The sequence below is a fragment of the Cupriavidus sp. H39 genome (genome assembly GCF_050271075.1).
In the GTDB taxonomy this organism is placed as follows: domain Bacteria; phylum Pseudomonadota; class Gammaproteobacteria; order Burkholderiales; family Burkholderiaceae; genus Cupriavidus; species Cupriavidus necator_B.
Genome location: NZ_CP189848.1, coordinates 1,009,401 through 1,234,576 on the forward strand (window position 1 = coordinate 1,009,401; position 225,176 = coordinate 1,234,576).

Annotated in this window: 204 protein-coding genes, 5 tRNA genes and 1 other RNA gene (2 of these 210 cut by a window edge); 109 read left to right on the forward strand and 101 right to left on the reverse strand. The window is 67.3% G+C overall.

Annotation, left to right across the window (positions count from 1 at the left end; translation table 11 throughout):
* Positions 1-698, forward strand: partial view of a chaperonin GroEL gene (groL, locus tag ACOCMH_RS20125; RefSeq protein ID WP_427312704.1) — the 3' portion only. The gene continues 946 nt to the left of window position 1, outside the view; the window shows 698 of its 1,644 coding nt (coding positions 947-1,644); its start codon lies beyond the left edge, outside the window; the stop codon is at positions 696-698.
* A gap of 118 nt (positions 699-816) precedes the next feature.
* Here groL and ACOCMH_RS20130 read toward each other — a convergent pair whose 3' ends face one another.
* A complete protein-coding gene (locus ACOCMH_RS20130; RefSeq protein ID WP_427313328.1) occupies positions 817-2,955 on the reverse strand; it encodes a TonB-dependent receptor in 2,139 nt (712 codons plus the stop codon).
* A gap of 329 nt (positions 2,956-3,284) precedes the next feature.
* Between ACOCMH_RS20130 and ACOCMH_RS20135 the strand changes: the two genes are divergently transcribed.
* Positions 3,285-3,479 carry a hypothetical protein gene (locus ACOCMH_RS20135; protein ID WP_427312705.1) on the forward strand — a complete coding sequence of 65 codons (195 nt, stop codon included), beginning with the start codon at positions 3,285-3,287 and terminating at the stop codon, positions 3,477-3,479.
* 85 nt (positions 3,480-3,564) lie between these two features.
* Here ACOCMH_RS20135 and ACOCMH_RS20140 read toward each other — a convergent pair whose 3' ends face one another.
* The 15 genes from ACOCMH_RS20140 to ACOCMH_RS20210 all read right to left on the reverse strand — a co-directional run bounded on the left by ACOCMH_RS20140 (position 3,565) and on the right by ACOCMH_RS20210 (position 17,219).
* Positions 3,565-4,338: a metallophosphoesterase gene (locus ACOCMH_RS20140; protein WP_427312706.1), complete on the reverse strand. Its 774-nt coding sequence runs from the start codon at positions 4,336-4,338 to the stop codon at positions 3,565-3,567.
* A 191-nt stretch (positions 4,339-4,529) separates the two neighbouring features.
* Entirely contained in the window at positions 4,530-5,504 is a 975-nt protein-coding gene (locus ACOCMH_RS20145; protein WP_427312707.1) for a type II secretion system F family protein, read from the reverse strand.
* 75 nt (positions 5,505-5,579) lie between these two features.
* Positions 5,580-6,557 carry a type II secretion system F family protein gene (locus ACOCMH_RS20150; protein ID WP_427312708.1) on the reverse strand — a complete coding sequence of 326 codons (978 nt, stop codon included), beginning with the start codon at positions 6,555-6,557 and terminating at the stop codon, positions 5,580-5,582.
* Between the two features lie 47 nt (positions 6,558-6,604).
* Positions 6,605-7,975 (reverse strand): CpaF family protein, encoded by a 1,371-nt coding sequence (locus ACOCMH_RS20155; protein ID WP_427312709.1) that lies wholly within the window; start codon positions 7,973-7,975, stop codon positions 6,605-6,607.
* Between the two features lie 59 nt (positions 7,976-8,034).
* Positions 8,035-9,228 carry an AAA family ATPase gene (locus tag ACOCMH_RS20160; protein ID WP_427312710.1) on the reverse strand — a complete coding sequence of 398 codons (1,194 nt, stop codon included), beginning with the start codon at positions 9,226-9,228 and terminating at the stop codon, positions 8,035-8,037.
* Positions 9,229-9,251: 23 nt separating this feature from the next.
* Positions 9,252-9,710 carry a TadE/TadG family type IV pilus assembly protein gene (locus ACOCMH_RS20165; RefSeq protein WP_427312711.1) on the reverse strand — a complete coding sequence of 153 codons (459 nt, stop codon included), beginning with the start codon at positions 9,708-9,710 and terminating at the stop codon, positions 9,252-9,254.
* On the reverse strand, positions 9,707-10,216 hold the full coding sequence (locus tag ACOCMH_RS20170) for a TadE/TadG family type IV pilus assembly protein (protein WP_427312712.1): 510 nt from the start codon (positions 10,214-10,216) through the stop codon (positions 9,707-9,709). Before ACOCMH_RS20170 ends, ACOCMH_RS20165 begins: the two co-directional genes overlap by 4 nt.
* Positions 10,217-10,225: 9 nt before the next feature.
* Positions 10,226-11,482 carry a pilus assembly protein TadG-related protein gene (locus ACOCMH_RS20175; protein WP_427312713.1) on the reverse strand — a complete coding sequence of 419 codons (1,257 nt, stop codon included), beginning with the start codon at positions 11,480-11,482 and terminating at the stop codon, positions 10,226-10,228.
* 22 nt (positions 11,483-11,504) lie between these two features.
* Positions 11,505-11,843, reverse strand: a complete 339-nt coding sequence (locus tag ACOCMH_RS20180; protein ID WP_427312714.1) for a hypothetical protein — start codon at positions 11,841-11,843, stop codon at positions 11,505-11,507.
* 34 nt (positions 11,844-11,877) lie between these two features.
* Entirely contained in the window at positions 11,878-13,749 is a 1,872-nt protein-coding gene (locus ACOCMH_RS20185; RefSeq protein WP_427312715.1) for a type II and III secretion system protein family protein, read from the reverse strand.
* A gap of 66 nt (positions 13,750-13,815) precedes the next feature.
* A complete protein-coding gene (gene cpaB / locus ACOCMH_RS20190; protein WP_427312716.1) occupies positions 13,816-14,655 on the reverse strand; it encodes a Flp pilus assembly protein CpaB in 840 nt (279 codons plus the stop codon).
* Positions 14,656-14,699: 44 nt separating this feature from the next.
* Positions 14,700-16,112: an ATP-binding protein gene (locus tag ACOCMH_RS20195; protein ID WP_427313329.1), complete on the reverse strand. Its 1,413-nt coding sequence runs from the start codon at positions 16,110-16,112 to the stop codon at positions 14,700-14,702.
* Between the two features lie 75 nt (positions 16,113-16,187).
* The gene (locus ACOCMH_RS20200; RefSeq protein WP_427312717.1) at positions 16,188-16,721 is read right to left on the reverse strand and encodes an A24 family peptidase; all 534 of its coding nucleotides are present in this window, start codon (positions 16,719-16,721) and stop codon (positions 16,188-16,190) included.
* A 51-nt stretch (positions 16,722-16,772) separates the two neighbouring features.
* A complete protein-coding gene (locus tag ACOCMH_RS20205) occupies positions 16,773-16,946 on the reverse strand; it encodes a Flp family type IVb pilin (RefSeq protein ID WP_427312718.1) in 174 nt (57 codons plus the stop codon).
* 87 nt (positions 16,947-17,033) lie between these two features.
* Complete coding sequence (locus ACOCMH_RS20210) at positions 17,034-17,219, reverse strand: Flp family type IVb pilin (RefSeq protein ID WP_115662843.1); 186 nt, start codon at positions 17,217-17,219, stop codon at positions 17,034-17,036.
* 1,178 nt (positions 17,220-18,397) lie between these two features.
* On the opposite strand from ACOCMH_RS20210, the gene ACOCMH_RS20215 reads away from it, so the two are divergent.
* Together ACOCMH_RS20215 and ACOCMH_RS20220 are read left to right on the forward strand one after the other, a co-directional pair.
* Complete coding sequence (locus ACOCMH_RS20215; protein WP_427312719.1) at positions 18,398-19,639, forward strand: glycosyltransferase family 87 protein; 1,242 nt, start codon at positions 18,398-18,400, stop codon at positions 19,637-19,639.
* Between the two features lie 106 nt (positions 19,640-19,745).
* Complete coding sequence (locus ACOCMH_RS20220; protein ID WP_427312720.1) at positions 19,746-20,768, forward strand: glycosyltransferase family 2 protein; 1,023 nt, start codon at positions 19,746-19,748, stop codon at positions 20,766-20,768.
* Positions 20,769-20,794: 26 nt separating this feature from the next.
* On the opposite strand, the gene ACOCMH_RS20225 is transcribed toward ACOCMH_RS20220, so the two are convergent.
* The 4 genes from ACOCMH_RS20225 to ACOCMH_RS20240 all read right to left on the reverse strand — a co-directional run bounded on the left by ACOCMH_RS20225 (position 20,795) and on the right by ACOCMH_RS20240 (position 25,428).
* Positions 20,795-21,184 (reverse strand): GtrA family protein, encoded by a 390-nt coding sequence (locus ACOCMH_RS20225; RefSeq protein WP_427312721.1) that lies wholly within the window; start codon positions 21,182-21,184, stop codon positions 20,795-20,797.
* Positions 21,181-21,915 (reverse strand): class I SAM-dependent methyltransferase, encoded by a 735-nt coding sequence (locus ACOCMH_RS20230; RefSeq protein ID WP_427312722.1) that lies wholly within the window; start codon positions 21,913-21,915, stop codon positions 21,181-21,183. The genes ACOCMH_RS20225 and ACOCMH_RS20230 overlap by 4 nt, the downstream gene beginning before the upstream one ends.
* Before the next feature lie 30 nt (positions 21,916-21,945).
* The gene (locus ACOCMH_RS20235) at positions 21,946-23,322 is read right to left on the reverse strand and encodes a sigma 54-interacting transcriptional regulator (RefSeq protein ID WP_427312723.1); all 1,377 of its coding nucleotides are present in this window, start codon (positions 23,320-23,322) and stop codon (positions 21,946-21,948) included.
* 1,137 nt (positions 23,323-24,459) lie between these two features.
* A complete protein-coding gene (locus tag ACOCMH_RS20240; RefSeq protein ID WP_427312724.1) occupies positions 24,460-25,428 on the reverse strand; it encodes a LysR substrate-binding domain-containing protein in 969 nt (322 codons plus the stop codon).
* A gap of 569 nt (positions 25,429-25,997) precedes the next feature.
* On the opposite strand from ACOCMH_RS20240, the gene ACOCMH_RS20245 reads away from it, so the two are divergent.
* From ACOCMH_RS20245 to ACOCMH_RS20255, 3 genes are all read left to right on the forward strand, one after another.
* Complete coding sequence (locus ACOCMH_RS20245) at positions 25,998-26,807, forward strand: phosphatase PAP2 family protein (protein WP_427312725.1); 810 nt, start codon at positions 25,998-26,000, stop codon at positions 26,805-26,807.
* Positions 26,808-26,949: 142 nt separating this feature from the next.
* The gene (locus ACOCMH_RS20250; protein WP_427312726.1) at positions 26,950-29,175 is read left to right on the forward strand and encodes a spermidine synthase; all 2,226 of its coding nucleotides are present in this window, start codon (positions 26,950-26,952) and stop codon (positions 29,173-29,175) included.
* 170 nt (positions 29,176-29,345) lie between these two features.
* Positions 29,346-30,608 carry an MFS transporter gene (locus ACOCMH_RS20255; protein ID WP_427312727.1) on the forward strand — a complete coding sequence of 421 codons (1,263 nt, stop codon included), beginning with the start codon at positions 29,346-29,348 and terminating at the stop codon, positions 30,606-30,608.
* Between the two features lie 70 nt (positions 30,609-30,678).
* Here the strand turns inward: ACOCMH_RS20255 and ACOCMH_RS20260 are convergent, their stop codons facing one another.
* From ACOCMH_RS20260 to hemL, 5 genes are all read right to left on the reverse strand, one after another.
* On the reverse strand, positions 30,679-31,350 hold the full coding sequence (locus ACOCMH_RS20260; RefSeq protein WP_427312728.1) for a methyltransferase family protein: 672 nt from the start codon (positions 31,348-31,350) through the stop codon (positions 30,679-30,681).
* 214 nt (positions 31,351-31,564) lie between these two features.
* A complete protein-coding gene (locus ACOCMH_RS20265; protein ID WP_427312729.1) occupies positions 31,565-32,068 on the reverse strand; it encodes a TPM domain-containing protein in 504 nt (167 codons plus the stop codon).
* A 20-nt stretch (positions 32,069-32,088) separates the two neighbouring features.
* Positions 32,089-32,946 carry a TPM domain-containing protein gene (locus ACOCMH_RS20270; protein ID WP_427312730.1) on the reverse strand — a complete coding sequence of 286 codons (858 nt, stop codon included), beginning with the start codon at positions 32,944-32,946 and terminating at the stop codon, positions 32,089-32,091.
* A gap of 13 nt (positions 32,947-32,959) precedes the next feature.
* Complete coding sequence (locus tag ACOCMH_RS20275; RefSeq protein ID WP_427312731.1) at positions 32,960-33,586, reverse strand: LemA family protein; 627 nt, start codon at positions 33,584-33,586, stop codon at positions 32,960-32,962.
* 100 nt (positions 33,587-33,686) lie between these two features.
* On the reverse strand, positions 33,687-34,979 hold the full coding sequence (hemL, locus tag ACOCMH_RS20280) for a glutamate-1-semialdehyde 2,1-aminomutase (protein ID WP_427312732.1): 1,293 nt from the start codon (positions 34,977-34,979) through the stop codon (positions 33,687-33,689).
* A 241-nt stretch (positions 34,980-35,220) separates the two neighbouring features.
* Here hemL and ACOCMH_RS20285 point away from each other — a divergent pair, with 241 nt between their 5' ends.
* The 6 genes from ACOCMH_RS20285 (at position 35,221) to ACOCMH_RS20310 (ending at position 45,644) form a co-directional block, all read left to right on the forward strand.
* Entirely contained in the window at positions 35,221-35,391 is a 171-nt protein-coding gene (locus ACOCMH_RS20285; protein WP_010813017.1) for a rubredoxin, read from the forward strand.
* Between the two features lie 339 nt (positions 35,392-35,730).
* Positions 35,731-36,246: a response regulator gene (locus tag ACOCMH_RS20290; protein ID WP_427312733.1), complete on the forward strand. Its 516-nt coding sequence runs from the start codon at positions 35,731-35,733 to the stop codon at positions 36,244-36,246.
* Between the two features lie 38 nt (positions 36,247-36,284).
* A complete protein-coding gene (locus tag ACOCMH_RS20295; RefSeq protein WP_012352035.1) occupies positions 36,285-36,656 on the forward strand; it encodes a response regulator in 372 nt (123 codons plus the stop codon).
* Positions 36,657-36,709: 53 nt separating this feature from the next.
* Complete coding sequence (locus tag ACOCMH_RS20300; protein WP_427312734.1) at positions 36,710-37,273, forward strand: chemotaxis protein CheW; 564 nt, start codon at positions 36,710-36,712, stop codon at positions 37,271-37,273.
* 111 nt (positions 37,274-37,384) lie between these two features.
* The gene (locus ACOCMH_RS20305; RefSeq protein WP_427312735.1) at positions 37,385-39,598 is read left to right on the forward strand and encodes a methyl-accepting chemotaxis protein; all 2,214 of its coding nucleotides are present in this window, start codon (positions 37,385-37,387) and stop codon (positions 39,596-39,598) included.
* Between the two features lie 127 nt (positions 39,599-39,725).
* Entirely contained in the window at positions 39,726-45,644 is a 5,919-nt protein-coding gene (locus tag ACOCMH_RS20310; protein ID WP_427312736.1) for an Hpt domain-containing protein, read from the forward strand.
* A gap of 111 nt (positions 45,645-45,755) precedes the next feature.
* Here the strand turns inward: ACOCMH_RS20310 and ACOCMH_RS20315 are convergent, their stop codons facing one another.
* The 5 genes from ACOCMH_RS20315 to ACOCMH_RS20335 form a co-directional block, all read right to left on the reverse strand.
* Positions 45,756-46,574 (reverse strand): hypothetical protein, encoded by an 819-nt coding sequence (locus ACOCMH_RS20315; protein WP_427312737.1) that lies wholly within the window; start codon positions 46,572-46,574, stop codon positions 45,756-45,758.
* Positions 46,575-46,747: 173 nt separating this feature from the next.
* Positions 46,748-48,055 (reverse strand): MFS transporter, encoded by a 1,308-nt coding sequence (locus ACOCMH_RS20320; protein WP_427312738.1) that lies wholly within the window; start codon positions 48,053-48,055, stop codon positions 46,748-46,750.
* 84 nt (positions 48,056-48,139) lie between these two features.
* Positions 48,140-48,898: an SDR family oxidoreductase gene (locus tag ACOCMH_RS20325; protein ID WP_427312739.1), complete on the reverse strand. Its 759-nt coding sequence runs from the start codon at positions 48,896-48,898 to the stop codon at positions 48,140-48,142.
* A gap of 151 nt (positions 48,899-49,049) precedes the next feature.
* Positions 49,050-49,292, reverse strand: coding sequence for a hypothetical protein (locus ACOCMH_RS20330; protein WP_010813008.1), 243 nt, complete (start codon positions 49,290-49,292; stop codon positions 49,050-49,052).
* The gene (locus ACOCMH_RS20335) at positions 49,285-50,721 is read right to left on the reverse strand and encodes an aldehyde dehydrogenase family protein (RefSeq protein ID WP_427312740.1); all 1,437 of its coding nucleotides are present in this window, start codon (positions 50,719-50,721) and stop codon (positions 49,285-49,287) included. The genes ACOCMH_RS20330 and ACOCMH_RS20335 overlap by 8 nt, the downstream gene beginning before the upstream one ends.
* Before the next feature lie 210 nt (positions 50,722-50,931).
* On the opposite strand from ACOCMH_RS20335, the gene ppa reads away from it, so the two are divergent.
* Positions 50,932-51,459: an inorganic diphosphatase gene (ppa, locus tag ACOCMH_RS20340; RefSeq protein WP_013955799.1), complete on the forward strand. Its 528-nt coding sequence runs from the start codon at positions 50,932-50,934 to the stop codon at positions 51,457-51,459.
* Between the two features lie 123 nt (positions 51,460-51,582).
* Complete coding sequence (locus tag ACOCMH_RS20345; protein ID WP_427312741.1) at positions 51,583-52,155, forward strand: cytochrome b; 573 nt, start codon at positions 51,583-51,585, stop codon at positions 52,153-52,155.
* A 16-nt stretch (positions 52,156-52,171) separates the two neighbouring features.
* Here the strand turns inward: ACOCMH_RS20345 and ACOCMH_RS20350 are convergent, their stop codons facing one another.
* A complete protein-coding gene (locus ACOCMH_RS20350; protein WP_427312742.1) occupies positions 52,172-53,413 on the reverse strand; it encodes a GNAT family N-acetyltransferase in 1,242 nt (413 codons plus the stop codon).
* 196 nt (positions 53,414-53,609) lie between these two features.
* Here ACOCMH_RS20350 and ACOCMH_RS20355 point away from each other — a divergent pair, with 196 nt between their 5' ends.
* Positions 53,610-55,658: an NAD(+) synthase gene (locus ACOCMH_RS20355; protein WP_427312743.1), complete on the forward strand. Its 2,049-nt coding sequence runs from the start codon at positions 53,610-53,612 to the stop codon at positions 55,656-55,658.
* A gap of 64 nt (positions 55,659-55,722) precedes the next feature.
* On the opposite strand, the gene ACOCMH_RS20360 is transcribed toward ACOCMH_RS20355, so the two are convergent.
* Positions 55,723-56,049: a DMT family transporter gene (locus ACOCMH_RS20360; RefSeq protein ID WP_427312744.1), complete on the reverse strand. Its 327-nt coding sequence runs from the start codon at positions 56,047-56,049 to the stop codon at positions 55,723-55,725.
* Positions 56,050-56,052: 3 nt separating this feature from the next.
* Positions 56,053-57,042, reverse strand: a complete 990-nt coding sequence (locus ACOCMH_RS20365; RefSeq protein WP_427312745.1) for an SLAC1 anion channel family protein — start codon at positions 57,040-57,042, stop codon at positions 56,053-56,055.
* Positions 57,043-57,381: 339 nt separating this feature from the next.
* Here ACOCMH_RS20365 and ACOCMH_RS20370 point away from each other — a divergent pair, with 339 nt between their 5' ends.
* Complete coding sequence (locus tag ACOCMH_RS20370) at positions 57,382-58,341, forward strand: GlxA family transcriptional regulator (RefSeq protein ID WP_427312746.1); 960 nt, start codon at positions 57,382-57,384, stop codon at positions 58,339-58,341.
* Positions 58,342-58,602: 261 nt separating this feature from the next.
* Positions 58,603-58,941, forward strand: coding sequence for a P-II family nitrogen regulator (gene glnK / locus ACOCMH_RS20375; RefSeq protein WP_006162803.1), 339 nt, complete (start codon positions 58,603-58,605; stop codon positions 58,939-58,941).
* 74 nt (positions 58,942-59,015) lie between these two features.
* Here the strand turns inward: glnK and ACOCMH_RS20380 are convergent, their stop codons facing one another.
* From ACOCMH_RS20380 to trxB, 3 genes are all read right to left on the reverse strand, one after another.
* The gene (locus ACOCMH_RS20380; protein ID WP_171513960.1) at positions 59,016-59,657 is read right to left on the reverse strand and encodes a trimeric intracellular cation channel family protein; all 642 of its coding nucleotides are present in this window, start codon (positions 59,655-59,657) and stop codon (positions 59,016-59,018) included.
* Positions 59,658-59,669: 12 nt separating this feature from the next.
* The gene (locus ACOCMH_RS20385; protein ID WP_427312747.1) at positions 59,670-60,344 is read right to left on the reverse strand and encodes a Smr/MutS family protein; all 675 of its coding nucleotides are present in this window, start codon (positions 60,342-60,344) and stop codon (positions 59,670-59,672) included.
* A 114-nt stretch (positions 60,345-60,458) separates the two neighbouring features.
* The gene (gene trxB / locus ACOCMH_RS20390) at positions 60,459-61,424 is read right to left on the reverse strand and encodes a thioredoxin-disulfide reductase (RefSeq protein WP_427312748.1); all 966 of its coding nucleotides are present in this window, start codon (positions 61,422-61,424) and stop codon (positions 60,459-60,461) included.
* Positions 61,425-61,657: 233 nt separating this feature from the next.
* On the opposite strand from trxB, the gene ACOCMH_RS20395 reads away from it, so the two are divergent.
* The 3 genes from ACOCMH_RS20395 to ACOCMH_RS20405 all read left to right on the forward strand — a co-directional run bounded on the left by ACOCMH_RS20395 (position 61,658) and on the right by ACOCMH_RS20405 (position 65,223).
* Positions 61,658-63,994 (forward strand): DNA translocase FtsK, encoded by a 2,337-nt coding sequence (locus ACOCMH_RS20395; RefSeq protein WP_427312749.1) that lies wholly within the window; start codon positions 61,658-61,660, stop codon positions 63,992-63,994.
* 147 nt (positions 63,995-64,141) lie between these two features.
* On the forward strand, positions 64,142-64,777 hold the full coding sequence (lolA, locus tag ACOCMH_RS20400; protein ID WP_427312750.1) for an outer membrane lipoprotein chaperone LolA: 636 nt from the start codon (positions 64,142-64,144) through the stop codon (positions 64,775-64,777).
* 8 nt (positions 64,778-64,785) lie between these two features.
* Positions 64,786-65,223: a hypothetical protein gene (locus tag ACOCMH_RS20405; protein ID WP_427312751.1), complete on the forward strand. Its 438-nt coding sequence runs from the start codon at positions 64,786-64,788 to the stop codon at positions 65,221-65,223.
* 24 nt (positions 65,224-65,247) lie between these two features.
* Here the strand turns inward: ACOCMH_RS20405 and ACOCMH_RS20410 are convergent, their stop codons facing one another.
* On the reverse strand, positions 65,248-66,348 hold the full coding sequence (locus tag ACOCMH_RS20410; RefSeq protein ID WP_427312752.1) for an NAD(P)-dependent alcohol dehydrogenase: 1,101 nt from the start codon (positions 66,346-66,348) through the stop codon (positions 65,248-65,250).
* 244 nt (positions 66,349-66,592) lie between these two features.
* On the opposite strand from ACOCMH_RS20410, the gene ACOCMH_RS20415 reads away from it, so the two are divergent.
* Both ACOCMH_RS20415 and ACOCMH_RS20420 read left to right on the forward strand, forming a co-directional pair.
* The gene (locus tag ACOCMH_RS20415) at positions 66,593-66,952 is read left to right on the forward strand and encodes a hypothetical protein (RefSeq protein WP_427312753.1); all 360 of its coding nucleotides are present in this window, start codon (positions 66,593-66,595) and stop codon (positions 66,950-66,952) included.
* Between the two features lie 183 nt (positions 66,953-67,135).
* Positions 67,136-68,173, forward strand: a complete 1,038-nt coding sequence (locus ACOCMH_RS20420; protein ID WP_427312754.1) for a Fe(3+) ABC transporter substrate-binding protein — start codon at positions 67,136-67,138, stop codon at positions 68,171-68,173.
* Between the two features lie 266 nt (positions 68,174-68,439).
* Here the strand turns inward: ACOCMH_RS20420 and ACOCMH_RS20425 are convergent, their stop codons facing one another.
* Positions 68,440-69,111, reverse strand: coding sequence for a hypothetical protein (locus ACOCMH_RS20425; protein ID WP_427312755.1), 672 nt, complete (start codon positions 69,109-69,111; stop codon positions 68,440-68,442).
* A 108-nt stretch (positions 69,112-69,219) separates the two neighbouring features.
* Positions 69,220-70,863, reverse strand: a complete 1,644-nt coding sequence (locus ACOCMH_RS20430) for an ABC transporter permease (protein ID WP_427312756.1) — start codon at positions 70,861-70,863, stop codon at positions 69,220-69,222.
* Positions 70,864-71,015: 152 nt separating this feature from the next.
* Here ACOCMH_RS20430 and ACOCMH_RS20435 point away from each other — a divergent pair, with 152 nt between their 5' ends.
* The 6 genes from ACOCMH_RS20435 (at position 71,016) to ACOCMH_RS20460 (ending at position 77,394) form a co-directional block, all read left to right on the forward strand.
* Entirely contained in the window at positions 71,016-72,149 is a 1,134-nt protein-coding gene (locus ACOCMH_RS20435; protein ID WP_427312757.1) for an ABC transporter ATP-binding protein, read from the forward strand.
* Positions 72,150-72,227: 78 nt separating this feature from the next.
* Entirely contained in the window at positions 72,228-73,610 is a 1,383-nt protein-coding gene (locus tag ACOCMH_RS20440) for a replication-associated recombination protein A (protein ID WP_427312758.1), read from the forward strand.
* A gap of 74 nt (positions 73,611-73,684) precedes the next feature.
* Positions 73,685-74,989 carry a serine--tRNA ligase gene (gene serS, locus ACOCMH_RS20445; protein ID WP_427312759.1) on the forward strand — a complete coding sequence of 435 codons (1,305 nt, stop codon included), beginning with the start codon at positions 73,685-73,687 and terminating at the stop codon, positions 74,987-74,989.
* An 80-nt stretch (positions 74,990-75,069) separates the two neighbouring features.
* Positions 75,070-75,159, forward strand: a tRNA-Ser gene (locus tag ACOCMH_RS20450).
* A gap of 185 nt (positions 75,160-75,344) precedes the next feature.
* Positions 75,345-76,271 carry a DUF1653 domain-containing protein gene (locus ACOCMH_RS20455; protein ID WP_427312760.1) on the forward strand — a complete coding sequence of 309 codons (927 nt, stop codon included), beginning with the start codon at positions 75,345-75,347 and terminating at the stop codon, positions 76,269-76,271.
* Complete coding sequence (locus ACOCMH_RS20460) at positions 76,264-77,394, forward strand: phosphatase PAP2 family protein (RefSeq protein ID WP_427312761.1); 1,131 nt, start codon at positions 76,264-76,266, stop codon at positions 77,392-77,394. Before ACOCMH_RS20455 ends, ACOCMH_RS20460 begins: the two co-directional genes overlap by 8 nt.
* Here ACOCMH_RS20460 and ACOCMH_RS20465 read toward each other — a convergent pair.
* Together ACOCMH_RS20465 and ACOCMH_RS20470 are read right to left on the reverse strand one after the other, a co-directional pair.
* Positions 77,276-78,595 carry a hemolysin family protein gene (locus ACOCMH_RS20465; RefSeq protein WP_427312762.1) on the reverse strand — a complete coding sequence of 440 codons (1,320 nt, stop codon included), beginning with the start codon at positions 78,593-78,595 and terminating at the stop codon, positions 77,276-77,278. The genes ACOCMH_RS20460 and ACOCMH_RS20465 overlap by 119 nt on opposite strands.
* Before the next feature lie 83 nt (positions 78,596-78,678).
* Positions 78,679-79,644, reverse strand: coding sequence for a LysR family transcriptional regulator (locus ACOCMH_RS20470; protein ID WP_427312763.1), 966 nt, complete (start codon positions 79,642-79,644; stop codon positions 78,679-78,681).
* A gap of 132 nt (positions 79,645-79,776) precedes the next feature.
* On the opposite strand from ACOCMH_RS20470, the gene ACOCMH_RS20475 reads away from it, so the two are divergent.
* The 4 genes from ACOCMH_RS20475 to ACOCMH_RS20490 all read left to right on the forward strand — a co-directional run bounded on the left by ACOCMH_RS20475 (position 79,777) and on the right by ACOCMH_RS20490 (position 83,867).
* Complete coding sequence (locus tag ACOCMH_RS20475) at positions 79,777-81,060, forward strand: D-amino acid dehydrogenase (RefSeq protein ID WP_427313330.1); 1,284 nt, start codon at positions 79,777-79,779, stop codon at positions 81,058-81,060.
* Positions 81,061-81,165: 105 nt separating this feature from the next.
* Entirely contained in the window at positions 81,166-82,077 is a 912-nt protein-coding gene (locus ACOCMH_RS20480) for a glutamate/aspartate ABC transporter substrate-binding protein (protein ID WP_427313331.1), read from the forward strand.
* Positions 82,078-82,269: 192 nt separating this feature from the next.
* Positions 82,270-83,091, forward strand: coding sequence for a transporter substrate-binding domain-containing protein (locus ACOCMH_RS20485; protein WP_427312764.1), 822 nt, complete (start codon positions 82,270-82,272; stop codon positions 83,089-83,091).
* 116 nt (positions 83,092-83,207) lie between these two features.
* Complete coding sequence (locus ACOCMH_RS20490) at positions 83,208-83,867, forward strand: amino acid ABC transporter permease (protein WP_427312765.1); 660 nt, start codon at positions 83,208-83,210, stop codon at positions 83,865-83,867.
* Positions 83,868-84,116: 249 nt separating this feature from the next.
* Here ACOCMH_RS20490 and cphA (ACOCMH_RS20495) read toward each other — a convergent pair whose 3' ends face one another.
* Together cphA (ACOCMH_RS20495) and cphA (ACOCMH_RS20500) are read right to left on the reverse strand one after the other, a co-directional pair.
* Entirely contained in the window at positions 84,117-86,687 is a 2,571-nt protein-coding gene (gene cphA / locus ACOCMH_RS20495; protein ID WP_427312766.1) for a cyanophycin synthetase, read from the reverse strand.
* 43 nt (positions 86,688-86,730) lie between these two features.
* A complete protein-coding gene (gene cphA, locus ACOCMH_RS20500; RefSeq protein WP_427312767.1) occupies positions 86,731-89,364 on the reverse strand; it encodes a cyanophycin synthetase in 2,634 nt (877 codons plus the stop codon).
* 235 nt (positions 89,365-89,599) lie between these two features.
* On the opposite strand from cphA (ACOCMH_RS20500), the gene ACOCMH_RS20505 reads away from it, so the two are divergent.
* Positions 89,600-91,894, forward strand: coding sequence for an ABC transporter ATP-binding protein (locus tag ACOCMH_RS20505; protein ID WP_427312768.1), 2,295 nt, complete (start codon positions 89,600-89,602; stop codon positions 91,892-91,894).
* Positions 91,884-92,378, forward strand: a complete 495-nt coding sequence (locus ACOCMH_RS20510) for a DUF1854 domain-containing protein (RefSeq protein ID WP_427312769.1) — start codon at positions 91,884-91,886, stop codon at positions 92,376-92,378. Before ACOCMH_RS20505 ends, ACOCMH_RS20510 begins: the two co-directional genes overlap by 11 nt.
* 56 nt (positions 92,379-92,434) lie before the next feature.
* Here ACOCMH_RS20510 and ACOCMH_RS20515 read toward each other — a convergent pair whose 3' ends face one another.
* The 6 genes from ACOCMH_RS20515 to ompA form a co-directional block, all read right to left on the reverse strand.
* The gene (locus tag ACOCMH_RS20515; protein WP_427312770.1) at positions 92,435-92,836 is read right to left on the reverse strand and encodes a hypothetical protein; all 402 of its coding nucleotides are present in this window, start codon (positions 92,834-92,836) and stop codon (positions 92,435-92,437) included.
* 105 nt (positions 92,837-92,941) lie between these two features.
* A complete protein-coding gene (locus tag ACOCMH_RS20520) occupies positions 92,942-93,958 on the reverse strand; it encodes a fimbrial protein (RefSeq protein ID WP_427312771.1) in 1,017 nt (338 codons plus the stop codon).
* Positions 93,959-94,357: 399 nt separating this feature from the next.
* Positions 94,358-94,716, reverse strand: a transfer-messenger RNA (tmRNA) gene (gene ssrA / locus ACOCMH_RS20525).
* Between the two features lie 85 nt (positions 94,717-94,801).
* Positions 94,802-95,476, reverse strand: coding sequence for a phosphoglycolate phosphatase (gene gph, locus ACOCMH_RS20530; protein ID WP_427312772.1), 675 nt, complete (start codon positions 95,474-95,476; stop codon positions 94,802-94,804).
* Positions 95,473-96,231, reverse strand: a complete 759-nt coding sequence (gene ubiG, locus ACOCMH_RS20535) for a bifunctional 2-polyprenyl-6-hydroxyphenol methylase/3-demethylubiquinol 3-O-methyltransferase UbiG (protein ID WP_427312773.1) — start codon at positions 96,229-96,231, stop codon at positions 95,473-95,475. Before ubiG ends, gph begins: the two co-directional genes overlap by 4 nt.
* Before the next feature lie 116 nt (positions 96,232-96,347).
* Positions 96,348-97,001, reverse strand: a complete 654-nt coding sequence (gene ompA / locus ACOCMH_RS20540) for an outer membrane protein OmpA (RefSeq protein WP_010812964.1) — start codon at positions 96,999-97,001, stop codon at positions 96,348-96,350.
* 434 nt (positions 97,002-97,435) lie between these two features.
* On the opposite strand from ompA, the gene gyrA reads away from it, so the two are divergent.
* The 7 genes from gyrA (at position 97,436) to aroA (ending at position 106,846) form a co-directional block, all read left to right on the forward strand.
* A complete protein-coding gene (gyrA, locus tag ACOCMH_RS20545; RefSeq protein WP_427312774.1) occupies positions 97,436-100,105 on the forward strand; it encodes a DNA gyrase subunit A in 2,670 nt (889 codons plus the stop codon).
* A 93-nt stretch (positions 100,106-100,198) separates the two neighbouring features.
* Positions 100,199-100,762, forward strand: a complete 564-nt coding sequence (locus ACOCMH_RS20550) for a DUF2059 domain-containing protein (protein ID WP_171516415.1) — start codon at positions 100,199-100,201, stop codon at positions 100,760-100,762.
* 160 nt (positions 100,763-100,922) lie between these two features.
* Entirely contained in the window at positions 100,923-102,080 is a 1,158-nt protein-coding gene (gene serC / locus ACOCMH_RS20555) for a 3-phosphoserine/phosphohydroxythreonine transaminase (protein ID WP_427312775.1), read from the forward strand.
* 105 nt (positions 102,081-102,185) lie between these two features.
* A complete protein-coding gene (gene pheA, locus ACOCMH_RS20560) occupies positions 102,186-103,349 on the forward strand; it encodes a prephenate dehydratase (RefSeq protein ID WP_427312776.1) in 1,164 nt (387 codons plus the stop codon).
* A gap of 28 nt (positions 103,350-103,377) precedes the next feature.
* The gene (gene hisC, locus ACOCMH_RS20565) at positions 103,378-104,508 is read left to right on the forward strand and encodes a histidinol-phosphate transaminase (protein ID WP_171516412.1); all 1,131 of its coding nucleotides are present in this window, start codon (positions 103,378-103,380) and stop codon (positions 104,506-104,508) included.
* An 87-nt stretch (positions 104,509-104,595) separates the two neighbouring features.
* Positions 104,596-105,492: a prephenate dehydrogenase gene (locus tag ACOCMH_RS20570; RefSeq protein WP_427312777.1), complete on the forward strand. Its 897-nt coding sequence runs from the start codon at positions 104,596-104,598 to the stop codon at positions 105,490-105,492.
* 49 nt (positions 105,493-105,541) lie between these two features.
* Entirely contained in the window at positions 105,542-106,846 is a 1,305-nt protein-coding gene (gene aroA / locus ACOCMH_RS20575) for a 3-phosphoshikimate 1-carboxyvinyltransferase (protein WP_427312778.1), read from the forward strand.
* Here aroA and ACOCMH_RS20580 read toward each other — a convergent pair.
* On the reverse strand, positions 106,836-107,084 hold the full coding sequence (locus tag ACOCMH_RS20580; protein ID WP_427312779.1) for a DUF2061 domain-containing protein: 249 nt from the start codon (positions 107,082-107,084) through the stop codon (positions 106,836-106,838). The genes aroA and ACOCMH_RS20580 overlap by 11 nt on opposite strands.
* A 123-nt stretch (positions 107,085-107,207) precedes the next feature.
* Between ACOCMH_RS20580 and cmk the strand changes: the two genes are divergently transcribed.
* The 11 genes from cmk (at position 107,208) to cysM (ending at position 118,670) form a co-directional block, all read left to right on the forward strand.
* A complete protein-coding gene (gene cmk, locus ACOCMH_RS20585) occupies positions 107,208-107,876 on the forward strand; it encodes a (d)CMP kinase (protein WP_427312780.1) in 669 nt (222 codons plus the stop codon).
* 166 nt (positions 107,877-108,042) lie between these two features.
* On the forward strand, positions 108,043-109,737 hold the full coding sequence (rpsA, locus tag ACOCMH_RS20590; protein ID WP_427312781.1) for a 30S ribosomal protein S1: 1,695 nt from the start codon (positions 108,043-108,045) through the stop codon (positions 109,735-109,737).
* 30 nt (positions 109,738-109,767) lie between these two features.
* Positions 109,768-110,187 (forward strand): integration host factor subunit beta, encoded by a 420-nt coding sequence (locus ACOCMH_RS20595; RefSeq protein WP_171516407.1) that lies wholly within the window; start codon positions 109,768-109,770, stop codon positions 110,185-110,187.
* Positions 110,188-110,469: 282 nt separating this feature from the next.
* Complete coding sequence (locus ACOCMH_RS20600) at positions 110,470-110,811, forward strand: lipopolysaccharide assembly protein LapA domain-containing protein (RefSeq protein ID WP_427312782.1); 342 nt, start codon at positions 110,470-110,472, stop codon at positions 110,809-110,811.
* Positions 110,812-110,814: 3 nt separating this feature from the next.
* A complete protein-coding gene (gene lapB, locus ACOCMH_RS20605) occupies positions 110,815-112,047 on the forward strand; it encodes a lipopolysaccharide assembly protein LapB (protein WP_171516405.1) in 1,233 nt (410 codons plus the stop codon).
* Positions 112,048-112,081: 34 nt separating this feature from the next.
* Positions 112,082-113,473 carry a UDP-glucose dehydrogenase family protein gene (locus ACOCMH_RS20610; RefSeq protein ID WP_427312783.1) on the forward strand — a complete coding sequence of 464 codons (1,392 nt, stop codon included), beginning with the start codon at positions 112,082-112,084 and terminating at the stop codon, positions 113,471-113,473.
* 80 nt (positions 113,474-113,553) lie between these two features.
* Positions 113,554-114,501 (forward strand): D-glycero-beta-D-manno-heptose-7-phosphate kinase, encoded by a 948-nt coding sequence (gene rfaE1 / locus ACOCMH_RS20615; RefSeq protein ID WP_427312784.1) that lies wholly within the window; start codon positions 113,554-113,556, stop codon positions 114,499-114,501.
* 27 nt (positions 114,502-114,528) lie between these two features.
* Positions 114,529-115,524 (forward strand): ADP-glyceromanno-heptose 6-epimerase, encoded by a 996-nt coding sequence (gene rfaD / locus ACOCMH_RS20620; RefSeq protein WP_171516402.1) that lies wholly within the window; start codon positions 114,529-114,531, stop codon positions 115,522-115,524.
* Between the two features lie 170 nt (positions 115,525-115,694).
* Positions 115,695-116,093, forward strand: a complete 399-nt coding sequence (locus tag ACOCMH_RS20625; RefSeq protein WP_427312785.1) for a ComEA family DNA-binding protein — start codon at positions 115,695-115,697, stop codon at positions 116,091-116,093.
* 235 nt (positions 116,094-116,328) lie between these two features.
* Positions 116,329-117,630 carry a solute carrier family 23 protein gene (locus tag ACOCMH_RS20630; RefSeq protein WP_427312786.1) on the forward strand — a complete coding sequence of 434 codons (1,302 nt, stop codon included), beginning with the start codon at positions 116,329-116,331 and terminating at the stop codon, positions 117,628-117,630.
* Positions 117,631-117,767: 137 nt separating this feature from the next.
* Positions 117,768-118,670, forward strand: a complete 903-nt coding sequence (gene cysM, locus ACOCMH_RS20635; protein WP_427312787.1) for a cysteine synthase CysM — start codon at positions 117,768-117,770, stop codon at positions 118,668-118,670.
* A gap of 68 nt (positions 118,671-118,738) precedes the next feature.
* On the opposite strand, the gene mltB is transcribed toward cysM, so the two are convergent.
* Positions 118,739-119,845, reverse strand: a complete 1,107-nt coding sequence (gene mltB, locus ACOCMH_RS20640; protein WP_427312788.1) for a lytic murein transglycosylase B — start codon at positions 119,843-119,845, stop codon at positions 118,739-118,741.
* 170 nt (positions 119,846-120,015) lie between these two features.
* Between mltB and ACOCMH_RS20645 the strand changes: the two genes are divergently transcribed.
* The 8 genes from ACOCMH_RS20645 to ACOCMH_RS20680 all read left to right on the forward strand — a co-directional run bounded on the left by ACOCMH_RS20645 (position 120,016) and on the right by ACOCMH_RS20680 (position 128,244).
* Positions 120,016-120,939, forward strand: a complete 924-nt coding sequence (locus ACOCMH_RS20645) for a histone deacetylase family protein (protein ID WP_427312789.1) — start codon at positions 120,016-120,018, stop codon at positions 120,937-120,939.
* 12 nt (positions 120,940-120,951) lie between these two features.
* Complete coding sequence (locus ACOCMH_RS20650) at positions 120,952-121,755, forward strand: enoyl-CoA hydratase (RefSeq protein ID WP_427312790.1); 804 nt, start codon at positions 120,952-120,954, stop codon at positions 121,753-121,755.
* A 164-nt stretch (positions 121,756-121,919) separates the two neighbouring features.
* On the forward strand, positions 121,920-122,954 hold the full coding sequence (locus ACOCMH_RS20655; RefSeq protein WP_427312791.1) for a methionine ABC transporter ATP-binding protein: 1,035 nt from the start codon (positions 121,920-121,922) through the stop codon (positions 122,952-122,954).
* On the forward strand, positions 122,944-123,597 hold the full coding sequence (locus ACOCMH_RS20660) for a methionine ABC transporter permease (RefSeq protein WP_171516394.1): 654 nt from the start codon (positions 122,944-122,946) through the stop codon (positions 123,595-123,597). The genes ACOCMH_RS20655 and ACOCMH_RS20660 overlap by 11 nt, the downstream gene beginning before the upstream one ends.
* Before the next feature lie 32 nt (positions 123,598-123,629).
* Positions 123,630-124,427 carry a MetQ/NlpA family ABC transporter substrate-binding protein gene (locus ACOCMH_RS20665; RefSeq protein WP_427312792.1) on the forward strand — a complete coding sequence of 266 codons (798 nt, stop codon included), beginning with the start codon at positions 123,630-123,632 and terminating at the stop codon, positions 124,425-124,427.
* 219 nt (positions 124,428-124,646) lie between these two features.
* The gene (locus tag ACOCMH_RS20670; protein ID WP_114132304.1) at positions 124,647-125,396 is read left to right on the forward strand and encodes an electron transfer flavoprotein subunit beta/FixA family protein; all 750 of its coding nucleotides are present in this window, start codon (positions 124,647-124,649) and stop codon (positions 125,394-125,396) included.
* Between the two features lie 18 nt (positions 125,397-125,414).
* Positions 125,415-126,350, forward strand: coding sequence for an electron transfer flavoprotein subunit alpha/FixB family protein (locus ACOCMH_RS20675; protein ID WP_427312793.1), 936 nt, complete (start codon positions 125,415-125,417; stop codon positions 126,348-126,350).
* 109 nt (positions 126,351-126,459) lie between these two features.
* A complete protein-coding gene (locus ACOCMH_RS20680; protein WP_427312794.1) occupies positions 126,460-128,244 on the forward strand; it encodes an acyl-CoA dehydrogenase in 1,785 nt (594 codons plus the stop codon).
* A gap of 76 nt (positions 128,245-128,320) precedes the next feature.
* Here ACOCMH_RS20680 and ACOCMH_RS20685 read toward each other — a convergent pair whose 3' ends face one another.
* A complete protein-coding gene (locus tag ACOCMH_RS20685) occupies positions 128,321-129,625 on the reverse strand; it encodes a D-amino acid dehydrogenase (RefSeq protein ID WP_427312795.1) in 1,305 nt (434 codons plus the stop codon).
* Positions 129,626-129,733: 108 nt separating this feature from the next.
* Here ACOCMH_RS20685 and ACOCMH_RS20690 point away from each other — a divergent pair, with 108 nt between their 5' ends.
* A complete protein-coding gene (locus tag ACOCMH_RS20690; protein WP_012352108.1) occupies positions 129,734-130,237 on the forward strand; it encodes an Lrp/AsnC ligand binding domain-containing protein in 504 nt (167 codons plus the stop codon).
* Between the two features lie 11 nt (positions 130,238-130,248).
* Positions 130,249-131,481 (forward strand): PA0069 family radical SAM protein, encoded by a 1,233-nt coding sequence (locus tag ACOCMH_RS20695; RefSeq protein WP_427313332.1) that lies wholly within the window; start codon positions 130,249-130,251, stop codon positions 131,479-131,481.
* Between the two features lie 319 nt (positions 131,482-131,800).
* On the opposite strand, the gene ACOCMH_RS20700 is transcribed toward ACOCMH_RS20695, so the two are convergent.
* From ACOCMH_RS20700 to ACOCMH_RS20715, 4 genes are all read right to left on the reverse strand, one after another.
* The gene (locus ACOCMH_RS20700; RefSeq protein ID WP_427312796.1) at positions 131,801-132,292 is read right to left on the reverse strand and encodes an NINE protein; all 492 of its coding nucleotides are present in this window, start codon (positions 132,290-132,292) and stop codon (positions 131,801-131,803) included.
* Between the two features lie 146 nt (positions 132,293-132,438).
* Positions 132,439-132,597 (reverse strand): hypothetical protein, encoded by a 159-nt coding sequence (locus tag ACOCMH_RS20705; protein ID WP_427312797.1) that lies wholly within the window; start codon positions 132,595-132,597, stop codon positions 132,439-132,441.
* A 284-nt stretch (positions 132,598-132,881) separates the two neighbouring features.
* Entirely contained in the window at positions 132,882-133,277 is a 396-nt protein-coding gene (locus ACOCMH_RS20710; protein ID WP_427312798.1) for a hypothetical protein, read from the reverse strand.
* 153 nt (positions 133,278-133,430) lie between these two features.
* Positions 133,431-134,552 carry a PQQ-dependent sugar dehydrogenase gene (locus tag ACOCMH_RS20715; RefSeq protein ID WP_427312799.1) on the reverse strand — a complete coding sequence of 374 codons (1,122 nt, stop codon included), beginning with the start codon at positions 134,550-134,552 and terminating at the stop codon, positions 133,431-133,433.
* A gap of 152 nt (positions 134,553-134,704) precedes the next feature.
* Between ACOCMH_RS20715 and rpsP the strand changes: the two genes are divergently transcribed.
* From rpsP to ACOCMH_RS20740, 5 genes are all read left to right on the forward strand, one after another.
* On the forward strand, positions 134,705-134,956 hold the full coding sequence (gene rpsP, locus ACOCMH_RS20720; RefSeq protein ID WP_042884516.1) for a 30S ribosomal protein S16: 252 nt from the start codon (positions 134,705-134,707) through the stop codon (positions 134,954-134,956).
* A gap of 97 nt (positions 134,957-135,053) precedes the next feature.
* Positions 135,054-135,677, forward strand: a complete 624-nt coding sequence (gene rimM, locus ACOCMH_RS20725; protein WP_427313333.1) for a ribosome maturation factor RimM — start codon at positions 135,054-135,056, stop codon at positions 135,675-135,677.
* Positions 135,678-135,718: 41 nt separating this feature from the next.
* Positions 135,719-136,501, forward strand: coding sequence for a tRNA (guanosine(37)-N1)-methyltransferase TrmD (trmD, locus tag ACOCMH_RS20730; RefSeq protein ID WP_427312800.1), 783 nt, complete (start codon positions 135,719-135,721; stop codon positions 136,499-136,501).
* A 74-nt stretch (positions 136,502-136,575) separates the two neighbouring features.
* Positions 136,576-136,968: a 50S ribosomal protein L19 gene (rplS, locus tag ACOCMH_RS20735; RefSeq protein WP_115662753.1), complete on the forward strand. Its 393-nt coding sequence runs from the start codon at positions 136,576-136,578 to the stop codon at positions 136,966-136,968.
* Between the two features lie 144 nt (positions 136,969-137,112).
* Complete coding sequence (locus ACOCMH_RS20740) at positions 137,113-137,793, forward strand: CoA pyrophosphatase (RefSeq protein WP_427312801.1); 681 nt, start codon at positions 137,113-137,115, stop codon at positions 137,791-137,793.
* Positions 137,794-137,810: 17 nt separating this feature from the next.
* Here ACOCMH_RS20740 and ACOCMH_RS20745 read toward each other — a convergent pair whose 3' ends face one another.
* Positions 137,811-138,659, reverse strand: a complete 849-nt coding sequence (locus ACOCMH_RS20745; RefSeq protein WP_427312802.1) for a sulfurtransferase — start codon at positions 138,657-138,659, stop codon at positions 137,811-137,813.
* Positions 138,660-138,866: 207 nt separating this feature from the next.
* Here ACOCMH_RS20745 and dnaE point away from each other — a divergent pair, with 207 nt between their 5' ends.
* Positions 138,867-142,379 (forward strand): DNA polymerase III subunit alpha, encoded by a 3,513-nt coding sequence (gene dnaE, locus ACOCMH_RS20750; protein WP_427312803.1) that lies wholly within the window; start codon positions 138,867-138,869, stop codon positions 142,377-142,379.
* A 30-nt stretch (positions 142,380-142,409) separates the two neighbouring features.
* On the opposite strand, the gene ACOCMH_RS20755 is transcribed toward dnaE, so the two are convergent.
* Positions 142,410-143,483, reverse strand: coding sequence for a glycosyltransferase family 4 protein (locus ACOCMH_RS20755; RefSeq protein WP_427312804.1), 1,074 nt, complete (start codon positions 143,481-143,483; stop codon positions 142,410-142,412).
* A 48-nt stretch (positions 143,484-143,531) separates the two neighbouring features.
* A complete protein-coding gene (locus ACOCMH_RS20760; RefSeq protein ID WP_427312805.1) occupies positions 143,532-144,296 on the reverse strand; it encodes a glycosyltransferase family 2 protein in 765 nt (254 codons plus the stop codon).
* A 293-nt stretch (positions 144,297-144,589) separates the two neighbouring features.
* Between ACOCMH_RS20760 and ACOCMH_RS20765 the strand changes: the two genes are divergently transcribed.
* Both ACOCMH_RS20765 and msbA read left to right on the forward strand, forming a co-directional pair.
* Positions 144,590-145,363, forward strand: coding sequence for a glycosyltransferase family 25 protein (locus ACOCMH_RS20765; protein ID WP_427312806.1), 774 nt, complete (start codon positions 144,590-144,592; stop codon positions 145,361-145,363).
* 99 nt (positions 145,364-145,462) lie between these two features.
* Positions 145,463-147,187 carry a lipid A export permease/ATP-binding protein MsbA gene (gene msbA, locus ACOCMH_RS20770; protein WP_427313334.1) on the forward strand — a complete coding sequence of 575 codons (1,725 nt, stop codon included), beginning with the start codon at positions 145,463-145,465 and terminating at the stop codon, positions 147,185-147,187.
* Between the two features lie 73 nt (positions 147,188-147,260).
* Here msbA and waaC read toward each other — a convergent pair whose 3' ends face one another.
* Entirely contained in the window at positions 147,261-148,238 is a 978-nt protein-coding gene (waaC, locus tag ACOCMH_RS20775) for a lipopolysaccharide heptosyltransferase I (RefSeq protein ID WP_427312807.1), read from the reverse strand.
* Positions 148,239-148,419: 181 nt separating this feature from the next.
* On the opposite strand from waaC, the gene ACOCMH_RS20780 reads away from it, so the two are divergent.
* On the forward strand, positions 148,420-149,010 hold the full coding sequence (locus tag ACOCMH_RS20780; protein WP_427312808.1) for a peroxidase-related enzyme: 591 nt from the start codon (positions 148,420-148,422) through the stop codon (positions 149,008-149,010).
* A 21-nt stretch (positions 149,011-149,031) separates the two neighbouring features.
* Here ACOCMH_RS20780 and ACOCMH_RS20785 read toward each other — a convergent pair whose 3' ends face one another.
* On the reverse strand, positions 149,032-149,538 hold the full coding sequence (locus ACOCMH_RS20785; protein ID WP_427312809.1) for a hypothetical protein: 507 nt from the start codon (positions 149,536-149,538) through the stop codon (positions 149,032-149,034).
* A gap of 279 nt (positions 149,539-149,817) precedes the next feature.
* Here ACOCMH_RS20785 and ACOCMH_RS20790 point away from each other — a divergent pair, with 279 nt between their 5' ends.
* Positions 149,818-150,141, forward strand: a complete 324-nt coding sequence (locus ACOCMH_RS20790) for a hypothetical protein (protein ID WP_427312810.1) — start codon at positions 149,818-149,820, stop codon at positions 150,139-150,141.
* Between the two features lie 51 nt (positions 150,142-150,192).
* Here ACOCMH_RS20790 and rng read toward each other — a convergent pair whose 3' ends face one another.
* From rng to ACOCMH_RS20830, 8 genes are all read right to left on the reverse strand, one after another.
* Positions 150,193-151,659, reverse strand: a complete 1,467-nt coding sequence (gene rng, locus ACOCMH_RS20795; RefSeq protein WP_427312811.1) for a ribonuclease G — start codon at positions 151,657-151,659, stop codon at positions 150,193-150,195.
* A 120-nt stretch (positions 151,660-151,779) separates the two neighbouring features.
* On the reverse strand, positions 151,780-152,394 hold the full coding sequence (locus ACOCMH_RS20800; protein ID WP_427312812.1) for a Maf family protein: 615 nt from the start codon (positions 152,392-152,394) through the stop codon (positions 151,780-151,782).
* Between the two features lie 31 nt (positions 152,395-152,425).
* Positions 152,426-152,905 (reverse strand): 23S rRNA (pseudouridine(1915)-N(3))-methyltransferase RlmH, encoded by a 480-nt coding sequence (rlmH, locus tag ACOCMH_RS20805; protein WP_427312813.1) that lies wholly within the window; start codon positions 152,903-152,905, stop codon positions 152,426-152,428.
* 53 nt (positions 152,906-152,958) lie between these two features.
* A complete protein-coding gene (gene rsfS, locus ACOCMH_RS20810) occupies positions 152,959-153,702 on the reverse strand; it encodes a ribosome silencing factor (protein ID WP_427312814.1) in 744 nt (247 codons plus the stop codon).
* A gap of 63 nt (positions 153,703-153,765) precedes the next feature.
* On the reverse strand, positions 153,766-154,479 hold the full coding sequence (locus tag ACOCMH_RS20815; RefSeq protein WP_427312815.1) for a nicotinate-nucleotide adenylyltransferase: 714 nt from the start codon (positions 154,477-154,479) through the stop codon (positions 153,766-153,768).
* A gap of 34 nt (positions 154,480-154,513) precedes the next feature.
* Complete coding sequence (gene hemF, locus ACOCMH_RS20820; RefSeq protein WP_427312816.1) at positions 154,514-155,425, reverse strand: oxygen-dependent coproporphyrinogen oxidase; 912 nt, start codon at positions 155,423-155,425, stop codon at positions 154,514-154,516.
* A gap of 139 nt (positions 155,426-155,564) precedes the next feature.
* Positions 155,565-156,833 (reverse strand): phosphoribosylamine--glycine ligase, encoded by a 1,269-nt coding sequence (purD, locus tag ACOCMH_RS20825; protein WP_427312817.1) that lies wholly within the window; start codon positions 156,831-156,833, stop codon positions 155,565-155,567.
* 89 nt (positions 156,834-156,922) lie between these two features.
* A complete protein-coding gene (locus ACOCMH_RS20830; protein WP_427312818.1) occupies positions 156,923-157,648 on the reverse strand; it encodes a YebC/PmpR family DNA-binding transcriptional regulator in 726 nt (241 codons plus the stop codon).
* A 208-nt stretch (positions 157,649-157,856) separates the two neighbouring features.
* Between ACOCMH_RS20830 and ACOCMH_RS20835 the strand changes: the two genes are divergently transcribed.
* Positions 157,857-159,377 carry a helicase HerA-like C-terminal domain-containing protein gene (locus ACOCMH_RS20835; RefSeq protein ID WP_427312819.1) on the forward strand — a complete coding sequence of 507 codons (1,521 nt, stop codon included), beginning with the start codon at positions 157,857-157,859 and terminating at the stop codon, positions 159,375-159,377.
* A 27-nt stretch (positions 159,378-159,404) separates the two neighbouring features.
* On the opposite strand, the gene ACOCMH_RS20840 is transcribed toward ACOCMH_RS20835, so the two are convergent.
* The 6 genes from ACOCMH_RS20840 to ACOCMH_RS20865 form a co-directional block, all read right to left on the reverse strand.
* Complete coding sequence (locus ACOCMH_RS20840) at positions 159,405-159,566, reverse strand: DUF3149 domain-containing protein (RefSeq protein WP_171516363.1); 162 nt, start codon at positions 159,564-159,566, stop codon at positions 159,405-159,407.
* Positions 159,567-159,693: 127 nt separating this feature from the next.
* Positions 159,694-160,344: a uracil phosphoribosyltransferase gene (gene upp / locus ACOCMH_RS20845; protein WP_012352165.1), complete on the reverse strand. Its 651-nt coding sequence runs from the start codon at positions 160,342-160,344 to the stop codon at positions 159,694-159,696.
* Between the two features lie 165 nt (positions 160,345-160,509).
* Positions 160,510-161,910 carry an MFS transporter gene (locus ACOCMH_RS20850; protein ID WP_427312820.1) on the reverse strand — a complete coding sequence of 467 codons (1,401 nt, stop codon included), beginning with the start codon at positions 161,908-161,910 and terminating at the stop codon, positions 160,510-160,512.
* Between the two features lie 530 nt (positions 161,911-162,440).
* Positions 162,441-165,380, reverse strand: a complete 2,940-nt coding sequence (locus ACOCMH_RS20855; protein WP_427312821.1) for a c-type cytochrome — start codon at positions 165,378-165,380, stop codon at positions 162,441-162,443.
* Positions 165,377-165,874 (reverse strand): (2Fe-2S)-binding protein, encoded by a 498-nt coding sequence (locus ACOCMH_RS20860; RefSeq protein ID WP_427312822.1) that lies wholly within the window; start codon positions 165,872-165,874, stop codon positions 165,377-165,379. The genes ACOCMH_RS20855 and ACOCMH_RS20860 overlap by 4 nt, the downstream gene beginning before the upstream one ends.
* An 89-nt stretch (positions 165,875-165,963) precedes the next feature.
* Positions 165,964-167,124, reverse strand: a complete 1,161-nt coding sequence (locus tag ACOCMH_RS20865) for an FAD-dependent monooxygenase (protein ID WP_427312823.1) — start codon at positions 167,122-167,124, stop codon at positions 165,964-165,966.
* A gap of 378 nt (positions 167,125-167,502) precedes the next feature.
* Here ACOCMH_RS20865 and ACOCMH_RS20870 point away from each other — a divergent pair, with 378 nt between their 5' ends.
* Genes ACOCMH_RS20870 through ACOCMH_RS20885 form a run of 4 tightly spaced genes read left to right on the forward strand, consistent with a single transcriptional unit; the run spans position 167,503 to position 170,829 of the window.
* A complete protein-coding gene (locus tag ACOCMH_RS20870) occupies positions 167,503-168,255 on the forward strand; it encodes a maleate cis-trans isomerase family protein (RefSeq protein ID WP_092308266.1) in 753 nt (250 codons plus the stop codon).
* A 10-nt stretch (positions 168,256-168,265) separates the two neighbouring features.
* Entirely contained in the window at positions 168,266-169,108 is an 843-nt protein-coding gene (locus ACOCMH_RS20875) for an alpha/beta fold hydrolase (RefSeq protein ID WP_427312824.1), read from the forward strand.
* Positions 169,109-169,121: 13 nt separating this feature from the next.
* Entirely contained in the window at positions 169,122-170,201 is a 1,080-nt protein-coding gene (locus ACOCMH_RS20880; protein WP_427312825.1) for a 2,5-dihydroxypyridine 5,6-dioxygenase, read from the forward strand.
* Positions 170,194-170,829 (forward strand): N-carbamoylsarcosine amidohydrolase, encoded by a 636-nt coding sequence (locus tag ACOCMH_RS20885; protein WP_427312826.1) that lies wholly within the window; start codon positions 170,194-170,196, stop codon positions 170,827-170,829. The genes ACOCMH_RS20880 and ACOCMH_RS20885 overlap by 8 nt, the downstream gene beginning before the upstream one ends.
* A gap of 27 nt (positions 170,830-170,856) precedes the next feature.
* Here ACOCMH_RS20885 and ACOCMH_RS20890 read toward each other — a convergent pair whose 3' ends face one another.
* Entirely contained in the window at positions 170,857-171,612 is a 756-nt protein-coding gene (locus tag ACOCMH_RS20890) for a TetR/AcrR family transcriptional regulator (protein WP_427312827.1), read from the reverse strand.
* A gap of 95 nt (positions 171,613-171,707) precedes the next feature.
* Between ACOCMH_RS20890 and ACOCMH_RS20895 the strand changes: the two genes are divergently transcribed.
* Positions 171,708-173,996, forward strand: coding sequence for a molybdopterin cofactor-binding domain-containing protein (locus ACOCMH_RS20895; RefSeq protein WP_427312828.1), 2,289 nt, complete (start codon positions 171,708-171,710; stop codon positions 173,994-173,996).
* 60 nt (positions 173,997-174,056) lie between these two features.
* On the opposite strand, the gene ACOCMH_RS20900 is transcribed toward ACOCMH_RS20895, so the two are convergent.
* Complete coding sequence (locus ACOCMH_RS20900; RefSeq protein WP_171516353.1) at positions 174,057-174,533, reverse strand: MarR family transcriptional regulator; 477 nt, start codon at positions 174,531-174,533, stop codon at positions 174,057-174,059.
* Positions 174,534-174,742: 209 nt separating this feature from the next.
* Between ACOCMH_RS20900 and ACOCMH_RS20905 the strand changes: the two genes are divergently transcribed.
* From ACOCMH_RS20905 to ACOCMH_RS20920, 4 genes are read left to right on the forward strand one after another with little or no spacing between them, the layout of a single operon-like run.
* Positions 174,743-175,630: a DMT family transporter gene (locus tag ACOCMH_RS20905; protein WP_427313335.1), complete on the forward strand. Its 888-nt coding sequence runs from the start codon at positions 174,743-174,745 to the stop codon at positions 175,628-175,630.
* 55 nt (positions 175,631-175,685) lie between these two features.
* Positions 175,686-176,474 (forward strand): SDR family oxidoreductase, encoded by a 789-nt coding sequence (locus ACOCMH_RS20910; protein WP_427312829.1) that lies wholly within the window; start codon positions 175,686-175,688, stop codon positions 176,472-176,474.
* A gap of 49 nt (positions 176,475-176,523) precedes the next feature.
* Positions 176,524-176,916 (forward strand): methylglyoxal synthase, encoded by a 393-nt coding sequence (locus ACOCMH_RS20915; RefSeq protein WP_427312830.1) that lies wholly within the window; start codon positions 176,524-176,526, stop codon positions 176,914-176,916.
* A 40-nt stretch (positions 176,917-176,956) separates the two neighbouring features.
* Positions 176,957-177,934, forward strand: a complete 978-nt coding sequence (locus tag ACOCMH_RS20920) for a quinone oxidoreductase family protein (RefSeq protein ID WP_427312831.1) — start codon at positions 176,957-176,959, stop codon at positions 177,932-177,934.
* Positions 177,935-178,007: 73 nt separating this feature from the next.
* Here the strand turns inward: ACOCMH_RS20920 and ACOCMH_RS20925 are convergent, their stop codons facing one another.
* The 6 genes from ACOCMH_RS20925 to ACOCMH_RS20950 all read right to left on the reverse strand — a co-directional run bounded on the left by ACOCMH_RS20925 (position 178,008) and on the right by ACOCMH_RS20950 (position 184,711).
* A complete protein-coding gene (locus ACOCMH_RS20925) occupies positions 178,008-178,301 on the reverse strand; it encodes a YkvA family protein (RefSeq protein ID WP_427312832.1) in 294 nt (97 codons plus the stop codon).
* Between the two features lie 320 nt (positions 178,302-178,621).
* A complete protein-coding gene (locus tag ACOCMH_RS20930; protein ID WP_427312833.1) occupies positions 178,622-179,767 on the reverse strand; it encodes a BMP family ABC transporter substrate-binding protein in 1,146 nt (381 codons plus the stop codon).
* A 55-nt stretch (positions 179,768-179,822) separates the two neighbouring features.
* Positions 179,823-180,743: an ABC transporter permease gene (locus ACOCMH_RS20935; protein WP_427312834.1), complete on the reverse strand. Its 921-nt coding sequence runs from the start codon at positions 180,741-180,743 to the stop codon at positions 179,823-179,825.
* Positions 180,744-180,761: 18 nt separating this feature from the next.
* A complete protein-coding gene (locus ACOCMH_RS20940) occupies positions 180,762-181,871 on the reverse strand; it encodes an ABC transporter permease (RefSeq protein WP_427312835.1) in 1,110 nt (369 codons plus the stop codon).
* Positions 181,864-183,426 (reverse strand): ABC transporter ATP-binding protein, encoded by a 1,563-nt coding sequence (locus ACOCMH_RS20945; RefSeq protein ID WP_427312836.1) that lies wholly within the window; start codon positions 183,424-183,426, stop codon positions 181,864-181,866. Before ACOCMH_RS20945 ends, ACOCMH_RS20940 begins: the two co-directional genes overlap by 8 nt.
* A gap of 349 nt (positions 183,427-183,775) precedes the next feature.
* Entirely contained in the window at positions 183,776-184,711 is a 936-nt protein-coding gene (locus ACOCMH_RS20950) for a pirin family protein (protein WP_427312837.1), read from the reverse strand.
* A gap of 673 nt (positions 184,712-185,384) precedes the next feature.
* Between ACOCMH_RS20950 and ACOCMH_RS20955 the strand changes: the two genes are divergently transcribed.
* From ACOCMH_RS20955 to ACOCMH_RS20975, 5 genes are read left to right on the forward strand one after another with little or no spacing between them, the layout of a single operon-like run.
* Positions 185,385-186,101: an ABC transporter permease gene (locus ACOCMH_RS20955; RefSeq protein ID WP_427312838.1), complete on the forward strand. Its 717-nt coding sequence runs from the start codon at positions 185,385-185,387 to the stop codon at positions 186,099-186,101.
* A gap of 28 nt (positions 186,102-186,129) precedes the next feature.
* Positions 186,130-187,065 carry a glycine betaine ABC transporter substrate-binding protein gene (locus ACOCMH_RS20960; protein ID WP_427312839.1) on the forward strand — a complete coding sequence of 312 codons (936 nt, stop codon included), beginning with the start codon at positions 186,130-186,132 and terminating at the stop codon, positions 187,063-187,065.
* Positions 187,066-187,076: 11 nt separating this feature from the next.
* Complete coding sequence (locus tag ACOCMH_RS20965) at positions 187,077-187,727, forward strand: ABC transporter permease (protein ID WP_427312840.1); 651 nt, start codon at positions 187,077-187,079, stop codon at positions 187,725-187,727.
* A complete protein-coding gene (locus ACOCMH_RS20970) occupies positions 187,724-188,896 on the forward strand; it encodes a betaine/proline/choline family ABC transporter ATP-binding protein (protein WP_427312841.1) in 1,173 nt (390 codons plus the stop codon). Before ACOCMH_RS20965 ends, ACOCMH_RS20970 begins: the two co-directional genes overlap by 4 nt.
* Before the next feature lie 52 nt (positions 188,897-188,948).
* Complete coding sequence (locus tag ACOCMH_RS20975) at positions 188,949-189,323, forward strand: hypothetical protein (protein ID WP_427312842.1); 375 nt, start codon at positions 188,949-188,951, stop codon at positions 189,321-189,323.
* Positions 189,324-189,367: 44 nt separating this feature from the next.
* On the opposite strand, the gene ACOCMH_RS20980 is transcribed toward ACOCMH_RS20975, so the two are convergent.
* Positions 189,368-189,457, reverse strand: a tRNA-Ser gene (locus tag ACOCMH_RS20980).
* Between the two features lie 278 nt (positions 189,458-189,735).
* On the opposite strand from ACOCMH_RS20980, the gene ACOCMH_RS20985 reads away from it, so the two are divergent.
* A complete protein-coding gene (locus ACOCMH_RS20985) occupies positions 189,736-190,254 on the forward strand; it encodes a glycine zipper 2TM domain-containing protein (RefSeq protein ID WP_171516337.1) in 519 nt (172 codons plus the stop codon).
* A 74-nt stretch (positions 190,255-190,328) separates the two neighbouring features.
* Here ACOCMH_RS20985 and hemW read toward each other — a convergent pair whose 3' ends face one another.
* From hemW to ACOCMH_RS21010, 5 genes are all read right to left on the reverse strand, one after another.
* Complete coding sequence (gene hemW, locus ACOCMH_RS20990) at positions 190,329-191,561, reverse strand: radical SAM family heme chaperone HemW (protein WP_427312843.1); 1,233 nt, start codon at positions 191,559-191,561, stop codon at positions 190,329-190,331.
* Entirely contained in the window at positions 191,558-192,175 is a 618-nt protein-coding gene (gene rdgB / locus ACOCMH_RS20995) for an RdgB/HAM1 family non-canonical purine NTP pyrophosphatase (RefSeq protein ID WP_427312844.1), read from the reverse strand. The genes hemW and rdgB overlap by 4 nt, the downstream gene beginning before the upstream one ends.
* Positions 192,176-192,190: 15 nt before the next feature.
* Positions 192,191-192,910, reverse strand: coding sequence for a ribonuclease PH (gene rph / locus ACOCMH_RS21000; RefSeq protein ID WP_427312845.1), 720 nt, complete (start codon positions 192,908-192,910; stop codon positions 192,191-192,193).
* Between the two features lie 97 nt (positions 192,911-193,007).
* Positions 193,008-193,922, reverse strand: a complete 915-nt coding sequence (locus ACOCMH_RS21005) for a PP2C family protein-serine/threonine phosphatase (protein ID WP_427312846.1) — start codon at positions 193,920-193,922, stop codon at positions 193,008-193,010.
* A 74-nt stretch (positions 193,923-193,996) separates the two neighbouring features.
* Positions 193,997-195,049, reverse strand: coding sequence for a serine/threonine protein kinase (locus ACOCMH_RS21010; RefSeq protein ID WP_427312847.1), 1,053 nt, complete (start codon positions 195,047-195,049; stop codon positions 193,997-193,999).
* A 215-nt stretch (positions 195,050-195,264) separates the two neighbouring features.
* Between ACOCMH_RS21010 and ACOCMH_RS21015 the strand changes: the two genes are divergently transcribed.
* The 4 genes from ACOCMH_RS21015 to ACOCMH_RS21030 all read left to right on the forward strand — a co-directional run bounded on the left by ACOCMH_RS21015 (position 195,265) and on the right by ACOCMH_RS21030 (position 199,810).
* Positions 195,265-196,200, forward strand: a complete 936-nt coding sequence (locus ACOCMH_RS21015) for a YicC/YloC family endoribonuclease (protein ID WP_427312848.1) — start codon at positions 195,265-195,267, stop codon at positions 196,198-196,200.
* Positions 196,201-196,218: 18 nt separating this feature from the next.
* Entirely contained in the window at positions 196,219-196,881 is a 663-nt protein-coding gene (gene gmk / locus ACOCMH_RS21020; protein WP_427312849.1) for a guanylate kinase, read from the forward strand.
* Positions 196,882-196,986: 105 nt separating this feature from the next.
* Entirely contained in the window at positions 196,987-197,190 is a 204-nt protein-coding gene (rpoZ, locus tag ACOCMH_RS21025) for a DNA-directed RNA polymerase subunit omega (protein ID WP_006578656.1), read from the forward strand.
* A 205-nt stretch (positions 197,191-197,395) separates the two neighbouring features.
* Positions 197,396-199,810 (forward strand): RelA/SpoT family protein, encoded by a 2,415-nt coding sequence (locus ACOCMH_RS21030; RefSeq protein ID WP_427312850.1) that lies wholly within the window; start codon positions 197,396-197,398, stop codon positions 199,808-199,810.
* Positions 199,811-199,828: 18 nt separating this feature from the next.
* On the opposite strand, the gene greB is transcribed toward ACOCMH_RS21030, so the two are convergent.
* Positions 199,829-200,389, reverse strand: a complete 561-nt coding sequence (greB, locus tag ACOCMH_RS21035) for a transcription elongation factor GreB (protein ID WP_427312851.1) — start codon at positions 200,387-200,389, stop codon at positions 199,829-199,831.
* A 156-nt stretch (positions 200,390-200,545) separates the two neighbouring features.
* Between greB and ACOCMH_RS21040 the strand changes: the two genes are divergently transcribed.
* The 3 genes from ACOCMH_RS21040 to ACOCMH_RS21050 all read left to right on the forward strand — a co-directional run bounded on the left by ACOCMH_RS21040 (position 200,546) and on the right by ACOCMH_RS21050 (position 201,264).
* Positions 200,546-200,622, forward strand: a tRNA-Arg gene (locus ACOCMH_RS21040).
* 147 nt (positions 200,623-200,769) lie between these two features.
* Complete coding sequence (locus ACOCMH_RS21045; RefSeq protein ID WP_018006978.1) at positions 200,770-201,030, forward strand: hypothetical protein; 261 nt, start codon at positions 200,770-200,772, stop codon at positions 201,028-201,030.
* A 158-nt stretch (positions 201,031-201,188) separates the two neighbouring features.
* Positions 201,189-201,264 (forward strand) — tRNA-Met (locus ACOCMH_RS21050).
* Between the two features lie 144 nt (positions 201,265-201,408).
* Here ACOCMH_RS21050 and ACOCMH_RS21055 read toward each other — a convergent pair.
* Positions 201,409-201,690, reverse strand: coding sequence for a hypothetical protein (locus ACOCMH_RS21055; RefSeq protein WP_306854501.1), 282 nt, complete (start codon positions 201,688-201,690; stop codon positions 201,409-201,411).
* 149 nt (positions 201,691-201,839) lie between these two features.
* Between ACOCMH_RS21055 and ACOCMH_RS21060 the strand changes: the two genes are divergently transcribed.
* Positions 201,840-202,523 carry a Fe2+-dependent dioxygenase gene (locus ACOCMH_RS21060; protein WP_427312852.1) on the forward strand — a complete coding sequence of 228 codons (684 nt, stop codon included), beginning with the start codon at positions 201,840-201,842 and terminating at the stop codon, positions 202,521-202,523.
* 58 nt (positions 202,524-202,581) lie between these two features.
* Here ACOCMH_RS21060 and ACOCMH_RS21065 read toward each other — a convergent pair whose 3' ends face one another.
* Positions 202,582-202,890 carry a hypothetical protein gene (locus ACOCMH_RS21065; RefSeq protein ID WP_427312853.1) on the reverse strand — a complete coding sequence of 103 codons (309 nt, stop codon included), beginning with the start codon at positions 202,888-202,890 and terminating at the stop codon, positions 202,582-202,584.
* Positions 202,891-203,043: 153 nt separating this feature from the next.
* A complete protein-coding gene (locus ACOCMH_RS21070) occupies positions 203,044-204,492 on the reverse strand; it encodes a PLP-dependent aminotransferase family protein (protein ID WP_427312854.1) in 1,449 nt (482 codons plus the stop codon).
* Positions 204,493-204,642: 150 nt separating this feature from the next.
* Between ACOCMH_RS21070 and ACOCMH_RS21075 the strand changes: the two genes are divergently transcribed.
* The 5 genes from ACOCMH_RS21075 (at position 204,643) to ACOCMH_RS21095 (ending at position 208,376) form a co-directional block, all read left to right on the forward strand.
* A complete protein-coding gene (locus ACOCMH_RS21075) occupies positions 204,643-205,086 on the forward strand; it encodes a carboxymuconolactone decarboxylase family protein (protein ID WP_171516324.1) in 444 nt (147 codons plus the stop codon).
* A gap of 165 nt (positions 205,087-205,251) precedes the next feature.
* Entirely contained in the window at positions 205,252-206,664 is a 1,413-nt protein-coding gene (locus ACOCMH_RS21080; protein WP_427313336.1) for a DUF2252 domain-containing protein, read from the forward strand.
* A gap of 27 nt (positions 206,665-206,691) precedes the next feature.
* A complete protein-coding gene (locus ACOCMH_RS21085) occupies positions 206,692-207,003 on the forward strand; it encodes a hypothetical protein (RefSeq protein WP_116308830.1) in 312 nt (103 codons plus the stop codon).
* A 146-nt stretch (positions 207,004-207,149) separates the two neighbouring features.
* Entirely contained in the window at positions 207,150-208,052 is a 903-nt protein-coding gene (gene lpxO, locus ACOCMH_RS21090; protein ID WP_115706358.1) for a lipid A hydroxylase LpxO, read from the forward strand.
* A gap of 66 nt (positions 208,053-208,118) precedes the next feature.
* A complete protein-coding gene (locus ACOCMH_RS21095) occupies positions 208,119-208,376 on the forward strand; it encodes a putative hemolysin (RefSeq protein WP_427312855.1) in 258 nt (85 codons plus the stop codon).
* Positions 208,377-208,394: 18 nt separating this feature from the next.
* Here ACOCMH_RS21095 and ACOCMH_RS21100 read toward each other — a convergent pair whose 3' ends face one another.
* A complete protein-coding gene (locus ACOCMH_RS21100; protein ID WP_427312856.1) occupies positions 208,395-209,906 on the reverse strand; it encodes a diguanylate cyclase domain-containing protein in 1,512 nt (503 codons plus the stop codon).
* A gap of 168 nt (positions 209,907-210,074) precedes the next feature.
* Positions 210,075-211,514: a PLP-dependent aminotransferase family protein gene (locus ACOCMH_RS21105; RefSeq protein ID WP_427312857.1), complete on the reverse strand. Its 1,440-nt coding sequence runs from the start codon at positions 211,512-211,514 to the stop codon at positions 210,075-210,077.
* Between the two features lie 176 nt (positions 211,515-211,690).
* Between ACOCMH_RS21105 and ACOCMH_RS21110 the strand changes: the two genes are divergently transcribed.
* Positions 211,691-212,062, forward strand: a complete 372-nt coding sequence (locus tag ACOCMH_RS21110) for a hypothetical protein (protein ID WP_427312858.1) — start codon at positions 211,691-211,693, stop codon at positions 212,060-212,062.
* A gap of 67 nt (positions 212,063-212,129) precedes the next feature.
* The gene (locus ACOCMH_RS21115; RefSeq protein WP_427312859.1) at positions 212,130-213,755 is read left to right on the forward strand and encodes an NAD(P)/FAD-dependent oxidoreductase; all 1,626 of its coding nucleotides are present in this window, start codon (positions 212,130-212,132) and stop codon (positions 213,753-213,755) included.
* On the opposite strand, the gene ACOCMH_RS21120 is transcribed toward ACOCMH_RS21115, so the two are convergent.
* Positions 213,752-215,032 carry a TIGR03862 family flavoprotein gene (locus ACOCMH_RS21120; RefSeq protein ID WP_427312860.1) on the reverse strand — a complete coding sequence of 427 codons (1,281 nt, stop codon included), beginning with the start codon at positions 215,030-215,032 and terminating at the stop codon, positions 213,752-213,754. The genes ACOCMH_RS21115 and ACOCMH_RS21120 overlap by 4 nt on opposite strands.
* A gap of 89 nt (positions 215,033-215,121) precedes the next feature.
* Between ACOCMH_RS21120 and ACOCMH_RS21125 the strand changes: the two genes are divergently transcribed.
* Positions 215,122-215,718: a DUF1415 domain-containing protein gene (locus ACOCMH_RS21125; RefSeq protein ID WP_427312861.1), complete on the forward strand. Its 597-nt coding sequence runs from the start codon at positions 215,122-215,124 to the stop codon at positions 215,716-215,718.
* Here ACOCMH_RS21125 and ACOCMH_RS21130 read toward each other — a convergent pair whose 3' ends face one another.
* Complete coding sequence (locus tag ACOCMH_RS21130) at positions 215,719-216,561, reverse strand: class I SAM-dependent methyltransferase (protein ID WP_427312862.1); 843 nt, start codon at positions 216,559-216,561, stop codon at positions 215,719-215,721.
* 187 nt (positions 216,562-216,748) lie between these two features.
* Here ACOCMH_RS21130 and ACOCMH_RS21135 point away from each other — a divergent pair, with 187 nt between their 5' ends.
* Positions 216,749-218,362, forward strand: coding sequence for a DUF342 domain-containing protein (locus ACOCMH_RS21135; RefSeq protein WP_427312863.1), 1,614 nt, complete (start codon positions 216,749-216,751; stop codon positions 218,360-218,362).
* Positions 218,363-218,557: 195 nt separating this feature from the next.
* Here the strand turns inward: ACOCMH_RS21135 and ACOCMH_RS21140 are convergent, their stop codons facing one another.
* On the reverse strand, positions 218,558-219,670 hold the full coding sequence (locus ACOCMH_RS21140) for a CapA family protein (protein ID WP_427312864.1): 1,113 nt from the start codon (positions 219,668-219,670) through the stop codon (positions 218,558-218,560).
* Between the two features lie 214 nt (positions 219,671-219,884).
* Here ACOCMH_RS21140 and ACOCMH_RS21145 point away from each other — a divergent pair, with 214 nt between their 5' ends.
* From ACOCMH_RS21145 to ACOCMH_RS21155, 3 genes are all read left to right on the forward strand, one after another.
* Positions 219,885-221,273 carry an FAD-binding oxidoreductase gene (locus ACOCMH_RS21145; RefSeq protein WP_427312865.1) on the forward strand — a complete coding sequence of 463 codons (1,389 nt, stop codon included), beginning with the start codon at positions 219,885-219,887 and terminating at the stop codon, positions 221,271-221,273.
* A gap of 134 nt (positions 221,274-221,407) precedes the next feature.
* Positions 221,408-222,325, forward strand: a complete 918-nt coding sequence (gene ppk2, locus ACOCMH_RS21150; RefSeq protein ID WP_427312866.1) for a polyphosphate kinase 2 — start codon at positions 221,408-221,410, stop codon at positions 222,323-222,325.
* A gap of 99 nt (positions 222,326-222,424) precedes the next feature.
* Positions 222,425-222,640, forward strand: a complete 216-nt coding sequence (locus ACOCMH_RS21155) for a hypothetical protein (protein WP_336510604.1) — start codon at positions 222,425-222,427, stop codon at positions 222,638-222,640.
* 55 nt (positions 222,641-222,695) lie between these two features.
* Here the strand turns inward: ACOCMH_RS21155 and ACOCMH_RS21160 are convergent.
* The 3 genes from ACOCMH_RS21160 to pepN all read right to left on the reverse strand — a co-directional run.
* Positions 222,696-222,771, reverse strand: a tRNA-Thr gene (locus ACOCMH_RS21160).
* Between the two features lie 145 nt (positions 222,772-222,916).
* On the reverse strand, positions 222,917-223,933 hold the full coding sequence (locus tag ACOCMH_RS21165) for a class 1 fructose-bisphosphatase (RefSeq protein WP_171516310.1): 1,017 nt from the start codon (positions 223,931-223,933) through the stop codon (positions 222,917-222,919).
* Positions 223,934-224,021: 88 nt separating this feature from the next.
* On the reverse strand, positions 224,022-225,176 hold the final stretch of the coding sequence (pepN, locus tag ACOCMH_RS21170) for an aminopeptidase N (protein ID WP_427312867.1). Its footprint extends 1,557 nt past the window's final position; 1,155 of the gene's 2,712 nt are visible here — the last part of the coding sequence; its start codon lies beyond the right edge, outside the window — the gene reads right to left on this strand; its stop codon occupies positions 224,022-224,024.

Below are 225,176 nucleotides of genomic sequence, written 5' to 3' on the forward strand. Positions count from 1 at the left end.
ACCTGGGCCAGGCCAAGCGCATCGAGATCGGCAAGGAAAACACCATCATCATCGACGGCGCCGGCGACGCATCGGCGATCGAAGGCCGCGTCAAGCAAATCCGCGCCCAGATCGAAGAAGCGACCTCGGACTACGACCGTGAAAAGCTGCAAGAACGCGTGGCCAAGCTGGCCGGCGGTGTTGCCGTGATCAAGGTTGGCGCTGCCACCGAAGTCGAAATGAAGGAAAAGAAGGCCCGCGTGGAAGACGCACTGCACGCCACCCGCGCTGCGGTGGAAGAAGGCATCGTCCCCGGCGGTGGTGTGGCCCTGCTGCGCGCCCGCGCTGCGATCTCGGCCCTGCAAGGCGACAACGCCGACCAGAACGCCGGTATCAAGATCGTGCTGCGCGCCATGGAAGAGCCGCTGCGCCAGATCGTGCTGAACGCCGGTGAAGAAGCGTCGGTCGTCGTTGCCAAGGTCATCGAAGGCAAGGGCAACTACGGCTACAACGCCGCTTCGGGCGAGTACGGCGACCTGGTCGAAATGGGCGTGCTGGACCCGACCAAGGTCACCCGCACCGCACTGCAGAACGCCGCTTCGGTGGCTTCGCTGATGCTGACCACCGACTGCGCCGTTGCCGAATCGCCGAAGGAAGAGTCGGCTCCGGCAATGCCGGGCGGCATGGGCGGCATGGGCGGCATGGAAGGCATGATGTAATTTGATGCCGACCGACTGCCGGCAGGGTGTCACAGCCCGGCCGGCAGGCTGTCAAGGCAAAAACCCCCGCGGGTGCGAGCCCGCGGGGGTTTTTGTTTGGAGAATTCTCTATGGCCGTTCAGAAATCCACCGTGGCCGACAGCAGCACCGTGCGCGGCGCTGCCAGCGAGAAGCCTCCCCATGAGGTCACGCCGGCCCAGTAATCGCGGTTGAATACGTTGAGCACGTTGGCGCGGAACGTGGTGGCCTTGCCACCGATCCTGGTGGTGTAACGGGCGCCCACATCAACACGGGTCCAGGCCGGCAGGCTGGCGGTGTTGGCCTGGTTCACGTACTGCCGGCCGGTGTAGAGCATGGCTCCGGTCAGAGTCAGGCCCGGCATCCAGGGCAGGTCCCACTCCGCGCCGAGGTTAGCCTGCAGGTCCGGCACGCCGATCGCAGTCTTGCCGACATTGGCGGCGGTGGGGGACTTGGTAATCTCGCCGTCGATCAGAGTGACGCCGCCAAGCAGCCGCACGCGCGTCAGCACTTCCCCGAACACATTGAGCTCAAGCCCGCGGTTGCGCTGCTCGCCATTGACGGAGAACACGTTGTTGTCGATCTGCCCCGTAGGCTTGGCGATCTGGAAGGCCGCCAGCGTGGTGGTGAAGCGGCCAAAGTCGAACTTGGTGCCGATCTCGTACTGGTCAGCCTTGTACGGCGCAAAGGCTTCGCCAGCGTTGCTGGCGGTGGGCGGCGCCAAGTCGCCGCGGCTCAGGCCCTGGATGTAATTGGCGTAGACCGACCAGCGCTGCGTCGGCTGCACCACCAGGCCCACCATCGGCGTGGTGGCGCTTTGGTCGTAGTACGTCGCCACGGCGCCGGTGGTCTGGTCGTAGTTGCGCGTCCTGACGCGCTGCTGGCGCAGGCCCAGCGTCAGCAGCACGCGTTCGTCGAGCAAGGACATGGTGTCCGACACCGCCACGCCGCTCAGGTCCGTGGCAGTCAGGCGCGGCACCGTCGATGGTGCCGGCAGGTTCTGCGCGGGCTGCGTCACCGGGTTGTAGATGTTCGACGTTACCGGCGTGCCCGAGGTGAAGGCGCGGTCGAAGCGCTCGGTATAGGCATTGGCCTGCAGCGTGACCGCATGCCTGACCGGACCGGTGGCGAAGCGCGCGCGCAGGCCGCCATCGAACGTGCCGCGGTCCACCTTGAATTTGTAGAAGGTCGGCGTGCTGACGGTATCGCCCTGCGCGTCGGTGATCGCCGGCGTCGTGCCGAAGACCCGGTCGAGGCGACTCCAGCCACCGCCTGCGCTGGCAAACGCCGTCAGCGCGTCGCTGATGTCGTACTCGCCATGGAACAGCACCGCTTCCTCGCGGCCCTTGGAATATTCCCATGGCTGCGTGACATTACGCCGGCCATCGGGCGCTGCTGGAACCGCCAGCCCCGGCGAGACCGTGAGTGGCCGCCCAGGCGCAGCGATGCGCTCCTCCTGCGCCAGCACATCCAGCGAAGCGCGCAGCTGACTGCCGCGATAGTCGAGCGCGATCGCGCCCACGGGCGCCTTGCGCGACTGGTGGTCGGCGGTGGTATCGCCGTTGTAGTAGCTGCCGTTGACACGGACGCCCCACTCGCGGTCCTCGCCGAAGCGGCGCGCCACGTCCAGGTGCCCGCCGAACTGCGTGTCGGAAGCATAGCTGGCGGTGAACCGGGTCAGGTCATCGCCGGCGCGCTTTGGCACGATGTTGATCACGCCGCCGACGCCGCTGTTGGGCGACATGCCGTAGAGCAGCGCGGCGGGGCCTTTCAGCACCTCGATGCGCTCGGTGTAGTCGGTGAATACCCGGTAGCTGGGTGCGATGCCATAGAGGCCATTGAAGGCGATTTCCCCCGAGTTGGATTCGTTGATCGGGAAGCCGCGGATGTAGAACGTGTCGATATTGGCGCCGGCCAGTCCCGTGGCGCGCACCGACGGGTCCTTGCTGAGGGCCTCGGCCACGGTGGCGGACTGCTGGTTCTGGATCAGTTCGGCGGTGTAGCTGGTCAGGTTGAATGGCGCCTTCATGATGGCGGTATCGCCCAGCATGCCGAGCCTGCCGCCGCGAGCCACCTGGCCGCCGGCATAGGGTGGGGGCGCCTCGCCTTGCTCGGCGCCGGCGCTGACGGTGACCTGCGGCAAGGTTGGCGTGGCCGCTTCCGTTGTGGCCTGACCGGCGGCGGGGTCAGCCTCCTGCGCGCAAGCCGCTTGCAGGTGAAAGGTGGCGAGCACACCCATCAGCACGTGCGACGGCGCAAACGGGCGGCAGTTGCGTTGTTGGCGAAGCGATGCAAGACAAGCAATGGGAGGGCGCACGCGCCCCCGGTGGTCCGTGACCGGCATGACAAGACCTCTTGGCAGATTGCGTTGGAATTGCGGTGGGGGCACGGCGTGCGGCCTTCTGTATGGACCGCAAAACATGGTATTGCAAATACGAATCGTTATCAAATGAATTAAGTCGAAGCGCCGCCCCGCGCAGTTGGCGCCGGTGCGCATAGCTTCCTACCCGACGCAGGAAGGCTCAATGGGCGCGGCGCGTGCTGGCAGCGGCACGGCCGAGTCACGCGGTGCAGGTAGACGGCAAGATGGTCGACCTGCCGCACTGTGCCGACGCCAGCTACGGCGTTACCGTGCGGACGCTGCCCGCGTTGCGCCAGTCCGAGCAGGTGGACTTTGAAAGTGTGTGGTTGCTGGCCGACCCGATTGCCGCCGATGGCCATTGGCGCAAGCCCATCGTCGTGGAAGGCACGCAGGGCATCTAAGGCGATCCCGCTTGAGCGGCTGATGGGCGAAGGCGCCGCGTGAGCCCGGCGCCGTTGCGATGATGGCGAGCGAGGGTCGAGTCAGTCAGACCTCGACCACGCAGCACCAGTCGAAGGCCTTGTTCTCCAGCTCGCCGGTACGGCGGCTGACGTAGCCGCGCGGGTTGCAGACCACGCGCGTGTTGTCGACGCAGTAGTCGAAGCTGGTGTGGGTATGGCCGTGGATCCACAGGTCCGCCCGTGCCACCAGGTCGGGCCGGCGCGACAGGAAGCCGCCGGAGACCAGGTCGTGCGAAAAGCGCGGGTCCAGGCTGCCCAGATCCGGGCCATGGTGCGTGACCACGACCGTCTTGCCGGCGTAGGGCAGCGCCAGCTGCGCCGACAGCCAGTCAGACGCGGCCCGGTGGCGAGCCAGGGCATCCTGCGGCGTGAATTGCCGCATGCGGCCATCATCGCCCCGGATTTCGATCAGCCGGTGGTCGTACATGGCTTTCGCGCAGGCCTGCATGGCCTCGTCGCGGCGGTCGGTGCCGAACAGCGTGTAGTCGGTCCACCACGTCGTGCCGATGACGCGCACGCCGTCGAATTCGGCCACGCCGCCATTGAGCAGCCGCATCCGCGGATGCGCTGCCGCGGCCTCGGCCATTTGCTGGTCCACGACATCGAAACTGCTCTCGTAGTACTCGTGGTTGCCGGGCACATAGACCACCGGCTGGCTGAACGTGCCGATGGCCCAGTCGATGCCGTCGCGGCCGTTGGCGATGTCGCCGGCCAGTATCACGAGGTCGGCGTCGCAGGCGGGCACGGAGTCCGGGAGATGGTGTTCGATGTGGAGGTCGCTCAGGATGCGTAGCTTCATCGGGACTCCAGGCGAGTAGGGCGCGCGGCAGGGGATTGCCTGCATTTTTCAGAAGCCTGCCAGCCTGGTCAAGTCCTGCGTCTGGCCCGGAAAGCAAAAAAGCCCGGAACCTCGGTTCCGGGCAAGTGACTGTCTTGCCGGCATTGCACCGGGAGACAGCCGGGGGAAACGTTCGCGGTTTCCCGGGCGTATTACCCGCCCTGTCCCGCCATGGTCGGCAACAGGACGCGATAGATCTGGATGAAAGCCGGGCCCAGCAGTACCAGCAGCAGCGACGGGAAGATGGTGAAGATCAGCGGAAACAGCAGCTTCAGCGCGATCTTGGCGGCCTGCTCCTCGGCGCGCATGCGGCGCTTGGTGCGCAGCATGTCGGACAGCACCCGCAGCGACTCGCCCAGGCTGGTGCCGAAGCGGTCGGCCTGGATCAGCATCGACGCAAACTTGTCCACGTCTTCCACGCCGGTGCGCAGCGACAAGTTCGACAGCGCCTTTTCCTTCGAGAAGCCGGAGCGCAGTTCCAGCAGCATCAGTTGCAGCTCATCGGCCAGCACCGGGCAGCGCAGCGCCAGTTCGTCGGCCACGCGCATCAGCGCCGCGTCCAGGCCGAGGCCGGCTTCGACGCAGACGGTCAGCAGGTCGATCACGTCGGGGAATTCTTCGAATACGGTGCGCTGGCGTTGGGAGACCTTGCGGGCAAGGATCACGTTGGGCAGGTAGTAGCCGATGGCGCCCAGCAGCGCTAGCAGCACGAACATGAGTTGCTGGCTTTGCTGCCCGGGCTGGGTGCTGACCGCGAGCAGTCCGAGCGTTGGCAGGGCTACGGCCAGCGCCGTCTTCGCGCCGAAGTACAGCGGCGCCGCGCTGGCACCGCGCCAGCCGGCATTCATGAAGCGCACGCGCAGTTGCGAACTCTCCCAGCCTTCCTTGGGCAGCGACAGCCGCGACACCGGCTGCGCCCACTTCACCAGCTTTTCGATCAGCGCCTTGTGCCGGCCCTGCGCTGCCTCGAATTGGCCAGCCTGGCCGGCGATCTGTTCGGCCCGCCCACGCAGACGGTGGGGCGCGAGCGCATAGAGCACGCCGAACACCGTGCCAAACGCCGCCACGAAGATCAGCGCGAGCACGATCATCTGGTCGACCTGGAACCCCTGGATAATCTCTTGCATGATGGACTCCCGTCAGTATGGCTGTCCAAGCCCTGCTTCTTCTGGCACTGCACTGAGCTGACCGCGGCCGGCGCGTCAGACCCGGATCCGGATGATCTTGCGCATCCACAGCACACCGAAGGTCATCGACACCAGCGCCACGCCGATCATGCGCAGCCCCAGCGGGTCTTCCCACAGCACATTCATGAAGCCCGGATTGACCACCAGGATCAGGCCCGCGGTGCAGAAGGGCAGTAGTCCCAGCACCCATGCCGACATCTTGCCTTCGGCCGACAGCACGCGGATCTTGTCGAACAGTTTCAGGCGCTCGCGCACCATGTTGGCGATCGTGTCGAGGATCTCGGCGAGGTTGCCGCCGCTTTCGCGCTGGATCAGTACCGCGATGACAAAGTAGCGCAGGTCGGCCACCGGCACGCGGATAGCCAGGTTGGTCATGGCTTCATCCAGCGCCACGCCGTAGTTGATCTCATCGAAGGTGGTGCGGAACTCCGGCCCGATGGGCGCCTTCATTTCCTGCCCAACCATGCTGAGCGCCCCGCTGAACGAATGCCCGGCGCGTAGCGCGCGGCTGATCATGTCGACCGCATCCGGCAGCTGCGCCTCGAGTTGCTTGAGCCGTTTGGCGCGCAGGTGCACCACATGCAGCACCGGCAGCATGGCGGTCAGCCCCGCGCCGAGGAGCACCAGTGAAGCCGGCAGGGGCAACAGCGGGATCAGTGCGATCGTGCACAACACCACCATCGCGCAATAGCCCAGTAACTGGGCCACGGACCAGGTGCTGCCGGACTGCTCGAGCCAGCGGTCGACCGCGCCGATGCGCGGCACGCGCATCAGCCACTGCTGCATGCGCGGCGAGTCGGCCAGCATGCGTTTCTTAAGGATGGAGAGCTGCTCGGCACCGACGTGTCCGCCAGCCGACAGCGCCCGCAGCCGCGCTTCGATGCGCTTGGCCGCGGGCCCGTGGGCATGATTCCACCACAGGTAGATGCCCTCGAAGCAGAGCACCACGGCGACGAACAGCAGTATGCCGAAGGCGTAGAAGATCGTGCTCATGTGTAGCTCCCCCGGGATGGATCGTATTGGTATTGGGCCGTGGCTGGTCAGACTTCATAGCGCTTGGCCGGGTCGTACGTATCGTCCGGCAGCCCCACGCCGAACACGCGCAGCCGTTCGGCAAACTTGGGATACACCCCCGTGGCGCGGAAGTTGCCGCGCACGGTTCCGTCCTTGTCGACCCCGGTGCGCTGGAAGGTGAAGATCTCCTGCATGTTGATGATGTCCCCCTCCATGCCGGTGATCTCCTGGATGCTGATGATCTTGCGGCGGCCATCGGTCATGCGCGCGGCCTGTACGATCACCGTGATGGCCGAGGCGATCTGTTGCCGCATGGCCTTGGCCGGCATGGTAAGGCCCGCCATGCTGACCATGTTCTCCAACCGCGTCAGCGCATCGCGCGGGGTGTTGGCGTGGATCGTGGTCAACGAGCCCTCATGACCGGTGTTCATCGCGTTGAGCATGTCCAGCGCCTCGCCGCCGCGCACTTCGCCCAGGATGATGCGGTCCGGACGCATGCGCAGCGCATTGCGCACCAGCGCGCGCTGTGTGATCTCGCCCTTGCCTTCGATATTGGGCGGGCGCGTTTCCAGCCGCAGCACGTGGGGTTGGCGCAACTGCAGTTCCGCAGCGTCCTCGATCGTGACCACGCGCTCGTCTTCCGGGATGAAGCCCGAGAGGATGTTCAGCAGCGTGGTCTTGCCGCTGCCAGTGCCGCCGGACACCAGTACGTTGACCTTGGCCTGCGACAGCGCCTGCAGCAGTTGAGCCATCGGCGGCGTCAGGCTGCGCAGGTTGACCAGGTCGACCACCTGCAGCGGATTCACGGCAAAGCGACGGATCGACAGCAGCGGCCCGTCGATCGCGGAGGGCGGGATGATGGCGTTGACGCGCGAGCCGTCTGGCAGGCGCGCGTCGACCATCGGGCTGGTCTCGTCAATGCGGCGCCCCACGCGCGACACGATCTTCTCGATCACCTTCATCAGGTGCGCGTCGTCGTAGAACAGGACATCGGTCAGCTCCAGCTTGCCACGCCGTTCCACGTAGGTCTGGCGTGCGGTATTGACCAGGATGTCGGACACCGTCGGGTCCTTCAGCAGAGGCTCGAGCGGGCCGAAGCCGAACATTTCGTCGTAGATCTCGACAGTGAGCTGGCGGCGCTCATTGTCGTTGAGCAGCACCTTCTGCTCGTCGATGATCAGGTTGACCAGCGCAGTGATCTCCTGGCGCACCTGTTCCTGCGGATACCGTGCCAGCCGCTCCAGCTCGACGCGGTCGAGCACAGTCTCGTGCACGTCGCGCTTGAGCTGATGGTAGCCGCCCGATACGGAGGCCGCCGAGGTGGCAAACTGGATCGCGGCGTGACCGTTGACGGAGAAGGCGGGCTCGACATTGGCCAGTTGTTCGCGGATCGACATGATGGACTCCTCGTTAGCGGATGCGTGTGACCGTGACCGGCCGGCAGCAATGGGTGATATCAGGTGCTCTTCGCGCGCAGCATCAGCCGGCGCAGTGGCGATGCGGTTTCAGTCTGGCTGCGTCGCTCGGCCTCTGCCGGGGCGCACAGCTGCGTGGCCATTGCCTGGAGCGCGCGTGTCATGGCGCTGCGCCGGCTCAGCTTGGCCACTGGCTCGCCGTGGCTGATGGCCTCTTCCACGGCCGCCGGGTCGTCCGGCAGCGTGAAGGCGGCTTTCGTGCCGAAGATCTCTTCCATGGTCGCGCGCGGCATCTCGTGCTTGCGGCCGGCGCGGTTGAGCACCAGGCGGACCTTGTCGGCGGGGTAATGCAGGGCACTCAGGATATCGAGCAGCCTGCGGCCCGGACGGCCGAACGAAATGGCAGGCTCGGCCACCACGCAGATGCGGTCGCTGTGGTCCAGTACGCCGATCGACAGCGGGTCGATGCTCTGGCCCAGGTCGAAGATCACGAAGTCGTAGGCAGGCTGTACCACCGACAGGATCCACTCCATCTTGTCCTTCTGGATCTGGCTCGCCTTGACCGGGTCCGACGCGCCCGCCAGCATGTCGAAGCCGTTGTCCACGTGCACCAGGCAGGCCTCCAGGAAGGCGCTGTCCATGCGGTCGATCTGGTTGCAGATTTCGGGCAGCGTGGAGGGCGGGATCTTGTCACTGACGATATAGGTCAGGTCGCCGAAGTGCCGGTTGAGGTCGATCACCAGCACGCGCTTGCCAAGATGCCGCGCCAGTGCGTCGCCCAGGTTGGCCGCGATGAAGCTGGTGCCCGCCCCGCCCTTGCAGGAGATCACGGAAATCACCTGCCCGCTATCCTGCGCGCGCGGCACGTGGGTGGCTTCCACGCGCCTGAGCGCGTCAGCCAGCTGGCTCTTGTCAAGCGGCCACGGCAGGACGTCGCGGATGCCGTTGCGTATCGCCCTGATCAGCACGTCCTGGCTCGGCGCCGGCGTGACCAGGATGCACGGCAGTTCCGGATGCTGCTGGCGCAGCATCTCGATCGCCTGCATCTGCTGGGGGCTGATGGCGGGCAACTCCAGGATCACCAGGTCCGCCATGCGCAGGCGGCTGGCATGCAGGGGGAAACGCCCAAGGCCCTCCTGCAGCGTCATGGCCTGGAAGTTGCCAACCGAGGCGCTGATCCGGTGGATCTCGGCGAGCCGGTCGGCGTCTTCGGAAACAATCAGAATTCTGAGCATGGTGTGCTCCTGGGTCATGCGCGCTAGTTGCAGATCTTGCCGCTGGTGGAAGAGTCGAGGCTCTCCCGCGGCAGCGTGGTTGTGAACGGGGGCAGCGACACCGTGATCGGCACCACCGGAATGAAGGTCTTGACCGAGACATTGGCGACGCTGACGGTGACGGAGCGGCACGTATTACGCGCGGTGTCGGCGTCTGCATCACAGCCGCTGGGCTCGTAGGCGACCTGGATATTGCTGGCCGTCAGCAAGGGCATCAGATAAGTCATACGGTCCTTGATGGCGGTATCGGTGACGTTGCAGACCACGGCGATGCGTGCGCCCAGCCGGGTAGCTTCGCCGGCCGTGTTCCAGTAGAACAGCACGCGCGAAAACTCGGCAATGCCAATCAGCAGCATGAAGAAAATGCTGGCGACCAGGGCGAACTCGATGGCGGCCGCGCCGGTCTGGCGCGAACGCAGGCGCGGGGCGCGGATCGGGGTCATAGCACCTGCCTCATTACCGTTGTGATGTCGGAGAACGCCAGAGCCCCCACATTGAGGTAGGTCTGCATGGGCGAGTAGGTAAAGCCCGCGATCTTCACTGCCACCAGGTTGATGGTCCCCGCCGGCGTGCCGGAACTGCCGCCGCCTTCGTAGATGGCGACGTTGGCAAACTGCTTGCCGGCGCAGCCGCTCGAGTCGACCCGGTCGCAGACCACCACCATCGACGTGCTGAGGCCGTCCACCAGTGCCGTGCCGCCGCAGGTGGTCTTGCCATAGACGGCGATGCACTTGGCCTCGTCCACCGGGTAGTTCGGCTCGCTGGGCGCGTATTGCGACAGGAAGCGCGCCGCGTCACGCGTGGCCTTGGCCAGGGCGTTGTACTGGTAGATGGCGCGCCCGAACTCCGCCACGCCGGTCACCAGCATCAGCAAGGGCACCAGGACCAGCGCGAACTCCACGGCGACCGCGCCGCGGCGGTTGCACCTGCGTTGCGTGCATCGCTTCATGATCGGCTCCTATTGCACCAGCACCGGCACGCGCGGACCGTTGCCCGTGCTGGATCCGGGCACGCCTTGGGTCGCGCACGGGCTGGTCGGGTCCTTCGAATCGCCGAGGTACTCGATGTAGGTCACGTCCTTTACGCTGGGATCCTGCATCGGTTGCACCATCAGCATGCAGGCCCAGGATTCCACCGTGGCTTGCTTGGTCGAGGCAAGGTCATTGCAGTTCACCACCGGTACCTGTACCAGCCTGCGGTCGGCGCCAGCCTGGTGCACCGCCGTGGTCGACGCGTTGCCTTTGGTCGACAGCCCGCTGTTTGCGTCGGTCTGGTACGGCTGGTTGGTGGCTCGCTTCTGGATGAAATCCGAGTAGGAGTTACCGCCGTTCGGCGGATTCCAGTTTGTAACGCTGTAGGCATAGCCCGTGAAGTCCGGTGTGCCTTGCTCCGGCCCCTTGTAAGAGCCGGTATAGATGCCGAAGCGGGTGTTCCACGCCGGTATCAGCGATGAGATGCTGCCTGGCTGGCCGACCTTGGAGCCCACCACGGAAAGGTTGCACTGTCCGCTGCCGGCAAGAAGGTCTGCGAGCTCGGAGGCGCCGCCTCCCGGAGGCGTAAGGTCGGCCCAGCCAAAGCTGCCAGGACCGTAGGGGTCTTTCTCGTCCTTGGATTTGATCCAGTCGCCGCGGTTATACGCGGTCCTGACCGGATTCGCTGTTTGCGGCGTGCAGATATAGACCGGGATGGCGCAGGCGGTCTGCGCGCTGGTGGTGGTGGCAACCGCCATGGCATTGACGGTGCTGGGCTGGATATCCACCCCTGGCAGCGCGTTGAGGACGTGGATGAACCAGTGGGCAATACCGGTGCGCTCGGCCGTGCATTTGACGTATTTGATCTTGTCTAGCGAATAGGGGACCTTGTCCTTGGTATAGAAGGTGTTGTCCGGGGTATCGCTGTACGAGACGTTGAGGTTCTCGAACATTTCCACCGCCTTGCCCTGGAACAAGGCAGCGTTGCTTGAGCCGGTGGTGAGGCCGGCGGCCTCGGACACCAGCAGCGGCGTGGCGCCCGTGACGTCGCGCGCAGCCGCCAGCGCACAGGCGTCGACGCTGTTCTGCAGTTCGCTCTTGGTCACATAGAGCTTGCCCAGATCGAGCGCCAGCCCGACGAAGCCGATCAGCACGGCCAGCGACAGCCCCACGATGATGGCTACTGCGCCACGCTGGCGCTTGCGTCGCGTCAGCGTGGGTCGTGCGAAGCGCGGTGTAGACATGATCGCCTCCCGGTCCCGATGCTTAGCGGCCGCCGCCGCCGCCCATGCCCACGCCGCCATAGCCGCCGGCACCGAAATCGATGGTCATGGACTGCGCCCCGCTCGGCTGGCTCTTTGACAGCGAACGGTCGAAGTTCCTCATCGCCGCCACAGCGGTCTTGCCGTCGGTGCCGGTGACGGTGGGAAGGCCGGCCGGCGCGTCGGGATTGATGATCTGCATCTGCGTGACGGTGGCCAGCGCCACGCCGCGCTGGCCGTCCCATACCGGCGTCGAGGTCATGCAGGCCGACAGGCCCAGGCAGGCGAGGCCGCCCAGCACCATGACGGTGGCGCCGCGCGAAAGCTTCAGGATCTTGCTCATGGTGGTTCTCCGGTTCTGCGGTTGGCGCGGCGGCTCAGTTGCCGCCCGCTGCGGTGCGGCCGGCGGTGGCCGTGGCCGCTGCCTTGGCCTGGGCCAGCCGGGCGGCGGTAGCCTCGATGCGCGCGATGCGCGCAGCGGTGTCTTCGGTCGGCGCGGTGGCCGCCGCGCTGCTGCGGGACGGTACCGCCGGCGCGGGCAGGGATGGACGCGGGGTGGCTGCTGCCGCGAGCTGTGGTGCGGCCGGCGCCGGTTCGTCCAGCGGCCTGCCCGTCGGCACGGCCGAAACCGAGGTGGCAGGCGCGGCTTCGCTGCGCGGTGCCGAGGGCAGTGCGGCGGGCGCCGCGGCCGGGGCGGCGGGCTGCGACGGTACCGGGGCGGGTTGCGTCGGACGCTTGCCGTCGCCTTCCATATTGCCCATGAAGTACAACGACAGCGGGTTGGGCGTGGAGAAGCTGTCGGTCGGCAGCGGGTAGTTGTTGGTCTGCATCGGCTTGACCAGGCGCGGCGTGATGATGAACACCAGTTCGGTCAGGTCTTGCTGGTATTGCGTGCTGCGGAACAGCGTGCCAAGCACCGGCACTTCGCCGGCGCCTGGCAGCGCCTTGAGTGAGCCGCGCGCGCTGTCGGTCAGCAGGCCGCCGATAGCGAAGCTCTCGCCGTCGCGCATCTGCACCGTGGTGGAGGCGCGGCGGGTGGTGATCACAGGCAGTATGGTCTGGCCCGCGAGTGTGCCGCCACGGATGGTGGCGCCGGTCGGCGAGAGTTCGGAGACTTCTGGCGCAACCTTCAGGTGGATGCGGCCATTGGCCAGCACCGTGGGCGTGAATTTCAGGCCCACGCCGAATTCTTCTTGCTGCAGCGTGACGGTGCCGGCCCCATTCAGCACGTTGGCCTGCGCCACCGGGATATAGATCTTGCCGCCCGCCAGGAAGCTCGCTTCCTGGCCGCTGATGGTGACCAGGTTCGGCTCGGCCAGGATCTTGACCAGGCTGTCGTTCTTCTGCGCATCGATCGCGAATTCGAACGGCCGGTTGTTGGCCTTGCTGCCGAAGATGGCGGTCGACGCGCCGGTCAGCAGCGATGTCACCAGCCCACCGCTCCATGAGCCGAAGCCGCCCTGCAGGTTCACCGCGGAGCCGAGCTGGTTCAGCAGCGTCTTGGACACTTCTGCCACCTTCACCTCCAGCATTACCTGCTGCGGCGTGTCGACCGACAGCATGTTCAGCACGCTGCCCTTCTTGTTGCCATCGCCGCCCTGGGCCGCATTGGCATAGGCCTGTGCGATCTCCATGGCCTGTTGCGCCGCCTGCGCGTTGGTGACACTGCCGGTCAGCACGAGGTTGTCGGCGGCGGTGGTGACGCGAATACCGGGCTCGCCGGGCAGCAACTGGCCGAGCGAGGTCTGCAGCCCGCCGGCATCGGCGTTGACCACCACGTTGATGATGCTGCAGCTGCCGCTGCGGCCCTGCACGATCATGTTGGTGGTGCCCACGGTGCGGCCCAGGACATAGAGCGTCTGCGGCGACACCATGGTGGCCTGCACTACGCCCGGATTGCCCAGGGTGCGGTTGCGTACCGGCTCCTGCAGCGTGATCAGCTGCGACTTGCCGACCGGCACGATCACGCTCGATTCACTGCGGATGGCGCCGGAGCAGTTGGGGCCGCGCGCTTCCGCGGAAGTCGCGGCCGGAGCCGGCGCGGCTGCCGGCCCGGCGGCGCCGGGCGTCATGCTGATGGTCATCTGCATCGGGCCTTGTGGCGCCCTGGCGGCAGCGGGTGCGGTCGCCTTGGTCAGGTTGCCTGCCTCGACCGCGGCCTGCGCCGCGGCGGCCAGAGGCGTGCACAGGATGGCGGCCAGCACCAGGATGCGGGTGCCGCCAACGGCGTCGGATCGTGTCTGGTTCATTTTGAGTCTCCCCCCGGAGAGGCTGTGTTGCAGCTCAGAATTCGTTCAATGCGATGGTGCCGGCGCTCAGAAGCACTCGACGCCGCCCTGCATGCCTGCCAGCACGCCGATGCAGTTGCCGCGTGCGGGGGCTGCCGCCACCGTGCGCGTCTTGACCACGGTGCGGGTCTCGGTCTTGGTCACGACCTTGGCCGGCGCCTCCGGTGCCTTGCCCAGCAGCGTGCCCTTGGTGGCACCGCCGGTGCTGATGTCGGCCACGTCCATCTGGTTGCGCAGCACCAGCGAGAGCGTGCCCACGCTGCGCGCGACGTCGAGCTTCTCGGCCTGGTCTGGCGTGACTTCGAGCGTCACGGCGTTGACCACCTTCGGTTGGGTTTCATCGCGGCTGACCTGCTGCGCGACCGCCAGCACCAGGATCTTTTCGAGCACGATCTTCGAGATGCTGCTGTTCTGGCTGGTCTTCGCTTCTTCGTTGGTGTTGACGATCACGTCGACGTAGTTGCCCGGCAGCGCGAAGCCGGCCACGCCCACCACGTCGTTGACGCGGACCGTGATGGCGCGCTTGCCGTCGTTGATCACCGCCGACAGCCCGCCCTTGGTGCCGATCGGCGCCAGCTTGGCGTCGAGAATGGGTTCGCCGCGCTGCAGGCTGGTGCGGACCACGCGTCCTTCCAGCGCCTTCAGGTCGGTGAACGCGCCTGGTGGCACGCTGCCCGCCGGCCAGCTGACCATGCGCAGCTGGCCGCCGTTGAGCGGCTGGCCCAGATTGAGGTCGTTGGCCGCCACCACGACTTGCTTGATGGAGCCTGACGACTGCTGGACCAGCCATCGCGACGCCGACACCACCGCCGCCACGCCAGCGACGAGCGCGACCAGCAGCATCAGGATTGCACGTGTGTTCTTCATGATGACTCTCCCCTACAGTTGTCCCGATTCTTCGGTAGTGCAGTTCAGCTGGTGGCGCGGTGATCGTCCGCCCGTCGGTGCGTTGTGTCCGCAGGTGGCGTCGGCTCGGCCGTGGTGCGCAACCCGTAGTAGCGCTGCCACGCCGACCGCAGGCCGGCTTCGGTGACCTGTGCCGCGTGCCCGTGGTACCGCACGCCTGAATCCACCAGGCGCAGCAGGTCTCGGGGGACGCAGGCAAGCAACGGCGTATCGCTGGCGTTGTGCAGGTCGTGCACAAGGAAGTCGAAGACGGTTTCAGTGCTAGTCAGCCCGAATTCGGCGGCGGTGCGGTGATATACGTCGCGGTAGTCGTCCACCGACAACGGCCCCACATAGAGCTTGCTGCCCAGTCGGCGCAGGAAGGCATCGTCGGCGAGCGCCTCAGGATCTAGATTGGTCGAGAACACAGGCCAGACGTCGAACGGCACAGAGAAGCGCACGCCCGTGTTCAGCGTGAACATGTCGACTGACCGGTCCAGCGGCACGATCCACCGGTTGAGCAGTTCGGCGACGCCGACTAGTTGGCGGCCCAGGTCATCGACGATGTAGATGCCGTTGTTGGCCTTCATGTGCGGGGGTGCCTGGTAGAAGCCGGCGGTGCGGTCATAGCGAAGGTCCAGCATGGACAGCGTCAGCTCCCCGCCTGACAGCACCACGGGACGATGGCACAAGACCCAGCGGCGGTCGAGCGAGCGCTGCGCCGGAGAGGCGTCGCCGTTGTCGAAGGGAACATGCACCAGCGGATCGAAGACCTGGACGATTTCTCCGGCCACGGTAATGGCGTGCGGCACCGGCACGGCACCGGGCAGCAGCGTGCCCAGGCGCTGCGCGAGGTAGGTCTTGCCACTGCCGGCGGGACCATAGACCATCAGCGCGCGGCATGTATTGAGTGCCATGCCGATCGCGTCCAGCAGGTGGGCCGGGACCACCAGCTCGCGAAACGCCGCGGCGACGTCCGCCTTGCTCACCTTGGCATGGCCAACGGAGTGGCTCGTGACGGCAGAGATGTAGGCATCCAGCGTGACCGGCGCCGCGCCCAGGTAGCTGCAGCGCGCAGACGCTTCCGCAGCACGCGCGTATCCCGCATCGGTAAGGCGGAAGCGGACGTCCAGGTCGCTGGCGCCACGATGTGCGACTTCCAGCAAGCGTTCGCGCACGGCCACGGCGGCTACTTCATTGACCACCAGTGCCGGCAGCTTGAGCGTGTCAGTCAGCACCGCCAGCGTGACAGTGCGGTGCAGATAGGCGGCCTTCATCAACAGGCCGAGCAACTGGGAGATGTCCAGGCCGGTGTCCGCGACGGTGCGCGGCAGCGCGTACCAGGCTGGCAGCGGCAACATGTCATGTTCGGCATTTCTGCCGCTCGCGACGGGCTCCAGGAGCCGCGTTGCGTGGCGCGATTCGTGATGCTCGATCATTGCCGTCCCCCGTATTCTGATATGCGAATTCACTTCAGCGCGCCCGCCGCGGCCGGCGCGATGGTCCTGGCTGCCTCACGTGCCGGCAAAGAGCATGGCCAGCGTGCCGGCAGCGATGGCAACGCCGTAAGGCAGGGAGCCGGCTGAGGTCCTTGCCTCCGCTTGCGTGGGCGCGGCGCGATGATGAACAGCCAGGCTCAGTAACATGTGGCCGACCCTCGACAGCGTGGTGCGGGCCTGGCCGGTGAACAGAAGCAGTGTCAGTGCCCAGGCGCCACCGATAAGCCAGGTCGCCAGCGCGATCTTTGGCACCATGCCTGCGCCAAGCCAGGCGCCCACGGCTGCCATCAGCTTGACGTCGCCCGCGGCCATGCCGCGCAGGAGATAGAAGGGCAGGAACATCGCCAGGCCGGCCAGCCAGCCATAGAGCCATGCGAGCGATCCCGTGGCAATTCCGTAGATGGCTGCCTGCATGGGCAGCGCCGCGAGCCATGCGCCGAAAGTCAGCCAGTTCGGAATGCGACGCCGGTCCAAGTCGATGGCCGCGGCGGTCGACACGATGCCGATCGTGATGGGGCCGACGAAAGTCGCGAGAGTGGCGGATTGCATGGCGTTAGGTTGGCAAGTTCGGATGGCAGCGCGTCCGTTGGTTTCGATGCTTCAAGGCATCCTGGAGGCGATCAGTTCGTACATGAGCTTCACGCTATCGCCGACGGTCGAGACTGCGCTGACAATGGCGATCGCGATCAGCATTCCGAGCAACGCGTATTCGATGGACGAGACGCCTGCGTCGTCGTGCAACAGATTCGATATGACGGTGAAGATCTTTTTCATCTCGCGTCCCGGTAGCCGCAGTGCTAGGTTGAGCGTCGCGCATCCCGCATGGCCGGCCTGTCGTGGACGGCCATGCGGGCGCGCCGGTCAGGTATTGGCCGACGTGAGCGCGCTGCCAATCTTGCTGAACACGCTGTTCAACTGCGTGCCGACGATCTGGACCGACGCGATAATGACGATTGCAATGAGGGCGGCAATCAGGCCATATTCAATGGCCGTTACCCCGTCTTCGTCGCGCATGAATTGCTGGAACATGGTGGTCAGGGCTTGCATGACAATCTCCTTTTGTCGAGGACAACTACTCGGTACTACAGGACAGCGAAACCGCTGTTTGGGAAAGCTGGCATGACTGTTCAAAGGCGGTGGGCGCGGGAGCAGGGCGGGGCGCAGATGGCACACGCATGGAACGGCCAGCGGCCGGGACCGCGCATGCCAAGAGGGCTGCGCGCCTGCAGCCGACGCTCTGCCGAGGCGTGCACGCATCGCGCAGCATGCTGAGCATGCTGGGCGCGGGCCATGCAACGGAGCGGCGCGCTGCCGCCCAGGCGGGCCGCGGCAGGGTGACGGGCGTGCATGTTCGGTAACGCCGGTTGGTGGACGGCGGGCATGGTGAAGCTCCCCGAATATTTCTTCTGTTGTCGGCCAAATTGCGCTGGCATTGCGGCAACGCGGTGCTGATGGCGATGCAGCGTGCCATGGCATAGGCAAGGCGCGGGCCAGCTAGCGTCAGATCGTTGTCCCACAAGGCTTCCCAGCCATCGGTGCAGAATCGGTGTATGCCCGGTCTGCGCCGCAGAGACGTTCCGGGCATGCTTCGTTGCCATCCGGAAACGCGCGCCACACAAAGTAATTCGGATGACTAAACTGATGCACTAGTGCGCATCCCGGCGCACCGCTCGCAACCGCCGGACATGGTGCGCCGCTCTCAGCCAAAAGCATGAGCCGGCGAGGTCGGCCGCGTGCAGCGCCTCGGGCGCGTGGACGACCCTATTGGCCCTCTTCCCTAGGCGTTGCCGCTTTGGGCCACCTGATGGATGAGTAAGCGCTGCCTGCGGTCGGCGTTTCCGAATAGAAACATCACGGCTGCCCGGTACCCCCTGAGTTGTTTTAAGAAGACGGCGCAGGATCCTCGCCGCCCCTTGTGAAATCGACGGTCCAAGCCAGACCAGGTCCGATGATTCAGGATGGAAACGTTGTGCGCGGATGGGCTGGCCAAGGGCGGTAAGGTGCGCGACCCGGCATCCCCGTTGGCTTGCGCTCCGCCGCCTGAGCGACAACACTGAACCGCGAAGGTTGGCTCTCGGCAGTGCTCCAGCGAAGTCGATCGTGGCAACTACAGGCCGATGAGTCGATGGCGCAGGCGCGTGCTTGCACGTAGGCGAGCACGAAACATGCTGCGATAGACAGGAGGGGCCGCCGAGGCAGCCCAGTGAGTCTCCGGAGCAAACGACATGGCTTTTCAGAACCTGATGGACAGCAAGGAACCGATCGGGGCGCCCGACGGGCACTGGCTCGACGCGGGTCGTCTATGGCTGTATTCGTGTGCGGGGCTGATTTGCTACGTGTCGTTCTTTGGCATCTGGATGTTCCGTGCCTGGGTATTGGCAGTTCCGGGGCTTATCCAGCCGGGAGCAGACTTTGTCGTCTTTTGGAGTGCGGCGAGCGTGGCGCTCGAGCATGGCGCAGCAGCTCCGTACAACTATGACCTGCTGCACGCCAAAGAAATTTCGGCCATGCCTGACCTTGCGGTCGGCGGTGGCATGCTGCCATGGTTTTATCCGCCTACATTCCTGCTGCCTTTGCTGCCGCTTGGCCTGTTGCCCTATTGGGGCGCTGCCCTGGTGTTCCTGTTGGGCGGAATCAGTTGGTACGGGCTGGCAATGCATCGGACATTGCCGTGGCGCGGGGCGTGGATTGCCGCATTGGGATTCCCGGGAGTCGCCATCGGCGTTGCGACCGGGCAGAACTCACTTTGGCTGGGCGGCACCGCGGGCCTGGCTCTTGCCCTCCTGCACCGACGCCCGATGTTGGCCGGGATGTTGCTCGGGCTACTGACGGTCAAGCCTCACCTCGCGATCATGTTCCCGCTCGCCTTGTTCTGCGCCGGCGCGTGGCGCGCGTTGCTCGGGCTGCTCGTGAGCGCGACGGCGCTGGCGCTCCTGTCGCTGGTGTGCTTCGGGGTCGAACCCTTTCTGGCATTCCTGAAAGCAACAGGCGTTGCACGCGTGGCAGTCGAGGACGGTTCGGCAATGCTGGTGCGGATGCCCACGGTGTTTGCAGCCATCAAGCTGTTGCTCGGAGGCGTCGCCGTGCCTTATGCCGTGCACGCGATATTCGCTTGTGCGGCTGTCGCCTCGGTGATCTACGCATGGTCACGTCCCTGCAGCTTTGCCCTGCGTGCAGCGGTGCTATGTACTGCCATGCTGTTGGTCCCTCCCTACTTGTACGACTACGACCTCGCTTTCCTGGGTATCGCCATCGCGTGGCTAGGCATTCATGCACATCGCTACGGCTGGCTCGCTGGCGAGCGCGAGTTGCTGATCCTGTTGTGGCTGCTGCCGCTGTACGGGCTGTTGGCGGGAGAGTGGGTCGGGATACAGGTGATGCCCCTCGGATTGCTGCTGGCGCTGGCGCTTTCCGTCTGGCGCATCCGGCTGGAACGCACAGGCAAGGCATTGCGCGATGCGCGATAACAGAGCTAGGGCAGCTATCCGATAGCTGCGCCGGGCCGAAGACAAGGCGCTTGATAGCGCAAGCATGACGGCGCGCACAGGCTGCGGCGTCTCGGGGAGAGAAATCATGTCGGGTCCATATGATGTCAGGCTGCTTTCTTTGGTGGTGCCTTGCTACAACGAGTCGGACAGCGTCGGCAAGTTTTTCGACTGTGTCATTCCGGTGCTCGAAACCATCGATGCGATCCGCTTTGAAATTGTGCTGGTCAACGACGGCAGCTCGGACGACACGCTGGACCAGCTTATTGCGTACTCGCACCGGGATCCGCGCGTGCGGGTCGTTGACCTGACGCGGAACTTCGGCAAGGAAGCGGCTCTGACTGCGGGCCTGGACGAGGCCCTGGGCGATGCGGTAATCCCGATCGATGCCGACCTGCAGGACCCGCCCTCACTGATTCCCGAGCTGGTCAGGCGCTGGCGCGAGGGCGCAGAGGTAGTGCTGGCCCAGCGCAGCAGCCGGGCGTGTGATTCCTGGCTTAAGCGCATGACGGCAGGGGCTTACTACCGCGTCCATAACAAGCTTTCTGACCAGAAACTGCCGGTCAACGTGGGCGATTTTCGCCTGATGGACCGCGTGGTGGTCAATGCCCTCAAGCAAATGCCGGAGCGGCGCCGCTTCATGAAGGGCCTGTTTGCCTGGGTAGGCTACCGCACCGTGATCGTGTCCTATGAGCGCGAGCCCCGCAGCGCCGGGCAGTCCAAGTTCTCCGGCTGGCGCCTGTGGAACTTTGCGCTCGAGGGCATCACCAGCTTCAGCACCATGCCGCTGCGCAGCTGGACTTACATCGGCGTGGCGATCGCGCTGGGTGCGTTCGGCTACGGCACCTTCATCGTGGCGCGGACGCTGGTGCTGGGCATCGATGTGCCGGGCTATGCGTCGCTGCTGTCGGCGCTGTTGTTTCTCGGCGGCATCCAGCTTATCGGCCTGGGCGTGGTGGGCGAGTATGTCGGCCGCATCTACGACGAGGCCAAGGGGCGGCCGATCTACCTCGTGCGGCGGCGTTACCAGGAAACGGGGCACACCAGGATCGTGGCGTCGGGACGGCGCGTGATCCGGATCGATCGCGGCCAGGCCAGCAATGGCCGCTGAGGGTCGCCGTGGGTGCCTGGCGCGGATCAATCGCGGTAGGTCCAGGCCCGGTGCAACAGGTAGGTGAACACCGGCACGGTGAGCACCACGCCCGCCAGCCCTGTCCAATAGCTGGCCCCAAGCCGCTGCGCGGCCCATGAAATACCGACGGTCAGCGCCAGACCCAGCAGGGAGACGCCGGCGAAGCGCGCCAGCGTGCGCTGGCGCAGCCGCGACGAAAAGCTCCACAAGGTATTGAGCAAGTACGAGCACGCCGTGGCGGAAACGAAGGCGACGCCGTTGGCCGCGACGGGCGAGGCGTCGAGCATGCTCACCAGCGTTGCCGTGATGGCGACATGCACGCCGGTCGAGGTTGCGCCGGAAACCAGGAAGCGCGTGAATTGGCGCAGCCCGTGCGCGCTGCCGCCGGCGTTCACGATGCGCGCAGCACGGCCATCAGTGAAATGCCGAACGGCAGCGAACCGCGTGCGAGCCAGTGGCGCTCTGTGCGGAACACGCGGTGCAGCACGTGGTTGACCGGCGCGGCCGGAAGGCCGGCGCCGGTCGCGTGGCGGCTGCCGCGCAGCCGGTCGCCGATGCGCGCGGCGACCGCCAGCGGGAACAGCATCGTGTTGAAGTACGAGATCCGTTCCGCGCGCAGGCCGCAGCGGCTTGCCAGCGCGTGCAGCGAACGCTGGCTGTAGCGGCGCTGGTGATGCAGGAAGACGTCGTGCGCGCTCCATAGCCACTGGTAGGCGGGCACCGTGACGAAGACTGCGCCGCCCGGTTTCAGCAGCCTGGCGGCGCAGTCGAGCGAGCCGGCATCGTCGGCGATGTGCTCGAGGCAGTCGAGCAGGCAGACCAGGTCAAAGCTGTGCCCGGCGAACGGCATCTGGTCGGGGCACTTGCCGTGGCGCAGGTCGTAGGCGTCGCCGGTTTTCTCGCGTGCCAGGCGCAGCGCGGTGACGTCCATCTCCACCGCGCTGACCTTGCCGAACTGCGACAGCATCGCAAGATTGCCGCCGGTGCCCGCGCCGATCTCGAGGATCGACGCATGGCGCGGCAAGGCCAGGCCGGATAGGACGGTGGCGACGATCTCGCGCCGGCCACGGAACCACCAGTGGCTGGCTTCGGTGTCGGCCATTTCAAGGTAGGCGTCAGGCGACATGGTAAGAATCTGTCATGAGGGGTTGGCGTGCTAGCCCTGCACGCAGATCAATCCCAGATCCCCCTTCTTCGCCTGCAGCTTGTAGTCGCGCATCAGCCTGAACAGCGTCACCCGCGAAATCCCGAGCTCGGCGGCCACGTCGATCAGCCGTTCATGGTGCCGCTGCAGCGCTTCGACGATGGCGTTCTGTTCGGCGGCCTCGCGGATCGCGGCCAGCGTCAGGGGGCGGTCGTCGGCGGGCGCGGCCAGTTCCAGATCCTCGGGCTGGATCACGCCGTCTTCGCACATCGCGGCGGCGTGGCGAATGCGGTTGATCAGCTCCCGCACATTGCCGGGCCAGGTGTGCAGCTGGATCGCGCGCAGCGCCATCGGCGAGAAGCCGCGGATGCGTGCCGGCGACTGCTTGCGCACGGTTTCCAGCACGTGTTCGGCGATCAGCAGGATGTCGCTGCCGCGCTCGCGCAGCGGGGGCTGGCGCACCCGCAGCACGCACAGCCGGTGGTACAGGTCGCCGCGGAAGCGCTCGGCGGCGATCGCGGCTTCCAGGTCGACGTGGGTGGCGGAGATGATCCGTACATCGACCTCGACCGACTCGGTGCCGCCGAGCCGCTCGATGCGCCCGGTCTCGAGGAAGCGCAGCAGGCTGGTCTGGCTTTCGATCGGCATGTCGCCGATTTCATCGAGAAACAGCGTGCCGCCCTGCGCCATCTCGATGCGGCCGGGCTTGCGCTTGGTGGCGCCGGTAAACGCGCCGCGCTCGTAGCCGAACAGTTCGGACATCAGCAGCGTGGGCGGAATCGCCGCGCAGTTGACCGCGATGAAGGGGCGCGAGGCCCGCGCCGAGGCGCGGTGGATAGCCTGCGCCGCGAGTTCCTTGCCGGTGCCGGACTCGCCCGAGATCAGCACCGGCGTATCCCAGCGCGACACCTTTTCGATGCCGCGGAACAGCGATTGCATGGCGGGGCAGCTGCCGATCATGCCATCGGGCCGGGCCGTGCGCGGGACTTCCTGCGGTGCGCCGGGCCGCAGCCGGGCCATGCCCAGCGCATGGCCCAGGGCCTCTGCCAGGCGTGGGTGCTCGAGCGGGGCGGTGTGATAGTCGACGAAATAGAGGCCGAGCAAGCGGCGCGCGGTTTCGCTCAGCATGTGCTGGCCGGCGACGATGCCGATCCAGCCGACATGCGGCTGCGCCAGCCAGGGTTCGAAGGTTTCCAGCTCGGCATCCGTAAAGCCGCCTTGCAGGTCCAGCAGCGCGGCCAGCGGCTGGTTGCCCGATGGCAAGGCCTGCAGGTCCTGCAGGTTCGACGCGAAGCTGATTTTCCAGCCGCGCTGGGCGAACAGCCGGCACAGCGTGGCGTCATGGTGCTGCGACAGGTACAGCAGCGGGCGGTTGGCGTACGCGCTCATGAGATTTCCCCGGATTCTTGTTTTTGCGGAACTGGCGGCCGGCATGGCCGGCCGCTCGCTCCGTTGGCTCTAAGGCTTGCACCGGCCGCATCGTGGCGATGCCGCACGGCGCGCTCCCCAATTTCTGTTGTTTCACCCCGTTCTGCTGCCCGCGGAACGCCGCGTTAACCGGCATGCCGCGGGATTCAGGTGACACGGGCCGCTTGCTTGCGCTCGCGGCCCGTGTGCCTGAATGACCTCCGCTTTATCTTGTCGGCGCCCAATGTCATGGCGGGTGCCGATGCGGGCCAGATCCTGCCGCGTGGCCCTCGCTTACAGCGCCAGTCCAATTCCCGCCCTGGGTTGCGGGGGTCGTCCTGAAACTGATCCTCGGCGAACGCGTGCCAGTGTGCTTGCCGCTGTCGTTTCAGACTTCCCCTTTGTGCCGGGCTTCTGTTCGCGCAGACATATGTGCGACGAATGTGCCAGAGTGGGCTAAGTACTTGAAAAGAAAGATAAAGCAATGTAGCGGGGCGCGTGTCGCCGGCCCCGCGCGACCCAAAACGTTCCGCTCTTGTTACGCGATGCCCTGTTTTTATGTTGCGTTGCAAAAGAAGTTGCGGCGGTAAAGATACGTGTCGAGCACTCGCTCGTCACTTGCGGTGTACGACAAGGCATTTGCTGCGCAGCGAGTCCCCCTGAACGAGGGAGTGAAAAATTCGAAACGCTCACCACCGAGGGCTCCCATACGGCACGTGATCGCCCCTCGAACAGTTTCATTTACGTTACAAGGATTTGAAGTGCATACATCTTCCGCTGACATTTGGCGACACCGCGGGCCTCAGCCTTTTGGTGCCGCGCGCCTGCTGGCAGCGGTGGCAGCATGGGAACACCCGGCGCGTTGACAGGCCTTTGCACGAATCGCGTCCCGGCATCTCAGTCGCTTCTCATCTGTTTGGATGGGGAGAGCAAATTTTTCAGCGCGGCCGGCACGCTGGTCGGATTGGTTGCATCCGTGAAACTCGGCCACCGCGGCGACGAAGTGGCGGTGCCGGGGAATGGTCCGTGGCGGTTGCTTCGGTCCAGCCTCCAAGCCCTTGATTTCGCGGGCCTGGACGAAAATGATTCGTATTGCCAACATCACCGTGCCAAGCGATTTCAAGGATGAAACTGTGCGGCATGGCCGGGGGTGGCGGCATCCGCTTGCGCGCCTTCCTGGCGCACCTGTTCCTGCAGCCAGGCATGGAACTGCTGGATGGCCTTCTCGCGCGGATTGCCTTCGCGCCAGGTTACCCAGTAGTGCAGGCTCGACGGGATGCGGGTGGGACCTATCTGCACCAGTTCGCCGCTCGCCAGGTAGTCGTGCGCCAGCTGTGCGCGCGCGGTCGCCACGCCCAGCCCGGCCACGGCGGACTGCAGCATCAGGCCCGCGTCCTGGAAGATCGGGCCGCGCTCCGGTTCGTCGCCGGGCAGTCCGGCTGCTTCGAGCCAGTCGCGCCAGGGGCGCAGGGCAAAGCGCAGCATCGGCAGGCGCGGCACGTCGGCCAGCGTAAAGCCGTGGTAGCGCGCCAGCAGCGCCGGGCTGGCCACCGCGATCACATGGTCTTCGATCAGGTTGTGGCACTCGAAGCCGGGCAGGTCGATGCGCTGGTGCCAGATCCCGACATCGACGCTGTACGGGTCGGGCGGCGTGATCTCCGCATGCAGCCGAAGGTGCAGGTCAAGCGACGGCACCTGGGCATGCAGGCTGGGCAGGCGCCGGATCAGCCAGGCATTGGCCAGGTCGGCCATCACGCTGACCTGCAGCCGGATCACCGGCGGCTCGGCGCTGTTGCCAGCCTCGCGCAGCGCGCTTTCGATGTCGTCGAGCGCGCCGCGCACCTGTTCGGCCAGTCGCGCGCCCACGCTGGTGGGGGCCATCTGGCTGCCGCTGCGCTGGAACAGCTTGGTGCCGAGGCTGGTTTCCAGCGCGCGGACATGGTGGCTGATGGCGCTGTGGGTCAGGGCCAGCTCCTCGGCCGCGCGCGAGAAGCTGCGGTGGCGCGCGGCGGCCTCCAGTGCACGCAGCGCTTGCAGCGGCGGCAGATGGATCGGACTTGGGGAAGCTCTGGCGGGGGCCTTGGCCATGGTGGACAAATTCTACTCACAATTGCCGCGGAATTTCTGGTGGCGCCTGGACGGAATGACAGCAAGGCCCAAGGGACAGTGGACGACTGAGAATTCAAACTCGCCTTCCAGGGTGCTCGCAAGCGCGTCCGCCAGCATGGATGTTGGGGTCTCCCATGGGGTTGGGCCAGGACGCAGCCTCGTCCTGCGGTGCCGGCGTGTATCCGAACGAAGCGCTATCGGGCTGTGTCGCTCAACTATTGCAGGGCGGGAGCGGCGGTGTGGTAAGGCTTGTGGCGCGCCGCGTTCCTAGGTCTTAAGGTTGATTCGCCTAAAGGACGATGCCTGTTATGCACGCCGCACAGTATCTTGCCCCTATTAGCTTTGCCTGGCGGCGATGCATGCGAATTGCCGCCAGGTCATGCCGGGGGGCGACAAAAATGACAACGGGGACTTGGGTCTTTACCCGTGGGGATGCGCTTAGATGGGGAGTGGTTCTGCTTGTGCTGGCACTCGACGGAGCCTGGCTCGCCATGAGCGGGCGTTCCGTGACTATCGCTAGCCTGGGTGGCAGTTGTCTTGGCGTGGCTATGCTGGCTGCGATCGCCATGGCGCTGGGCCTGATCGCCTCCCATCCACGTATTAGCGCTACGTTGCGTGGATTGCACTATCGGCGCCTGGCGCTGGTAGCGCATAGCGGCGCACTGCTGGTCGCTTTCACCAATGTCATGGGCGTCATGTCATATCTGCTGGTGACACTAGCGCCGCCTCTGGTGGACGGCCGGCTGGCGGCGCTGGATCAGATGCTGGGCTTTGATTGGCCGCGGGCATACGTGTGGGTGCGTGCCCACCCGGGCATTGATTTCGTGCTGAAGCTTGCTTACATGAGCGGACTCGCCCAGCTGGTGCTCATTCCCATGCTGACTGGTTTGCTGGGACAGTCCATTTATCTGCGCGAGTTCATTGCGAACCTGATGTTGTCTTGCGTGCTGCTGTTGCTGATCGCCGCGCCGTGGCCCGCGGCTGGCGCCTATGTCAGCTACGGCCTGGCCAGGCCGGACGAGATTGCCACCGTCGCGCACTTCGCCCAACTTCGCGACGGCACCATGCACGTGTTCGATCTGGGTCATATGCAGGGACTGGTTTCTCTGCCTTCCTACCACACCGCGCTAGCCCTGATCTTCATCCAGGCAATGCGCTGGACTCGGGTGGGCTTCCTCGTTGCTTGCGTATTGAACGGTCTGATGATTCTTTCCACGCCCACAGAGGGAGGCCATTACCTTGTGGATGTGGTCGCAGGTGTTGGGCTATGGGCCTTGACCGCAGGCATGCTGCATGCATTTGCCGCCCGGCGCACGCCGGCGCTGGCCGGGCAAGCGGCGCCGGCACAGCTGGCTTGAGGGAACGGCGGACGCATGAGTGCGCTGGCCAGCAGGCAACAATAACAACAAGCTTCGGGGGAAGGCCATGGAACCAGGCAATCCAGTCAATGCCGCCGTCCCGGCGGGAACCAGAGAGGCATCTGGTCGGCCCAGCGCGGCAATGCAAAGCCAAGAAGTGCGCTGGCGGCGAATCCTCTGCGTGCTCTTTTTTTTCTCCGGGTTCCCGGCGCTAATCTACCAGTTGGTTTGGCAGCGCGCGCTGTTCCGAATTCTTGGCGTCAATATCGAGTCGGTAACGGTTGTGGTTACCGCCTTCATGCTCGGGCTTGGCCTTGGCAGCCTTGCGGGTGGATTGCTATCGAGGCGGCGCGGCTTGGCGCTGCTTCCGCTGCTAGCCGCTATCGAGCTCCTTACCGGTGCTTTCGGTCTGGTGTCACTCGGCATATTCGATCGGGTCGGTACGCTGGCACTTGGCTTGCCCTTAGGTATGACAGCTGCCATGACGCTGGCGTTGGTGCTGTTGCCGACCCTGCTGATGGGCGCTACCCTGCCGGTGCTGGTCGGCCACCTGGCACCGCGGTCCGGCAACGTTGGCAATTCGGTGGGACTGCTTTACTACGTCAACACCTTAGGCGCAGGGGCCGCCTGCCTTTTCTCCGCGGTGGTGCTGTTTCCCTTCCTTGGCATGCAAGGAACGGTATATGTGGCGGTCGCATTGAATATTGTGGTCGCTCTCGCAGCATTGCTGATGCACTGGCGCGAAGGCCAGGGGCTTCATGTCGGCCGGGAACGGGCGGCGGCTTCAGGCACTACCGCGCCAGCGTTGAGGTTCTTGGTAGTCTTGGCGCTAGCCTGTATCGGCGGAGCCATTTCTCTGTCATATGAGATTTTCTTCTTCCGCACAGTCTCCTATGCGTCGGGCGGCAGCGCCTTCGCCTTCGCTGCAATCCTGGGCGCGTTCCTGACAGGCATCGCCTCGGGTTCCCGCCAGGCCAGCGAATGGTGTGACGGCGCGCTAGAGCACGGCATGCGGCGCCTGGCGGGTGCGCTGCTGAAAGCCAACCTGGGCGGCCTGCTGTTCTTGCCCGTGCTGGCGCATTTAGCGCTCCCTGCTGGCGTGCTCCTCGGTACCTTACTCTTGATGGTGTACCTGATGGCACGCAGTTGGGGGTCGCTGCTTCCGTGCCTGGCTCACTGGGGCGTCGCGGCCGACGGTCATGCCGGCATGCGTACCGCGCTGCTTTATCTTGCCAATATCATCGGCGCCGCCGCGGGCAGCATCATCACCGGCTTCGTGCTGATGGAGCAACTCGGCCTGGTCAGCATTGCCGTGGTGCTGGTGGGCGCGGGGGTCGCATGCTCGCTGTTGCTGGACGCTTGCTTGCCTTTGCCACCGCGCCTGAAGCGCTGGCACGGGGGCGCTGCCTGTGTAATGGGCGTGTTAGCCATGGTGGCGCTGCCCCCGCTTAGTGGGCCAGTGCTGGAAACCCTGTTGTGGAAAGGAGCGTCCGATGCCAGGGGCCGCTTTGTGCAAGTGATTGAAAATCGCAGCGGCATCATCACGGTAGACCAGGAGGGCACCGTGTACGGCGGAGGCATGTACGACGGACGCTTCAACGTGGACCTGGTGCATGACACCAACGGTATTCTGCGGCCCTACGCCTTGAACCTGTTCCATCGCCACCCGCGCGATGTGCTGATGATCGGTCTTTCCTCAGGGTCGTGGGCGCAGGTGATCGCCAACAACCCGGAGGTCCGCTCGCTGACCATTGTCGAGATCAATCCGGGCTATGTGGAACTGATTGCGCGCAATCCGGAAGTGGCCTCGGTGCTTCGCAATCCCAAGGTGGCCATCGTCGTCGACGACGGCCGCCGCTGGCTTCGCCTGCACCCGGAGCGTCGCTTCGACGCCATCGTTTCCAATACCACCTGGCATTTTCGGGCCCATGCCACCAATCTGCTGTCAGCAGAATTTCTGCAACTGGCCGATCACCATCTGAAGCCGGGCGGCATTCTCTACTACAACACCACGGACTCGGAACGGGTCCAACGAACGGCATGCCTGGCGTTTCCCTATGGTGCGCGCTTCAGCAATCATATGGTGGTGTCTCGCGCGCCGCTGGCCTGGGACTTTGAGCACTGGCGGCGCACGCTGGAAGCTTATCGTATCGACGGCCGGCCTATCCTGGACCCGAGCCGCCGGCAGGACCGGGTGCTGACCGATAGCTTGAATACCGTGTGGCGATCCATTGAGCAGGGTGGCGGATCGGGGAGCGTCGATGCCATGGAAGCTTGCCCGCGCATTCTGGCGAGGACGGCTGGCCTCGCGTCGATCACTGACGACAATATGGGTACCGAATGGCGTCAGCCGCTCAGGCTTGACTGAACGTCGGTCAGCCAGCCCTCCGGCGCCACGGCCGCTTATCCAGCGCACTTGGGCGAGGACTCGCCCCTCGGCCGAAAAACGCTTCGCCGTGGACGTCAAATTTTACTCACAATGGCGGTGGGTATCTTTCGTTGGCTTTGCCATGTCAGAGAGAAGACAATGCAAGCCATATGACGACTACGACTTCCACCTTGTCTGCCGCATCTCCGCAAGCGCGGCCTGAAGGCAGTGCGCACGCCCGCTGGCGCGTGCTGGCCGTGTTTTCGCTGGGATTTTTGATTTCCTATCTGTTCCGCGGCGTCAACCTGGGCTTTGCCTCTCATCTGACGCATGAACTCGGGCTCAATGCCGGCGACCTGGGCCTGCTCACCAGCTTCTATTTCCTTGGCTTTGCCTGCGCCCAACTGCCGGCGGGCATCCTGCTGGACCGCTACGGTCCGCGCCGCACCGAAGCGGCGATGCTGCTGGTGGCGGTGGCCGGCTCGCTGGTGTTCGCGCTCGCGCCCGGCATGGCGGGCCTGGCCGCCGGCCGGCTGCTGATCGGCGTGGGCGTGTCGGTGTGCCTGGGTGCTGCCATCCAGGCGTTGTCAATGTGGTTCCCGCTGTCGCGCATGCCTTTGCTCAACGGCGTGGTCATGGCCATCGGCGGGCTTGGTGCGGTGCTCGTCGGCACGCCACTGACCTGGCTGCTGTCGTTCACCGACTGGCGCACGATCAGCATCGGCCTCGCCTGCGTGTCGTTGGCGATGGCGGCGCTGCTTTGGTTCACCGCGCCTGACAAGCCCCGCGTCGGCCAGGAAAGCCTGCGCGAGCAGTTGCGCGGCACGCGCCAGATCCTGGGCAGCGAGCGCTTCTGGCGCGTGGTGCCCCTGACGCTGCTCAACCAGGGGGTATTCCTGGCGGTGCAGACGCTATGGGTAGGCGCCTTCCTGCGCGACGTGTCCGGCTACGATGCGGGCAACAGCGCGCGGCTGGTATCGGTGATTGGCTTTGCGATGATGGCCGGCTGCGTCGGCTCGGGCTGGGCCGCGCGCCACCTGGAACGCCTCGGCGTGAGCCTCTATGCCTTTGCCGGTACCGGCATGACCGGCTTTATCGTGATCCAGTTGCTGCTGATGGCCCAAGTGCCGCTGCCACCCGTGCTGATGTGGGCCGCGTATGGGGTGTTCGGCTCCAGTGGCATCTTGACATACGCAGTGCTGGCACGCAGCTTCCCGGATGCACTGATCGGCCGGGCCACGACGGCATTGACCCTGACAGTGTTCCTGTCGACGTTCGCCTGCCAGGTGGGCGTGGGGCTTGTGCTGGATTTTTGGGCCGCGAGCGCCGGACATTACCCGAAGGCTGCGCACCTGACAGCTTGGAGCGGACTCGTGGTATTGCAGATGCTTGCAGCCGTGTGGTATCTGATGGGCGCGCGCCAACCCCGTTGACGACGACCGGGACGGTCCTCGGCGCTTTCGCATCGAACCAGGCATCGCGCTCCAGTGGCTGGGCGAATCCTCAGTAAATGCCCGGCAACACGCGATACCGCACTTTTTGACGATAGCGAAGGTATTCGGAATCGTTGGAGAGCAGGGCTTCCTCCCGAGTGATACGGACATACTGCAACACGTATAGTCCGACATAGACCAGCAGGTTTTGCAAGCCGAAATTCGTGAGCAGGAAGCCAATGTCGGCAATGACGTAGCCCAGGTAGATCGGATGCCGCACGAAGCGGTAAGCCCCGTGCGATACGATGCCGCGATTGGCAGGCAGTATCCCGAACGAGAAGCGGAGTGTGAACTTTGCATAGATCTGCCAGGCGAGCCCTGCGGCTTGCAGGCCAGCGCCAAGTATTTCCGGTACGAGGCGATCCCCCGGCGCCAGCTGAATTGCAAGGAAATAGTAGGAAGCGCCTAGCGAGCAGATGACGGTGACCGGACTCCAGTCTCGCCTTTTGGGAACCCGCACAAACAGGGACAGCCCGAGGGTCAGGCAATGTGCGAGCACCAGCAGCAGCAGCGTGATTCGCGTCGGGTCAGCGAGCCATTGCTGGATTGCCACGTATGCGAACCCCGCAAGCAGTATGGCGGTGGTGCTTCGGAGGCCGGCCTCGACGAGGAATTCCCGAAGATCTATTTTGGTCGCTGGGCCAGGGCTGCACTGATCCTTGTATGCTTGGTATTCTTGCATGGCTTCCCCTTGTCTGCGCGGAACCCTGGCGCTCCGCTTCGCTGGCTTTAGTGCAGCTGTTGACCAAGGGTAGCCCGCGCGCGTCGGACGCCATATCGGGCAGAAGTATGTTTCTCCAATGGAACCTGCTTACGCCTTTGAGCGTGCCGATCGCGGTGCGGATGCCACATCGACCGACATTGCGCATAGACCAGTCTGGGGAAGTGAAGCAACCCTAGAGAAACACCGGACGATCGTCCAGCTCGTTCGGATTGTGCCCGCCGTCCGAAGGGAAGTGCGTGGCGAGCAATGCGTGGATGCGCGCCACCGTGGCCAGCACCGGCCGCACCGACAGATCCTGCCTGAGTCCCTGGGCCAGTTCATCGCACACTTCGCGCCAGATGGCGGGCCCGACGCTGGCGTCGATGCCCCGGTCGGCCAGCAGCTCGACGGCGTGGTCGGCCAGGTTGATGTAGAGCAGCACGCCGGTCTTGTCCGCGGTGTTCCAGACCTCGAGCGCGCCGAACAGGAAGCGCGCGCGTTCGCGCGGCGTGACCCCGGCCCAGGCGTCGCCGACCGGCAGGCTGGCTTCGATCACCACGCGGATCTCGCCGCGGTGGCTGGCTTCGCCGGCATGCACGGCATGGTGCAGCTGCTGCTGCGCTTCCGGCGGAAAGTGCTTGCGCGCGGTGCCGGCCGTGGTGGCGATATGGTGCAGGGCGCGTTTGAGATGCGGCATGGTCGTCGTTCCTCGTGCTGTCACCAGTTGCCGGACGCGCCGCCGCCGTCGAAGCCGCCGCCGCCACCGCCGCCAAAGCCACCGCCGCTGTCACCGCCCCCGCCAAAGCCGCCGCCCCAGCCGCCGCTGCGCCGGCCCCAGTCCTGCCCCATGGTGTAGCCGCCCAGGCCGCCAAGGCCGCCGGCGATCACGTCGCGCCCGCGCCGGGTGGTGACGATCTGTGGCCCGCGCCGGCGCAGGATCGCGCTCAGGAAGAAGAACACGATGATCGCCAGCGGCAGCAGCGCCGGCAGCCATTGGTCCAGCGCCGATGCCTGCTGCGCCTTGCGCTGCGGCGCTGCCAGGCCTTCCTTGTCGATGGTGGCCTGGATCGCCGAGATGCCCGCCGCCAGCCCGCCATAGAAGTCGTTCTGGCGGAAGTGGGGCGCCATCACGTCCTGCAGGATGCGCTTGGACATGGCGTCGGTCAGCGACCCCTGCACGCCGCGGCCCACCTCCAGCCGCATCTTGCGCAGCCCGGGCGGGTTGTCCTTGGCGATCAGCACGATCACGCCGTCGTCGATGCCCTGGCGCCCGGCACGCCAGGCATCGGCCACGCGGATGCTGTAGGCATCGATCGGTTCCGGGTCGGTGGTCGGCACCATCAGCACGAAGATCTGGCTGCCGCGCTGCTGCTCGTATTCGGCCAGCACGTTCTCGAGCGCGCCGCGTTGCTGCGGCGTCAGGGTGCCGGTCAGGTCGGTGACGCGCTGGGTCAGCGGCGGCACCGCGACGAAGCCGTCGGCCGCCAGCGCCGGGCCGCCCAGCAGCGCCGCCAGCCACAGCAGGGCGGCGGCCAGCCAGCCAGGCAGCGCGGACCAGCGGCGGGGGGTGCCCATGGCGGTCATCCCCTCAGAACTTGACCGCGGGCGGCGTGGAGATGGCCTTCTCGTTTTCCACGGTGAAGGAAGGCTTGACCGGGTATTTGAAGATCATCGCCGTCAGGTTGGTCGGGAAGCTGCGCGCCAGCACGTTGTACTGCTGCACCGCGGCGATATAGCGCTGGCGTGCCACGGTGATGCGGTTCTCGGTGCCTTCGAGCTGCGATTGCAGGTCGCGGAACGAGGCATCGGCCTTGAGCTGCGGGTAGTTCTCGGACACCGCCAGCAGGCGCGACAGCGCACCGGACAATTCGCCCTGCGCCTGCTGGAAGCGCTTGAAGGCTTCGGGGTCGTTCAGGGTCTCGGGCGAGACCTGGATGCTGGTGGCGGCGGCGCGCGCCCGGGTCACGGCTTCGAGCGTCTCGCGCTCGTGCGAAGCGTAGCCCTTGACGGTGTTGACCAGGTTGGGGATCAGGTCGGCGCGGCGCTGGTACTGGTTGATGACTTCGCCCCAGGCCGCCTTGACCGCCTCGTCCTTGGTCTGGAAGTCGTTGTAGCCGCAGGCGGACAGCAGGCTGGCCAGGACCGCCAGCACCAGCCAGCGCCACACGGACAGCGGCGAGCGGGTGGGCGACGGGTGGGACGAGGGTGCGCGCATCGGAGGCTCCGGCGGTTGGACGAATCCCAAGTGTAGCGCACCGCCCTTGTGGTCATGCGTGCAGCCGGCGGCGCACCACGCGCCGCTGCCGCAAACCGCCTCAGGCCGCGGCGAAGGCCTTGCGCGCGGCGTCGAGCGTGGCCGCCAGGATGGCGTCGTCGTGCTGTGCGGAGACAAAGCCGGCTTCGAAGGCCGACGGCGCCAGGTAGACGCCGTGGTCGAGCATGGCGTGGAAGAAGCGGTTGAAGCGCGCCGTGTCGCTCGTGGTCACTTCGGCGAAGCTGGCGGGCACGCCGTCGCGGAAGTAGATGCCGAACATGCCGCCGATGGCATCCGCGGCGAACGGCACGCCCGCGGCGCTGGCGGCTTCGGCCAGGCCATCGGCCAGCTTGCGGGTCTGCGCGGCGAGGCGGTCATAGAAGCCGGGGGCCTGGATCAGCTTGAGCGTGGCCAGGCCCGCCGCCACCGCCAGCGGGTTGCCCGACAGCGTGCCGGCCTGGTACACGCCGCCCAGCGGCGCCAGCTTTGCCATGATGTCGCGGCGCCCGCCAAAGGCCGCCGCGGGCATGCCGCCGCCGATGACCTTGCCCAGGCAGGTCATGTCGGGCTGGATGCCGTAGTGCGCCTGGGCGCCGCCCAGCGCCACGCGGAAACCGGTCATGACCTCGTCGAAGATCAGCACCGCGCCATCGCGGCTGCACAGTTCGCGCATGGCCTGCAGGAAGGCATCGCTGGCGCGCACCAGGTTCATGTTGCCGGCCACCGGCTCGACGATCACCGCGGCGATCTCGCCGGCATGCTTGGCGAAGGCCTGTTCCAGCTGCTCGACGTTGTTGTACTCCAGCACCATGGTGTGGCGCGTCACGTCGGCCGGCACGCCGGCCGACGACGGCGCGTTGCGGGTGGTGTCGGCAAAGGTCAGCAGCCCGGAGCCGGCCTTGACCAGCAGGCTGTCGGCATGGCCGTGGTAGCAGCCTTCGAACTTGATGATCAGGTCGCGGCCGGTAAAGCCGCGCGCCAGGCGCAGCGCGCTCATGGTGGCTTCGGTGCCGGAAGACACCAGGCGCACCTGCTCGATCGACGGCACCAGCTTGCAGATTTCCTCGGCCATGGTGATCTCGGCTTCGGTCGGGGCACCGAACGAGAAGCTGTGCGCGGCGGTTTCCTGGACCGCGCGCACCACCTCCGGATGGGCATGGCCGACGATCATCGGCCCCCACGAGCCGATGTAGTCGATATAGCGCTGGCCGTCCGCGTCCCACATATACGGGCCCTCGGCGCGCGTGATGAAGCGCGGCGTGCCACCCACCGAACGGAAGGCGCGCACGGGCGAATTGACGCCGCCGGGGATGGTCTGCTGGGCGCGGTCGAAAAGCTGCTGATTACGGGACATGGCGTTGAGGTGAGGACAGAGCTGCAGGAGATCGTGCTCGGCGGGCCTGGGGCCAGATGTTGATATGAGGCAAAAACAGCGGAAGTTCGCTGCAATTGCCCGCCAATCGGGCGCTAACAAGGCGCTAACGGGTGCGAACACGGCGGAACTGGCACGATTCCGGCCGTCGCTGGCTGGCGCCGGCGGCACGGTTTCGGTACCATCTGCGCTGGATTTTAATGGAGAGTGGCCAGAGCCTGTTATGGAATACAAGACTTGGATGTGCCTGATCTGCGGCTGGATCTACGACGAAGCCGCAGGCGCGCCGGAAGACGGCATCGCCCCCGGCACCCGGTGGGAGGACGTGCCGATCAACTGGACCTGCCCGGAATGCGGCGCGCGCAAGGAAGATTTCGAGATGGTCGCGATCTGAGCGGTCTCTATCTAGAAGAACTGCAACAGCGCAGGCGCTCCCGTCGCGCCGATGCGACAGAACGCCACCGGGGCCTGGCCGCACCGGATTGACGGCCCCCCGGCGTCTTGTCACACTCTGTTGCAAAAATGACTGGCCGTCCCTCCGCCCGCGGTGGGGAGGACGGCGGGCAGATGCGGGGATCACGCATCGCCACTGCCGGGCTCAGCCCGGCCTTGGAAGGGAAATAAGAAGAATTTTCGGGGGTCCGTCGGGGCGCGCATGGGTCGCGCTGCTCCGCACGGGTGTTCTCTGGTGCTTGCCGGCGCTCCTCCAGGAGCCGCTGGTCGCGGGAACAACATGCGGGTCGCTCATAGAGAAGAAAACCAGCGGGTCAATACCGCCGGCGCCCAAGGTGTGGCGCCTGGCGTTCCTGTGCCGGGTGCCGCGCCGGACATCACGCCCGGGACCGCGCCGCAGCCGCGCCGCAAGGTGCTGGTCATCGACGATTCCAGCACCATCCGCCGTACCGCGGAAATCTTCCTGGCGCAGGCCGGGTACCAGGTGGTGCTGGCCGAGGACGGCTTCGAGGCGCTGGCCAAGGTGGGCGAGCTGCACCCCGACCTGGTCTTCTGCGACATCCTGATGCCCCGGCTGGACGGTTACCAGACCTGTTCGCTGATCAAGAAGAGCCCGCGTTTCCACGCCATCCCCGTGATCATGCTGTCCTCGCGCGACGGCGTGTTCGACCGCTCGCGCGGCCGCCTGGTCGGCGCGCACGACCACCTGGCCAAGCCATTCACCCGCGACGCGCTGCTGCAGGCCGTGCAGGCCTGCCTGCCGTGCCAGGCCGCGGGCGCGGCGTTGCCCGCCTGAACGGCACGCACGCCATGTACGAATCGAAGGAAAACCTCATGACCGCCATTCACAAGATCCTGATCGTTGACGACTCCCCGACCGAAGCCCTGTTCATGTCCGACCTGCTCGGCAAGCGCGGCTTCAAGGTCGCGGTGGCCAGCAACAGCGAGCAGGCTTTCGCCCGCCTGCAGGCCGAAGCCTTCGACCTGATCCTGATGGACGTGGTGATGCCCGGCCAGAACGGCTACCAGGCCACCCGCGCGATCAAGCGCGACGACCGCTTCAAGGACATCCCCGTGATTATGTGCACCAGCAAGGGCCTGGACACCGACCGCATCTGGGGCATGCGCCAGGGCGCGTCGGACTACATCGTCAAGCCCGTCGACGGCGAAGAGCTGCTGGGCAAGATCGCCGCGCTGGCGCACTGAGCCGCCCGCGCCGGCCGCACGGCAAGCCACTGCCACCTGTTCCGGGGACCGCCATGAACGCGCCACGCCAAGACCTCCGCGCCCGCCAGACCCGCCTGCAGGACTACCAGGCCATGCTGGCACGCCGCCTGCGCGAGGCGCGCAGCCTGCCGGCCGCGGACAGCTACCTGGCGCTGCAGGTAGGCGCGCGCCACTGGCTGCTGCCACTGGCCGATGCCGGCGAGGTGCTGGACATGCGCCAGCCCAGCCCGGTGCCGCTGACGCAGCCCTGGTACAGCGGGCTGGTCAACGCGCGCGGCAGCCTGCTGGGGGTGATCGATTTCAGCCTGTTCTGCGGCGGCGCGCCAACGCCCTTGCAACCGGGCAGCAAGATCGTGGTGCTGTCGCGCGACGCGGAACGCGCTTGCGCGATCCTGGCCACTCGCGTGGCCGGCCTGCGCCATGCGGCTGACCTGGCTTTGCCGCACGGCACCGCCGCGGCCTCCGGCCCCGGCGCCGCGCCAGCATGGGAAGGGCAGCGCTATCTCGACCGTGAGGGACGCGACTGGCAGGTGCTGGACGTGCGCGCGCTGCTGGACGCGCCCGCCTTCCTGCAAGCGGGCCGGGCCGCCGCCTGACGCGCGCGGGCCGGTTACGCCAGGCACAGATAATGACCGCGCGCAGGCCACCGCCTGCCGCACCCGGCACGAGCCGCCGGGCATGACAACGATAAAACGGAAGAGGGTGCCATGGGTTTCAAGAGATTCAGCCTGGGCCGGCGTACGCCGGCCGCCGACGCTGCCACCAGCCTCGCGCGTGAACCCGGCGTAGCCTATGCCGCGGGCCCCGAACCCGCGCCCGTGCCGCCCGCCGCCGCAGGGCTGGGCGCTACCCCGCTGGAGCACATCGGCCGCTGGCTCGGCCGCATGCCGTTCGCGTCGCAGCAGCGGCTGCTGACCGTGGGCGTGGTGGTGTCGCTGGTGGCACTGCTGGGCTCGGTCTACCTGGATAACCGCATCGCCAACAATGGCGCCGCGCAGATCGAAGTTGCCGGCGACATGCTGATGCACTCACAGCGCCTGGGCAAGGCGGTGCCGGTCGCGCTGCTGGGCAATGCGCAGGCCTTTACGCAGCTGCGCCAATCCAGGGACGCGCTGTCGGGCGACCTGAAAGCGCTGCAGCAAGGCAGCGACGAAAAGCGCGTGCGCGCCACCACCGGCGCGGCCGAATCGCTGCTGCTGGCGGCGATGCAGTCATGGACGCGCTCCGAGAAAAGCGCCGCCGACGTGCTGGCGCAGCAGCCGGTGCTGACCACCATCGGCCAGACCCTGCAGATCTTCAACGCCTCCAACCCCGAGCTGCTCGAAGCCGCCGAACAGGTGGCCGCGATCAAGCTGCAGTCCGGCGCCAATGCGCGCGAGGTGGCGGCCTCCGCGCAGCTGGTGATGCTGACCCAGCGCCTGGGCAAGAACCTGAACGAGTTCCTCGCCGGCGAAGGCGTCAACCCGGAGACGGCGTTCCTGCTCGGCAAGGACACCAACACGTTCCGCGAGATCCTGGACGGCCTGCTCAACGGCAGCGAGGCGCTGCGCCTGTCGGCCGCCGCCGACGAGGAAACGCGCGGCTACCTGCAGCAGCTGTCGCAGCGCTTCGAGGCGGTGCAGAAGACCACCCAGACCATCCTGCAGAACCTGCCCGGCCTGATCGCGGCCAAGCGCGCGCAGCAGCAGATCTTCAACGACAACGAAGCGCTGCGCGCAGAACTGTCGGCGCTGCAGCGCGCCTATGCGCAATCGGCGCGAAGCCGCCCGGTGACGCTGGGCGCGACCGTGGTGTCGGCCGCGCTGACGCTGCTGTGCCTGGTCGGCCTGGCGGCGCTGTACCTGCGCGATTCGCGCATGCGCGCGCTCGAAGCCGAGGCGCGCGAGCGCGAGGCCGAGGCCCGCCGGCTCGACGAGAAGCGCAACAACGACAACACCCAGAAGGCCATTCTGCAGTTGATGAACGAGCTGCAGGACATCGCCGACGGCGACCTGACGCGCCAGGCCACCGTGACCGAGGACATCACCGGCGCGATTGCCGACTCGGTCAACTACACCGTGGAAGAACTGCGCGAGCTGGTCGGCCGGGTGCAGCAGACCGCGGGCGAGGTGACGCAGGCGTCGGGGCAGGTGCAGGCCACCTCGACCCAGCTGGTGTCGACCACCGAAGAGCAGTCGCGCCAGATCCGCCAGACCGGCGAGTCGGTGGTGGAGATGGCCGACCGCATCACGCAGGTATCGCGCGGCGCGGCCGAGTCCGCCAACGTGGCGCGCGCTTCGCTGTCCGCCGCCGAACAGGGCCAGCAGGCGGTGCAGAACGCGATTGCCGGCATGAACGACATCCGCGAGCAGATCCAGGAGACCTCCAAGCGGATCAAGCGGCTGGGCGAGTCGTCGCAGGAGATCGGTGAAATCGTCGAACTGATTTCGGACATTACCGAGCAGACCAACGTGCTGGCGCTGAACGCCGCCATCCAGGCGGCCTCGGCGGGCGAAGCCGGGCGCGGCTTCTCGGTGGTGGCGGAAGAAGTGCAGCGCCTGGCCGAGCGCTCCGGCGAGGCCACCAAGCAGATCGGCGCGCTGATCCGCACCATCCAGACCGATACCCAGGACGCGGTGCACGCCATGGAGCGCAGCACCCAGGGCGTGGTCGAAGGCGCGCGGCTGTCGGACCACGCCGGGGCCGCGCTGCTGGAGATCGGGCGCGTGTCGCGCCAGCTGGCCGAGCTGATCGAGCAGATCTCGCAGTCCACCTCGCACGAGGCTGACCTGGCCACCACCGTCGCGCGCCATATCGAACGCATCCTGCAGGTCACCGAGCAGACCACCACCGGCACGCGCCAGACCGCGCAGTCGGTGCGCCAGCTGACGCTGCTGAGCGAGGAGCTGCGCAACTCGGTGTCGCGCTTCAAGATCGCCTGAGCGGCCGGATGACGCCTGCGACCGCTTCCGCGCACCGCGGCCCCGCCATTTATGCCAACTCCGCGCCCGCCGCCCGTTGCGGCGGGCGGACTGCGGCTGCCGTGCCGGCGCCGCACTGGAAGCCGTCATGTCCCTGAATGTTCCCGTCCCCCGCGACGCTGCCGCAGCCGGTATGCCGGCCGGACCCGACGCCCCGCCTGAACCCGAACCCGCACCGTTGCCGGCCGGCGCGCAGGCGGCGCCCGATGCCGGCGGCGCCGCGCGCGACCTGTCCGGGCTGGCGTGGCTGGCGCCCAGCCTGCGCAGCGCGCTGGAAGAGGCCGCCGCGGAGCTCGGCCACTATGTCGAGGAAGTGCGCCAGGCGCCCGAGGCGCTGGGCGCGCGCGACACCACCTCGCTGCGGCTGGCCGGCCAGCATCTGCACCAGGCTGCCGGCGCCGTGCATATCGTCGGGCTGCGCGGGACCGATCCGTATTGCCAGGCGCTGCGCCGGCTGCTCGACGGCATCGACGCCGGCATCGTTGCCGCCGGCCCCGAGGCGCTGGCAGTCTTCCGTGCCGGCGTGCAGGCGCTGGCCGAGTATGTCGACGACCTGATGGCCGGCGACGACGAGGCCCCGCTGCGACTGTTCCAGCCCTATGCGGCCGTGCTCGCCAGGCTTGGCGAGGAACGCGTGCATCCCGCCGACCTGTGGCTCGACGAACTGCAGATGCTGCCCGGCATGCTGCTGCCGCCGAAGGGGCCCGCCGCGGTCACGCGCGCGCGCCAGCAGTTTGAGTCGGCCCTGCTCAAGGCGCTGCGCCTGCCCACACCGTGCGCCGACGCGGCGCTGCTGCGCGAAGCCTGGCTGCCGCTGCACGCGGCGCTGGATGCACTGCGTGCCAACGAGCAGGACGCGCGCCGCGCCGCCGACCATCCCGACCGCGGCGTCTGGCATGTGCTGGGGCTGGTGTGCCGCGCGCTGGCGCTGGGCCTGCTGCCGTCGGACCTGCTGGCCAAGCGCCTTGCCGGCCGCGTTAACCTGTTGCTGCGCCAGTACCAGCAGGGCCATGTGCGCGTGCCGCAGGCGCTGCTGAACGATGCCGTGTTCCTGCTGGTCTGCATCGCGCAGCCCGATGGCGGCAACGACGACGCAGCGGCGCTGCGCGCCGATATCGCGCGCACGCTGGCGGCGTTCCGCCTCGATGCCGCCCATGCGCAGGCCGATGCCGACTTCCGGCGGCGCTACTACGGCTGGCTCGACCCGATCGATACGCGCAACCTGCAACAGGCCGCGGCCGGGCTGGAGCATGCCGCCGCCGCCGACCAGCCCGCCTGGGAGCGCGCGCTGGCTGCGCTGGCCGAGGCGGCGCAGCCGCTGGCGCAGCCGCCGCTGCAGCGTTGCCTGGCGCAGGCCGCCCTGCCGGGGCGCGAGCGCGGCGCGGGCGATGCGCTGGGCGCCGCCGGCATCGCGCTGTTCCTGTCGCGTGCGCTGGCGCTGCCGTGGCGCGTGCACGGACAGTCCGCCCATGCGGCCGCAACGCGCTTTGCCATGCAGTGCGATGCGCTGGCCGCCAGCCTGGCGGACCCCGCCGCCGCCGCGCCGCCCTGGCTGGCGCGCATGGTCGACGAGGCGCGCGCACAGGCGCTGCGCAGCGAAGCCGTGGCGCAACTGCGCGCCCAGCTGGACAGCGGCGAATCCTGGCTCGACAGCTATGACCGCAATGCGGTACGCGCCGACGGCGCCGCGCACCTGCGCGACGCGCGCCAGGCCTTTGCCGCGCTGGCGGCAACGCTGGCGCAGCTGCAGGCGTCGGCGGCGCTGCCCACCGCGCTGGCCAGCGAGGCCGCGCAGGCCAGCGCTGCCGTGGCGGCCGTCACGACGCGCCTTGCCGATGCGGGCGAGCTTGCCGACGCCAACGCGCGCGCGGCGCTGCTGCGCACGGTGGCGGCGGAACTGGGCGTGGTCCATGCCTTTGCCGATACCCTTGAATTCGGCCGCGCACGCCGCGCCGACGCGTTGCCGGATGCCGAGGCCACCGGCGACGCGCAGGCGTCGCACGATCCGCTGGCCGCGGCCCGTGCTGCCGCCGATGAAGCGCTGCGCGCTGGCGCCGCCCCGGATGCGCCGGCGGTGCAGCGGCTGCGTGCCGCGCTGCAGGCGCTGGCCGACCAGGCCGCCATCGACGACGATGCCGCGCTGCGCCGCCAGGCTGCCGACGCCATCACGCAGTGCAACGCCTGGCTTGCCGGCAGCGACGATGCCGGCGCGCGCATGGTGATGGCGCTGGCCGCCATCCCGGCGGATCCCGCGCCGGTACCGGCCGGCGCCGGCACGGCGGCCGTGCCCGCCGCCGGCGACCACGCCGCCATCGACGCCGAACTGCTCGACATCTTCCTGAACGAGGCCGACGAAGTCCTGGCCGGCATCGCCGGCGACCTGGGCGCTGGCGTCGAGGCGCTGCGCGATGCCGACCTGCTCAGCCGGCTGCGGCGCGCGTTCCACACGCTCAAGGGCTCCAGCCGCATGGTCGGCCTGCATCGCTACGGCGAAGCGGCGTGGGCGGTGGAGCAGGTGATGAACCTGTGGCTTGCCGAAGCGCGCCAGCCCGCGCCGGCGCTGCTGGCGCTGCTGCGCCGCGCGCATGCCGAGCTGTCGGCATGGGTGGCGCGGCTGCATGGCGATGCCGCGGCGTGGCACGACATCGCGCCGCTGGTCGGGGCCGCCGAAGCGGTGCGCGATGCCGGCCCCGCCCATGACATGGCGCCGCCGCCCGCTGCGCCGGAAGTGGCCAGCGACGACGTGCCGCACGACCAGGCAGCGGCCGCCGGACCCACGGACAACGAGGCGCGCGACGGCGCCGAGGACCACGCTCCCACCGGCAACCACGCCGACACCGACACGCCCGACGCCAACGTGATTCCCTTCCGCCTGGCCGGCGGCCTGTCGGACGAGGACGACCATTACAAGGTCATCGGCCCGGTGCGTATCGGCCTGGCGCTGTACAACGTCTACCTGCAGGAGGCCGACGGCCTGCTGCGCCAGTTCGCCACCGATATCTCTGAATGGCGGCATGAAGCCCACCCCTGCCCGAGCGAGCTGGCGCTGCGCGTCGCCCACACGCTGCAGGGCAGCGCGTCGACCGTGGGCCTGGAGCCGGTGCGCGAGATTGCCGAGGCGCTGGAAGCGTTGCTGCTGCAGCTGGGCTCGCATCCGGTGGCGATGCATGCGGGCGATTTCCGCCTGCTGGAGCAGGCGGCCGAGCGCATGCGCGGCATGCTGCACCAGTTTGCGGCCGGCATCTGGCCCCAGGCCGACGGCGCGCTGCGCCGCAGCCTGGTCGAGTTCGGCGAGCGCGCACTGCTGCGCCCGCGCGTGGCGGTGCCCGCACCGCAGCCCCCAGAGGCCGATGACGCGATGGCGCAAGGGTTTGGCCGGTTGCCGCCCGCGGCACCGGCTTCACCCGAGCTGCCGCCAGCGGCCGGAGCCGCGGCGGCGCCGCCGGCCACCGCGCATGACACGGTTGTGATCGCGCTGCGGACGGCGCAGCGTGCGCCCGAGGCGCCTGCGACACAAACACACACCGCCGACGCCGGCAACGCGCCCGATCCGGCGCTGGTGCAGATCTTCCTGGAAGAGGCACAGGGCTCGCTGCCCGAACTGGGCAAGCTGTTGCGCGGCTGGGAAGCCGCGCCCGACGACGGGCGCCATGGCGGACTGGTGCTGCGCGCGTTGCATACGCTCAAGGGCAGCGCGCGCATGGCCGGTGCGATGGCGCTGGGGCAGGCCGCGCACGAGATGGAGACGCTGCTCGATACCAGCCTGCGCGGTCAGGGGCATCAGCCGGTTGCGCCGAAAGTGTTCGAGCGGCTCTACACCTGGTATGACCGCATCCTGGCGCATGCCGAGGCCTTGCAGGCCGGCCGCTTGCTGCCCGCCGACGATCCCGATGTGGTCAACGGGCTGGCCGATCCCCTGCAGGCCGCAGACGCCGCCATGCCGCAGCCTGAAGCCGCCGAAGCTCCCGACGCTTCCGCGGCGCCCGCGCCCGCGGTGCCGGGGCCGGCCGACGTGATGGTGCCGATGCCGCCGGCCGCCCCGCTTGCTCCGCTGGCGCCGGCCGAGGCGCAGCGCGCACTGGTCCGCGTGCAGGCGCGCGCGCTCGACACGCTGATCAACGAGGCCGGCGAAGTGGGCGCCACGCGCGCGCGCCTGGACAGCGAGCTGGACGCAATGCGCGCCTACCTGGGCGAACTGAACGACAACGTCGCGCGCTTGCGTGGCCAGCTGCGCGAGATCGAGATCCAGGCCGAATCGCAGATGGCGTCGCGCATTGCCGATGCGCAACACAAGCAGGAATTCGATCCGCTCGAGTTCGACCGCTTCACGCGCTTCCAGGAGCTGACGCGGATGATGGCCGAGTCGGTCAACGACGTGGCCACGGTCGAGCAGAACCTGCAGCGCGGCTTCGACCGCGCCGCGGGCGACCTGGCCGCGCAGGCGCGGCTGACGCGCGGCCTGCAGCGCGGGCTGATGCAGGCGCGCATGGTGCAGTTCGACGCGCTGGCCGAGCGGCTCTACCGCGTCGCGCGGCAGGCCGCGGCCGAGACCGGCAAGGAGGTGCGGCTGCTGATCAAGGGCGGCACGGTGGAGATCGACCGCTCGGTGCTGGACCGCATGGCCGGCCCGATTGAGCACCTGATCCGCAACGCGGTGGCGCACGGCATCGAGCCCACCGCGCAGCGCCGGGCCGCGGGCAAGCCGGCCACCGGCGCGCTGACGCTGGAGGTGCAGCAGGAAGGCAACGAGGTGGTGCTGCATTTCATCGATGACGGCGGCGGGCTGGATCTGGCGCGCATCCGCGCCCGCGCGGTCGAGCGCCGGCTGCTGGCGCCGGACGACGACGCCAGCGAGGCGCGCCTGACCGAGATGATCTTCACCCCCGGCTTCTCCACCGCGGAGGCGGTGTCCGAACTGGCCGGCCGCGGCGTGGGCATGGACGTGGTGCGCGCCGAGACCGTGGCGCTGGGCGGGCGCATCACGCTGGCGTCGCAGCCTGGACTGGGCACCACCTTTACCGTGCACCTGCCGCTGACCACGGCGATCACGCAGGTGCTGGTGATCGCCCTGGGCGCGCGCCGCTATGCCGTGCCCAGCGGCATGATCGACCAGGTGCAGCAACTGCGGGCGCCGGCGCTGCTGGACGCGTACAACCATGGCCGCCTGGGCGTGGCGGGCGCCGAGGTGCCGTTCTTCTACTTCGGCGCCTTGCTGGAACAAGGCAATGCCGCGACCGCGGGGCGCAAGTACTCGCCGGTGGTGGTGGTGCGCAGCGGCGCCGAGCGCGTGGCCGTGCATGTGGACGACGTGGTCGGCAACCGCGAAGTGGTAGTCAAGCACATCGGCCCGCACCTGGCGCGGCTGGAAGGGATTGCCGGCGCCACCACGCTGGGCGATGGCGAGATCGTGCTTATCTATAACCCGGTAGTGCTGGCGCAGCGTTTCATGCGCGAGCGCGGCCGATCCCTGCCGCTGGATCCGCCGACGCTGCTACCAGCGCCGCAACAGCCCGTGGTGCAGCTGGGCGCGGTTGCGGAACTGGCGGGCGACGGCACGGCCGAGCCCGTACGCGGCCTGGCCGTGCAGCCCACCGTGATGGTGGTGGATGATTCGCTGACCGTGCGCAAGGCCGCCCAGCGCCTGCTGGGGCGCGCCGGCTACCACGTGGTGCTGGCGCGCGACGGCGTCGACGCGCTCAAGCAGCTGCAGGACGTGATGCCGGATGCGATGCTGGTCGATATCGAGATGCCGCACATGGACGGCTTCGACCTGACGCGCAACGTGCGCTCCGACGCGCGCACCGCGCACTTGCCGCTGGTGATGATCACCTCGCGCACTGCCGACAAGCATCGCCGTTACGCCGAGGAAATCGGCGTCAACGTATACCTTGGCAAGCCTTATAACGAGGACGAGCTGCTGGGGACGCTGCACCGGCTGCTGGGTGAGCGGGCGGCGGGAACGGCCGGATCGGTGTCGGAGATGCTGGGGGATGGGCAGGGCGGGTAGGGGCGGGTTATCGCCTCTCACCGTTCCCCCTGCCGCTTGTTTGCGCCCCTCTCCCGCAAGCGGGAGAGGGAGTACCTAAGCGGTCATGCAAGGCCCAGCACTGCAGCGGCACTACCACCGCATCTGCGCGCTCTTGCTATTGGTGCTGACCGTCATGGTCTTGGTCCGGCCCTGGTACGTCGCGCGCACGTTGTAGGTGCCCGACGGCGCCTTCAGCAGGCAGCGCGGGCCGTCGGCGACAAAGCTGGCGACTTCCTTGCCGCCGCGCATCAGCTTGACGTCGACATCCGACAGGTACTCGCCGCGCGCGCCCTGCGTAAACACCAGGCTCATGTTGTACTTGCGCGCCTGCGATTGCAGCGCGACCTGCTCGTCCTCGGCGACGCCGCCGCAGATATAGGCCACCGGGCCGGCGTGGCGCTGCACCATCGCGTCACGTGACGGCGGCGCGGGCGGCACGGCCACAGGCGGCCGGGGCTGCGCCGGAGCTGCCATGGGCGGCGGAGCGGGCATCGCAGGCTGCGTGCCGGCCGGCGCGGGCGTTGGCGAGGCCATCGGCGGCGGAGCCGCCGGGGCTGGTGCCGCTATGCCGGGCGCGGGCTGGGTAGCAGGCGGCATGGTCGCTGCCGGCGGCACGGTGGTGGATGGCGGCACGGTGGCGGCGGGCGGCTCAGTCGGTGCCGGCGGCGTGGTAACGCCCGGGGTTGGAGCGATGGTGCCGGGCGCCGGCGCCGCGGCCGGCGTTGCCGGCGCAGGGTTGGCATCGACCACGGGTGCCTGGGCATGGCTGGCGGCCGGCAGCAGGGCCAGCAGCGCGACCACGCCGGCGCCGAGCGCGAGCACCAGGCGCTTCACGCGCGAGCGGCGTGCCAGGCGCGCTTCGACAACCTCCAGCGAACGGGTAGGGGCAAACGGGGGCAGTTGCGGCATCGTGGCCTCCTTGGCAAGCTTCGGAATCAGATGCCCCGGAGGACCCCCTCGGGATCACTCCGGGCGTCTCTTTTCCATGCTAGGGCCCACGGATGGCCGACACTGCCGGGCGTGGTCCTACAACGGCGTCAGTCGACGGCGCTTTGGGGACGCCAAGCGGCGCCCGGGCGACTTCACTTCTGGCTCACCAGCCGCTTCGGCACCGACAGCGTCAGTGCCGCGCCCACCACCAGGCACGCGGCCAGCAGGTACATGCCGGAATCCGTGCTGTGGGTCAGGTCCTTGAGCCAGCCCACCGCGTACGGGCTGAGAAAGCCTGCAAGGTTGCCCAGCGAGTTGATCAGCGCAATGCCCGCGGCCGCGCCGGTGCCGGCGAGGAATGCCGTGGGCAGGCTCCAGAACAGCGGCAGCGTGGTCAGGATACCGATGGTCGCCAGCGTCAGCGCCACCATTGCCAGCGTAGTATCGCCATGCCATTGCACCGACAGCAGCAGCCCCACCGAACCGGCCAGCGCGGGCAGGGCGATATGCCAGCGGCGTTCTCCGCTGCGGTCGGCGCTATAGGCCACCAGCACCATGCCGATCACCGCGCAGCCATAAGGGATGGCGGTCAGCAGGCCGATATCGAGCGCGCCCTTGACACCGGTCTGCTTGATGATGGTCGGCAGCCAGAAGCTGACGCCGTACAGGCCCATCACGAAGCAGAAATAGATCGCGCTCATCAGCCACACGCGCGGGCTGGACAGCACGGTGCGGATCGGCGGGTCTTCCTTGTGCGCATTCTCGCTGGCGATGTTGCGCTCGAGCAGCGCCTTTTCTTCGGCCGACAGCCACTTGGCGTGGGCGATGCGGTCATCCAGGTAGGCCAGCACCCACAGCCCCACCAGGATCGAGGGAATGCCTTCCAGCAGGAACATCCACTGCCACCCGGCCCAGCCGTTATGCCCGTCGAAGGACTGCATGATCCAGCCCGACAGCGGCCCGCCGATCACGCCCGACAGCGCGATCGCGGTCATGAAGAAGGTGGTGGTGCGGCCGCGCCGGTTGGCCGGGTACCAGTAGGTCAGGTACAGGATGATGCCGGGGAAGAAGCCGGCTTCGGCAATGCCCAGCAGGAAGCGCAGCACGTAGAACATGGTCGGCGTGGTGACGAACATCATCGCCGCCGAGATCGCGCCCCAGGTGATCATGATGCGCGCGATCCAGATGCGCGCGCCCACCTTGTGCAGGATCACGTTGCTCGGCACCTCGAACAGGAAGTAGCCGATGAAGAAGATGCCGGCGCCAAGGCCGTAGACGGTCTCGCTGAACTGCAGGGCATTGAGCATCTGCAGCTTGGCGAAGCCCACGTTGACGCGGTCCAGGTAGGCCACCACGTAGCACAGCAGCAGGAAGGGCACCAGGCGCCAGCTGACCTTGCGGTAGGTGGCGTCTTCAAAGGCGGCGTCGCTGACGCCGGGGTTTACTGCGGTCGTTGTCATGCTGTCTCCTGAGGAAATGGCGTTTCTGTGTGACGCGTTCTTACAGCTACCGTACGACTAAGCAAGCAGGCAGGCGGGGCGGGTTCAGACGCAGCGGCCGCCGTCCACTTCGATGCAGGTGCCCGTGATGAAGGCCGCTTCGTCCGAGGCCAGGTACAGGCAGGCGTTGGCCACGTCCTGCGGCGTCGACATGCGCCCCATCGGGATGGTGGCAAGGAACCGGGCGCGGTTCTCGGGCGTGTCGGGCATGCCCATGAATTCTTCCAGCAGCGCGGTGGCGCCGATCACCGGGTTGACGCAGTTGACGCGGATATTGTCCGGGCCGAGCTCCGCGGCCATGGCCTTGCTCGCCGTGATCACCGCGCCCTTGCTGCCGTTGTACCAGACCAGCCCCGGGCGCGGCCGGATGCCGGCGGTGGAAGCGATATTGACGAACACGCCGCCGCCGCGCTGGCGGAAATGCGGGATAAAGGCGCGCGCCGACCAGTAGATGCTCTTGACGTTGACGGCGTAGACGCGGTCGAACTCGTCTTCGGTGACTTCCAGGATGGGCTTGTTGCGATGGGTAGTGCCGGCGTTGTTGACCACGATATGCACGTCGCCGAAGGTGGCCAGCGCGGCCTCGCGCATGGCTTCGGTATCGGCTTCGCGCGAGACATCGGCGCGGACCGCGCGGGCGCGCCCGCCGGCATCGCGGATCGCCGCGGCGACGCGCTCGGCCGCATCTTCGCGCAGGTCGGCCACCACCACGTTGGCGCCTTCGCGCGCAAAGGTGTGGGCAATGCCTTCGCCGAACCCGGAACCGCCGCCGGTGACGATCGCTACCTTGTTGGCCAGTCTCATGGCTTGTCTCCTTTTTTGGTATGCGTACTGTGTTTGCTAATGAGTGATCAAGTCCTGCGGGTTGCTCCCCTCTCCCACTTCGCGGGAGAGGGGAGCGTGCGCAACGGGCGTTGGCCCTTTCACGCGCCCTCCATGATTGGACCTCGTTCGCTCAATGCGAAAACGGTCCCCGCCCCCTCAGCGCATTCGCCACCATCATCAACGCCAGCAAGAACGGCAGCGCCACGTACAGGCACCAGTGCACGCGGTCGCCCACCACATCGCCCCACTTGCGCTTGAATACCTGCAGCCGCGGCATGCCCGAAGGATTGGTGGCGCGCTTGTTGCGGACATGCCATGCCATCCAGAAGAAGAAGATGGCAAAGGCGACGGACAGGAAGTTGATGTTACCCATGTTGAATGGCGATGGTTTTCAGTGTGGTGAATCCGTACAGGGCCTCGAAGCCCTTCTCGCGGCCGTAGCCGGACTGGCCGCTGCCGCCGAAGGGCAGCTCCACGCCGCCGCCGGCGCCGTAGTTGTTGATAAAGACCTGGCCCGCGCGCAGCTTGTGCGCCAGGCGCAGCTGGCGCCCGCCGTCGCGGGTCCAGACCCCGGCCACCAGCCCGTAGGGCGTGCCGTTGGCCAGCGCGATGGCTTCGGCCTCGGTGTCGAACGGCATCGCGGCCAGCAGCGGGCCGAACACTTCTTCCTGCGCCAGCCGGTGCGCCGGCGGCACGTCGCGGAACAGCATCGGCACCTGGTAGTAGCCGGCCTCTGGCGCCTCGGCCACGATCTGGCCCTGCGCCATCACCGCCACGCCGGCGTGCTGCGCATCCGAGACGAAGTCCCATACGCGCTGCTGCTGCTTGCGGCTGATCAGCGGGCCGCATTCCAGGTCCAGCTCGGCCGGACCCACGCGCAGCGATTCGAACACCGAAGCCAGCCGGTCCAGCAGCAGGTCATAGACCGGGCGCTCGACCAGCAGGCGGCTGCCGGCCGAGCAGGTCTGGCCGGCGTTCTGCACGATGCCGTTGACCACCACCGGCACCAGCGCGTCGAGGTCGGCATCGGCAAACACGATCTGCGGCGACTTGCCGCCCAGTTCCAGCGTGACCGGCACGTGGTTCTCGGCGGCCAGCTGCGACACCTGCTTGCCGGTCTGGGGCGAGCCGGTGAACGAGATATGGTTGATGCCTGGGTGGCGCGCCAGCGCGGCGCCGGCCTCATGGCCGTAGCCGGTGATGAGGTTGAGGGCGCCTTCGGGCAGGCCGGCTTCCGCGGCGATCTCGGCCACGCGCAGCAGCGACAGGCAGGCATCTTCGGCCGGCTTGACCACGCACGCGTTGCCGGCGGCCAGCGCCGCGCCCACGCTGCGTCCGAAGATCTGCAGCGGGTAGTTCCACGGGATGATGTGGCCGGTCACGCCGTGCGGCTCGCGCACGGTCAGCACGGTGTAGCCGGGGGTGTAGGGGATGGTCTGGCCGTGCAGCTTGTCGACCGCGCCGGCGTAGAACTCGAAATAGCGCGCCACCGCGCGCGCGTCGGCGCGGGCCTGGCGCAGCGGCTTGCCGGTGTCGCGGGCCTCGAGCGCGGCCAGTTCCTCCTCGTGGGCGATCAGCGCCACGGCGACGCGGTTGAGCAGGCGCACCCGCTCGGCCGGGGCCATCTGGCCCCAGGCGCCGTCGGCGGCCTGGCGCGCCGCATGGACGGCGACATTGATATCGGTGGCGTTGCCGCGCGCGATCTCGGCAAAAGGTTCGCCGTTGGACGGATCGAACACCTTGATGCGCAGGCCGTTGTCGGGCGCGATCAGGCGGTTGGCGACGAAGTGCTGGGCGTGCATGGATGGCTCCGGGGCAGCAGGGTGCAACAACAGAGGGCAGGGCAGCGGGGGGCGCTGCGCTATTCAGCGACGGCTGAAGAATGCGCCATTATCGCCGACGCCGGCCGGCCTGCAAGGCGCCGCGGGGGGCCGGCCTGTCAGCCTGCGGTCAGGCATGAGCCGCTATAATGCCCGCCATCCAACACACACCGCACGCATCTGGAGAACCGCATGAGCTTCAATCTCGTATCCCCGGGCAAGGACATCCCCAACGATTTCAACGTCATCATCGAGATCTCGGCCCAGAGCGATCCGGTGAAGTACGAGGCCGACAAGGAAACCGGCCTGCTGTTCGTCGACCGCTTTATCGGCACCGGCATGCGCTATCCGGCCAACTACGGCTATATCCCGCAGACGCTGTCGGGCGACGGCGATCCGGTCGACGTGCTGGTGCTGTCGCCGTTCCCCATCCTGGCGGGCGCCGTGGTGCGCTGCCGCGCACTTGGCATGCTGAAGATGACCGATGAATCGGGTGTCGACGCCAAGCTGGTGGCGGTGCCGCTCGATAAGCTGTCGCCGGCGACCGCCTACATGAAGGGCCTGTCGGACGTGCCGCAAAACCAGCTGGACCAGATCAAGCACTTCTTTGAGCACTACAAGGCACTGGAAGCCGGCAAGTGGGTCAAGGTCGAAGGCTGGGCCGGCATCGAGGAAGCCCACAAGGAAATCACCGACGGCGTGGCGAACTACAAGAAGTAAGCTGAACCGCCCCCCGGCAGCCCCGCTTAGGCGGGGTTTTTTATTGCCGCGCGCTTGATGCGCATTAGGACCCGGCCAAATGGCGTGCGCTACGCTATCCGGGTACTGACAACAGGAGTCGCCATGCATCCCGTCACCGAACCCCAGGCATCGCCGCAGACGCTGACGTCGTCGCGCCGCTATGACCGACTCGCGGTGTCTTTCCATTGGATGGTATTCGTACTGGTGGCGCTGGCCTATGCCGCTATCGAACTGAAGGGCAACCTTGCCAAGGGCACGCCGCCGCGCGCGCTGGCCATGGCGGTGCATGAATGGGCCGGCGCGCTGGTGCTGGTGCTGGCCGTGCCGCGCTTGCTGTGGCGCCTGGTGCACGGCGCCCCCGCGCCGGAACCGAGCGCGCGCTGGATGCAGCAGGCCGGCGCGGCCATGCACTGGGTGCTGTACCTGTTCATCCTGGCCCAGCCGCTGCTGGGCCTGCTGGCGATGAATGCCGGCGGCCATCTGCTGGCGCTGCCTTCACTGGGGATCGAAGTGCCCGCGCTGGTCGCGGCCGACCCGGCGCTGAAGGACACCGTCAAGGAGCTCCACGAGACCCTGGGCACCGCGTTCTACCTGGTCATCGGCCTGCACGCGATGGCGGCGCTGTTCCACCACTACATGCTGGGCGACCACACGCTGCGGCGGATGTGGCGCTGAGCGCCGCGTCACCGCATCAGGCGCGCGCGAAGGGGTTGCGCTCGCCCAGTTCGTCCAGGTAGGCGTCGATGCCCTGGCGCTCGCGCGCCAGGAAGCGCTCGACGGCATCGGCAAAGGCCGGATGCGCCAGCCAGTGGGCCGAGCGCGTGGCCACCGGCAGGAAGCCGCGCGCCATCTTGTGTTCGCCCTGCGCGCCGCCCTCGAAGGTGCCGATGCCCTGTTCGATGCAGAACTCGAGCGGCTGGTAGTACGCGGTCTCGAAGTGCAGGCAGGGGTGGTATTCCAGCGCGCCCCAATAGCGGCCGTAGAGGGTGCTGACCGCGGGCGAGTCGTCATAGACCAGCAGCGAGCTGGCGATGGGCTGGCCCCCGCGCTCGGCGATCACCAGCAGCAGGTGCTGCGGCATGGCGGCGCCGATGCGGCGGAAGAAGTCGAGGTTCAGGTAGGGCGTGGAATGGTGCTCGCGGTAGGTCTGGCGATAGCAGCGGTTGAAGAATTTCCACGCCTCGTCGTCGATCTCCGTGCCGCGCAGGCGGCGGAAGGTGATGCCCGCCTGGGCCACCTGCCTGCGCTCGGCGCGGATGTTCTTGCGCTTCTTCTGCGACAGCGTGGCCAGGAAGTCGTCGAAGTTGCCGTAGCCGCCATTGGTCCAGTGAAACTGCACGCCGTGCCGCATCAGCATGCCGGCCTGTTGCATCAGCGCGGCTTCGGCCTCGTCCGGAAACAGGATGTGCAGCGACGACATCTGGCTTTCAGCGGCGAGCGCCAGCGCCATCTGCAGCAGCAGCCGGCGCGCATCGGCGTCTTCGGCCAGCAGCCGCGCGCCGCGCACCGGCGTGAACGGGATCGCGGCCAGCCACTTGGGGTAGTACTCGATGCCGTTGCGGGCATAGGCGTCGGCCCAGGCCCAGTCGAAGACGTACTCGCCATAGGAGTGATCCTTGGCGTAGAGCGGCATGGCGGCCGCCAGCCGTTCCGGGCGGCCCGCCGCCGGCGGTGACCACAAGGTCAGGTAGCGCGGATGCCATCCGGTCGCGGCGCAGGCGCTGCCACTGGCGTGCAGGGCGTGCAGGAAGGCATGCCTGAGGAAGGGCGTGGCGTCGGCGTGGCGTGCCACCAGGGCGTCCCAGGCGGCGGCGTCGATCCGGGCCAGGTCGGAGACGATTTCGGTACGGTATTCCGGGGCAGCATCGCGCGCTTCGTTGTGCGATTGCCGTGCCGGCTGGCCCTGCCCGGTCACGCATGATTCAGACTGCATGGCACCAGTTCTCTCTGTGGACTGGTCGAGTCTACCGGAATCCCCGCGCGCTGGCTGTGCAGCGCGGCTGGCGTCGTAAAATGGAGCTTCCTGGTCAATAGTGCCTTCCCAGGCATCCATCGATGCCTCAGGCGGAGCGCACCCATTGCGGCCTGGTCCAAGGGGCCGCCGCAAGACTCCATCACCAAGGCCCGATATGAAAAACCTGTTTTTCAACCTCTATTCGCACGGCTTCGCGCGCGTCGCGGTGGGCGTGCCGGTCTGCCGGGTGGCCGACCCGGCCTTCAACGCCAACGAGACCATTGTCCTGGCGACGCAGGCGGCGCAGCGCGGCGCGGTGCTGGTGGCGTTCCCGGAACTGGGGCTGTCGGCCTACACCTGCGATGACCTGTTCCACCAGCGCGCGCTGCTGGACGCCTGCCAGGCGGCGCTGGCTACCATCGTCGAGGCCTCGCGCAAGCTGCCGGCGGCGTTGATCGTCGGCATGCCGCTGCGGGTCGAGCACCAGTTGTTCAACTGCGCCGTGGTGGTGGCGCGCGGGCGCATCCTGGGCGTGGTGCCCAAGACCTACCTGCCCAACTACTGGGAATTCTACGAGGCGCGCCAGTTCAGCGCCGCCGACAACGCCGCGGTCGGGTCGATCCAACTGCTGGGCCAGGAGGTGCCGTTCGGCGCCGGCCTGCTGTTCGACCTCGAGGACATCCCCGACTTCCGCTTCCACGCGGAAATCTGCGAGGACGTATGGGTGCCGATCCCGCCGTCGTCGTTCGCGGCGCTGGCCGGCGCCACCGTGCTGGTCAACCTGTCGGCATCGAATATCGTGGTCGGCAAGTCGGGCTACCGCCACCAGCTGGTGTCGCAGCAGTCGGCGCGCTGCCTGGCGGCCTACCTGTACACCTCGGCCGGCAAGGGCGAGTCTTCTACGGACCTGGCGTGGGACGGCCAGGCGCTGATCTGCGAGAACGGCGAACTGCTGGCGGAGTCCGAGCGCTTTGCCGACGACTCGCACCTGCTGTTCGCCGATATCGACGTCGAGCGGCTGTCACGCGAGCGCATGCACCAGGTGACCTTCGGCCACTCGGTGCGACGGCACAAGGCGGAGGTGGACCAGTTCCGCGTGATCCGCTTCCCGCTCGACCTGACGCTGGAAAAATCGCTGCCGCTGCAGCGCAACGTGGCGCGCTTCCCGTACGTGCCGGCCGATCCGCGCCAGCGCGACGAACGCTGCATGGAGGTCTACAACATCCAGGTGCAGGCGCTGGTGCAGCGGCTGTCGGCCAGCAACATCAGCAAGGTAGTGATCGGCGTCTCGGGCGGGCTGGATTCCACCCACGCGCTGCTGGTCTGCGCCAAGGCGATGGACCGGCTGGGCCTGCCGCGCGCCAATATCCTGGCGTACACCATGCCCGGCTTTGCCACCAGCGGCCGCACGCTGCAGCAGGCGCGCCAGCTGATGCAGGTAGTGGGCTGCACCGCGACCGAGATCGATATCCGGCCGTCGTGCCTGGCGATGCTGAAGGACCTGGGCCATCCGTATGCCGCCGGCGAGAAGGTCTACGACGTGACCTTCGAGAACGTGCAGGCGGGCGAGCGCACCAACCACCTGTTCCGGCTGGCCAACTTCCACCATGCCATCGTGATCGGCACCGGCGACCTGAGCGAACTGGCGCTGGGCTGGTGCACCTACGGCGTGGGCGACCACATGTCGCACTACAACGTCAACGCCAGCGTGCCCAAGACGCTGATCTCGCACCTGGTGCGCTGGGTGGCCGAGACCGGGCAAGTGGGCGAGGGCGGCTCGGACGTGCTGCTGGCGGTGCTCGATACCGATATCAGCCCGGAACTGATCCCCGGCGACAGCAACCATGGCCCCGAGCAGAAGACCGAGAGCACCATCGGCCCGTACGAGCTGCAGGACTTCAACCTCTACTACACGCTGCGCTTCGGCTTTACCCCGTCCAAGATCGCCTTCCTGGCGCAGCATGCGTGGGGTGACCGCGAGCGCGGCATCTGGCCCAACGGCCCGCATGTGGTCCGCAACCAGTACGGCCTGGCCGACATCAAGCGCAACCTGGCGATCTTCCTGGACCGCTTCTTCCGTACCAGCCAGTTCAAGCGATCCTGCGTGCCGAATGCGCCCAAGGTGGGCTCGGGCGGCTCGCTGTCGCCGCGCGGCGACTGGCGCGCGCCGAGCGACTCGGAGTCGGTGGTGTGGCTGGCGGACCTGGAGCGGGTGCCGGCCTGATGGCAGCTACTTGCCGATGAAGAATGGCCCGCACCATGCGGGCCATTTTGCTGGCGGTGCGCGGTCATGCCGCCGGGCCGGAGACGAGTTTCAGCCCTGCCACGCCACCCACGATCAGCGCGATGCAGCCCACGCGCGCCATCGATGCGGGCTCGCCCAGCCAGAGCATGCCGAGCGTCGCGGTCCCGGCAGCGCCGATACCAGTCCACACCGCATAGGCCGTGCCTACCGGCAACACGCGCAGCGACAGCGTCAGCAGCACGATGCTGGCCACGCCGGTGGCGACCGCATAGACGCTGGGCCAGAACCGGCTGAAGCCGGCCGACCATTTCATGCCGAAGGCGAAGGCGATCTCAAGCAGGCCAGCAATCGCCAACAGGGTCCAGGACATCGCTCAGCCCGCCAGCAAGCGATGCGTGAACAGGCTGTGCAGCGTGCGCACAAACAGCACCGCGATCGCCGCCGTCAGCATCAGCAGGATCAGCCCGGCCAGCCACGTCAGCACGGCGGACTGGCCCTGTCCGGCATATGCCAGCGCCGCGTTCGACAGCGCGGCCATCGGGAAGCTGATGGCCCACCACGACGGCGCGAAAGGCGCCGGGCGGCGAAACACGCGCCATGACAGCAGCACGAACAGGAACAGGCCCGAGTAGAACAGCATGCCGGCAAACATGTCGACGCGGCCGGTCACATTGACATAGGCAAGGAAGCCCACCTCGAACGGCGCGATCAGGATGATCAGCGAGGGCACCATGCCGGCCGGCAGCGGATCGTGGCGAATCAGCCGCGCGATGATCATGGTGAAGAACACCAGCGCGATCATGGTGCCGACGCCGACGGCGAGCAGGTTGACCTCGCGCGCCCACGCCATCGGCATGGTGCCGCCGGCCACGGCGATGTCCAGCGTGGCCACGCCGGGGATCAGCCACGCCGGCACCACGTTCGCCGCCTCGGTCCGGCCATGCAACAGCCGCCCGGCGATAACGAAGGCCAGCGCCACGGTGATCACGCTGCCGAGGGTCCAGAGCGCCTGGCCCAGGGACTTGTGATGCGCGCCGACCACTGACGACAGCAGCAGGATCGCAATGGCGATCGTGCCAAAGAAGTTGCGCGCTACCGGGTGACTGAACTCAGCCCTGACCGCGTCGGGGTAGCGTAGCCACTTGGCGAGGTAGCCCGCGGCCAGCACCAGGAAGGCGATCACAGCCACCACGCCGACCGCGTCGCCAATGACCGGGCTGACGCCATACGCGGTGCCGGCGCCGCGCCATGCCATCGACAGGCCGGACAAGCCCATGACGGCGGCGAACAGGTTGACCGGAAGGTATTTGACCGAGCTTCGCGGCGCCGGCAAGGTGGCCGCGGGATGGGTTGCAAAAGTCATGAATGGAATCTGCTGTCAGTGGGGGGCTGGGGGCCGCCGCGGCGTGCCACGCCCGTGGAACGATGGCCGGCGCAGCGAGCTGGGTGGAACGCGGCCGGTGGAAGAAATTATCGTTGCCGCTTCCGTTGGCCGAAAGTATGCTGGTACGTCAAATACGGCCAATTCAGACGCGATGCCTGCCAGCATCCGCGCAACCGGGGCGTTCCTTCCTAGACTGCGGCGGGCGGGAATGACGCAATACGCCGTGGGAAATCACACTTTTTCGGTGGCCGGACCTCGCTGGCAGAATCTGCGTAGACTGTCATTTACAGCCACCACCTCCGCGCCTTGCTTGATCCCATGAAGATTGCTGTTGTTGCCTTCCCAGGCTTCCAGATGCTGGACCTTGCCGGCCCGCTCGACGTGTTCCACGAAGGCGCCCGGCAGGTCGGAAAGCCCGATGCTTACCAGTTCGAGATCATCGCGCCGCTCCCGGGCCTGTTGACTGCCTCGAACGGCATGCGCGTCCAGCCGGATGCGACACTGGACACTTGCAGTGACGATATCGACACGCTGCTGGTCGCCGGCGGGCCCACGTTGTGGCTGCAGGAGCAGGACGAATCCATCCACGCCTGGCTTGCCGAGCGGGCCCGGACCGTGCGGCGAATGGGGTCGGTCTGCTCGGGCGCGATGCTGCTGGCGCATGCGGGCCTGCTTGACGGGCGTAGCGTCACCACGCACTGGAACGCCACCGATCGCCTGGCGCGCATGTTCCCGGGCGTTCAGGTCGAGCCCGACCGGATCTATGTCAGGGACGGCAACCTGTACACCTCGGCCGGTGTGACCGCGGGCCTGGACCTGGCGCTGGCGCTGGTGGAGGAGGATTTCGGGCGGGCCGTGGCGCTGCGCGTGGCGCGCGAGCTGGTGATGTTCCTCAAGCGTCCGGGCGGGCAGTCGCAGTTCAGTGCCCACCTGGCCGCGCAGACCGCCGAGCGCAATGCGATCCGCGAAGTACAGGGCTGGGTGGTCGAGAACCTGGCGGGCAACCTGTCGGTGGAGGCACTGGCGGCGCATGCCGGCATGAGTACGCGCAACTTTGCCCGCATCTTCAAGCAGGAATGCCAGGTGACGCCGGCGGATTTCGTCGAAGCCGCGCGCCTCGATGCCGCGCGTCGGCTGCTCGAGGGTTCGCACCATCCGCTCAAGCGCGTCGCGGCGCTGGCCGGGTTCGGCGACGCCAACAACCTGCGGCGGGCCTTCTTGCGCCGCGTCGGGGTGGCGCCGTCGGATTACCGGCGCCGCTTTCGTGGCGAGGCCTGAGCAAGTGCAGTGCACAGCGTTTGCACAGGCTCTGCACAAGCTTTGCACAGGTTTTCCGGTTTGCTGTCCACAGGGTTGTCCACAACTTCGGCGGCCGGCTGGCCGTGGCGCGATGCGCGCTGGCCAACGTTCTGGCCGCGCCAGGCGAGGGCTGGCGGGGAATGCACGGCGCCAATGACTGTTAAAATGCCAGCCGGAGAGCGCCGCGTCCGCGGCGATGCGCCGTCAGGCGCGTGAACAAACGATAAACAGGGGCCCGTCATGAAGCAGATTACCGCCATCATCAAACCGTTCAAGCTCGACGAGGTGCGTGAAGCCCTGGCTGACGTCGGCGTGACCGGGCTGACGGTGACCGAAGTAAAGGGATTTGGCCGCCAGAAAGGGCATACCGAGCTGTACCGTGGCGCCGAGTACGTGGTCGACTTCCTGCCCAAGATCAAGATCGAAGTGGTGGTCGCCGAAAACCAGCTGGACACCGTGCTGGATGCCATCGTCAAGGCCGCCCACACCGGCAAGATCGGCGACGGCAAGATCTTCGTCACCGAGATCGAGCGCGTGATCCGCATCCGCACCGGCGAGCAGGACGAAGCCGCGGTCTGAGCCTCCGGCCAGCTCAGCGACACGCCGCCTTGCAGGGCGGCGTTTTCATTGGTGCGTGCGCATTCGCCGCCAGCTCAGCTGGGCAGCTTCCAGCCGTAGCGCACCGACGCCAGGCGCATGGCGATGATCGCCAGCGCGCCGGTCAGCAGCGCCGCCTCCTGCCGGACCTCGACCCAGGTCAGGCCGATATAGATCCAGCAGCCGATGAACGAGCAGGTGGCATAGGGCGAGCGGTCGCGCAGGATCATCGGCACTTCATTGCACAGCACGTCACGCACCACGCCGCCGAACACGGCCGAGATGATGCCCATCATCACCGCCACGGTGGGCGTCATCTGCGCCACCAGCGCCAGCGAGGCGCCGGTCACCGAGAACAGCCCCAGCCCGATGGCATCCGCCACGATCATGGTCCGGTCCGAGGCCACGCGGCTGACTACGCGCAGCACGAACGACGCGCCGAACGACATCGCGAAGATCAGCAGCACATAGCCTTCGTGGTCGACCCAGTAGAACGGGCGCCGGTCCAGCAGCACGTCGCGCAAGGTGCCGCCGCCAAAGGCGGTGGCAAAGGCCACCACGAAGGTGCCGACCACGTCCAGGCGCTGCTTGCGCGCGTCGACCACGCCCGAGACCGCGAAGGCGAGCACGCCGATCACCTCCATGATGTGGAGGATCAGGGGCAGCCGCCCCATCAGCAACTCGAGCGGAACGTGCATCCGGGCGCTGCGTCAGGTGCGCGGCGGGCGCAGCAGCACCATCAGCGCGCCGGCGCCGCCTTCGGCTTCGCGCGCCTGCACGAAGGCCAGCACTTCCTCTTTCTGCACCAGCCAGCTGCGCACCTTGCCCTTGAGCACCGGCAGCTTGTCGGGCGAGCCCAGGCCCTTGCCGTGGATTACCCGCACGCAGCGCACGCCGTTGCGCACCGAGCGGCGCAGGAACTCGGCCAGCGCCTCGCGCGCCTCGTCGCTGCGAAGGCCGTGCAGGTCGACCTTGTCCTGCGGCACCCATTCGCCGCGGCGCAGCTTGCGCACCACGTCCATGCCGATGCCGGGCCGGCGGAACGACAGCGTCTCGTCGGTTTCCAGCAGGCTTTCGACATCGAATTCATCGGATAGCGACGCCTGCAGCACGGCCTGGTCGTTGCGCTGCGACTGCACCGGCACCGGCGCGGGCTTGCTGGGGGGATGGTGGGCGCGGTTGCGGTCGCGCAGCTGGCTGACCTGGCCGACGCTGGTGCGGAAGACATCGGCCTCCGCGCGGGCGCGCGCGGCCGCCTGCTCGGCGGCAATGCGCTCGGCTTCGCGGCGCTCGGTATCGGCCTTGAGGGTGTCGCGCAGCCGGGCAAGGTCGTTCAGGCCGAGGCGTTGCGGCGGTCGGTCGGGTTTGCGGGCGCCGTGCGTCATTGAAAAAATCTCCGGAGGCTCGGCGCCGATTATATCGACTGGCGGGGCCGCGGAAGGGCGGCGCCCGAGTGACGCACCGGCGGGCGGTGGCGGCCCGGCCGGCGCAGGGGTTGCTTACTTCAAGGCTTCGACAAAGCGCTGCGCGTCGAGCGCCGCCATGCAGCCCGTGCCGGCGCTGGTGATGGCCTGGCGGTACACATGGTCCTGCACGTCGCCCGCGGCGAACACGCCCGGCACGCTGGTGGCGGTGGCGTCGCCCTGCAGGCCGGACTTGGTCACCAGGTAGCCGTTCTCCATGGCCAGCTGGCCGGTGAACAGGTCGGTGTTGGGCTTGTGGCCGATGGCGATGAAGACGCCGGCCAGCTTCAGGTCTTCGGTCTGGCTGGTCTTGGTGCCGCGCACGCGGATGCCGGTCACGCCGGAGTCGTCGCCCAGCACTTCGTCCAGCACGCTGTCGTAGCGGATCACCACGCGGCCTTCCTTTTCCCGCTGCAGCAGGCGGTCGACCAGGATCGGCTCGGCGCGGAAGCTGTCGCGGCGGTGGATCACGGTGACCTTGCTGGCGATATGCGACAGGTACAGCGCTTCTTCCACCGCGGTATTGCCGCCGCCGACCACGGCGACTTCCTGGTTCTTGTAGAAGAAGCCGTCGCAGGTGGCGCAGGCCGACACGCCGCGGCCCATGAAGGACTCTTCGGACGGCAGGCCCAAGTACTGCGCCGACGCGCCGGTGGCGATGATCAGCGCGTCGCAGGTATATTCGCCGGCGTCGCCGATCAGCGTGAACGGACGGGCCGGCTGGCCTTTTTCATCGACCAGCTTCGCGGTATGGATGTGATCGAAGATGATTTCGGTCTTGAATTCCTCGGCGTGCGCCAGCAGGCGCTGCATCAGCTCGGGACCCTGCACGCCCTTGGCATCGCCCGGCCAGTTCTCGACGTCGGTGGTGGTCATCAGCTGGCCGCCCTGCGCCAGGCCGGTGATCAGCACCGGTTCCAGGTTGGCGCGGGCCGCGTAGACCGCGGCGGTGTAGCCGGCGGGACCGGAACCGAGAATCAGCACTTTTGCGTGTTTTGCCATGATGCGTTCCTGTGGCCGGTGCGGCATGGTGCCCACCGGCATTGCTCGAAAGCGACATTATAAGAGGAGCCGCATTTGCTCACTGTTGCAAATTCCAATGGGCGCGATAGTCTCGGGCCACGTTAAAATGGCCGCCACGATGCCTGTCAGTCACCCGGTGAGCGACCACTGGGCAAGGGCGGCATCGGTCCAACACCCACCCGGAATCACCTAACACGCGAGTCTCACCAGGCATGGCCCGAGCTACCACGACCACCCGCACCGATCCCTCAGCCTTGCCATCCCGCATCGGCAAACTGCTGGGCGAAGTCCGCTGGTTTCTGCTGCTGGCCGTCACGCTGGGTTTCCTGTGCGTGCTGGCCAGCTACAGCAAGACCGACCCCGGCTGGTCGCACGCCAACCAGGTCGCCGATATCCACAACCTGGGCGGCCGCGTCGGCGCCTGGGTGGCCGACGTGCTGTTCTTTATCTTCGGCTTCTCCGCCTACTGGCTGGCGGTGCTGCTGGTGCGCCGCTGCTGGCGCGGCTGGCGCACGCTGACCGCCGAGCTGCCCGAGCGCACCGATCACGGCCTGCACCGCCAGGGCGTGACCGTCAGCTGGATCGGCTTTGCGCTGACCCTGTTCTCCAGCATGGGCCTGGAGGCAATCCGCATGTACCCGCTGCGCGCCGCGCTGCCGCGCGCCCCGGGCGGGGTGCTGGGCGACCTGCTCGGCGGCTGGCTGCAAGTGGCGCTGGGCTTTACCGGCGCGACGCTGCTGCTGTTGCTGTTGCTCGCGATCGGGCTGTCGCTGTTCTTCCATTTCTCGTGGCTGACCGTGGCCGAGCAGATCGGCGGCTTTGTCGAAACCCTGTTCCTCGGCTTCAAGGCCCGCCGCGAGAGCAAGCAGGATCGCATCATCGGCGAGGCCGCCAAGACCGAGCGCAAGGAAACCGTCGAGGTGCAGCGCGTGCGCATCGAAGAGGCGGCGCCGGTGCAGATCGTGCGCCCGCAGGCGGTGCCCAAGCATGAGCGCGTCGAGCGCGAGAAGCAGCAGCCGCTGTTCGCCGATATCCAGGACTCGGACCTGCCGCCGCTGTCGCTGCTGGACCCGATCCCGCCGCACCAGGAAACCGTCAGCGCCGAGACCCTGGAATTCACCTCGCGCCTGATCGAGAAAAAGCTCAAGGACTTCGGCGTCGAGGTCAAGGTGGTGGCGGCCTATCCGGGCCCGGTCATCACCCGGTACGAGATCGAACCCGCCACCGGCGTCAAGGGCAGCCAGGTGGTGAACCTGGCGCGCGACCTGGCGCGTTCGCTGTCGCTGGTGTCGATCCGCGTGGTCGAGACCATCCCGGGCAAGAACTACATGGGGCTGGAGCTGCCCAACCCGAAGCGCCAGACCGTGCGCCTGTCGGAAATCCTGGGTTCGCAGGTCTACAACGAGAGCGCGTCCAGCCTGACCATGGCGCTGGGCAAGGACATCGCCGGCAAGCCGATGGTGGCCGACCTGGCGCGCATGCCGCACTGCATGGTGGCCGGCACCACCGGCTCGGGCAAGTCGGTCGGCATCAACGCGATGATCCTGTCGCTGCTGTACAAGGCCAAGGCCGAGAGCGTGCGCCTGATCCTGATCGACCCGAAGATGCTGGAAATGAGCGTCTACGAGGGCATCCCGCATTTGCTGTGCCCGGTGGTGACCGACATGCGCCAGGCCGGCAACGCGCTCAACTGGGCGGTCGGCGAAATGGAGCGCCGCTACAAGCTGATGAGCAAGCTGGGCGTGCGCAACCTGGCCGGCTACAACAAGAAGATCGACGAGGCCGCGGCCCGCGAAGAGAAGATCCCGAACCCGTTCAGCCTGACCCCGGACGCGCCCGAGCCGCTGGACAAGCTGCCCACCATCGTCATCGTCATCGACGAGCTGGCCGACCTGATGATGGTGGTCGGCAAGAAGGTGGAAGAACTGATCGCCCGCATCGCGCAGAAGGCGCGCGCGGCCGGCCTGCACCTGGTGCTGGCGACGCAGCGCCCGTCGGTGGACGTGATCACCGGGCTGATCAAGGCCAACGTGCCGACCCGGATCGCGTTCCAGGTCAGCAGCAAGATCGACTCGCGCACCATCCTCGACCAGCAGGGCGCCGAAGCGCTGCTGGGCATGGGCGACATGCTCTACCTGGCGCCGGGCACCGGCCTGCCGGTGCGCGTGCATGGCGCCTTTGTCTCGGACGAGGAAGTCCACCGCGTGGTGGAAAAGCTCAAGGAATCCGGCGAGGCCAACTACATCGAGGGCATCCTGGAAGGCGGCCTGACCGATGACGCCGGCGGCGGCGACGGGTTTGGCGGCGGGGCCGGCATCGGCGGTGGCGGCGGCGAAGCCGATCCGCTGTACGACCAGGCGGTCGAGGTGGTGCTGAAAAACCGGCGCGCGTCGATCTCGCTGGTGCAGCGCCACCTGCGCATCGGCTATAACCGCGCCGCGCGGCTGCTCGAGGACATGGAGAAGGCCGGGCTGGTGTCGGCGATGTCGGGCAACGGCAACCGCGACATCCTGGTGCAGGGCAGTGGCGCCGCGCGCGAAGATGACTGAGCGCCGCTCGCGCAGCCTTCGTAATATCCCGTTACCCGGCGGCGCGCGTGGTGCGGAATCCCCGCGCAGCCGGCTGCTCTAAAAGGACAGGTTGCCCGTGCGCGACGTGAGCACGGCAACATCCCTACAACTACCAGGACCCGAACCATGCGAAACCGCATCCTCGTGTCGGCTTGCGCCGCGCTGGCGATGTTTGCCCTGCAGGTGCCGGCCCATGCCGCCGCCACCGACCAGCTGCAGAGCTTTGTCACCGGCGTGAAGAGCGCGCGCGGCGAATTCACCCAGCGCCAGGTCAAGGGCCAGGGCGCCAACGTCAAGGTCACCGGCACTTCCAGCGGCACCTTCGTGTTCGCGCGCCCGGGCAAGTTCACCTGGCGCTATACCAAGCCTTACGAGCAGCTGCTGCAGGCCGACGGCCAGACCCTGTACATCTATGACAAGGACCTGAACCAGGTCACCGAGCGCAAGCTCGATGGCGCGCTCGGTTCCAGCCCGGCGGCGATTTTGTTCGGCAGCAATGACCTCGACAAGAACTTCGTGGTCAAGAACGGGCCGACGCGCGACGGCGTGGAATGGCTGGAGCTGACGCCCAAGGCCAAGGACACGCAGTTCGAGCGCATCGGCATCGGCTTCAAGGCCGGCAATCTTGAAGCAATGGAGTTGCGCGACGCGTTCGGCAACACCACGCTGCTGACCTTCACCGGCATGCAGAAGAACCCGCCGCTGGCGGCCGATGCGTTCCGGTTTACGGTGCCCAAGGGTGCCGATGTGATGAAGCAATGAGGGCCGCCATGATGGATGCGCAGCAAGCGTCAGCAGGATCGGGCCAGAGGTATCGCCGCCTTGGCGCGGCGGTGCTGGCTGGCGCTGGGGTGCTCGCGTTGGCGGCATGCGCCAGCAGTGGCGGCGGCGCCAGCAAGTTCGACGTCGATTCCTTCCTGCACGCGTCGGACTCGGCGTTGCCCGAGGTGCTCGGCAACCCGGCCTTCCTCAAGGCCACCCTCGTGCCCGCCGGCGAATGCGCAGTGATGCTGCAATCGGCCAGCACCGGCGTGCTGGAAGATTTGCCGCCGAGCAGCAATGCGCGCGGCCCGGCGTGGTTGCTGCACCCGAAAGACAAGCCGGGCCACGTATGGCTGGTGGTCAGCGAAGCCGGTGGCGAACGCACCTGCCACGGCCCCTTGCCGGCCGATGCGATGAAGAAGCTGGCCGACCGCGCCAAAGGCTGAGGCTGGCGCAGCGCCGGCGCTGGCTCAGTGCGGCTTGATGGCGATCTTCAGCACGCCATCGCGCTGGTTGGCGAACAGGTCGTACGCCGCGACGATATTCTCCAGCTTGTAGTGATGGGTCACCAGCAATCCAAGGTCGACGCGGCCCGATTCAATCACATTGACCAGCCGGCGCATGCGTTCCTTGCCGCCGGGGCAGAGGGCCGTGTTGATCTTGTGGTCGCCGAGTCCGGCGGCAAAGGCAGCCAGCGGGATGGTCAGGTCGCTGGAGTACACCCCCAGGCTGGACAGCGTGCCGCCGGGCTTGAGCACGCGCAAGGCCTGCTCGAAGGTCGCCTGGGTGCCGAGCGCCTCGATCGAGGCATCGACGCCGCGGCCGCCGGTCAGTTTCATGATCTCGTCCACCACGTCGCAGTTGCGGAAATTGAGCGCGACGTCCGCGCCCATCTTGCGCGCGATCTCGAGCCGGTGGTCGTTGCCGTCGATGGCGATGATGGTGGTCGCGCCGCATAGCCGCGCGCCGGCCGTCGCACACAGGCCGATCGGGCCCTGGGCGAAGACCGCGACGGTGTCGCCGATGCGGATGTTGGCATTTTCCGCGCCCTTGAAGCCGGTGGACATGATGTCGGGGCACATCAGCACCTGCTCGTCGGTAAGGCCGTCGGGGATCGGCGCCAGGTTGGCCTGCGCATCGGGCACCAGCACATATTCCGCCTGCGTGCCGTCGATCAGGTTGCCGAAACGCCAGCCCGCGGTGGCCTTGTAGCCATGGCAGCCGCACAGTCCCTGCGGCACCAGGTAGCTGCCGTCCTGCGAGGCCACGCCATCCTGCGCGGCGTAGGAATTGAAGTTGGGGCAGATCGCGCCGGCAATGACCCGCTGGCCTTCGCGGTAGCCCGCCACCGCGCTGCCCAGCTTCTCGATCACGCCGACCGGCTCGTGGCCTACCGTCAGGCCCCTGGCGACCGGGTATTCGCCCTTCAGGATATGCACGTCGGTGCCGCAGATCGTGGTGGTGGTGATGCGCACCAGTGCATCGTTGGGGCCGATATCGGGAATGGGCTTGTCGGCCAGTTCGATCCGGCCGGGCTCGACAAAGACGGCGGCTTTCATCATTGCGGTCATGCGTTTCTCCCATTGGGTATGGGTTGGGCGAATGGGCCCGGCCGTCGCCGGGCCTGCTTGATCCTTGATAGCACGCATGGGTTATAGACCGCTTTATCCAGGTCAAGCGCGGGCCAGACCGCAAAATGCCGCGCCGGCGCCGATCCGGCAAAAGTTTCAGATCTGAGTGAAAGGAAACTGAACCCGGCCCGGCGCCCTGTGTCCCAGAATCTTCTGACTCGCCAACCCTGCCAAGGAGGACCCCATGATTCCGATGCACACCATGATCCGCAGCCGGACCCATCAACTGCTGTGGCTGGCGGTGGGCGGCGCGTTGCTGGCCGGCTGCGCGGCCGCGCCGGCAGAACCGGCGGCCCCGGCTCCGGCTCCGGTCCCCGGCCCGCAAGGCTCGCGCGGCACGCCGGCCGGCTGCGCTGCCGACAAGCTCGCCGACGACGCCTTGGTCGGCAAGCCCGAGGCCGAAGCCATCAGCCTGCTGCAAGGCTGCGCGTGGCGCCTGGGCGAGCGCGACGGCCAGCAGTTTCCCGGCACCATGGACTACAACCCGCAGCGGCGCACGCTCGGGATCCAGGCCGGCAAGGTGGTGTGGGTGCGCCGCGGCTGAGCCCGCCGGCATGCCGGTGTTGAGCGGTCATCTTGACCCTGCGCAAGCGCCGCCCAACATGACAAAAATGTAATTTGACCGCCTGAACAAGAATCAATATTGTTTTCCGCTAACCGGAATCCAATCACCGGGCGGCCTTGGCGGTGCCCGGCGGCTGCCCAAACCATGCTGGGGAGCCACCGCGTGAAAACCACCCTCCGAACCTTGCTGCTGCGCGCCGCGGCACTGGCCCTGCTGACGCTGCCGCTTGCGGCCGCGGCCCAGGAAAAGGTACTCAACCTCTACACCGCGCGGCATTACCAGACTGACGAGGCGCTGTACGCCAATTTCACCAGGCAAACCGGCATCAAGATCAACCGCATCGAAGGCCAGGAAGACCCGCTGCTGGAACGCATCCGCAATGAAGGCGCCAACAGCCCGGCGGACGTGTTCATCACGGTGGATATCGGGCGGCTGTGGCGCGCCCAGCAGGCCGGCGTGTTCGCGCCGGTGAAGTCGAAGGTGCTGGAGTCGCGCATCCCCGCCAACTACCGCGATCCCAATGGCGAGTGGTTCGGCTTCTCGGCCCGCGGCCGCGTGATCGCCTACAACAAGACCGCGGTCAAGGCCGGCGACATCGCCAGCTATGAAGACCTCGCCGATCCCAAGTGGAAGGGCAAGGTCTGCACGCGTTCCAGCGGCCATGTCTACAACCTGTCGCTGGTGTCCAGCCTGATCGCCCACGACGGCGAGGCCCGCACCGAGCAATGGGCGCGCGGCGTGGCCGCCAACCTGGCGCGCGTGCCCAAGGGCGGCGACACCGACCAGCTCAAGGCGGTTGCCGCCGGCGAGTGCGACGTGGCCATCGCCAACACCTACTACATCGCGCGGCTGCTCAAGTCGACCAAGCCCGAAGACAAGGCCGTGGCCGACAAGCTGGGCGTGCTGTGGCCCAACCAGTCGAGCCAGGGCGTGCACATGAACGTCTCCGGCGGCGGCATGCTCAAGCACGCGCCCAACAAGGAAGCGGCGGTCAAGTTCCTTGAGTACCTGGCCAGCGACGAAGCGCAGCGCTATTTTGCCGACGGCAACAACGAATGGCCGGTGGTGAAGGGCGTGAAGGTCAGCAACCCCGTGCTCGAAGCGCTGGGCGAGTTCAAGTCCGACACCATCAACGTGGCCGAGCTGGGCAAGTACCAGCCGCAGGCGCAGAAGCTGGTCGATCGGGCGGGGTTCAAGTAAAGCCAAACTGCGAGTGTTTTCGCTCCTCTCCCGCTTGCGGGAGAGGGGCGGGGGTGAGGGCCGGCGCAGGCAGTATCGAAGGCCTCGACTTCGTCGATGCATCGGCCCTCACCCCAACCCTCTCCCGCACGCGGGAGAGGGAGTACGCAATGCGGGAAGCGGGAGGCTCGAGGCATTGCTGCTGCTGCCGGTTTGCTCCCCTCTCCCGCTTGCGGGAGAGGGAACAAGCAAGCGGTTGCTAGGTTGTCAGCAGCCAGACGTCGCTGTCATAGCAAAAACCGCTTGTTCCCCGTCACCTGCGTCGGTTCAACCTTGCGGAAGGTCAGCTTGACGCTGCTGTGGAGCCGCCGCCCCGCCTGGCGCCGCACGAGCGCCCGCTGCAGCAGGCCCTTGTGGCCGACCGTGCCTTCGGCATAGGGCTGGTCCCCGGCTGCGCCCAGCGCCATTGCCGCGAGCGCCTGGTTGTGCTCCGCCGCGCTCTTTTCCAGCAGCTTGTCCAGCGCCATGCGGGCGCGCACCTGCGCGGCCAGCGCCGTATCGCCGGGGTTGGCGCGGGCGCGCTCGGCGTCCCACGGCAGTTGCACCTTGCCGGCCAGGCGGCGCAGCGCGGCGCGCAGTTCGGCCCCGTCCATGCGGGTTTCCTGCACGATCCAGACGGCGTCGTGGCGCACCGCCGCTTCGGCATCGGCCATGCGGCGCACCAGCGCCGGCTGCAACGCGGGCGCGGAGAATTGCCGTGCGCGCCGGACCGCATTGAGCGCGATGCGGCGAACCTGCGGGTTGGCATGGTCGAACAGGTCGTCGATCACGCGTGCGGCGGTGTCGGCCGAGCCGATCATCTCGGCCAGCTGTCCGGCCAGCGAGACTTCTTCCACGCCGCTCAGCTTGTTGCGGCTGAGCCGGTTCAACTTGAACAGCAGGATGTGATATCGCAGCATAGGCTCTTGCGCGGCGGTCATGCCGCGGGTCGCGCCCGGGCGGGGGCCGGGCCATAAGAGGCTATCGGCGCGCAGGCGGCGCGACTTTAGCGCGGCGCGCGCGCGGCCTCAGCGCTGCGCCTGGCGGCGGATCGTGCGCGACAGCACGATCACCGGCAGCAGCCCGACCGCCACGATCACCAGCGAGGCGGTGGCGGCCTCGGTCAGGCGCTCGTCGGCGGCCAGGTTGTAGGCCTGCACCGCCAGCGTGTCGAAATTGAACGGCCGCATCACGAAGGTCGCCGGCAGTTCCTTCATCACGTCGACAAAGACGATCAGCGCCGCGGTCAGCAGGCTGCCGCGCAGCATCGGCAGATGCACGCGCCGCAGCGTGGCGCCGGGGCCGTGGCCGAGGCTGCGCGCGGCGGCGTCCATGCTGGGCGTGATCTTGCCCAGCCCGGCATTGACGGTCTGCAGCGCCACGCCCAGGAAGCGTACCAGCAGCGCGTAGACCAGCGCGGCGATGCCGCCGGTCAGCAGCAGCCCCGCCGAGACCCCGAACTGCTGCTGCAGCCAGGCCGACAGCGCATTGTCCAGCCGCGCCACCGGCACCAGCACCCCCACCGCGATGACCGAGCCCGGCAGCGCATAGCCCATGCCGCACACCCTTGTCAGGCCGCGCATCAGCCAGCTGCGCTTGCCGTTGACCGCGCGCGCGGCGTAGCCCACCGCCAGCGCGACCGCCACCGCCGCCAGCGCGGTGGCGCTGGCCAGCAGGAAGCTGTTGCGCACCAGCCCGGCAAAGCGCGGGCCGAACTGCGCATCGCCGTCAGTGAAGGCCATGCGGCACAGCATCAGCGCGGGCACCAGGAAGCCCAGCAGCACCGGCACCAGGCATGCCGCCAGCGCCAGCCAGCCGCGTGTGCCGTCCAGGGTCCAGGCCGCGGCGCGGCGCTGGTTGCCGAACACCTGCGCGCGGCCGCGGCTGGCGCGCTCGATCAGCAGGATGGCGGCCACGAACAGCAGCATGCACGCCGACAACTGCGCCGCGGCGTTCTTGTCGCCCAGCGAGAACCAGGCGCGGTAGATGCCGGTGGAGAAAGTCGGGATGGCGAAATAGGCCACGGTGCCGAAGTCGGCCAGCGTTTCCATCAGCGCCAGCGTGGTGCCGGCGACAATGCCCGGGCGTGCCAGCGGCAGCACCACGCGCCAGAGCCGGCTCCAGGTGCCGTGGCCAAGCAGGCGCGCGGCTTCCAGCGTGTTCTGGGTCTGCTGCAGGAAGGCGGCGCGCGCGGTCAGGTAGACGTAGGGGTACAGCACCAGCGAGAACAGCGCGATCGCGCCGCCCAGCGAGCGGATCTCCGGAAACCAGTACTCGCGCGCGCGCCAGCCGGTCACCTCGCGCAGCCAGCCCTGCACCGGCCCGGCGAACTGCAGCGCGTCGGTGTAGGCGTAGGCGATGACATAGGCCGGCATCGCCATCGGCAGCACCAGCGCCCATTCCATCACGGCATGGCCGGGGAAGCGGTAGGTCGATACCAGCCAGGCAGTGCTCACGCCCAGCAGCAGCACGCCCGCGGCGACGCCGCACAGCAGCCAGACGGTGTTAAGCACGTACTCGGCCAGCACCGTGTCGAGCAGATGGCGCCAGGTGTCGCCCGCGGGCAGCAGCACGGCCGAGGCGATCACCAGCACCGGCACGGCGATCAGCAGCGCCATGGCGACGGTGGCCAGGGTCAGGGGATGGAAGCGGCGGCGGCTGGACAGGAGCATGCGGGCGAACAGTGAGCAAAGTGCCGCGCGCCGGATCTTTGCCGGGTGGCGCCGTGTGCGGGCTGACGCATTCTAGCAATGCCGGCGCCGTCGGCAGGCCGGGGCAGGGCGTGGGCGGCCGCAGGACCCTGGCACGTCCCTATAATGCGCAGATGCGAACCGATTCCTATTCACGGCTGCCGGCGGCCCAGGCCCGCAGCCGTCCGGCCACCCGCGCCGATGCCCTGGACCCTGCCGTCCCCGCCCCGGCCGTCATCGAGTTGGATCGAATCCGCCACGCCTTCGGCCGCCATGCCGTGGTCAAGGGCCTGTCGTTCGCCGTGGCGCGCGGCCATATCGCCTGTCTGCTGGGGCCCAGCGGCTGCGGCAAGACCACGGTGCTGCGGGCTATCGCCGGCTTCGAGCCGCTGCAGGACGGCCGCATCGTGCTGGACGGGCGGACCGTGTCGTCATCGGGCACGCTGCTGGCGCCCGAGCATCGTCGCATCGGCATGGTGTTCCAGGACTACGCGCTGTTTCCGCACCTGGACGTGGCGGCCAACGTCGGCTTCGGCCTGACGCGCGCCAGCCGGGCCGAGCGCGCGGCGCGGGTGGGCGAGGTGCTGCAGCTGGTGGGCCTGGACGGCGCTGGCCGCCAGTATCCGCACGAACTGTCCGGCGGCCAGCAGCAGCGCGTCGCGCTCGCCCGTGCGCTGGCGCCGCGCCCGGAACTGCTGCTGCTCGACGAGCCGTTCTCCAACCTCGACGTGGACCTGCGCGAACGCCTGAGCCTGGAGGTGCGCGCAATCCTGAAGGCGCAAGGGACCACCGCCATCCTGGTCACGCACGACCAGCACGAGGCCTTTGCCATGGCCGACGAGATCGGCGTGATGCACGACGGCGTGATCGAGCAATGGGGCAGCGCGCACGACTTGTACCACCGGCCAGCGTCGCGCTTTGTCGCCGGCTTTATCGGCCAGGGCGTGCTGATGGCGGGACGGCTGCGCGCTGGCGGCGAGATCGAACTGGAACTGGGCCTGCTGCGCCCGGCCGTGCCGCTGGACCTGCCGGCCGGCGCCGCGGTCGACGTGCTGGTGCGTCCCGATGACATCATCCACGACGACGCCAGCCCGATGCGCGCCGAGGTGGTGCACAAGGCCTTCCGCGGCGCCGAGATCCTGTACACGCTGCGCCTGGCCAGCGGCGGCCGCGTGCTGGCGCTGGTGCCCTCGCACCACAACCACGCCGTGGGCGAGCGCATCGGCATCCGCGTCGAGATCGAGGACGTGGTGGCGTTTGCCGCCTAGGCGCCCCCGCAAGGGAAATGCGCCAATGGTCTACACTGTGGCGCTCTGCATCTTGCGTATAGACAGGTTCTGACTACCGTGGCGGACTCGCTTTTTTCCGATCCTTCCGACCGTTCCCGGCAACCGCTGGCCGAGCGCCTGCGCCCGCGCACCATCGACGAGGTGATCGGGCAGCAGCATCTGCTCGGCCCGGGCAAGCCGCTGCGCGTGGCGTTCGAGTCAGGCGAGCCGCATTCGATGATCCTGTGGGGCCCGCCCGGCGTGGGCAAGACCACGCTGGCGCGGCTGATGGCGGATGCGTTCGACGCCGAGTTCATCGCGCTGTCGGCGGTGCTGTCGGGCGTCAAGGACATCCGCGAGGCGGTCGAGCGCGCCGAGCAGTTCCGCGCCCATGGCCGCCGCACGCTGGTGTTTGTGGATGAGGTGCACCGCTTCAACAAGAGCCAGCAGGACGCGTTCCTGCCACACGTGGAAAGCGGCCTGTTCACGTTTATCGGCGCCACCACCGAGAACCCTTCGTTCGAGGTCAATGGCGCCTTGCTGTCGCGTGCGGCGGTCTATGTGCTCAAGAGCCTGGACGATGCCGAGCTGACGCAGCTGGCGCTGCGCGCCAGCAAAGAACTCGGCGGCACACAGGGGGAACTGAGCTGGCAGGACGAGGCGCTGCAGCTGATCGTGGCCTCGGCCGACGGCGACGGCCGCAAGCTGCTGAACAACATCGAGATCGTCGCGCGCGCGGCACGCACCGCCGGCGCCGCGCAGATCGACACCGCGCTGCTCGGCAGTGCGCTGTCGGAAAACCTGCGCCGCTTCGACAAGGGCGGCGATGCCTTCTACGACCAGATCAGCGCGCTGCACAAGTCGGTGCGCGGCTCGGACCCGGACGCCGCGCTGTACTGGTTCTGCCGCATGATCGACGGCGGCGCCGACCCGCGCTACCTGGCGCGGCGCATTGTGCGCATGGCGTGGGAGGATATCGGCCTGGCCGATCCGCGCGCCGCGCGCATCACGCTGGACGCGGCCGAGACCTATGAGCGGCTGGGCTCGCCCGAGGGCGAGCTGGCACTGGGCCAGGCGCTGATCTACCTGGCGGTGGCGCCCAAGTCCAACGCCGGCTACAACGCCTACAACGCCGCCCGTGCCTTCGTTGCCAAGGACAAGTCGCGCGCGGTGCCGGTGCACCTGCGCAACGCACCGACCCGGCTGATGAAGGAGCTGGGCTACGGCCACGCCTACCGCTACGCGCACGACGAGCCCGAGGCCTATGCCGCCGGCGAACATTATTTCCCGGATGACCTCAAGGCGCAGGGCTGGTACCAGCCGGTGCCGCGCGGGCTGGAAGGCAAGATCGCCGAGAAACTGCGCCACCTGCGCGAGCTCGACGACGCCTGGCATCGCGAACAGCGCGCCGCCAGGCCCAAGGACGTCGGCAAGGGTGGCAAGTCGGGCGAGCCGGATTGATCGCCGGCTAACGTGTGTGCAGTAAAATGGCGGGTCCGCCGGCATGTCGCTGGCCCTGCCCTTCACTTAGCAACATGCTCGACATCCAGCTGTTCCGCAAAGACATCGACGCCGTGGCGCAACGCCTTGCCACGCGCGGCTTCCAACTCGACGTGGCGGCGTTCCAGGCACTCGAGGCCGAACGCAAGCAACTGCAGACCCAGACCGAGGAACTGCAGGCGCGCCGCAACAGCCTGTCCAAGCAGATCGGCATGCTCAAGGGCAAGGGCGAGGATGCCTCGGCCGTGATGGCCGAAGTGGGCGGCATTGGCGACACGCTCAAGGCCTCGGCCGCGCGGCTGGACGAGATCCAGGCGCACCTGGCCGAATTGATGCTGTCGATTCCCAACCTGCCGCACGACAGCGTGCCGGTGGGCAACGATGAAACCCAGAACGTCGAGGTGCGCCGCGTCGGCGAGCCGCGCCAGTTCGACTTCGAAGTGCGCGACCACGTCGACGTGGGCGAAAAGCTCGGGCTCGATTTCGACACCGCGGTCAAGGTCACCGGCTCGCGCTTCTCGATGCTGCGCGGCGGCATGGCGCGCCTGCATCGCGCGCTGGTGCAGCTGATGCTCGACACCCACACGCAGCAGCACGGCTACACCGAGATGTACGTGCCGTACATCGTCAACGCGGCGTCGATGCGCGGCACCGGCCAGCTGCCCAAGTTCGAGGAAGACCTGTTCAAGGTGCCGCGCAAGGTGGGCAGCGAGGAAGGGGAGCGCATCGAGAACTTCTACCTGATCCCCACCGCCGAGGTGCCGCTGACCAATATCGTGCGCGACGCCATCGTCGCCGGCGAGAAGCTGCCGCTGCGCTTTGTCGCGCATACGCCGTGCTTCCGCTCCGAAGCCGGCTCGTATGGCAAGGACACCCGCGGCATGATCCGCCAGCACCAGTTCGACAAGGTCGAGCTGGTCCAGGTGGTGCCGGCCGACCAGTCCTTCGACGCGCTGGAGCAGCTGACCGGCCACGCCGAGGCGATCCTGAAGAAGCTGGAGCTGCCGTTCCGCACCATCGTGCTGTGCACCGGCGACATGGGCTTCGGCAGCACCAAGACCTATGACCTCGAAGTGTGGATTCCCGCGCAGAAGACCTACCGCGAGATCAGCTCGTGCTCGAACATGGGCGATTTCCAGGCGCGCCGCATGCAGGCCCGCATGCGCACCGGGCAGGGCAAGCCGGAACTGGTGCACACGCTGAACGGCTCGGGCCTGGCCGTGGGCCGCACGCTGGTGGCGATCCTGGAGAACTACCAGAACGCCGACGGTTCGGTCACGGTGCCGGCTGCGCTGCAGCCGTACATGGGCGGCGTCACCCGCCTGGAGCCCGAGCTGTAAAAAATCTGCTGCCGGCCTCTTGCACGGGCCGGTGCCGTGTGGCTATAATCTTGGTTTCGCCACACGGCAAAGCAGTTACCGGAGAGGTGGCAGAGTGGTCGAATGTACCTGACTCGAAATCAGGCGTACCGGCGACGGTACCGTGGGTTCGAATCCCACCCTCTCCGCCAGACAAGAAGCTGCCCGGTCTCGACCACCGGACAGGCAACAACAGTGTAGTAAGACTCAGGCCGACGCCCACGACAGTGCGCGTCGGTTTTGTTTTTTTCGCGGCCGCTCTTGTGTTCGCCCCCTTTGGTACGGTGGCGGGGACCGCGCGACGGACGCCATCGGCCGCGCCGGCTGGTGCACTATCATGGCGATCCGCAACGCAGGATGCCGCACCATGACCCAGCCACCCGACCGCCCGACCGCACCGACCTTTCAGGGCGATCCGTCCGAACTGCCGTCCGATCCCGACCTCGTCGCCGGCATGCCGTACCGGCATTACAAGGGTGGCGCCTACATGGCGGTAGGGATCGGGCGCTTCGAGGCCGACCTGGCGCCGGTGGTGGTCTACCGCGCCATGCGCGACCCCTCGCTGCTGTGGGTGCGCCGCGCCGATGTGTTCAGCGAACCGGTCGCCACGCCGCAGGGCGAGGTGCCCCGCTTCGCGCCCGACTGGCCCGCGGCGCTGGCCTGCCTGGACTTCCTGCCGCGCCAGGCGGTGCTCGAGGTGCTGTCGCTGCACGACACGCCGTACCGCCGCTATCACGACCGCCGCCATATCCTGGAGATGTTCGAGGCCGCCCATGCGCGCGGCGTGGCGCTGGACCGCGCGCAGGCGCTGGCGGTGCTGTGCCACGACGCGGTCTATGTGGCGGGCTGCGAGCACAACGAAGCCGCCTCGGCCGCCCTGATCGAAACGGTCGCGCCGGACGAGGCGCGCGCGGTGCTGGAGCGTGCGGCGCGGATCGTGCTGGATACGCGTGGCCATCGCCCGAGCACCGCGGGCGCCGACACCGTGCTCGATCTCGACCTGCTGCGGCTGGCTGCGCCGCCGGAGGTGTTCGACAGCCACAGCCGGGACGTCTTTGCCGAGAACCGCGCCCTGCTGGCGGCGCGCACCGGCTTGCAGGGCGATGCGCTGCTGGCCGAATTCATGCGCCGGCGCGCGGCATTCCTGAGCTACCTTGCGCAGCGCCCGCAACTGTTCCTGACCGCGCCCTTCGCTGACTGCGAGGCGCCGGCGCGCGCCAATATCGCCCGCATCGTCGGCGCGGCGGAGGCATCCGGTGGCTGACGTGCCGGCTCGCGCCGGCACTTTCGCCCAGGCCTGGCTCACGCCAGGCACGGCGCTGGGGCTGCTCGCGCTGTTTGCGCTGGTGACCTTGCTGCTGCTGGGCCTGGTGCCGGTGCTGGTGGCCCTGTTGCGGCCGCTCGTGCGCTGGCTGGAGCGCTGGCGCGTGTGGGGCGCCGGCGTACTGTCAACGCGCGTGGCCGCGCGGCCGCGGCGGCTGGATGCGATCACGCTGCGCGTGCTCGAGCGCGACGTGGCCGAGCTGCTGCTGGTGCTGCTGGCCGGCGCCGTGCTGCTGGCCTGCGGCAGCGCGCTGTTCTGGCTCGCCGCCGAGGTCGCGGAAAATGCGGAGGTGGTGCGCCTTGACCAGCGCGTGTTCGCGGGGCTGCGCGCCTTGCGCTCCGACTGGCTCGACCTGGCGATGGTGGCGGTGACCGAACTGGGCGGCGGGCGCGTTGCCGTGGCGGTGGGCGTGGCGGTGTTTGCGTGGCTGTGCTGGCGCCGGGCGTGGATCGTGGCGCTGTACTGGGCCGGCGCGCTGCTCGGCGCGCGCGCCTGCGTGGTGGCGCTCAAGCTGGGCATGGCGCGTGTGCGTCCGGCCAGCATCTACAGCGGACTGGAGTCGTATTCCTTCCCCAGCGGCCACGCCACCAGCAGCATGGTCACGTACGGCTTCCTGGCCTTCCTGATGTGCCTGCGCCAGCCATGGCGCGTGCGCATTCCGGTGCTGGCGCTGACCGTGGTGGCGGTGGCGGCGATCGGCGTGTCGCGGCTGTACCTGGGCATGCACTGGCTGTCCGATGTGGCCGCGGGTTATGCGCTCGGGCTGGCGTGGATCGCGCTGCTCGGCGCGGCCTACATCACGCTGCACGGGCCGGCGCCACAGGACTCCGTGGCGCCGTCGCGGCTCGGCACGGTGGCGGCCGTTGCGGTGGTGGCGGCGTTCGGCTATGTAGCGTGGTTCCGGCTGCCGGATACGCTCGAGCGCTATCGCCAGGCCGGCGACGCTACGCTGGCGACGCCGCCGCTTCAGCCTCCGGTGCTTGCGGCAGGCGCGACACCAGCAACTGGTCGATCTTGTGATGGTCGATGTCCAGCACTTCGAAGCGATAGCCCGCCACGGTGATCGACTCCGACTTCTTCGGGATGCGCTTGAGCGCATAGATCACCAGGCCGGCCGCGGTATCGACATAGTCCTCGCCCGGCAGGGTATCCAGCTCCAGCGCTTTCTTCAGGTCCACCAGCGGCGTCAGGCCATCGACTAGCCACGAACTGTCATCGCGCCGCACGATCTGCTCGTCTTCGCTGGAGTAGAGGATGTCGCCCATCAGCGCGCCGACGATATCGTCCAGCGTGACGATGCCCACCACCAGCCCGTACTCGTTCATGACCACGGCAAAGCTCTGGTGCATCTCGCGGAAGCGCGTCAGCGACTCGGACAGGGTCAGCGTGTCGGGAATCACCAGTACGTTCTTGTCGTGGTGGCGGCCGATATTGCCCATCACCGCCGCGCTTTCATCGGCCAGCAGCAGCTGCAGGATGTCCTTGGAATCGATATAGCCCTGCACGTCGTCGAGGTCGTGGCCGCATACCGGGTATTGCGCGTGCGGCTGGTTGACCAGCTTGCGGCGCACGCTGTCGGCGGGCTCGTCCAGGCTCAGGTAGACCACTTCGTCGCGCGGCGTCATGATCGCGGTGATGCCCTTGAAGTCGAGCTCGAACACGTTCTCGATCAGGTGCAGCTCATGCTTGTGCAGCACGCCGGCCTCGGCGCCGGCATCCACCATCGCGGCGATGTCCTCGGTGGTGATCTGGTCGACCGGCTTGGTCGGCAGCCGCATCAGCCGCAGCATGGCATCGGCGGCGGCGTTGAAGATCCAGACCAGCGGCCTGAGCACGCGCAGCAGCGTCAGCATCGGGTCGATCACGGTGAGCGCGCAGGCCTCGGGAAAGGTCATGGCGATGCGCTTGGGGATCAGGTCGGCAAACTGGATGAACAGCAGCGTCACGATCAGGAACGAGCCGATGTTGGCGGTTCGCTGCGCGTGCACCACCTGCATGTAGGGCGACAGCGCTTCCAGCAGCAGGTCGGACACATGCTTCTCGCCCAGGATACCGGCCAGGATGGCGACGCTGTTGACCCCGATCTGCACGATGGTGAAGAAATTCCCCGGCTCTTCCTTGAGCCGCAACACGCGCGTGGCGCGGCCGTCGCCGCGCTCCGACAGGACTTGCAGCTTGGTGCGGCGGGCAGCGGTCAGCGCGATCTCGGAGATCGAGAAAAAGGCGCTGACTAGGACGAGCAGGATCAGGGTCAGGACGAACATAGGCAGGATGGCGCTGGCAGGTTGTGCCTGCAGGCGGCTTGATGATGGTGCACGGCGCGCGCGGCTGTCAATCGGTCCGCCGCTCAGTCGCGGCGCCTGGCGGGCGTGGCGTCGAAGCTTGCCGTGGGCGCTTCGAGGCGCTGCGGCAACGTTGCCGCCAGCAATGCGGCGGCCTGCGCGAACTGGTCGCGCAGGTCGTCGGCCAGGCTCGAGCCGGCGCGGTGGCTGGCGCGCAGCATCTGGATCTCGAATGGCAGCACCGGCGCCACGTCATGCAGCGCGACGCGCTCGGCGCTGGCGCTGAGCGCGGTGTACTGGTCCAGCAGCGTCATGCCCAGCCCCGCGTCGACCAGCGCCAGCGCCAGCGAGTAGGTCTGCACCTCCAGCGTCGAGCGCGGTTCCAGCGCGTGCCGGGCCAGCGTCTGGCGCACCAGCAGGCCGAGCGAGCTGTTGTCGTCATAGCCGATGAAAGGGCGCTCCATCAGCCGCTGCATCGGCACCGCGCGGCGGCGCCTGCTGGTGGGCAGCGGCTGCGCGCGCGGCACCGCCAGCAGCATGCGGCCGCTCGCCACCGGCTCGCTCGAGATCGCTTCGTGGCGGGGCGGGGCGAAAGCGAAGCCCAGGTCGATCTGGTTGGCCAGCAGCGCGCCGACGATCTCGTCGGTATGGTGCGTCAGCACCTGCACCTGGGTGTCGGGGTGGCGCGCGCAGAAGCGCCGCACCGCCGGCACCAGCAGCGGGTTGGCCAGGCTCGGCGTGGCGGCCACGCGCAGCCGGCCGGCGCCCTTGTGGCGCAGGCTTTCCGAGACCCGGCGTACGCGTTCGATCTCGCCATATAGCCTTTCGACATCGCCATACAGCGCATTGGCTTCCGGCGTGGCCTGCAGCCGGCCGCGCACCCGCTCGAACAGGCGGAAGCCGAGTGAGGCCTCGGCATGCTGCAGCACGCGCGTGACCACCGGCTGCGACACGTGCAGCAGGCGCGCGGCCTCGCTGACGGTGCCGGTCAGCATCACGGCGCGGAACACTTCGATCTGGCGCAAGCGCATGGCATCCCTGTCAATCAAAAAGGCGGGGCAGGCACCCATAGCCTGAGGACATATTCTGGCACGTATTCGCATTGGGCAAGCCGGCGCGGTTGCACTACGCTCTGTCTGATGGATGCAGGCAAAGGAATGGCAATGCGGGTGGTGATCGTGGGCGCGGGCGTAGTGGGCATGACGACGGCATGGCGCCTGGCCGAGGATGGCCACCAGGTGACGGTGCTGGAACGCCACGACGGCCCGGGCGAAGAAACCAGCTTTGCCAATGGCGGGCAGCTGAGCTACAGCTACGTGGCGCCGCTGGCGGGCCCGGGCGTGATGGCCAAGGTGCCGGGCTGGTTGCTGCGGCGCGATTCGCCGATGCGCTTCCGGCCCACCGCGGACCCGGCGCAGTGGCGCTGGCTGGCCGCCTTCATGGCCGCCTGCAACGCCGCCACCAGCGAGGCCACCACGCGCAAGCTGCTGCGGCTGGGCTTTTACTCGCGCGACCTGATGCAGGCCTTTGTTGCCCGGCACCAGCATGACGACGGCGGCGCCGGCTTCAATTTTGCGCGGCGCGGCAAGCTGGTGGTGCACCGCGACGCGGCCGCGTTCGATTCGGCCTGCCGGCTGCTGGACTACCAGGCCAGCCTGGGCTGCGAGCAGCAGGCGCTGGACCGCGCTGCCTGCGTGGCGCTGGAGCCGGCGCTGGCCGGCATCCGCGACCAGATTGCCGGCGCCATCCACACCCCCAGCGAAGAGGTGGGCGACTGCCACCGCTTCTGCCTGTCGCTGGCACGGTTGCTGCAAGACGGGGCCCATGCGGGCGTGTCGATGCGCTTTGGCACCGTCGTGCAAGGGCTGGTGCAGCAGGGCGGACGCATCACCGGCGTGCGCACGCAGGCCGAAATCGTGCCCGCCGACGTGGTGATCGTGGCGGGCGGCATCGGCAGCGTGCCGCTGCTGCGTCCGCTGGGCGTGCGGCCGATGCTGTGGCCGCTCAAGGGCTATAGCATCACGGTGCCGCTGGCCAGTGGCGCGCATGCCCCGCATATCAGCGTGACGGATTTTGCCAACAAGATCGTCTACGCACGGATCGGCAATACACTCCGGGTGGCGGGCATGGCCGACCTGGTGCGCGGCGGCACCCGCATCGACCCGGAACGGGTCGGCACGCTGGTGGACCAGACCCGCGCGCTGTTTCCCGGCATCGTCCCGGACCAGCCGCTGGCGCAACTGCAGCCGTGGGCCGGGTTGCGTCCGGCCACGCCGGACGGCTTGCCGCTGGTGGGCCCGTCGCGGGTGTCGGGGCTGTGGCTCAACCTGGGCCACGGCGCACTCGGGTTTACGCTGGCGATGGGCAGTGCCGGCCTGCTGGCCGACCGCCTGGCGGGGCGCCGCCCCGCCATCGACGCAGAAGATTTCGACGCCGCGCGCGCATAGCGCCGCGGGCGAGCATGGGTTGTTGCCGTACCGGTAAGTCCGCAGTACCTGAAGCTGTCCACGAAACATGCCTCGATGACCAAGCCCCACGACAAGGAGCGCCACATGCAAACGCTGCACCCCCACCGATCCACCACCCGCCGCGCACTCGCGGCCGCCACGCTGCTGCTGGCCGCCGGCGCCGCCCAGGCCGCCGACGGCGACACCCTGAAGAAGATCAAGGACAGCGGCGTGATCTCGCTGGGCTACCGCGAATCGTCGATCCCGTTCTCGTACACCGACGGCAAGGAAGTCATGGGCTACTCGCATGAAATCCTGCTGCAGATCGTCGACAAGGTGAAAAGCGAACTGAAGCTGCCCAACCTGCAGGTGCGCCTGACGCCGATCACCTCGCAGAACCGGATCCCGCTGGTGCAGAACGGCACCATCGATATCGAATGCGGCAGCACCACCAATAACCTCGAGCGGCAGAAGCAGGTGGCGTTCTCCAACAGCCTGTTCGTCTACGGCATCAAGATGCTGACCAAGAAGGATTCGGGCGTGAAGGAGTTTGCCGACCTGAAGGACCGCAACGTGGTCACCACCGCCGGCACCACCGGCGAGCGCCTGCTGGTCAAGATGAACGGCGAGAAGGCGATGAACATGAACCTGATCAGCACCAAGGACCACGGCCAGTCCTTCCTGATCCTGGAAACCGGCCGTGCCGCGGCGTTCGTGATGGACGAACCGCTGTTGTATGGCGAGCGCACCAAGGCCAAGAATGCGGCCGACTGGGTGGTGGTGGGTGCGCCGCTGCAAACCGAGAACTACGCCTGCATGTTCCGCAAGGACGACCCCTCGTTCAAGAAGCTGGCCGACGGCGTGATTGCCGACCTGCAGACCAGCGGCCGCGCCGAGAAGCTGTACAACAAGTGGTTCATGTCGCCGATTCCGCCGCGCGGCATCAACATGAACTATCCGCTGTCGGCCGACATGAAGGCGCTGTTCGCGGCGCCCAACGACAAGGCCTACCAGTAGGGCAGGGTGGCGGGCGGGGGGAACCGGGCCTCGCGGTTATTTAGCCATGATGAATCGATATTTTGCCTTCGATAGGGTTTGCGGTAGTGTTGAGCCCGATATAGCCTCATAGCAGCACAACCGGCCGGCGGCCCCCAAAAGAGGCCTGCCGGCGCTGCCCCATATTGCTTATCCGCATCGACTGGAGAACATATGCGATCGCTTCGTACTGGCTGGTTCAAATCCTTTCTGGCCGCTTCCCTGGTGGCTGGCGCCGGCCTGGCGGCCACCGCGGCCCATGCCGCCGACCTGCTCGACACCGTCAAGCAGGCCGGCGTGCTGAAGATCGGGCTGGAGGGCACCTATCCCCCGTTCGGCTTCCGTGGCGCAAAGAACGAGCTGGAAGGCTTCGACGTCGACGTGGCGCGGGCGGTGGCGGGCAAGCTCGGCGTCAAGCCGGAGTTCGTCACCACCGAATGGAGCGGCATCATCGCCGGCCTGCAGGCGGGCAAGTTCGACGTGATCGTCAACCAGGTCAACGTCACGCCGCAGCGCCAGCAGGTGCTCGACTTCTCCACGCCTTACGTCTACTCGGATGCGCAGCTGATCCAGCGCAAGGACGACAAGCGCCAGTTCAAGTCGCTGGAAGACCTGAAGGGCCACAAGCTCGGCGTCAGCCTGGGCAGCAATTACAACGACCTGGCCAAGTCAGTGGCCGGCATCGAAGTCAAGACCTATCCCGGCGCACCTGAGTACCTGCGCGACCTGGCGGCTCAGCGTGTCGACGCCGCGCTCAATGACCGGCTGATGGTCGCCTACCTGGTCAAGACGGCCAACCTGCCGCTGCGGCCGGGCGCGATCGTGGCGGGCGCCACCACGCAGGTGGCGATCCCCTTCCGCAAGGACAACCCCAAGTTTGCGCAGGCCATCAACCATGCGCTGGAAGACCTGAGCAAGGACGGCACGCTCGGCAAGCTGTCGGTGAAGTGGTTCGGCACCGACGTGACCAAGCCCGTCGGCAAGCCGGTCAAGTAAGCCAGGCCGGTCAAGCAAGCCGGCCAGCGAGCCGGGCGGTATCATGTCGCGGCGCGGCGGCCTCCATGGCTGCCGCGCCGCTTTGTTTTCTTACCCTTCGTCCGCCGCCCACGCCCATGTCCGCTCTCCAGCTCGTCATCGATTCCCTGCCCGTGCTGTTGCAGGGCACGCTGCTGACCATCAAGTTTGCATTGTGGTCAATGCTGTTCGGGCTGATGATAGGCACCGTGGTGGCGCTGATGGGCATCAGCCACAGCCGCGCGCTCAAGGCGGTGGCGCGCTCCTATGTCAGCGTCATGCGCGGCACGCCGCTGCTGGTGCAGATCTTCGTGGTGTACTACGGACTCCCGGGCGCAGGCATCGCGCTGGAGCCCACCCCGGCCGGCGTGCTGACGCTGAGCCTGAATGTGGGGGCGTACCTGTCGGAAAGCATGCGCGGCGCCATCCTCGGCGTGGCGCGCGGCCAATGGCTGGCCGCATACAGCCTGGGGCTGACGCCGGCACAGGCGCTGCGCTACGTGGTGGGCCCGCAGGCGCTGCGGCTGGCGGTGCCGAGCCTGTCGAACAGCCTGATCAGCCTGATCAAGGATACGTCGCTGGTGTCGGTGATTACCGTGACGGAGCTGCTGCGCACCGCGCAGGAGGTGATCGCGGCGACGTACCAGCCGTTGCCGCTGTACCTGGCAGTGGCGGTGATCTACTGGGTGTTGAGCACGGGGTTGTCCGGGCTGCAGCATAGGCTGGAGCGGAGGTTGTCGTTGCCGGGGCGGCATTGAAACCCCACCGACAAGGAAGAGGAGCGCGGTGTCGGATGCTCCCAAGCCGCCCGAACTAGCCCAAGCAAGGCGTTCTCCCTCTCCCCTCATGGGGAGAGGGCCGGGGTGAGGGGTGGTCTGGCGAGGCACCACATCAAGCGAAGCCTTCGGTTTTTTCCAGCACGACGGCCGTTGACGCGCCCGCCCTCACCCCCGGCCCCTCTCCCGCAAGCGGGAGAGGGGAGCACCTCCGCGGCACTGCGAAAGGCCTTACCCCTGCGCGATGCGCCCGGCGATATGCCCGAGCGCCTCTTCCACCTGGTCCACCAGGACCAGGCACAGGTCCCCCGGCTGCAGGTGCGACAGCGCGGTATCGATGGCGAGGAACTCGCCGCGGATTTCCTCGACCTGGCTGGCGCGTTGCGCGCCCTGCAGGCCTTCGCGCAGCAGCGCCAGCACTTCGCCGTCGGCGCGGCCGCGCTGGCACTGATCCTGGTACAGCACGACTTCATCGAACACGCCGCCCAGGATCTGGGTCTGGCGGCGGATGTCGTCGTCGCGGCGGTCGCCCGCGCCGCTGATCACCACCACCCGCCGCCTGGCCGGGATGGATTGGATCGCGTTGCACAGCGCCAGGATCGCATCCGGGTTGTGGCCATAGTCGGCGATCAGCGTGGCGCCGCGGTAGTCGAACACGTTGAAGCGTCCGGGCGCGGTCTGCGCATCGTTGACGAAGGTGGCCAGCCCGCGGCGGATCACTGACCAGTCGACGCCCAGCGCCCACGCGGCGGCGATCGACGACATCGCGTTCTCGACCTGGAAGCCGATGGTGCCGTTGCGCGTCAGCGGGATCTCGGCCAGCGCGATGCGCACTTCGGTGTCGCCCTCCGCGGCGACGATGTCGGCGCCGTCGACGAACACCACGCGCTTGCCCTGGGCGCGGTGCGTGGCCATGGCCGGCTGGTCGGGGTCGTGCGCGAAGAAGGTGACGCTGCCCGGACAGGCGTCGGCCATGCGCACCACCATCGGGTCGGCGGCGTTGAGCACCGCCATGCCGTGCGGCGCAACGTTCTGCACGATCACGCTCTTGAGCACTGCCAGGTCTTCCACCGAGTTGATGTAGGACAGGCCGAGGTGGTCGCCTTCGCCGACGTTGGTCACCACCGCCACATCGCAGCGGTCAAAGGCCAGGCCCTCGCGCAGCAGGCCGCCGCGCGCGGTCTCGAACACGGCGGCGTCCACGTCGGGGTGCAGCAGCACGTTGCGCGCACTGCGCGGGCCGCTGCAGTCGCCGGTGTCGATGCGCTCGCCCTGGATATAGACGCCGTCGGTGCCGGTCATGCCCATGCGCAGGCCGCTGCTGGCCATGATATGGGTGATCAGCCGCACCGTGGTGGTCTTGCCGTTGGTGCCCGACACCGCCACCACCGGGATGCGGCCGTCGTCGCCGTCGGCAAACATGGTCGAGACGATGGCCTCGCCGACCGCGCGGCCCTTGCCGTAGGACGGCTGCAGGTGCATGCGCAGGCCCGGCGCGGCGTTGACTTCGACGATGCCGCCGGCCTGTTCCTCGAACGGCTTGAGCATGGTTTCGCAGACCGCGTCGACGCCGGCGATGTCCAGGCCCACCATCTGCGCGGCCGCGACAGCGCGCGCGGCGATGTCGGGGTGGACGTCGTCGGTCACGTCGGTGGCGCTGCCGCCGGTGGACAGGTTGGCGTTGTTGCGCAGCACCACGCGGGTGCCGTTGGCCGGCACGGAATCGGCGGTCAGGTTCTGCTTGGCGAGCGTCGCCAGCGCGATGTCGTCAAAGCGGATCTTGGTCAGCGAGGTGGCATGGCCCTCGCCGCGGCGCGGGTCCCGGTTCACTTCCTCGACCAGCTGGCGCACGGTATGCACGCCGTCGCCGATGACTTGCGGCGGATCGCGGCGCGCGGCCGCGACCAGTTGCTTGCCGACCACCAGCAGGCGGAAATCGTGGCCCGGGATATAGCGCTCGACGATCACGTCCGAGCTGATGTCCGAGGCCACCTCATAGGCGGTCATCACTTCCTCGCGGGTGCGGATGCGCACCGCCACGCCCTTGCCCTGGTTGCCGTCGCGCGGCTTGACCACCACCGGCGCGTCGATTTCCTGCGCCGCGGCCCAGGCCTCTTCGGCACTGCGCACCGAGCGGCCCAGCGGCACCGGCACGCCGGCGGCGTGCAGCAGGGTCTTGGTCAGTTCCTTGTCCTGCGCGATCGACTCGGCCACGGCGCTGGTGCGGTCGGTCTCGGCAGCCTGGATGCGGCGCTGCTTGCTGCCCCAGCCGAACTGCACCATCGAGCCCTGCGTCAGGCGCCGGTACGGGATGCCGCGCGCGACCGCGGCGTAGACGATGGAGCCGGTGCTCGGCCCCAGGCGCACGTCCTCGTCGAGTTCGCGCAGGCGGTGCAGCGCGTCGGCCAGGTCGAACGCGGTGTCGTGGCGGGCTGCGTTGCACAGCGCTTCGGCAAGCTGGAAGGCGAGCCGGCCGACTTCTTCCTCGCTGTATTGCACGATCACCTGGTAGGTGCCGGGCTCGACCGTCTGCGCGGTGCGGCTGAACGTCACCGGGCAGCCGGCGGCCGCCTGCAGGCGCAGCGCCGTGACTTCCAGCACGTGGGCCAGCGACAGCTCGCCCGATTCCTCGTCGGGGCGCAGCGGCCCGATCTCGGGGAAGCGGGCGCGCAGCCGGTCTTCAAAGCCGGGCAGCGCCGACAGCATATTGGCGGTGTCCTGGCAGGCCACGATCGCCTCGATGGCGGTGTGGCGGCACCACAGGTTCGGGCCCCGCAGGGCCCGGATACGGGAGACTTCCATAGAACGGTTTCCGTGTCTTCTATGCGCGGTTGAGCTGGGGGCGTCAGGCGCGGCGGGCGGGCTGGCCCATCCAGTGGTGCACCAGGTCGACGGTGGCGCCGGTGGCAGCCTCGTCGCACTGCAATACCAGCAGGTCGCCCGGTACCAGTTGGCTCAGGGCGGTTTCGATGGCGCTGGCGCGCGTGCCTTCGTCGATGATCTTGGTCACGCGCCGGCCTTCGTACAGGCCCTGCTTGAGCAGCGCGCGCGCCTCGGCATCGGCCAGGGCGCGCTTGACGCTGCGGTCTTCGCACAGGAACACGCGGTCGAAATGCTGGCCCAGGGCCTTGCCCTGGCGCACCAGGTCTTCGTCGCGGCGCTGCACGCCGGCGCCGTAGACCACCATGCGGCGCTCGGCCGGGAAGCGGTCCAGCGCGGTTGCCAGCGCTTCCAGCGCGGGGGCGTTGTGGGCGTCGTCGATCACCACCGTGGCGCCGTTGCGCTCGAACAGCGTGAAGCGGCCCGGCACGTCGACCTGGCCGACATCGAAGGTCACCACGCCGGCGCGAATCAGGTCATTGGAGATGCCCAGCGCCCAGCCGGCGGCCACGGCGGCCAGCACGTTCTCGACCTGGAACGCGACGCGGCCGGCATAGGTCAGCGGCACCGCGGCCACGTCCACCAGCGCGGTCTCGCTGGTTCCGCTGGCCAGCACGATCTTGCCTTCGCGCACGTACACCGCGCGCTTGCCCGCGGCGCGGTGAGACACGATCGCAGGCAGCTCCGGCGTCAGGCCGAAGAAGATGACGTCGCCATCGCACAGTTCGGCCATCTCCACCAGGCGTTCGTCGCGCGCGTTGAGCACGGCCGCGCCGTTCTCCAGCACCACGTCGACCTGCGTGCGCAGCACGTTGTACATGCGGTCGTCGTCTTCGACGTAATAGTCGCCCAGATGGTCCGGCTGGTCGAAGTTGGTGACCACGCCGACCTGGCAGCGGTCATAGGCCAGGCCCTCGGACAGGATGCTGCCGCTGTCGTTCTCGAACACGGCGGCCTCGACCGCGCGGTTCATCAGGATGCGGTGGGCAGCTTCCCAGTTGGACCGGTCGCCGCTTTCCACCTGGCGGCGGTCCAGGAACAGGCCATCGCTGCAGGCCAGGCCGGTATGCTTGCCCGACAGCTGCAGCAGGCGCGCCACCAGGCGTGCCACCACGGTCTTGCCGTTGGTGCCGGTCACGCCGACCACCGGGATGCGGCCCTGGTCGTCTTCGGACTCAGGGAACAGGTGGTTGACGATGGCGCGGCCCACCGGGCGCGGCGTGCCCTCGGCGGGCTTGATATGCATCAGCAGGCCGGGGCCGGCGTTGACTTCGACGATGGCGCCGCGCTGTTCCTGCAGCGGGCGCGAGATGTCTTCGGCCACCAGGTCCACGCCGGCGATATCCAGTCCCACCACGCGCGCGGCCAGCGCGGCATGCGCGGCGACGCTCGGGTGCACGCGGTCGGTGACGTCGAAGGCGACGTTGCCGTTGCGCTGGATCAGCACGGGGCGGCCCTGCGGCGGCACCGAGCTGCCGTCCATGCCCTGGCGCTTCAGTTCCAGCCGCGCGGCGGAGTCGAGCCGCACGCAGTTGAGCGGGTGGTCCTCGGTGCTGCCGCGGCGCGGATCGGAATTGATCTGCAGCTCGATCAGCTCGTCGATGGTGGACTTGCCGTCGCCGACCACGCTGGCGGTCTCGCCCATGGCAGCGGCGACCAGGCGGCCGCCGACCACCAGCAGGCGGTGCTCGTTGCCGGGGATGAAGCGCTCGACGATGACGCCGCTGCCTTCCTCGATGGCCACGCCGTAGGCGGTTTCCACTTCTTCGCGGGTCATCAGGTTGGTGAACACGCCGCGGCCATGGTTGCCGTCATAGGGTTTCACCACCACGGGCACGCCGATGTCCTCGGCGGCATCCCAGGCGTCCTCCGGCGAATCGACCAGGCGGCCTTCCGGCACCGGCACGCCGCAGGATTCCAGCAGGCTCTTGGTCAGGTCCTTGTCGCGCGAGATGCTTTCGGCGATGGCGCTGGTGCGGTCGGTTTCGGCGGTCCAGATGCGGCGCTGGCGCGCGCCGTAGCCCAATTGCACCAGATTGCCGTCCGACAGGCGGATCGCAGGGATGTCGCGGTCATCCGCGGCGTCGACGATGCACGCGGTGCTGGGGCCCAGGCAATGCTTGTCGACCAGGCGGCGCAGGTGGTCCACCGTGGCCGGCACGTCGTACGGCCGGTCCTCGATCGCGGCCATGACCAGGTCACGCGCGGCGAACAGGGCCGCGCGGGTGACTTCCTCGTGCCAGGCGCGCACGATCACCTTGTAGACGCCGCGTACCGGTGTCTCGCGGGCCTTGCCGAAGCCGCCCGGCATGCCCGCCAGGTTTTGCAGCTCAAGCGTCACGTGTTCCAGGATATGGCCCGGCCAGGTGCCTTCCTTCAGGCGCTGCAGGAAGCCGCCGCGCTCGCCGATGCTGCAGCGATGCTCGATCAGCGATGGCAGCCAGGCCGACAGGCGCTCGTAAAACCCCGGAATCGTGTTGGAGGGAAAGTCCTCCAGTTCCCCGATATCGACCCATGCCTCCAAGACGGGCCGATATGTCCACATATTCGGGCCGCGCAGCGACATGACATCGAAAATCTCAATGTCCTTCTTTTTCATTGAATTAGCTTGAGGCAGTGGGCGGAACGCCCGAGAAATGGAAGCCTAACCTTTCAGTAACGTTACAGCACAGAGCGGGTTGACTTTCTTGGTGTAAAAGTGATTGTGCAACGCATCAGGCCACCCGCATGTTCATCGTTATGTATACTGCGGGCGAATTCACGGGCCGCCAGCGCGTGCCCGGCCTAAATTGTTTCAAAATGTCCGCAACTCCCGGACGCACGCCGCGCCATCCATGACCCAGTCCGCCCTGCCTGTCCCTACTGCCCCTGCCGCCGATGACCCCTGGCGGGCTGAAGCCGGATCGTGGCTCCGACCCGGCGAGACTGTCCTGGCCGGACTGGCACTGGACCTCGACGCGAGGCTGCATTTTACCCAAGGGTGGCTGGTTGTGACGGACCAGCGCATCGTTGCCCGCGCCCCCGGTGAAAAAAATGTGCGGGAATGGAACATCTCCCCCACGCTGCGCCTGTCGCACACCGATCACGCAGGGGTGGGCACGCTGGAATTGAGCGGCCCGGCAGGCCGGCTCGCCACCTGGCGATATACGCTTGGTTACAATCCGGCGGCCCTGCGGCTGGCGGACCAGTTCGAGGCCCAACGCGACGCCGCCGCTTCGCGCCCGGCTGCCGCGGCGGGAGAGGTGTTGTGTCCGACCTGCAAGGCGCCGCTGCCGCCCGACGAGGAACAGTGTCCCCAATGCAGCCGCGAACTCGAGACGCCGCCGTCGACCTGGGCGCTGCTGCGGCTGTGGCGCTTTGCCCGGCCCTACCGCTGGCCGCTGCTGGGCGGCTTCTTGCTGACGCTGCTGTCGACCGCCGCCACGCTGGTGCCGCCATACCTGACCATGCCGCTGATGGACAAGGTCCTGATTCCATTCCAGAACGGCGTGCCGATTGACTATGGCCTGGTACGCCTCTACCTGGCCGGGCTGCTCGGGGCGGCGCTGGTGGCCTGGTCGCTGGGATGGGCCCGCACCTATCTGCTGGCGCGGGTTTCAGAGCGTATCGGCGCCGATCTGCGCACGACCACCTACGAACACCTGCTAAAGCTGTCGTTGGAATATTTCGGCGGCAAGCGCACCGGCGACCTGATGGCGCGCATCGGCTCAGAAAGCGATCGCATCTGCGTGTTCCTGTCGTTGCACCTGCTGGATTTCGCCACCGATGTGCTGATGATCGTGATGACAGCGGTGATCCTGGTGTCGATCAACCCCTGGCTCGCCCTGGTGACGCTGGTGCCGTTGCCCTTTATCGCGTGGATGATCCACCTGGTGCGCGATCGCCTGCGTCACGGCTTCGAGAAGATCGACCGGATCTGGTCCGAAATCACTAACGTCCTGGCTGACACCATCCCCGGCATTCGCGTGGTCAAGGCCTTTGCCCAGGAGAAGCGCGAAGTCTCGCGCTTCCGCGAAGCCAACAAGCATAACCTCGCCATCAACGATCGCGTCAACGCCGTCTGGTCGCTGTTCACGCCGACCGTAACGCTGCTGACCGAGATCGGGCTGCTGATCGTGTGGGTGTTCGGCATCTGGCAGGTCTCGCACAGTGCCATCACGGTGGGCGTGCTGGTGGCGTTCCTGACCTATATCAGTCGCTTCTATACGCGGCTGGATTCGATGAGCCGCATCGTCTCGGTGACGCAGAAGGCCGCCGCCGGGGCCAAGCGCATCTTCGACATCCTCGACCATGTGTCGAGCGTGCCGGAGCCGGCGCGGCCGGCCCGGCTGGATCGGGTCGAGGGCGCCATCGACATGAGTGACCTGGGCTTCCGCTACGGCAACCGCGCGGTGATCCGCGGGCTGAACCTGTCGATTGCGCCGGGCGAGATGATCGGGCTGGTCGGCCACAGCGGCTCGGGCAAGAGCACCCTGGTCAACCTGATCTGCCGCTTCTACGATGTGTCAGAGGGCGCGATCCGTGTCGACGGTGTCGATATCCGCTCGCTGCCGGTATCGGAGTACCGCCGCCATATCGGCCTGGTGCTGCAGGAGCCGTTCCTGTTTTTCGGCACGATCGCGGACAACATCGCCTATGGCAAGCCGGACGCCACGCGTGAAGAGATCATTGCCGCTGCGCGGGCCGCGCACGCGCATGAGTTCATCCTGCGGCTGCCGCACGGCTATGACTCGCTGGTCGGTGAACGCGGCCAGGCGCTGTCGGGCGGCGAGCGCCAGCGCATTTCGATTGCGCGCGCGCTGCTGATCAACCCGCGCATCCTGATCATGGATGAGGCCACCTCGTCGGTCGATACCGCCACCGAGAAGGAAATCCAGAAGGCGCTCGACAACCTGGTGCAGGGCCGTACCACCATTGCCATTGCGCACCGCCTGTCGACGCTGCGCAAGGCCGACCGGCTGGTGGTGATGGACCGCGGCCAGATTGTCGAAGTGGGCAGCCACGACGAATTGCTGCTGCGCGAAGGCGCGTACTACAAGCTTTACCAGGCGCAGGCGCGCAATGTCGATACCGAAGACGACGACGCAGAAGAGGCCATCGAAATCCCGGAGACCGCCCATGCCCAATGACAACGCCGCCGCCGCGCCGACCCCTGTGTTTACGCTCGACCGCAATCCTTTCGGCCGCCTGGTGCTGATTGCCGAAGACGGCACCGTTCACGAGGGCGTGGTGCCGGTGCGCGCCTTCCCGATCTCGGCGCCGCAGGGCGGCATTGGCATGATGAGCACCGACGGGCATGAGGTGGTATGGATCCCGCGGCTGGAGGATGTGCCGCGGGCCGAACGCGACATGATCGAAGCGGAACTCGCCGCGCGCGAGTTCATGCCGGAGATCGAGCGTATCGTCAGTGTGTCGACCTACGCCACGCCCAGCGTGTGGACGGTGAAGACCGACCGGGGCCAGACCGACCTGGTGCTGCGCGGCGAAGAGGCGATTCGGCGCCTGGCCGGCAGCACGCTGCTGGTCTCGGACACGCACGGCATCCACTACCTGATCCGCGACCTGATGGCGCTGGACAAGCACAGCCGCAAGATACTCGACCGCTTCCTCTGAGGGTCAGCGGCGCGCGGAGGTTTCGCCTCCGCGTCCGTCTGGGGCGGCGGGGGAGATCAGTGCAGCAGCTCGGACGAATCGTCCTCGTCGTCCCAGTCGTCGTGCATCACCGGCACGTCAGGCGCCATGTCGAACACCATCGAGTGATAGCGCACGCTGAACCACTCGCGAAACATCTGCAGCGATAGTTCCTCGGGCCACGCCGAATCGTCGAACCATTCGCCGAGCATGAATTCGAAGAACGCCTGCCAGCGCTTCTCGACCCAATGTACGGCGTTCTCGTGCGTATCGGCCAGTTCCTCGGGCAGCAGGAACACGCTCTGGTCTTCGCGCACCTGCTCCAGCGTCAGGCCGGCCACGGGCTGGGGATCGACTGCCTGGATCCAGTCGAGGAACGGCTGTTCCGGAACCAGGGCGATCATGGAGCGGTTGATGGTGAAGCGGGGATGGTCGGACATCGCGAAAGCCTTCAATGACTGCAACCGGTTATTGTAGTCTTTCGCCCGCGCTGTAGCGGTGAATCGTGCGCCGGCAATTTTTTGCCGAGGCGCGATTCGTTGCGGCTACTGGTAGTCCATCGTAAAGATCATCGCGCTGGTCACCTGGCCCGGCGAAGGGATGCCGCCGAGGCCGGCATAGCGGGCGCCGAAGCGGTACGTCGCAGGAACCTGGCCCAGGATGTTGCCCATGGCATTGCGCGTCTGCAGCGGTACCGGCCTCGTTCCGCTGGCATCGACGATCCGCACCCCCGCGCCGCTGGCAATGCCCGCAGTGCCGGCATTGGCAATGCCCAGGATGCCGGTCGCGGCCGAAATCACCGGGGTGCCCGCGGCGCCGTCCAGCGTCATGCCGACAATGGCATTGCCGTTGCAGGTCAACTGGATGGCGAACGGGGTGCTGCCACTCACGGCCCGGCCTGCCAGCGTGCCGGCGCTGATGGCGGGCAAGTTGACGGTGGTGGGATAGTTGATATTGCAGGCGATTTCGCGCAGTGCGATCACACCGGAAAAGCCGATGTAATTCTGGCTGGTGGCCCCCAGCGCCCCATCCAGGGAGCCGTTGTAGACGCCAAAACCAAATCGGGTCTGGGAAGGGTTCAGGCTGCCGGTGGAGATCGCACCGGTCTTGACGAATTCGATCGTTACCGCGATGGAATAGGTCAGATCGGGATTGAGGAAGCCAAGGTTTGCCGCACGCGTGTCGCACCAGACGCCCGCAGCATTGGTCATCGGCTGGCCGGCTGCATTGCGCAGGCGAATACCGACGCCCGGCACGCCGGTGGAGTAGACGCCAGGCATGACCTCGGTACCCGAACCGTAATAGCACGAGACAATGGGGGCACCCGGCACCACCCACGGCGGCACGTAGGTGCAGGCGCCGCTGATCTGGTAGCTGCGCACGGTTCCCGGAATCGTGCTGCCCACCGCGAGGTTGGCGGCGACCGCCATCGTGTCGAGCGTCTGCAAATAGGGCATCGCGGGGGTGGAGCTGCACGCGGCGCAGGCATAGTGCGGCGCCGCAATGCACGCCAACACGACGAGCCAGCGACGCAGCGTTCGGAGAAGGTGTGTTCCATTCATAGCAGGGATCCTGGGAAGCGGCCGCAAGCGGACGCTGCGCAACCGCGGCAACGGCCGCTGGCAACGATGTGTATGCCAACGTCTGCCGCTACGATATGAGCAGCACACGCATGAAGCGATAAGGCTCGCCCTATTTTTGGGTCGGAACTTTCCACCGATGGACACCCGGCGCCAAAGAAAAAGCCCTCGGCCAGGGTGGACGAGGGCTTCAAGTGGCAGCGGGCGAGTCGCGGATCGCCCGTATTGCATGATGGGCCTGCCGGGCGCACCCGGCATCCCCAAATATGGGGATGGTGTTTTTTCCCGGCGCCATGGTGGCGCCGCCAGGCAAAGAAAAACCCGCGCAGCCTGGGCTGTCGCGGGTTTGTGGTCCTGCTGGTACTGCATCGGACTGAATACTGGTGGAGCCGGCGGGAATCGAACCCGCGTCCGCAAGCCCTCCACAGAGAGTTCTACATACTTAGTTCTGTCATTTGATTTAACCGGCGCATCGCGGACGAACACGCTCTACGACGGCGAGTCACTAGGTTTTCGTCCCCGGCTTCGTGACCCTTCCGGAGCTTATCTGACGTAAATGACCTCGCGTGGTCTTGCGACCCTAGCCCGTCAGCGAGCCAGTGCGAGGACGGCGGCCCTTAGGCTGCCAGTGCGTAACGTTCGTCGTTAGCAGTTATTGCATTCCCATTGATTAACGAGGTGACGGGTCCTCGGTATGCCCTCCACTGCTTTGTAACCCACGTCGAAACCAGGTCGGCCCCAGTGAGGAAGCTGGATTGTACCCGGTTGGACGCAGGCTGTCTTGCGGAGTTCCAGCTCCGTTCCGTGGATACTTGCGGCGCACTTTCAGGCGATGGCCGCGGGCACCAGCAGCGGGATCAGCTCGGCGGGGTGACGGATCAGGTGGTCCGCGCCCCAGGCCTCGGGCGGGTTGCCGTCGCCGCAGTAACCGTAGGCGGCGGTGACGGTGATCATGCCGGCGGCCTTGCCAGCCTGGATGTCGCGCAGGTCGTCGCCCACGTAGACGCAGCGGCGCGGGTCGACGCCGGCGCTGGCGGCGGCATGCAGCAGCGGCGCGGGGTGGGGCTTGGCGTGCGGCGTGGTGTCGCCGCTCACCACCGCGCTGGCGCGGGGCGCCAGGCCGATCGCTGCGACCAGCGGCGTGGTGAAGCGCGCAATCTTGTTCGTGACGATCCCCCAGGGGATGCCTGCGGCCTCGAGCGTGGCCAGCACCTGCGGCATGCCATCGAACAGGCGGGTGTGGACCGCGATGTCGGCCTCGTAGTAATCGAGGAAGATGTCGCGCAGCGCCGGGAATTCCGCATCTTCGGGGCGCAAGCCAAAGGCGGCGCCCAGCAACCCGCGCGCCCCATGCGAGGCCACGGGACGCAGCTTTTCATAGGCCACGGGCGGGCGCCCGCGTTCCATGACCAGCCGGTTAGCCGCCGCGGCCAGGTCCGGCGCCGTGTCGGCCAGGGTGCCGTCGAGGTCGAAGAAGACGCCTGCGATCCGCGCGCTCATGCTGCCACCCGGCGAAACGCCATCAGGTAATTCACGTCGGTGTCGCGATTCAGCGAATAGATTTGCGATAGCGGGTTGTAGGTCATGCCCCGCATCTCGACCAGGTCCAGGCCTGCCTGGCGCGCGAAGCGGGCCAGTTCGGAGGGCGTGATGAACTTCTCGTAGTCGTGGGTGCCGCGCGGCAGCATGTTGAGCACGTATTCGGCGCCAACGATGGCCAGCAGGTACGCCTTCAGGTTCCGGTTGATGGTCGAGAAGAACACATGGCCGCCAGGCCGGACCAGCGTCGCACACGCCTGCACAATCGAAGCCGGGTCCGGCACGTGTTCCAGCATTTCCATGCAAGTCACCACATCCACGCTGGCCGGCTCGCGTGCGGCGAGGGCTTCGGCGGCGATCTCCTCGTAGGTCACGGCAACGCCGGACTCCAGGCTGTGCAGGTCTGCCACCTTCAGCGCCTTGCTGGACAGATCGATGCCGCGCACGGTCGCGCCGAGGCGCGCCATGCTTTCGGACAGGATGCCGCCGCCGCAGCCCACGTCGACCACCCGCTTGCCCGCCAGCCCGGCAATGCCATCGATCCAGCCCAGGCGCAGCGGGTTCAACTCATGCAGCGGCTTGAACTCGCTCTGCGGGTCCCACCAGCGGTGGGCCAGTTCGCTGAACTTATCGATTTCCTTGGGGTCGGCATTCCGGCGCGACGGGTGCTGGCTGGCAGTGTCGGCTGCGGGGAGGGTTTGCGGTTGCAACGTCATCGTATGCGGGTCCGGCGGCGCTGGCCGCGGCGGGTGATGAAAGGGGACAGTCCAGGCAACTGTACCAAAAAAAAAGCCCAGCTTGCGCTGGGCTTCTTGGATCGGAAGGGTTCCGATTAACGTGCGCTGCGGGTGCCGACCACTTCGACTTCCACGCGGCGGTTCGGCTGCTGGCAGGCGATCTGCGACTTGCGGTTGCCCTTGCACGACTTCGGATCAACCTTCAGCTGGCGCTTGCCCTTGCCTTCGGTGTAGACGCGGTTGGCTTCAACGCCCTTGCTCACCAGGTAAGCCTTGACCGATTCAGCGCGGCGGATCGACAGGCGATCGTTGTACTTGTCCGAGCCGAACGAGTCGGTGTGGCCAACGGCGATGATGACTTCCAGGGTGATGCCTTGCAGCTTCGAAACCAGGTCGTCCAGCTTGGCCTTGCCTTCGGGCTTCAGCACAGCCTTGTCGAAGTCGAACAGGGTGTCAGCAGCGAAAGTGACCTTCTCGCTCGAGACGACCGGCGGAGCCACCGGAGCCGGTGCCGGTGCCGGTGCGGCCGGTGCCAGGGCGCCGTCGCACAGCGCGTTGGCCGTGGCCGGGGTCCAGGAGCTGTCGCGCCAGCAGAGCTCGTTCGTGCCATTCTTCCACACGTACTCGCTCGTACCGTTGCCCCAGTTGTCGTTCACTGCCTTCTTTTCATAAGGGACGGACTGAGCTTGAGCGGATGCAGCCATTACTGCGGTAGCTGCAACGAGCGCGAGCTTGGCAAATTTTTTCATATTTCTCCTCTCAGGATGAGATCACCGCAGGGTTACTGCGAGCAAATGGACGAAAACAAGTCATACATTCTTCGGAGTATAACATTCTCGATGTGGTGGATGCTCCACTTCGAACAATGTCTGGCTCTTCGCTGGGGAATTGTGCCACAAGGGTCGTTTCCTAAGAAGTAAATATATTCGATTCGCCGCATGGGTTTTGGGCCTGTGGTGTTTGTGCAACATGGGTCTTGTGTCGCCCGCAAAGCCTTGTGGCATCAGGGATTCCGGGTTTCAGTGCGGGCCTCCGCGGGCGCCTGCGCGGCCCGTCCGGAGAGCCGCGGGCAGGGGGTGGCGGCATGTTAGAATGGCACGTTGCCCAGCCGTCAGGCGCTCACCGGCGCCGCGTGCCAAAGGGCCTGTCATTCGCTTAAACCTGCCGCATAAACCACGCCGCAATGGATCCATTCGCAAAAGAAACCCTTCCGGTCTCCCTAGAAGAGGAAATGCGCCGCTCCTACCTGGATTACGCCATGAGCGTGATCGTCGGGCGCGCGCTTCCCGATGTCCGGGATGGCCTGAAACCGGTGCACCGGCGCGTGCTGTTTGCGATGCACGAGCTCAACAACGACTGGAACCGCGCCTACAAGAAATCGGCGCGTATCGTCGGCGATGTGATTGGTAAGTACCATCCGCACGGCGATACTGCAGTCTACGACACGATCGTGCGCATGGCGCAGGACTTCTCGCTGCGCTACATGCTGGTCGATGGCCAGGGGAATTTCGGTTCCGTGGACGGTGATAACGCCGCGGCCATGCGTTATACCGAAATCCGCCTGTCGAAAATCGCCCACGAGATGCTGCATGACATCGACAAGGAAACCGTCGATTTCGACAGCAACTACGACGGCTCTGAAAAAGAGCCTTCGATTCTCCCGGCCCGTATTCCCAATCTGCTAATCAATGGGTCATCGGGTATTGCGGTGGGCATGGCCACCAATATCCCGCCGCATAACCTGAATGAAATCGTCGATGGTTGCCTGCACCTGTTGCGCAACCCGCAGGCGACCGTGGATGAGCTGATTGAATTGATTCCGGCTCCGGATTTTCCGACCGCCGGGATTATCTATGGCATTCAGGGCGTCCGCGAAGGCTACCGCACCGGCCGCGGCCGCGTCGTAATGCGCGCCAAGACGCACTTCGAGGATATCGACCGCGGCCAGCGCCAGGCCATCATCGTCGATGAGCTGCCGTACCAGGTCAACAAGCGCACGCTGCTGGAGCGCATCGCCGAGCTGGTCACCGAGAAGAAGGTCGAAGGCATCTCGGATATCCGTGACGAGTCGGACAAGTCCGGCATGCGGGTGGTGATCGAGCTCAAGCGCAACGAGGTACCCGAGGTCGTCCTCAACAACCTATATAAGAACACCCAGCTGCAGGACACGTTCGGCATGAACATGGTGGCGCTGGTCGACCGCCAGCCGCGCCTGCTGAACCTGCGCCAGATGCTGGAGTACTTCCTGGCGCACCGCCGCGAAGTCGTGACGCGCCGGACCGTGTTCGAGCTGCGCAAGGCGCGCGAGCGCGGTCATGTGCTGGAAGGCCTGGCCGTGGCGCTGGCCAACATTGATGAGTTCATTGCCATCATCAAGGCGGCGCCGACGCCTCCGATTGCCAAGCAAGAGCTGATGAGCAAGGCATGGGATTCGGCGCTGGTCCGCGAAATGCTGGCCCGTGCGGAAGGGGAAACCCCGGGCGGGCGAGCGTCGTACCGGCCTGACGGGCTGCCTGCCATTTTTGGCATGCAGGCCGATGGGCTGTACCGGCTGTCCGATGGGCAAGCGCAGGAAATTCTGCAAATGCGCCTGCAACGCCTCACTGGCCTTGAACAGGACAAGATCGTCCAGGAATATCGCGACATCATGGCGGAAATCGCCGACCTGCTCGATATCCTGGCGCGCCCGGAGCGTATTACTTCCATCATCGTCGACGAACTCACGTCGATCCGTGCGGAATTTGGGGATGAGCGGCGTTCGCAGATTGAACTGAATGCGACCGAGCTGGATACCGAAGACCTGATCACCCCGCAGGACATGGTGGTCACGCTGTCGCACAGCGGCTATATGAAGAGCCAGCCGATCTCCGAGTACCGCGCGCAGAAGCGCGGCGGCCGGGGCAAGCAGGCAGCGGCGACCAAAGAAGACGACTGGATCGATACGCTGTTCGTGGCCAATACCCACGACTACATCCTGTGCTTCTCCAACCGCGGCCGGCTGTACTGGCTGAAGGTCTATGAGGTGCCGCAGGGCTCGCGCAACTCGCGGGGCCGGCCGATCGTCAACATGTTCCCGCTGTCGGAAGGCGAGAAGATCAATGTCATCCTGCCGGTGCGGCAGTTCGACGCCGAGCACTTCATCTTCATGGCCACCGCCCGGGGCACGGTCAAGAAAACGGCGCTGACCGAATTCTCCAACCCGCGCAAGGCCGGCATCATTGCGGTCGACCTCGACGAGGGCGATTACCTGATCGGTGCCGCGGTGACTGATGGCCAGCATGACGTGATGCTGTTCTCCGACGCCGGCAAGGCCGTGCGCTTCGACGAGAACGATGTGCGGCCGATGGGCCGCCAGGCCCGTGGCGTGCGCGGCATGAACCTCGAAGACGGCCAGACCGTGATCGCCATGCTGGTGGCACCGGCCGAGACCGCTGAAGAGGCGGCGGACGCGGGCGTGCGGGGCAGCGTGCTGACCGCGACCGAGAACGGCTACGGCAAGCGCACGCCCATCGCCGAGTACACTCGACATGGCCGTGGCACCAAAGGCATGATTGCGATCCAGACGAGCGAGCGCAACGGCCGTGTGGTGGCTGCTGCACTGGTTTCGCCCGAAGACGAAATCATGCTGATCACCACCGGCGGTGTGCTGATCCGGACGCGTGTGGCCGAAATCCGCGAGATGGGCCGCGCCACGCAAGGTGTCACGCTGATCAACGTGGATGAAGGCACCAAGCTGTCCGGGCTGCAGCGCATCGTGGAAAGCGATGCCGACAACGGCGGCAATGGCGAAGAGCCTGACGAAGCCGAGGGCGCCGAAGGTGCTGCCGGTGCGGACGCCGACGCGAAGCCGTAAGACAAAACGTAAATTGTTGCAACAATAGGACGCCAGCCGGAACTCGCCTCGCGGCTGTCCGACTAAAACGGACGTATTTACCAGGGAGTCACAATGCTCAAAACCTATCGACGTATCGCTGTTCTGGCTGCTTTTGTTCCGACCTTCATGATGGCGCAGCATGCCCACGCCCAGGACGCGGAAAAGACGGCAGCCATCAAGGAACTGCTTTCCGTCATGCAGGCAGACCAGGCTGTGAAGGGCCAGGCAGAGAACTGGCAGCAAGGCGCCAAGCAGGAAGCGCCGCTGGTCCTCGAGCAGGTGCTGGTCGAAAACAAGACCCTGAACGACAAGCAGAAGCAGGCCGCCGTTGAAAAGCTGAAGAAGAACGGCGCGGTCCAGCGCATCGTCGATGGCGCCGGCACGGCATTCAACACCGACGGTTTCCGCAAGGACGCCATCCAGGCGCACTACGATGCCTTCGGCAAGTACTACACCACGCAGGAACTGAAGGACCTGACCACCTTCCTGAAGTCGCCGACCGGCCAGAAGTTCATGGCCAACCAGGGCAAGGCGACCCAGGAAATCTGGGGCTCGATGATGCAGAAGTACGGCCCGCAGGTCGGCAAGTCGATGCGCGACGCCGCCGAGAAGGAAATCACTGCCGCTTCGAAGTGATCCTGGCGTGATCCGCAACGGATCCGCCGCCGCCCGTCCGATAGCTGTCTGACGGGCGCCGGCTCCGGGGGGCTGCCCCCCAGGGCCCAACGGGCGCGGGTTTGAGGGATAATGGCTGCTTGGGTAACACCGGCAGCCATTTTTCCATTCCCCCCGTCTCATGAACGATCCCCAGAATCCCGCTCTTGCCGGCATGATGCAGCGTGCATTGGCCGAACGCGTCTACAACTTCTCGCCCGGCCCGGCGGCGCTGCCCCCCGAAGTGCTGCAGCAGGCCGCCGAGGAGATGCTGTCCTGGCGCGGGACCGGGGTTTCGGTGATGGAAATGAGCCACCGCAGCCGCGAGTTTGAAGGCATCCACAACCAGGCCATCGCCGACCTGCGCGAGCTGCTGCATATTCCCGCCAACTACCGCGTGCTGTTCCTGCAGGGCGGCGCCATCGGCGAAAACGGCATCGTGCCGCTGAACCTGATGCGCCTGCGCCATGCCGACGCACCCAAGGCCGACTTTGTCGTCACCGGCACCTGGTCGGTCAAGACCGAGCAGGAGGCTCGCCGCTATGGCGCGGTCAATATCGCGGCCAGCAGCGAGGCACAGAAATACCATCGCATTCCCGACGTGGCGGACTGGAAGCTGTCGGACGACGCCGGCTACGTGCACCTGTGCACCAACGAGACCATCGTCGGCGTGGAGTTCCAGCAGATTCCCGATATCGGCCAGGTCAAGGGCGAGCGCGTCGTGGTGGCGGATGCTTCCAGCCATATCCTGTCGCGGCCCGTCGACTGGTCGCGCGTGCAGGTGGTCTACGCCGGTGCGCAGAAGAACATCGGCCCGGCCGGTGTCACCATCGTGATCGTGCGCGAGGACCTGATCGGCCATGCCCACCCGCTGTGCCCGTCGGCATTCAACTGGCGCCAGGTGGCCGAGCATAACTCGATGTACAACACGCCGCCGACCTATGCGATCTATATCGCCGGCCTGGTGTTCCAGTGGCTCAAGCGCCAGGGTGGCGTGCCCGCGATCGAACAGCGCAATATCGCCAAGGCGTCGGCGCTGTACGACTACCTCGACCAGAGCGATTTCTATCGCAACGAAATCCACCCCAGCTGCCGCTCGCGCATGAACGTACCGTTCTTCCTGGGCGACGAATCGCGCAACGAGGCGTTCCTGCAGCAAGCGCGGGCCAACGGCCTGGTGCAGCTGAAGGGGCACAAGACCGTGGGCGGCATGCGCGCCAGCATCTACAACGCCATGCCGCTGGAAGGCGTGATGGCGCTGATCGAATTCATGCGCGAGTTCGAGCGGACCTCCGCCTGACGCGCATTCCCGCTGGCGGGCCCGCGCATGCCAGGCACGGCATGCCGTCCCGCGTGGGCAGTTTTCCTGGCCGCCACCGCCGGCGGCCCACCGGATTGATACAACATGACAAGCCAAGACCGCACCCCCGCGCGCGAGGAGACGCCGCCCAATGCGCCGCACAACGGCGACAGCCCCCTGAGTGATGCCGAGCGCAAGCTGTCGGTCGAGCTGGGCCCGCTGCGCGAGCAGATCGACACCGTCGACCGCGAGCTGCTGGCGATGCTGAACCGCCGCGCCAAGCTGGCGCTCGAAGTGGGCGAGGTCAAGAAGAAGTACGGCGCGCCGGTGTTCCGTCCGGAGCGCGAGCTGCAGGTCATCCGCAAGGTGCAGGGCGCCAACCCGGGGCCGCTGCTCGGTGAAAGCGTGGCGGCAATCTGGCGCGAGGTGATGTCCGCCTGCCGCGGGCTGGAGAAGCCGTTGGAAGTGGCGTTCCTGGGACCGGCCGGCACGTTCTCGGAGCAGGCGCTGTACGCGCATTTCGGCCACGAGGTGTCGGGCGTGCCTTGTCCCAGCATCGACGAGGTATTCCGCGCGGTCGAGGCGGGCACGGTCGAATACGGCGTGGTGCCGGTCGAGAATTCCACCGAGGGCGCGGTGTCGCGCACGCTTGACCTGTTCCTGCAGACCTCGCTGAAGATCAGCGGCGAGATCGCGCTCAAGGTGCACCACAACCTGATGGCATCGACGCCCGACATGAAGGGCGTCACGGTGGTACGCGCGCATGCGCAGGCGCTGGCGCAGTGCCAGCACTGGCTGACGGCCAACTATCCCCACCTCGAGCGCCAGGCGGTGTCGAGCAATGCCGAAGCGGCGCGCATGGCCAGCGAAGACCCTACCGTGGCCGCGATTGCCGCCGAGTCCGCCGCCAACCGCTATCACCTGCACCTGGTACGCACGCATATCCAGGACGATCCGCACAACCGCACGCGCTTTGCCGTGATCGGCCGCTATGAGACCGAGCCGTCGGGTAGCGACCAGACGTCCATGATCCTGTCGGTGCCGAACAAGGCCGGCGCGGTGTACCAGCTGCTGGCGCCGCTGGCCGAGAACGGCGTGTCGATGTGCCGCTTCGAGTCGCGCCCGGCGCGCAGCGGCGCGTGGGAATACTACTTCTACGTCGACGTGGAAGGGCACCAGCATGAACCAGCGGTGGCGCGCGCGATCGAAGACCTGCGCCGCAACGCCGCCTACCTGAAGGTGCTCGGCTCGTATCCGTCGAGCAAATAAGACAGCCAGGACAGCACAAGGAGACGAGATGGCAGAGCAGGGCAAGCAAGGCGGCGCTACGGTATTCGGGCCGGACTATGTGCGGGCGATTTCGCCATACGTGGCTGGCAAGCCGATTTCCGAAGTGGCGCGCGAGTTCGGCCTGGACGAGGCCGGCATCGTCAAGCTCGCCTCCAACGAGAATCCGCTGGGCATGCCGGAATCGGCCCGCACGGCGGTGGCCGCTGCGGTTGCTGAACTGGGCCGCTATCCCGATGCCAACGGCTTTGCGTTGAAGGGTGCGCTGTCGGCGCGCTTCGGCGTGCCCGCCGACTGGCTGACCCTGGGCAACGGCAGCAACGACATCCTGGAACTGGCCGCGCATGCGCTGGTGGAGCCGGGCCAGTCGATCGTCTATGCCGAGTACTCGTTCGCGGTGTACGCGCTGGCCACGCAGGAGATCGGCGCGCGCGCCATCGAAGTGCCCGCGCGCGACTACGGCCACGACCTGGACGCGATGGCCGCGGCGATGGCGCCGGATACGCGCCTGGTCTTTATCGCCAACCCCAACAACCCGACCGGCACCTTCCTGCCGGCCGCGCAGATCGAAGCGTTCCTGCAGCGGGTGCCGAGCCATGTCGTGGTGGTGCTGGACGAGGCCTACAACGAATATCTCGATGCCGACCAGCAATACGATGCGATTGCCTGGGTGCGCCGCTACCCCAACCTGATGGTGTCGCGCACGTTCTCAAAGGCTTACGGTCTGGCGGGGCTGCGCATCGGCTACGCGGTGGCGCAGCCGGAACTGACCGACCTGCTCAACCGCATCCGCCAGCCGTTCAACGTCAACAGCGTAGCGCAGGCCGCGGCAATCGCCGCGCTGGCCGATGCCGACTTCCTGCGCCGCAGCGCGGAACTGAACCGCAGCGGCAAGCGGCAACTGACGCAGGCCTTCGACCGGCTGGGCCTGGAATACGTGCCGTCCTCCGGAAACTTCGTGCTGGTGCGCGTGGGCGACGATGACGGTGCCGGCGCGCGCGTGAACCTGGCGTTGCTGAAACAGGGCGTGATCGTGCGGCCGGTGGGCAACTACAACCTGCCGCGCTGGCTGCGCGTGACCATCGGCTTGCCGGAAGAAAACGCGGCGTTCATCGCGGCGCTGGAGCGGGCGCTGGCCTGAGCCCGGTCGCTGCAAACGCCGGTGGCTTTGCCGCCCATTGATTGACTTCGGTCTGAACCGAACTACTGCCGCTTGCGGCCTGTGATTGTGAGTGCATTGCATTTTTCCCGTGTTGTCATTGTCGGCGTCGGCCTGATCGGCGGCTCGCTAGCGCTGGCGCTCAAGCGCGCCGGCGTGGTGGGCACGGTGGTTGGGGTCGGGCGCTCGGCCGCTTCGCTGCAGAAGGCGCTGGACCTGGGCGTAATCGACGAGGCCGCGACGCTGGCCGATGCCGCCCGCGGCGCCAGTGTGATCGTGCTGTGCGCGCCGGTGGCGCAGAATTTCGCGCTGCTGCACGCGCTGGAGCCGCACTTGCAGCCGGGCACCATCGTCACCGACGCCGGCAGCACCAAGTCCGACGTGATCATCGCCGCCAAGACCGCGCTGGGCGACAAGGCCGCGCAGTTCGTGCCCGCCCACCCGATCGCCGGGCGCGAACTCAACGGCGTCGAGGCCGCCTTGCCGGACCTGTACGAGGGCAAGAAGACCGTGCTGTGCCCGCTGCAGGAAAACGCGCGCGCCGATGTGGCGGCCGTGCGCGCCATGTGGGAAAGCGCCGGCGCGGATTGCCACGTGATGTCGGCGGTCCAGCACGACGCGGTGTTTGCCGCGGTCAGCCATTTGCCGCATGTGCTGTCGTACGCGCTGGTGGCGCAGGTGGCCAACGCCGAGGATGCGGCGCTGAAGCTGGATTTCGCCGGCGGCGGCTTCCGCGACTTCACGCGCATCGCCGCCTCGTCGCCGGAAATGTGGCGCGACATCTGCGTGGCCAACCGCGAGGCCCTGCTGCGCGAGCTGAATACTTACCAGTCGGTGCTGGCGCACCTGAAGATGCTGATCGAGAAGGGCGACGGCGACGCGCTCGAGCGCATCTTTGCGCGTGCCAGCAAGACCCGGCTGGCCTGGGGCGCCGAGCGTGCCGCGGGCAACCATATCGAACCCTGATTGCTTTCGCCAATCGCCTGACCTCGGCGCCCCGGCGCCCACAAGACCCATGGAACACCTGACGCTAGGCCCCCTGACCCGCGCCCACGGCACCGTCCGGCTGCCGGGCTCGAAGAGCATTTCCAACCGCGTGCTGCTGCTGGCCGCGCTGGCCGACGGCGAGACCCGCGTGCGCGACCTGCTCGACTCCGACGACACGCGCGTGATGCTGCAGGCGCTGCGCACGCTGGGCGTGGCCTGGCGGCAGGAGGGCGCGGACTACATCGTCACCGGCGCCGGCGGCAACTTTCCAAACAAGTCCGCCGAGCTGTTCATGGGCAATGCCGGCACCGCGATCCGTCCGCTGACCGCTGCGCTGGCGCTGCAAGGCGGCAGCTACCAGCTCTCCGGGGTGCCGCGCATGCATGAGCGGCCGATTGGCGATCTCGTCGATGGCCTGCGCCAGATCGGCGCGGTGATCGACTACCTGGGTAACGAAGGCTTCCCGCCGCTGCACATCCAGCCGGCAAGCCTGCGCATCGACGCGCCGATCCGCGTCCGCGGCGATGTCTCGAGCCAGTTCCTGACCGCGCTGCTGATGAGCCTGCCGATGGCGAAAACCGTCAGCGGCCGCATCGAGATCGAAGTGGTGGGCGAGCTGATCTCGAAGCCGTATATCGAGATCACGCTGAACCTGCTGGCGCGCTTCGGCATCGAGGTGGAGCGGCAGGGCTGGGAGCGCTTCATTCTGCCCGCCGGTGCGGCTTACCGCTCGCCGGGCGAAATCTTTGTCGAGGGCGATGCGTCGTCGGCTTCGTATTTCCTGGCCGCCGGCGCGATCGGCGGAGGCCCGGTGCGGGTGGAAGGCGTCGGCATGGCCAGCATCCAGGGCGATGTCCGCTTTGCCGATGCGCTCAACCGCATGGGTGCCAATGTGATGGCCGGCGACAACTGGATCGAAGTGCGTGGCACGGAACGCGACGACGGGCGCCTGCACGGCATCGAGCTGGATTGCAACCATATCCCCGATGCGGCCATGACGCTGGCGGTGGCGGCACTGTTTGCCGAAGGCACCACCACGCTGACCAATATTGCAAGCTGGCGCGTCAAGGAAACCGACCGCATCACGGCGATGGCGACGGAATTGCGCAAGCTGGGTGCCGTCGTCGAAGAGGGCGCGGACTATCTGCGGGTGACGCCGCCGCAGCCGTGGCAGACCCCGGCCGACGGCATTGGCACCTATGATGACCATCGCATGGCGATGTGTTTCTCGCTCGCGGCGTTCGGCCCGTTGCCGGTGCGGATCAATGATCCGGGCTGCGTGGCGAAGACGTTCCCGGATTACTTCAGCGTGTTGGCGGGCGTCACGCGCTGACCAGGGCGGCGCTGTCGCTGGTGTTGGCGGGCGTCGAGGCGCGGTCGCGCGTGGAGGTCCCGGCCTGCCGGCGTTCGCGCTTGTCCCAGTACCGGTCGAAGAAGTAGTGGGCCACGGTATTGATGGCCGGCTCGATAAAGGTGACGGCACCGCTCACGGCCAGATTGCCGGTCAGCGCATAGGTCACGCTGAACGCGATGCCGAGGTGCATGATGCCGAACGTCAGGGTTTTTGCCATGGTAGATTGCCTCGCGACCAATACTGAGAATGCGTTGCGCTTGCCCAGCGCGATGCCATGGATCAAATGATAATGATTCTCAATATAATTAACAATCAATCGTTTCACTGGGTGTCATAAGCAATGACTATTGTCAACGTCATCACCATTGACGGGCCGACTGCCTCCGGCAAGGGCACGGTTGCGCACAAGGTCGCCGACGCGGTGGGCTTCCACCTGCTCGACAGCGGTGCGCTCTACCGCCTGGTGGCGCTGGCCAGCGACCGTGCGGATGTTGACCTGGCCGACATGGACGGCCTGGCGCGGATCGCTTCGCGCCTCGATGTGAAGTTCGGTCCCGATCGGGTCTGGCTGCAAGGCGAGGAGGTGAGCCTCGCCATCCGCGCCGAGGCGATCGGCAACCGCGCCTCCGCCATCGCCGTGCACCAGCCGGTGCGCGACGCGCTGATCCAGCTGCAGCGCAGCTTCCGCAAGCTGCCGGGCCTGGTGGCGGACGGCCGCGACATGGGCACCGTGATCTTCCCGGATGCCCAGCTCAAGGTGTTCCTGACCGCCAGTGTCGAGGCGCGTGCGCGCAGGCGCTATAAACAATTGATTGATAAGGGAATTTCTGCTAATATCGAAGACCTTTTGCGTGACCTCGAGGCGCGCGATGCGCGGGATCGCACCCGTGCCGCCGCGCCGCTGCGTCCCGCCGAGGATGCAAAGCTGCTCGATACCTCCGACATGACGGTGGATCAGGCGGTGGCGCAGGTGCTGGAGTGGTTTGCCGCTGTGCGGCCCGATGCATGAGATGCATGCGGGCGCATCCGTAGAAGCGGCGCGCCCCGACAGCGCCAGATGGTGCCGGCCCGGGCAAGTTCCGGAGCTGGCTTTTGTCAAACCTGACCCCGCTGCACTGGCAGACTGAGCGCGATAGTCGCGCCGGCCAGCGTACTGCGGATTTCACCTTACGTTTATGTCCGACCTGCAAACTAACGAATCCTTTGCCGCACTGTTCGAGGAATCCGTCGCCCGCTCCAATATGAAGGCTGGCGAAGTGATCTCCGCTGAAGTCGTGCGCATCGACCACAATTTCGTGGTCGTCAACGCCGGCCTCAAGTCCGAGGCATTTGTGCCGGTGGAGGAGTTCCTGAACGACCAGGGCGAACTCGAAGTGCAGGCCGGCGACTATGTCTCCGTGGCCATCGACGCACTCGAGAACGGCTATGGCGACACCATCCTCTCGCGCGACAAGGCCAAGCGCCTGGCCTCGTGGCTGAACCTCGAGAAGGCACTGGAAGACGGCGAAATCATCTCGGGTACCGTGACCGGCAAGGTCAAGGGCGGCCTGACGGTGATGGTCAACGGCATCCGCGCGTTCCTGCCGGGCTCGCTGGTTGACGTGCGTCCGATCAAGGACACCACCCCGTACGAAGGCAAGACCCTGGAATTCAAGGTCATCAAGCTGGACCGCAAGCGCAACAACGTTGTGCTGTCGCGCCGCGCCGTGGTGGAAGCCACGCTGGGCGAAGAGCGCCAGAAGCTGATGGAAACCCTGAAGGAAGGCGCCATCGTCAACGGTATCGTCAAGAACATCACCGACTACGGTGCGTTCGTTGACCTGGGCGGCATCGATGGCCTGCTGCACATCACCGACCTGGCCTGGCGCCGTGTCCGCCACCCCAGCGAAGTGCTGTCGGTTGGCCAGGAAATCACCGCCAAGATCCTCAAGTTCGACCAGGAAAAGAACCGCGTCTCGCTGGGCGTGAAGCAGCTGGGCGAAGATCCGTGGGTCGGCATCTCGCGCCGCTACCCGCAAGGCACCCGCCTGTTCGGCAAGGTGACCAACCTGACCGACTACGGCGCGTTCGTCGAGATCGAAGCCGGCATCGAAGGCCTGGTGCACGTGTCGGAAATGGACTGGACCAACAAGAACGTGGCCCCGTCCAAGGTGGTCCAGCTGGGCGACGAAGTCGAAGTCATGGTTCTGGATATCGACGAAGACAAGCGTCGTATCAGCCTGGGCATGAAGCAGTGCAAGGCCAACCCGTGGGACGATTTCTCGCGCAACCAGAAGAAGGGCGACAAGCTGAGCGGACAGATCAAGTCGATCACCGACTTCGGCGTGTTCATCGGCCTGCCTGGCGGCATCGACGGCCTGGTGCACCTGTCCGACCTGTCCTGGCAAGAATCCGGCGAAGAGGCCGTGCGCAAGTACAAGAAGGGCGACGAAGTCGAAGCCGTGGTGCTGGGCATCGACGTCGACAAGGAGCGCATCTCGCTGGGCATCAAGCAGCTGTCGGGCGATCCGTTCAACAACTTCATCTCGGCCAACGACAAGGGTTCGCTGGTTCAGGGCACGATCAAGGCGGTTGACGCCAAGGGTGCCGTGGTCCAGCTGGCCGACGACGTGGAAGGCTACCTGCGTGCATCGGAAATCTCCGCTGACCGCGTGGAAGACGCCCGCAACGTGCTGAAGGAAGGCGAGCAGATCACCGCCCTGGTGGTGAACGTGGACCGCAAGTCGCGCAACATCAACCTGTCGATCAAGGCCAAGGACAGCGCAGAGCAGCAGGAAGCGATGCAAAAGTTCCAGGCCGACACCGGCACGGCTGGCACGACCAACCTCGGCGCCCTGCTGAAGGCCAAGCTCGGCCAGGACAACCAGTAATCGCAGGCCCCCGCGCTTGCGCGTATGCCCATGACCAAGTCGGAGCTTGTCGAAAAACTGGCTGCCCGCTTCCCCCAGCTGCTGCTGCGGGATGCGGACATCTCGGTGAAAACGATACTCGACGCGATGTCCGAAGCGTTGGCCGACGGGCACCGCATCGAGATCCGCGGATTCGGCAGTTTTGGTCTGAACAAGCGTCCGCCTCGCGTGGGGCGCAATCCCAAGTCCGGCGAGAGGGTGCTGGTGCCTGAAAAACGGGTACCGCACTTCAAGGCGGGCAAGGAATTGCGCGAACGGGTTGACCGCAGCCAGCCGGCGCCTGCGGGCGCCAATGGCAACGGCCATTCCGGTGGCACGGCGCAAGCCCTGCCGGGCAAGATAAGCCAGGGCGCGGCACCCGCCGCGCCGACGGGTTTGCATGAGAGCGGACTGGATTTCATTCGCTCCTGACTGCACCAGACTGACTGCCTGTCGCTGTATTGTCAAAAAAAGCGCCCTTTGGGGCGCTTTTTTTTATCCATGCGAACTGCGGCGGCAGGCGGCATCGCCTGCAAGACCGGCCTTCGACGCCTGCGAGGCGAGAGCCGGGACGCCGTTACTGCCACGTTACCGAATCGGTGAAGTGATTCCGTTACAATGCCGGGGTCTTTGCCGGGCCTTGCACAGGGCGTCTATAGCCGCTGTCTCTGTGCTTGCCCGCCCCAACGTCACGCTGCCTCGCCGCCTACCCGCATGAAACTGTTTGCCTGGATCGTCCGCATCGTCGTATTCGTGCTGCTGTTCGTGCTGGCGCTGCGCAATACCGCAGAAGCCTCGCTGCAGCTGTTCTTCAATGCCGTCTGGCATGCGCCGCTGATCCTGATCCTGTTTGCCGCGTTTGCGCTCGGTGCGGTGGCCGCGCTGGCAGCGGTGGCGCCGGGGCTGATGCGCCAGCGCCTGGAACTGGCGAAGCTGCGCCGGGCCGCCGCGGACGCCAGGGCATCAACGGCGGCGCCATCGCCGGCGTCGGCAAGCACCGCCCCGATGCCGCGCGAAGGCAAGTCTCCCTATAACGTAGTCGGCCCGAAAGTCTGATCCATGATGTTCGAAACCTGGTGGCTGCTGGCGCTGCCACTTGTCTTTGGCCTTGGCTGGATGGCGGCGCGCTTCGACGTGCGCCAGCTGATCAGCGAGCAGGGCGCCTTGCCGCGCTCCTACTTCAAGGGACTCAATTTCCTGCTCAACGAGCAGCCCGACCAGGCCATCGACGCCTTTGTCGAAGTCGCCCGGCTGGACCCGGAAACCACCGAACTGCACTTTGCGCTGGGCGCGCTGTTCCGGCGCCGCGGCGAAACCGAGCGCGCCATCCGCGTGCACCAGAACCTGGCCACGCGCCCCGATTTGCCGGAGCCCGAGCGCGAGCATGCGCTGTTTGAACTGGGCGAAGACTACCTGCGGGCGGGCCTGCTGGACCGTGCCGAGGAATCGCTGCGCCGGCTGATGTCGGGCCCCTATGCGGCATCGGCCAAGCGCGTGCTGCTCGAGCTCTATGAAGTGGAAAAGGAGTGGCAGAAGGCGATCGATGCCGCGCGTGAGCTGCAGACGCTCGAGCAGAAGAGCTACAGCCTGCAGATCGCGCAGTTCTGCTGCGAGCTGGCGCAGGACGCGCTGCAGCGCAAGCGCCCGGAAGACGCGGTGAAATGGCTGAACCAGGCCGTCGCCGAGAATCCCGCCAACGTGCGCGCGCCGATCCTGCTGGGCGACGTGGCCGCGGCGGCTGGCGATGCACGCGCGGCGCTGGGACACTGGCTCGGCATCGAGCAGCAGGACGCATCATTCCTGCCGCTGGTGGCCGAGCGTGTGGTCAAGGCCTATGCCGCGCTGGACGAGCAAGGCGCGGCGCTGGAATGGCTGCGGGGCCTGCTCAAGGGCAAGCTCGCGCCCGAGGTGCTCGACACTGCGTACAAGGCCGAGCTGGATGTGAATGGTCCCGAAGCCGCGGCCGGCCTGATGCGCGAACAGCTGCGCCGTCAGCCCACGCTGCTGGCGCTGACCAAGTATTTCGAGGCGCAGGCGGCAGTGGCCGCCGCCGCGCCCGCCACCCAAACCGCGGTGGTCGCCGCTGCGGCTGGCCAGGCCGACGGCGCGGATGACGGCGACGAGGCGAAGGAAACCACCGCCATCCGCGACCTGCTGCAACTGCGCACGCGCAACCTGGCGCGCTATACCTGCCGCGAATGCGGTTTCCGCGCCCGGCTGTTCTACTGGCAGTGCCCCGGTTGCAACCGCTGGGAAACCTATGCCCCGCGGCGTTCCGAAACCCTCGGCTGATCCCGCTGGCCGGTGCAACGTTTGAATTGAAGCTATGAAAGTCACCATTATCGGCAGCGGTTACGTGGGTCTCGTCACCGGCGCCTGCCTCGCCGAGCAGGGCAACGACGTGTTCTGCCTGGACCTGGACGAACAGAAGATCGCGTTGCTCAACGCCGGCGGCGTGCCGATCTACGAGCCGGGCCTGCAGGAACTGATCCAGCGCAACCGCGAGGCCGGCCGCCTGACCTTTTCCACGGATGTGGCCGCCAGCGTCGAGCATGCCGACGTGCAGTTCATCGCCGTGGGCACGCCGCCGGACGAGGACGGCTCGGCCGACCTCAAGTACGTGCTGGCGGCGGCGCGCAATATCGGCCGCTACATGACCGGCTTCAAGGTTGTGGTCGACAAGTCGACCGTGCCGGTCGGCACCGGCGACCGCGTCACCGCCGCCATCCGCGAGGAACTGGCCGCGCGCGGTCTGGAAGACCTGCAGTTCTCGGTGGTGTCGAACCCCGAGTTCCTGAAAGAGGGCGCCGCGGTCGAAGACTTCATGCGCCCCGACCGCATCGTGCTGGGTTGCAATGCCGACGCCGCCGGCCGCCATGCGCAGGCCACCATGCGGCAGCTGTACGCGCCGTTCAACCGCCATCACGAGCGCACTTTCTACATGGACGTGCGTTCGGCCGAGTTCACCAAGTACGCTGCCAATTCGATGCTGGCCACGCGCATCTCGTTCATGAACGAGCTCGCCAACCTGGCCGACGAAGTCGGCGCCGATATCGAACTGGTGCGCATGGGCATCGGCTCGGACCCGCGCATCGGCTACAGTTTCCTGTATGCCGGCGCGGGCTATGGCGGCTCGTGCTTCCCCAAGGACGTGCAGGCGCTGATGCGCACCGCCGCCGACCATGGCAAGCCGATGCGCGTGCTGGAAGCGGTGGAAGCGGTCAACGGCGCGCAGAAGCGCGTGCTTGGCGAAAAGATCGTGCGCCGCTTCGGCGAGGACCTGACCGGCCGCGTCTTTGCGGTCTGGGGCCTGGCGTTCAAGCCCAATACCGACGACATGCGCGAGGCGCCGTCGCGCGTGCTGGCGCGCGAGCTGGTTGCGCGCGGCGCGTCGCTGCGCGTGCATGACCCGGTGTCGATGGCCGAGGCGCGCCGGGTGCTGGACGCCGATCTGGCCGACGTGCCGGGGGGTGCGGCGCGCGTGAGCTTCCACCAGCACCAGATGGATGCGCTCGACGGCGCCGATGCGCTGGCGATCGTGACCGAATGGAAGGTGTTCCGCAGCCCGGATTTCGGGCAGATCAAGCGGCGGCTGAAGTCGCCGGTGATCTTTGATGGACGCAATCTGTATGAGCCCGAGGCGATGCGCGAGAGCGGCGTGGAATACCACGCCATCGGCCGCCCGACCCGCACGGCAGCGCCGGCGGCGAACGAATGAGGCGCTGGCGGGTCAACCGACTCATCAACCGATAAGCTAACGCGGTGGCCGCTGCCGCCGCGATCTTGCCAAGGATCTTCATGAACAAGACCGTCATTCCGCAGGAGCAGATCCGGCAGTCCCATATCCTGGTGGTCGGCGACATGATGCTGGACCGCTATTGGTTCGGCGACGTCGAGCGCATTTCGCCCGAAGCGCCGGTACCGGTGGTGCAGGTCAAGCGCAGCGACGAGCGCCTGGGCGGCGCCGCTAACGTGGCCCGCAACGCCGCGGCGCTGGGCGCGCGCGTCGGCATGCTGGGCGTGGTCGGCGACGACGAGCCGGCGCGCACGCTCGAGGCACTGCTGGCCGAGAGCCACGTGCAGCCCTACCTGCACCGCGATGCCAAGATCAACACCACCATCAAGCTGCGCGTGGTGGCGCACCAGCAGCAGTTGCTGCGCGTGGATTTCGAGAACACGCCGGCGCACGAAGTGCTGCTCGCGGTACAGGACCGGTTCCAGAGCCTGGTCAACGATTACCAGGTGCTGGTGCTGTCCGACTACGGCAAGGGCGGGCTGACCCATGTCACGCGCATGATCGACGCCGGCCGCTCGGCCGGCCGCAAGGTGCTGGTCGATCCCAAGGGCGACGACTACTCGCGCTACCGCGGCGCTACGCTGATCACCCCCAACCGCGCTGAAATGCGCGCCGTGGTCGGGGCCTGGAAGACCGAGGCCGACCTGACCATCCGCGCGCAGAACCTGCGCCGCGCGCTGCAGCTCGAAGCGCTGCTGCTGACGCGCTCGGAAGAGGGCATGACGCTCTATACCGAAGCCGAAGTGCTGCATGTCTCCGCCCAGGCCCGCGAGGTCTATGATGTATCCGGTGCGGGCGACACCGTGATCGCCACGCTCGCCACCATGATGGGTGCCGGCGTGCCGCTCAAGGAAGCCGTGCAGCATGCCAATCGCGCCGGCGGCATCGTGGTCGGCAAGCTGGGCACCGCCGTCGTCACTTATCCTGAATTGTTCGGCGCCGCTACCTGAGGCGCGGCGCCCTCTTTTGATCCGACCATGACCATCATCGTCACCGGTGCCGCGGGTTTTATCGGCAGCAATCTCGTCAAGGGCCTGAACGACCGCGGCGAGACCCATGTCATCGCCGTCGACAACCTGACCCGCGCCGACAAGTTCCACAACCTGGTCGACTGCGAGATCTCCGATTACCTGGACAAGCAGGACTTCCTTGCGCGCTTTGCCCGCGGCGAGTTCGGCAAGGTGCGCGCGGTGTTCCATGAAGGCGCGTGCTCCGACACCATGGAGACCGATGGCCGCTACATGATGGAGAACAACTACCGCTACACGCTGTCGCTGATGGAGAGCTGCCTGGAGCAGGGCGCGCAGTTCCTGTATGCGTCGTCGGCGGCCACCTACGGGGCCTCGCAGGTGTTCCGCGAAGACCGCGAGTTCGAGCGTCCGCTCAACGTGTACGGCTATTCCAAGTTCCTGTTCGACCAGATCGTGCGGCGCCGGCTGCCGTCGGCGCTGTCGCAGATCGTTGGCTTCCGTTACTTCAACGTGTACGGCCCGCGCGAAACGCACAAGGGCCGCATGGCCTCGGTGGCGTTCCACAACTTCAACCAGTTCCGCGCCGACGGCACGGTGAAGCTGTTCGGCGAATACGGCGGCTATGGTCCCGGCATGCAGAGCCGCGACTTCATCTCGGTGGAGGACGTGGTCAAGGTCAACCTGTACTTCTTCGACCATCCCGAGAAGTCCGGCATCTTCAACCTCGGCACCGGCCGCGCCCAGCCGTTCAACGACATCGCCGCCACCGTGGTCAACACGCTGCGCGAAGCCGAAGGCAAGCCTCCCCTGTCGCTGGACGACCTGGTGCAGGAAGGGCTGGTCGAGTACGTCAAGTTTCCCGACGCGTTGCGGGGCAAGTACCAGTGCTTCACGCAGTCGGATGTGTCCAAGCTGCGTGGCGCGGGCTACGGCGAACGCTTCCTGAGCGTCGAGGAAGGCGTGGCGCGCTACTGCCGCTGGCTGCTGGAGCGCAACGGCTGAACGCCCGCGGCATTGCGCCATCCCTGATCCCGGCTGACACGATTTCGTGCGGCCGGTGTCAACTTTTGTTGCCGCATGCGCCGCGCTCGCGACGCGCCCCTATCCTGACCTGACCTCGCCACCCCGGCGGGGGTGGTACCTCAGACCATCCACAGGAAAGGAGAGCCTTCATGGCCATGCACTGGATCCGGCAGCTTGCCCGGCGTTTTTCCCTGATCTCCCTCGCGGCAACCCTCTGCCTGCTTGCCGGCGGCACCGCGCGTGCCGCAGTCGACGTCAACACCGCGGACGAAGCGGCGCTGACCTCGGTCAAGGGGGTGGGGCCGGCCACGGCCCGCCACATCGTCGAGGAGCGAAACAAGCGCGGGCCGTACAAGGACGCCGCCGACCTGGCCGAGCGCGTCAGCGGCATCGGGCCGAAGTCCGTGGCCAAGCTGCAGGATGCCGGCCTGACCATCGCCGGCAAGGGCGCGCCCGCTGCCGCGCCCTCCGCTGCGCCGCCGGCCACGCCAGCGCCCGCAAAAGGCGCAAAGGCGCCCGCGCCCGCACCGGCAAAGCCGGCCCGCTAGCCAGACCGCGCTGCCCTGTGCCCGGTCGTGCTGCGGCCGGGTGCGTGGTTGCTGGTATGCGTTGTGCTAAAAATTGCCGGCTTCGCAGCCCCCGTGGCGGCGGAGTATCATGCGGACGCCGCGCAGGCAGGACCTGCCGCACGGCTGCCCACCGGCATCCACAACCTAACAACCAGGCACAAGCGCGGCGGCCGCCGATCCGGCGGCCAGCCCGGACCACAGGGAGCAAGACAATATGGCGAATGGCGAGGACGCGGGATTCCTGCCGCAATGGCGGCTCAAGACCGGGGGCGTGATCGGCCCGGACGAGCGGCTGCCCGCGGGGCAGACACTGCTGGCCGGGATCCAGCATGTGGTGGCGATGTTCGGCTCGACCGCCATCGCGCCGATCCTGATGGGCTTCAACCCGAATATCGCCATCCTGTTTTCCGGCATCGGCACGCTGATTTTCTTCCTGTGCGTGCGCGGCCGCGTGCCCAGCTACCTGGGTTCCAGCTTCGCCTTCATTGCCGTGGTGATCGCCGCCACCGGCTATGCCGGCAGCGGCCCCAACCTCAATATCCCGGTGGCGCTGGGCGGCATCATTGCCGCGGGAGCGCTGTACACCGTGATCGGCCTGATCGTGCAGGCGGTGGGCTATGCCTGGGTGGAAAAGCTGATGCCGCCGGTAGTGACCGGCGCCATTGTCGCGGCGATCGGGCTGAACCTGGCGCCGGTGGCGGTCAAGGCGGTCAGCGGTGCGGCGCTGGATACCTGGGTGGGGCTGCTGACCGTGGTCGCGGTGGGGCTGGTCGCGGTACGCGCGCCCGGCATGATCGGGCGCCTGCCGGTGCTGATCGGCGGCGTGGCCGGTTATCTCGCCTACTACCTGGGCACCAATGTGATGGGCCTGGGCAAGCCGATCGATTTTTCCGGCGTGGCCGCCGCCAGCTGGTTCGGCCTGCCGGCGTTCACCGCGCCGACCTTCGAACTCAACGCGATGCTGCTGATCGCCCCGGTGGCGATCGTGCTGGTGGCCGAGAACCTCGGCCATATCAAGGCCATCGGCGTGATGACCGGCCGCAACCTGGATCCCTACATCGGCCGCGCCTTTATCGGCGACGGCATCGCCACCATGTTGTCGGCCAGCGGCGGCGGCACCGGCGTGACCACCTATGCCGAAAACATGGGGGTAATGGCGGTCACCCGGATCTATTCGACGCTGATCTTCGTGGTCGCGGCCGCTGTAGCCATCCTACTGGGCTTCTCGCCCAAGTTCGGCGCATTGATCCTCACCATCCCGGGGCCGGTGATCGGCGGGCTGACCATTGTCGTGTTCGGCCTGATCGCAGCCACGGCGGGCCGGATCTGGGTGCAGAACAAGGTGGATTTCTCCAGCTCGCGCAACCTGATTACGGTTGGCGCCACGCTGACGGTGGCGGCCGGCGACCTGACGCTGAAACTGGGCGGCATGACGCTGGGGGGCATCGGCACCGCCACCTTCGGCTGCATCCTGCTGTACCACCTGCTGGGAGAAGGCAACCGCGAAGAAGGTTGAGTCACCGTACATGAGTGCAGGCAGCGGGCGGGCACAGCGCAAATCCCGCCTGCCGGCGCGGGATAGGGGTCTGGATTACAATGGCCGGCAAATTGGAAGCCCCCCGGCATCCCCCGTTTGCGACCTTCCTTCGCCCCATGGCCTACAAGACAATTGAAGACACCATCGGCAATACGCCGCTGGTCAGACTGCAGCGCATCCCCGGCGCCGCCAACGACGCGCGCGGCAATGTGATCCTCGGCAAGCTCGAAGGCAACAACCCCGCCGGGTCCGTCAAGGACCGTCCGGCGGTATCGATGATCGCCCGGGCCGAAGCGCGCGGACGCATCAAGCCGGGCGATACGCTGATCGAAGCGACGTCGGGCAACACCGGCATCGCGCTGGCCATGGCAGCCGCCATCCGCGGCTACAAGATGGTGCTGATCATGCCCGAGGACCTGAGCCTCGAGCGCCGCCAGAGCATGGCGGCCTACGGCGCCGAAATCATCCTGACCCCGGTCAAGGGCGGCATGGAGTATGCCCGTGACCTGGCCGATGCCATGGAGCGCGACGGCAAGGGGGTGATCCTCGACCAGTTCGCCAATCCGGACAACCCGCAGGCGCACTACGAGGGCACCGGCCCCGAGATCTGGCGCGATACCGATGGCCGCATCACCCACTTCGTTTCGGCAATGGGCACCACCGGCACCATCACCGGGGTGTCGCGCTTCCTGAAGGAGCGCAATCCCGAGATCCAGATCGTTGGCGCGCAGCCGGCCGAAGGCTCGCGCATCCCGGGTATCCGCAAGTGGCCGGAAGCCTATCTGCCCAAGATCTACGACCCCAGCTTCATCGACCGCACCGAGCCGGTCAGCCAGAGCGATGCCGAGCACATGGCGCGCCGCATGGCGTCCGAAGAAGGCATCTTCTGCGGCATTTCCGCGGCCGGCGCACTGTGCGTGGCGCTGCGCGTTGCCGAGGAAGTCGAGAACGCCACCATCGTCTTCGTGGTGTGCGACCGCGGCGACCGCTATCTGTCGACCGGCGTGTTTCCGGCCTGATCCGCAGGCGGCCCGGAGAAAACAAAGGCCTCGCGCATGCGAGGCCTTTGTGCTTTGGCCGTGCCGCCTCAGCCCATTGCCGCCTTGACCGCCTCGCCCAGCTGGTACACCGCCAGCGCATAGAAGAAGCTGCGGTTGTACCGCGTCAGCACATAGAAATTGCGCAGGCCCAGCAGGTATTCGGTGGGCTGGTCGGGTGTGGGCAGGTCCACCACCAGCACGCCGGTTTCGCCTTCGCGCGCAAGGTTGATGGGCTCGTCCACGCGCAGCCCGGCGCGGGTCAGCTGATTGACGGTGCGGGCCGGCCACGGCTCGCCATCGGCCGCCGCGGTGGCGACACCGAGACTGCCCGCGTCATCGGCGATGCGCCACACCACCGGGCGGCCCGGCTCCCAGCCATGCAATTGCAGAAAGCGCGCCACGCTGCCGATGGCGTCGGTGGGACTGTTGCGCAGGTCGACGTGGCCGTTGTTGTCGTAATCGATGGCGTATTCGCGCAGGCTGGTCGGCATGAACTGCGGAATGCCGATGGCGCCGGCATACGAGCCCAGCACCGAGTAGACGTCGGTGCGCGTGTCGCGGCACCACACCAGGAAGTCGGCCAGCTGGTTGCGGAACAGCGTGCTGCGGGCTTCGCGGTTGGGCGTAGCCGGGTAGTCGAACGCCAGCGTCGATAGCGAATCGAGCACGCGGAAGGTGCCCATGTCGCGCCCGTAGATGGTTTCCACGCCGATGATGCCGACGATGACCGAGGCCGGCACGCCGAACTCGGTTTCGGCGCGACGCAGCGTGTCGCGATTGTCCTGCCAGAAGCGCACGCCCGCGTTGATGCGGATCGGCTCGATGAAGCGCGAGCGGTAGGTGCGCCAGCTTTTGCGGCCGGTGGTGGCGGGCGGCATGATCAGCCGTACCACGGTGGCCGAGTAGACCGCCTGTGCGAACCAGTCTTGCAGCATGCCGCGGTCAAAGCCGTGGCGCGCCACCATCTCGTCGATAAAGGCACGCGCTTGCGGGTTGTCGCGGTAGCGGCCGGGTTCGATTTCTTCCTCGCGCACGCTGACGCGGCGTTTGCCGGCGGCGAGCAGGCTGGGGGAGAGGCCGCAGAGTCCGAGTGCGGCAGCGGAAAGCGCGGCGCCCAGCAGGGGGCGTCGCAGTGAGCGCTGGGTGTCGGTCATGGTGTCCTTTGCAAGTCGCACCGAGTATAGCGGATGCCACCGCGGCCTCCGCCTCGCGCGCGGTCCCGGCATGGTGCGCTGGCGCCACTGGGTGGCACGGCCTTGCCTGTGCTAACGTAACGTTTGGAGACAACATGGCGACGCATTGCGACCCATTGCGACGATAAGAGATGCCGACCGGCTATTACACGCACCCCGAGTTCCAGCGGCACGAGATGGGGCATTTCCATCCCGAATGTCCGGAGCGCCTGCAGGCGATCGAGGATCACCTGATTTCGCATGGCCTGGACGGGCTGCTGGAGCGCCGCGAGGCGCCGCCCGCGACGCGCGAACAGCTCGAGCGCGTACACCGGCCCGAGCATGTCGACGCGCTCGAAAGCGCCAGCCCGTCCAGCGGCTACCACGCGATCGACCCGGACACCTCGATGAACCCCCACACCCTCGCCGCCGCCACGCTGGCTGCCGGCGCGGCCGTGGCCGCCACCGATGCGGTAATCGCCGGCGAGTTCGAAAACGCGTTCTGCTGCGTGCGCCCGCCCGGCCACCACGCCGAACCCGACCGCGCCATGGGCTTCTGCTTCTACAACAACGTGGCCATTGCCGCGCGCCATGCGCTGCAGGCGCACGGGCTGGAGCGCGTGGCGATCATCGACTTCGACGTGCACCACGGCAACGGCACCGAGGCGGCGTTCCGCGGCGACGAGCGCGTAATGATGTGCAGCATCTTCCAGCACCCGTTCTATCCCTACAGCGGCACCGAGCACCTGGCGCCGAACATGGTCAACATCCCGCTGCCGGCCTATTCCAACGGCATGGCGGTGCGCGAAGTGGTCGAGACCATCTGGCTGCCGCGCCTCAATGAATTCCGCCCGCAGATGCTGTTCATCTCTGCCGGCTTCGACGCGCACCGCGAGGACGACCTGGGCCAGATGGGCCTGGTGGAGCAGGACTACGCCTGGATCACCGGCCAGCTCGTCGACGTGGCGCGCACCCATGCGCAGGGCCGCATCGTCAGCTGCCTGGAGGGCGGCTACAACCTCAGCGCGCTGGGCCGCAGCGTGCTGGCCCACCTGAAGGTGCTGCTGGAGCATTAGGAGACCGCCGCCATGGCCGAGAACGATGCGCGCGTCGACGCGCCGCTGCTGACTGAATCGCGCGACGCCGCCGGCGTGGCGCGCCTGACCATGACCCGGCCGCAGGCGTTCAACGCCTTGTCTGAAGGCCTGCTCGATGCGCTCACCGACGCGCTGCGCCGGTTGGCCGCCGACGACAGCGTGCGCGTGGTGGTGCTGGCAGGCGCCGGCAAGGCCTTCTGCGCCGGGCACGACCTGCGCGAGATGCGCGCCGCGCCGTCGCACGATTACTACCGGGGTCTGTTCGACCGCTGCACGCGCATGATGATGGCGATCCAGCGGATGCCGCAGCCGGTGATCGCACGGGTGCAGGGCATCGCCACCGCAGCCGGCTGCCAGCTGGTGGCGATGTGCGACCTGGCGGTGGCCGCGGACGATGCGCGCTTTGCCGTGTCGGGCGTCAACCTGGGGCTGTTCTGTTCGACGCCGGGCGTGGCGCTGTCGCGCAACCTGCACCGCAAGCAGGCCATGGAGATGCTGCTGACCGGCGACATGATCGATGCCGCCAGTGCCCGCGAGCGCGGCCTGGTCAACCGGGTGGTGCCGGCAGGCGAGCTGGATGCCGAAGTGGCCCGGCTCGCCGCCAGCATCTGCGCCAAGCCGGCCGCGGCCGTCGCCGCCGGCAAGGGGCTGTTCTACCGCCAGCTCGAGATGGGCATCGAGGCGGCCTACCAGCTTGCCGGGCAGACCATGGCCTGCAACATGATGGACGACGCGGCGCTGGAGGGGGTGCAGGCCTTCATCGACAAGCGGCCGCCCACGTGGCGTGCCTCCTGAGCGACTTAGCGGCTCTTTATATGCCGGGAACGCATAAAGACATCGGTAAAAAGTCGTTTATGGTATGAAGCGAATCGCATAAAATACGCGCTTCAGAAAAATAACGAGCGGCAACAGCGCTGGAGATCCCTCGCCTGTTGCCGTTTTCTTTTGGTCACCTTTCCATGATCGAACTGCAAGGACTGTCGCAGCGCTTCCCGGGCGCGTCTGGCGACGTGCATGCATTGCGGGAGGTCAGCCTGTCGATTGCGGCGGGCGAAGTCTTCGGCATCATCGGCCGCAGCGGCGCCGGCAAGAGCACGCTGGTACGCGCCATCAACCTGCTGAACCGGCCCACCAGTGGCCGCGTGGTGGTCGCCGGCCAGGACCTGACGGCGCTGGACAGCAGCGCGCTGCGCCTGGCTCGCCGCGAGATCGGCATGATCTTCCAGCACTTCAACCTGCTGTCGTCGCGCACCGTGTACGAGAACGTGGCACTGCCGCTGGAGCTTGCCGGCAAGCCCAGGGCCGAGATCGCCGCCACCGTGCTGCCGCTGCTGGACCTGGTCGGCCTGTCGGCATTGAAGGACCGCTACCCCGCGCAGATCAGCGGCGGGCAGAAGCAGCGCGTGGGCATTGCGCGCGCGCTGGCGAGCAAGCCCAAGGTGCTGCTGTCGGACGAGGCCACATCCGCGCTGGACCCGGAAACCACCCGCTCCATCCTGGACCTGCTCAAGCAGATCAACCGCGAGCTGGGCCTGACCATCGTGATGATCACGCACCAGATGGAAGTCATCAAGCAGGTCTGTGACCGCGTGGCCGTGCTCGAGGCCGGCGAGGTAGTGGAGACCGGGCGCGTGATCGACGTTTTCCTGCGCCCGCAGCACGAGGTCACGCGCGCCATGATCGGCGATGTCATCTCGCAGGAACTGCCGGCGAGCGTGCTCAAGCGCGTGGAAAGCCGGCTCGGCAACGGCCGCGACCACGTCTACCGCCTGGCGTTCACCGGCGAGGGCGTCGACCAGCCGGTGCTGGCGCAGGCGATTCGCCGCTACGGGCTGGACTTCAATATCCTGCACGGCCATATCGACGAGATCCAGGGCCAGGCCTTCGGCTCGCTGGCGATCATGGCCACCGGTGAACTGGCGGACGTGAAGGCGGCGATGGAATACCTGCAGGCGCAAGGCGTCGTGGTGGAGGAGTTCGAGCATGTGGTCTGAAATGTTTGACCTGTTCCTGACCTCGTTCAACGAGACCCTGCTGATGGTGGCGATCTCGGGCGTGGTCGGCGCGCTGCTGGGCGTGCCGCTGGGCGTGCTGCTGCACCTGACCAACCGCGGCGGCGTGCTGTCGCACCCGCTGTTCAACCGCACCATCGGCGTGGTGGTCAACGCGGTGCGTTCGATCCCGTTCATCATCCTGCTGGTGGTGGTGATCCCGTTCACGCGCTTTATTGTCGGTTCGTCGATCGGCACCACCGCGGCGATCGTGCCGCTGACCATCGCGGCGATCCCGTTTATCGCACGCCTGGTGGAAAGCGCGCTGCGCGAGGTCGACAAGGGCCTGGTCGAGGCCGCCCAGTCGATGGGCGCCACCACCGGCCAGATCGTCTGGAAGGTGCTGCTGCCCGAGGCCATGCCCGGCATCGTCGCCGGCCTGACCATCACCTTCGTCAGCTTGGTCGGCTACTCCGCCATGGCCGGCGCCATCGGCGGCGGCGGGCTGGGCGACCTGGGCATCCGCTACGGCTACCAGCGCTACATCACCGAGGTGATGGTGGCGGTGGTGGTGATCCTGATTGTCTTTGTGCAGGCGGTGCAGAGCTTCGGCGACTGGCTGGTCCGGCGCATCAGCCACCGTTGAACCCAACCTTTTTCGAAAGAGGAACGTACATCATGCAACGTCGCAACCTGCTGCAATGGATGCTCGGCGCCGCGCTCGGCGCCTCGCTGGCCACCGGCGCGATCGCCCAGGAAAAGCCGATCAAGATCGGCGTCACCGGCGGCCCGCACGCCCAGATCATGGAACAGGTGAAGAAGGTCGCCGCCAAGGACGGCCTCAACATCCAGGTGGTCGAGTTCAGCGACTACATCCAGCCCAATGCCGCGCTCGCCGCCGGCGACCTGGATGCCAACAGCTACCAGCACCTGCCGTACCTGGAAGCCCAGATCAAGGATCGCGGCTACAAGTTCACGCATATCGCCTACACGGTCACGTTCCCGATGGGCGTGTATTCGAAGAAGATCAAGTCGCTCGACCAGCTCAAGCAGGGCGCGCGCGTGGGCGTGCCCAACGATCCCACCAACGGCGGCCGCGGGCTGTTGCTGCTGCAGAGCAAGGGCGTGATCAAGCTCAAGCCCAACGCCGGCCTTAAGGCTACGCCGCTGGACATCGTCGAAAATCCGAAGAAGCTCCGCATTGTCGAACTCGACGCCGCCCAGCTGCCGCGCTCGCTGGATGACCTGGACGCCGCCGCCATCAACGGCAACTATGCCGAGTCCGCGGGCCTGTCGCCTACCAAGGACGCGATTGCCATCGAAGGTCCGAAGGGCCCGTACGCCAACCTGATCGCGATCCGCGAGGCGGACAAGAACAAGCCTTGGGTGGCCAAGCTGGTGAAGGCCTACCATTCACCGGAAATCAAGCAATACGTCACATCGACCTTCAAGGACTCGGTCATCACCGCCTGGTAAGCCGCCGTCACTTGAGCCTTTCATCCAATTAGACGATGCCGCCCAACGCGGGTTTGCGGCACAATCGGCGGACGGATAAAGCGATGCCGGGCCTATGCCCGGCATCATTTTGCCGATAAAATAGTACGATCGTTCGAAAAACAGGAGAGCCGCCAACCCGGTGGTTATAATGACGAGCGAACAAAATTTCTGACTATCAGCTATCAGTGGAGTGAGCGCATGAAAGTACTCGTCGCAGTCAAGCGGGTGGTGGATTACAACGTCAAGGTCCGCGTCAAGGCGGACGGCTCGGGCGTCGATCTGGCCAACGTCAAGATGAGCATGAACCCCTTCGACGAAATCGCCGTGGAAGAGGCCGTGCGCCTGAAGGAAGCCGGCGTTGCCACCGAAGTGATCGCCGTCTCGTGCGGCGTCACGCAGTGCCAGGAAACCCTGCGCACCGCGATGGCCATCGGTGCCGACCGCGGCATCCTGGTGGAATCGACCGAAGACCTGCAACCGCTGGCCGTGGCCAAGCTGCTGAAGGCGCTGATCGACAAGGAACAGCCGCAACTGGTGATCCTGGGCAAGCAGGCCATCGACGACGACTCCAACCAGACCGGCCAGATGGTGGCCGCGCTGGCCGGCCTGCCGCAAGCCACGTTCGCCTCGAAGGTGGTGGTGGCCGACGGCAAGGCATCGGTCACGCGTGAAGTCGACGGCGGCCTGGAAACGCTGTCGCTCAAGCTGCCGGCCGTGGTCACGACCGACCTGCGCCTGAACGAGCCGCGCTACGTCACGCTGCCCAACATCATGAAGGCCAAGAAGAAGCAGCTCGATATCGTCAAGCCGGAAGACCTCGGCGTCGACGTCAAGCCGCGCCTGTCGACCCTGAAGGTGGTCGAGCCTGCCAAGCGCAGCGCGGGTGTGATGGTGCCGGACGTTGCGACGCTGGTGCAGAAGCTGAAGAACGAAGCCAAGGTTATCTGAGCGCGGGGGAGAAATAACATGACTGCACTCGTCATTGCTGAACACGACAATCAATCCATCAAGGCCGCCACGCTGAACACCGTGACTGCCGCTGCCGAATGCGGCGGCGACGTGCACGTGCTGGTGGCGGGCGCCAACGCCAAGGCCGCGGCCGATGCCGCCGCCAAGATCGCCGGCGTGACCAAGGTCCTGCTGGCCGACGCCGCCTACTTTGGCGACGGCCTGGCCGAGAACGTGGCCGAGCAGGCGCTGGCCATCGCCAACGACTACTCGCACATCCTGGCACCGGCCACCCCGTACGGCAAGAACATCCTGCCGCGCGTGGCCGCCAAGCTGGACGTGGCCCAGATCTCGGAAATCTCCAAGGTCGACGCCCCGGACACCTTCGAGCGCCCGATCTACGCCGGCAACGCCATCGCCACGGTCAAGTCGGAAGACAAGATCAAGGTCATCACCGTGCGCGGCACCGCCTTTGACGCCGCCGCTGCAGAAGGTGGCTCGGCCGCCGTCGAGACCCTGCCGGCCGTGGCCGACGCGGGCGTTTCGCAATTCGTTTCGCGCGAAGTGGCCAAGAGCGACCGCCCCGAACTGACCGCCGCCAAGATCATCGTTTCCGGTGGCCGTGGCGTGGGTTCGGGCGAAAACTACACCAAGGTGCTGACGCCGCTGGCCGACAAGCTGAACGCCGCGCTGGGCGCTTCGCGCGCCGCCGTGGACGCCGGCTTCGTGCCGAACGACTACCAGGTCGGCCAGACCGGCAAGATCGTCGCGCCGCAGCTGTATATCGCCGTCGGTATCTCGGGCGCGATCCAGCACCTGGCCGGCATGAAGGACTCCAAGGTGATCGTCGCGATCAACAAGGATGCCGAGGCGCCGATCTTCTCCGTGGCCGACTACGGCCTGGTGGGCGACCTGAACACCGTGGTGCCGGAACTCGTGGCAGCACTGGGCTGATGCCTCGCCGGCCGCGACGCGGCCGGCACGGATAGCCGCAGGTAGCAAATAACTAGCCGTTCCGGGGGCAACCCGCGAACGGCTTTTTCATACATGTTGGGAGACATCGATGACCTACCGTGCGCCGATCAACGACATGCTGTTCGTCATGAACGAGCTGGCAGGCCTTGAGGCCGTCAGCCAGCTGCCGGGCTTCGAGGAAGCCACTCCCGAGACGGCCGAGGCCGTGCTCGACGAGGCGGCCAAGTTCAACGAACAGGTGGTGGCGCCGCTGAACCGCGCTGGCGACCTGGACCCGAGCAGCTGGAAGGATGGCGTGGTCACCACCACGCCGGGTTTCAAGGAGGCCTTCCGCCAGTTCGGCGAGGGTGGCTGGCAGGGCGTGCTGCATCCGCAGGAATTTGGCGGCCAGGGACTGCCCAAGCTGGTCGCCACGGCGTGCAACGAGATGCTGAACACCGCGAACCTGTCGTTCGCGCTGTGCCCGCTGCTGACCGACGGTGCCATCGAGGCGCTGCTGACGGCCGGTTCCGACGCACAGAAGGCCACCTTCCTGCCCAAGCTGATTTCCGGCGAGTGGACCGGCACCATGAACCTGACCGAGCCGCAGGCCGGTTCGGACCTGGCCGCGGTGCGCACCCGGGCCGAGCCGCAGGCCGACGGCACCTACAAGGTGTTCGGCACCAAGATCTTCATCACCTACGGTGAGCATGACATGGCACAGAACATCGTCCATCTCGTGCTGGCGCGCACGCCCACTGCGCCCGAGGGCGTGAAGGGCATCTCGCTGTTTATCGTGCCGAAGTTCCTGGTCAATGCCGATGGCAGCACCGGCGAGCGCAACGACGTGCATTGCGTCTCGATCGAGCACAAGCTGGGCATCAAGGCCAGCCCCACGGCGGTGCTGCAGTTCGGCGACCATGGCGGCGCGATCGGCACGCTGGTTGGCGAAGAGAACCGCGGCCTGGAGTACATGTTCATCATGATGAACTCGGCGCGCTTCTCGGTCGGCATGCAGGGCATCGCGGTGTCCGAGCGCGCCTACCAGCAGGCGGTGGCGTTTGCGCGCGAGCGCGTGCAGAGCCGCCCGGTCGATGGCTCGGCGCGCGAGGCGGTGACCATCATCCACCATCCCGACGTCAAGCGCATGCTGATGACCATGCGCGCGCTGACCGAAGGCGCGCGCGCGGTGGCGTACGTGGCCGCGGCCGCCTGCGACGCGGCACACCAGCATCCCGACGAAGCCGTGCGCAGGCAGAGCCAGGCGTTCTACGAGTTCATGGTGCCGGTGGTCAAGGGCTGGAGCACCGAGCTGTCGATCGATGTCACCAGCCTCGGCGTGCAGGTGCATGGCGGCATGGGCTTTATCGAGGAAACCGGCGCGGCGCAGCACTACCGCGACGCACGCATCCTGCCCATCTACGAAGGCACCACGGCGATCCAGGCCAATGACCTGATTGGCCGCAAGACCGTGCGCGATGGCGGCGCGGTGGCGCGCGCGATCTGCGCGCAGATCGCCGAGACCGAGGCCGCGCTGGGCCAGCACGGCGGTGCCGCGTTCACCGCGGTGCAGGCGCAGTTGGCCAGGGGCCGCGCCGCGCTGGAAGCGGTGGTGGAGTTCGTGGTGGCCAATGCCAAATCGGATCCGAACGCGGTCTTTGCCGGCAGCGTGCCTTACCTGAAGCTGTGCGGCATCGTGTTCTCCGGCTGGCAGTTCGGCCGCGCGATGCTGGCTGCGGACGCAAAGCGAGCCGAGGATCCGGCCTTCCACGACGCCAAGATCGCGACCGCGCATTTCTTTGCCGAGCATATCCTGTCGCAGGCATCGGCCTTGCGCGATGCGGTGGTAAGCGGCGGAGCGCCGGCAAATGCGTTGAGCGCCGAGCAGTTCTGAGCGGCACGCGCCTTGCGCATGCAAGAAGGGCGACCCTGCCGGGTCGCCCTTTTTTTCAGGCCGGGATGGTGCTGTCTCAGGCGGCTGCCGGGCGCGGCGCCAGGTGATGGCGCGCCGGCTTCAGGTAGCGGTGGACCGACAGGTCGTCGGCGCGGATCGCCGGCGACTTGCCCGACACCAGGTCCGACAGCAGCTTGCCCGAGCCGCACGCCATGGTCCAGCCGAGCGTGCCGTGGCCGGTGTTCAGCCACAGGCCGCGCACCTGGGTCGGGCCGACGATGGGCGTGCCGTCGGGGGTCATGGGGCGCAGCCCGGTCCAGAAGGTGGCCTGGCTGACATCGCCGGCGCCCGGGAACAGGTCGGTCACCACATGCTCGAGCGTGCGGCGCTTGGCCGCGTCGAGGCTGCGGTCATAGCCGACGATCTGCGCCATGCCGCCCACGCGGATGCGGTCGTCGAAGCGGGTCAGCGCAACCTTGTAGGTCTCGTCCAGCACCGTCGATACCGGGGCACGCGAGGCATCGCTGAGCGGCACGGTGATCGAGAAGCCCTTGAGCGGATACACCGGCAGGTTGGACATGCCGCGCAGGAAGGGTTTGACCAGCTGCGTTGACCAGCTGCCCAGCGCCACGACCACCAGGTCGGCCGCCATCGGCTCGCCGTCGACCACGGCGCCGGTGACGGCGTCACCCTGGCTCATCAGACCGTCGATCGAGCGGTTGTACAGGAACCGGACTCCCAGCGTGCCGGCCATGCCAGCGAGGCGTTGCGTAAACAGCGCGCAGTCGCCGGTTTCGTCATTGGGAAGGCGCAGGCCGCCGGCCAGCTTGTGGCGGACGGCGGCCAGCGCCGGTTCGCTCGCGGCGAGTTCGTCGCGCGAAAGCAACTGGTAGGGCACCCCGGCTTGTTCCAGCACCGCGATGTCCTTGGCCGCGCCTTGCAGCTGCTCGTCGGTGCGGAACACCTGCAGCGTGCCTTGCTGGCGGCCCTCGTAGGCAATGCCGGTTTCCGCGCGCAGCGCGCGGATGCAGTCGCGGCTGTACTCGGCCAGCCGCACCATGCGTTCCTTGTTGACGGCGTAGCGCCCGGCGCTGCAGTTCAGCAGCATCTGCCACATCCATTGGAGCTGGAACAGGGTGCCGTCCGGACGGATGCTGAGCGGCGCGTGTTCCTGGAACATCCACTTGATCGCCTTGAGCGGCACGCCGGGCGCGGCCCAGGGCGACGCATAGCCCGGCGAGATCTGGCCCGCATTGGCAAAGCTGGTGCCGAGCGCGGGACCAGCCTCGCGATCGACCACGGTCACTTCATGACCAGCCTTGGCCAGATACCACGCACTGGTGACGCCAATCACGCCACTGCCAAGTACGAGAACGCGCATGTTCGGGGGCTCCAACTGCGATGACTACGAGATAGAGGATTTGTCTCTATACTATTGAATGCAATCCAGTCATAGTTACCGAATTTATCCGGAAAACAGGAAAAACTCATGAGAACGAGTCGCCAGCCCCAGCGCACGCTTGACCGGCTCGACCGCAAGATCCTGACTGCGCTGCAGAGCGACGGCAGGATGTCGATGAAAGACCTGGCCGAGGCAGTCGGGCTGACCATCACGCCCTGCATCGAGCGCGTCAAGCGCCTGGAGCGCGATGGTGTCATCATGGGCTACTACGCGCGGCTGAACCCGGCGCTGCTGGGCAGCGCACTGCTGGTGTTCGTCGAGATCTCGCTGGGCAACAAGTCGGGCAATATGTTCGAGCAGTTCCGCCGCGAGGTGCTGCGCATCCCGGAAGTGCTGGAATGCCACTTGGTCTCGGGCGATTTCGACTACCTGATCAAGGCGCGCATCCGCGAGATCGGCGAGTACCGGCGGTTGCTGGGCGATATCCTGCTGCAGCTCCCAGGTGCCGCGCAGTCGAAGAGCTATGTCGTGATGGAAGAGATCAAGGAGACACTGGCGATCTCGGTCGAGGAGAAGAGCCAGGCAGCGTGACGAAGGCCAGCATGGAGCGCCCCCCGCCAAAACCCAAGCCCACCGCCCGGCCCGTTGCCAGTGGCACGACGCGGCGCGAGGCCGACCCGGAACTGCAGGCGCCGCCGGCAGGCGCGCGGCCGCCCGTGGCGCGCAAAGGCCGCGGGGCCGTCAGCAACCTGCAGGGGCGTTTCGAGCGCGACCAGCGCGAAGCGTTCGACGATGGCTGGGGTCCGGTCCCGGATGAAACCGCGACGACACCCGAGGCCGTACCGGCCACGGACGACGCGCCGCTGCCGCCGCTGCGCACCGAAGTCCATCTCGAGCGGGCCCGTTCGGTGCTGACGCGCAACGCCTCGCCTGATGTCCCGTTCGACGTTTCGCTCAATCCCTACCGCGGCTGCGAGCACGGCTGCATCTATTGCTTTGCCCGGCCGACGCACGCCTACCTCGACCTGTCGCCGGGGCTGGACTTCGAAACCCAGCTGTATGCCAAGACCAATGCCGCCCAACGCCTGCGCGAAGCGCTGGCGCGGCCGTCATATCGCTGCGAGACCATCGCGCTGGGCGTCAACACCGACGCGTACCAGCCGATCGAGCGCGAGCAGCGCATCACGCGCAGCCTGCTGGAAGTCTTGCATGAATGCGACCACCCGGTGGCGCTGATCACCAAGTCGTCATTGATCGAGCGCGATATCGACCTGCTTGCGCCGATGGCGGCCAAGCGGCTGGCGGTGGCGGCGCTCACCATCACCACGCTCGATGCCGGCATCGCGCGCACGCTGGAGCCGCGCGCGGCAACGCCGTCGCGGCGGCTGCGCACCATTCGCACGCTGACCGACGCGGGTATCCCGGTCGGGGTCAGCATCGCCCCGGTGATCCCCTTCATCACCGAGCCGGACCTGGAGCGTGTGCTGGAAGCGGCGCGCGAGGCGGGCGCCGTCTATGCGAACTACATTGTGTTGCGGCTGCCGTGGGAGGTGCGGCCGCTGTTCGAGGAATGGCTGCAGGCGCACTTCCCCGACCGTGCCGAACGCGTCATGAACCGCGTGCGGGACATGCGCGAAGGCAAAGCCTACGATGCGAGCTTTGCCACGCGCATGCGCGGGACCGGCGTGTGGGCGGACTTGCTGCGCCAGCGCTTCTACAAGGCCGCCGAACGGCTCGGCTTCCGCTACAACCGGTTTGAACTGGATACTTCGAGGTTCCGCCCGCCCGCGGCGGGCCCCAGCGGCAAGGACGATCCGCAGGGTTCGCTTTTCTGAGTCTTCAGAGCAGCCGCAGTGGCCAGCTGGTCGCCGATCATGCTGCTGGCGAGTTCCAGCGCGGCCTTGGCGCTCGATGGCGGCAGTCCAGAGGACAGCGCCAGCCGGACGGCGATCGCCGCCAGGCGTCCTTCCTCATAGCTTGGCATGTCGATTCTTGCTCCTTTGCGCTGCCGGGGCATGGCCTCGCCGCGCGTCGCGCCGCCAGGATCGGACGGCTCTACCAGTATGGGCGAATTGGCAGAAAGGGGAACCGACGATTGCGGCCGCCTTGATCACGCACAAACGATGCTCAAGACGGGAGCCAGCCGGCACAGGCCTATTGCGACAGTTCGCGCGCGGCCTCGACCTGCGCTTCGAAGAAGGTCTGGAAGCTGATGGCCAGCCCCGCCATCAGCAGGCCGGTGCCGATCAGCAGCGACAGGATCACCAGGATCACCACCGGCCAGCCCGAACGCGTGGGTGTGCCGTGCGGCTTGAAGCGGGCATCCCATTTGTCGTCCGGGCGCAGCCCGTAGACGATCGCGGCCAGGAAGGCGCTGATGACGGAAATGCCGCCGGCTACGGCAAAGGTCCAGTTCAATGCCGGCGTACCCGCGCCGGTGGCCATCGAGGCCACGCCGATAGCGCCCGCCAGCAGCGCCAGCAAGTGCGCCCAGCCATACCGGTCGCGCAGGCCGCCCAGGTAGAAGCGGTGCGCGCCCAGGCTGCCGAACAGGAAGGCCAGCGCCACGGTCAACAGCTTCGATTTGCCGCGCGCGGACGGCGCGGCGAGCGGAGAGGCGTGGCGGGCTGATGTGGCTGCGGGCATGTTCGGGTTCAGGTTGCTGGCCTAGGAACGCAGGCCGGCGGTGCGCCGGCGCAGAGGCGGCGGCACACGGGTACCAGCCGGCCCACATTGTACGCCGGCAGTCAGCGCAAGGAAGGGAGGTGCGTCAAAAGGCGCAGGCAGCGGCGCTAATGCCAGCCGCCGGCGAGCAGACTGCGGATAAACGCCGAGGCGTGCTCGCTGATATGGGTTTCGCTGTAGAGAACCAGGGTCAGGATGCCCATGAAGAGGATGGACAGCGATAGCTGGCCCGCATGTTCGGCCAGGTCGCTAAGCAGGGGTGACATGACAAACCTCACAGAATTATTGTCATTCTGGAGGCTGCGCCCGGGCTGTCTTGGTCGGGTCCGGCAGGAGGTGTCGGGCAGAGGCAGGTCAGTTCGATTGCCGTCTGCACAAGACGGCACGCTGTGAGCCCCGGACAGCGCCGGGCGGCAGCCAGTGCGCGCGGCCCGGAATCGGGGCACACACTTAAGTAGAGACAGGTCGGGCGGGGGGGAGTTCCGCAGGGCGCGGAACGCTGGTTCAGGGAGCCGCTGGGGGATGGCCGCCGCAGCAGTGTCAGCGGCGATCAGCGGCCGTTGTCGCGGCCGCGCGCCTGCCAGCCGGGACCGGCCGGCCCCTGACGGGGTTCGTTACGGGCTTCATTGGCGGGGTTGCGCTCCTGGCCGCGGCCGCGATTGTCGTCGCGGTTGCCGGCTAGCGCGGCGCGGCGGCCGCTAAGGCGGTCGTCGGCCCTGGCGCGCGCCTCCATGCGGTCGATCTGCGCCTGCACGTGTTCACGGCTTTCGGCCCGCACGCTGGCCATTTGCCAGCCATCGCCTGCCTGCATCCGGGCGGGCCGGCCGTCGGCACGGACTTGTTGCCAGAACGCGACCTGGGCATGGCTGGTGGCTACCGCGCCGACCAGGCCCGAGGCCACCAGGATGCCAGCCACCAGGTCGCGCAGGAGAGAGCGGGTGAGCATGCAGATTCCCAGGATCCTGTCGCGCTGTGTTGCTGTTGGAAGATGGGTTCATGGTACGCATGGGGCATCGGGGCGCCTATGCCAATCCCGTTACCGGTGTAACGGATTGTTTCGCTTGCACAAAGCCGCGTCACGCGGGGCTTTCAGCCAGATTCAGGGCTGGTAGCGGATGCGGTAGATCGCCCCGGCATGGTCGTCGCTGACCAGCAGCGAACCGTCCGGCGCGACCAGGACATCGGCTGGCCGACCCCAGGGCCTGCCGCCGCGCAGCCAGCCCTGTGCGAAGACCTCCTGGCGCACGGCCTTGCCGGCGCCGTCCAGCACCACGCGGACCACGCGGTAGCCGGAAGGCTCGCTGCGGTCCCAGCTGCCATGTTCGGCAATGAAGACGTTGTTGCGGTAGTCCGTCGGGAATTGCGTGCCGGTGTAAAAGCGCATGCCCAGCGCGGCGACATGCGCGCCCAGCCGCGCCACGGGCGGCACGAACTCGGAGCAGGGCCGCTTGCTGCCATATTCCGGATCGGCGACGTTGCCGGCATGGCAATACGGGTAGCCGAAATGCTGGCCGGATGCGGTGACGCGGTTCAGTTCGTCGTCGGGCACATCGTCGCCCATGCGGTCGCGGCCGTTGTCGGTAAACCATAGTTCGCGCGTGGCGGGGTGCCAGTCGAAGCCGACGGTGTTGCGCACGCCGCGCGCCACCACCTGCAGGCCGGTGCCGTCGGGCTTCATCCGGGCGATGTTGGCATAGCGGCTTTCGTCGGGGGCGCAGACGTTGCAGGGCGCGCCGGTGGCCACGTACAGGTAGCCGTCAGGGCCGAAGCCAATGAATTTGCCGCCGTGGTGACCGTCCGAGGGGAAACGGTCGCTCACCACCGTGGGTGCGGGCGGCTGGTCCAGGCGGGCCTCGATCTGGTCGAGCCGCACGATCTTCGATACCGAGGACGCATAAAGGCTGCCGTCATGGAATGCGACGCCAAGCGGATTGCGCAATCCGGTGGCCACGGTGCGCACCCGCGGGCGCGTGCCGAGCGCATCGCTGACCGCATAGAGCTTGCCTTCGCCGCCGGATCCCACGAAGAGCGTGCCGGACGGCGACATCGCCATGGCGCGCGCGCCCGGCACGTCGTCGGTCAGTACCTCGATGCGGAAGCCGGGCGGCAGGCGCAGTTGGTCCAGCGGCAGCGCGGCCAGGGCGGGCTGGCTTCCCAGTGCCATGACCAGGAGTAGCATACGCGGTACGATGCAAGCCATGAAGTGCAGAGCGGGACGCATGTGAGGCCTCCTGTCGCGGTTTTTGCCACGATGCCTGCGCCGCGTTCACGCGTCAACCGCCTAAGTGTTTGTTTGGCCTCGGGAATTGGGCTATACTCTTGCGTTTCGTGTTCGAACGCCCTTGAACACCCCGTTTTCTGAGGAATCATTCCATGGTCGTTATCCGTCTGGCTCGCGGCGGCAGCAAGAAGCGCCCGTTCTTCAACATCGTTGCCACCGACTCTCGCAACCGTCGCGATGGTCGTTTCATCGAGCGCGTTGGTTTCTACAACCCGCTGGCAACCGAAGGTGAAGAAGGCCTGCGCCTGGCGCAAGACCGCCTGGCCTACTGGCAAGGTGTTGGCGCCCAGCTGTCGCCGACCGTTGCCCGCCTGGTCAAGCAAGGCGCCAAGGCTGCCGCCTGATTGTCGCCTGCAACGCGCCCTGCCGTAGCCGGCGGGGCGCGTTTGCATTGGTACACGCGCACACGTGACTGACCCAAAGCAGGGCGCTGCCCGGCCATTGAACCGGCCGCAGGGCGAGCCAGCCAAGGCGCTGAAGCTGCCCGCGGCGCTGCTGTATGCCGAGCCCCTGCCAGAGGACCTGGTGGAGGTTGGCTACGTCGGCGCAGCGTACGGCATCCGTGGCTGGATCAAGGTCCAGCCGCATGCCGACGATGCTTCGGCGCTGCTGCATGCCCGCCGCTGGTGGCTGCTGGCGCCGCCGCAGGCGGGGCTGGTAGTGGCCGATTCGGCGCGGGCCCAGCCCGTCTGCGTGAAGATCGCGCAGTCGCGCGAGCACAGCGGCACCGTCGTGGCGCAAGCCTCCGGCGTGGCCGACCGCAATCTTGCGGAAGCGCTGCGTGGTCGGCGCGTGTGGATCCGGCGCGCGGATTTTCCGGCGCCGGAAGACGATGAGTTCTACTGGGTCGACCTGATCGGCTGCAGCGTCAGCAACGAGCAAGGCGAGTTGCTGGGCGAGGTGTCCGGGCTGATCGACAACGGTGCCCACCAGATCCTGCAGGTTGCCTTCGTGCAGCCTGACGGCAAGGCCGGCGAACGGCTGATTCCGTTTGTCGACGCGTTCCTGCGCACGGTGGATACCGCGGGCAGGCGCATCGTGGTGGATTGGGGGCTCGATTACTGAGCGGTGCCGCGTTGGTGCGGGATGAGGATGGGAGAGAGCGGATGCAGTTCGATGTGATCACGCTGTTTCCCGAGATGTTTCGCGCGCTGACCGACTGGGGCATCACCAGCCGTGCCGCCAAGCAGCAGCGGTATGCGTTGCGCAGCTGGAATCCGCGCGATTTCACGGTCGACAACTACCGCACCATCGATGACCGGCCGTATGGCGGCGGCCCCGGCATGGTGATGCTGGCCAAGCCGCTGGATGACGCGATCGATGCCGCGGTGGCGGCGCAGACGCAAGCCGGCGTATCGACACCGCATGTAGTGCTGATGTCGCCGCAGGGCAAGACGCTGACGCATGCCAAGGTCATGGAGCTGGCCCAGCGGCCGGGGCTGGTGTTGTTGTGCGGCCGCTACGAGGCCATCGACCAGCGGCTGATCGACCGTCGCGTGGACGAGGAAATCAGCCTCGGCGATTTTGTGCTGTCGGGCGGCGAACTGCCGGCGATGGCGCTGATCGACGCGGTGGTGCGCCACCTGCCCGGCGTGCTGGGCGATGCGCAGTCGGCGGTGCAGGACAGCTTCGTCAATGGCCTGCTGGATTGCCCGCATTACACCCGGCCGGAAGAATATGAAGGCGTGCGGGTCCCCGACATCCTGCTCGGGGGCCATCATGCCGAGATTGAAAAATGGCGGCGCCAGCAGGCGCTGGCCAATACCGCGAGCAAGCGCCCCGACCTGATCGAGGCGGCCCGCGAACAAGGTTTGCTGTCCCGCGCCGACGAGAAATTCCTGTCGGAATGGGCGGCGAAGGAAGGGCGGGGGGAAACTCCCGCCAGGTAAAACCCCATCCTCTGCCGGGGCCCGGGTCATCCTGGGGCATACAACGTCGGCACGATGGTTACGGAGAAGAAACGATGAACCTCATCGAACAGATCGAGAAGGAAGAGATCGCGCGCCTGACCGCGAACAAGACCATCCCCGCATTCGCGCCCGGCGACACCGTTGTCGTCAGCGTCAACGTGGTGGAAGGCAACCGCAAGCGCGTGCAGGCCTACGAAGGCGTCGTGATTGCCAAGCGCAACCGCGGCCTGAACTCGTCCTTCATCGTGCGCAAGATTTCGTCGGGTGAAGGCGTGGAACGTACGTTCCAGCTGTACTCGCCGCTGATCGCCGGCATCGAAGTGAAGCGCCGCGGCGACGTGCGTCGCGCGAAGCTGTACTACCTGCGCCAGCGTTCGGGCAAGTCCGCGCGTATCAAGGAAAAGCTGGTGTCGAAGGCTGCTGTCGCTGCCAAGGCTGCGCAGTAAGCCAGGCATGCCGGCCGGGGCAGCCCGGCCAGGCATTTCCTCAGGAAGGGCACCCCAGGGTGCCCTTTTTGCATGGGCGCGGGCAACGGCGGGCGTGTTTTGCTGCGGCGCCAGATTGCGCGCTTCTGTCATACTTGCGATGTTATGCGTCCTGCTTTCGACCCCGAATCCCTTCCCGTCATCGACACCGACCTGCGCAATGGCGCACTGAGCGCGCCGCGCCTGCACGTCGATTTTATCCGGCACCGCTTCGAGGCGCCGCCGGCATGGGCGCCCGAACTGACCGATGAATCACGCGTCTATGACCGCAGCCGCGGCCTTCGCGACGCCGCCGTGCTGGTGCCGCTGGTGGAGCGCCGCGATGGCCTGACGGTGCTGCTGACGCAGCGCAATGCCAACCTGAGCGCGCATCCCGGGCAGATCAGCTTCCCGGGCGGGCGGCAGGAGTCCTGGGACCTTAACCGCATCGACACGGCGCTACGGGAAACCGAAGAAGAAGTGGGGCTGGCTCGCGACTATGTCGAAGTGCTGGGCGCGCTGCCGGACTACATCACCGGCACCGGCTTCCACGTGAGCCCGGTGGTGGGGCTGGTGCGCGATGGCTTTACGCTGCGCCCGGACGCGTCGGAAGTGGCCGATGTCTTTGAAGTGCCGCTGGCCTTCCTGATGAACCCGTCCCACCATGAGCGGCGCCTGTTCCGCTGGGTCGACGGCGAGCGCATGTTCTACGCCATGCCCTATCCGCGCGAGAACGGCGGCCAGCGCTTTATCTGGGGCGCCACCGCCGGCATGCTGCGCAACCTCTACCACCTGCTGGCGGCCTGAGCCGCCGCGAATCGGCGTCAGGCCGCGGCCTGGCCCTTGCCGCCGATGCAGTGCGGGCAGCTCTTGCCGACCACATAGTGCGGGCTTTGCTGTTGTTCGGGCGTGACCACGGCGCGGCAGGCAAAGCACTGCTTGGGGCCGGCCGGCTCCAGGCTGGGATTCAGCGCGGTGCGGTAGTCGAAGACGAAGCAGTCGCCGCGATAGTGGCTGCCGCCGACCTCCTCGAAGTACTTCAGGATGCCGCCCTCGAGCTGGTACACGCGCTCGACGCCAACCTCCTGCATGTGGATCGCGGCCTTCTCGCAGCGGATGCCGCCGGTGCAGAACGACACCACGGTCTTGCCTTCCAGCGCGGCCTTGTTCGCCGCGACGGCGTCGGGAAATTCGCTGAACCTGGCGATGTCGTACTCGACCGCGTCGGCGAACGTGCCGACCGCCACCTCGAAATCATTGCGCGTATCGAGCATTACCACCGGACGGCCTTCGTCGTCGTGCCCCTGGTCGAGCCAGCGCTTCAGGTCCACCGGCCGCACCGATGGCGCGCGGCCTGCCTCGGGGCGGATCAGCGGCATCTTCATGGTGATGATTTCCTTCTTGGCGCGCACCAGCATGCGCTTGAAGGGCTGGTTGTCCGACAGGCTTTCCTTGGGCGCGATATCGGCGAAGCGCGCATCGGCATGCAGCCAGGCCATGAAGTCGTCGATGGCGGCGCGCGGGCCGGCCAGGAACAGGTTGATGCCTTCCGGCGCGAGCAGGATCGTGCCCTTCAGGCCGGCCGCCTCGCAGCGCTCGCGCATGGCCGGGCGCAGGGTCTCGATGTCGTCCAGCGAGACAAACTTGTAAGCGGAAATATTGACGATCTGCATGGGAGACTGCGCCCGCGCGGCGGCGTCCGAGGGGCGCCGACAGCTTGCGATAACTGCCTGATTGGAAAGGCGAAATTATAGCGTGCGCGCACCCCTCGCGTGGCGCATTCCCCAGCACGCCGATCAGCTTTGCGCCGCGCTGCCCCAACTCCGGTGGCGCGCAACATTGGCGGCATGCCTGCGGGCCGAGCCGGTACAATGTCGCCCATGTCTGCACCCCGCTTCGTACACCTCCGCCTGCATTCCGAATACTCCATCGTCGACGGCATCGTCCGTCTCGATGACGCCGTCAAGGCCGCCGCCGCCGATGGCATGGGCGCGCTCGCCCTGACGGACCTTGCCAACGCCTTCGGCCTGATCCGCTACTACAAGGAAGCGCGCGGCAAGGGCGTGAAGCCGGTGGTCGGGGCCGACGTCTGGCTGACCAACGCCGAGGATCGCGACAAGCCCGCGCGCCTGCTGCTGCTGGTGCAGGACCTCCGCGGCTACCTGAACCTGTGCATGCTGCTGTCGCGCGCGTGGCTGGGCAACCAGCACCGCGGCCGCGCCGAGATCGATCCGGCCTGGTTCCAGGAACCGGGCGAGGATGACCTGCCGCTGGCCACGGGCCTGATCGCGCTGTCGGGGGCGATGGGCGGCGATATCGGCATGGCGCTGGCCAACGGCAACGCCGAAGGCGCGCGCCGCGCCGCGCAGCACTGGGCCTCGGTGTTCCCGCAGCGCTTCTACATCGAACTGCAGCGCGCCGGCCACGCCGGCACCGACGCCTACGTGCAGCAGGCGGTGCAGTTGGCGGCAGCGCTGCAGTTGCCGGTGGTGGCCACGCATCCGGTGCAGTTCATGACGCCGGACGACTTCACCGCGCATGAGGCGCGCGTGTGCATCGCCGAGGGCGAGCTGCTGGCCAACCCGCGCCGCACCCGCCGCTTTACCACCGACCAGTACTTCAAGACCCAGGACGAGATGTGTGCGCTGTTCGCGGACATCCCCTCGGCGCTGGAGAACGCGGTCGAGATCGCGCGCCGCTGCAACCTGACGCTGGAGCTGGGCAAGCCGCGCCTGCCGCTGTTCCCGACGCCGGACGGCATGTCGCTGGACGACTACCTCGTGTTCATGGCCAAGGAAGGCCTGGAGAAGCGCCTGGCGGTGCTGTTCCCCGACGAGGCGGTGCGCGAGGCCAGGCGCCCGGAATACTACGCGCGGCTGGAATTCGAGACCGGCACCATCATCAAGATGGGCTTCCCCGGCTACTTCCTGATCGTGGCGGACTTTATCAACTGGGCCAAGAACAACGGCGTGCCGGTGGGACCGGGCCGGGGCTCGGGCGCGGGCTCGCTGGTCGCGTACGCGCTGGGCATTACCGACCTGGACCCGCTCAAGTACGCGCTGCTGTTCGAGCGTTTCCTGAACCCGGAACGGGTCTCGATGCCCGACTTCGACATCGACTTCTGCCAGCACGGGCGCGATCGCGTGATCACGTACGTGAAGGAGAAGTACGGCAAGGACGCGGTGTCGCAGATCGCCACCTTCGGCACCATGGCGGCCAAGGCCGCGGTGCGCGACGTGGGCCGCGTGCTCGACCTGGGCTATGGCTTTGTCGACGGCATCGCCAAGCTGATCCCGTTCAAGCCCGGCAAGCTGGTCACCATCGAAGAGGCCAAGAAGGAAGAGCCGCTGCTGACCGAGCGCGAGCGCAACGAGGAAGAAGTGCGCCAGCTGCTGGAGCTGGCGCAACGCGTCGAAGGCATGACCCGCAACGTCGGCATGCACGCCGGCGGCGTGCTGATCGCGCCAGGCCGGCTCACCGATTTCTGCCCGCTGTACACGCAGGGCGCGCAGAACGACGGCATGAGCGGCGTGGTCAGCCAGTACGACAAGGACGACGTCGAGGCCGCCGGCCTGGTCAAGTTCGACTTTCTGGGCCTGACCACGCTGACCATCCTGGACTGGGCCGAACGCTATATCCGCCGGCTCGATCCCAGCAAGGCCGACTGGAACTGCAGCCAGATCCCGCTCGACGACGGCCCCGCCTTCGATATCCTCAAGACCGCCAACACGGTCGCCGTGTTCCAGCTGGAAAGCCGCGGCATGCAGGGCATGCTGAAGGATGCCAAGCCTGACCGCTTCGAGGACATCATCGCGCTGGTGGCGCTCTACCGCCCGGGCCCGATGGACCTGATCCCCAGCTTCTGCGCGCGCAAGCACGGGCGCGAGAAGGTGGAGTACCCCGATCCGCGCGTCGAACCCGTCCTGAAAGAGACCTACGGCATCATGGTCTACCAGGAGCAGGTGATGCAGATGGCGCAGATCATCGGCGGCTACTCGCTGGGCGGCGCCGACCTGCTGCGCCGTGCGATGGGCAAGAAAAAGCCCGAGGAAATGGCGCAGCACCGCGTGATGTTCCGCGAAGGCGCCGACAAGAACGGGCTGTCCGCGCAGCAGGCGGATGACATCTTCGACCTGATGGAGAAGTTCGCCGGCTACGGCTTCAACAAGTCGCACGCGGCCGCGTACGCACTGCTGGCGTACTACACCGCGTGGCTCAAGGCCCACCATCCGGCCGAATTCATGGCAGCCAACATGTCGCTGGCCATGGACGACACCGACAAGGTCAAGATCCTCTACGAGGACTGCAAGCTCAACAAGATCGCGGTGCTGCCGCCGGACGTCAACGCCAGCGAATACCGCTTTGCGCCGACGGACCCCAAGACCATCCGCTACGGCCTGGGCGGCATCAAGGGCAGCGGGCAGGGCGCCATCGAAGACATCCTGCGCGCACGCGAAGAGCGGCCCTTCACCGACCTGTTCGATTTCTGCGAGCGGGTCGACCGCCGCCAGGTCAACCGCCGCACCATCGAGGCGCTGATCCGCGCCGGCGCCTTCGACAGCCTCAACGACAACCGCGCGCAGCTGCTGGCGTCGGTGCCGATCGCGATGGAAGCCGCCGAGCAGAAGGCCGAGTCTGCCAACCAGGTGTCGCTGTTCGACCTGATGGGCGACGGCGGCGACGCGCACCGCCCGGAGCTGCTCGACGAGCCGCGCTGGAGCCCCAAGCGCACGCTGCAGGAAGAAAAGCAGGCGCTCGGCTACTACTTCTCGGGCCACCTGTTCGACGCCTACCGCGACGAGGTGCGCCGCTTCAACAAGGGCACGCTGGCGGCGCTGGAAAAGGAAGTGCAGGGCAACGGCGGCGGTTTCGGCCGCGACGTGCGCGGCAAGACCATCGCCGGCGTGATCAGCGGCATGCGCACGCAGATGACCCAGCGCGGCAAGATGCTGATCGTCACGCTCGACGACGGCACCGGCCTGGTCGAGATGACGGTGTTCAACGAGGTCTTCGACGCCAACCGGCAGATGTTCCGCGAAGACGAATTGCTGATCGCCACCGGCAATGCGCGCCACGATACCTTCACGGGCGGGGTCCGCTTCACCGCGGAATCGGTGATGGACCTGGTCGCCGCGCGCGTGCGCTTTGCCAGCGCGGTGCGGCTCTCGATGAACGGCAATTCCTCGACCGGCATGCTGCGCGAGCTGCTGATGCCCCACCTGGCCCGTGCCAGCGGCGTGCAGGGCTTGCCAGTGCGGATTCGCTACGAGGCGAAGTCCGCCAGCTGTGAGGCCATGCTCGGCCCCGACTGGCAGGTGGTGCCCTCGGATGAGGCGCTGACCGCGCTGCGGCAGGTGCTGTCGGCGGACGCCGTCAGCACGGTCTACGAATAAGCACGGCCTCCATGCCTGCCGGGCGCTGCGTCAGGCGCGGTGCCGGGCGGCGCGCGCGCTGGCCGCGAGCCGCAGCAGGGTGTCGACGTGGGCATCGATGCCGGGATCGTAATCGAGCAGGCCCAGCGGGTTCGCCAGCCGAGCCTGGCCGTTGCGCACGGACTCGACCGCGGCGCGGATGGCGTGGTCCAGCGTCTCGGGGCGCGCGCGCGAGAACGCATGCACCGCTTGCGGCCGGATGACCTCCAGGCAGGCGATATTGTCGGCAAAGACCAGCGGCGTGCCGCACAGCACCGATTCCACGCCCACCAGCCCGAACGGCTCATAGCCCGACGCCAGGATGGTGAAGTCGGCGGCGCGGTAGAGCGCGTCGATGCGGCTGCTGTAGCCCAGCTCGCGCACGCGCGCGATGGTGCGTCCGACCGGGCGGCCCGCCACCGCCAGCGTGATCGGCAGGTCCGACTTCGAAAAATAGTCGGCCAGCAGGTCGAAACCCTTGCGTGCATGGCCCGACGACGGAAACAGGAACACGATCTCGTCGTCGCCGAAGCCGAACTCGCGCCGCAGCGCGGCGCGCGCCGCGGTGTCAACCGGGGTGAAGCGCTGCGTGTCGACCGGGGGGTAGACCAGCTCGACGCGCTCGGGCGCGATCCCGTACAACTCGATCACTTCCCGCCGCATCAGCGCGGAATGCGCCACCACGCGGTGCGCGCCGGCATATTGCGCGCTTTCCAGTGCGATCTGCCACTGGTCCGAGCGCCGCGCCGGCGTGCCGCGCGCGGCCAGATAGCCGCGATGCGTGCCGCCGCAGATGGCGATATCGGAACCGCGCACGCGGTTGCAGCCGATCAGCACTTCGTCGCCATCGCGGCGCGCCTGCAGCCGCCACGAGAAATAGCGGTCGCGCAGCTTGCCCGGCAGCCAAGACACCACGATCCGGTGCGCGGCAACCCCCGCGGATGCCGCCACGCCAGCGTCGAAACGGCGCGCGTAGACCGAGACTTCGGTATCGGCGCGCCGCGCCATGGCCCGGCTGATGTCGAGCGCGTAGCGCTCCAGGCCGCCACCGGCGCCGAAGCGATTGCAGGAGATGCCAACTTTCATCGATCGAGAAGGTAGGGGATAGGGCGGCGCGCGACCGCGTCGAGCGCTTTAGCCGGCAGCCTTGCTTTGCGCCGCGGCGTGCAATTGCGCCAGCTTGGCGTACTTGTAGTAGCTGGCCTGCGCATTCATCAGCGCCACGCCGAAGCCGGCGCCGCCGTCGAGGAAGCCGCGCTTGAGCAGGTAGGTGCGCACGAACGCCCACAGGCCGTGGCCCGCGGCGGATGCGACCGAGCTGCGCTTGCCGCGCGCATAGGCCTGCTGGGCGCCCGCGCTGGAATAGCTGTCGATCTTGCGCAGCACGTCCGACAGCGAGCGGTAGCTGTAGTGGACCAGCGGCTCGCGCAGCCGTGTGATCGGGTCGTCCACCTGCAGGTGTTCGTGCACAAGGTCGTCGGTGAAGCGGCCGCGGCCGTTGCGGAAGACCCGGGTGACGTAATCCGGATACCAGCCCGCGTGGCGCACGAAGGTGCCGCAGAATGCGGACAGGCGCGGCAGCGCAAGCGCCTGCGCATCGGCCTGGCGCAAGTGGCTCAGGATCTCGTCGCGCAGCGCGGGGGGGACGCGTTCATCGGCGTCCAGGCTGAGGATCCAGTCCCCGCTGGCGGCCCGGACCGCGCGGTTTTTCTGCGGGCCGAAGCCCGGCCAATCGTCGGTCTGGATCACGGTGGCGCCGGCGGCACGCGCGATCGCCACCGTGTCGTCCGTGCTGGCCCAATCCACTATAATCGCCTCTTCGCACCAGGACACGCTTTCAAGGCATGGCCCGATATTGTGAGCTTCATTCCTGGTAATGATGACGGCGGAGACTCTCATGGAACGTAGGGGCGCGCCCCGGTCGGGCCAGGCCGGCAGGTCGCCGGCGTCGCCGCCAGCCGGGCGCTGATGGAAGAGCGCGTATTCTACCGCACCGGCGTAGTGGCTCCGCAGCCTCCCGCCGCCTCGCGCGGGCGCGCGCCGGCGCGTGCCAAAGCCGAAATCTCAGTTGCCAAGTTGATGAAAACAGCACATTGGTCCCGACCCACAGGGATGGAAACCGTTTTATCCCTGCAGGCGTGTGCCGCATCGACCTTCCTTTGGCGCCGGTTCGGCCAGCACGCGGTGGCGGCATGATCGGCGCCTATGTCATCAATCTCGAAGCCGCCGAGGCCCGCCGGCAGCGCATTGCCGGCCAGCTGACGCGTCTCGGGGTGCCCTTCCAGGTGTTCCCCGCCGTGAACGGACGCGCCTTGTCCGAGGACGAAGTCGCGCGCCGCTACGATGCCCATGCCGCCAGCGCCAGCTATCGCCCGATGAGCCGCGGCGAGATCGGCTGCGCGCTGAGCCACCTCGGGGTCTACCGCAAGATGCTCGAAGACGGCGCCAGCCTGGCCCTGGTGCTGGAAGACGACGCGCTGCTGGGCGATGACGTGCCGGCGGTGCTGGCGGCGCTGGCGTCGCAGATGGACCCCGCCAGCCCTGACGTGGTGCTGCTGTCGCATGTCGACAAATTTACCCGCTGGGGCACCAGACCGCTCGGTGCGCAACGCAAGCTGGTGCGGCGCTATGGCGAATGGTGGCGCGCGCATGGCTATGTCGTTACCCGCGCTGCCGCCGAACGCCTGCTGGCGGGACTGCAGCCAGCCTGGTGCGCGGCCGACTACTGGTCCGCGTTCGAGCGGCGCGGCCTGGTCTCGGTCCGCGCCGTAGTCCCTTATTGCATCGGCCTGACCGAGCTGGCCGAGGCCTCGTCGCTGGAAACGCATCGCGCCGACCTCGACGCCACCGACAAGGCGCGCCGCAGTGTCGGCTATTATCTGCGCCGCTATGTCTACCAGCGCTTCCTGTTCCAGGTCTTGGTCAGGCCCTTCCTGCGCGTCGCGCGCCAGAAGCGGCCGGGCTAGCGCCGTGCCCTGCTGCCGCAACGCCGCCTACACCCAGAAGAAACTTCAGTGACCACATCCAAACCGCCCATTTCGCCAGGTGCCGCCGTGCCGTCCAGCATGGCCAGCCGGCTCTGGTCTTACCTGCGCCCCGAGCTGCGCATCTTCATCGGCGCCATCCTTGCGATGGCGGTGGTGGCCGCCAGCGAGGGGGTGATCCCCAAGGTCGTCAACGACCTGCTCGACAAGGGTTTTGGCGGCGACTACGCCGGCACGCTGTGGCATGTGCCGGCGATCCTGACCGGCGTGGCGCTGATCCGCGGCGTGGCGCAGTTTGCGTCGGGCTACCTGCTCAACCTGATCTCGAACCGCGTGCTGCTGAAGATGCGTCTGCAGATGTTCGAGCGCCTGCTGCAGGCGCCGGCGTCGTTCTTCCACCGCAATACCGCGGCGTCGCTGATCAACGCGGTGATCTTTGAGGTCAACCAGGTGCTGCAGATCCTGACCAGCGTATTCATTACGCTGGTGCGGGATTCGCTGACCGTGGTGGCGCTGCTGATCTACCTGTTCTACACCAACTGGCGCCTGACGCTGATCGTGGCGGTGATCCTGCCGGTGATTGGCTACCTGATGTCGAAGATCAACCGCCGGCTGCGCAAGCTCAACCGCGACCACCAGGCCTATACCAACAACGCCGCCTATGTCGTGGAAGAGGCGGTCGGCGGCTACAAGGTGGTCAAGCTGCATGGTGGCGAGGCCTATGAGCTGGGGCGCTTCCGCACCGTGGCCGAGCGGCTCAAGAACTACTCGATGCGCATGGCGGTGGCGGGCGGGCTGAACCAGCCGGTCACGGCCTTCCTGGCCGCGCTGGCGCTGTCGGTGATCATCACCATCGCCATGGTGCAGGCGCAGGCCAACCAGACCACGGTGGGCGGCTTTACCGGCTTCGTGATGGCGATGCTGCTGCTGATCTCGCCGCTCAAGCACCTGACCGACATCAACCAGCCGCTGACGCGCGGCATCACCGCCGCCGAGATGATCTTCCGGTTGATCGACGAGCCGGTCGAGCCGCAGGATGGCGGCAAGCCCCTGGGCCGTGCCCGCGGCGAGCTGGCCTTCGAGCAGGTCGGCTTCCGCTATGGCGAGGCGCCGCGCGCCGCGCTGGACGGCATCGACCTGCGCGTCAGCCCCGGCGAGGTGGTGGCGCTGGTGGGCCCGTCGGGCAGCGGCAAGACCACGCTGGTCAACCTGGTGCCGCGCTTCTTCGATCCCACCGCGGGGCGCATCCTGCTGGACGGCATGCCGCTGACCGAGCTGTCGCTGAAGGACCTGCGCAACCAGATCGCTTTCGTCAGCCAGGACGTGGTGCTGTTCAACGACACGGTCGCGGCCAATGTGGCGTATGGCGCCCAGCCCGGCAGCGAGATCGACATGGCCCGCGTCGAGCGCGCGCTGGCGGCGGCCTACCTGACGGAAACGGTCAAGGGCCTGCCCGAGGGCGTCAATACCAATATCGGCGACAACGGCATGAAGCTGTCCGGCGGCCAGCGCCAGCGCCTGGCGATTGCCCGCGCGCTGTACAAGGATGCGCCGATCCTGATCCTGGACGAGGCCACCTCGGCGCTGGACTCGGAATCCGAGCGCCAGGTGCAGGCGGCGCTGGAGGCGCTGATGAAGGGCCGGACCACGCTGGTGATCGCGCATCGGCTGTCGACCATCGAGAATGCCGACCGCATCGCCGTGCTTGACCATGGCCGCGTCGCCGAGACCGGTACCCACGCCCAGCTGCTCGCGGCCAATGGCCTGTACGCCGGGCTGCACCGGATCCAGTTCGCCAGCCGCTAGGCGGTCGCAGACCCACGGCAAAAAGGGCCGGTGCATGCGCACCGGCCCTTTTTTTGTCGCCCTGACGGCGTGATCAGTTGGTGGTAGTGACCTTGGGCAGGACTTCGTCGATGGCGGCCAGCACCTGTGCCCGTTGCGGCACCACGCCGCCGCCGCCCAGCGACACCGCGCGACCCGGCGCATCGACGCCGTAAAGGTGGCGCGAGGTGGTGGTGAACAGGATCACCGTGGGCCGGCGCAGCGCGTCGGCAATGTGCACAAAGCCGGTATCCATGCCGACCACCAGCGAGGCCTTGCCCACCATCTGCGCCACGCCGGTGATGCTCAGGCGCGGCATGACTTCGGCACCGGGCACGCTGGCCGCGATGGTTTCCGCTTCCTTTCTTTCGGCGTCATTGCCCCACGGCACCAGCACGCGCAGCCCGCGCGCCGCGATCGCGCTGCCGACGCTGATCCAGTCGGCCACCGGCCACTTTTTTTCCTCGCTGGAGGTGGCGTGGAACAGCATGGCGTATGGGCCCTTGGCGGCCGCGGCGGGCGTGTCCGCCGGCATTTGAAGGCCGTAGTCCATCTCCCGGGTCATTTCGTAGCCGAGCGCGCGGCTCACTGCGCGGCGCATGCGATTGCGCGCGCAATCCTCTTCCACGAACGGCTGGAACACATGGTTGTAGGCGAAGCGCGCACCGCTCTCGCCGAGTTCCTGGACGGGGTAGCCATAACGATGGCGCGTGCGGGCGAGGAAGGTGACGATGGCGCTCTTGTAGACGCCGTGGACGTCCAGCACCGCATCGTATTGCTCGCGGCGCAACGCGCGCAGCGCACTGAAGATCGCGCGCAGGCCGGCCCAGCTGCGCGCCTTCTTGAAGCCGCGCAGCGGTGCGACGATCACACGATCGATATTCGGGTTCCAGCGTGGCACGTCGGCGCAGTAGGAGTCGGCGATCCAGTCGATCTTGACGCCGGGAAAGGCCCGCTGCAGGTCAGCCACCAGCGGCTGGGTGAACACCATGTCGCCGAGCGAGGTCAGCTTGACGATGAGAATACGTTTCATCGGGAACAGTAGCGCGGTCCGGGGGGGCCGCCTGGTTCGGAAGGTGCGTAGTATGCCTGATCCGGCGGACCTGTGTCCGTGCGATGCATGGGCCACATGAAGCCCGCCAGCTTGCGCCCGATCCGTTAGTATTGGTGCCAGAAGCCTCACCATGATGACGCCTGCCCAACCGGAGACCACCATGTCAGATTCGGCATTCCCGATCAGCCGCTACCCCATCCCGGCGCTGGCCGACCTCCCCGACGATATCCGCGCGCGCATCGTGGAAGTCCAGGAGAAAGCCGGCTTCGTTCCCAACGTCTTCCTGGCGCTGGCGCACCGGCCCGATGAGTGCCGCGCGTTCTTCGCCTATCACGATGCCCTGATGCTCAAGGAGGGTGGCCTGACCAAGGGCGAGCGCGAGATGATCGTGGTCGCCACGTCCGGCGCCAACCAGTGCCTGTATTGCGTGGTGGCGCATGGCGCGATCCTGCGCATCTATGAGAAGAAGCCGCTGGTCGCGGACCAGGTCGCGGTGAATTACCTGAAGGCCGACATCCCGCCGCGCCAGCGCGCCATGCTCGACTTCGCCATGAAGGTGTGCAAGGCCTCGCATGAAATCGACGAGGCCGACTTCGATGCGCTGCGCGCGCACGGCTTTTCCGACGAGGACGCCTGGGATATTGCCGCGATCACCGCGTTCTTCGGCCTGTCCAACCGCATGGCCAATACCATCGGCATGCGCCCCAACGACGAGTTCTACCTGATGGGCCGCGTGCCAAAGGCAAAGTAGCGTTGCCGCGGTGCCGCAGGCTCAGCGCACTTCGGCGCAGGCACCGCTCTTGGGATCGAACAGCACCGGCCAGGCCTGCTCGTAGATGCCTGGCGTGCAGTGCTTCTCGCAGCGGGCATGGGCCAGCGTCACGCGGCGCGGATCCTGCCAGACCAGCAACTTGCACTGGCTGCCGTCGATGGCTTGCAGTTCGATGTGCGGGGTATCGCGGACCTGGCGGAACTCGGCCAGGTTGAATTCGCAACTGCCGCGCCGCGATACCCACAGCTTCCATTTCAGCGCCCGCACCTCGTTGGCCCTGACATCCATCAGCGCGTCTTCGCGGAAGCCGTCTTCCTCGGTACGCTTGCAGGCGGCGGCAAGGTTGATGACCTTGGGCGCGATCGGCGTGGCGCGCTCCTTGGGCGGCGGCGGCGCTTCGACCTTGGCCTCGGGGGGCGGCGGTGCGCGCCTGGCGATCGGCAATGGCGCGCACGCCACCGATAACAGGAGGGCCAGCACACAGGCTCCATGGTTCGTGGCGTTCATGCCGGACTCCTTGCTTGCCGACCGGCGGCGGCGCGCCGGAACAGCGCGCGCGGACAGCCGGGCGCGGCCTCCGTGCGGAGGCCGCTGACTACCTTGGTTTAGTTATAGCGGATGGCAAACAGAAGTGGGCTAGGGCCAATCCCGAGTCCAGAATGCCCGGCAGTCCGGCATCGGACAGGCGCCTGCCGCGCATCGCGGTTACGTTCGTAAACAGCTTGATACAACGCGGCGCGCGCCCGCATGCTAGCCTCGCTCCACCCTGTCCTTGCCCGTTCCGACATGAAGCCCCGTCTGCTGTTATCCCTGGTGGTCCTGCCCGTGCTCCTCGGCGCCTTCGGCGCCGCCGCCCATGCCGACGACGACTGGGACGACTATGACCATCACCATGGGCGCCACCATGGCCGCTACGACAAGGGCAACGACTACAAGGAAGAATTCTGGGTCGGCAATTGCAAGATCAAGCGCAAGTGGAAGGACAACGGCGAGTATAAGGAAGAGCGCAAGTGCAAGGACCGTCCGGTCGTGTACCAGCCGCCGCCGCCGGTGTATTACCAGCCCGAAGCGGCCTATGTCATCAGCCCGCAGGTGGTGATCCGGCCGTGAAACAATACAGCCCGCCGATTGGCGGGCTGTTTCCATTTGGCGCAGGCGGGTTCACATCAGAATGATGTCGTACTGCTCCTGGTGGAACGTCGATTCCACCTGCAGCGAAATCGGCTTGCCGATGAAGTCGCCCAGCATCGCCAGGTGCTGGCTTTCTTCTTCCAGGAACAAGTCGATCACTTCCTGCGAGGCCAGGATGCGGAACTCGCGCGGGTTGAACTGGCGCGATTCGCGCATGATCTCGCGCAGGATGTCGTAGCAGGCCGTGCGCGGCGTCTTGACCTGGCCCTTGCCCTGGCACACCGGGCATTGTTCGCACAGCACGTGCGCCAGCGACTCGCGCGTGCGCTTGCGCGTCATCTCGACCAGCCCCAGTTGCGAGAAGCTGTTGACGGTGATGCGGGTGCGGTCGCGCGACAGTGCGCGCTTCAGCTCGGACAGCACCGCGTCGCGGTGCTCGACGTTCTCCATGTCGATAAAGTCGATGATGATGATGCCGCCGAGGTTGCGCAGCCGCAGCTGGCGCGCAATGGTATGCGCCGCCTCCAGGTTGGTCTTGAAAATGGTGTCGTCGAAATTGCGCGCGCCCACGTAGCCGCCGGTGTTGACGTCGATGGTCGTCATCGCCTCGGTCTGGTCGATCATCAGGTAGCCGCCCGACTTCAGGTCCACCCGGCGCGACAGCGCCTTCTCGATCTCGGCGTCGATATTGAACAGGTCGAAGATCGGCCGCTCGCCGGTGTAGTGCGACAGGCGCGGCAGCACCGCCGGCGTGTATTCCTTGGCGAACTCCAGCAGCATCTGGTAGTTCTCGCGCGAGTCGATCTGGATCACGCCGGTGGCGTCGTTGATGAAGTCGCGCAGCACGCGCTGGGCCAGGTTCAGGTCCTGGTAGAGCAGGCTGGGGGCGGGCAGCGTGGTGGCGTTCTGGCGGATCGCGCCCCAGATCTTGCGCAAGTAGGCGATATCGTTGCCGAGTTCCTCGTCGGTCGCTTCCTCGGCGATGGTGCGCACGATAAAGCCGCCGCGCTCGTCGGCGGGCACCAGTCCCTGCACGCGGCTGCGCAGCGCCTCGCGGTCGACTTCGCCTTCGATGCGCTGCGAGATGCCGATATGCGGGTCTTGCGGCAAGTACACCAGCGTGCGCCCGGCGATGCTGACCTGCGTCGACAGCCGCGCGCCCTTGGTGCCGATCGGGTCCTTGATCACCTGCACCATCAGCGCCTGGCCTTCGAACAGGGTCTTCTCGATGGCGAGCTGCGGGGTGGAATTGTTGCGGTCGGGGTCGCGCGGATGCCAGATGTCGGCCACATGCAGGAACGCGGCGCGCTCCAGGCCGATGTCGATAAAAGCCGACTGCATGCCGGGCAGCACGCGCACCACCTTGCCCAGGTAGATGTTGCCGACCAGCCCGCGCGTCAGGGTGCGTTCGACATGCAGTTCCTGGACGGCGGCCTGCTGCACGATGGCGACGCGGGTCTCTTGGGGCGTGATGTTGACGAGTATGTCTTCAGTCATAGCGGGTGAAACGCGTCGCCGGAGGCCCGCCGGGTGAGCGGCCGGGTATGCGGCTGGATAAGGTTGACCGGTGAAGTCGCCTGGCGCGAGGGCAGTCTCGCCGATGGCAAGGGGCGCCGCTCAGAACTGCAGGCGCGCCTGCCGAAGTAACGCTGCCGTCTCAAACAAGGGCAAGCCCATGATACCTGAATAGCTGCCTGCAATCCGCGCCACGAACTCGGCCGCGCGGCCCTGGATGCCATAGGCGCCGGCCTTGCCCAGCGGCTCGCCGCTGGCGACGTAGCGCTCGATCTCGGCAGGTTCCAGCGCGCGGAAGGTGACTTCGGAAACCGACAGTGCATGCCGCATGCCGGTGGCGGACACCACCGTCACGGCGGTCAGCACGCGGTGGGTGGTGCCCGACAGCGCGCCCAGCATGGCCGCGGCGTCGGCGCCGTCGGCGGGCTTGCCGAGGATGCGGCCGCCCAGGCAGACCGTGGTATCCGAGGTCAGCACCGGCGCATCGGGCAGCGCGCGGCGTTCGCGGCGGCGCAGCGCGGCTTCGGCCTTGAGCGCGCACACGCGCTGGACATAGTCGTCGGGGGTTTCGTCGGGCAGGACGGCTTCGAGCGCTTCGGCGTCTTCATCGTCGTCGGCCAGCAGCAGTGCGTAGCGCACCCCGAGCTGGGTCAGCAGCTCGCGGCGGCGCGGGCTTTGCGAGGCGAGGTAGAGGTAGTCGTGCAGGGTGTCGGGCATCGCGGCGGGGGCCTTCCGGCGACGGCCGGGATCAGGCCCGATGATAGGGGTGGTTCTGCGTGACGGACCACGCGCGGTACAACTGCTCGGCCAGCAGCACGCGCACCATGCCGTGCGGCAGGGTCAGGCTGGACAGCCGGATCAGGGTGCTGGCGCGGGTCTTGAGCGCGGGATCGAGCCCGTCGGCGCCGCCGATCAGGAAGGCCACGTCGCCGCCCTCGCGCTGCCAGTCGGTCAGCTGCGCGGCCAGTTGCACCGTGGTGAAGTCGCGGCCGCGTTCATCCAGCGCCACGATGCGGCACTGCTTCGACAGGCTGCCCAGCACCGTCTCGATGCGCGCGGCTTCGCGCTGCATCACGGTGGCGGCGTTATTGCTGGACGAGCGGGTCTCGGGTTTGACCTCGCGCAGCTCGATGCGCAGCTCGGGCGGCATGCGCTTGGCGTATTCGCTGAAGCCGGTTTCGATCCAGCCGGGCATCTTGTGGCCGACGGCCACGATCACCAGTTGCATGGGTCAGACGATGCGGTGCTGCGGCGCGGCCGCCGTACGGCCGCGCCCCGGGCTCAGGCCGAGCGGGTGGCGCGCTTGCGCGCGGCCGGCTTGGCCGCGGCGGTGCGGGCGGGTGCCTTCTTGGCCGCGGTCTTGGTGGCGGTCTTGGTGGCAGTCTTGGTCGCGGTCTTGCGCGCGGTGGTGCCTGCAGCGGTCTTGCGCGGTGCCGCGGCACGGGTGCCGGTGGCCTTGGTGGCAGGCGACTTGGCGGCGGCCTTGCGGGCCGGCTTGCGGATGGTGGCGATGGCGTCCGCGTCGGTGTCCTCATGGCCCATCGGCGGCGAGGGCTCCTTCATGCCTTCGGGCAGGCGCGCCAGCGCCGGTCGCAGGTTGCTGGCACGGCGCACTGTGCGCACCGGGGCCTCGTCCTCGTCTTCGTCCATGGGCTCGCTGGCCTTGGCCAGGCGGGCACCGGCGGCCAGCTTCATGCGCACCGGCTTGTCGCCCCAGATCTCTTCGAGGTTGTAGTACAGGCGCAGTTGCGGCTGCAGGATGTGAACCACGGCGTCGCCGCAGTCGACCAGCACCCATTCGCCGGTTTCCAGGCCCTCGACCGCCACGATATGGCCGCCCGCTTCCTTTACCGTATCCCGCACCGACGCTGCCAGCGCCTTGGTCTGGCGGTTGGAGGTCCCGCTGGCAATCACCACCCGGTCGAACAGTTCCGTCAGGTGGCTGGTGTCGTACACCTTGATGTCCTGCGCTTTGACATCCTCGAGGCCGTCGACGATGGCGCGTTGCAGTTTACGAATATCCATGGGTGTCTTCTTGTTCAGCTCAGATCGGTTTGGGGGTGGGCGCCGGGGTCGATGCAACCCTGGTCATGCCCGGGCCGGGGCGTTGCGGTACAGCCCGTGGCTGGCAATGTAGTGTGCCACGCCGGGCGGCAGTTGGTCATCTGCCGGCTGGCCGGCTGCCAGCCGCTGGCGCAGATGGGTGGAAGAGAGGTCGACGGCGAGCGTCTGGTCGATCCACATCCGGCCGGAGGGCGTGCATTGTATCAGGTGCGTGTCAGCCTGGCGCTCGGCCAGCGCGGCCAGCACCGGACCCTCCAGCGCCGCCAGCGCAAAGCGCGGCCGTGTCGCAGTGCACAAGTGCACGTGCGCGAACAGTTCCTGCCAGCCATGCCAGGTGTGCAGGCGCAGCAGCTGGTCGGCGCCCATCAGCCAGCACAGCGAGGCCTCGGGGCCGTATTCGTCGCGCAGCTGGCGCACCGTGTCGATGGTGTAGCTGGGGCCGGCGCGATCGACTTCCATGCGGCTGACGCGGACCCTGGCGCCGCTGTCGCCGAGCGCCGCCGCGGCCAGTTCCGTCATCGCCAGGCGGTCGGCGGCCGGGGTCACCTCGTCGCCCTTCTGCCAGGACTGGCCGGTGGGAATCCACACCAGCTCGTCCAGGCCCAGATGGTCGATGCACAGCCGCGCCAGCGCCAGGTGCCCGACGTGGGGCGGATCGAAGGTGCCGCCCAGGATACCCAGGCGGTAGGGGCGGGCGGCGGCGGCTTGCGGCGATGCGCCCGCGTCGGCGGCGGGCATGCGGGGGTGCGCGGGATGGGCCATGGGTCAGCCGTCAGGCCCAGTCGCGCGCTGGCAGGAAATCGGTGTACAGCGCCGCTTCGGGGCTGCCCGGTTCCGGTTGCCAGTCATAGCGCCAGGTTACTTGCGGCGGCATCGACATCAGGATGGATTCGGCGCGTCCGCCCGACTGCAGGCCGAACAGCGTGCCGCGGTCGAACACCAGGTTGAACTCGACGTAGCGTCCGCGCCGGTAGGCCTGGAAATCGCGCTCGCGCTCGCCGTAGGGCGTGTCCTTGCGGGCCTGCAGGATCGGCAGGTAGGCCGCCAGGAAGGCGTCGCCGACCGCTTGCATCATGGCGAAGCTGCGCGCGAAGCCCAGCGCCGAGAAGTCGTCGAAGAAGATGCCGCCGATGCCGCGCGCCTCGTTGCGGTGCTTCAGGAAGAAGTACTCGTCGCACCACTGCTTGAAGCGGGGATAGAGTTCGTCGCCGAAGGGCGCCAGCGCCTGCTGGCAGGTGCGGTGGAAATGCGTGCAGTCGTCGGCGTTGCCGTAGTAGGGCGTCAGGTCCATGCCGCCGCCGAACCACCAGACCGGCTCGGCCCCCGGCTTGACTGCCAGGAAGCAGCGCACGTTCATATGCACCGTGGGCACGTAGGGGTTGCGCGGATGGAACACCAGCGACACGCCCATGGCCTCGAAGCTGCGCCCCGCCAGCTCGGGGCGGTTGGCGGTGGCCGATGGCGGCAGGGTGTCGCCGCTGACGTGCGAGAAGCCCACGCCGGCGCGCTCCATCACCGCGCCGCCCTCCAGGATGCGGGTGCGGCCGCTGCCGCGCAGGCGTTCGGTGGGCGGTTTCTCCCAGGCGTCGGTCAGGAACGGCTGGCCGTCGATGGCACCGATGGCGTCGGTGATGCGGTCTTGCAGACCGAGCAGATAGGCACGGACTGCCTGGGAATCGATCATGGTGGGCTGAATCGGATAAACCGACGAATGGACCGGCCGGATGGCAGTCCGGCAGCCTCTGGCTGCCGGGTGCGTCACAGCATTGTCACGATTGTACTGGCTGGGCGGCCGCTTGGTCGCCCGGGCCGCGGCTGGCCAGTCAGCGCTTGATGGCGCGGTAACCGATATCGGTCCGGTACTGCATGCCGTCGAAGCGGATCTGCTCGACCGCGGCATAGGCGGCGCGCTGCGCGGCCTTGACGGTGTCGGCCAGGCCGACCACGCACAGCACGCGCCCGCCCGAGGTCAGCAGGGTGCCGTCCTTGAGCGTGGTGCCGGCGTGGAAGGTCACGCTGTCGTCGGTCTCGGCCGGGATGCCGGTGATGGCATCGCCCTTGCGCGGGCTGTCCGGATAGCCGTGCGCGGCCATCACCACGCCCAGCGCGGTGCGGCGGTCCCAGTCCAGCTCGATGCTGTCGAGCTTGCCGGAGACGGCGGCTTCCATCACGTCGACCAGGTCGGTCTTCAGGCGCGCCAGGATCGGCTGGGTTTCCGGATCGCCCATGCGGCAGTTGAATTCCAGCGTCTTCGGATTGCCGTCCTTGTCGATCATCAGGCCGGCGTAGAGGAAGCCGGTGTACGGGATGCCGTCCTTTTCCATGCCGCGCACGGTGGGCAGGATGATCTCGCGCAGCGCGCGCGCGTGCAGCGCGGGCGTGACCACCGGCGCCGGCGAATACGCGCCCATGCCGCCGGTGTTGGGGCCGGCGTCGGCATCCAGCAGGCGCTTGTGGTCCTGGCTGGTGGCCAGCGCCAGCACGTTCTTGCCGTCGACCAGCACGATAAAGCTGGCTTCCTCGCCGTCCAGGAACTCTTCGATCACCACGCGCGCGCCGGCGTCGCCGAGCTTGTTGTCAGCCAGCATCATGTCGACCGCGGTGTGCGCTTCTTCCAGCGACATCGCCACCACCACGCCCTTGCCCGCGGCCAGGCCGTCGGCCTTGATCACGATCGGGGCGCCCTGGGCGTCGATGTAGGCGTGCGCCTGGGTGGCGTCGGAGAAGGTCTGGTAAGCGGCGGTCGGGATGCCGTGGCGCTCCATGAACGCCTTGGCGAAGTCCTTGGACGATTCCAGCTGCGCGGCAGCCTGGGTCGGCCCGAAGATGCGCAGGCCCTTGGCGCGGAAGATATCGACGATGCCGGCGGCCAGCGGGGCCTCGGGGCCGACCACGGTGAAGGCCACGCCCTCGCGCTCGGCAAAGGCGGCGATGACCTCGGGGTCGGTCAGCGGAACATTCTGCAGGCGCTTGTCGAGCGCGGTCCCGCCGTTGCCCGGTGCGACGTACACCACCTGCACCTTGGGCGACTGGGCCAATTTCCAGGCCAGCGCGTGTTCACGTCCACCCGAGCCGACAACCAATACTTTCATGATCCACTGCCAGAAAAGAAACGCATGCAAAAAGGCGGCAGCTGGGTCTTGTTAGCCGGGCTGCCGCCGTTGGGGAGCTTGTTACCGTTTTAGTCTTCGATCACCGCGTTGGTGAAGACTTCCTGCACATCGTCCAGGTTTTCCAGGGCGTCGAGCAGTTTCTGCATCTTGGCCGCATCGTCGCCGCCGAAGCTGACTTCGTTCTGCGGCTTCATCACCACGTCGGCCACTTCCGCCTTGAAACCGGCGGCTTCGAGGGCCGCCTTGACCGCCGAAAAATCGTTGGGCGGGCAGGTGACCTCGATCGAGCCGTCATCGTTGGTGACGACGTCGTCGGCGCCGGCCTCGAGCGCGGCTTCCATCAGCTTGTCTTCCGGCGTACCCGGCGCAAACAGGAACTGGCCGCAATGGGTGAACATGAACGCCACCGAACCCTCGGTGCCCATGTTGCCGCCATGCTTGGAGAACGCGTGGCGCACTTCGGCCACGGTGCGGGTGCGGTTGTCGGTCAGGCAATCGACGATGATCGCCGCGCCGGCCAGGCCGTAGCCCTCGTAGCGGATTTCTTCGTAGTTGGCGCCTTCCATGCCGCCCACGCCGCGCTGGATCGCGCGCTGGATATTGTCCTTGGGCATGTTGGCGTCCATGGCCTTGTCGATCGACAGGCGCAGGCGCGGGTTGGAGTCGACATCACCGCCGCCGAGCTTCGCGGCCACGGTGATTTCCTTGATCAGGCGGGTCCAGATCTTGCCGCGCTTGGCGTCTGCGGCGGCTTTCTTGTGTTTGATATTGGCCCATTTCGAGTGACCGGCCATGATTCTCTCCGAAGCGGAATGCGGTGATCTGCGGTGATGTTGTGCGGGGTCGCCAGGCGCGCCGGGCCGCCTCAGCAAGGCGGGCGGGCAGCGCGCGCCAGGTGACGGATATGCCTGGCGGCTGGCTATAATCAGCCCAGGATTTTATCACGCGGACCTGCCTGCGCCGCCCAGACCCGACCGACCCCTCACGGAATCCAGGAACACCATGGCCGACCCCATCCTCATCGCCAAGAACGCCGAACATGAACTGGTGCTGCTGCCGCAGATGGGCAACCGGCACGGACTCATCACCGGCGCCACCGGCACAGGCAAGACCGTTACGCTGCAAACGCTGGCGCAGGGCTTCTCGCGCCTGGGCGTGCCGGTGTTCATGGCGGACGTCAAAGGTGACCTGACCGGCATTTCGCAGGCGGGCCAGCCATCCGGCAAGCTCAAGCAACGGCTGGCCGACCTGAACCTGCCCGAGCCGGTGTGGGGCGGCTGCCCCACCACGTTGTGGGACGTGTTCGGCGAGAAGGGACACCCGGTGCGCGCCACGGTCTCACACATGGGGCCACTGCTGCTGTCGCGCATGCTCGAACTGAACGACACCCAGCAGGGCGTGCTGAACCTGGTGTTCCGCATTGCCGACGCCAACGGCCTGCTGCTGCTCGACGCCAAGGACCTGCGCGCCATGCTGCAGTACGTCGGCGACAACGCCGCGCAGTTCACCACCGAATACGGCAACATCTCGGCTGCCTCGGTCGGCGCGATTCAGCGCGGGCTGGTCGCGCTGGAATCGCAGGGCGGTGACGTCTTCTTCGGCGAGCCCATGCTGAACCTGGAAGACTTCATCCAGACTGAGAAAGGCCAGGGTGTGGTCAATATCCTGGCCGCCGACAAGCTGATGAACGCGCCGCGGCTGTACGCGACCTTCCTGCTGTGGATGCTGTCCGAACTGTTCGAGAAGCTGCCCGAGGCCGGCGACCTGGACCAGCCCAAGCTGGTGTTCTTCTTCGACGAGGCCCACCTGCTGTTCAACGATGCGCCCAAGGCGCTGCTCGACAAGATCGAGCAGGTGGTGCGGCTGGTGCGCTCCAAGGGCGTGGGCGTGTACTTCGTCACGCAGAACCCGGTCGATATCCCCGACACCGTGCTGGGCCAGCTGGGCAACCGCGTGCAGCATGCGCTGCGCGCCTTCACCCCGCGCGACCAGAAGGCGGTCAAGGTGGCGGCCACCACCATGCGCGCCAATCCGAAGCTGGACCTGGAAACTGCCATCGGCGAACTGGGCGTGGGCGAGGCGCTGGTGTCGTTCCTGGACGCCAAGGGCACGCCCTGCGTGACCGAGCGAGCGTGGGTGCTGGCGCCTGGCAGCCGCATCGGCCCGGCGACGGAGGACGAACGCAAGCAACTGATCGCCAACTCGCTGGTGGCGGGCACGTACGAGAAGACCGTCGACCGCGAGTCCGCCTACGAAAAGCTGCGCGGCAGCGTGCCGACCGTGGCGAATGGCGGCAAGGGCGCGGGCGGCGCGCCGGCCGGGCAGCCCGCCGAGCAGGACAGCGGCTGGCTCGGCACTGCCGGCGAAATCTTCGGCACGCTGACCAAGGGCACCGGCAAGAGCGGCCGCGGCGATTCGATCCTGGAATCGATGGCCAAGTCGGCCGCGCGCACGGTGGGCTCACAGGTCGGGCGCGAGCTGATTCGCGGGGTGCTGGGGAGTTTGCTGGGGAAAAAGAAGTAAGGGCGGTTCAAGCAACCCCCGCGGGGTTCATTCGTGTGCCGCCTCGCGCCCCTTGGCCGCTTCAGCATCCTCGCGCATCTTGCGCGCGAACATGCGGGCGAAGAACCAGCCCATGCCGATGATGAAGACGATCACGCCCAGGCTCATCAGCCCGGTGCTGGTACTGAACAGGATCTTGAAGGCTTCCATGCGCGGCTCCCTTTGCGTTGGCAGTGGCGCGCGGCGAGGGCTCGCCGGCGCGTGCCGCCAGTGTAGGGATCCGGCCGGCGCGGGCTATTGAGGCCGGTCAAGCGCCGGCCAGCCCGCTCTCGCGCGGTCAGTTCTTGGTGCCGAACAGCCGGTCGCCGGCATCGCCCAGACCGGGCACGATATACGCGTCGGCATCCAGATGGCTGTCGAGCGAGGCGACGAACAGCTTTACGCCCGGATGCGCCTTCTGGAACACTTCAACGCCCTCGGGTGCCGCCACCAGCGCGACGAAGGTGATGGCCTCGTCCTTGACGCCGCGGCGCTTGAGCACTTCCACCGCGTGCGCGGCCGAATAGCCGGTGGCTACCATCGGGTCGCACAGGATGAAGCTGCGGTCTTCCAGCGCCGGCAGGCGCACCAGGTATTCCACCGGCCGATGCTGCTCGTCGCGGTACACGCCGATATGGCCGATACGTGCCGACGGGATCAGCTCGACCAGTCCGTCGCTCATGCCCACGCCCGCGCGCAGCACCGGCACGATGGTCAGCTTCTTGCCGGCGATCACCGGCGCGTCCAGCTCGACCAGCGGCGTTTCGATGCGGCGCGTGGTCAGCGGCAGGTTGCGGGTGATCTCGTAGCCCATCAGCAGCGTGATCTCGCGCAGCAGTTCGCGGAACGTGCGCGTCGACGTTTCCTTGTCGCGCATGTGCGAGAGCTTGTGCTGGATCAGCGGGTGGTCGAGGATAAACAGGTTGGGAAAGCGCGGATCTTGTTTCATGGCTGGCGGCGAGGGCTCGGCGGGATGGCGAGTGAAGCGGGCGCGGGAAACCGGTTGGACTCGCGCGCCGCGCCGTTGCAGCCGGATTGTAATGGAAGCGCGCCGCCCTGCCGGCGCCATCGGCGCGCGCCCCGGACCGCCGGGCGCCGCCGCTGGCGCATTGCGCTAGTCGAGCGCGCGGTCCTTTGATTCGATGTCGACCATGAAGATGGCCAGCGCCGCGACGGCAAGGAACGAGGAAAGCAGCGCCAGCGCCAGCGTGAACTGGCTGGCCATGATCGGCGCGACGATGGACGGGGCGAACAGGCCGCCAAAGCGCGCCATCGCGCCCGCGGTGCCCATGCCGCTGGCGCGCAGGTCGGTCGGATACACCTCTGGCGTGAAGGCGTACAGTGCGCCCCAGGTGCCGAGCAGCGAAAAGCTCATCAGCAGGGTCGAGCCGATCACCAGCGCCGGGGACTGGCCCAGGCTATAGAGCATGCAGCCCGCCGCACTAAGCAGCAGGAAGCCGATCAGGGTCGGCTTGCGGCCCCAGCGCTCGACGCCGTGCGCCGCCAGCGCGAAGCCCGGCAACTGCACCAGCGCCAGCACGATCAGGAACACCTGCCCGCGCATGAAGCCGAAGCCCTGGCCCGCCAGCTTCACCGGCAGATAGACGAAGACCCCGTAATAGGCGATCGAGATCAGCATCCAGGCGGCCAGCAGGCAGATGGTGCGGCGCCGGCAGCCGGCCGCGAACAGCGCAAACACCGATTTGCGCTCCATTTTCTGCGGCTGCAGCGCGCCGATCTCCACCGACACGCGGTTGGCCGCGGCCACCCGCTGCAGCACCGCGCGCGCCTCGTCCGAGCGCCCCGCCTTGTTCAGGTAGAGCGGCGACTCGGGAACAAAGAAGCGGAACACCACGCCGACCAGCGCCGGGATGCCGGTGACCAGGAAGATCAGGCGCCACGCCTCGTCGCCGCGCGACACCGCGATCAATGCCAGGATAGCCAGCAGGATGGTGCCGACGGCCCAGAACGACTCCAGCAGCACCAGCCAGCGGCCGCGCCGGTCCGAAGGCAGGAACTCGGCCATCATGGTGTAGTCGACCGGCAAGGTGCCGCCGACGCCGATGCCGGTCAGGAAGCGCAGCAGCAGCAGCCACTGGAAGTCGGGCGCGAAGGCCGAGGCGACGCCGCAGATGGCGTCGATGACTACCGCCATCATCAGCACCGGGCGGCGGCCGATGCGGTCGGCCAGGCGGCCGAAGACGAACGCGCCGATCAGCATGCCGACAAAGAACATGGTGCCGGTCTGCAGCGCCGTCGGCACGGGGATGCCGAAGGTCGCCGCAATCGACGGCGCGGTGAAGCCGATCGACAGCACCTGCATCGCGTCGGCGAGCCAGACCAGGCCGAATATGACGAAGAGCCGATACTGGAACCGGCCGACGCCGGCCGCGCGGATGCCTTGCTCGATCGTGATGGGTTGCGACGACGCTGCGCGCGCGCTGGGCTGCGGGGCAGAGCCTAGCGTTGCGTCCGGAATGGTCGTGGTGGCCATGGATGAAATGGATGACGACATGTTGTCTACCTGTCTTTATACGCGGGTTCTTGAACTTGGAAGCGCGCGTGGGGCAACGGCAGCGTTGCATCCCGACGTGGCGATGGCTTCCACCTGGCGAGGCTAGAACTAACCCGGTAGCACGCCTGCAACAGCTTCCTGGTACTGATACGACATAGTCACTCCTGGTTGTCTACCTTTGGTTTGTTCAGGCCCGGTCTCCCGGTTGGTCTGGCGGGACTATGCAAGCCCCGGGCCAGCGCGTCCGGTGATGTAAAGGGCCGGTCTTATGGTGTTGTGTTCTTGTCCGCCGCTTGCGGCGCGCCGTCCTTGTGCGGGGAGGCACCGCTGCGTGCCCGTTGGCACTCATGTAGTGGGCACTACATGATCGTTCAGCGTAAGCTACATGAAACTGGCGGGCAAGGCCGAATTGCGGTTTCTCTCCTCGGGGTTTTCCCGCGCGGGTCCTGCCTGGCACAGCGACGGCCGTGCCATGCTCCCGGCGCCGAGGCGCAGGGCGCCGCTGGCAGCGTGCGCGGTGGTGCTGTGGTTCAGTGGGCAGGCGCCGCGCGCAGCCGCGCGACGGTGTGCTCCAGGTCCTGCCAGGCGGGTTTGTCGGGCGCAAAGCGCGCGCGCAGGTACTGCGCCAGTTGCGCGATCTGCTGGTCGTCGAGCGTGTCGGCATAGGCCGGCATCGCACCGAGTTCGCTGTTGGGCGGAGCCGGCATGCCGCGCAGCAGCACCTGGATCACGTTGTCCGGCAGCTTGCTGTGCAAATTCGTATTGAGCGCAAGCGATGGCTTTACGCCGAACTGTGCGATGCCCTGGTCCGACTGGTGGCAGACCGCGCAGGCGCTCTGGTACAGGCGTTCGGCGGGACCGCCCAGCGTGCGCGCGGCCTGCGCGCTGCGTTGTTCGGCCTGCGCCGCCTGCGCGGCCAGCACCGACGGTGCCGGCGCGGGCGCGCCGAACGAGGCCACGTAGTGCGCGATCGCGCGCACGTCGGCTTCCGGCAGCTGCGCGAGTTCCTCCACCACCGGCGCCATCGGTCCGGCCGCGGCACCATGGTGCGGCGCATAGCCGCCGCGCAGGTAGGTGAACAGCGCGGCCTCGGTCCACGGCACCGGCGCCTGCGACAGCGCGGTCAGCGCCGGCGCTTCCCAGCCTTCGGCGCTGCCGCCGGTCAGGTAGCGGCGCCCGCCTTGCTCGGCGCCGAGCGCGTTGCGCGGCGAATGGCAGGCGCTGCAGTGGCCCAGCCCTTCGGCCAGGTAGGCGCCGCGATTCCATTGCGCCGAGCGCGACGGGTCCGGCGTGAAACGTTCATTGCGATGGAACAGCAGGTTCCAGCCGGCCAGCAGCGGGCGCAGGTTGAACGGGAAGGCGAGCTGCGTCGGCGGCACGGCGGATTTCATTGGCTCGGCCGACATCAGGTACCCGTACAACGCCTGCATGTCGCCGTCGCTGATCCTGGCGAAGGCGGTGTACGGGAACGCGGGATACAGGCGCCGCCCGTCGCGATGGATGCCTTCGCGCATGGCGCGCTCGAACGCGGCGAAGGACCAGGTGCCGATGCCGGTCTGCGCATCCGGCGTGATGTTGGTGCTGTAGACCGTGCCGAAGGGCGTTTCCAGCGGCAGGCCGCCGGCATTCTTCGCGCCGCCTGGCGCGGTATGGCAGACCGCGCAGTCGCCGGCGGCGGCCACCAGCCGGCCGCGCTCGAGCGTGGCGGCGGAATAGAAGCCGGGCTCGGGCGGCGCCACCGGCGCGATCGGCGCGCGCCACGGCCACAGCGTGGCGCACACGCCGGCCGCCACGGCGGCGGCCGCGGCAATCCAGCCGCGTTGCTTGCGCTGGTTGCCCGGGCTGGCCTCTGCCAGCGCCAGGCGGATGCGGTCGGCGCTGAACGGCGGCGTGCGCAGGCGCACGCCGGTGGCGTCGAAGATCGCATTGGCCACGGCGGCGGCGGCCGGCAGGGAGTCGGTGGGGCTGGCGGCCAGCGCATCGTGCGTGGCCAGCGTGCCGGCCAGCCGCACTTCCGGCAAGGCGTGGGCCGCCACCGCAGGCAAGGTCTCGCCGGCAAGGCGCGCGTCGGCGGGCCAGGTGTCGAAGGCCGGCGTGGCGGCGGTCAGCTGCAGCGCGGCGGCAGCCACGTCTTGCTCGATCGAGCGCGCGGCCACGGCTTGCGGCCGGGGCGCTTGCGCCCGTGGCAGCGATTCACTGTCATGGCCGACCGTGACGCGCGTGACGGCGAGCTCGCCGGTGGTGCCGTCGACCTCGACTTCCGCGACCCAGGCCGACCAGCTCTGGCCGGCATCGTGGTCGATGGTGTGGGCGTAGGCAAAGCCGCGGCCGCGCTGCACGTTGCCGGCGGCGGGGTTGGCGCGCGGCGCGGCCGGGTTCCAGCCGGCGCGCTCGGCCACCTGCCGCACCAGCGCGGTCGCGCGCGGGTCGTCCAGAAGCGCGAGCCGCAGCGCGACCGGGTCAGCGTCCGCGGCCGCGGCCAGCTCGTCCAGATGGGATTCCCGTGCGAACACCTGCGCGCGGTTTGCCATCAGCGGCGCGGCCTGGAACGCGGCCGGATCGCCGGACACGGCCAGTTCGGCATGGGGAATGCGATAGGGCGGCAGTGCCGCGTCGCCGGCATGGCCCGCATCGATGCGGTCAGTCACCGGCGCCGGCGTCTGCGTCAGCCACAGCGCGAGCGGCGACGCCGGGACCGTGGCGCCCGCGAGGGTTGCGGCGCAGGCGTCGACGGTGGCGCCAGTGCGCGCGGTATCGATGCGGATATCGAGCGCGGCATCGGCCAGGCCTACGTCGGCGGCGCGCAGCCGGCGCGCCACGGGTTGCCCCGTGGCGTGGGCCAGCAGTGCCGCGTCGGCGGCGGCGTGCGGCGCCAGCAGCGCGGGGTCCGCGTGGTCGTCGGGCGCTTGCCAGCAGATCAGCCGAACCTGCGCTGGCGCGATCCCGAGCAGCGCCGCGAGTTCGGCGCGCAGCGCGCCAGGCCGCGTGGCGGGCAGCCATACGGTCAGCGTGCCGTCGCGCCAGTCGGCGACGGCGGTGCAGCAGGCATCGTCGCGGCTGCCTGCCAGCGGCCATTGGTAGTGCTGCGTGTGGCGTGCGCCGGTGTGCCGGAGCGCGTCGGCGCCATTGCCGCGCCGCGCCAGCGTGTGGCTTGCCGCGGGTGTCGCCTCGGCGCGGGGCGGGGCCGACCAGCGCGCCCGCAGTGCCCTGGCGGCCTCGGCACCGTGTGTGGCCGACACCGCGGCCACGCCGGCAAAGCTGTGGCGGACCACCACCGCGCGAATGCCGGGCAGCGCCAGCGCGGCGTCGCGATCGGCGTGCAACAGGCGTGCCGCGAGCGGTGCGCCGCCCATCCAGCGCAGGCCGGGTGGCGTCAGCACATGGCCCACCAGGCAATCGGCGGCGGGCGGCGGCAGGCCGGCGGCCAACGCCGTCGCCGGCGCTGCCTGGGGCACGATGGCCGCGCTCACGACGCGGCCCCTTGCGCGGCCTGGCGCTGCAGCATCGCGGCACGCCTGACCGCGCGCACGATTTCCACATGCGTGCCGCAACGGCACAGGTTGAAGCGCAAGGCTTCGCGGATCTGGGCTTCGTCGGGGTCCGGGTTCTGTGCCAGCAGGGCCTTGGCGGTCATGATCATGCCGTTCAGGCAGTAGCCGCATTGCGCGGCCTGCTCGTCGATAAAGGCCTGCTGTACCGGGTCCGGATGCTGCGCCGTCCCCAGCCCCTCGAGGGTGGTCACCGCGTGGCCCACGGCGGCCTTGACCGGCAGCACGCAGGAACGCGCCGGCAGCCCGTCCACCAGTACCGTGCAGGCGCCGCACTGTCCCAGGCCGCAACCGTACTTGGGCCCGTTGCAGCACAGGTCGTTGCGCAGGATGTAGAGCAGCGGCGTGTCAGGCGCCACCTCGAGCGTGTGCTCGGCGTGGTTGACCTGCAGGGTCAGGGGGCGGGGCGTGTTCATCGGGGGCTGGGGGCGGTTTGAACATCACGCATCGCGGCGCCGCGCCCCTTCCTTGGCGAGGGGCGGCGGCGGGCAGGGCGGTCAGGCGATCAGGCGGCTACGGACAGCGGCTTGCTCCCGGCCGACACCAGCGGCACGTTGAACACATCGTAGCCGAAACACCAGTCCGGGTTCTCGTTGCTGCGCAGCCAGGTGTTGTTGTGCGAAACCAGCTGCACCTTGCCGGCGCGCTCGGCGCGGTTGGCTTCGTACAGCGCGAAGGCACTGACGTAGTCGTCGGTGCCCGCTTCGGTGAAGCAGCGCGTGAGCATGGCGGCGTCCTCGATCGCCATCGCGGCACCCTGCGCCATGTGCGGCTTCATCGGATGGCAGGCGTCGCCCAGCAGCACCAGGCGACCCCGGCTCCACAGCGGCAGCGGGTCGCGCTCCAGCAGCGGCCACTTGGTGACCTCGACCGTGCCCTCGATCAGCGATTGCACGCCCGCGTGCCAGCCGTCGAAGGCCGCCCGCATTTCTTCGATGCTGCTCGGCACCCAGCTCTTGCTCATGTCCCATTCCGGCTCGGGCACGCCGGTGACGTAGTAGATTTCGTCGAGCTTGCTGGTGTCGAAGTAGACCATCATGTGCCGGTCATCGGTCCACCACTTGGTGCAGCGTTCGTGCGTGTAGCCCTTGACCCGCGAGATCGGAAACACCGCGCGGTGCGCCACGTAGCCGGTGTACTTGGGCGGCTCGGCGCCCAGCAGGGTCTCGCGGATGCGCGAATTGACGCCGTCGGCGCCGATCACGATATCGGCCTCATCGACCGTGCCGTCGGTGAAGCGCAGCTGCACCACATCGCCCTGGTCGGTGACGCTTTCGAGTTTCTTGTCGAAGAACAGCGTGCCGGGCGCGACGGCGTCGGTCAGCAGCTTGTGGAAGTCGCCGCGGTGCACGGTCAGGTAGCTGGCGCCGTAGTGGCGCACCGCATAGTCGCCCAGCGGGATCTGCGCGATCACCTCGCCGGTGAGGCCGTCGCGGCTGTACCAGTAGTCGGGGTGGCAGCCCATGTCGTTGAGCGCGTCCTCGATGCCGATGCGCCGCATGATCTTCATCACATTGGGCCCGACATGGATGCCCGCGCCCAGGCGCGAGAACGCCGGTGCCTGCTCATACAGCCTGACTTGGAAGCCGGCTCGCTGCAGCAGGGCGGCCGCGGCCGTCCCTCCGAGTCCGGCGCCGACAACTGCGATTCGCGGTTTGCCTTGCACGTTATTTCTCCTGGCAATGACACAAGGTCGAGGGGGGCTGGGCCGGCCACCCGGCCGACCGATGAAAACGAGTGTACACACTCAAAATATCAAGGTAAAGGCGGAACTTGCCAAACCTATGGAAAACCCTAGTCGAACTGTAATCTCTTTGGCGAGGCGCATCAAAACATTGAAATAATGCGCAAAAACAGGGATTGATTAATTCAGCATGCACTGAACGAGCGCATCCGGGAAGGCATAGAATCTGTTTGCCTATATAAAGTGTGTACACTACAATAAACCGCAGCATGCAGGCCCGCGGGGCCAATGCAGGCGGATACACCGGTCGCGCCACCCGAGCGCAACCCAGAGGCAGACAAACAGATGACGGAGTCGACAGTGCAGAAAGTTTTCCGAATCGGCCAGATCGTGCCGAGCTCCAACACCACCATGGAAACCGAGATCCCGGCGATGCTGGCCGCGCGCCAGCTGGTGCGCCCGGAACGCTTCACCTTCCACTCAAGCCGGATGCGGATGAAGAAGGTGGTCAAGGAAGAGCTCGCGGCCATGGATGCCGAATCCGACCGCTGCGCGGTGGAACTGAGCGACGCGCGCGTCGACGTGCTGGGCTATGCGTGCCTGGTGGCCATCATGGCGATGGGCCACGGCTACCACCGCGTCTCCGAGCAGCGCCTGCAGGCGCATACCGCCGAGAACGGCGGCGATGCGCCGGTGATCACCAGCGCCGGCGCGCTGGTCGATGCCCTCAAGGTGATGGGCGCAAAGCGCATCGCGGTGGTGGCGCCGTACATGAAGCCGCTGACCGAGCTGGTGGTGGACTACATCCGCAATGAAGGCTACGAGGTAGTCGACTACCGCGCGCTGGAGATCCCCGACAACCTTGAAGTCGGCCGCCATGACCCGGCGAAGCTGCCCGGGATCGTCGCGCAGATGAACACCGCCGACGCCGACGTGATCGTGCTGTCCGCCTGCGTGCAGATGCCGTCGCTGCCGGCGGTGGCCAAGGTCGAGGCCATGACCGGCAAGCCGGTCGTGACCGCCGCCGTTGCCACCACCTATGCGCTGCTCAAGCGCCTGGGGCTGGAGCCGGTGGTGCCTGGCGCCGGCGCATTGCTGTCCGGCGCGTACTGAGGAGAAAGCCATGGCAGACAGCACCTTCCTCTACGGCGCCAACGTCCACGCCAACGGCATCCGCCAGCACTACCTGCGCTATGGCGGGCAAGCGGGCGCGCGCGCGCAGCGCGATGCCGTCATCATCGTGCCAGGCATCACCAGCCCGGCGGTCACCTGGGGCTTCGTCGGCGAACGGTTCGGGCAGCAGTTCGATACCTATGTGCTCGACGTGCGCGGCCGCGGCCTGTCGCAGGCCGGGCCTGGGCTGGACTACAGCCTCGATGCGCAGGCGGCCGACGTGATGGCGTTTGCCGTAGCGCTCGGGCTGCGGCGCTATGCCATCGTCGGCCATTCGATGGGCGCGCGCATCGGCATCCGCGCCGCGCGCAGCCAGCCCGCGGGCCTGACCCGGCTGGTGCTGGTCGATCCGCCGGTGTCGGGCCCGGGCCGCCGCGCGTATCCGGCGCAACTGCCGTGGTACATCGATTCGATCCGGCTGGCCCAGCTGGGCATCGATGCCGAAGGCATGCGCCGCTTCTGCCCGACCTGGACCGAAGAACAGCTGCGCCTGCGCGCGCAATGGCTGCATACCTGTGACGAGCGCGCGATCCTGGCCAGCTTCAACGGCTTTCATGAAGACGATATCCACGGCGACCTGCCGCAGGTCGCCGTGCCGGCGCTGCTGATGACCGCGGGCCGCGGCGACGTGATCCGCGAGGAAGACGTGCAGGAAATGCGCAGGCTGCTGCCCGCGCTGCTGGTCGCGCATGTCGCCAATGCCGGCCACATGATCCCGTGGGACGACGAGCCGGGCTTCTACCGCGCTTTCGGCGACTTCCTCGGCGCGGCGCTGACTTGCTCGTTGAACTGATACTGGAGCGAACATGCCCGTAAGCGATTACGACCTGACGGCGGCGTGGCAGCAGGTGCTGACGCTGTCGAAGCTGCAGCCGGGGCAGACCGTCACCGTGCTGACCGGCGCGGCCACGCATGCGCAGACGCTGCGCACGGCGATGGTGGCGGCGCAGTCGATGGGCGCCATCGTCAACCGGCTTGACCTGCCGCCGGTCAACGGCGAGAAGGCGCTCAGCCGCGACGCGCTGGCGTACCTGGGCACCACGCCGCTGACCGGCAATCCGGCCGCGATTGCCGCGCTCAAGGCCAGCGACCTGGTGCTGGACCTGATGACGCTGCTGTTTTCGCCGGAGCAGCACGAGATCCTGTCCGGCGGCACAAAGATCCTGCTGGCGGTGGAGCCGCCCGAAGTGCTGGCGCGGCTGGTGCCGACCGAAGGCGACCGCGCCCGGGCCAAGGCCGCCACCGAACGGCTCGGCAAGGCGCGCGAAATGCATATCGTGTCCGATGCCGGCATGGACCTGCGCTGCCGCCTGGGCGAATTCCCGGCGATCAGCGAGTACGGCTTTGTCGACGAACCTGGCCGCTGGGACCACTGGCCGAGCGGCTTCGTGCTGACCTGGCCGGACGAGGGCGGCACCGACGGCACCATCGTGCTGGACCGCGGCGACATCCTGCTGCCGATGAAGTCCTATCTCCAGGCGCCGATCCGCATCACGGTCGAGGCCGGGTACGTGCGCCGCATCGAAGGCGGCGTCGATGCCGAGCTGCTGGCCGACTACATGGCATCGTTCAACGACCCCGAGGCGTATGCGATGTCGCATATCGGCTGGGGCCTGCAGCCGCGCGCGAGCTGGTCGGCGCTGGCGATGTATGACCGCGAGGCCACCATCGGCATGGATGCGCGCGCCTACGAGGGCAACTTCCTGTGCTCGTTCGGCCCCAACAACGAAGCCGGCGGCAGCCGCACCACCGCCTGCCATATCGACATTCCCGTGCGCCATTGCACCGTCAGCCTCGACGGCGAGCCGGTGGTGGTGCGCGGCAAGGTGATGGACGGGCACCACGTTCCGGCCGCATCGCTCTACAAGGATTCGCGCCATGGATGACGCAGTGCAGACCTACCAGCGCCAGGGCTTTGGCGCGTCGATGGAGTTGAAGGCGCCGTACGGGCTGCTGATCATCGACTTCGTCAACGGCTTCGCCGACCCGGCGGTGTTCGGCGGCGGCAATATTCCCGCGGCCATCCGCAATACGCAGCCGCTGCTGCGCGCCGCGCGCGAGCAGGGCTGGCCGGTGGCGCACAGCCGCATCGTGTTCGCCGACGACGACAGCGACCACAACATCTTCACGCTGAAGGTGCCGGGCATGCTGACGCTGAAGGAAGATGGCCACAACAGCCAGATCGTGCCCGAACTGGCGCCGGCCGCGGGGGAGCTGGTGGTGCGCAAGACGGTGCCGTCGGCCTTCTTCGGTACCTCGCTGGCGGCCTGGCTGACGCAGCGCGGCGTGCAGACGCTGCTGGTGGCCGGTTGCGTGACCAGTGGCTGCGTGCGCGCCAGCGTGGTCGATGCGATGTCGCTGGGCTTCCGCCCGCTGGTGGTGTCGGATTGCGTGGGTGACCGCGCGCTGGGGCCGCATGACGCCAACCTGTTCGACATGGCGCAGAAGTACGCCACGGTGCTGGCGCGCGACGAGGCGCTGGCGCAGGTGGCAGGCGTGCGCGCCGTCGCCTGACGCGCGGCGATGGGGTGTCGGCGAGCCTCAGCCCGCCGCTGCGCGCTTGCCGCGTGCTGCCTTGCGCGGCGCGGTGGCGGGTGCCACCTGCGCCTCCGGCACGGCGCCGGGCACGGCCACCGCGCGCAGCACGGTCTGCTGGATCACATCGCGCCAGTGCGCCAGCGCGGGCGGGCTCATCATGGGCTCGCCCAGGAAGGCGCTGAGCGTATGATGGTTGGAGTTGTAAAAGTAGCCAAGCGAAGCGATCACCATATAGACGTCGCGCGCGCCCGCGTCCGGTCGGAACAGACCCGTGGCCTTGCCGCGCGCGAGGATGCCGTCGAGCACCGACAGCGCATAGCTGGAGATCTCGCGCAGCCGCACCGACTTCTTCGCGTGCTTGCCCTGGCTCATATTCTCGCTGGTCAGGATGGCGACGAACTCGGGGTGGTCCAGGTAGTACTGCCAGACAAAGTCGATCAGCTGCGACAGCGCGCGCACGGGGTCGGCGGCGTCGAGTTCATGCTCCAGCTGCTGCTCGGCCTGGTTGAGCTGCAGGTAGATGGTCTCCAGCACTTCGACGAACAGCTTTTCCTTGCTGCCGAAGTAGTAATAGATCATCCGGTCATAGGTCTTGGCCAGCGACGAGATGCGTTCGATGCGGCCGCCGTCGTAACCGCGCTGGGCGAAGACCTTGATGGCGGCCTTGAGGATGCGCTCGCGGCTGTCCTGCGCTTGCCTGGCCCGGGTGCCGGCCGCCGCCCGCCGGGTGGCGGGCGCAGCCGCAGTCTTGGTGGTCATGGTGGATGGTTCTGCTGTGTGCCTGTTGGCTCGCAGTATAACGGCGGCCTGCGCGGTGGCCCCGCGCGCCCGCCGGTGAAGGAGAGAAGCGAACGATGACGGCAACCCAGCTGCAACCCCCGGCACAGGCCGACGCCGCCACGCCGCGCGCGCTGCGCATGGCGCTGCTGCAGGCTACCGGCGTGCTGCTGGTGACGCGCGCCCCGCAGGCGGCCGCGCGTCCCGCGCCGGGCCAGCCCGGCGCGGCGTCGGACTATGTGCCGGCGCTGCCGGACCTGTTCATCGCCGTGCGCGACAGCGGCGAGGTGCTGGCCTTCAACGGGCACGTCGACCTGGGCACCGGCATCCGCACGGCGCTGGCGCAGATTGTCGCCGAAGAACTCGATGTGCCGCTGGCGCGAGTGCGCATGGTGCTGGGCCATACCGAGGCCACGCCCAACCAGGGCCCGACTATCGCCAGCGCCTCGATCCAGATTTCGGCATTGCCGCTGCGCCGCGCCGCGGCGCAGGCCCGTGCCTGGCTGCAGGCCCGCGCCGCGCGGCAGCTCGGCGTGGATGCCGCCGTGCTGGAAGCGCAAGACGGCGTATTTCGCATGCCCGGCACGCAGGCCGGCATCGGCTATGCCGCGCTGGTTGCCGGCGAGCATGTCGAGCTGCCGCTTGCCGACGACGTGCCGACCAAGCCGGTCGAGGCCTACCGCATCGTCGGCCGCGCGGCGCGCCGCGTCGATATCCCCGACAAGGCATGCGGGGCACTGACCTTTGTCCACGACGTGCGCGTGCCCGGTATGCTGCACGGCCGCGTGGTGCGCCCGCCGTATGCGGGACGCGACAGCGGCGGCTTCGTCGGCAACAGCCTGCTCGAGGTCGACAGGGAGTCCGTGCGGGACGTGCCCGGCCTGGTCGAGGTGGTGGTGCAGGGCGACTTTGTCGGCGTGGTGGCCGAGCGCGAGGAATATGCGATGCAGGCCGCGCGCCGGCTGCGCGTGCGCTGGAAGCCGGTGCTGCCGTTGCCCGCGCTGGACGATCCGGAGCCGGCGCTGCGCGCCAACCCGGCCACGCGGCGCGAGCTGCTGCGCGAGGGCGAACTGCCCGCGGACGGCGCCGGCACGGTGTTGCAGCGGCGCTATGTGTGGCCGTACCAGATGCACGCTTCCATCGGCCCGTCCTGCGCGGTGGCCGACTGGCACGATGAAGGCCTGACGGTATGGTCCGGCACGCAGAACCCGCACATGCTGCGCATCGACCTGGCCAGGTTGTGCGGGCTGGGCGAAGACGGCATCGAGATCGTGCGCATGGAGGCCGCCGGCTGCTACGGACGCAATTGCGCCGACGACGTCTGCGCCGACGCGGCGCTGCTGTCGCGCGCCGTGGGCCGGCCGGTGCGCGTGCAGCTGTCGCGCGAACAGGAACACTTGTGGGAGCCCAAGGGCGCGGCCCAGCTGATGGATGTCAGCGCCACGCTCGGCGCCGACGGCACGCTGCTCGGCTATGACTTCACCAGCCGCTATCCGTCCAACGACGCGCCCACGCTGGCGCTGGTGCTGACCGGTGCCGTGCCCAACGCCCCGCGCACGCTCGAGATGGGCGACCGCACCGCCGTGCCGCCTTACGCCTATGCCGCGCGCCGCATCGGCTGCGACGACACGCCGGCGCTCGTGCGCGCGTCGTGGCTGCGCGGCGTGTCGGCGCTGCCCAATGCGTTCGCGCACGAGTGCGTGATCGACGAGCTGGCGCTGGCGGCAGGCGCCGATCCCGTGGATTTCCGCCTGCGGCATTTGCCGGACGAGCGCGCCGCGGCGCTGCTGCGTGCCGTCGCCGACGCGGCCGGGTGGCAGCGCGGCGCGGCCGGATCGCGCGGCACGCCGGATGCCGACGGCCGGCTGCGCGGACGGGGCGTGGCCTACGCGCGCTATATCCACAGCCGTTTTCCCGGCTTCGGCGCGGCCTGGGCCGCGTGGGTGGTGGACTTGACCGTGGAGGCAGGCACGGGCCGCATCACCATCGACAAGGTGGTGGTGGGGCAGGACACCGGCATGGTCGTCAATCCGGACGGCGTGCGCCACCAGGTCCACGGCAATGTGGTGCAGACCCTCAGTCGCGTGCTGAAGGAGCAGGTCCGCTTCGATGCCGACGGCGTGGCCAGCCGCGAATGGGGCAGCTATCCGCTGCTGACCTTCCCGGAAATCCCGCCGATCGAAGTGGTGCTGATGCCGCGCCAGTCAGAGCCGCCGCTGGGCGCGGGCGAATCGGCCTCGCTGCCGGGCGCGCCGGCGATTGCCAATGCGCTGTTCGATGCGCTGGGGGTGCGGCTGCGCAGGCCACCCTTCGTACCGGAGACGGTGCTGGCGGCGATGGCGACGATGTCCTCGACCAAGGGCTGACGGCGTGCTCCCCTCTCCCGCAAGCGGGCGAGGGGAGAACCGCCTCGGTGTCAGCGGGCGCTACGCCCCATTCCCCTCGTCAATCTCGCTCATCTTGCGCAGCAGGTAAGTCACCGCCACGCGCTCGGCCGGATTCAGGTTGCCGAAGGTCTGCTCCGAGATCTCTTTCGCGAACGGTACGGTCTCATCGATCAATGCCAGGCCGGCGGGCGTGACCGTCACCACCACCTTGCGCCGGTCGTTGGGATCGTGCGAGACGGCAATCAGCTTGCGTGATTTCAGCCGGTCGATGATGCCGCGCACCGTGGCCTGGTCGATCGCGGTGGCGCGCACCACTTCGTTCATCGAACACGGCTGCCGGTCCCGCACCGCGCACAGCACCACGAACTGCGCCGCGGTCAGCTGCGAATCCGGGATGGTCTGCTGGAAGATCGCCACATGGCGCTGGTAGGCGCGCCGCAGCAGGTGGCCCACCTGTTCGGTGAAGTCATAGTCGGCGGCGGGCTTGCCGGAAGGCGTGTCGGCGGGCTGGGGCACGAAACAGGTGCGGTGGCTGAAGGTGACCCAGAGTATACCGAGGAAGGTCGCAGAACAGGTGGCGCGCGCCCCGAGGCGGCGTCCGATGCCCTCGCCTCTTTTCGAATACAATCGTCGGGTCGTTTTGCGGGGCCGCCGTGCCGGCCCGCTTTCCCGCCCGGTATTCTTTCGTGCCCGCCTCCCAGAAGTCTCTCGCCGTGCCCGCCGCGCTGCCGTCGCCGCAGCGCTCGGGGCTTGTCATCGCCGCCGTGGGCGCGGTGCTGTTTTCGGCCAAGGCGATCGTCGCCAAGCTGATGTACCGCTACAACGTCGATGCCGTGATGGTGATCACGCTGCGCATGCTGTTCGCGGTGCCGCTGTTCATGGCGATCGGCTGGTGGCAGTCGCGCCGGCTGGCGCCGCTGTCGTGGGCGGACCGGGGCCGCGTGGTGTTTCTCGGTTTTATCGGTTACTACCTGTCCAGCTTCCTGGACTTCATCGGCCTGCAGTACATCACCGCCGGACTGGAGCGGCTGATCCTGTTCCTGACGCCATCGTTCGTGCTACTGGCCACCGCGCTGCTGTTCCGCCGGCCGATCGGCACGCGCCAGTGGACCTCGCTGCTGCTGGCCTATGCCGGCATCGTGCTGGTGTTCGCGCATGACCTTGATGTCAGCGGCAGCCAGGTGTGGCTGGGCGGCGCGCTGGTGCTGGGCAGCGCCATCACCTATGGTATCTACCTGATCCTGAGCGGCGAGCTGGTGCGGCGCATCGGCTCGCTGCGGCTGGTGGCATATGCCATGTGCGTATCGACCGCCTGCTGCGTGATCCAGTACCTGGTGCTGGGCCGGCCGGTGGCGGCACTGGCGCAGCCGGCGCCGGTGATGTGGCTGTCGCTCGTCAATGCGGTGTTCTGCACCGTGCTGCCGGTGTCGCTGACCATGGTGGCGGTGTCGCGTATCGGCGCGCCGATGGCGTCGCAGGCCGGCATGATCGGGCCGGTGTCGACGCTGTTCCTCGCCTTCTGGCTGCTCGGCGAGCCCGTCAGCGGCGTGCAGCTGGCCGGCAGCGCGCTGGTGATGGGCGGCATGTATTTGCTGTCGGCAAAACGAACCTGATTCCGGGCCGGCCCCGGGGCCGGCCCGTCCAAGACAACAGACAAGGGAGAAACACATGGATCTGGGACTGCGCGGCAAGCATGCGCTGGTATGCGGCGCCAGCAAGGGCCTGGGCTTCGCCTGCGCCGATGCGCTGGCCGCCGAGGGCGTTGACGTGGTGATCGTGGCGCGCGGCGCCGAGGCACTGGAAAAAGCCGCGGCCGACCTGCGCGCGCGCCATGGCCGCCGCGTGATCGCGGTGGCAACCGACATCACCACGCCCGAAGGCCGCAAGGCGGCGCTGGACGCCGTAGCCAAGCTGGGCCAGCTCGACATCCTGGTCAACAACGCCGGCGGCCCGCCGCCGGGCAACTTCCGCGACTGGGAGCGCAGCGACTGGCTGGCCGCGCTGGACGCCAACATGCTGACCCCGATCGAGCTGATCAAGGCCACGGTCGACGGCATGATCGCGCGCAAGTGGGGCCGCATCATCAATATCACCAGCGGCGCAGTGAAGGCGCCGATCGACGTGCTGGGCCTGTCCAATGGCGCGCGCTCCGGCCTGACCGGCTTCGTTGCCGGCGTGGCGCGCGAAGTGGCGCAGCACGGCGTGACCATCAACAACCTGCTGCCCGGCCCGTTCAATACCGACCGTTTGTTCAAGACCATGGAAGGCGGCGCCAAGAAGGCCGGCCTGAGCGTCGAGGAAGTGGCGCAGCGCCGCGCCGCGGCGAACCCGTCGCGCCGCTTTGGCGAGCCGGCCGAGTTCGGCGCCACCTGCGCCTTCCTGTGCAGCCGCCATGCCGGCTATATCACCGGCCAGAACATCCTGCTCGACGGCGGCGCCTTTCCGGGCACGTTCTGATCCTGCAGTTCCCTGACGTTCCCCCGACTCCGCAACCAGGAACCCCCTGATGACCCGGCCCCGTATCGCGCTGATTGCCCATGACCACAAGAAGGACGACATCGTCGCCTTCGCCACGCGCCACCGCGCCTTCCTGTCGCAATGCGAACTGCTTGCCACCGGCACCACCGGCGGGCGCCTGATCGACGAAGTGGGCCTGGACGTCACGCGCATGCTGTCGGGCCCGTGGGGCGGCGACCTGCAGATCGGCGCGCAACTGGCCGAAGGCCGCGTGCGCGCGGTGGTGTTTCTGCGCGACCCGATGACGCCGCAGCCGCACGAACCCGATATCAACGCGCTGGTGCGCGCCTGCGACGTGCACAACGTGCCGTGCGCGACCAACGTCGCCACCGCGGAACTGCTGCTCGCGGGGCTGACGCGCGAGGCTGAAGCCGGCAACTGAATTCCCATCGATGCATCACCAAAACAAGGAGCGACGAGAGATGAGTAAAGCCATCCGGATCGAGCAAACCGGCGGTCCCGAAGTCATGCAGTGGGTCGATGTGCAGGTGGGCGACCCCGGCCCCGGTGAAGTGCGCGTGCGCCACGAGGCGGTGGGCCTGAACTATATCGACGTCTATTTCCGCACCGGGCTGTACAAGCAGCCGCTGCCGGGCGGGCTGGGCATGGAAGGCGCCGGCGTGGTCGAGGCGGTGGGCGAGGGCGTGCGCCACGTAGCCGTGGGCGACCGCGTCGCCTATGCCGGCCGTCCCACCGGCGCCTATGCACAGGTGCGCGTGATGCCGGCCGATATCGTGGTGCGGCTGCCCGATGCGATTCCGTTCGACACCGCCGCGGCGATGATGCTGCAAGGGCTGACGGCGCAGTACCTGATCCGCGACAGCTACAAGGTGCAGCCCGGCGACACCGTGCTGCTGCACGCGGCCGCCGGCGGCGTCGGCCTGATCGCGTGCCAGTGGCTGAAGGCGCTCGGCGTGACTGTGATCGGCACCGTCGGCAGCGACGAGAAGGCCGAGCTGGCGCGCGCCAACGGCTGCGCCCACACCATCGTCTATACGCGCGAGTCGTTCGTCGAGCGGGTCAGGGAGATCACCAACGGCAAGGGCGTGCCCGCGGTCTATGACTCGATCGGCGCGGATACTTTCCGCGGCTCGCTCGACTGCCTGGCGCCGCGCGGCACCATGGTCAGCTTTGGCAACGCCTCGGGCCCGGTGCCGCCGTTCGATCTTTCGGCGCTGGGCAACAAGGGTTCGCTGCGACTGACGCGGCCGACGCTGATGACCTACGTGGTGCACCGCGAACTGCTCGAGCCGATGGTGGCCGACCTGTTCGACGCCGTCACCACCGGCAAGGTGAAGATCGACATCCGCCAGCGCTACGCGCTGTCCGAGGTGGCGCAGGCGCACCGCGACCTGGAATCGCGCAAGACCACCGGCTCGACCATCCTGCTGCCGAACTGAGCCACGCGGCACGGGCAAGCAAAAGCCCCGCAGCGGCAAGTGCCGCTGCGGGGCTTTGTTCATGGTGCGGCCGTCAGTGCGGCCGGACCGTGGTCGCGGTGGCGCGCGCCTGCGCCTGGCGCAGGATATGCGGCGGCAGGCGCTTCAGGATCATGTGCACCGCCAGCGGGATCAGCACGATGTCGTCGACGATGCCAAGGCCGGCCACAACGTCGGGAATCAGGTCGATCGGCGAGATCGCGTAGAGCAGCAGGCCAATGGCGGCGGGCTTGAGCCACGCCGGCGCATCCGGATGGCGCAGGGCATACCAGAACAGGCGCCCGTCGCGGCGAACCAGCGTCCACAGGGCGGAAAAACGCTTCAACATGAGAGGCCTCCTTCACATGGCGGGCGCCGGTTACTGGCGCATGCACAGATAGCTTGGGCCGTAATTGCCGGCTTCAAGTTCCGAAAGTGCAGGAGATGCCTTGGGGATGGCCAAGGCCGGTGGATTGCTTCCCTCTCTCGCTTGCGGGAGTGGGGCAGGGGAGAGGGCAGGAGGGTCAAAAGCTAACGGCTGTGGGTTAAAACCGTCGGCTCCGCTTGATGTGGCTCCTAGCTAAACCACCCCTCACCCCGGCCCTCTCCCCATGCGGGGAGAGGGAGAACACCTTGCTTAGGTTGGCTCGGGCGCCTTTGGTGCACCAATCAGCCCGGGATCTTCCCTTCCACGCCCTCGACATAGAACTTCACGCCGTGCAGGAATTTGTCATCCGCGACCTGGTCCTTGGCCAGTTGTTCCTTGCCGGTGTTGTCCTTGATCGGTCCCTTCCAGATCGGGGCGGTGCCGTCGACGATGCGCTTCTTGCGCTCGTCGACCAGCGCCTTGACGTCGGCCGGCACGTCGGCGTTGTAGCCCTTCAGGTCGATCATGCCTTCCTTCAGGCCCCACCACGTGGTGCTGTTCTTCCACTGCTTGTTGAGCACGTCTTCCACCACCTTGTTGTAGTAGACGCCCCACGAGATCACCGACGCGGCCAGGTGGGCCTTGTCGCCGAACTTGCTCATGTCGCTGTCCCAGCCGAAGGCATGCACGCCTTTCTCCTGCGCGGTCTGCACCACGGCGGCGGAGTCGGTGTTCTGCATCAGCATGTCGACGCCCTGGCCGATCAGCGTGGTCGCGGCTTCGCGTTCCTTGCCCGGATCAAACCACTTGTTGACCCACACCACCTTGACCGTGGCATTCGGGTTGACGCTGCGCGCGCCGAGGGTGAACGAGTCGATATTGCGGATCACTTCAGGGATGGGCACCGAGGCCACCACGCCCATCTTGCCGGTCTTGCTCATCTTGCCGGCGACCACGCCCGCGAGGTAGGCGCCTTCATACGTGCGTACGTCGTACTGGGCCAGGTTGTCGGCGGTCTTGAAGCCGGTGGCGTGCTCGAACTTCACGTCCGGGAATTCCTTGGCGACCTTGAGCATCGACTCCATGTAGCCGAAGGTGGTGCCGAAGATCAGCTTGTTGCCCTGGCTGGCCAGGTCGCGGAACACGCGCTCGGCGTCGGCGGCGGATTCGGGTACGTTCTCGACGAAGGTGGTCTTGACCTTGTTGCCGAACTTCTCTTCGACGGCCTTGCGGCCGGTGTCATGCGCAAAGGTCCAGCCGGCATCGCCGACCGGGCCGATATAGACGAAGGCGACTTTGAGCGGCTCGGCGGCCTGCCCGGCAGCGGGCGCGGAAGCGGCGCCGGCCGGTTCGGCGGGCTTGTCGGCTTCCTTCTTGCCGCAGCCGGCCAGGGCCAGCACGGCGGTGGCGGCCAGCGCCGCCAGGGTCTTCCTGCGCGTGACGATCATAATTTTTCCTTGTGTGAATGGGTTGGTGGCTCAGGGATTTCCGTCAGAAAAACGATCAGGCATTGCCGGGGCGGAACGGCTTGCCCAGCGATGCTGGCATGTTCAGGCGTATCCACGCCGGATTGCGCGAGATCAGCGCCAGTACCACGATGGTGGCGGCGTAGGGCAGCATCGACAGGAACTGCGAGGGCACCGACACGCCGATACCCTGCAGGTAGAACTGCAGGATGGTGACGGCGCCGAACAGCCACGCGCCCACCAGCACGCGGCCGGGGCGCCAGGTGGCGAAGGTGGTCAGCGCCAGCGCGATCCAGCCGCGGCCGGCCACCAGGTTCTCGACCCACATCGGGGTGTAGACCAGCGACAGATAGGCGCCCGCCAGCCCGCAGCAGGCGCCACCGAACAGCAGCGCGCCGAAGCGGATGGTGCGCACCGGATAGCCGAGCGCGTGCGCGGATTCCGGCGACTCGCCGATTGCGCGCAGCGTCAGGCCGGCCCGCGTGCGGAACAGGAACCACATAATGGCGAAGCACAGCAGCAGGCTGAAGTACACCATCCAGTGATGCTGGAAGAGGGCCGGCCCGAAGAAGGGCAGGTCGGCCAGGCCCGGCACGGCCTTGGCCTGCGCCGGCATGGCATGGCCGACGAAGCGCTGGCCCATGAAGGCCGACAGGCCGGTGCCGAAGATCGACAGCGCCAGCCCGGTGGCCACCTGGTTGGTGGCCAGCACCAGCGCCAGCCAGGAGAACAGCGTGGCCATCAGCATGCCGGCCAGCGCGCCGGCGGCAAAGCCGAGCATGGGCGACTGGGTCTGGTAGCCGACCATGAAGCCGGCCACCGCGGCGACCAGCATCATGCCTTCGGCTCCCAGGTTGAGCACGCCCGCGCGTTCGTTGATCAAAAGGCCCAGCGCCGCCAGCAGCAGCGGCGTGCCGGCGTTGATGGCGGTGGCGATGAGGGGAGCGAGTTGTTCCATGTTCTGTGTAGGCTCCGCTCAGGCCGGGGTGGCGCGCCAGCGCAGGCGGTTGTCGATCAGCGTGTCGCACGCCAGCAGGAAGAACAGCAGCATGCCCTGGAACACCCAGCCGATGGCCGAAGGCAGGCCCAGGCGCGACTGCGCCATCTCGCCGCCGATATAGAACAGCGACATCATGATGCCGCCGAATACGGTGCCGACCGGATGCAGCCGCCCGATAAAGGCAACGATGATGGCGGTGAAGCCATAGCCCGGCGAGATCGACGGCAGCAGCTGCCCGATCGGCCCCACCACTTCGAACGCGCCCGCCAGGCCGGCGGTGGCGCCCGAGATCAGCAGCGCGCTCCACAGCGCGCTGCGCGCCGAGAAGCCCGCGTAGCGCGCCGCCGCCGGCGCGGTGCCGCCCACCTGCAGCCGGTAGCCGGCAAAGCTGCGGAACACGAACACGGTCATCACCGCCACCAGCCCCAGCATCACGACAAAGCCCGCATGCAGCCGCGAGCCCGCCATCAGGTTGGGCAGCAGGTATTCGGACGAGAACACCTTCGATTGCGGGAAGTTCATGCCGTTGGGATCCTTCAGCGGTCCGTTGACCACCCACAGCAGCAGCTGCTGGGCGATATAGGTCAGCATCAGCGAGACCAGGATCTCGTTGGCGTTGAAGCGGTCCTTCAGCAGCGCGGTCAGGGACGCCCACGCCATGCCGCCGACGATGCCGGCCAGCGATGCGAGCACCAGCACCACGGTGCCGTTGACCGCCTGGCCCGGTACGTCGAAATAAAGCACCACCGCGCCGGCGCAGATGCCACCGGCAATCAGCTGGCCGTCGGCGCCGATATTCCACACGTTGGCGCGATAGCACACCGACAGGCCCAGCGCGCACAGCACCAGCGGCACGGTCTTGAGCAACACCTCGCCAATCGCGCGCTGGTCGCGCAGCGGATCGGCCAGGAACACCTTGAGCGCCGCCACGGGATCCTTGCCGAGCGCCAGGAACAGCAGCGCACCGAACAGCAGCGTCAGCGCCAGCGCGAGAACCGGCGAGGCATAGGCCATCGCGCGCGAGGGCAGGCCGCGCGGCGCCAGCGTAAGCGGGGAACGGGGCAGCAGGGTGCGCATCTCAGCCATGGCTTGCCACCTCCGTACCGGCATGGGCCTGCGCGGGACCGCCTTCCCACAACCCGCTCATCCAGAGTCCCACCTGCTCGCGCGTGGCGGTCTCGGTCGCCACCGACGGCGACAGCCGGCCCTTGGCGATCACGTGCAGCCGGTCGCAGATCGCGAACAGCTCGTCGAGCTCTTCCGACACCACCAGGATGGCGCAGCCGGTGGCCTTCAGCGCCAGGATCTCGTTGTGGATCTGCGCCGCGGCGCCGACATCGACGCCCCAGGTGGGTTGTGCCACGATCAATACCTTCGGGCCGCTTTCGATCTCGCGGCCGACAATGAATTTCTGCAGGTTGCCGCCCGACAGGCTGCGCGCCAGCGCATGCGGCCCGCTGGCCTTGACGCGGAAGCGGCCGATCACGGCCGACGCCAGCCCGGTGGCGGCGCCGGGCGAGATCATGCCTTGGCGGACATAGGGCGGGGTCTGGTGCGACAACAGGATATTGGTGGCCAGGCTCATGCCCGGCACCGCGCCGCGGCCCAGGCGCTCTTCCGGCACGAAGGCCAGTCCGGCGCGGCGGCGCTGGCGTGCATCGAGGCGGCCCGCCGGCTTGCCGGCGAGCTGCACCGACATGGCGTCGGCGCGCGTGTCTTCGCCGGACAGCGCGGCCAGCAGCTCCTGCTGGCCGTTGCCCGAGACCCCGGCGATGCCGACGATCTCGCCGGCGTGGACGTCGAGTGAAACCTGGCTCAGCTCGGTCGCGAATGCGTGCGCGCGCGGCAGCGACAGGCCTTGCACGCTCAGGCGCACCGGCCCGCGCTGCGCGGCCACGCGGGCCTCGCGCGGCGGCTCGCCGCCGATCATCAGGCGCGACAGCGACGCCGCGGTTTCCTGGCGCGGATCGCACACGCCGGTGACCTTGCCCATGCGCATCACGGTGGCGTGATGGCACAGCGCGCGGATCTCGTCGAGCTTGTGGCTGATGTAGAGGATGCTGGTGCCTTCGGCGGCCAGCTGGCGCAGTGTGACGAACAGCGTTTCCACCGCCTGCGGCGTCAGCACCGAAGTGGGCTCGTCGAGGATCAGCAATTGCGGGCTGGCCAGCAGCGCGCGCACGATCTCGACGCGCTGGCGCTCGCCCACCGACAGCGTGTGCACATGGCGATTCGGCTCCAGCGGCAGCCCGTAGCGCCCGGCGGTAGTGCGGATGCGCTCGGCCAGCTGCTTCATGTTGCCTTGCTGCCCGGCGGGCAGGCCTAGCGCGATGTTCTCGGTCACGGTCAACGTGTCGAACAGCGAGAAATGCTGGAACACCATGGCGATGCCCAGGTTGCGGGCGTCGTGCGGGCTGTTGATGGTGACCGCGGCCCCGTTGAAGTGCATCTCGCCGGCATCGGGACGGACCGCGCCGAAAATGATCTTCATCAGGGTGGACTTGCCCGCGCCGTTTTCACCCAGCACGGCATGGATCTCGCCGGGCGCAACGCTGAGGCTGACGTCGTCGTTGGCGACGACGCCCGGGTAGCGCTTGCTGATATGGGCCAGCGCCAGCCGGGGAGGGAGTTGTGATGTCACTGAGGCGGCTCGGATTGTTGTTGTGGCAGCAACGGGGGAAGCATCAAAAGCGCGGCAGTGCGTGGCGCAGCATCGCCGCGACGCATTGCAGCATTCATCATGAATTCGTGATGCCTGGTATTGGTGACGAATTATATAAGTGCGCGGTGGCTGGAAGGCCCGAATCGGGCGGGTGTCCAGTCTGTGCAACGGTTGCGGGGTGGTTGCAAGTCGCATGCCGGCTCAGGCATAAAAAAAACCGCCGCCTCCTGGTGGAGGCGGCGGCTTGGTAGCCCAGGCCGATGCAAGACCTGCGAGGGTTTTCTCCCCTATCCCGCATGCGGAAGAGGGGAGCGCAACTGCGGCGTTGTCACGCCCCCGTGCTGGCCATGCTCGTCGCAAAGCGCCCATCGCGGAAATCCGCCAGGGTCTGGTAGATCTGCTCCTGCGTGTTCATCACGAACGGGCCGTACTGCGCGATCGGCTCGTTCAGCGGGCGGCCGGCGATCAGCAGGAAGCGCGCGTCGGCATCGGCCGTGACGATGACGCCGTCGGACTGGCCGGCGTTGTCCAGCACGCCCATGCGTTGGGCTTCGACCACGGCGCGGTCGTTGCCTGCGCCGACCGAGACCTCGCCCCGGTACACGTAGATAAAGGCGTTGTGCCCGGCGGGCAGGGCCTGCGCAAAGGCCTGGCCGGCCGGCAGGTCGACGTCAAGGTAGACCGGCTCGGTCACCGGCCGCGTGATCGCGCCGGCCACGCCATGGCTGGCGCCGGCCAGCACACGCACCGTAGCGCCATGCCCGAGCGCAACGGTCGGGATCTCCGCGGCCGGCAGGTCGCGGTACCACGGCGCCGTCATCTTGTCGGCGGCCGGCAGGTTCAGCCACAGCTGGAAGCCTTCCATGCGGCCGTCTTCCTGCTCCGGCATTTCCGAGTGGACCACGCCGGCGCCCGCCACCATCCACTGCGCGCCGCCGTTCTGCAGCAGGCCTTCGTTGCCGGCGCTGTCGCGATGGCGCATGCGTCCGGCCAGCATGTAGGTGATGGTCTCGAAGCCGCGGTGCGGGTGATCGGGGAAGCCGCCGATGTAGTCGTCCTTGCTGTCGGTGCCGAAGGCATCGAGCATCAGGAACGGATCCAGCCGGCGCTGCAGGTTCTGGGTCAGCACGCGCGTCAGCTTGACGCCGGCGCCGTCCGAGGTGGCGATGCCGCGCACCACGCGGTCGACCGTGCGCGAGCGCCGCACGGTTTCCGCGGTGGCGGCCGGAATGGTGGTGGTGGTGGTGGTGGTACGGGTATCCATGGCTTGCTCCTGTGGGGCGGGCTGGCGCGGCGATGGCCGGGTAGTCCGTCGTTTCGGCTACCCTGCCAATTTAGGGGTTTGGTGGGGAAAGAGTAGAGGTCTCAGCGGCAACAGATTGTTCTGCCGGTAGCATAAATGGGCGTTGACTGAGTAGCGAATTCGGAACGACGGGTGGCTACTATGTGCGGTGCCCGCTCTATCCCCTACGGCTTCAAAAAAGGCCGAAGATCGGTGCCAGATCTGCTCCGAAAACGCCGAAGGTGACAAGATCGATGAAGATCGCTATAATAGCGCTCTCTTTGTCATCCGTTGATGCGAGAAGCGGCGTGGGAAAAGCCCCGCCAGCCCTTGCCAATCAACGGCCGATGGACCGGCGGCGCGTCGGAAAAACTTCAATACTTGCGCTGCCACTGGCCAACCGATCGCGATGTGCTTGCACCGCCGGTTGCGCCGCTTCAGGGACCGCTGCGCACGCGGCATCCCGTCAATCGAGATTCCCCGCCCACGGCGGACGAATCCACAGACCGTCCGCCGGCAATCGTGCCGGTCATGGCGGCAATGCAATCTGAACCGGGCCTGGTGGCGCTTCATCTCCGCACGCACCAGCCCATATTGTTTTCCGTCGCCGGGAAGTGGCGCTCTGCGCGCTTTTCGGCCTGGAAAAGGGGAGAGTATGTCAAAGCAATCGGCACGGGCGCTGGCCTGGGCAGGACTGACGCTTGCCGCGCTGGCCGCACTGGTGGCGTGGATTGGCGTCGACGTGATCCGCCAGTACCAGGAGCGCCTGCTCTACGACGTGGCCGACCATCTGCGGCTGGTGGTGCTGTCGATGGCGCTGGCGCTGGCCACCGGCATCCCGGCCGGCATCGCGCTGAGCCGCCCGTGCATGCGCCGCTGGGCCGACCGGCTGATGCAGGTCTTCAACGTCGGCAATACCGTGCCGTCGCTGGCGGTGCTGGCGCTGGCGCTGGCCGTGCTCGGCATTGGCGAGCGGCCCGCCATCCTGGCGCTGTGGCTGGCCTCGCTGCTGCCGATCGTGCGCAACACCTACGAGGGCCTGTGCAATGTTTCGCCCACGCTGCTGGAAGCCGCGCGCGGCATCGGCATGACGCCGGCGCAGCGCCTGGTGCGCGTGGAGCTGCCCAACGCACTGCCGGTGATGCTGGCCGGCATCCGCATCGCGCTGGTGATCAACGTCGGCACGGTGCCGCTGTCGTTCCTGATCGGCGCCAACAGCCTGGGCGAGCTGATCTTCCCGGGCATCTACCTGAACAACCAGCCGCTGCTGCTGCTGGGCGCCGCCGCCACCGCGCTGCTGGCGCTGGCCCTCGATGCGCTGTTTGCCGGCGCCGGCCAGCTGTACCTGCGCCGCCGCGGCCTGGCGCGCTGAACCCGGGGATACCGACATGGAAAAACAGATGCAATTCATCCGCCGCCGCGCGCGCCGGGTCGCCATGGTGGTGGCGGCGGTCACCGCCTTCGCGGCCGGCCTGGCGCTGGCCACCGCACCCGAGGCCCATGCCGCCGGCGCGCCCATCCGCGTGGGCGGCAAGAACTTCACCGAGCAGCTGCTGTTGTCGTCGATGACCACGAAATACCTGCGCGCCAAGGGCTTTGACGCCGAACTGACCGCGGGCCTGGGCAGCACGCTGATGCGCCAGGCCATGGAGAACGACCAGCTCGACGTGGTGTGGGACTACACCGGCACCGCGCTGATCGTGTTCAACAAGGTCGAAGAGAAGCTGGACGCGCAGCAAAGCTATGCGCGCGTCAAGCAGATGGACGGCGCGCGCGGGCTGGTATGGCTCGATGCCTCCGGCATCAACAACACCTACGCGCTGGCCATGCCGAAGGAGCGCGCCGCCGCCAGCGGCGCGACCACGCTGTCGGCGTTTGCCGGGCAGATGCGCCGCGCCGGCCCCGACGCCGGCCACCCGTTCGCCGTCGACATGGAATTCGCCGCGCGCCCGGACGGGCTGGAGCCGCTCAAGGCGATGTACCAGTTGCCGTTCTCGCGCCGCGACGTGATCCAGCTCGATCCGGGCCTGGTCTACACCGCGCTGAAGAACAACCAGGTGGAACTGGGCCTGGTGTACGCCACCGACGGTCGCGTCAAGGGCTTCGACCTGGTGCTGCTGGAGGATGACCAGCACTTCTTCCCGCCGTACAACGCGGCGCCGGTGGTGCGCAAGCCCGTGCTCGACAAGCACCCCGAACTGGCGGGGCTGCTCAATGCGCTCGCGGCCACGCTCGACAACCAGAGCATGACCGACATGAACTACAAGGTGGACATCGGCCAGCAGCCGGTGGACAAGGTGGCGGAGGATTTCCTGCGCGGCCACGGACTGATCTGAGGAGGGGCCGCATGGACTTGCTTTCTTACCTGCAGCACAGCTGGCCCACACTGCTCAAGCTGACCGGCGAGCACCTCGCGCTGGTGGGTTCAGCGGTGGGGCTGGCGATCCTGATCGGGGTGCCGCTGGGCATCGTGATCACGCGCTTCCGTGCGCTCGCCACGCCGCTGCTGGCGCTGGCGACAATCGTGCTGACGCTGCCGTCGATCGCGCTGTTCGGGCTGATGATCCCGGTCTTCGCGCGCTTCGGCCATGCCCTCGGCTACGTGCCGGCGGTGACGGCGGTGTTCCTGTACTCGCTGCTGCCGATCATGCGCAACACCTACACCGCGCTGGCCAATGTCGACCCCGGCATCCAGGAAGCGGGTCGCGGCATCGGCATGACCACCTGGCAACGGATGCGGCTGGTCGACCTGCCGCTGGCGGTGCCGGTGATCCTCGGCGGCGTGCGCACCGCCGTGGTGATGAATATCGGGGTTGCCACCATTGCCGCCATCATCGGCGCGGGTGGCCTTGGGGTGCTGATCCTGCAGGCGATCAGCCAGAGCAACATGAGCAAGCTGGCCGTGGGCGCGGTCCTGGTCAGCCTGCTCGCCATCGTGGCGGACGCCTTCCTGCAGTGGCTGCAGCGGGCGCTGACGCCGAAAGGAATCCGGCTATGATCGAACTCGACCAACTCACCAAGTCCTTCCCGCAGAAAGACGGCACTGAAACGCGCGCCGTCGACGCCGTCTCGCTGACGGTGCCGCGCGGCGAGATCTGCGTCTTCCTGGGCCCGTCGGGCTGCGGCAAGACCACCACGCTGAAGATGATCAACCGGCTGATCGAGCCGACCTCGGGCACGGTCCGCATCGAAGGCGAGGATACCCGCGGCCTCGATGGCGTGACGCTGCGCCGCAAGATCGGCTACGTGATCCAGCAGATCGGACTGTTCCCCAACATGACCATCGAAGAGAACATCATGGTGGTGCCGCGCCTGCTGGGCTGGGACAGGAAGCAATGCCGCGAGCGCGCGCGCGAACTGATGGCGATGGTGCAGCTCGATCCCAACCGGCTGCTGTCGCGCTATCCGCGCGAGCTGTCCGGCGGCCAGCAGCAGCGCATCGGCGTGATCCGCGCGCTCGCGGCCGACGCGCCGCTGCTGCTGATGGACGAGCCCTTCGGCGCGGTCGACCCGATCAACCGCGAGAGCATCCAGAACGAATTCCTGCAGATGCAGCGCCAGCTCGGCAAGACCGTGATCATGGTCTCGCACGATATCGACGAAGCGATCAAGCTGGCCGACAAGGTCGCGGTGTTCCGTCGCGGCCAGCTGGTGCAGTTCGACCACCCCGACGCGCTGCTGGCGCATCCGGCCGACGAGTTCGTGCAGGCCTTCGTCGGCCACGACAACACGCTCAAGCGGCTGCTGCTGGTGCGCGCCGGCGATGCCGCCACCATGCCGCCCAGCTGCCGCCCCGGCATGCCGCTGGCCGAGGCGCTGGCCGTGATGGACGAAGCCGACGTGCGCCACCTGCCGGTGGTCGACGACGCGCAAGTGGCGCTGGGCTACGTCACGCGCCGCGATGCGCGTTCCGGCCAGGGCCAGTGCAGCGACGTGATGCGGCCGTTCGCCGTCACCGCGGCCTTCGACGAGCATCTGCGCATCGTGCTGTCGCGCATGTACCAGCACAACACCAGCTGGCTGCCGGTGATGGGGGCGGACGGCGCCTACCTCGGCGAGGTCACGCAGGAATCGATCGCCGGCTATCTCAGCTCCGGCCGCTCACGCGGCCAGGCCGGCGCGCCGGCGGCGGCCGCTGTCGCCGCGCCGATGCGCGCGGCCGCCTGACACGGCAGTCCCGGCCACGGCAGGGCAAGCGCCCGCGCGCTATGCTTGAGGCATGCTCCGCTATTGCCGCTCGCCCCTGTGCCTGGTCGTCGAAACCCGCTGGCTGATCCCGCGCGGGTTTGACGGTTTCACGCCCGGTCCGCTGATCCTGCTGCGCCCCGGCGCCAGCCAGGCGCTGATCGAGCATGAGAAGGTCCACGTGCGCCAGTTCTGGCGCAGCTGGGGCCTGATGGGCGTGCTCTACCTGGCCAGCCGGCGCTGGCGCCTGCGCTATGAAGTCGAGGCCTACCGCGAGCAGCTGCGGCACAGCCCGCCCGGCGCGGCCCGCGGCCTGGCGCGCGTGCTGGCCACCAAGTACCGGCTCGGGATTTCCGAGGGCGAGGCCTACCGGTTGCTGAGGCAGGGCTTGCCTGACGATGCCGAATGAAAACGGCCCGCACCAGTCGCTGGTGCGGGCCGTTTTTTTTTATCTGGCGGAAGCGGTGAGATTCGAACTCACGGATGGGTCACCCCATCGGCAGTTTTCAAGACTGCTGCCTTAAACCACTCGGCCACGCTTCCGGAAAGTGCGGGCATTGTAGCGCGAAAGGGCAGGCGCATTGCCGCGTGCAGACGCTACGGTCTGGCCGCGCATTATACAAGGCCCGCGCGTCCTGATGGGGACTTGCGCAGCGGCATGGGCGCGGGCGTAAATTTCCTGCCACATCTGTTGCCGTGCTGTCGGGCTCTGTCTGACAAGACGGAACCTTCACATCGCGCCATCGCTCATATTGTCGTGCCGGGCACTGCGGTGTGTGCCGCATCCCCGGCTTTCGCCTGGCAACAGAGGAGAACTCAAAATGCGAATCCCTAGCAAGACTTGGCTGATCGTTCCGGTGGCCGCGGCCGCTGCGCTGGCCGGTTGTGCAGCGCCGTACAACAGTGGCTATGACACCGGCTACAACGCGCCGCCTCCGGGGTATCAGACGCCTAATCCGGGATACCAGACCCCGAACACTTCGCAGGCCCCGGCCGGTGCGGTGTACTACGGCCGCGTCGAATCGATCGAACCGGTCACCACCACGCAGGGCAGCTCGGGCCTGCTGGGCACCGTGATCGGCGGCGCCGCGGGTGGCCTGCTGGGCCACCAGGTTGGCGGCGGGCGCGGCCAGACCGCGGCGACCATCGGCGGTGCCGTGGTCGGCGCCGTGGCCGGCAACCAGATCGAGAAGCGCGCGGGCAGCAACACGCAGACGGTCTATCGCGTCAACGTGCGCCTCGATGATGGCCGCCTGGCCACGGTCACGCAGTCGAACCTGGGCAGCCTGCAGGTGGGCATGCGCGCCCGCGTGGCCAACGACATGGCGACGCCTTACTGACCTGCCTGACGTTTGCCAGAAAATCAAAGGCCACGCTGTCGCGTGGCCTTTTTTTGTAGCCCGCCTCGCGGCGCTCAGTCCTTCAGGAACATCTCCTGCAGGTCATTGAGGAAGCGCCGCCCCAGTTCAGTGGGGCGGATGGTGGCCAGGTCCGCTTCCAGCAGCCCCTTCTTTTCCGCCTCGGCCAGTTGCTTGCTGATCGTATGCAGCGGCAGTCCGGTGTAGTCATGAAAGCTCGACGCCGGCACGCCGTCGGTCAGGCGCAGCGCATTGAGCATGAACTCGAACGGCAGTTCATCGGCGCCAACATCGCGCGCTTCCTGCACCGCGTTGCCGGCCATCGCCTGTTCCATATACGTGGCCGGATGCTTGTACCGCATCTGGCGCAGCACCCGATGCGGGAACGACAGCTTGCCATGCGCGCCGGCACCGATGCCGAGGTAGTCGCCGAAGCGCCAGTAGTTCAGGTTGTGGCGCGCCTCGCGATGCGGCTTCGCATACGCCGATGTTTCGTAATGCCGATAGCCCGCCGCGGCCGTGCGCGCTTCGATCCAGTCCTGCATCTCGTAGGCGCTGTCGTCATCCGGCAGCGCCGGCGGAAACCTGGCGAACAGCGTGTTCGGCTCCAGCGTCAGGTGGTACAGCGACAGGTGCGTGGTGCCGTAGGCCAGTGCGGCCTCCACGTCGGCCTGGCATTCCTGCAGCGTCTGGCCGGGCAGCGCATACATCAGGTCCAGGTTGATGTTGTCGAAGCTGGCCTGGGCGATGTCGATGGCGCGGCGCGCTTCGGTGCCGCCGTGGATGCGCCCGAGCGCCTGCAGGTGCCGGTCATTGAAGCTCTGGATGCCGATCGACAGCCGGTTGATGCCGCTGGCGCGGTAGCTCGCGAATTTGTCGGCTTCAAAGGTGCCGGGATTGGCCTCCATCGTGATCTCGGCATCGGCGTCCAGCGGCAGCAGCGCGCGGATATCGGACAGCAGCCGGTCCATGCCCGCCGCCGACAGCAGGCTGGGCGTGCCGCCGCCGATGAAGACGGTATGGACGGGTCGGCCCCACACCAGCGGCAGCGATTGCTCCAGGTCCGCGCGCAGCGCGTCCAGGTAGATCTCTTCCGGAATCTCGTGATTGTCGGCGCCGGGTGCCGCGTGCGAGTTGAAATCGCAATAGGGGCACTTGCGCACGCACCACGGGATATGCACGTACAGCGACAGCGGCGGCGAACCGGGCAGGCTGATCTGCCCGGGCTTGAGCCACAGCTGCTTGCTGTCCACGGGTACGGACGCGGAGGCCGGTACGATCGGAATCATCGGACGGCAGACTCCGCGGCCTCGGCCTGCAGCCGGGCCGCCAGTGCGCGCAGCGCCTGGGCGCGGTGGCTGACGCGGTTCTTCTCTTCGGGCGACAGCTCGGCGGCGGTCTTGCCCAGCCCCGGCAGCAGGAAGTGCGGATCGTAGCCAAAGCCGCCCGCGCCGCGGGGCGCGTCGACGACCTCGCCGTGCCACACGCCTTCGGCGATGATCGGGCACGGGTCTTCGGCATGGCGCACGAACACCAGCACGCAGTAGTAGTACGCGTGGCGGTTGAGCTTGCCGGCCAGTTGCGAGACCAGGTAGGCGTTGTTGGCGGTATCCGACTTGGCCTGTCCCGCCATCTGCGCATAGCGCGCGGAATAGACCCCGGGTGCACCGCCGAGCGCCTGCACGCAGATGCCGGAGTCGTCGGCCAGCGCGGGCAGGCCGGCCAGCCGGCTGGCGTGGCGCGCCTTGGCCAGCGCGTTCTCGACAAAGGTGGCAAAGGGCTCGTCGGCCTCGGGGATGCCGAGCTCGCCCTGGGTCACCACGTCAAAGCCGAGCGGGGCCAGCAGCGCGCCGAATTCGCGCAGCTTGCCGGGATTGTTGGAAGCCAGGACCAGGCGTTGCATCGCGGGCTCCGCGGCTCAGGCCAGGCCCAGCGCTTCGCGCTGGTGCCGCACCAGCCGGGCAATGCCGGCTTCGGCCAGGCGCGTCATGGCGTCGAGGTCGGCGCGGCTGAAAGGCACGCCTTCGGCGGTGCCCTGCACTTCGACAAAGCCGCCGCTGCCGGTCATGACCACGTTCATGTCGGTGTCGCAGGTGCTGTCTTCGGCGTAGTCCAGGTCGAGCACCGGCACGCCTTCGACCATGCCGACCGAGACCGCGGCGACGTGGTCGCGGATCGGGCTGGCGGCGATCAGGCCGTCGCGCAGCATGGTCGAGACCGCATCATGCGCGGCGACAAAGGCGCCGGTGATGGCCGCGGTGCGGGTGCCGCCGTCGGCCTGCAGCACGTCGCAGTCGAGGTGGAGCGTGTATTCGCCCAGCGCCGCGAGGTCGAACACCGAGCGCATGGCGCGGCCGATCAGGCGCTGGATTTCCTGGGTGCGGCCAGTCTGCTTGCCGCGCGCGGCCTCGCGGTCGGAACGCGTGTGCGTGGCGCGCGGCAGCATGCCGTATTCGGCCGTGACCCAGCCTTCGCCGCTGCCTTTCTTGTGCGGCGGGACTTTCGCCAGCACGCTGGCGGTACAGAGCACCTTGGTATCGCCAAAGGCGCACAGGACAGAGCCTTCGGCGTGGCGGGTGTAGTGGCGGGTAAGGCTGATGGAACGCAGCGCATCGGCTGCGCGGCCGCTGGGTCGCATGGGATGGATGGTCCGGATAGGTAGAAACGGGAGAGACCGCGATTCTACCGCCGCCAGCCCGTGCGCGCTGCATGGCTGCCCCGGCGAGGGCCGCGCATCACCGCATCAGGTTGCTGGTCTTGTCGATGGCGGCGCGGATCTCGGCGATCGAGCGCTCGATCTCTTCCTCGGACAGCAGGTCGCTGTCGGAGCCGTTGCGCTCCAGGATCGAGGTGGTGAAGGCGTTGAGCGGCAGGGTGTCGGTCATTACCGCGTCCTGGCTGGCGGTGTTGTTGTCGAGCTCCCACATCATGGCGATGCCGGTGGTGTTGTCGGCACCTTCGCCGGCGTGCTGCAGCGCCTGGTCGATCAGCGCCGGCACCGCCTGCACCACCGACAGGCGCGACAGCTTGTCCACCAGCATCGGCTCTTCCAGCGGGCCCCACAGGCCATCGGAGCAGAGCAGGGCGACGTCGCCCGGTTCCAGCCGCACCGGCCCGCCCAGGTCGATCAGCGGCAGGTTGGGGGAGCCGAGGCAGTTGTAGAGCTTGTTGCGCTCCGGGTGGTTGGCCACGTCCATCGGCAGCACGCGCTCCTGCTGCAGCAGGTTCTCGATCTTGGAGTGGTCGCGCGTGCGCGTCAGCAGCCGGCCCTTGCGCAGCAGGTAATAGCGCGAATCGCCGGCATGGGCCCAGTGGATCTGGCCGTGCTGTACCAGGCAGCAGACCACCGTGGTGCGCGGCACGTCGGGCATCTGGTTGGCTTCGGCATAGCGGTGGATCTCGCGGTGCGCCAGCATGATGGTGTCGTGCAGGAACTCGGCCGGGTTGCGCACCGCCGGCCGCGCCTGCAGCTGGAACTGGCGCGCCAGCGTCTGCAGCGCCTGCTGCGCGGCGACTTCCCCGTGGGCATGGCCGCCGAGGCCGTCGGCCAGCACCATCAGCAGCGCATCGCGCGTGAAGCAATAGCCCATGCGGTCCTGGTTGATGCGGCGGCCGCCTTTCCTGCTTTCCTGGTAGACAGAGAATCGCATGTTGGCTGGTTGGCTATCTTGTGGTTCGATGGCCCGGCTGCGGACACGGAGGGGCGTCAGGCCGGGTTTGTGATTCAGTCGACGCTCGCGCCGGGTGTCGGCTCGTCACGCCGGCGCAGCAGCGTCCGGAAGCGCGATGTCGCGGGCGTTTTTTCGGGCGGGGCGGCCGCCGGAGCCGGTGCCTGCGTGGGCGGCGCCAGCGCCTGTTCGCCCAGCGCGTTGGTCTGCTCGCGCAATTCCTTCTGCAGCCGGAATACGCTCTGCGGGCGGCCGGAGGGCGCCAGCCGCAGGCACCACTCGACCAGGTCGACCAGGCCGTTGGTATAGCTGCTGCGCAGCCGCATCAGCGCTTCGCCCATGCGGTCGTCCTTCTCGCGCTGGTTGGCTTCTTGCGGCGGCAGCCCGGCCATGCAGGCGTAAAGCGTCGCACCCAGGCTGTAGATGTCGGTCCACGGGCCCAGGTCGGAATGCTTGCCGTACAGTTCCGGCGCGGCAAAGCCGGGCGTATACATCGGCTGGAAGCGCGCCGCTTCCATGGTCAGGGTCTGCCGCGCGGCGCCGAAATCCAGCAGGATCGGCGATTCGTCCTCGCGCAGGTAGATGTTGCCGGGCTTGATGTCCAGGTGCAGCAGCTTGTGGATATGCACTTCGCGCAGGCCGCTCATCAGGTCGTGGAAGACCTTGCGGATGAAATGCTCGCGCAGCACCTTGGCGCGGCCTTGCTGCCGGGCCGCCAGCACGTGCTCCTGCAGCGTCTTGCCCAGCTCGTAGTTCATCACCATGTAGACCGTGGCGTTCTCGCGGAAGAAGTTCACCACGCGCACCACGCTGGGATGGGAAATACGGGCCAGCGAGCGGCCTTCTTCGAAGAAGTACTTCAGGCCGAGCCGGAACGCGGCGGCGTTTTCCTCGGGCACCACGGGGATCAGTTCGCCCGGGTTGCGCCGCGCCAGCGACGACGGCAGGTACTCCTTGATGGCGACCGGCGCACCGGTTTCGTCGGTGGCCAGGTAGACGAAACTGAACCCCCCGCTGGCCAACTTCTTTACAATACGATAGTTGGACAGCAGCGTGCCGACGGGCAGCGGTGCACTCTTCGGTTGTGGCGTGCCCTTTGGCTCTGTCATGGGAATAGGACCGGAGTTGCCCCCGCGGATTTGCCTCCGGATTGTCCGGGCTAATCGGTCACTTGTAAAGAACACAAATACGGGCGTTTTTGCCCGCCTTTCAACGTTTTGAGGGCGCCCCCCCAAAGGCTCCGCCGCGCGGCGGCGAGGCGGGCGTCCGCCGGCAGGCCGCTGCCCGCGTGCGGGTGTCGCGGCGCCAATCACGAGAACAACCAATGATCCACAGCATGACAGGCTATGGCCTGGCGACGCGCCAGGCGCCATTGACCAACGCGCAGGGCGAGCCCAGCGGGCGCACCGCGTCCGTTTCGGTGGAATTCCGCACTGTCAATTCGCGTTTCCTCGACCTGTTGTTCCGGGCCCCGGAGGAGTGCCGCGCGTTCGAGCCGGCGCTGCGCGAGATGCTGATGGCCGAGCTGTCGCGTGGCAAGCTGGAATGCCGCATCAACCTGCAGCGCACCGATGCGGGCGGCGCCACGCTGGCGCTGAACGACGGGCTGCTGGCGCAGATCCGCGCGCTCGAAACCACCGTGGCCGCCACCTTCAGCGGCGCTGGCACCCTGCGCATGGGCGAGATCCTGCGCTGGCCCGGCGTGCTGGTCGAGCCGGAGCTGTCGCAGGAGGCCCTGCGCGAGGCCGTGCTCGGCGCCGCGCGCGAGGCGCTGGATCATCTGCTGGAAGCGCGCCGCCGCGAGGGCGACGCGCTCAAGGCAACGCTGGTGGAGCGCATCGACGCCATGCTGGCGATCGTCGAGCGCCTGACCCCGACCATCCCACAACTGATCGCGCATCACCAGGAAAAGCTGACCGAGCGCCTGCAGGAAGCCTTCAACCTGGCCGCGCCCAACGGCATGCCGTCGATGAGCCGCGACGAGATCGCCGAGCGCATCCGCCAGGAAGCCACGGTCTACGGCATCCGCATCGATATCGCCGAAGAATTGTCGCGGCTGCAGGCGCACCTGAACGAAACGCGCCATATCCTGAAGAAGGGCGGCCAGGTCGGCAAGCGCCTGGACTTCATGATGCAGGAGCTCAACCGCGAGGCCAACACGCTGGGCTCCAAGGCCGCCGCCAAGGAACTGGCCGATGCCTCGATGGAGCTCAAGCTGCTGATCGAGCAGATGCGCGAGCAGGTCCAGAATCTAGAGTAAGACTGTCACTGAATCATCATGAGCCAAACTTCTCCGTCGGCCCCCCACACGGCCATCGACACCGTCTATCCCGGCAACCTCTTCATGGTGGTGGCGCCCTCGGGCGCCGGCAAGTCGACCCTGGTCAACGCGCTGCTGGCGCAGGACCCGGCGATCCGCCTGTCGATCTCGCATACCACGCGCGCGCCGCGTCCGGGCGAGGAGGACGGCCGCGAGTATCACTTCGTCACCGTCGACGGCTTCCGCGCCGCGCGCGACCGCGGCGACTTCCTGGAGTGGGCCGAGGTGCACGGCAACTACTACGCGACCTCGCGCGTGTGGATCGAGCAGCAGATGGCGCAGGGCAACGACGTGCTGCTGGAGATCGACTGGCAAGGCGCGCAGCAGGTGCACCAGCGCTTTTCCAATGCGGTGGAGATCTTCATCCTGCCGCCGTCGCTGACCGCGCTGGAAGAGCGCCTGAAAAAACGCGGCCAGGACGAGCCCAACGTGATCGTGCGCCGGCTGCTGGCCGCGGGCAGCGAGATGGCCCACGCCTCGGAGTCGGATTACGTGATCATCAACGAGGTGTTCGACGATGCGCTGGAGCAGCTGCGCAACGTCATCAGCGCCACGCGCCTGCGCTTTTCTTCGCAAAAGGCGCGGCATGCGGAGCTGTTTATCGAGCTCGGCATCCACTGAAACGATGCCTGCCGATGGCACTCGCGCGGGGCGCCGCCGGCGTTTCCCGCCGCGTGCTGTAAAATGGCAACCCAACGTAAGGTTTTGTCCCAAGGTGGATTTGATATGGCGCGTATTACCGTCGAAGATTGTCTGAAACACATTCCGAATCGTTTCGAGCTCGCGCTGGCGGCCACGTACCGTGCGCGCCAGCTGGTGCAGGGCCACACGCCCAAGGTCGAAGCGAAGGACAAGCCGACCGTGGTCGCACTGCGCGAGATCGCGTCGGGCCAGGTCGGCATCGAGATGCTGAAAAAGGTCCCGACCTGATTGACCAGGCGGCCCATGGCTCATCCTTGTATCGTGCCAGCACTGTTCCAGGCTCTCCAGCCGGATTTCTCGGGCCGCCGCCATGCCATCGCCGCACTCGCCCTCCAAGCCTCCGTCCCAGCCGTCGCCGACTGCCGTCGTGCCGGCGCCTGGCGATGCGGCCCCGCCCGCGGCGCGTAAGCGCACCATTCCGGGCCAGTCTTCCGTGAACGCGCGCACCGGCGCTCCCAATCTTCCCGATCCGCTCGGCGACGATGTCGTCGGCGAGCGCGCGGTCGCGCCGGCGCTGGCGCCGGGGAAAGTCCGCGGCGCAGCTTTGCACGATGAACTGACGGCGGTGCAGCAAGTGGCGCCGCCGGCAGCCGACAGCCTGTTTATCGATGCTGTGCTGGCGCAGTCATACCGGCACTTCTTCGGCCCGACCTCGCAGCCGGCGGTGCCGCCGCGCCAGCAGGTCATCTCCATTACCCGGCTGATGGAGAAGCTCGCGTACCTGAAGGCGCCCGACCTGGCGCGCGTACGCGAGGCCTTCCAGTTTTCCGACGAGGCTCACCTGGGCCAGTACCGCCAGAGCGGCGAGCCCTACATCACCCATCCGGTGGCGGTGGCCGAGCTGTGCGCTGACTGGAAGCTGGACGTGCAGTCCATCATGGCCGCGCTGCTGCACGACGTGATGGAAGACAAGGGCATCACCAAGAGCGAGCTGGCCGAGAAATTCGGCCCCAAGGTCGCCGAACTGGTCGATGGCCTGACCAAGCTGGACAAGCTCGAATTCCAGAGCCGCGAGCAGGCGCAGGCGGAAAGCTTCCGCAAGATGCTGCTGGCGATGGCGCGCGACGTGCGCGTGATCCTGGTGAAGCTGGCCGACCGTACGCACAACATGCGCACGCTCGACTTCGTGCCGCCGGAGAAGCGCCGCCGCATCGCGCTGGAGACCATGGAGATCTACGCGCCGATCGCGCACCGTCTCGGTCTCAACACGATCTACCGCGAGCTGCAGGAACTGTCGTTCAAGGTGGGCTCGCCGTTCCGCTACGCCACGCTGGAAAAAGCCGTCAAGGCCGCGCGCGGCAACCGGCGCGAGGTGGTCAAGCGCATCCTGGAAGCCGCGCAGAAGGGGCTGGCCGATGCTGGCATCGTGGCTGAGCTTTCCGGCCGCGAGAAGACCCTGTACAGCATCTACCGCAAGATGCACGACAAGCAGCTGTCGTTCTCGCAGGTGCTGGACGTGTACGGTTTCCGCGTGGTGGTGGAAACGCAGATGCACTGCTATATGGCGATGGGCGCGCTGCACGGCCTGTACAAGCCGATGCCCGGCAAGTTCAAGGACTACATCGCGATCCCCAAGATCAACGGCTACCAGTCGCTGCACACCACGCTGGTCGGGCCGTTCGGCACGCCGGTCGAATTCCAGATCCGCACGCGCGACATGCACCAGATCGCCGAGGCCGGTGTGGCCGCGCACTGGATGTACAAGCACCAGGCCGACCACGCCAACGATATCCAGCAGCAGGCGCACCAGTGGCTGCAGTCGCTGCTCGATATCCAGAGCCAGACCGGCGATTCGCAGGAATTCCTCGAGCACGTCAAGATCGACCTGTTCCCGGACGCGGTCTATGTGTTCACGCCCAAGGGCCATATCCGCGCGCTGCCCCGCGGCGCCACCGCGCTGGACTTTGCCTACGCGGTGCACAGCGACCTGGGCAACCAGTGCGTCGCGGTCAAGATCAACAACGAGATGCTGCCGCTGCGCACCGAGCTCAAGAGCGGCGATATCGTCGAGGTGGTGACGGCCCCTTATTCCAAGCCGAACCCGGCCTGGCTGTCGTTCGTTCGCACCGGCAAGGCGCGCGCGGCGATCCGCCACTACCTGAAGACCACCAAGCTCGACGAAGCCATCCAGCTCGGCGAGCGCCTGCTGGAACAATCGGCGCGCCAGCTTGGCATCGAACTGAAAGCGGTACCGCAGTCGGTGTGGGACCGCATGATCCAGTGGACCGGCAACAAGCAGCGCGAAGACATCTTCGCCGACCTGGCGCTGGGCCGGCGCGTGCCCGCGGTGGTGGCCAAGCGCATGGAGATCCTGCTGCAGGAGCTGTCCGGCGATGTCGACAGCGCGCTGCTGGCGGCGGTGCAGACCTTTGCCGGCGAGGAAGCGCCCGCGGTGCCGATCACCGGCGACGAGGGCATGTCGATGATTTTCTCGGCGTGCTGCCGCCCGATTCCCGGCGATTCCATCGTCGGCTACCTCGGCAAGGGCGAGGGGCTGCAGATCCACGTGCAGGACTGCAAGATCGCCAAGCGCCTGCACAGCAAGGATCCGGAGCACTGGATCGACGTGATGTGGGCCAAGAAGACCACGCGCGCCTTCGATGTGTCGATCAAGGTCATGGTGCGCAACGTCAAGGGCATCGTCGCGCGCGTGGCGGCGGACCTGACCGCGGCCGATGCCAATGTCGCCCACGTGGCCATGGAGCAGCAGGACGCCGGCCACCAGGAAGCCACCTACATGCAGTTCATCATCCAGGTGCAGAACCGCCTGCACCTGGCCAACGTGATGCGCGGGCTGCGCCGCAACCCCGACGTCATCCGGATCTTCCGCGACCGCAACGACACCTAGGCCTCGCCCGGCCCATCGCTATTTTCTAGGCGGGTAGCGGACTTCCAGGATATCGATCTGCTCGACACCGGCCGGCGTGCGCAACGCCACGGTATCGCCTTCGCGCGCCTTGAGCAGCGCCTTGGCGATCGGCGAGATCCAGCTGACGTGGTTGTGGTCGAGGTCGACCTCATCCATGCCGACGATAGTGATGGTGGTCTCTTCGCCCGAGGCATGGGCGTAGGTGACGGTGGCGCCAAAGAAGATCTGGTCGTTGTCGCCCTGCAGGGACGGGTCGACCACTTCGGCCTTGTCCAGGCGTCGCGTCAGGAAGCGGATGCGGCGGTCGATCTCGCGCAGCCGCTTCTTGCCATACAGATAGTCGCCGTTCTCGGAGCGGTCGCCATTGGACGCCGCCCATGAGACGATTTGCACCACGTCGGGCCGCTCCACATCGATCAGGTGCATCAGCTCATCGCGCAAGCGCGCATAGCCTTCAGCGGTGATGTAGTTCTTGGTGCCGGGAGGCAGCGGGGCTGCGCCTTCGGGAAGGTCGTCGTCCTCGTCGGTCGAGGACTCTTTCACAAATGCCTTGTTCATGTCGGGATCACTTCTTCAGTCTGCCATTATAGGAAAAGCTCACTGCCAGGCTGCCCTGCGGCACGGCCGCGCAAGACCCGTCCCAATAAAGATGGCAAAAAAGTTGGCAAGGGGCTTCACAAAAACAAAAACTGGGTTATAATCTTTTTCTCGCGTGCGGCTGTAGCTCAGTTGGATAGAGTACTTGGCTACGAACCAAGGGGTCGTGGGTTCGAATCCTGCCAGCCGCGCCACCTATGCAGTAAGAAAGGGCTTCCGGAAACGGAAGCCCTTTTTCATTTCTGTTTTCAGTTCGCATTCGCCTCGCCGTGTTGCACCTTGCGGTCGCGCGTGGCGCCTCCTAGTCTCGAAGAGATAACACGGATCCGGGAGTCGGGCGCATGGACAACGCAGACTGGCGCGTCGAGGCATATCGCGGCATGGACGTCTACGTCCTGGTGTCGCCGCAGGGACAGGGTAGCATTGGCCGCTGGGGCTATGAGGTCCGCGTGTCGCAGGAAGGTGCGGATCCCGCGGATGCGGGCGACACCGAGCTGCTCGCCAGCGGTCCGCAGCAGTTTGCCACGCGCCACGCCGCCGAAGTGGCTGCCTTCGGTGCCGGTTATGCGCTGGTCGATCGCCTGCTGGGGCCTGCCGAGTAAGTGCGCCAGTTCATCGCGCCAATCCAGCCCGACGCGCCCGGCGGTTTATATCACGTCATGATGTATTGGTTTGCGGCCGGCACTGAACGATTTCACGCAACGGCCTAAATAGTGCTTGCCATGGGCCATTGAATAGCCCATAATCCATCTCCTTCAGACGCGGGGTGGAGCAGTTGGCAGCTCGTCGGGCTCATAACCCGAAGGTCGCAGGTTCAAGTCCTGCCCCCGCAACCAACGCCTCGCGCCAGCCCTTCGGCATCGACGCAATCCTTCAGGGCGTTGTTCTCAAGGCCAACCGGCCAAGTCCCCTCAGTATTTCGACTTCAGTGCTTCGCTGCCAATGCGGCCGGTTTGCGCCTGGGCCCGCGGCGCTGAACGTCAGGCCGGCAAGCGTTGCGCCGCAAGCCTGAAGGTATCGCGCACCAGCGGCTGGTCTTCGCGTTCGGCCGCCTCGGCGCGATCGCGCAACCGCGCGGCCAGCACCGTCAGCGTTCCCTGTGCCTGCGGCCCGCCGGCGGCCTGGCACTTGGTCACGGCTTCGCGCATCACCGCATCGAGTTCGCCGCTGACGTCGGCGCCATCGAAGGCGCTGACCGAGAGGGCGGAGACGCGTTCCAGGTAGAGATTGACCAGCGCTTCGTCGTGTAGCGGTTCGGACATGTCTTCTCCTTGTCGATGGCGGGATACTCAACCATTGTAGTGAAGCCGCCGCCTGCACGGGATCAAACAATAATGATTCTTGTTCATGACCTGCGCCGGCTTTTCATACAATGGGGCGCCTGCCAATTTATCCCGAGCTAGTTGCCATCATGATGCTGCAGATACCCGACGTACTGACCAAGGCCCAGGTCGCGCAAGCGCGCGAACTCATCGACGCGGCGTCTTGGGCCGACGGCAACGAAACCTCGGGCTACCAGTCGGCGCTGGCCAAGCGCAACCTGCAACTGCCCGAGGGCTCGCCCGCGGCACGGCAGGTGGGCGACCTGATCCAGGACGCATTGGGCAACCATGCCCTGTTCTTTTCGGCGGCGCTGCCGCTGAAGGTCTATCCGCCGCTGTTCAATCGCTACGAGGGCGGGCATACCTTTGCCGACCATGTCGACAACGCGATCCGCTATCTGCGCGGCACCAGCTTCCGCATCCGCAGCGACCTGTCGGCAACGCTGTTCCTGACCGAACCGGAGGACTACGACGGCGGCGAACTGGTGGTCGAGGACACCTATGGGCAGCAGCGCGTGAAACTGCCGGCCGGACACATGGTGCTGTACCCGGCCACCAGCATCCACCACGTGACACCGGTCACGCGCGGGGCGCGGGTGTCGTCGTTCTTCTGGATCCAGAGCATGGTCCGTGACGACGGCCAGCGCGCCATGCTGTTCGAGCTGGATGGCCGCATCCGCCAGGTGGGGCAGGCACTCGGCCAGGCGCACGAATCGGTGATCGGCCTGACCGGCATCTATCACAACCTGCTGCGGCGCTGGGCCGACGCCTGAGCGCTGCCGGCATCCACGGGGGGCGCGCGGCATTGCGTCAGCCACGATGCAGGCGCGACTATTCGTTGCGTCGCCGCTGGCTTTGCAGCATCTCGATGGGAGACGGCTGGATGCGCCGCCGCGCCGGGCGCAGTGCCCGGTTCGGCCACAGCACATAGTTGGTGTGCGGATCCAGCGGCTTGCCGAAGTACGAGACCCAGACCTGCACGCCTTGCTCGGTTTCGGCAACGATGGCCGCGACGGCGCGCGCCGCGGCGGAAGGGGACTTGAGCAGCTCCGCCAGGGCTTCGACGCCCTGCACGACATGGTGCTTCACCCCTGCAAACCATGCGTACTGACGCATGGCGGACAACAAACGCTTGGTCATGAACGCGACTCTGGTGTGTGGAAGTGCCAATGAGACTGGCTTCCGTCCGCTTTGTTCAACGGGAATTTTCGGACGCAAGTATGACTGCACGATCGCTCCCGGGCATTCGGTATGTACCCTGAGACGTGCAGGCCCGCCGGTGTGGCGGCGGCGTCATGCGACGCGCGCCGGCTCGGGGGCCAACGCTGAGAGTACCATTGCCAGCCGGTCGAGGGCCGGATCGATGTCAAGCAGGTCGATGGCGCCGAAGCCGAGCAGCAGGCCCGCGCACGTCTGCGGCGGCGTGGCGTAGCAAGGGTCAAGGGTGGCCAGATCCAGGTCCGCCAGCCGCGCCATGGAGACCAGCGCCTCGGTGGCCACCGGCATGCGCAACCGCGCTGCCAGGTGGAAGCCCGCCATTGCCGGCAACGGTTCCAGCCACGGCGATAGGTCGCCCTGCAACCGCGCCAGCAAGCGCGCGCGGCGCTGGGCATGGCGCGCATGCGAGCGCCGGATGTGGCGCAGCAGGTGGCCCTCGGACAGGAAGCGCGCCAGCGCCTGCTGCAGCAGCGTCGGCGTGTACCAGTCCATCAGGTGCTTGACCTTGCGCGCCGCCGGCATCAGCCACGGCGGCACCACCACATAGCCGCCGCGCAGGTTGGCTGCCAGCGTTTTCGAGAACGTCCCCAGGTAGACCACCCGGCCGTGCCGGTCCAGCGTCTGCAGCGCATCCAGTGCCTGGCCGCCGTAGCGGAACTCGCTGTCGTAATCGTCTTCCAGGATCACCGCATGACGGCGCGCGGCCCAGTCGAGCAAGGCCTGGCGCCGCGCTAGGCTCATCGGCACGCCCAGCGGCGACTGATGCGAGGGCGTGACATAAACCAGCGTGGCGTCGGTGGGCAGCGCCGCCACCACCAGTCCTTCGTCATCGACGGGCACCGGGACCACCCGGGCACCAATTCCCTGGAACAAGGCGCGCGCCATCGGATAGCCGGGATCTTCCATTGCCACCACGGCGCCCGGCCCGAGCAGCAGTCGCGCCAGCAGGTCGATGCCCTGCTGCGCGCCGCTGGTGACGAGGATGTCGGTCGGCGCGCTCTGCACGCCGCGGGTAAAGGCGATATGGCGGGCAATCGCCTGGCGCAGCGGCATCTCGCCGGCCGGATCGGCCGGGCCAGGTGCGCGCACGCGCTCGGCCGCGAGCGCCGCGCGCACGCAGCGCGACCAGGCTTCATGCGGAAAGCGGGCGGTATCGGCCTGGCCGGGCTGGAAGGCATAGCGTGCGCCGCCCGGCGCGCCCAGGAACGGTGTCGGCACGGCCAGCCAGCGCTGCACCCCCGGTGGCAGCACCGGCGCCGCCGCGATGCGCACCGCCGGCCGCGCCAGTCCTGGCGCGACATAGGTGCCGTCGCCGACGCGCGCGTGCAGCCAGCCTTCCGCGACCAGCCGCTCGTAGGCCGTGGTCACGGTCTTGCGCGCCACGCCCAGTTGCGTGCCGAGCAGGCGCGACGGCGGCATGCGCGCGCCGGCCTCGAGCCGGCCGCCCTGGATGGCGTCGCGGATGTGGTGGACGATCTGCGCGGTCAGGTCGCCGGCGTGGTCCAGGGCCAGGTGCAGTTCCATGGCGGGTGGCGTCGATTGCGATTGGTCTACTGATTTTGCCGGAAATTGGCAGTGTACGGGACCAATCCGGACGTCTATCTTTCATTCGTCGGGCCCGCACCGGCGCCCGCTGAATCCAACCTGAACCCAACCTGTCTACGGAGATCGATCATGGAAGAACGGATGAACTGGCAAGACGTAGCCCCTGACGCTTACAAGGCGCTGGTCGGCGTGGAGATCTACCTGGCGCGCTGCTCGCTGGAGACCACGCTGAAGGAACTGGTCAAGATCCGCGCCTCGCAGCTCAACGGCTGTGCCTTTTGCCTGGACATGCACGTGACGGACGCGCGCAAGCATGGCGAGAGCGAGCGCCGGCTGAACCTGCTGCCGGCGTGGCGCGAAGTGAGCTGGTTCACCCCGCGCGAGCGCGCCGCGCTGGCGTGGACCGAGGCGCTGACGCTGCTGCCGCAAAGCCAGGCACCGGACGCGGACTACCAGGCCCTGCGCGAGCAGTTCTCGGAAAAGGAAATGGTTGACCTGACGCTGCTGATCTCGGCCATCAACGCGTGGAACCGCTTTGGGGTCGGCTTCCGCCGCCAGCCCCCGGCGCTTTAAGGTCCCGCACCCGCCAGCCTGCCGCGCGGCGGCTTGTCGATTGACAAGCCGCCGCGCGCTGCATTAGCTTCTGTTGCAGCGACAGCACATCGGGCAACGGCCGGCGGCGCCGGCATGGGAGGCGTTGTGGCGATACGTCAGGAAAGTCCCTCGGCAGCGGCCGTGATGGCCGATGCCATGCCGGTCGAGGCCCGGCGCGAGCGTGGCAAGGTGCGGCGCCAGCAGGTGCCGCGCGGCTCGCACGAGGCCATCGGCAAGGTCGACCGCGATCCGGTCGCGCTGCTGCAGGCCAGCAGCGAGGGCCGGGTGCCGCGGCTGGTACCGCTGCGCTACGGCAGGATGATCCAGTCCCCCTTTGCCTTCTTCCGCGGCAGCGCCATCCTGCAGGCGCACGACCTGGCCGGCACGCCGGATTCCGGGCTGACCATGCAGATCTGCGGCGACTGCCACCTGGCCAACTTCGGCGGCTTCGCCACGCCGGAGCGCGCGCTGCTGTTCGATCTCAACGATTTCGACGAAACCAGCCCCGGCCCCTGGGAATGGGATCTCAAGCGCCTGTGCGCCAGCTTCGTGGTGGCGGTGCGCCATCTGCGACATGGCGCCGGCGTGGCGGAAGGCGTGGTGCACGCTGCCGTCGGCAGCTATCAGCGACGCATGGCCGACTACGCCGGGATGGGCATGCTCGACACCTGGTATGACCGCATCACGTTCGAACGGCTGGTCGAGGAAGAAACCTTGCCCGAGGTCCGGAAACGCATCCGGCGCGGCATGGAGCGCGCTGCCGACCGCACCCATGAGTCGCTGCTGCCCAAGCTTGCCGAGCGCGTCGACGGGCGCTGGAGGATCCTGGATGCGCCGCCTGCGGTGTTCCACGTGCATGGCAAGCAGACCCTGTTCGAGCCGGGGGATGACTGGATGACCCTCGCCGATCCGGAACAGGTGATGGCGCAGGCCTTCAAGGCTTACCTGTCGACGCTGGCCCCGGACCGGCGCCAGCTGCTGGAGCACTTCACCCGCCATGACCAGGCCTTCAAGGTGGTTGGGGTGGGTAGCGTCGGCACCCGCTGCCTGATCCAGCTGCTGGTGGACCAGCACGACAAGCCGCTGTTCCTGCAGGTGAAAGAGGCGACCCGCTCGGTGGTGGCACGCTACTGGAAGAGCGCGCCGAGCGCGCATGAGGGCCGCCGCGTGGTCGAGGGCCAGCGCCTGATGCAGGCGGCGAGCGACCTGTTCCTGGGCTGGACCCAGGGACCGCACGGGCGGCACTTTTATCTGCGGCAGCTGCGCGACATGAAGCTGTCGGCACAGATCGAACTGATGGATGCCGACCTGCTCGGCCGCTACGCCGCGCTGTGCGGCTGGGTCCTGGCACGGGCCCACGCCAAGGCCAGCGGCCTGGCCGCCGAAGTCAGCGGGTACCTGGGCCGCAGCGACCGCATGGCCGAGGTGATGGTAGGCTATGCCAACGGCTATGCCGACCAGGTGGAACGCGACTACGACCAGTTTGTCGCGGCCTGCCGCGCGGGGCGGGTGGACGCGCGCACCGATGCCGACATGGCCGCGGATTTCCGCGTGTAGTTGACTTGGCTCGCCAGGAGTCTGCCCATGACCGAAGACACCCTGCTGCAACTGATGACCGAAGTCGAGAAGGAAGATCCGATCGACTACGCCGACCTGCCGTTCGACGACGCCGCGCTGCGCCGGCTGGCCTGCCGCCTGATCGCCGAGCGCTCCAGCGAGCTGGAAGCGTCCGGCCTGCCGGTTGAGGCATTGCTGGCCACGATGTGGGCCTCGACCGCCAAGCTGGTGCTGGAAAACCTGGTTCTCAACGCGCGCCTGCTGACGCTGCAGGGCCAGCCCGACGATGCCCGCGCGCTGATCGAGCGCATCGCCCGCCAGTCGCGCGGCGGCGCCTGAGGCGTTTGTCCCGGTACAGGCAGAGCCGTTATGTGCCCTATCTGGCACAAGCTGCGGTGCCCCCGCCGTTTCGCTAAAATACCGGTTTTCGCCCAGCCGGGCCGCGGTGCGCCATGCTGCCGAGGCGGCTGACCAGGAGGATTTCGGTGATCAAGTGGATAATCGTCGCGGGCTACCTCGGTGCCATCCTGTATGTGCACTTCCGCGGCAAGGTGCGCCTGCGCCTGTGGCGCCAGCTGCTGGACCATTCAGCCCTGGTGGCCCCGATCAATTGCTTCATGTACGCGTTCTCGGGCGTGCCGCGCACCCCGTACATCCCGGTCGACAGTTTCCCTGACCTGGAAAAGCTGCGCGCCGCGTGGCCGGAGATCCGCGATGAAGGGCTGGCACTGGCGGCGATGCGCAAGATCAAGGCCGCCGACAAGAACGACGACGCGGGCTTCAATTCCTTTTTCAAGTACGGCTGGAAGCGCTTCTACCTGAAGTGGTACGAGGCCCAACACCCGTCGGCCGAACAGCTGTGCCCCAAGACCGTCGCGCTGTTGCGCGAGCTGCCCACGGTCAAGGCGGCGATGTTCGCCGAGCTGCCGCCGGGCGGCAAGCTCAATCCGCACCGCGACCCGTTTGCCGGCTCGCTGCGCTATCACCTGGGCCTGGCCACGCCCAACGACGACCGCTGCTTTATCGAAGTCGACGGCGAGCGCCACAGCTGGCGCGACGGCGAGGGCGTGGTGTTCGATGAAACCTACCTGCACTGGGCCGAGAACCGCAGCGACGCCAACCGGCTGATCCTGTTCTGCGATATCGAGCGTCCGATGCGCTATGGCTGGGCCGCGAAATTCAACCACTGGATGGGCCGCAAGGTCATGACCGCGGCCAGCTCGCCCAACGACGAGCATGACCAGACCGGCATGATCAACCGCCTGTTCCGCTTTGTCTGGCTGGGCGGGCAGTATCGCCGCCGTTTCAAGGCCTGGAACCGCCAGCTCTATTACGTGGCGAAGTTCGGCCTGATCGTGCTGGGCGTGGGATTGATCGTCTATCTTTAAGCAGCAACAGAGCCGGCGCCAGCCGGCTCCGTTGTTTTACGGACCTGCGTCCTGCCGGAGATGCCGATGCGCTTTCGTACCATCGCACTGGGGCTGGCCTGCAGCCTTGCCGCTGCCGCCTGCACCACCACGCCTGCCGACCGTCCCGCAGGCTCGGGCGCCGCGATCGGCATGGCCAATCCCGCCTCGGTCAACTGCGCCCAGCGCGGCGGCAAGCTGCAGATCGTGTCGACGCCGGCGGGCCAGACCGGCATCTGCACCTTCCCGTCGGGCAAGCAGTGCGAAGAATGGGCGCTGATGCGCGGCGAGTGCGCGCCAGGCTGAAGCCCTGAAGCGCCCGCCTCAGTCGCGCCGGCGTTCGTTGGCGAGCGCGGCGTAGTGGTCGCGCTTGGCCTGGTACATGCGGCTGTCGGCCAGCTTGACGATGTCGCCCAGGCGCTCGCCCTGCTGGCAGGTGGCGTGGCCGATGGAGAAGCTTAGCGCCGTGCCGGGGTAGAACTGGTTGTTCAGTTCGACCACCTTGCCGATCTGCTCGACCACGGTGGCGGCGCCGCGCTCGTCGCGCCCCGGCAGCAGCACCATGAACTCATCGCCACCGGTGCGCGCCACGCAGGCCTGCTCGCCCACGGCTTTCTTCAGCACCTCGCCGGTGCGGCGCAGCAGGCCGTCGCCGTCGGCATGGCCGAACTGGTCGTTGACGACCTTGAGCCCGTTCAGGTCGACCGCCACCACGCTGACCGGCCACGGGCCCTTGCGGCCCAGCCGCGCCAGTTCGTCCTCATAGTAGGCGCGGTTGTAGAGCTTGGTCAGCACGTCGTGCTTGCCGAGGAACTCGACATAGGCCTCGGCCTTCTTGCGCGCCGTGATATCGGTCAGCGACACCAGCACCTGGTCCCAGTCCGCTTCCCGCCCAGGGAACACGGACCACTGCATGAACACGTCGACGGCGCGGCCATCGAGCGCGTAGTTGATGACCTCGCGCTGCTGCCACAGCCTGCCATGCCACAGGTCGATCAGCTGCTCGGCAAAGTGGATGCGCATGTCGTCGCGGAACACGTCGCCCAGCCGCGACAGCAACGCGGCCTTGCTGTCCGCGCCGAACAGCAGCAGGGTCTGCTGGTTGACGTCGAGCACGCGGATCTCCTGCATGCAGCGCGAGACAAAGTCAGGATGGACGTTGAGGAAAGTGCGGAAGTCGGTGATGCCGGCGGCGCGGACCTCATCGATCAGCACCTTGACCGCGCTGAAGTCCTCGACCCACAGCGACACCGGCGAATGCTCGAACAGGCCCAGCGCATACTGCTCGCTGCGACGCAGCTCGCGTTCGGTGCGCAGGCGCGGGGTGATGTCCTTGATCGACAGCAGCACGCGCTCCCAGGTCTGTTCGTGGCCTGGCATCACCGTGGCCTCGAGCTGGATGTCGAGCCGCGCGCCGTCGAGCGCGTAGTTGACGGTCTGGCTGGAGAAGCCGTTGGCGCCATCCCACAACTGGCCGAGTTCTTCGACATGCTGCTCGAACATGTCGTCGCGAAAGACGGTGTCGAGGTTGGCCACCAGGTCGTCGAGGTCGGCGGCGCGGAACAGTTCCAGCGTGCGCCGGTTCACCGCCATCACGCGGATGAGCGCGGAACACTGTGCCACCTGCTGCGGGTCGGCGCGCAGATAGGCGCGCAAATCGGTGATGCCTTGCTGGCGCAGCTGCACGAAATACTCGCGCACGGCGCTGAAGTCTTCCAGCCATAGCGAAACCGGCGCCAGCTGGAACAGGGTTTGGTAGTCGTCGTGGTTGTTGCCGGCAGGGTCGCCGGTACCCTTGCCGACGGACGGTGCCGCGGATGCACTGCTCAAGGCCATTCTCCTTATTCTTGTTTTCGTGGTGCATGGCGCCCGTGATTGATCCAAGCCCCCGGGGACCCGCCGGGCAGCCGCCTGCACAACCAGCGCACTAGGATAGGCGAGGCGCCGGCAAAAAGGGAGGGCTGTTGCACATCGCGCCGGGGCTGGCGCTGGCCATCGCGGCGGCTAGCCCGCCAGCCGCTGCACGATCGCGGCGAGCGTGCCGAGCGCATGCTCGATCTGCGCGGAGCGCGGGTTGCCGCAGTTGATGCGCAGGCAGTGGTCGAAGCGCCCGGCGTTGGAGAACATCACGCCCGGCATCACGCGGATGCCGGCCTGCAGCGCCTGATCGAACACCGCCTCGGACGAGACCTGCGCGGGCAGTTCCACCCACAGGTGCATGCCGCCGCGCGGCGCGCCCAGCCGCGTGCCGGCGGGAAAACCGGCGGCGATGGCCTGCGTGAACCACTCGCGCTGCGCGCGCAGCCGGGTGCGCAGCCGGCGCAGGTGGCGGTCATGCGCACCCGATGCCAGGAACTCGGCTGCGGCCATCTGCGACAGCATCTCGTTGGGCCGCGACAGGCCGAACTTGAGCATCTCGACGCGCGCCTGCCATTTGCCCGCCGCGATCCAGCCCAGCCGCATGCCGGGTGCCAGCACCTTGTGCAGCGAGGCGCAGTGGATCACGTTGCCGCTGCCATCCCAGGCCTTGGCCGCGGCCGGCGGCGCATCGCTGTCGGCGGTGGCCGAGAAGCAGTCGTCCTCGATCAGCGCGATGCCGCGTGCCTCGCACCATTGCACCAGCCGCGCCTTGTGCGCGTCGGGCATGATGCAGCCGAGCGGGTTCTGCAGGTTCGGCACCACCGCCACCGCGCGGATGTTGTCGTAGTGCTGCGCGGCCAGTTCCAGCGCCTCGAGCGAGATGCCGGTCTGCGGGCTGCACGGGATCTCCAGCGCGCGCATGCCCAGGCTTTCCAGGATCTGCAGCAGGCCGTAGTAGGTGGGAGACTCCACCGCGATCACATCGCCCGGGCCGGCCACCGCGCGCAGCGCCAGGTTCAGCGCCTCGGTGCAGCCGTTGGTGATGACGATCTCTTCCGGCGCCAGCTGCACGCGGTTGCGCAGCGCCTGCCGGGCGATTGCGGCACGCAGCGGCTGGTAGCCATCGGGCTCGACGCCCTCGCCGAACAGCTGCGGATGCCGGCGCAGCGCGCGTGCCGCGGCGCCGCGCAGGGCCTCGGTGGGATAGAGCGATGGCGCGCAATAGGCGCCGCCCAGGTTGGTGTGGACCTGCTCGTGCTGGCTGCGCGCGAGCAGCCCGGAAATGCGCTGGTGGATGCCGACGTACTGGGCCGGATCAGGCAGCGCGGCGGTGGGCTCCGACAGCGCTGCAAGCGGTGCGCGCCGCGGCGCGGCAACGAAGTAGCCCGAACGCGGCCGCGCTTCGAGCAGGCCGTCGCTTTCCAGTTGCCGGCAGGCCTGCAGCGCCGTCGACAGGCTTACGCCGTGCAGTGCCATCAGCGCGCGCACCGATGGCATGCGGTCGCCGGCGGCGAGCGTGCCGGCGTCGATGGCACGGCGGTAATGGCCGGCAAGCTGGCGATAGAGCGGGGTGGTGGTATCCATGGCGGCATCGTGGCGCGGCAGACCGCATCGGTACAGATACAGAGGCGGGGGCTCTGTATCGTAACAGGCGGAGAATCCTCGTTGCTGTTCTGGTCGCGGCGGTGCGGCCGTGTGCCTGCCGCGCGCCGCAGCCGGTCGATAGGCTGGAGTCCTGTGCCTGCTACCGGAGTCCTGCCATGCCAAGCGATCTCAACGACACCCCCACCGTGATGCCATTAGCGGCCGGCCAGGCCTTGCGCCTGCATGTGGCGGCGGGAACCGTGCTGCACGCCGCGGCGGGCGAGATGGCGCTGGCCGGGCCGGTGCAATGGCTGGCCGGCCAGTGCTACTTACCGCAGCGGCGCCTGCGCGCGGGCGACACCTGGATCGTGCCCGCGCGCGGCTGGCTGACGGTGTCGGCGAGCCGGAGCGCGGCGTTATCGGTCACGGTGCCGCCAGGGTGGCTGGCACGTCTGCGCGCGCGGCTGGCGTCGCGCCGGCGTGGCCCGCTTGCGGCCGGCCAGCCGGTCTCGCTGCGGATTCCCGACCGCGCGCCGCAAAAACGATAAAATTGCGCTCCGGCCGGCCTGGCACATTGGTGTGCCCAACCCCCCGGCCGCAGTTCTCGGGTTCCCCATGCTACGTCTAAGTGAAGTCAAACTCCCGCTCGACCATACCGAAAGCGACCTCGACGCCGCCGTGCGCGCCGGCGCCGCGCAGATCGGCGTGAAGGGAGACGGCCTGATCGGCTATACCGTATTCCGTCGTGCCCATGACGCACGCAAGCGCTCCGATATCAAGCTGACCTACATCATCGATATCGAGGTGCGCGACGAGGCCGCGGCGATCCAGCGCATGGCCGGCAAGCCGAACTGGAGCGTGACGCCCGACATGGCGTACCACTTCGTCGCGCGCGCGCCGCAGGGCGGGGCGCATTCGCGCCCGGTGGTGATCGGCATGGGGCCGTGCGGCCTGCTGGCCGGCCTGATCCTGGCGCAGTCGGGTTTCCGGCCCATCATCCTCGAGCGCGGCAAGGCCGTGCGCGAGCGCACCCGGGACACCTTCGGCCTGTGGCGCAAGAGCGTGCTCAATCCCGAGTCGAACGTGCAGTTCGGCGAAGGCGGCGCGGGCACGTTCTCGGACGGCAAGCTGTACAGCCAGATCAAGGACCCCAAGCACTATGGCCGCAAGGTGCTGAACGAGTTCGTGCGCGCCGGCGCGCCGGAAGACATCCTGTACAAGGCGCGCCCGCATATCGGCACCTTCCGGCTGGTGAGCATGGTCGAGAAGATGCGCGCCGAGATCACCGAGCTGGGTGGCGAGATCCGCTTCGAGACCCGCGTCGACGATATCGACATCGATGGCGGCAAGGTGCGTGGCCTGAAGCTGTCCAGCGGCGAATACCTGGAGGCCGACCACGTCATCATGGCGGTGGGCCACAGCGCGCGCGACACCTTCGAGATGCTGCACGAGCGTGGCGTGTTCATGGAGGCCAAGCCGTTCTCGCTGGGCTTCCGCATCGAGCATCCGCAGGGGCTGATCAACCGCAGCCGCTTCGGCAAGTTCGCCGGCAATAAGCTGCTGGGCGCGGCCGACTACAAGGTGGTGCATCACTGCAGCAACGGCCGTTCGGTGTACAGCTTCTGCATGTGCCCGGGCGGCACGGTGGTGGCGGCGGCGTCGGAGCCGGGCCGCGTGGTGACCAACGGCATGAGCCAGTACAAGCGCGCCGAGCGCAATGCCAACGCCGGCATCGTGGTCGGCATTACGCCTGAAGATTATCCCGGCGGCCCGCTGGCCGGCATCGAGTTCCAGCGCAGGTGGGAAGAACGCGCGTTCGAGCTGGGCGGGCGCAACTACAACGCCCCGGGCCAGCTGGTGGGCGACTTTATCGCCGGCCGTGCGTCGACCGCGCTGGGGTCGGTCGAGCCTTCCTACAAGCCGGGCGTGACGCCGACAGACCTGAGCACGTCGCTGCCCGACTACGTGATCGAGGCGATCCGCGAAGGCATTCCCGAGATCGACAAGAAGCTGCCGGGCTTCGCGCTGCATGATGCCGTGCTGACGGGGGTGGAGACGCGCACCTCGTCGCCGCTGCGCATCCGCCGCAACCACGACGACTACCAGAGCATCAACGTGAAGGGCCTGTACCCGGCGGGCGAGGGCGCGGGCTATGCCGGCGGCATCTACTCCGCGGCGATCGACGGCATCGAAGTGGCCGAAGCCGTGGCGCTCAGCCTCGTCGGCGGCAGGACTGCCTAAGCCTGATTCTTCAGGTACGCCGCGGCGCCCAGCGCTGCGGTGCGGCTGCTGGCGAAGCATGCCGTCAGCAGGTAGCCGCCGGTGGGCGCTTCCCAGTCCAGCATCTCGCCTGCGCAGAAGACGCCGGGCAAGGCGCGCAGCATCAATCGTTGATCCATCGCCTCGAAACGCACGCCCCCGGCGCTGCTGATGACCTCGTCGATCGGCCGCGGCCGCAGCAGCCGCAGCGGCAGCGCCTTCAGCGACACGGCCAGCGTGCCCGGATCCTGCATCGCATCTTTCGCCAGGCATTCGCGCAGCAGCCCGGCCTTGACGCCGGTGATGCCGAGCCGGCTTTGCAGATGGCTCGACAGCGAACGCGAGCCGCGCGGATGGTTCACTTCATTGCCGACCTGTTCCAAGGTATGCGACGGCAGCAGGTCGAGGTGGATCACCGCGCTGCCGTCGGCTTCGATCCGGTCGCGGATCGGCGCCGACAGGGCATAGACCAGGCTGCCTTCGATGCCGGTGGCGCTGATGACGAATTCGCCCTGCCGAAAGTGCGCGTTGCCGTCGCAATCGGTCAATGCGATCGACACCGGTTTGACCGGCGTGCCGGCGAAACGGTCCGCGAGCGCCTCGCTCCACGCCACGTCGAAACCGCAATTCGCGGGGCGCAGCGGCGCGATCTCGACGCCGCGCCCGGCCAGCCGCGGCACCCATGCACCATCCGAACCCAGCCTGGCCCAGCTCGCGCCGCCTAGTGCCAGCACCACCGCACGCGCGGGCACGACGGTGTCGCCGTGCGGCGTGGCAAAGCGCAGCGCCTGCGGCGCGCCCGCGCTGCCACCATCATCCCAGCCCAGCCAGCGATGCCGCATATGGAACAGCACGCCGGATTCGCGCAGCCGGTGCAGCCAGGCGCGTAGCATCGGCGCGGCCTTCATGTCGGTCGGAAAGACGCGGCCGGAGCTGCCGACAAAGGTGTCGATGCCCAGCCCGTGGACCCAGTCGCGCAGGGCCTGCGGGCCGAAATCCGCCAGCATCGGCGCCAGCTGTGCGGCGCGCGCGCCGTAGCGGCCCAGGAAGGCCGCCTCCGGCTCGGCATGGGTCAGGTTCATGCCGCCCTTGCCGGCCATCAGGAACTTGCGCCCGACCGACGGCATCGCGTCATAGACTGCGACGCTGGCGCCCTGCGCCGCCAGCACTTCGGCCGCCATCAGGCCGGCCGGGCCGCCGCCGATGACGGCAACGTCGAGGCTGGCATGGGAAGGTTCAGGCGTGGCGGAAGAGGGCATCGGCGGGCTCGGCAGGGTGGAGGTGTTTCCGCGGCGGATTATAGAGCCTGCGGCAGCGCTAGAATGACGGTTTGCCGCACCTTGCCATCATGTCTTCCGCCACGCACTCCACCACTCAGCCCGCCGACGCCGATGCCGCGGTCATCGCCGCCACCCGCCATTGGCTGGAGCGCGCCGTGATCGGGCTCAACCTGTGCCCGTTCGCCAAGAGCGTTTACGTGAAGGAGCAGGTCCGCTACGTGGTCAGCCCGGTGACCGAGGCGCCGGAGGTGATGGACGACCTGGAGCGCGAACTGCGCCTGCTGGCCGACGCCGACCCGGCGCGGATCGATACCACGCTGCTGATCCTGCCGCACGCGGTGGCCGATTTTCTCGACTTCAACGACCTGCTGTACTTTGCCGAGCGCCTGCTCGCCAGCCTGCGGCTGGAAGGCACACTGCAAATCGCCAGCTTCCATCCGCGCTACCAGTTTGCCGGCACCGAGCCGGACGATATCGAGAACTACACCAATCGCGCGCCTTACCCGATCCTGCACCTGCTGCGCGAGGATTCCATCGCCCGCGCGGTGGCCGCATTTCCCGACGCGGCAGACATCTACGAGCGCAACCAGGCGGTCATGCGCCGCCTCGGCCACGACGGCTGGCGCCGCTGGATGGCGGGCGACGACGCGCCCGGCAACGGGTAACTACGCGGCCGCTACCGGCTCGGTGAAGAAACGCTCGCGCATTTCTTCCAGTCCCAGCCGGGCCAGCACCTCTTCCAGCCGCTCGGCCGGGCGGCGGCGCGGCAGGTCCTTGTACTGCGCGATGATCAGTTCGTTCTTCATCGAGTGTTCCCAGCCGACCAGCTCGGTCACGCTGACCTGGTAGCCGTGCGCCTCCAGCTGCAGGCAGCGCAGCACGTTGGTCACCTGGCTGCCGAACTCGCGCGTATGCAGCGGGTGGCGCCAGATCTCGGTCAGCGGATTGCCCGCCAGCAACTGGCCCTTGTGCTTGCGCAGCACGCTGGCCACCTCGGCCTGGCAGCAGGGCACCAGCACGATGTGCTGCGCGCGCTTGGCCAGCGCAAAGCGGATGGCATCGTCGGTCGCGGTATTGCACGCATGCAGGGCGGTGACCACGTCGACGGTCGGCGGCAACTGCGGGGAGGTGATCGAGTCCGCCACCGACAGGTTCAGGAACGACATCCCCGGAAAGCCCAGCCGCGCTGCCAGCGCCTGCGAGGTCTTCACCAGTTCCTCGCGCGTCTCGATGCCGTAAATATGGGAATCGTCCTTCAGTGCCTTGAAGAACAGGTCATACAGGATGAAGCCGAGGTACGACTTGCCGGCACCGTGGTCCACCAGCGTGACGCGGCCGCGCTCGGCCTTGACCTCCTGCAGCAGCGGTTCGATGAACTGGAACAGGTGGTAGACCTGCTTGAGCTTGCGCCGGCTGTCCTGGTTCATCTTGCCGTCGCGCGTCAGGATATGGAGTTCCTTGAGCAGCTCGATGGACTGGCCGGGGCGGATTTCGTGGGTATTTGACATGTGGGGGACTGCACAGGCTGCGGGACGCGGCGCGCCCTCGGAATGGCGACAGTTTACCGAAAAGTCCCCCAGGGCCGTCATGGCCCGGCTGTTGTGCGCTAAAGTTCCCGCCGCGCCTGCCGTAGGTAATGAATCGATAACAAGCAGAGCGCCGGCATTCGCCGCCGCCAGACGATTCAGGGGACGCATGACGCATGAATCGGGACTGCGCCTGGAGCTTGCCGAGCCGGGCGAGCAGGTGCATGCACGCTACACGCCGCAGCCAGGCCGGCTGCCGCCGGACCAGGCCAGCCTGCGCCAGGGCCTGGAGGAGCTGGGCTGGGCCGGCGCGCGGCTGGATGCGCGTGCGGTGGCACAGTTCCTGGCGCAATGCCAGCGGGCCGAACATGAAATCGATGCCACCCTCGGCACGCTGATCGACGGCGCATTCGAACTCGACATCACCGGCGACGGCCTCGCCGTGCGGCTGACGCTGATGCCGCCGGAAGGCGGTCGGCCGGTCACCGCGGAGGACATCCGCGGCGCCGTGGCGCAGCGCGGCGTGGTGGCGCCGATTCAATCCCTCGCACTGGACGCGGCATTGGCCGAAGGCAGCTGCGAGCTGCGCACCATCGCCGCGGGCGTTGCGCCGCGGCAGGGCGAGCCGGCGCGCTTTATCAACCTGCTCGAGCCACGCAAGCCGGCGCAAGCCGACGACGATGCCGGCAAGGTCGACCTGCGCGACCTGGGCAACCTGCTGCTGGTGAGCCCGGGCACGCCGCTGATGCGGCGCGTTCCGGCGGTGCCGGGCCATGCCGGGGTGGATGTGTTCGGCAAGCCGGTTGCCGCCGATCCGGTCGACGATCCCCCGTTTGCCGAGGGCCTGACCGGTGCGGCGACGGATGCCGACGACCCCGGACTGCTGCGCGCGGTGATTGCCGGGTCGCCGGTGCTCGGCGTCTACGGCATCTCGGTCAGTCCCGTGGTGCAGGTGGAATCGGTGGACCTGCACTCCGGCAACGTGGCCTTCGACGGCACGCTTCGGGTGGCGGGCGACATCCGCACCGGCATGTCGGTCAATGTGAGTGGCGACGTGGTGGTCGAAGGCACCATCGAAGCCGCCAGCGTCGAGGCCGGCGGCAATGTCATCGTCAAGGGCGGCATTATCGGCAAGTCCGAGAGCGTCCATGCCGAAGGCGGCATCAGCCGCGCCAGCGTGCGCTGCCAGGGCGCGGTGAAGGCGCGCTTTATCGAGAATGCGGTGGTCGAGGCCGGCACCGAGGTTACCGTCGACAGCGGCATCCGCCAGAGCGATGTCGCCGCGGGCCAGCGCATCGTGGTGGGCGGCACCGGCGTGCAGGGCAGCATCAGCGGCGGCCGCAGCCGCGCCTTGCTGGCGGTGCGCGCCGCGGTGCTGGGCGCGCCGGCCGGAACCGCCACCAGCATCCAGGTCGGCCTCAACCCCTATGCCGACGCGCAGCGCGCCGCGCTCGAAGCCGAGCGCCGGCGCATGCTGGCGGAGCAGAACAAGGTCAGGCAACTGGTGGACTTCTTCGCCAAGAACCCGGAGCGGGCCGTGGGCGACCTGCGCGAGAAGGCGCGCGCAACCCTGTTCAAGCTGTCGCGCGACCTGTTCGAGCTGGAGGCGCGCATGGCCGAACTGGGGCACCAGATGCAGCCCGCCGCGGATGCCGTGATCGACGCTGCGCGGCGCATCCACGGCGGGGTCACGCTGCAGGTGGGCAGCCGCGTGCTCAAAGTGATGGAAGACAAGCCCGGCGGCCAGGTCCGCCTGCTCGATGACCGCATCACGGTCAGCTGAAACGCGCGCTTTGATCCGCGGAGATTTGTACTATGCTGCAGATATGTCCTGGGGTGCCGCAGGATGGGCGACCGAGCTAGCGTCGGGCAATGAATGCAGAAGCGGATCAGCACTCTGTGGAAGCGTTACACCGAACCGACACACGTGGCACTTGAATAACCGGGAAGGCCAGCCATCGCGCTGGCCTTTCTGTTTTTATGCGGCCCATAGCCGCAACTCATGCTCGGCACTGCGTGCCACGTGTGTGCCAAGCGCGCGCCCTTGGGTTTCGAACATGGCTTGCAGCCATGCCAGGTCCGCTTCACGCGCGTGCGCCAGCCGGAAGTGGCTGCGCCGCAAGGGCACCAGCCGCAGGTCAGCATTGCCGCCGCCGTCGAAGCTGACGAACACCATCAGCGCCAGGTCGGGGCGGTAGCTATCGTATCCGCCAATGCCTTCGTAGTCGTTGATGAAATCACCGCAGCCATACAGGATCGGCTTGCCGGCATGCAGTTCGATGCCGAGCGGATGATGCGAGGAATGCCCGTGCACGATGTCGATGCCGGCGTGTTCAACCAGCGCGCGGGCGAAGGCGCGCTGCATGGGGTCGATGCGGTAGCCCCAGTTCGGGCCCCAGTGGATCGATAGCACCATGACATCGCCGGGGCGCCGCAACGCGCGGGCCTGCGCGGCAATGCCTTGCTGCGATGCCGCGGACCAGTCGTCCACCAGGTTCACGCCCGAGTGCCCCGCGGTGGCGCGCCATGCTGCCGGCGTGCCGGCGTTTGGCATGGCGAAGGCAAGTACGATCACCCGGCCGCCGCCAGGCCGCGCCAGCACCGCGGCGGGTGCGGCGCTGGCCGCATCCGCGCCAGCGCCGGCATGCGCGATATGCGCGCCGTTCAGCGCCTCCAGCGTATCGACCAGGCCCTTGCGGCCCCAGTCCAGCACATGGTTGTTGGCGAGCATCGCGCAGTCGATGCCGGCGGCCTGCAGGCAGTCCACATTGCGCGGATGCATGCGGTAGTGCACGGTCTTGCCGGGCCAGGCATCGTCGCTGGTGGTGATGGCAGTTTCAAGGTTGACGAGGCGCGGCCGGGCGCTGCGGCTTTCCAGTTCCGCCAGCGCATCGCCCCACGGATACTCGGGCGCCACCGGGCGGGCGATCGGGCCGGCCTTGCGTTCCGCAAGACGCACGTAGTCGAGCGCGGAATGCAGGTACGACTCATGCAGCAGCGGCTGGCTGGGATGCGCCAGGATCTGGTCGATGCCGCGACCTGTCATCACGTCGCCGCACAGGAACAGGGGAGGTTGGCCGGCTGGATTCATTGCGCAGGCGGACGGCGCGCGCCGGACGCTGTGCCTCCATGATAGGCCACGTGGCCCGGGCGCCATCGCGGCAGTCATGCGCAAGGGCGAGCGTCCCATTTACATTCCCGCGGTGCCTGCCTTAAATGGTGGAATCATCGGTCCTCGTGGCCATTTTTTTGATCCTGGCGCCGCGTGCCCTCCGATGTTTTCAACCAGCATCGGGAGGCAGACCATGGCTCAGCCAGCGCAGGAACATATTGAGGCACTCAAGGCGCAGCTGCGCGGGCGGTTGCTGCAACCCGGCGACAGCGGCTACGACGACGCGCGCCAGATCTGGAACGCGATGATCGATCGCCATCCGCAGTGGATCGTGCAGGCCGCGGGCGCTGCCGATGTTGCCGCGGCGGTGAACTTCGCGCGCGAGCACGGCGTGCTGCTGTCGATACGCGGTGGCGGCCACAACATCGGCGGCCTGGCGATCTGCGAGGGCGGCATGGTGCTGGACCTGTCGCCGATGCGCTCGGTGCGCGTCGATCCTCACGCGCAGCGGGCCTGGGTAGAACCCGGGGCGACGCTGCGCGACTTTGACCATGAAGCGCAGGCGCAGGGACTGGCCACGCCGCTCGGCATCAATTCCACCACCGGCGTGGCCGGGCTGACGCTCGGCGGCGGCTTCGGCTGGCTCAGCCGCAAGTTCGGCACCACCGTCGACAACCTGGTGTCGGCGCAGGTCGTCACCGCCGACGGCAAGCTGGTGCGTGCCAGCAGCGACGAGAACGCCGACCTGTTCTGGGCGTTGCGCGGCGGCGGCGGCAACTTCGGCGTGGTGACGATGTTCGAGTTCCGCCTGCATCCAGTCGGCCCCGAGGTCTATGGCGGGCTGATCGTCTATCCGCTGGAACAGGCGGCCACCGTGCTGCCGGCCTATCGCGAGCTGTATGAATCGATGCCCGACGAACTGACGGTATGGGTGGTGCTGCGCCAGGCGCCGCCGCTGCCATTCCTGCCCCCTGAGGTGCACGGCAAGCCGATTGCGGCGCTGGCGATCTGTTATATCGGTCCCCCGGACCAGGGGCCGGAACTGATCGAGCCGTTGCGCCAGCTCGGCACGCCTTATGGCGAGCACGTGGGGCCGATGCCGCTTGCCGCATGGCAGCAGGCCTTCGATCCGTTGCTGACGCCCGGCGCGCGCAACTACTGGAAGTCGCACAACTTCGCGGGCCTGGACGACGGGCTGATCGCGATGCTGATCGAGCAGATCGGCAAGCTGCCGTCGCCGCAATGCGAGGTCTTTATTGGCGCCATGGGCGGGCAGACCAATCGCGTGGCGCCCGAGGCCACCGCCTACGCCAACCGCGACGCCAAATTCATCATGAACCTGCATGGACGCTGGGACAGCCCCGCCGACGACGACCGGTGCATCGGCTGGGCGCGCGAGGTGTTTCGCGCGGCGGCGCCATACGCGCTGGGCAGCGTCTACGTCAACTTCCTGACGCAGGAAGAGACCGATCGCGTCGGCGCGGCCTATGGACCCAACTACGACCGGCTGGTGGCGGTGAAGCGGCGCTATGACCCGGATAACCTGTTCCGCCATAACCACAACATCAATCCTGCGGCGTAACCGGCGTATTCTGGACGCACTCACTACAACCGGAGCGGGGCGGGGCAGGCAGCCGGCCCCGCCTTCACGCGGCTGCAATACAGGCATGCCAGCATCGCCGCGACCGCGTTGTATCTACAGGGAGAGCAGATCAGATGAGACCGGGCGAAGCAGAACTGGTGCGGCGCATCCACAACGAGGTGGCCGACTACTACGACGAAGAGATCGAACTGGAACTGGACGACCGCGAGGCCAGCGAAGCCTTTGGCGATCCTGTGCACCTGGACGACCAGGCCGCGCAGGACAGCCGCCGGCGCTATTTCCGCGAGCTGTTCCGGCTGCAGGGCGAACTGGTGCGGCTGCAGAGCTGGGTCGCGGCCACGGGGCACAAGGTCGTGATCCTGTTCGAGGGGCGCGACGCTGCCGGCAAGGGCGGCGTGATCAAGCGCATCACCCAGCGCCTGAACCCGCGGGTCTGCCGCGTCGCCGCGCTGCCCGCGCCCAATGACCGCGAACGCACCCAGTGGTATTTCCAGCGCTACGTCGCGCAACTGCCCGCCGCCGGCGAGATCGTGCTGTTCGACCGCAGCTGGTACAACCGCGCCGGCGTCGAGCGCGTGATGGGTTTTTGTTCGGACGACCAGTACGAAGAGTTCTTTCGCTCGGTGCCCGAGTTCGAAAAGATGCTGGTGCGCTCCGGCATCCAGGTGATCAAGTACTGGTTCTCGATCACGCACGACGAGCAGCGCCTGCGTTTTCTCAGCCGCATCCATGATCCGCTCAAGCAGTGGAAGCTCAGCCCGATGGACCTGGAATCGCAGCGCCGCTGGGAGGACTACACCCGCGCCAAGGAAATCATGCTCGAGCGCACCCACATCGCCGAGGCGCCGTGGTGGGTGGTGCAGGCCGACGACAAGAAGCGCGCGCGGCTGAACTGCATCCATCACTTGCTGAGCCAGGTGCCGTATGCCGAAGTGGAGGCCCCCACGGTGGTGCTGCCCGGCCGCGAACGCCATGAGGACTACGTGCGCCAGCCGGTGCCGAAGGAAATGATCGTGCCCGAGGTCTATTGAGTGGTGCAGCGCGCCTAGGGTATCCCCGGGTGCGCCATCGGCCCCATGCCGGATGCGGCTTCCTATAATGAAAACGGCCACCCGGAACAAGCGGGGGCCGTGATCGTGGAACTGCTAGCTTTCTGGGCGGCCATGCTTGCCGCCTATCTCCTGATGAAGCGTGCCGGCTGCTTCAGCCAGCCGGTGCTCTATCCCGATCCCGAACACCCCTTCCGCTACTGGTGGGCACACCGGCTGGGGCGCCAGCCGGTGGCATTGCCGCCTGCACCACCACCGCCGCCAGAACGCGCGCAACAAAAAACCCGGAGAGCGTGACGCTGTCCGGGTTTGCGCGGGCTGGGCCCTGAATTCTGGTGGTGCCAAACTCTGGTGGTGCCGAAGAGAGGAATCGAACCCCCGACCTTCTCATTACGAATGAGCTGCTCTACCGACTGAGCTACTTCGGCAACATGTTCCGGTGAACTGGAACAGCCCGCAATAGTAGCAGCGTTTTCCGGCCTTGTGAACCCCTTTTGTGTCGCTCATGCCATCCGGCACCGGCATGGAAAACGGGGCGCTGTGCGCCCCGTGCGAGTGAAGCCTGGCCGGAAATCAGGCCTTGGCCTGCGCTTCCTGGTGGTAGCGCGTGACGCGCTCCACTTCGTTCTTCGATCCCAGGATCACGGAGACCCGCTGGTGCAGCTTTTCCGGCTGCACGTCGAGGATGCGCTGGTCGCCGTTGGTGGCGGCGCCGCCGGCCTGCTCGACCAGCATCGCCATCGGGTTGGCTTCATACATCAGGCGCAGCTTGCCGGGCTTTTCCGGCTCGCGCTTGTCCCACGGGTACATGAAGATGCCGCCGCGGGTCAGGATGCGGTGCACATCGGCGACCATCGAGGCGACCCAGCGCATATTGAAGTTCTTGCCGCGCGGGCCTTCGTCGCCGGCCAGGCACTCGTCGATGTAGCGGCGCACCGGCGGGGCCCAGTGGCGCATGTTCGACATGTTGATGGCGAATTCCTTGGTGTCTTCCGGAATCGTGACGTTGGACTGGGTCAGCACGAAGCTGCCGGCCTCGCGGTCCAGCGTGAACATGTGCACGCCGTTGCCAACCGTCAGCACCAGCGTGGTCTGCGGGCCGTACACGGCGTAGCCGGCGGCGACCTGGTGCGTGCCGGGCTGCAGGAAGTCGGCCTCGGTCACGGTCTGGCCGGGCTTGGGCATGTGCAGCACCGAGAAGATGGTGCCGATGGAGACGTTGACGTCAATGTTCGACGAGCCATCGAGCGGGTCGAACATCAGCAGGTATTCGCCCTTCGGGTAGCGGTTGGGAATCTCGTAGAACGATTCCATTTCTTCCGACGCCATCGCCGCCAGGTGGCCGCCCCATTCGTTGGCGTCGAGCAGCACTTCGTTGGCGATCACGTCCAGCTTCTGCTGGGTTTCGCCCTGGACATTGCCGGTGCCGGCAGAGCCCAGCACGCCGGCCAGGGCGCCCTTGCTGACGGCGTTGGAAATGGCCTTGCAGGCACGCGCGACCACTTCGATCAGCAGCCGCAGTTCGGGCTGGATGGTGTTGTGCTGGCGCTGCTCCTCGACCAGGTAGCGGGTCAGGCTGATGCGAGTCATGGTTGGTTCTCCTTGGATGGCCGCAATTCTACATGCCCGGCCACGCCGGGCCGGGCAGCGGGGGCGCGGCGTGTGCCGCAGGTGGCGCTCAGCCGGCCAGCGCCTTGCCGACGATCTCGCGTACGTCGCGCGACAGCGTGCTGCTGGCGGCCACGCGTTCCAGCTCGGCGCGCATGCGGTCGCGCAGCGTCAGTTCATACTTCTGCCAGCGGTCCATCACGCGCGCCAGGCGCGCCGCCACCTGCGGGTTGATGGCGTCCAGCGCCAGCACCTGGTCGGCCCAGAAGCGGTAGCCCGAGCCATCCTCGGCATGGAACTGCGCCGGATTGCCGGAGCAGAAGCTGAAGATCAGCGAACGCGCGCGGTTGGGGTTGCGCAGGTTGAAGGCGGGATGCTCCATCAGCGCGCGCACGGTGTCGATGGTGCGCTTGCCGGCGTGCGGGCCGCCCGGCTGTGGGCCGACGCTGCCGCGCTGCATGCCCTGCAGCGAGAACCACTTGTCGATCACCAGCGCGTCGTCTTCGAAGCGTTCGTAGAAGTCCGCCAGCGCGTGCTCGCGGCCCGGGGCGAAGCTGTTGACCAGCGCCGACAGCGCGGCGAAGCGGTCGGTCATGTTGTCGGCGTTCTGGTATTGCTGGTCCGCCAGCGCCTGCATGTCGGCATCGCCGCTGTCGGCGAGGTAGCCGAGCGCGAGGTTGCGCAGCGCGCGCTTCGCCGCCGAGGCGGCATCGGGCGAGTACGGGCCCGGCGTGGCATTGGCTTCGTAGGCGGCGAGCCAGTCGGCCCGCAGCGCGCGCGCCAGGCCTTCGCGCATGAACTGGCGGGCGCGGTGGATGGCGGCGGGATCGGCCACGCCCATGCGCTCGGCCAGGTAGGCCTCGGCGGGCAGCACCAGCGCCTGCTCGCGGAAGGCGGGGTTGAGCGTATCGTCGGTCAGCACCGCGCGCATGGCCTGCACCAGCGCGGGGTCGAGCTTGAGTTCGCGCCCGGCCTGCACGTCGGCCACCAGTTGCAGCAGCGCGCGCGTGGCCAGGCGCTGCCCGGCTTCCCAGCGGTTGAACGCGTCGCTGTCGTGCGACAGCTGGAAGGTCAGCTGCGCGTCGGTGTATTCGGCATCGACGATCACCGGCGCGGAGAAGTTGCGCAGCAGCGAGGGCAGCGGCGCATCGGCGCCGCGCGGCAGGTTGATAAAGCGGAAGCTTTGCTCGGCCTGCGTGAAGTCGAGCACGCGCGTGGTCGCGCC

What these genes read in the sequence shown, in the direction of transcription:
- ACOCMH_RS20940 (WP_427312835.1), bottom strand. Translation starts at nt 181,871, where the DNA reads ATGGCTGAGATGCGCACCCTGCTGCCCCGTTCCCCGCTTACGCTGGCG.
- ACOCMH_RS21145 (WP_427312865.1), top strand. Translation starts at nt 219,885, where the DNA reads ATGGCTCAGCCAGCGCAGGAACATATTGAGGCACTCAAGGCGCAGCTG.
- ACOCMH_RS20365 (WP_427312745.1), bottom strand. Translation starts at nt 57,042, where the DNA reads ATGACTTTTGCAACCCATCCCGCGGCCACCTTGCCGGCGCCGCGAAGC.
- ACOCMH_RS20830 (WP_427312818.1), bottom strand. Translation starts at nt 157,648, where the DNA reads ATGGCCGGTCACTCGAAATGGGCCAATATCAAACACAAGAAAGCCGCC.
- ACOCMH_RS21105 (WP_427312857.1), bottom strand. Translation starts at nt 211,514, where the DNA reads ATGGATACCACCACCCCGCTCTATCGCCAGCTTGCCGGCCATTACCGC.
- ACOCMH_RS20885 (WP_427312826.1), top strand. Translation starts at nt 170,194, where the DNA reads ATGGATGACGCAGTGCAGACCTACCAGCGCCAGGGCTTTGGCGCGTCG.
- hemW (WP_427312843.1), bottom strand. Translation starts at nt 191,561, where the DNA reads ATGATTCCGATCGTACCGGCCTCCGCGTCCGTACCCGTGGACAGCAAG.
- cphA (WP_427312767.1), bottom strand. Translation starts at nt 89,364, where the DNA reads ATGAAAAAGAAGGACATTGAGATTTTCGATGTCATGTCGCTGCGCGGC.
- ACOCMH_RS20335 (WP_427312740.1), bottom strand. Translation starts at nt 50,721, where the DNA reads ATGCACGCCCAGCACTTCGTCGCCAACCGCCTGATCGCGCCCGACAAC.
- gmk (WP_427312849.1), top strand. Translation starts at nt 196,219, where the DNA reads ATGAGCCAAACTTCTCCGTCGGCCCCCCACACGGCCATCGACACCGTC.
- greB (WP_427312851.1), bottom strand. Translation starts at nt 200,389, where the DNA reads ATGAACAAGGCATTTGTGAAAGAGTCCTCGACCGACGAGGACGACGAC.
- ACOCMH_RS20355 (WP_427312743.1), top strand. Translation starts at nt 53,610, where the DNA reads ATGAAAAACCTGTTTTTCAACCTCTATTCGCACGGCTTCGCGCGCGTC.
- ACOCMH_RS20480 (WP_427313331.1), top strand. Translation starts at nt 81,166, where the DNA reads ATGCAAACGCTGCACCCCCACCGATCCACCACCCGCCGCGCACTCGCG.
- rfaD (WP_171516402.1), top strand. Translation starts at nt 114,529, where the DNA reads ATGACCATCATCGTCACCGGTGCCGCGGGTTTTATCGGCAGCAATCTC.
- ACOCMH_RS20860 (WP_427312822.1), bottom strand. Translation starts at nt 165,874, where the DNA reads ATGAACACGCCCCGCCCCCTGACCCTGCAGGTCAACCACGCCGAGCAC.
- ACOCMH_RS21110 (WP_427312858.1), top strand. Translation starts at nt 211,691, where the DNA reads ATGCCAAGCGATCTCAACGACACCCCCACCGTGATGCCATTAGCGGCC.
- ACOCMH_RS20835 (WP_427312819.1), top strand. Translation starts at nt 157,857, where the DNA reads ATGGCCGACCCCATCCTCATCGCCAAGAACGCCGAACATGAACTGGTG.
- glnK (WP_006162803.1), top strand. Translation starts at nt 58,603, where the DNA reads ATGAAGCAGATTACCGCCATCATCAAACCGTTCAAGCTCGACGAGGTG.
- ACOCMH_RS20200 (WP_427312717.1), bottom strand. Translation starts at nt 16,721, where the DNA reads ATGCAATCCGCCACTCTCGCGACTTTCGTCGGCCCCATCACGATCGGC.
- ACOCMH_RS21095 (WP_427312855.1), top strand. Translation starts at nt 208,119, where the DNA reads ATGCGCTTTCGTACCATCGCACTGGGGCTGGCCTGCAGCCTTGCCGCT.
- ACOCMH_RS20685 (WP_427312795.1), bottom strand. Translation starts at nt 129,625, where the DNA reads ATGCGCGTTCTCGTACTTGGCAGTGGCGTGATTGGCGTCACCAGTGCG.
- ACOCMH_RS20260 (WP_427312728.1), bottom strand. Translation starts at nt 31,350, where the DNA reads ATGCAAGAATACCAAGCATACAAGGATCAGTGCAGCCCTGGCCCAGCG.
- cpaB (WP_427312716.1), bottom strand. Translation starts at nt 14,655, where the DNA reads ATGAAGAACACACGTGCAATCCTGATGCTGCTGGTCGCGCTCGTCGCT.
- ACOCMH_RS20330 (WP_010813008.1), bottom strand. Translation starts at nt 49,292, where the DNA reads ATGGGTAACATCAACTTCCTGTCCGTCGCCTTTGCCATCTTCTTCTTC.
- ACOCMH_RS20475 (WP_427313330.1), top strand. Translation starts at nt 79,777, where the DNA reads ATGCGGGTGGTGATCGTGGGCGCGGGCGTAGTGGGCATGACGACGGCA.
- ACOCMH_RS20645 (WP_427312789.1), top strand. Translation starts at nt 120,016, where the DNA reads ATGCCGACCGGCTATTACACGCACCCCGAGTTCCAGCGGCACGAGATG.
- ACOCMH_RS20395 (WP_427312749.1), top strand. Translation starts at nt 61,658, where the DNA reads ATGGCCCGAGCTACCACGACCACCCGCACCGATCCCTCAGCCTTGCCA.
- pheA (WP_427312776.1), top strand. Translation starts at nt 102,186, where the DNA reads ATGACAAGCCAAGACCGCACCCCCGCGCGCGAGGAGACGCCGCCCAAT.
- rlmH (WP_427312813.1), bottom strand. Translation starts at nt 152,905, where the DNA reads ATGCAACTGGTGATCGTGGCCGTCGGCCACAAGATGCCCGGCTGGATC.
- ppk2 (WP_427312866.1), top strand. Translation starts at nt 221,408, where the DNA reads ATGAGACCGGGCGAAGCAGAACTGGTGCGGCGCATCCACAACGAGGTG.
- ACOCMH_RS20670 (WP_114132304.1), top strand. Translation starts at nt 124,647, where the DNA reads ATGAAAGTACTCGTCGCAGTCAAGCGGGTGGTGGATTACAACGTCAAG.
- ACOCMH_RS20840 (WP_171516363.1), bottom strand. Translation starts at nt 159,566, where the DNA reads ATGGAAGCCTTCAAGATCCTGTTCAGTACCAGCACCGGGCTGATGAGC.
- ACOCMH_RS20345 (WP_427312741.1), top strand. Translation starts at nt 51,583, where the DNA reads ATGCATCCCGTCACCGAACCCCAGGCATCGCCGCAGACGCTGACGTCG.
- ACOCMH_RS20490 (WP_427312765.1), top strand. Translation starts at nt 83,208, where the DNA reads ATGTCCGCTCTCCAGCTCGTCATCGATTCCCTGCCCGTGCTGTTGCAG.
- ACOCMH_RS20210 (WP_115662843.1), bottom strand. Translation starts at nt 17,219, where the DNA reads ATGCAAGCCCTGACCACCATGTTCCAGCAATTCATGCGCGACGAAGAC.
- ACOCMH_RS21125 (WP_427312861.1), top strand. Translation starts at nt 215,122, where the DNA reads ATGTCTTCCGCCACGCACTCCACCACTCAGCCCGCCGACGCCGATGCC.
- upp (WP_012352165.1), bottom strand. Translation starts at nt 160,344, where the DNA reads ATGAAACAAGATCCGCGCTTTCCCAACCTGTTTATCCTCGACCACCCG.
- ACOCMH_RS20270 (WP_427312730.1), bottom strand. Translation starts at nt 32,946, where the DNA reads ATGGGCACCCCCCGCCGCTGGTCCGCGCTGCCTGGCTGGCTGGCCGCC.
- ACOCMH_RS20140 (WP_427312706.1), bottom strand. Translation starts at nt 4,338, where the DNA reads ATGAAGCTACGCATCCTGAGCGACCTCCACATCGAACACCATCTCCCG.
- lolA (WP_427312750.1), top strand. Translation starts at nt 64,142, where the DNA reads ATGCGAAACCGCATCCTCGTGTCGGCTTGCGCCGCGCTGGCGATGTTT.
- rplS (WP_115662753.1), top strand. Translation starts at nt 136,576, where the DNA reads ATGAACCTCATCGAACAGATCGAGAAGGAAGAGATCGCGCGCCTGACC.
- ACOCMH_RS20510 (WP_427312769.1), top strand. Translation starts at nt 91,884, where the DNA reads ATGCCCAATGACAACGCCGCCGCCGCGCCGACCCCTGTGTTTACGCTC.
- rdgB (WP_427312844.1), bottom strand. Translation starts at nt 192,175, where the DNA reads ATGCAACGCCTGGTCCTGGCTTCCAACAATCCCGGCAAGCTGCGCGAA.
- hemF (WP_427312816.1), bottom strand. Translation starts at nt 155,425, where the DNA reads ATGATCGATTCCCAGGCAGTCCGTGCCTATCTGCTCGGTCTGCAAGAC.
- ACOCMH_RS21165 (WP_171516310.1), bottom strand. Translation starts at nt 223,933, where the DNA reads ATGACTCGCATCAGCCTGACCCGCTACCTGGTCGAGGAGCAGCGCCAG.
- ACOCMH_RS20325 (WP_427312739.1), bottom strand. Translation starts at nt 48,898, where the DNA reads ATGAGACTGGCCAACAAGGTAGCGATCGTCACCGGCGGCGGTTCCGGG.
- ACOCMH_RS20150 (WP_427312708.1), bottom strand. Translation starts at nt 6,557, where the DNA reads ATGAGCACGATCTTCTACGCCTTCGGCATACTGCTGTTCGTCGCCGTG.
- ACOCMH_RS21135 (WP_427312863.1), top strand. Translation starts at nt 216,749, where the DNA reads ATGACGCATGAATCGGGACTGCGCCTGGAGCTTGCCGAGCCGGGCGAG.
- ACOCMH_RS20235 (WP_427312723.1), bottom strand. Translation starts at nt 23,322, where the DNA reads ATGAGCGCGTACGCCAACCGCCCGCTGCTGTACCTGTCGCAGCACCAT.
- ACOCMH_RS20700 (WP_427312796.1), bottom strand. Translation starts at nt 132,292, where the DNA reads ATGCCCGCAGCCACATCAGCCCGCCACGCCTCTCCGCTCGCCGCGCCG.
- ACOCMH_RS20240 (WP_427312724.1), bottom strand. Translation starts at nt 25,428, where the DNA reads ATGGCCAAGGCCCCCGCCAGAGCTTCCCCAAGTCCGATCCATCTGCCG.
- ACOCMH_RS20310 (WP_427312736.1), top strand. Translation starts at nt 39,726, where the DNA reads ATGTCCCTGAATGTTCCCGTCCCCCGCGACGCTGCCGCAGCCGGTATG.
- ACOCMH_RS20740 (WP_427312801.1), top strand. Translation starts at nt 137,113, where the DNA reads ATGCGTCCTGCTTTCGACCCCGAATCCCTTCCCGTCATCGACACCGAC.
- waaC (WP_427312807.1), bottom strand. Translation starts at nt 148,238, where the DNA reads ATGAAACGTATTCTCATCGTCAAGCTGACCTCGCTCGGCGACATGGTG.
- ACOCMH_RS20435 (WP_427312757.1), top strand. Translation starts at nt 71,016, where the DNA reads ATGCGAACCGATTCCTATTCACGGCTGCCGGCGGCCCAGGCCCGCAGC.
- ACOCMH_RS20410 (WP_427312752.1), bottom strand. Translation starts at nt 66,348, where the DNA reads ATGACCGCAATGATGAAAGCCGCCGTCTTTGTCGAGCCCGGCCGGATC.
- trmD (WP_427312800.1), top strand. Translation starts at nt 135,719, where the DNA reads ATGCAGTTCGATGTGATCACGCTGTTTCCCGAGATGTTTCGCGCGCTG.
- ACOCMH_RS21120 (WP_427312860.1), bottom strand. Translation starts at nt 215,032, where the DNA reads ATGCCCTCTTCCGCCACGCCTGAACCTTCCCATGCCAGCCTCGACGTT.
- ACOCMH_RS20965 (WP_427312840.1), top strand. Translation starts at nt 187,077, where the DNA reads ATGGACTTGCTTTCTTACCTGCAGCACAGCTGGCCCACACTGCTCAAG.
- ACOCMH_RS20230 (WP_427312722.1), bottom strand. Translation starts at nt 21,915, where the DNA reads ATGTCGCCTGACGCCTACCTTGAAATGGCCGACACCGAAGCCAGCCAC.
- ACOCMH_RS21065 (WP_427312853.1), bottom strand. Translation starts at nt 202,890, where the DNA reads ATGACCAAGCGTTTGTTGTCCGCCATGCGTCAGTACGCATGGTTTGCA.
- ACOCMH_RS20505 (WP_427312768.1), top strand. Translation starts at nt 89,600, where the DNA reads ATGACCCAGTCCGCCCTGCCTGTCCCTACTGCCCCTGCCGCCGATGAC.
- ACOCMH_RS20930 (WP_427312833.1), bottom strand. Translation starts at nt 179,767, where the DNA reads ATGATCGTCACGCGCAGGAAGACCCTGGCGGCGCTGGCCGCCACCGCC.
- ACOCMH_RS20960 (WP_427312839.1), top strand. Translation starts at nt 186,130, where the DNA reads ATGCAATTCATCCGCCGCCGCGCGCGCCGGGTCGCCATGGTGGTGGCG.
- lapB (WP_171516405.1), top strand. Translation starts at nt 110,815, where the DNA reads ATGATGTTCGAAACCTGGTGGCTGCTGGCGCTGCCACTTGTCTTTGGC.
- ACOCMH_RS20625 (WP_427312785.1), top strand. Translation starts at nt 115,695, where the DNA reads ATGGCCATGCACTGGATCCGGCAGCTTGCCCGGCGTTTTTCCCTGATC.
- ACOCMH_RS20695 (WP_427313332.1), top strand. Translation starts at nt 130,249, where the DNA reads ATGGAGCGCCCCCCGCCAAAACCCAAGCCCACCGCCCGGCCCGTTGCC.
- rpsP (WP_042884516.1), top strand. Translation starts at nt 134,705, where the DNA reads ATGGTCGTTATCCGTCTGGCTCGCGGCGGCAGCAAGAAGCGCCCGTTC.
- ACOCMH_RS20710 (WP_427312798.1), bottom strand. Translation starts at nt 133,277, where the DNA reads ATGCTCACCCGCTCTCTCCTGCGCGACCTGGTGGCTGGCATCCTGGTG.
- ACOCMH_RS20415 (WP_427312753.1), top strand. Translation starts at nt 66,593, where the DNA reads ATGATTCCGATGCACACCATGATCCGCAGCCGGACCCATCAACTGCTG.
- ACOCMH_RS21045 (WP_018006978.1), top strand. Translation starts at nt 200,770, where the DNA reads ATGGACAACGCAGACTGGCGCGTCGAGGCATATCGCGGCATGGACGTC.
- ACOCMH_RS20380 (WP_171513960.1), bottom strand. Translation starts at nt 59,657, where the DNA reads ATGCACGTTCCGCTCGAGTTGCTGATGGGGCGGCTGCCCCTGATCCTC.
- ACOCMH_RS20250 (WP_427312726.1), top strand. Translation starts at nt 26,950, where the DNA reads ATGCAAAGCCAAGAAGTGCGCTGGCGGCGAATCCTCTGCGTGCTCTTT.
- ACOCMH_RS20600 (WP_427312782.1), top strand. Translation starts at nt 110,470, where the DNA reads ATGAAACTGTTTGCCTGGATCGTCCGCATCGTCGTATTCGTGCTGCTG.
- ACOCMH_RS21100 (WP_427312856.1), bottom strand. Translation starts at nt 209,906, where the DNA reads ATGGCCTTGAGCAGTGCATCCGCGGCACCGTCCGTCGGCAAGGGTACC.
- mltB (WP_427312788.1), bottom strand. Translation starts at nt 119,845, where the DNA reads ATGACCGACACCCAGCGCTCACTGCGACGCCCCCTGCTGGGCGCCGCG.
- ACOCMH_RS20455 (WP_427312760.1), top strand. Translation starts at nt 75,345, where the DNA reads ATGGCGATCCGCAACGCAGGATGCCGCACCATGACCCAGCCACCCGAC.
- ACOCMH_RS20385 (WP_427312747.1), bottom strand. Translation starts at nt 60,344, where the DNA reads ATGACGCACGGCGCCCGCAAACCCGACCGACCGCCGCAACGCCTCGGC.
- ACOCMH_RS20895 (WP_427312828.1), top strand. Translation starts at nt 171,708, where the DNA reads ATGACGGCAACCCAGCTGCAACCCCCGGCACAGGCCGACGCCGCCACG.
- ACOCMH_RS21070 (WP_427312854.1), bottom strand. Translation starts at nt 204,492, where the DNA reads ATGGAACTGCACCTGGCCCTGGACCACGCCGGCGACCTGACCGCGCAG.
- ACOCMH_RS20925 (WP_427312832.1), bottom strand. Translation starts at nt 178,301, where the DNA reads ATGTTGAAGCGTTTTTCCGCCCTGTGGACGCTGGTTCGCCGCGACGGG.
- ACOCMH_RS20655 (WP_427312791.1), top strand. Translation starts at nt 121,920, where the DNA reads ATGATCGAACTGCAAGGACTGTCGCAGCGCTTCCCGGGCGCGTCTGGC.
- ACOCMH_RS20305 (WP_427312735.1), top strand. Translation starts at nt 37,385, where the DNA reads ATGGGTTTCAAGAGATTCAGCCTGGGCCGGCGTACGCCGGCCGCCGAC.
- ACOCMH_RS20610 (WP_427312783.1), top strand. Translation starts at nt 112,082, where the DNA reads ATGAAAGTCACCATTATCGGCAGCGGTTACGTGGGTCTCGTCACCGGC.
- ACOCMH_RS20170 (WP_427312712.1), bottom strand. Translation starts at nt 10,216, where the DNA reads ATGAAGCGATGCACGCAACGCAGGTGCAACCGCCGCGGCGCGGTCGCC.
- ACOCMH_RS20205 (WP_427312718.1), bottom strand. Translation starts at nt 16,946, where the DNA reads ATGAAAAAGATCTTCACCGTCATATCGAATCTGTTGCACGACGACGCA.
- ACOCMH_RS20550 (WP_171516415.1), top strand. Translation starts at nt 100,199, where the DNA reads ATGCTCAAAACCTATCGACGTATCGCTGTTCTGGCTGCTTTTGTTCCG.
- serS (WP_427312759.1), top strand. Translation starts at nt 73,685, where the DNA reads ATGCTCGACATCCAGCTGTTCCGCAAAGACATCGACGCCGTGGCGCAA.
- rpsA (WP_427312781.1), top strand. Translation starts at nt 108,043, where the DNA reads ATGTCCGACCTGCAAACTAACGAATCCTTTGCCGCACTGTTCGAGGAA.
- rpoZ (WP_006578656.1), top strand. Translation starts at nt 196,987, where the DNA reads ATGGCGCGTATTACCGTCGAAGATTGTCTGAAACACATTCCGAATCGT.
- ACOCMH_RS20975 (WP_427312842.1), top strand. Translation starts at nt 188,949, where the DNA reads ATGCTCCGCTATTGCCGCTCGCCCCTGTGCCTGGTCGTCGAAACCCGC.
- ACOCMH_RS20275 (WP_427312731.1), bottom strand. Translation starts at nt 33,586, where the DNA reads ATGCGCGCACCCTCGTCCCACCCGTCGCCCACCCGCTCGCCGCTGTCC.
- ACOCMH_RS20425 (WP_427312755.1), bottom strand. Translation starts at nt 69,111, where the DNA reads ATGCTGCGATATCACATCCTGCTGTTCAAGTTGAACCGGCTCAGCCGC.
- ACOCMH_RS20790 (WP_427312810.1), top strand. Translation starts at nt 149,818, where the DNA reads ATGAAGCCCCGTCTGCTGTTATCCCTGGTGGTCCTGCCCGTGCTCCTC.
- cysM (WP_427312787.1), top strand. Translation starts at nt 117,768, where the DNA reads ATGGCCTACAAGACAATTGAAGACACCATCGGCAATACGCCGCTGGTC.
- ACOCMH_RS21005 (WP_427312846.1), bottom strand. Translation starts at nt 193,922, where the DNA reads ATGCGATTCTCTGTCTACCAGGAAAGCAGGAAAGGCGGCCGCCGCATC.
- ACOCMH_RS20705 (WP_427312797.1), bottom strand. Translation starts at nt 132,597, where the DNA reads ATGTCACCCCTGCTTAGCGACCTGGCCGAACATGCGGGCCAGCTATCG.
- ompA (WP_010812964.1), bottom strand. Translation starts at nt 97,001, where the DNA reads ATGAAAAAATTTGCCAAGCTCGCGCTCGTTGCAGCTACCGCAGTAATG.
- ACOCMH_RS20985 (WP_171516337.1), top strand. Translation starts at nt 189,736, where the DNA reads ATGCGAATCCCTAGCAAGACTTGGCTGATCGTTCCGGTGGCCGCGGCC.
- ACOCMH_RS20760 (WP_427312805.1), bottom strand. Translation starts at nt 144,296, where the DNA reads ATGAGAGTCTCCGCCGTCATCATTACCAGGAATGAAGCTCACAATATC.
- ACOCMH_RS20935 (WP_427312834.1), bottom strand. Translation starts at nt 180,743, where the DNA reads ATGGAACAACTCGCTCCCCTCATCGCCACCGCCATCAACGCCGGCACG.
- ACOCMH_RS21080 (WP_427313336.1), top strand. Translation starts at nt 205,252, where the DNA reads ATGGCCGATGCCATGCCGGTCGAGGCCCGGCGCGAGCGTGGCAAGGTG.
- ACOCMH_RS20785 (WP_427312809.1), bottom strand. Translation starts at nt 149,538, where the DNA reads ATGAACGCCACGAACCATGGAGCCTGTGTGCTGGCCCTCCTGTTATCG.
- rfaE1 (WP_427312784.1), top strand. Translation starts at nt 113,554, where the DNA reads ATGAACAAGACCGTCATTCCGCAGGAGCAGATCCGGCAGTCCCATATC.
- ACOCMH_RS20430 (WP_427312756.1), bottom strand. Translation starts at nt 70,863, where the DNA reads ATGCTCCTGTCCAGCCGCCGCCGCTTCCATCCCCTGACCCTGGCCACC.
- ACOCMH_RS20175 (WP_427312713.1), bottom strand. Translation starts at nt 11,482, where the DNA reads ATGTCTACACCGCGCTTCGCACGACCCACGCTGACGCGACGCAAGCGC.
- ACOCMH_RS20285 (WP_010813017.1), top strand. Translation starts at nt 35,221, where the DNA reads ATGGAATACAAGACTTGGATGTGCCTGATCTGCGGCTGGATCTACGAC.
- gyrA (WP_427312774.1), top strand. Translation starts at nt 97,436, where the DNA reads ATGGATCCATTCGCAAAAGAAACCCTTCCGGTCTCCCTAGAAGAGGAA.
- ACOCMH_RS20350 (WP_427312742.1), bottom strand. Translation starts at nt 53,413, where the DNA reads ATGCAGTCTGAATCATGCGTGACCGGGCAGGGCCAGCCGGCACGGCAA.
- ACOCMH_RS20145 (WP_427312707.1), bottom strand. Translation starts at nt 5,504, where the DNA reads ATGCAAGAGATTATCCAGGGGTTCCAGGTCGACCAGATGATCGTGCTC.
- ACOCMH_RS20465 (WP_427312762.1), bottom strand. Translation starts at nt 78,595, where the DNA reads ATGTTCGTCCTGACCCTGATCCTGCTCGTCCTAGTCAGCGCCTTTTTC.
- ACOCMH_RS20780 (WP_427312808.1), top strand. Translation starts at nt 148,420, where the DNA reads ATGTCAGATTCGGCATTCCCGATCAGCCGCTACCCCATCCCGGCGCTG.
- ACOCMH_RS20300 (WP_427312734.1), top strand. Translation starts at nt 36,710, where the DNA reads ATGAACGCGCCACGCCAAGACCTCCGCGCCCGCCAGACCCGCCTGCAG.
- rng (WP_427312811.1), bottom strand. Translation starts at nt 151,659, where the DNA reads ATGACTGAAGACATACTCGTCAACATCACGCCCCAAGAGACCCGCGTC.
- ACOCMH_RS20370 (WP_427312746.1), top strand. Translation starts at nt 57,382, where the DNA reads ATGAAGATTGCTGTTGTTGCCTTCCCAGGCTTCCAGATGCTGGACCTT.
- ACOCMH_RS20850 (WP_427312820.1), bottom strand. Translation starts at nt 161,910, where the DNA reads ATGTCGTCATCCATTTCATCCATGGCCACCACGACCATTCCGGACGCA.
- ACOCMH_RS20595 (WP_171516407.1), top strand. Translation starts at nt 109,768, where the DNA reads ATGACCAAGTCGGAGCTTGTCGAAAAACTGGCTGCCCGCTTCCCCCAG.
- rph (WP_427312845.1), bottom strand. Translation starts at nt 192,910, where the DNA reads ATGCGACCCAGCGGCCGCGCAGCCGATGCGCTGCGTTCCATCAGCCTT.
- ACOCMH_RS20660 (WP_171516394.1), top strand. Translation starts at nt 122,944, where the DNA reads ATGTGGTCTGAAATGTTTGACCTGTTCCTGACCTCGTTCAACGAGACC.
- ACOCMH_RS20920 (WP_427312831.1), top strand. Translation starts at nt 176,957, where the DNA reads ATGAGTAAAGCCATCCGGATCGAGCAAACCGGCGGTCCCGAAGTCATG.
- ACOCMH_RS20580 (WP_427312779.1), bottom strand. Translation starts at nt 107,084, where the DNA reads ATGGCAAAAACCCTGACGTTCGGCATCATGCACCTCGGCATCGCGTTC.
- ACOCMH_RS20765 (WP_427312806.1), top strand. Translation starts at nt 144,590, where the DNA reads ATGATCGGCGCCTATGTCATCAATCTCGAAGCCGCCGAGGCCCGCCGG.
- cmk (WP_427312780.1), top strand. Translation starts at nt 107,208, where the DNA reads ATGACTATTGTCAACGTCATCACCATTGACGGGCCGACTGCCTCCGGC.
- dnaE (WP_427312803.1), top strand. Translation starts at nt 138,867, where the DNA reads ATGTCTGCACCCCGCTTCGTACACCTCCGCCTGCATTCCGAATACTCC.
- ACOCMH_RS20405 (WP_427312751.1), top strand. Translation starts at nt 64,786, where the DNA reads ATGATGGATGCGCAGCAAGCGTCAGCAGGATCGGGCCAGAGGTATCGC.
- ACOCMH_RS20520 (WP_427312771.1), bottom strand. Translation starts at nt 93,958, where the DNA reads ATGAATGGAACACACCTTCTCCGAACGCTGCGTCGCTGGCTCGTCGTG.
- ACOCMH_RS20215 (WP_427312719.1), top strand. Translation starts at nt 18,398, where the DNA reads ATGGCTTTTCAGAACCTGATGGACAGCAAGGAACCGATCGGGGCGCCC.
- hemL (WP_427312732.1), bottom strand. Translation starts at nt 34,979, where the DNA reads ATGTCCCGTAATCAGCAGCTTTTCGACCGCGCCCAGCAGACCATCCCC.
- ACOCMH_RS20910 (WP_427312829.1), top strand. Translation starts at nt 175,686, where the DNA reads ATGGATCTGGGACTGCGCGGCAAGCATGCGCTGGTATGCGGCGCCAGC.
- ACOCMH_RS20800 (WP_427312812.1), bottom strand. Translation starts at nt 152,394, where the DNA reads ATGCCCGACACCCTGCACGACTACCTCTACCTCGCCTCGCAAAGCCCG.
- ACOCMH_RS20680 (WP_427312794.1), top strand. Translation starts at nt 126,460, where the DNA reads ATGACCTACCGTGCGCCGATCAACGACATGCTGTTCGTCATGAACGAG.
- ACOCMH_RS20265 (WP_427312729.1), bottom strand. Translation starts at nt 32,068, where the DNA reads ATGCCGCATCTCAAACGCGCCCTGCACCATATCGCCACCACGGCCGGC.
- ACOCMH_RS20675 (WP_427312793.1), top strand. Translation starts at nt 125,415, where the DNA reads ATGACTGCACTCGTCATTGCTGAACACGACAATCAATCCATCAAGGCC.
- ppa (WP_013955799.1), top strand. Translation starts at nt 50,932, where the DNA reads ATGAGCTTCAATCTCGTATCCCCGGGCAAGGACATCCCCAACGATTTC.
- serC (WP_427312775.1), top strand. Translation starts at nt 100,923, where the DNA reads ATGAACGATCCCCAGAATCCCGCTCTTGCCGGCATGATGCAGCGTGCA.
- ACOCMH_RS20485 (WP_427312764.1), top strand. Translation starts at nt 82,270, where the DNA reads ATGCGATCGCTTCGTACTGGCTGGTTCAAATCCTTTCTGGCCGCTTCC.
- ACOCMH_RS20875 (WP_427312824.1), top strand. Translation starts at nt 168,266, where the DNA reads ATGGCAGACAGCACCTTCCTCTACGGCGCCAACGTCCACGCCAACGGC.
- ACOCMH_RS20180 (WP_427312714.1), bottom strand. Translation starts at nt 11,843, where the DNA reads ATGAGCAAGATCCTGAAGCTTTCGCGCGGCGCCACCGTCATGGTGCTG.
- ACOCMH_RS20815 (WP_427312815.1), bottom strand. Translation starts at nt 154,479, where the DNA reads ATGCCCGCCGCCGACGCGGGCGCATCGCCGCAAGCCGCCGCCGCCCGC.
- hisC (WP_171516412.1), top strand. Translation starts at nt 103,378, where the DNA reads ATGGCAGAGCAGGGCAAGCAAGGCGGCGCTACGGTATTCGGGCCGGAC.
- ACOCMH_RS21075 (WP_171516324.1), top strand. Translation starts at nt 204,643, where the DNA reads ATGGAAGAACGGATGAACTGGCAAGACGTAGCCCCTGACGCTTACAAG.
- ACOCMH_RS20880 (WP_427312825.1), top strand. Translation starts at nt 169,122, where the DNA reads ATGCCCGTAAGCGATTACGACCTGACGGCGGCGTGGCAGCAGGTGCTG.
- ACOCMH_RS20890 (WP_427312827.1), bottom strand. Translation starts at nt 171,612, where the DNA reads ATGACCACCAAGACTGCGGCTGCGCCCGCCACCCGGCGGGCGGCGGCC.
- ACOCMH_RS20220 (WP_427312720.1), top strand. Translation starts at nt 19,746, where the DNA reads ATGTCGGGTCCATATGATGTCAGGCTGCTTTCTTTGGTGGTGCCTTGC.
- ACOCMH_RS20320 (WP_427312738.1), bottom strand. Translation starts at nt 48,055, where the DNA reads ATGACAACGACCGCAGTAAACCCCGGCGTCAGCGACGCCGCCTTTGAA.
- ACOCMH_RS20715 (WP_427312799.1), bottom strand. Translation starts at nt 134,552, where the DNA reads ATGCGTCCCGCTCTGCACTTCATGGCTTGCATCGTACCGCGTATGCTA.
- trxB (WP_427312748.1), bottom strand. Translation starts at nt 61,424, where the DNA reads ATGGCAAAACACGCAAAAGTGCTGATTCTCGGTTCCGGTCCCGCCGGC.
- ACOCMH_RS21060 (WP_427312852.1), top strand. Translation starts at nt 201,840, where the DNA reads ATGATGCTGCAGATACCCGACGTACTGACCAAGGCCCAGGTCGCGCAA.
- ACOCMH_RS20255 (WP_427312727.1), top strand. Translation starts at nt 29,346, where the DNA reads ATGACGACTACGACTTCCACCTTGTCTGCCGCATCTCCGCAAGCGCGG.
- ACOCMH_RS20665 (WP_427312792.1), top strand. Translation starts at nt 123,630, where the DNA reads ATGCAACGTCGCAACCTGCTGCAATGGATGCTCGGCGCCGCGCTCGGC.
- ACOCMH_RS21015 (WP_427312848.1), top strand. Translation starts at nt 195,265, where the DNA reads ATGATCCACAGCATGACAGGCTATGGCCTGGCGACGCGCCAGGCGCCA.
- ACOCMH_RS21115 (WP_427312859.1), top strand. Translation starts at nt 212,130, where the DNA reads ATGCTACGTCTAAGTGAAGTCAAACTCCCGCTCGACCATACCGAAAGC.
- ACOCMH_RS20130 (WP_427313328.1), bottom strand. Translation starts at nt 2,955, where the DNA reads ATGGGTGTGCTCGCCACCTTTCACCTGCAAGCGGCTTGCGCGCAGGAG.
- ACOCMH_RS20360 (WP_427312744.1), bottom strand. Translation starts at nt 56,049, where the DNA reads ATGTCCTGGACCCTGTTGGCGATTGCTGGCCTGCTTGAGATCGCCTTC.
- rsfS (WP_427312814.1), bottom strand. Translation starts at nt 153,702, where the DNA reads ATGGATATTCGTAAACTGCAACGCGCCATCGTCGACGGCCTCGAGGAT.
- ACOCMH_RS21055 (WP_306854501.1), bottom strand. Translation starts at nt 201,690, where the DNA reads ATGTCCGAACCGCTACACGACGAAGCGCTGGTCAATCTCTACCTGGAA.
- cphA (WP_427312766.1), bottom strand. Translation starts at nt 86,687, where the DNA reads ATGGAAGTCTCCCGTATCCGGGCCCTGCGGGGCCCGAACCTGTGGTGC.
- ACOCMH_RS20160 (WP_427312710.1), bottom strand. Translation starts at nt 9,228, where the DNA reads ATGCTCAGAATTCTGATTGTTTCCGAAGACGCCGACCGGCTCGCCGAG.
- ACOCMH_RS20295 (WP_012352035.1), top strand. Translation starts at nt 36,285, where the DNA reads ATGACCGCCATTCACAAGATCCTGATCGTTGACGACTCCCCGACCGAA.
- ACOCMH_RS20690 (WP_012352108.1), top strand. Translation starts at nt 129,734, where the DNA reads ATGAGAACGAGTCGCCAGCCCCAGCGCACGCTTGACCGGCTCGACCGC.
- ACOCMH_RS20290 (WP_427312733.1), top strand. Translation starts at nt 35,731, where the DNA reads ATGCGGGTCGCTCATAGAGAAGAAAACCAGCGGGTCAATACCGCCGGC.
- ACOCMH_RS21140 (WP_427312864.1), bottom strand. Translation starts at nt 219,670, where the DNA reads ATGAATCCAGCCGGCCAACCTCCCCTGTTCCTGTGCGGCGACGTGATG.
- aroA (WP_427312778.1), top strand. Translation starts at nt 105,542, where the DNA reads ATGGAACACCTGACGCTAGGCCCCCTGACCCGCGCCCACGGCACCGTC.
- ACOCMH_RS20245 (WP_427312725.1), top strand. Translation starts at nt 25,998, where the DNA reads ATGCTGGCTGCGATCGCCATGGCGCTGGGCCTGATCGCCTCCCATCCA.
- ACOCMH_RS20630 (WP_427312786.1), top strand. Translation starts at nt 116,329, where the DNA reads ATGGCGAATGGCGAGGACGCGGGATTCCTGCCGCAATGGCGGCTCAAG.
- ACOCMH_RS20915 (WP_427312830.1), top strand. Translation starts at nt 176,524, where the DNA reads ATGACCCGGCCCCGTATCGCGCTGATTGCCCATGACCACAAGAAGGAC.
- ACOCMH_RS20515 (WP_427312770.1), bottom strand. Translation starts at nt 92,836, where the DNA reads ATGTCCGACCATCCCCGCTTCACCATCAACCGCTCCATGATCGCCCTG.
- ACOCMH_RS20650 (WP_427312790.1), top strand. Translation starts at nt 120,952, where the DNA reads ATGGCCGAGAACGATGCGCGCGTCGACGCGCCGCTGCTGACTGAATCG.
- ACOCMH_RS20155 (WP_427312709.1), bottom strand. Translation starts at nt 7,975, where the DNA reads ATGTCGATCCGCGAACAACTGGCCAATGTCGAGCCCGCCTTCTCCGTC.
- ACOCMH_RS21010 (WP_427312847.1), bottom strand. Translation starts at nt 195,049, where the DNA reads ATGACAGAGCCAAAGGGCACGCCACAACCGAAGAGTGCACCGCTGCCC.
- msbA (WP_427313334.1), top strand. Translation starts at nt 145,463, where the DNA reads ATGGCCAGCCGGCTCTGGTCTTACCTGCGCCCCGAGCTGCGCATCTTC.
- ACOCMH_RS20745 (WP_427312802.1), bottom strand. Translation starts at nt 138,659, where the DNA reads ATGCAGATCGTCAATATTTCCGCTTACAAGTTTGTCTCGCTGGACGAC.
- purD (WP_427312817.1), bottom strand. Translation starts at nt 156,833, where the DNA reads ATGAAAGTATTGGTTGTCGGCTCGGGTGGACGTGAACACGCGCTGGCC.
- ACOCMH_RS20950 (WP_427312837.1), bottom strand. Translation starts at nt 184,711, where the DNA reads ATGGATACCCGTACCACCACCACCACCACCACCATTCCGGCCGCCACC.
- gph (WP_427312772.1), bottom strand. Translation starts at nt 95,476, where the DNA reads ATGAGCGCGCGGATCGCAGGCGTCTTCTTCGACCTCGACGGCACCCTG.
- ubiG (WP_427312773.1), bottom strand. Translation starts at nt 96,231, where the DNA reads ATGACGTTGCAACCGCAAACCCTCCCCGCAGCCGACACTGCCAGCCAG.
- ACOCMH_RS21085 (WP_116308830.1), top strand. Translation starts at nt 206,692, where the DNA reads ATGACCGAAGACACCCTGCTGCAACTGATGACCGAAGTCGAGAAGGAA.
- ACOCMH_RS20185 (WP_427312715.1), bottom strand. Translation starts at nt 13,749, where the DNA reads ATGAACCAGACACGATCCGACGCCGTTGGCGGCACCCGCATCCTGGTG.
- ACOCMH_RS20470 (WP_427312763.1), bottom strand. Translation starts at nt 79,644, where the DNA reads ATGCGCTTGCGCCAGATCGAAGTGTTCCGCGCCGTGATGCTGACCGGC.
- ACOCMH_RS20195 (WP_427313329.1), bottom strand. Translation starts at nt 16,112, where the DNA reads ATGATCGAGCATCACGAATCGCGCCACGCAACGCGGCTCCTGGAGCCC.
- ACOCMH_RS20165 (WP_427312711.1), bottom strand. Translation starts at nt 9,710, where the DNA reads ATGACCCCGATCCGCGCCCCGCGCCTGCGTTCGCGCCAGACCGGCGCG.
- ACOCMH_RS20970 (WP_427312841.1), top strand. Translation starts at nt 187,724, where the DNA reads ATGATCGAACTCGACCAACTCACCAAGTCCTTCCCGCAGAAAGACGGC.
- ACOCMH_RS20315 (WP_427312737.1), bottom strand. Translation starts at nt 46,574, where the DNA reads ATGCCGCAACTGCCCCCGTTTGCCCCTACCCGTTCGCTGGAGGTTGTC.
- ACOCMH_RS20955 (WP_427312838.1), top strand. Translation starts at nt 185,385, where the DNA reads ATGTCAAAGCAATCGGCACGGGCGCTGGCCTGGGCAGGACTGACGCTT.
- ACOCMH_RS20755 (WP_427312804.1), bottom strand. Translation starts at nt 143,483, where the DNA reads ATGAAAGTTGGCATCTCCTGCAATCGCTTCGGCGCCGGTGGCGGCCTG.
- ACOCMH_RS21130 (WP_427312862.1), bottom strand. Translation starts at nt 216,561, where the DNA reads ATGTCAAATACCCACGAAATCCGCCCCGGCCAGTCCATCGAGCTGCTC.